A 225955-nucleotide genomic window follows, 5' to 3' on the forward strand; every position below is an offset into this window, starting at 1 on the left:
GTGTGCAAGGGTGCACGCTACAACCGTGAAACGCTGGAAGTGAAGTATAAGGAAAAGACCATCTCCGATGTGCTGAACATGACGGTGGAGGAAGCGGTGGTCTTCTTTGCCAATCAGCCCAAGATCGCCCGCAAGCTGCAGACCCTGCTGGACGTGGGGCTTGGTTATGTAACACTGGGCCAGAGCGCCACCACCCTTTCCGGCGGCGAAGCCCAGCGCGTGAAGCTGGCAAACGAGCTGGCCCGCCGCAGCACCGGCAAGACCGTGTATATTCTGGACGAGCCTACTACCGGCCTGCACATCGCGGACGTGCACCGCCTGATCGAGGTGCTGCAAAAGCTGGTGGATGCGGGCAACACGGTCATTGTCATTGAGCACAATCTGGATCTGATCAAGTGCGCTGATCATATTATCGATCTTGGCCCTGAGGGCGGCAGTGCAGGCGGTGAAATCGTGGCCGAGGGCACGCCGGAACAGGTGGCAGAGGTGCCGGGCAGCTTTACCGGCCAGTATCTGAAACCACTTTTGGAAAAAGACAAGATCCTGCAAGAAAAAGAGCAAAATAAATAAAGCACGTACTTTCGCAAAAATCAGACTTTTTGCAAAAAAAGCAAAGAAAATTGCAAAAATCGGTTGACAAAACTGTTGCATCTGAGTATAATATTTCATGTCGCCACGCTTCGGTAGGGAAGCAGCGGTCGATATCCGGGTGTAGCGCAGTTTTGGTAGCGCGCTTGAATGGGGTTCAAGAGGCCGTGAGTTCGATTCTCGCCACTCGGACCAAACAAAAATAATCCGAACTTGTTTCCGATAGGAGATAGGTTCGGATTATTTGTTTTCTTCGGAAAATTAGCGTTTGCGAAGCAATGAAAGCCCCAGTGGGGCTTTTAAGCGACGGAACGGTCTGCGTTAGCAGATGGAGGGGCTTTGCCCCGACAAGTTCCATGCAGGTGTCCGTGGAAGATGAAATCCGAAATCATAGATTGGGCAATATAAGCTACGACATGATTTCAGGAGGACACGAACATGAAGTATGATGAAAGCGTTTGCAAATTCAACATGGACACCGGCTGCGTGGAGCTGCTGCTCCGGGATGGGAGTAAAATTTCAATTGACTGTACCGGGGTTGAGGATGCGCTGGATGTGACCATGGCGCAGACAGTGCAGGGAGTCCAGACTTGCCCGTTCTGCAAAATGGTGCGGTGCATTTCGCGCACTTTTACCGGAAGGGATGCTGTCCCAAATCAGCTTGTCCAGCTTTTGAAGCTCCAGACGCTTTGCCCGGAACCTGACAGCCAACATCCCACAACCAATATGGAGCCTTTGGGCAGATGGTATTCCCCGATGCGTCGCTCCAGAATAAGGGAGTAGAACGCTTTCTGAACTTCCTGCGAGCATGCGTTCAACTCATCCAGAAACAGACAATAAGGCTCTTCTCGTGCGATCATCCGGGGCGGGCAAAACACACTGCGCCCGTCCACGATCTGCGGCACACCAATGATATCTTCCGGTGCAAGTTGGCTGCCCAGCAGAGAAACACAGGGCAACCCCATATCTTCGGCAAACTGCTCCACGATGGCAGATTTGCCGACGCCGGGTGCGCCCCAGATAAAGACCGGGCGCACGAGGCCGACATTCAATAAAATATCCAGAAGCTGCTTCTGGTTGACCGAAACTGTGAGATTCAAGGCGATTTATCCTCCGTGATGCGACGAATGACGATTCCTGTATAATTCAAAGATTTCATCTTCCGCGCCCCTTTCCATTTGTTTGAACACAGTATAACAAAGCAGGATGACAGATTCTGTCATCCTGCTTTGGCTTTTTGTTGAGTTTTGCGGTTTAGTAGTCCTTCAAGGCTTCGCAGATCTGAGGGCGAACTTCCACCCCGAACCGGAGGCACAGAGTCTTGACCATCCGGACATAGATTTGCTTGGCCGGTTCCCACTGACGGTTTTCCAGTGCCGTACAGCTGGGGCGGATGTAGTCTTCCCACAAGGACTGATACAGTGCGTCGGGATCCGGAGTGCGATCGATGGCCTGCACCAGCAGCGGCCCCACGCGGTAATATTCCCGGACGATGGCTTCACCCTGTGGCGTGGATTGCAGCTTGTTGTCCCGGAACCAGCGCAGCAGGTTCAGCTCGCGGCAGTCATCCCCGGCGTGCAGTGCACGACAGGTGGCCGTTGTGATAAAGCAGCCACTGTCGTGAGTCTGGTAGTTGGACGTTGTGCGTTTGTAGCTGTTTCCCTCCTGATAGGCGGTAGTCTGTTCTTCTTTTTCTTTTGCATCTGCCTGATAGCACGCACGCAGGGAAGGCTGCAGGGATGGGTTCTTGAAGCCTTTGAGGGCGGCCAGCTGATAATAGCGTATGGCCTGCTCCGTATTCTGGGCGACACCATAGCCGTGATGGTACATACATCCCTTGCAGAAATTAGAAACGCCGGTGTCGATGCCGGAAAGCAGGCGCATGGCCTCGGAATAGGATTCGCCCAAGCAGAACAGCACCACACCAAGAATCTCGCTGTTGTGCAGTGACTGATGGCTGCGTTCCTCGATGAGATAGTGGCACAGGGAACAGAGAACCTTTCCGTTCTCTGCATATTTTTTTCTGGCAGCATCGGTCAGGCTGGTCGAGCCGATCCGCTTGGCGGTGGAAAAACCAGAATCATACAGCTTGTCCACGATGAACTGGATGGCGGGTAGATATCCTTTGACTGCGGCCAGCTTATAATAAGTGAATCCCGGATCGGCCAGATCGGAGTATGTTACACAGCGCGGGGTGCTCCGTTGAGCCATTGCCACGCAGGCTTCCGGCAGCAGACCGTTGACCAGCACGGAAAGATCAATGGAAGAGGAAGCGCAGTTGTAGAGCTGCAACAGCTTTTCTCCGGCGGGCAGATATCCCCGCTGGAAGCTTTCGGTCAGGGCCGAGGTGACGTCTTCTGGGAACGTGGCAATCAGGCTTTTTGCGTAATATTCCCGGCCAGAGGAAAGCCGGTTCGGCTTCAACAGATCCACATACTGGCGCAATGTTGCGCGGGACAGACTGTCCGGGTTCTGAAGTTCCAGCAGCATCCGGGCCTTTTCCCACTCGCCGGGGCCTACCGTGACGACTGGAGCACTGACGGGTTTTCCGGCCTTCTTTTTCAGGTAGGCCTGTACCAGCGGAAGCTCCGGATATTCCAGTGTACGCAGGCTGGCTTCGATCTTCTGCCCGAAACGGGTCTTTTCTCGCTCTTCGGTAAAGAAAATCTCGAACACAGCATCCCACACACGGCGGGGCACCTCTTTCCCGCTGGAAGAGAGATCCCGCAGGTCCTTTTCGTTTTCCGTCAGGCAGGTGTGAATCGTTTCCAGAACAGGCTGCAGGGCGTTCCACTCATTGTTCAGCTGGTCTCCGGCCTCTTTGGCCGACTGTCGGAGCTGCGGCAGGGCATCGTTCTGTTTCTCGCCCAGCCGCACGATGTCATCGGTGATCTGTCGGACGATTTCCTGCATTTCATTGCTGCTGCGCAGATAATAGCATTCCAGCTGCGTAAAGAGTGCCTGAAAACGGTATTGGAAGCCGTACAGAATCGGGTGGATGGTGCCCAGACAGGGAACCAGCATCGCCCAGTCCATGCGGGGACAATGGCAGAGTGCCGGGTGGGCTTTCAGTGCGGGAACCAGCTCCGGTTTACAGGTGACCGCGTCAAAATGATCCAGTCCGCGCTTGGAAGCGGTCTGGAATCCGCGGGAATTAAGACAGGCGATCTTTCGGCTCACCGCGCCCCCGAACAGCTGCTCTGCCCGGTGGTAGACGTTATCGAAAATAAGCGAAACGTTTTTGACCGCCAGCGGGGTGCGCAGCAGAAAGACTTGGACGATCTTGTTGAGAGCCACGCGGTTCTTGCCGCTTTCGGTCAGGAGCAGTTCATATTCGTCGGGGGACAGGGCAACATGCCGGTTGGCATAGTTCAGAACTTCCAGCTGATCCTCTTCGCTGTCCACGATCAGAAATGGAATCTGTGTCTGGAGCCGGAGCAGCGGGGCAATGTCTGCCCAGTGCAGGAATGCGCGCCGGAAAGGCTCAAAGAGAGTGTTGGTGTGGTAGTCCGAGATCAGCAGGCAACCGGTGCCGGCCAGCTCGGGGCAGAGGTACAGGGGTTCCATCTCGTCCAGCAGACCCTCAGCCTTTTTTTGCAGGGCGGGCGCATCGGGATAGCGGGAGGCTTTGAGCTGTGTGGTCAGGTCGGTATGGACCAGAGCGTACAGCTTTTCGTAGTGCTCCCACGACCCGGTAGTGGTCTCTGCGCGCTCCTCCTGCATGATCCGAGCCAGAACGGCTAGATAGGCTGTGGTATTATCCATGTTGATCCTCCGACTGAATGTAGCTTGCGATCTCATGATTTATCTGTGTCACGAGATTATCATAGCGCTTGAGCAGCTTCCTTAACTGCGTGTACTTTTGCTGTGTTCTGCCCCACAGCTCCACCAACGAGCGGATCTGCATCACCTGCCGGGAGCGGGTGATACCCCCAAACAAGTCCCGCGCTGTGTGCCCGGTTGTGTCGATAGCACGGACAAGGTTCTGGCGCAGCTGGTCTTCCAGTTTCTGGAACGCAGTGAACAGATCATTGCTGCGCACGGAATCCTGCAGGACATACTGGAAGAACACCGGGATCAGATTACCGCAGTACTCTTGGTTCTGATTAGAGGAATAGGCCGTGACCCCGAAGCATGGGATGGCAGTCCGGACCATTGTCTGCCGGGCAAGATTCAAAATTTCACGGATTTCATGCTCCGGTTTCAGATCGGCTTTGGTGAAAACAACCAGAACTTTGGTCTGAAAATGCAGCGAGGCCAGAAAATCGAGGTCATCCTGAGTCAACCCGCCGTTGTCGATATCCACCAGCCAGATCAGATAATCGGAAGCGCGGAGCTGTTCAAAGGCGCGCTGTCGGTCAGAGAGAGTCATCTTGGAAAGGCTCTTCTCATCGTATTTCGTATAGCCCGGCGTGTCCAGCAAGGCGATCCCTTCCGGCAGAATGAACGAACTGGATTCTGCAATGATGCAGTCCAGAAAAGCCGAAAACCCGATGCCATATGTATCGTAGAATTCGTGGGTCAACGCGCCCATGGACTGCGTGGTCAGCGGGGTGCTATAGCCGTAGATGCTGTTGGCAGAAAGCGTATCATGGTCGGCTTTGATGATGTAGGTGGGAACAGAGGTGGTGGGTTTCTGGTCAACCGGGAGCAAGTCTTGAATGCCGGAAATGGCGTTGATGAAGCGGGACTTTCCGGCACTGAATTTGCCGCCGAAGCTGACCACAGCCTTATTCTGGAGTTTCCGGATCTTCTGAATCTCGGTCAGCCGGGCACACAGGTTCAGGAATTGCTCGTACAGTTCCAGCTCGTTGTCCAGCGAAATCTCTGAAAACAAGGCAAACAGTTGCGCCACCATGGACTTGATTCGGTGGACGGGCGGCTGCTTTTCGTTGCGGATCAGCTCCGACAGCAACCGGACGGCCTGACTGCTGTCGGAAATGTACATGTTGGGTTCGGGCACTTTTACACCCTGAAAAAGCGTGCTCAGGTCGGGCTCGTCTTCGTCAATAATAAATGGCACGGTGTCACACCTTTCTTATGGTTTCCGCAGGCGGGGAACAAAACCCGTCAGTGGGAGCTGTCGGTCTGTGCCAGCTGTTTTTTCATCTGCTGGATCGTTTTGTCAAACTGCTGATAGGCAGCAAGGTAGGTCTCGCGCTCCTGAATCTGCCCCTGAAGCTTTTCCAGCTCGCCGCAGAGCAGCTCCTGAATCCGGTCGGCAAAGGTTACGGCCTGCTTGTTCAGCATGTTGGCGGCCATCTGCAGCGCGGCGGTCAACTGCTGGCCCATGTCTTGGTCAATTTCGTTCAGCAGTCGGGTCTGAAGAGATTTCAGCTTGTGGATGTCATCGTTTTCCGCATAGCCGGAAGGAAACTGACTTTCGACCTTGTCGATGTAGGTTGTGTAGTCGAACCGGATCTCCGGACTGGAAAGCTCGTTCAGCACATTCTGGAGCGGCAGCCGGATGTCGTCCTCGTCAAACTCCATGTCGCTCTTCCGGAAAGCATCCAGAACCACCTCGACAATGCGGTGGGAGAGCTGCTCCCGGTTGAAGACATACTGGAATTCCTGATTGATCGTGTTCTGGCAGGTGGAGGCGTGGTGCTCAAGGTTGGTCACGACCTCCGAAACATCAACCCGGTTGTTCGTGACCGTATAGGAGTAGTGCTCTTTTATTAAACCGAAAAGGCCTGTGCCTTCGACACCGTGATGTTCCTCGGAACTGGTCTGCACGTCCAGCCGCTGGTGGTTCTGCTGTTCCAGTGTGAGCTGCGGTAGCAGCTGGTTGACTTTGTTTTTGCAGCCGATGGCAGCACCGTCAAAAATATACATCAGCTTGCCGCGGGAGGACTCCATGACCTGTTGAATCGCTTCGGTACGCTGCAGGAGCTGCTCAGAGGTAGAATTTTTCAGGGTGGTGCGGCTGGAGGACAGCTCCTGCTGGATCTTATCCAGTGCGCGCAGATGGTTTATCTGTGCGGTTTCCAGCAGGGTATTGTTTTTGCCATGGATGATTTCTGCCTTCTGCTGTCGCACGGCTTCCAGCGTCTTCAGGACCTTGTTGATGCCGCCGATGGATGACAGCAGAGTCTCGTCAAAGTCCGGGAAGTTGCTGTGCAGATTCTGCAAAACAAGGTTCTCTGCCGGACTCAGCGGCTGATGCTGCTTCTGCTTGCGGGCCATGGAAGAGCAGGTGGAGGAGACGAACAGCAAATCGCTTTCGCTGATCTTTTCCATGATGCCGGCCCGGCGGGGATTGTTACGCATGGCCTGCTGCATGGTGTTACGGAACTGACCCTTGTAACTGTTCAGTGCGTGTTGAGAGGCAACAGCAAAACTGCCTTTCGGCTCGTTCAGCAGGCCGGAATCCAGTTTGCTGCCAACCACGATTACCTTCCGCACGCCGTTGTCCGGCAGACCGTTGGCCATCAGGCCGACCGTGTTGGCGTCCATGAACTGGCTGCACGGGGACAGCAGGATCACGACGTCGCAGGCGCGCAGAAACTGCCGTGTGGCATAGCTGCGGGAGACGATAGGGTCATTCAGGCCCGGGGTATCCACGATCTCCAGATCCTCCAGCTCAGGGAGATTCACTTCCAGCTCGACATAGTTCACGATGGGTGTGAACCGGCCGCGTGCGCCAACGTAATCCTGCAGCTTGGCCATGATGTCACCGTCCAGCACGTCCGCATCCCCCAGATGTTCCAGGATGGCAGAGTTCGAGCCGACCATCTGGGTCAGCTCTTTGGCGCTTTTCAGCACCTCGGAGACATCCTGCTGGAAGAGTGTGCGCTCAAACACTTGCTTGGAGCACACGCCCTCTGTGCTGTCCGCGTGGGACCTGTCATAGATTTTGCAATAGTTGCTGTATTTAGTGTTCAGTTGCTCCTCGTATTTCTGCGCGTTGTCCTCGATTTTTTCCCAGTCCTTCCGCTCATAGAAATGCACTGTTGCCTGCGGTGTCTCGGAATAGCGGATGCGGGTCAGGGCGGCGGTCATGGGGGTGGCCGCCTTGGGCAGAACGTCCCTGCCGCCAAAGATACAGGCGTTCAGAAAGGAGGATTTTCCGGCCTTCATGGCACCCACGATACCGATGCTCAGCTTGCGGGCATCCTGCTGGGCGCGCTGGATCTCAGTTTCCAGCGTTGTGGTGACGGACTGAAAATCAAGGAACTTGCCCTCGTCGAACAACTCCTGATGTTCGCTCAGGGTCTGTTCTATCTGCCGGGCCTGCTGAAGATACGCATTTGCTTTTGCTGGATCAAATCCCATAATTCGTTACCTCAACTGCTGCAGCATCTTCTGGATTGCTGCAATGTCTTCTGCGATGTACCCCTGATAGGCGGCAAAAGTTTCGACTTTCTGCGCCTTCTGCTCCTTGACGGATGCAATGCTGTTCTGCAGCTGCTCCAGCTTCTCGTCCAGCATCGACTTGTAGGCGGCCTGCACTTCCCGGGTGCTGGTCTCAATGTTGGTGCGGATCTGCGGGTAGAGCTTGTTGCAGATCTGCGGAATCACATTGTTGATAAAATTTCGTTTGACGATGTCCTCGTCCTTCTCTGCAAACAGCCCCTCCAGCAGGTGGATGATGTCCGGCAGCAGGATGATGATGACTTCCAGCCAGGGTGCGATGGCGTCGGTGGCAGCGGCCACAACGCCGGTGATGGCGTGGTAAAGGGTATTGTTGCGGTCATCCTTTTTGTGCTTGCCCAGCCCGGATTGGGGAGCGGGGGTAAAGGTGCCGCTGTCGATCAGGCTCTTCAGGTTGGAGGCGAGGTTGGTGGTCATCGTTACAAGATCCTCCGCGTCCATATCGTTGTGGACGAGCTGGTCAAACTGCAGCTCCGCAGTGATAGCATCGATCTGGCCGGATACGATGTTTTTCATGGATGCCACGAGCACCGGCCGAATGGTTTCCAGAATGATGGCCTTCACAGCGGTCTGGTTGCCGTTCAGCAAGGCGGTGGAAATGGTGTCGGCATGGGCGGTCAGCGCTTGCCGAACCGAGGCTAGGGTGGTCTCGGTCTGGGAATCGAGCTTGTCCTGTGCCTGCTGTGTTTTCTGGTCAAACGCGTCCGCGAGCTGTTTCTTGCTGCGCTCAAAATTGCGGAGGCTTTCGTCCAAATCGTGGGTGTCCAGACTGAGTTTGCGCTGCTCGATCTGCAACAGTTTTTCTGTGTTTTCCAGATCGATGCGCAGCTGCCGGGTCATGATACGGTCGAAGGCTTTCTGTGCATGGAACTGTCCGAGAATGGATTCCAGCTGGGTACAGCAATCCTCTGCCCGGGCAGAGATGGGATAGACTTTGTACGGGAAGCCCCACATTTCCAGAGTTCCCTGTGCGGCGGATACGATCTGCTCCACGGTATCCGGGGTGATTTTGTCGCACTTGTTAAGGACAACAGCAATCTGATTGCTATAATGCGAGATCTCCCGGATGAACTGCAGGGTGGTTTCGTCCAGACCGCCCTTCTCCTGATCAACGACTACTAGATAGGCTGAGCCGACCCCGATGTAGTTCGACAGGGCCTGCGCATGGGCCTCGATGCCGGAATCGAACCCCGGGGTATCCACGATGGTATAGTCCGCAATGCGTGCCAGCGCAGGGGCATTCACATGGTATTCCAGATGGCTGTACTCCTCCGGAAGATATTCCTTGCCAGCCTGCAACTCCTCGCAGGAGCCGTCCTTCCGGTAGGCAAAGGCCTGCTCGGTGGTGTCATAGACCAGCTCGGTGGCAAGCGCAGTCTGCGGCTGCTGGGCCTCCTTGAGAAAAGCTGGCCGCTGCAGCAGTGCGTTCAGCAGGGCACTTTTGCCGGCACTGAAATGCCCCACCACAAGCAGCTTGATTTCAAAATGATCTCGCAGCTCTTCGGACAGCTGAAATGCGTCCTGAAAATTCCGGTCCGGATAATGTGCTTCCAACTGCTGGCGCATCGCAAGTGCATGGTCAAACTTTTTACGATCTACCATTGTTTTTCTCCTTCTTCTTGGATACTGTCGCTTCTGAACGGCCCGGCATCCGGCATGGCGTTGCCGAAATTCGCAAAAATCAGACGAGATTTGTGAAATTCATAGTGCGATTATAACATAAATTGCATAAAAATACCATAGGGCGAGCCGCAAATCTGTACGTAAGCGGTTTCTGCTGGATGCAGGTCCAGTATACAAAATAAAAACGACAGAATCTGTCATTCTTCAATAATATAATCGAATTGCATTTTAAACAGATTTTTCGTATACTGAACACAGGAAGTGGGGGCTGAACAATGGGCTATTCCAAAAACGAACGAATTTTAGACCTTTATGAGCAGTTATGTGCAGGCAGGACGCTGACCAAAGTCAAAGAAGCACTCCGGTTTGGCATTGACGAGCGTTCTGTCCAGCGGGACATTGATGACATCCGGGCATTTCTTGCCGAACGTAACATAGCAAAAGGAGAGAACCGGCAGATCATTTATGACCGGCAGCAAAAGGGCTTCCGGCTGGTGGGCAGTCCCTCGCCGCTGATGACCAACAGTGAAATCCTGGCAGTCAGCAAAATTTTACTGGAAAGCAGAGCCTTTACCAAAGAAGAAATGTCGGGCATTCTAAACAAGCTGGTGGCAGGCTGCGTTCCGCTGGAAAATATCAAGCTGGTTTCTGCACTGGTGTCCAATGAGCTGTTTCATTATGTGGAGCTGACCCATCCGGTAGGCATTCAGGATAAGCTGTGGGAGATTGGGTGCGATATCCAGCAGCATCATCTGATGCGTATCCGCTATCAGCGGCAGGGCGCAGACGCGGCATCTGCGGTGGAGCGCATTGTGGAGCCGGTGTCTATCCTGTTTTCGGAGTATTATTTCTATCTGAATGCCTACATCACGAAAGAAAACGATGGAAAGTATACCCGCAAGTACGATTACCCGGCCATTTTTCGCATCGACCGCATTGCGGACTATAAAATTATGGAGCAGACGTTTTCGCTGCCGTATGCCAGCCGGTTTCAGGAGGGCGAGTTCCGCAAACGGGTGCAGTTCATGTATCCGGGGCGGCTGCAAAGCATCCGGCTGCGCTACACGGGCAGCAGCGTGGAAGCTATCCTTGACCGCCTGCCCACGGCAAAAATCGTCTCACAGGATGCAAATGGGTATCTTGTCGAGGCCGAGATTTACGGCAACGGCATCGTGATGTGGCTGCTCAGTCAAGGGAATCGAGTCGAGGTGCTTGCACCGCAGACTCTACGGGAAGAGATGTTCCGTGTGCTGACGGCCATGCTGGAACGATACCAGCCCTGAAACAGGGCAATCCGCTTTTCACGCAACAGCAACAACACTGGTTTGCAGGTCGTAGACAAAAAGCAAAGATGACAAAATTGTCATTTCAGGTGAACAGAATAATACAGGCAAAATAGAAAGGAGAAAAAGATCATGAGAAAGACACACGCACCGGACACCGTCAGACAACCTTTGCCACCGGAGAAACCGCACCGCAGAAGGTTGGGGCGCAAACTGGCAGATTCGCTGGAAGTAGTGCCGCAGAAACCAGCACTGGAATCCTTTCCTGTGGAAGAACTGGACGGCAGTGGAATGATCCATGCAGAAAAGCCGATTCGTCCTACCCCACTCCCGCCACCACAGGAGCTGATTTACTGATGGTCATTTTTATGGGGAAATATAGAAAAAACGACATTTCCGTAGGACAAAAAGTATGATAGAAGGAGACATATGAGAGAGCCAAATAAATCGGAAGTTGGAGAATCGTGCTATATAAAACGAACCCGTAATAAGCATAAAATTGTGAAGCGTCTAATTTTCTCTTGACAACATACGGTCTTGCCTTTGAAATAATCTTGGAGAATACTGCACGAATAAATTCTCTGACATCGTTCATTGCAATCAAACCAGTCACTTCCTTCCCATTCTTTCAACAAAAAACGTAGCGTACCCCAATTCTATGGGCTGCACTGCGTCTGAGCGTCTGGCGGCTTGCTTGATTCAACTATTCTGCCGCTAATTTCAAAAATTTCTTGTCCGACTGAATGCTCTGGGTCACAAACTTCCCATCCCGGAACAATGCGTATGTTGTGACCGGTGCAGGAACATTCTGAGCCGTCTCTTTCTCGGTGATGTGGATGGCTTTGAACGGGATTCCATGTTCCTTTGCAATCTCCTGCACCTTTGGCACCCAATAATAGGTGTAGGGGCACTGGTCGGTATAGTAGAGGACAAAGCCGTTTTCCTCCACCTTGGGATGCTTGGCACAGTCTTTAAATCTTGGCGGCTGGGCACTCTCTGCAAGGGGCAGATACATGAGGTTGATCCCGCAATCGGAGATGTCCGAAACCTTAAAGCCCTTATGGGTCAAAAACTTGGGGTCCGCGAGAAACTCCCGTTTGCGCCCCTCGGCACACAGAATGCAAACGCCGTTTTTGCCCTGCGCCTTGGCATCCCGAAGGCATTCTTCCAGCAGCTCGCTGGAATAGCCGTGCCCTTTCAGGGAGCCGGAGACCCACAGACAGTTGATATAAAGCCAGCCTGCCGCTTCAATGGGCACCCATGCGTTTTCTGCCGGGATGTACTCGATAAAGCACTTGCCGCGCTCCGCACTGCGGTAAAAAACAAGCCCCTCCTCAAATCGCTGCTTAAGCCATTCCTTCTTGGCAAGGCTCTGTTTGCCGGACATGGCACAACAGATGTGTTCCTTGTCGATGTTTTCTTTTGTGATTCGGATATACTCCATCGAAGCGTCCTCCTATATCCTTATGCCTTTTCCGGCACAGTTTCTTCCATTTTTCCGTCTTTGAAGCGGATCACGCAGGTATACCTGCACTTGGGGCAGAATAGCGGAAAATCTTCCAGTACCGTATGCTCCCGGATCATGGTGCGTGTTTTGCTGCCGCACTTCGGGCAGCGTATCCAATCCGTTTTATCCATTGTTCGTACCCTCCTTCTGGATCTCCTCCCGCTTGCGCTTCCGGATCTGTTCGTTCAACGCTGCTGCCATGTAAAAGCTCTGTCCGAAGTCGATGAGATGCCACATTACCTTTGCCACCAGAATAAACGTGCCGTAAATAAGTCCATCCAGCGTGTTGTACCAAAAACCCCAGTTATGGGCAAGAGGGAGCAGCACCGCTTCCAGCAGAATTACGTGCAGGATGGTGCGGGTCCACCATGCACGATTGCTCAGTTCTTCGTTGGAGGCATAGATGAGAAGGGTCAGCATACTGACCAGCGTCAGCAGGATGCAGCGTCCCAAAAACGTGACGACAGGAAGTTCGCTGGTGGGGTTGAACAGCAGACACATGAAAAAGGTGCTGAGCATGATAAGTCCATACACAAAAACAAACCGATGCAGCCAGAATTCGATCTTTTTCATACGCTCCTCCTTATCGTCCCAGCAGCCGTTTGAGCGTGCTGACATACTGCCGGGATATGATCACTTTTTCGCCATTGTCCAGAACCGCCTCAAAGCGGCCGGAAAGAGAGGGCAGGACATAATCTATTTTCCCGGCATTCAGGATCATGGACTTGCTGCACCGGAACAGCATGGTGCCCACACACAAAGCTTCAAATTCGTAGAGCTTCTGCTTGCTGGAAAACACCTCTTTCTGGCAGTAGAAAAAAGCGCTTCCGTCCACCACTTCAAAATAATGGATGTCGCCAAGTTTCAGCCAACACAGTTTCCCGTCTGCCATGCCGTTGACGGTGATCTGCCCGGCAGCAATGCCTTGGATCTCCTCCACCCAAGGCTCTTTGGGGGCGTGGCAGCGCAGCAAAACTTCTTCCGCTCGCTCTGGGGTAATCTGTTCCACCGTTACCTTCATGTCCTCACTCCTTTCCCTGTAAAGAATATAGCACAGAACGCCCGATTGTTCCATGATGGGTGCGGTAAGTTGTAAAAATCAGGGGGGTAAGTTGCAAAAAGGCCGCTGTGTCGCAGAGCGCTTCTCCGACACAGCGGCCTTTTCGTTTTTGGCTGCGGCTTATCGCATCCGTCCATCGCCGCCCATCAAGGCGGTCATTTCTTCAATATAGTCCAGCGGGAACGGCGGAGCGCACAACGGCTTCATGGCAATGCTCATGAGCTTCATGGGGTTGTCATCTGCCGCCACCCGGTTGGAGCTGAGTTTTCCGCAGCGTTTGCAGCGGTGGATGATGGCCCATTCGCCGCCCTTGCGCACCCAGACGGCCACCGGCTCCATGATGCCGCCGCAGTCGGAGGCACGGTCGCCGGGTTCTTCGTCCACATGAAGGCTGGACAGGCAGTTGGGGCAATGGTTGCGGTGGTCGCTCCCAGCATTTTGCGGGGTGCAGACCCGTCCGCAAACTTTGCAGGTAAAGGTATCGTTGCAGGCGTGGGTCTTATAGTAACCTTTTTCAAAGGTCTTACGTTTGTTTTCACGATTCATGGTAATATCCTCCTGAAGATCTGTGTCTGTTCGTCTTCGGGAGGAGTGGCTTGTGGTATTTGCCAGACCTCCCGGTCAGCCCACAAGCTCCAGTGCAAATGTTGTATGTTTCAAAAAGTTCTCCTTATATTTTTGTACCGTAAAATTCAGATTTTTGGGCCCTATGAACGTGTGCTGAAATTATCAAGCCTCCTTCCTTCGCCTTGGTTTTGGTGACGGCAATTCATCGTACATTGCCTCAACCAGTTTTGTGAGAAATTCTTTGTTACCAACCTCCTCCACCAACAGCATTTCTTTCGCTCCTTCATACGGAAAATCACAAACCGCCGCAGGCATACATTCCAAAGCAGATTTTGTTTTCTTTACAAGCAATCTGTCATCATAGATTCCGCCGACGATTTTGCCATGATAATAGAGGATGTATTCTCCCATCATAGACCGATACGAGATATCCTCTAAATCAGATAACTGTTCCAAAATGAAATGAAGATACTCTTTGCTGGAAGCCATAATTCTTACACCACTTTTCGCATTGCTCTGTTGGATGGTTTCATTTTTTTCCTCGTTCGATGTTAAAGGTACGGAAGAACAGCTTTACATGGGCGTCCAGCTTTTCAAGGCTTTCGGCTTCCCGCTCCGGCTGGCGGTCGCAGACACTGAGCAGGGTGATGACCGGAGAAACGTACATCCATGCCAATGTATCCGGGTCCTCGTCCCGAATTCCGCCGCCTGCGATCAGGGAGCGGAAAATTCCTGCATGGTAAGAGATCATACGGTCCACATAGCGTTCCGAGAACAATGCTGCAAGCTCCGGGGAGCGGAACTGCTCCAGCGTCATCATCCGGCGGAACTGACTGATCTGCTTATCGTGCAAAGAATACAGGAAGATCCGCCGGACTTTGTCCGCAAGAGCCTGCTCCGAAATATGAGAAAACGTAGGGCAGTCCTGCTTAACATTCTGCACATGAATGTCGATCCTGCCCGTATCTTTTTCGTAGTGGGCAGCCGTTGATTCCACGATGGCATCAAAAATCGCCTGCTTGCTGGGGAAATGGTTGTAAAGAGACGGAGCCTTGATGCCCACCGCTTTTGCAATTTCGCCCACGCTGACCGCATCATACCCTTTGGTCGAAAATAGTTCCAGAGATTTTTCTAGAATGCGCTGTTTGGTATCTTCCATTTTCCTTTGCCCTTTACTAACTAATATTTGTTAGTTCCACTATAATCAAAAAAGTTCCTATTGTCAAGAGTTTTTTAAGACAATGGAAACAAAATCGTTAGCGCAGACCAACAGCGTCCATAATTACTTCAATGCTTTCCACAGGTTGATTTCCCCAGTCGTGCTCAGCTTAACCGTGATAGTCTCCCGTAGCAGAATCTACGCAAACCTGCTAACGAGTGTCAATGGTCTGAACAAAAAATCAGCACTTCCTGCGACGGTGTACTGCCTGTTTTTCCCTGTATCCTGCGTGAATCGCCCTGTTTTGTGCGCGAATCACTGGCCACAGAATGCGGAAGCTGTGCTATAATATAAGCATCAGGACGTGGAAGGAACAGGGGGTGCAGCAATGAAGCTGCGGACAGCGATCGTGGAAGATCAGAAACCGGATGCCGAGCGGCTGGAACAGCTGCTGAAAAAGGCATTTGGCGAGGAAGAGATCCTTTGCAGGCGGTTTGTGTGCGGAGACGATTTTTTGAAGGAATTTCCGGGCGAGGGATATCAGGTGGTGTTTCTGGATATCTGCATGGAAGGCACAAACGGCATCGAGACGGCGCGGCAGCTGCGCGCCGCAGATCCGGAGCTGCTCATCGTGTTTGTGACATCCTCGCCGGAGTATGTGTGGGATGCCTTTCCGGTGCATCCGTTCGACTACCTGCTCAAACCGTATAAAGAAGAAAAGTTTGACCATCTGGCAGGGGAGCTGCGGCGGGTGCTGGGGCGGCAGCAGCCGGAGCTGGAGGTGCGTATTGCCCGCCAGACCGTGCATCTGCCGCTGAAAAAGATCCACTATGCCATGGCCCAGAACCATTTTGTAAAGGTCGTTACCGATGACGGCGAGTGCCGCGCTGCGGCAAACTTTGCACAGGTGCAGGAACAGCTGATGACCCAGCCGGACTTTCTGGTGTGCAACCGAGGGATCATCATTAACATGTCCAAGGTGCTGCGGTTCGACGGTGAATGCATTGAAATGCTGGATGGAGCCCGCCTGCCAGTGCGGCAGAAGGATAAAAAAAGCCTGCTGGCACAGTTTACGCAGTATCAGTTCCGCAATATGCAGCGGCAGATGTGAGCCCGGAGAGGAGAAATGCTTGTGAATTTTGCATTGTTTGGACGGTTTTTTCTGGAATTTGCAATGATGTATCCGGCAGAATACCTCTGCCTTGCCTCGCTGCAGGAGCACCTGCGTGCGCCGCGTAAAACCTATGCCATCGGTACATCGGTGATCACACTGATGAGTCTGGCTGGCGCAGCGGTGTGCAGCATGCTGGATATTGAAACGAACTTCCTGCTCATCCCGCTGCTCATCATCAGCTTCTGGCTGCTGCGCTGGCGCACCGACCGGGAAGTATCGATCAGTCAGACCATGTTTCTGTTCTCGGTGTCGGCAGTGATGATGTCCGTGTGCACCCTGCTTGCCGTCGTGCTGAATGCGGAAGCCGAGCTGGACAATGCACTGCCGGTGTTTCTGCCCAGCACCTCGGTCATCTGCCTGACCCTCTCGGTGATACTCAGCACCATCTTCCGCTTTACAGCAGTGCGCTGGAGCCGGTGGCTGCTGCAGGAGTACCACGGCGAAGCGTTCTGGGAGTCGGCATGGCCGCTGCCGGCGCTGTACGCGGCGTTTCTGGTGTTCTGCATGCCGAAGGAAATCGGTATCGTCCTGATGAACCGCATCCGCATCATTGCAGTGCTGGCGGTGAGCATCTCACTGCTGGGCATCTTTCTGCTGCTGTACGAGATGTACCACGTGGCAAAGGAGTACACCCGCAGTTCTCAGCTGGATCGTGAAAACCAGTTGCTGGCCGTGGAGTCCCGCCGTTATATGGAGCTGCGCAGCTATCTGGAACAGACCCGCCACCTGCGGCACGATTTCCGCCAGCATCTGCATGTGATCTCCGGCCTGACCGAGGCCGGGCGGCTGGACGAACTGAAAAGCTACCTGAGCCAGTACGAGAGCGAGCTCAGCGATGCCCGGCCCACCCTGTGTGCCAACGCTGCGGTGGATGCGCTTGCCGGCCACTACGATTATGAGGCCCGGAGACAGGGCATTCCGGTGGAATGGAAACTGGAACTGCCCAGATTCCTGCCCCTGCCGGAAGCCGACCTGTGCACCATTCTTGGCAATCTGCTGGAAAATGCGCTCCATGCCAGCCAGAAGCTGCCGCCGGAAGAACGGCAGGTCAAGGTGCTGGCCCGGATGCTCAGTCCGGCCATGATGGGCTTAATGGTGGAAAACCGCTACGATGGTGTGCTGAAAAAGCAGGGCCGCGTTCTGCACTCCACCAAGCATGACGGACAGGGCATCGGCCTTGTTTCCGTCGAAACTGCTGTGCACAGGTATAACGGCAATCTGACGGTGGAAACGGGCGGCAACGTTTTCCGGGCCAATGTGCTGCTGAACCTGTAGAATATTCCTGCCCTCAGGCACCGGCTTTTTTGCACAAGCCGGTGCTTTTTGGTTGCACTTTCCCCGGGAAATCGGTATACTTAAACGAAAGACTGGGTACAGCAGGGCAGGAGGGGAGCGTATGGCACCGAACAAAACTACGCGGGGCGGGATCTCCCTGCGCCGCAGGGTCACGGCATGGCTTGCCGCGATTTTACTGGTAACGATGCTTTCCAACGGCATCGCCACGGTGGTGGGTCAGTGGGCCGTGCGCGCCTTTGACGCGCTGCTGGCCGACAACGCCGCCTGTTACACGGTGCAGGATGCCATCAAGGACGAAACACAGGCTTTTGCACGCTATGTGCGGCAGCCCACCTCGGAAAGTGAGCAGGCCTACACCGCCGCCTGCGCTGCGGCCGAACAGAGCCTTGCGGCCCTGCCCTTCGATTATGCCCGCATCGGTGCGGAACGCTATGCCCGCACATGGAACCTTCTGCAGGGCTACGAGGGCTACCGGCAGGAGCGGGACGCTTTTTTGCGGCTTTCGCCCTCAGCGGATACCTACATCGAACGGATGTACCATGTGATGGCCCTGCAGGATTATCTTGCCGAGTATGCACTGCGGCTGACGCAGGCCACACTGGAACAGGAAAATACCCTTTACAGCAGCACGGCGGCCCACATCCGGCATCTGCCGTGGCTGTATCTGGGGCTGTTCCTGACGGCGGCAGCACTGATGGTGCTGCTGGTGCGGGGGCTGAGCCGCGCGGTGGTGCGCCCGCTGCTGGAGCTGGCGCAGGCTTCCCGCAGCATTGCCGAGGGGGATCTTTCCGGTCCGGATCTGCCGATAAAAAGCAGCGACGAGGTGGGGCGGCTGACAGGCACCTTCAATCAGATGAAGCACGCCATGGCTCAGCAGCTGAGCACCCAGCAGGCCCTGCACCGGGAAGAGGTGCGGAACCTTGCATTGGAAAAAGATCTGGAACACACCCGACTGGAAGTGCTCAAGAGTCAGGTGAACCCGCATTTCCTGTTCAATACCCTGAACATGATCTCCTGCATGGCCCGGCTGGAGGATGCTTCCACCACCGACCAGATGATCGTGCATCTGGGCAGCCTGTTCCGGCATAATCTGCGCACCAAGCGTCAGCAGATCACACTGGAAGAGGAACTGGACGGGCTGGAAGATTATATCTATCTGCAGCAGATGCGGTTCGATGGACGCATTACGGTGGAAAAGAGCATCCGGGTGCAGCCTGCGGCGGTGCTGGTGCCGTCCTTTATACTGCAGCCGGTGGTGGAAAATGCATACTCTCACGGGCTCAAGTCCTGCGAGGAAGGCGGGCGCGTCCTGCTGCGGGCATGGATGCAGGGCAGCGTGCTGGTGCTCACGGTCGCGGACAACGGCAGGGGAATGACGGCAGAGGAACTGGATACCCTGCAGGCCCGGATCGCCCAGAGTGAGCAGACCGGCCGCAGCATTGGCCTTGGCAATATTTCCCGCCGCATCGGGATGCTGTATCCGGGCGGCAAAATGCAGGTATACAGCCGCGCAGGCCGCGGCACAGTGGTGCGGTTTGAGATCCCACAGACGCAGTGGACGGAAGAAAGGGAGGGAGAACCTTCGTGAAGTGCAAATTGCTGGTGGCAGAGGATGAATTGATCGAGCGCAAGGTGCTGTGCAAGACGCTGCAGAAATATCTGGGGGATCTGATCAGCCTGTACGAGGCGAAAAACGGCAGGGAAGCCATGGAGCTCTTTGCGCGCGAAGCACCGCAGGTGGCGGTTCTGGACATCGAAATGCCTGGCTTCACCGGGCTGGAAGTGGCCCGCAAGATCCGCGAGACAGACAAAAATTGCGCGATCCTGTTCCTGACCGGATTTGACAAGTTCGACTACGCGCGGCAGGCGATCTCCGTGCGGGCCATGGAGTATCTGCTCAAGCCCTACAACGAGCAGGAACTGGTGTTTGCGGTGGAGGAAGCCATCCGGCAGGTGTCGGTGCAGCTGCCTGCCCGCCCGCTGCAAGCCCCTGTGCCGGAGGAGCCTGTCCGCCCAGAGGAGGACGGGGACATGCGCACCGCCATCATCCGGGCCGAGATCGGCAGCTTTATCGATGCCCACTATCGGGAAGACATCTCCATGCAGGATGCCGCAGCTGCCCTGCGTTACTCGGATGCTTACTTCTGCAAGCTGTTCAAACAGTGTTTCAAGGTGAATTTTTCGGCCTATCTGAACGAATACCGGGTGAACAGGGCCCGCCAGCTGATGCTGGACCCGCGCCTGAACATGAAGGACATCGGTGCGGCTGTGGGCTACAGCGATGCCAACTATTTTACAAGGGTGTTCAAGCGCCTGACGGGCCAGACCCCTTCGGAGTACCGCATGGCCGCAGCGGAAAAAGCGGTACAAGGATAAAACGGATAGAAAAGAAGCACTCGTTCTTTCCTGCCTGTCAGCAGGAAAAGGACGGGTGCTTCTTTGTTTTTGCCAGTTTCTTTCGTCTAAGGAATGCAAAAATTGTACTTGGATACAACAAAGACAAAATCGTCCTGCGTTTCGCAAAATAATCCGATTTCGCAAAAATTCACGGTTTGTTAAAATCTAATCATAGAAAAAGAGAGAAAAGAGAGGATGCAATTCATGAAGAGAAGAACGTTTCTGTCGCTGATGGGCGCTGCGGCACTGACCAGCGGCATGATGTTCACCGGCTGCGGAGCAGGCTCCGACGGCGATGACCGCAAGATCGTGCGCATCGGCCATGTGCAGTCCCAGACCCACCCGGATCATCTGGGTCTGGAAGCCTTTGCCAACTACATCAACGAGAAACTGGGCGACAAGTACCGCGTGGAAGTGTACCCCAGCGAGCTGCTTGGCTCTCAGACCGAAATGGTGCAGCTGACCCAGACCGGTGCCATCGACTTTGTGGTGGCATCCACTGCCATCATGGAGACCTTCAGTGCCAAGTACCAGATCTTCAACCTGCCGTATCTGTTCTCCGGCGTGGAAGCCTACCACGAGGCAATGGACGACCCCGAGGTGACCGATCCCATTTTCAAGACCACCTCCAAGGCCGGTCTGGAAACGGTGGCATGGCTGGACGCAGGCACCCGCAACTTCTACACCATCAAGACCCCCATCAACCAGCCCTCCGACCTGAAGGGCCTGAAGATCCGCGTGCAGCAGTCGCCCACCAACGTGGAAATGATGCGCCTGCTGGGCGGCACCGCCACCCCTATGGGCTTCGGTGATGTGTACACTGCACTGCAGGCTGGTATTCTGGATGGTGCCGAGAACAACGAGCTGGCCCTGACGGATAACGGCCACGGTGATATCTGCAAGTATTACTCCTACGATATGCACCAGATGGTGCCGGATCTTCTGGTGGCAAACTACGCCTTCCTGAACGAGCTCAGCGCCGAGGAGCGCGCCATCTTTGAAGAGGGCTTTCAGATCGTAAAGAGCACCGAGCAGGATGCATGGGAGGATGCTGTGGCCGAGGCCAAGGACAAGGCTGAGAATGAGCAGCATGTCAACTTCATCTATCCGGACACTGCACCGTTCCAGGAGGCCATGGCCCCCCTGCACGATTCCGTGCTGGCAGCAAATCCGGAGCTGCAGCCCATTTATGATCGGATCCAGCAGCACAACGCTGCCCATACTGCGGACTGAGGAGGAGCATCATGGAAAAACTGAGAAATACTCTGAACAAGCTGCTCAACCTGCTGGCAGGCCTGAGCATGACGGTCATGGTGGTGCTGACTACCTATCAGGTCATCGTCCGTTACATCTTCAATTCGCCCTCCACATGGTCGGAAGAGCTGGTGGGCTATCTGTTCGGCTGGAGCACCATGCTGGGCGCTACCATCGTTTCCGGTGAGCGCGGCCACATGAACATCCCCGTGCTGGTAGACCGGTTCAACCCCACCATGCGCAAGGCGTTCCACATTTTTGCTGAGGTCATCGCCTTCATCTTCTCTGCTGCCATTCTGGTCTTCGGCGGTTTTCAGGTGTCCAAGCTGGCTATGGGCCAGCAGACCTCCTCGCTGGGCGTGGCCGTGGGTGTGTTCTACTGGGTCATGCCGGTCTGCGGTGTGATCATTCTGGTGTATTCCGTGCTGAACATTATCGGCATCGCCAACGGCTCTATCTGTCTGGATGCCCCGGAGGATGCAGACTTTGCAAAGGTGGAAGCCGAAATGACTGCCGATGCTGACAAGGAAAACAAGGAGGACTAAGCTGTGGCAATTCAAGCATTACTCGTGATCCTGGCAGTGCTGCTGGCGCTGCTGTTTCTCGGCGTGCCTATCTCGTACGCCATTGCAGTCTCTTCGCTGACTGCCATCCTTTCTTCCATCGACCTGAACGTGGCTGTGCTGACGGCTGCTCAGCGCACCTTTGTGGGTATGAGCAAGTTCAGCCTGACCGCCATCCCGTTCTTCATTCTGGCGGGCAACATCATGAATCAGGGCGGCATCGCCAAGCGCCTGGTGGATTTCGTCATGGCCATTCTGGGCAAGCTGCCCGGCGCACTGCTGGTGACCAACATCGGCACCAACGCCCTGTTTGGTGCCATTTCTGGTTCCGCCTCCGCCGCGGCTGCCGCCGTCGGCTCCATGATCCGCGACGGTGCCGAGGAGCAGGGCTACGACCCCGCCGTTACTGCTGCCACCAACGCCGCCTCTTCCTGCTCCGGCCTGCTGATCCCGCCGTCCAACGCTCTGATCACCTACTCTTTGGCGTCCGGCGGCACCTCTGTGGCTGCGCTGTTCATGGCCGGTTACATCCCCGGCATCATCTGGGCACTGTGCTGCTGTGTGGTGGGCGTGCTGCTGGCTGTCAAGCTGGGCTATAAAGGCACTCCCGGCAAGTTCGACTGGAAAAATCTCGGCGTATGCACCCTGCGCGCCCTGCCTTCTCTGTCCCTGATCATCGTGGTCATCGGCGGCATCATCGGCGGCGTGTTCTCTGCCACCGAGGGCTCTGCCATCGCGGTCGTCTACGCGCTGGTGCTGGCTTTCTGCTACCGTTCCATCAACCTGAAGAGCCTGTGGAAGATCATTGTGGACTCTGCCAAGATGTCCGGCATGGTGGTGTTTCTGGTGGGTGTTTCCAACATTCTGGGCTGGGTCATGGCTTTCTTGCAGATCCCGGATGCTGTGGCGGCTGCCCTGCTCAGCCTGACCAGCAACAAGTATGTGATCCTGCTCATCATGAACGTGATCCTGCTGGTGTCCGGCACCTTCATGGACGTGACCCCGGCCATCCTCATCTTCACCCCGCTGTTCCTGCCCATCTGCCAGAGCTTTGGCATGAGCACAGTACAGTTCGGTCTGATCCTCGTGTATAACCTGTGCATCGGCAACATTACCCCGCCCGTGGGCAATGCGCTGTTCGTGGGCATCAAGGTGGGCCGCACCTCGCTTGCCAAGGTCATGCCGTACATGCTCATGTACTATGTGGCCATCATCGGCGGTCTGCTGCTGGTCACCTTTATCCCGGCAGTGTCTACCGCACTGCCTCAGGCAATGGGCCTGATGTAACAAAGACATCTCCTTTTCTTCTCCTAAAAGGCGGTACCTGCTTTGCGGCGGGCACCGCCTTTTCCTGTTGCACAACCCTGTGCCGCTGCGGTATACTATCAGCAAAAGGGGAGTGAGACAAGATGCGCAGACGAACTTTTCTGGCCGGGCTGGGCCTTGCTGCGCTGCAGCTGGCAGGCTGTGCCGCGCAGCCGCAGACCGTGCCGGACTTTGTGCTGACCTATGCCGACAACCAGCCTGCCGGGTACCCCACTACGCAGGGTGCGCAGTATTTTGCAGACCTTGTGCAGCAGCAGACCGGGGGCAGGGTGGTCGTTCAGGTCAAGGCGAACGGCGAGTACGGCTCGGAACAGCAGGTGTGGGAACAGCTTGCCATTGGCGGCGTGGATTTTGCGCGTGTGTCACTGTCGGTGGCCGCCGATGATCTGCCCCGGCTCAATGTGCTGCTGCTGCCGTACCTCTATCGGGATGCCGACCATATGTGGCGTGTGCTGGATGGCAGCATCGGGGAGGCGTTTTTGCAGGATTTTACCGCGCAGGGCATGGTGGGCCTGAGCTGGTATGACGCAGGTGCCCGCTCTTTCTATGCCCGTCAGCCGGTGCGCAGCCTGAGCGACCTGCAGGGCAAGACCGTCCGCGTACAGGACTCCCAGATCGTGATCGATATGATCCGCCTGCTGGGTGCAGTGCCGGAAACTTCGGCCTACAGTGACGTCTACTCGGCCTTTGAGACCGGACAGATCGATGCTGCTGAGAACAACTGGCCAGCCTACTATTCCATGGAGCACTACAAGGTGGCGCGGTACTACATGGCCGATGAACACAGCCGCGTGCCGGAGGTGCAGCTTGCTTCCGGCCGCACATGGAATGCACTGCCGGAGGAATACCGGCAGATCCTGCAGGAATGCGCCCGGGCATCGGCACAGTATGAGCGCCAGCTCTGGGCACAGGAGGAAACAACGGCCCGCGAAGCGGCGTTGGCGGGTGGGTGCCGGGAATTGCCGCTGCCCGAAGAAGAAATGCAGAACTTCCGCCAGCTGGTGCAGCCGCTGTACCAGAAATACTGTGCCGACTATCTGCCGCTGGTAGAAGAGATACAGCGGAATTGAGGCCGCTAAAGAATGATTCAAAAATATTCTCTTAATATTTCCTAAGAAATCTTTCGTGGAAAACGCGGCAGCGGGCTGGTATACTGAAAGAAATAAAATGAAAACTGGGAGGAAAAGAGAATGGCAGGACAGACGATTCTGATCGTGGAGGACGACCCGGACATCCGGGACGGTGTGCGCATCCTGCTGTCAGGGGAAGGCTATCATATTCTGGAGGCGGAAAACGGCCTGCGGGCATTGGAACTGTTCAACCCGGAGGTGGATCTTGTTATTCTGGACATCATGATGCCGGGCATGAGCGGCCTGCGCGTGTGTGAGGAGCTGCGCAAGAGCTCAACGGTGCCCATCCTGTTCCTCACCGCAAAATCGCAGGAATCCGATAAGTTGTTGGGCCTGACTGCGGGCGGCGACGACTATCTGGCAAAACCCTTCTCCTTTACGGAGCTCAGTGCCCGGGTCAAAGCACTGCTGCGCCGGTACTGCGTCTATCTGGGCAAGGAGCAGGCGCCGCAGAAGCCGCGCAACACCACGCTGGAAGCGCACGGCGTGCGGCTTGCGCTGGACTGCAACCGGGTATGGGTGGATGAGCGGGAGGTGGACCTGACCGAGACCGAATACAAGATCCTGCGGCTGCTGATGCAGAACCCGCAGCGCATCTATTCCATCCAGGTCATCTACGAAACAGTGTGGAACGAGCCTTATTATTATGTCTCCAACGGCACGGTGATGGTGCACATCCGTAATCTGCGCATGAAGGTGGAGGATGATCCGCAAAAACCCGCCCGTATCTGTACCGTGTGGGGCAAAGGCTACCGCTTTGCTGCCGGAGAGGAAGGCCGCTTATGAAAGAGCATCACGGCCTTGCAAAACAGTTCATACGCATCATTGCACTGGCGGCGCTGGAAAGCGTGCTGCTGCTGACGCTATCGCAGGTGGTGCTTGCCAAGGGGCTGCGCTTCTGGTTCAGCCGCACGGAGGTACAGCAGCACGCCACCCAGAAACAGGTGCAGGAGCTGCAGAGCTATGTGACCGAACATCACCTTGACAGTACCGATGTAAAGGAATTGACAGACTGGAGCCATAAGCGGCGCTATACCCTGCTGGAACTCTACCGGGGCCAGACGATGATCTACTCTTCGTTTGCACCCAAAGACGGGATGATCTCGTTTCTGCCGCAGAACGGCACATCGGATCATAACCCGGGTGTTCTGGTGGATAAAACCGACTTTTACGATTGGCTGCCCTGCTACACGCTCACCTTTGCAGACGGCGAGGTGAGCGCGATGCTCTATTACAACGGCTTCAATACCTATTACGGCACCGGGTGCGAAATCCTGCTTTGCCTGTGCATCTTATGGTGGTTCCCGAGCCTCTTCCTGCTGCACTGCCGCAGGATCGTGCGCTACGTCGTGCAGCTCAGCGAGGAGATCCAGGCCATGGAGGGCGGCGATCTGGATCACCCCATTACCATCCGCGGCAGCGATGAGATCACCACGCTGGCGTCCTGTCTGGATTCCATGCGGGTGACCTTGCGCCAGCAGCAGGAAGAGGAGGCGCAGGCATCGGCTAAGGTGAAGAACCTCATCACCGAAATGTCTCACGACCTGCGCACGCCGCTGACCACCCTGCTGCTGTATACCGAGATCCTGCGCTGCCGCAAGTACGAAACGCCGGAACAGGCCGACAATTACCTGAACAAGATCGACGCGAAGGCCCGGCAGATCAAGCAGCTTTCGGATAATCTGTTCGAGTATGCGCTGGTCACCCGGGATACTGTGGCCGTGCTGGACCCGCCCGCACATTTTTCAGCCGTGTTTGAAGAGCCGCTCACGGAAATGGTGGAAACGCTGCAGCAGCGCGGCTTTGCCTGCGCGCTGGAACTGGGCGATGAGGACGTGCTGCTCTCGGTCAGCGGGCAGTATGTGCGCCGCATTCTGGATAACATCACCTCCAATCTGCTCAAGTATGCAGATCCGGACAGGGATGTTGTCGTGCGCTTCGTGCAGGAGGGGAGCAAAGCGGGGCTTTGTTTTGAGAACTGCGTGCTGCCGGTGCCTGCTTCCTCAGAGAGCACCAAGGTGGGCCTGCCCAGCATCGAAACCATGATGGAAAAAATGCAGGGTGTCTGCCGCATTGAGCAGCCGGAGGGCGTTTTCCGCATGACACTGCTGTTCAAAACAGCAAAAGAGTAAATTTAGAACTGCTGCATGAGAGTGCGGCAGTTTTTTTGTTGTCAGCTGCTGTACCCTCTCAGCTTTGGCGGTGCGGAAAAGGATGTGGCTTTGCAGGGGCTTTCCCCATGGAAAAGCTGACGCCGTCTTTTTTCATCTTAACCACTCTTAAGAAATTCCTGCCCCTTTTCCTAAGAATCATCCTGTATACTTCCAGATATTGGCGGGGGAGTACCACCGCTGTACACAATACAGGAGGGGCGATACAATGCTGCGAAAGAAAAACAGCGAGCCGGCGCAGCTGCCGGAGGCCCGGCAGGAGCTGCTGGGATTTGAAAGCCCGGCGGCGCAGCCGGGCAAAAAAGACCCGAAACAGTTTTTGAAGCACAACTGGAAAAAGATCACGGCGGTGGTGTGCGTGGCGGCGGTGGCCGCTGCGGTGCTGCTGCCCAAAACCAGCAAAAAAGACGTGCAGGCCAGCACCCAGTATGTGGAAGCAGCGCTGGAACGGCGGGATATCACCAACACCTTCAGCGGTTCCGGAACCATTTCCGCAGCCAATACCTATACGGTCAAGTCGCTGGTGAAGGGTACCGTGCTCACCGCCGATTTCGAGGTGGGTGATACCATCGAAAAGGGAACGGTGCTGTATACCATCGACAGCTCAGACGTTGCTACCAGCGTGGAAAAGGCTCAGCTCGCTCTGGAGCAGGCGCAGCGCAGCTACGACGATGCCGCCGATGCCCAGTACATCCGCAGTGTTATTGGCGGCACAGTGGCTTCCATCAAGGTCAAGGCCGGTGACTACGTAACCGCCGGGCAGGAGATCGCCACCGTGCGGGACGATTCCAGCCTGCTGCTCACGCTGGAATTCCCGGCGGCAGATGCTTCCAATTTTGCCGTGGGTCAGGCTGCACAGGTCATACTCAACGGTACCTTTGAGACCCTTTCCGGCACGGTGCAGGCTGTGGCCGGTACCGACACCATCAGCAGCGGCAATCTGCTGGTGCGCACCGTGACCATTGCGGTGCCGAACAACGGCAGTCTGACCACCGCACAGGCGGCGTCGGCCTCCATCAATGGCGTCAGTGCGCTGGCATCGGCCCGGTTCGATTACCAGCACCAGCAGACCGTCACAGCCACCACCAGCGGCACCGTGTCCGCTGTCTGTGTCAAAGAGGGCGCTGCCGTTGCGGCGAACACGGCCATTGTGCAGCTTTCCGGCACCGAGCTGAGCAGGCAGGTGCAGTCCGCTGCCGACAGCCTGCTGAATGCACAGCTTTCCATGAGCGACACCGAAAAACAGATGGAAAACTATACCATCACCTCGCCCATCAGCGGCACCGTGATCCAGAAGAATGTCAAGGCCGGTGACACTGTGGGCACCGACACGGCTTCCAGCGAGACGCTGTGCACCATCTACGACCTGAGCTATCTGGAAATGACCCTGAATGTGGACGAGCTGGAGATCCTCTCCATCAAGGAGGGTCAGACCGTCACCATCACCGCAGATGCCATCTCGGACCGCACCTTTACCGGCGTGGTCACCAGCGTTTCCGCTGCAGGCACCACCACTGGCGGCACTACGACCTACCCGGTGACCATCCGCATTGATGACACCGGCAACCTGCTGCCCGGCATGAATGCCACGGCCGAGATCGAGGTGAGCAGTGCCGAGAACGCCCTCACCATTCCCAATGGCGCGGTGGTGCGCGGCAATTACGTGCTTGTCACCAAGGACTCGCCCAGTGCCGTCAACGCCGTGCAGGATATGACTGCGCCGGACGGCTATGTGTACGTAAAGATCACCACCGGCACCAGCGACAACGATTCGATCGAAGTGACCGGCGGCCTGCAGGAGGGCGACACCATCGCCTACGATGCCGACGCTGCTGAAAAACAGAACGCCAGCGGCAGCGGCGGGCACGGCGGAGGGAACGGAGGCCCCGGCGGCAGAGGCCCGGGAGGTGGCTTCTGATGAGTGCTCTTATTGAATTTGATCATGTGTGCAAGTATTACCAGATGGGCGATACCCTTGTAAAGGCTGCAGATCACATTTCGATGCAGATCAACAAGGGCGAGTTCGTGGCCATCGTGGGCCAGTCCGGCTCCGGCAAATCCACCTGCATGAACATCATCGGCTGTCTGGATGTGCCCACGGCGGGCACCTATAAACTCAATGGCCGGGATGTGGGCAGAATGAGCCGCGATGAACTGGCCGAGATCCGCAACGAGCTGCTGGGCTTTATTTTTCAGCAGTACAACCTGCTGCCCAAGCTCAGCCTGATGGAAAACGTGGAGGTTCCGCTGGTGTATGCCGGGGTGCCGCGCGGGGAGCGTCACCGCCGTGCCGCCGCCGCACTGGAACGGGTGGGCCTTGGAGATAAGCTCCGGAACAAGCCCAACCAGCTTTCCGGCGGTCAGCAGCAGCGTGTTTCCATCGCGCGGGCACTGGCAGGCCGTCCGGCTGTCATTCTGGCCGACGAGCCCACCGGCGCACTGGACAGCCACACCGGCCGTGAGGTACTGAAAATGCTGCAGGAGCTGCACCGGCAGGGCAATACCGTGGTGCTCATCACCCACGATAACTCCATTGCCGTGCAGGCCCAGCGCATCATCCGACTGGAAGACGGCCGTGTGGTGTACGACGGCGATGCCCACGCACCCGAAGCCGTGGTGCAGTCCGGCTGTGGGATCAGGACGGAACAGGAGGGGAGCGCATCATGATCTATGAGACCTTCCGCGAGGCTGTCCAGAACATCTGGAGCAACAAGTTCCGCACCTTCCTCACCATGTTGGGCATTATCATCGGCGTGACGGCGGTCATCGTCATCGTGGGTCTGGGCAACGGCATGACCCAGAGCATCACGTCCAGCTTTGCAGACCTTGGCACCAATATCATCAGCGTGCAGGTCATGGGCTACGGCTCCCGCTCGGTGAAGGTGGAGGATGTTTACAGCCTCGTGGATGCCCACCCGGATCTGTTCGAGGCGGTGTCGCCGACAGCCAGCATCAACGGCACCGTGAAGGTGGGCACCACCAGCTACAGCAATACCTCCGTCAAGGGCGTGAGCGAGAGCTATCTTGGGATGAGCGGCTACACCGTCCGCGTCGGGCGCGGCATCAACTATGTGGATCTGACCGACAACAAGAAGATCTGCGTTGTGGGCGACTATATCAGCCGTGTGGCCTATGGCGGCAATGCCGTGGGCCAGACCATCAAGATCGGCTCGGAGAAATATACGATTGTGGGCGTACTGGAAGCCAAGGTGACAGACACCTCGGATCAGGAGGGCAGCAGCGATGATATCGTTCTGCTGCCCTACACCACGGCGCTCCGCGTTTCAAAGACCAGCACCGCCAGCTCCTACGCTGTCACCGTGACCAGCGAGGACAACATTTCCGAAGCGAAGACTGTACTGGAAAACGGCCTGCAGGAGCTGCTCAATTCCGATGAGGGCTACATGGTTACCAGCATGAGCGAAATGCTGGATATGATGACCTCCATGGTGAACATGGTCGTCACCATTCTCACAGCCATTGCGGCGATCTCGCTGCTGGTGGGCGGCATCGGCATCATGAACATCATGATGGTGTCCGTCACCGAGCGCACCCGTGAGATCGGCATCCGCAAGGCGCTGGGTGCGAAGGAACGGGTCATTCTGGGACTGTTCGTCACTGAAGCTGCCACCACTTCCGCCCTTGGCGGCGTGCTGGGCATCGGTCTCGGCTATCTGCTTTCCGCGCTCGCCAACAGGATCCTGCCGCTGGTCATGAGCGATATGGAAATGACCGTGTCGCCGTCCCTTGGCTCGGTGGCTGTGGCCTTTGGCATTTCGGTGGGCATCGGTGTGCTGTTCGGCTACCTGCCCGCAAAGCGTGCGGCCCGGCTGAACCCCATCGAAGCGCTGCGCTATGACTGATAACCCTCTCACCGGCACGGTCCGCTTGAAGCGGCGCAATGCCGGAGCTCTCCCGAAGGGCGAGCCCAAAATTAAGGAGGCAACTATGAAAAAACGATTTCTCGCACTGCTGCTGGCGGTGTGCATCGGCGTGTCCGTGCTGGTGCTGCCGGCTTCGGCAGCGGGCTCCAACACGGCGGTGCAGACGGCGGTGACGCTAGGCGCTTTCTCCACCGAGGAAGCGGCCGGGCTGAGCACGCCGCTCACCCGCGGGCAGCTGGCAAAGCTGCTGGTGGCCTTTTCTGCCTACCACGATAACGCCAATACGCAGGGCAGCATCGGTACCCTGTATACCGATGTGAACGGTAGCAGCGCTTATGCGCCCTATATCCGCATTGCAGTGCAGCAGGGCTGGATGAGCGGCTACACCGACGGTTCCTTCCGCCCGGATAACACCGTCACGCTGGAAGAAGCCTGCACTGCCGCCCTGACTCTGCTGGGCTACGATATTACCACCCTGACCGGCGGTTTTCCGGCAGCACAGCTGAACAAGGCCAATGCCATCGGCCTGCGGAGCAATCTGGGCTGCACGCAGGGCCAGACCATGACTCTGGAAGAGGGCGCAGTGCTGCTGTACAATGCCCTTACCGCAAATACGGCAGACGGCAGTGTGTACGGCACCACGCTGGGCTACACCGTGACGAACGGTCAGGTGGATGTTTCCTCCATCCTGCTCAGCAGTCTGGAGGGCCCCTTTGTGGCATCCGAGGGTGAGAGCCTGCCCTTTGTGCCGGAGGCCGTCTACCGCAATGGCAGTGTGAGCACCTCGGCACAGCTTTCCGCCTATGACGTATACTATTACAATGCCAGCGCAAAGACGGTGTGGATCTACACCCGCAAGGCGGCAGGCCGGATCACAGCGGTGTCGCCCAGCGCCAGCGCACCCACCTCTGTTATCGTGGCGGGCACCAGCTACACCATTGCAAGCTCCTCGGCGGCGGCACAGCTGTCCAGCCTGAACGGCGGCGGCGTGGGGCAGGTGGTCACCCTGCTGCTGGGCATGAACAACGAGACCGTTGCGGTGCTGACCGGCGATGAAGCGGACGAAGTATTCTACGGTGTGGTGCAGACCGCTGCCCGCAACCTTGTGGAAGAAAACGGTGCGGACGTCCGGCAGGCGGTGGCAGTCAAGTGCACTGACGGCGTTACCCGCACCGTGAATGTGGACAAAAGCCTGAATTACCCGGCGGGCTGGATGGTAAAGATCACGGTGAACGCCGAGGGTGAACAGGTGGAGACCATCACCAAAACCAGCACCTCCGGCACCATCAATGCAGACAGCACTGCTCTGGGCGGCACTGCCCTTGCAGACGACGTAGAAATTCTGGATACGACATCGGAGGGTGTGGCTGGGACGGTAAGTCCCAGCCGCCTATCGGGGGTAACACTTTCTGACGCCGATGTGCGCTACTACACCACCAACGAAAACGGCCAGATCGACCGCCTGATCCTGAACGATGTGACCGGTGATCTGTGGACCTATGGCGTGCTGGATGATGTGAAGAACCTCATCAACAACACCACGACCACCACCAGCGGAACAACCTCCTCCGGCATGACGGTCAGCACGGCGATCAAAAAGCTCACAGGGAACGACAGCACCACTGGCACGACCGACAGCAGCACCACCACCACGACCACGACAGATGATTCCCAGATCATCAGCGATGTGGCGGATATCGTGCTGCCCAGCACCGGCGATCTTTTGTGGGGCCTTGTGGACGGCAGCATTGGCAGCAGCCTGTGGGAAAGCGTGACCGGCAGCACTGATAAACTGGCAAGCTACCTGCTCAAACTGGGCGCCAACAATACCAGTGGCAGCCTGAGCACCGTGCTCAACTATCTGGGAAGCGGTGCAGATTACGTGTGCTACGTGAACGGCAAACAGACGACCTACAAGACCAGTACCAAATATCCGGTGCTGGCAGGCGGCATCGCCATTGGCACCAGCACCTCCGGTACGGTCAAGTCCATGACGCAGCTGCTGCCCGTAGTCATTGACAAGGTGGGTGCGGCCTCGGTCATGAGCGGAAACAAAAAGTACGAAACTGCCGATGAGATGCAGGTGTATCTGTGGTATAAAGGCACCTACTATCCCACCACTCTTTCTCAGGTGAACGGTGAGGAGTACACCCTCATCGGCTGGTACGATGGCGGCCTGCGCGCGGCAGGCGGCAAGATCCGCGTGCTGATCGCGGTCAGGAAAAACTGAATCCAGCCCGGCCCTCCCCGATGGGAGGGCTTTTGCTGTCCGCACAGCGCATACGGTCAAGCCGAAAAATGAATAAAATTTACGCACGTGATGATATCATTTTAGGCTGATTGAGCAAAGAATCGAAAGAAGCCCCATAATCATATTGACATAATAGGTAATGGGGTGTAAACTACATGCATCGGGTCGAGCAAATCCGAAAATTGAGATCATTCAGGGAGGAAACGGCTATGATGTGTTGTTGCGCAATGTGTTGTTGTACCGCAAACGCTTCCCGGACCGGCCGCCCTGCAGTATGGTATGCCGTGTGAGCATATCTGCAAATTCTGTGTGGGAACACGCAGAGAGATCTGACGCTGACCGCCTGGGAGCTTACTCGAAGAGGGAGCTTCCGGGCGTTTTGTTTTGACCCGCAAATCAGGATACAAGGGAGGAATCCGGCAATGGACTGGAATGCGATCCAGCAATATTTGCCGCTCTACCAGAAAGCAGCCGTGCTGACGGTACGGCTGGGCGTTGCAGGCATCATTTTTGCCATCATCATCGGGCTTGTGTGCGCGGTGATCCAATACGACAAGGTGCCGGTGCTGCGGCAGATCGTGGGTGTTTACATCCAGTTGTCCCGCAACACGCCGCTGCTGGTGCAGCTGTTCTTTATCTACTATGGCCTGCCTAAGGTGGGCATCCGGACCAATGCCGAGATCTGCGGCATCGCAGGTCTGGCGTTTCTGGGCGGCAGCTATATGGCCGAAGCATTTCGCAGCGGTCTGGAAGCCATCGAGCCCATCCAGACCGAGAGCGCCTACAGTCTGGGCATGGATCGTCTGCAGACCATGCGATATGTGATCCTGCCGCAGGCAATGTCCACAAGCATGCCGGCCTTCATGGCAAACGTGATCTTCCTGCTCAAGGAGACCAGCGTGTTCAGCGCCATCAGCCTGATGGACCTGATGTTCACGGCCAAGGATCTCATCGGTATGTATTCCAAGACCATCGAATGCCTGTTCCTGCTGGTGGCGTTCTACCTCATCATCCTGCTGCCGGTATCCATCGTGGGCAGCCTGATCGAAAGGAGGCTGCGCTATGCTGGATTTGGGTCTTGACGTCCTGTTCAAGGGCAAAAACATGGCCCGCCTGATGGGAGGTCTTGGCGTAGCTCTCAAGATCAGCGCGGTATCCGTGCTGATCAGCCTGCCGCTCGGCATTCTGCTGGGCGTGCTGATGACCTTCCGCAATCCCATCATCAAGGCAATCCTGCGGCTGTATCTGGAATTTATCCGCATCATGCCGCAGATGGTGCTGCTGTTCCTCGTCTACTTTGGCACCACCCGCGCGTTCGGGTGGAACCTTTCCGGCGAGACGGCATCGATTATCGTGTTCGTGCTGTGGGGCACTGCCGAAATGAGCGACCTTGTGCGCGGTGCACTGATCGCCATTCCGAAGCACCAGTACGAGAGCGCTGAAGCGCTGGGTATGAGCCGCATCCAGACCTACTGGTACATCGTCATCCCGCAGACGGTGCGCCGCCTGATCCCGCTGTCCATCAACCTGATCACCCGTATGATCAAAACCACCAGTCTGGTGCTGATGATCGGTGTGGTAGAGGTGATCAAGGTGGCCCAGCAGATCATTGAGGCCAACCGCACCGCCAGCCCCAATGCAGCCTTCGGCATCTATCTCACAGTTTTTGTGCTATATTTCCTTGCATGCTGGCCCATCAGCCTGCTGGCAAGCTATCTGGAAAAGAAATGGAAGTGACCGTGTATGGCAGAACCTATTTTGACCGTTGAACATTTGATCAAAGCCTACGGCGAGACTCCGGTGCTGGACGATATCAGCTTTGCCGTCAAGCCCGGTGAGGTCATCGTGGTGGTCGGCCCCTCGGGCTGCGGCAAAAGCACGCTGCTGCGCTGCCTGAACGGTCTGGAGCCCACCCAGAGCGGCCGTGTGCGTCTGGGCAGTGAGACCGTTGCCTACGGCGGCAAAAATCTCACCCAGCTGCGCCAGCGGATCGGCATGGTGTTCCAGAGCTACGAGCTGTTCCCGCACATGACGGTGCTGGACAATGTCCTGCTGGCCCCCACCAAGGTGCAGAAGCGCCCCAAAGCAGAGGTGCAGCAGGAGGCCGAGGCCCTGCTGGACCGCGTGGGCCTGCTTGCTAAGAAAAACAGCTACCCGCGTGAGCTTTCCGGCGGACAGAAGCAGCGCGTTGCCATCGTGCGCGCACTGTGTATGCACCCGGAGATCCTTCTGTTTGATGAAGTGACCGCTGCCCTTGACCCGGAAATGGTGCGTGAGGTGCTGGACGTTATGCTGGACCTTGCCAAGCAGGGCAAAACCATGATCATCGTCACCCACGAAATGCAGTTTGCCCGCGCCATTGCCAACCGTGTCATCTTCCTGGATGGCGGCAAGATCGTGGAAGAGGCTGCACCGGCCGAGTTCTTTGAACGGCCCAAGACCGAGCGCGCGCAGCGCTTCCTGCGCACATTCACGTTTGATGCTGTGAAATGAGTCACAGATCAAGATAAAGACTGCGGGTGTTTCGCAGCCAATGGGAAAGATTTTGTAAAGGAGAATCCACTATGAAACAGTCTAAAATTTCTCGTCGTTCCTTCCTGCTGGGTCTGGGCGCAGTGTCCGCTGCTGCCGTTCTGACCGCATGCGGCGGCTCTTCTTCTGCTTCTACCGCAACTGCAGCGTCTGGCAGCGCAGCATCCGGCAGCAGCGTGGTCTACCGCACGCTGGATCAGATCAAGGAGTCCGGCACCATCAATATCGGTGTTTTCTCCGATAAGAACCCGTTCGGCTACGTGGATGAGAACGGCGAGTATCAGGGCTATGATGTCTACTTTGCCCGCCGTCTGGGCGAGGATCTGGGCGTAGAGATCAACTTTGTTTCTACCGAGGCTGCCAACCGTATCGAGTATCTGCAGACCGGCAAGGTGGATGTGATCCTGGCAAACTTCACCGTGACCCCCGAGCGCGCAGAGGAAGTGGACTTCGCTCTGCCTTACATGAACGTTGCACTGGGCGTTATTTCTCCGGACAGCAATGTGATCACCACTCTGGACAACTGGAGCGCTGACGATCAGATGATCGTCATTTCCGGCACCACTGCCGAGACCTACCTGACCAAGGAGTACCCCGACATTCCGCTGCAGAAGTACGATTCCTATGCAACGGCCAAGAATGCACTGGAGAACGGCAACGGCGTGGCATGGGCCAACGACAACACCGAGGTCATTGCATTTGCAAAGCAGAACCCCGGTTACACGGTCGGCATTCCCTCTCTGGGCAGTCAGGACACCATTGCTCCCGCTGTGAGCCAGGGCAACACCACCGTTCTGGATTGGCTGAACGAGGAGATCAAGGCTCTGGGCGAAGAGAACTTCTTCCACAAGGACTATGAGGAGACTCTGGTGGATACCTACGGCCTTGACTATGAGGATGAGCTGGTCGTTGAGGGCGGTGTGACTGGCGGCGCAGATGCCGCATCCAGCGAAGCTGCTTCTTCGGAAGCCGCATCTTCTGAGGCTGCTGCTTCCGAAGTGGCTTCCAGCGCAGCCGCACAGTAAATAAAAAAACACCGAACGGGCAGGAGAGGGCTGAACCTTTCCTGCCCGTTTTTGCATTGCACCATCTGCCGGAACGTGCTATACTGGAACAAAACAACTCCTGTCCGAAAAACCTGAAAAAGAGAGGATGTTCCCAATGAAACGTGCCTATACGAACGGGATCCTGCTGGATGGCACCGAGCAGATGCAGCCGGTAGCGCACAAAATCCTGCTGACCGAGGATGATAAGATCACTGCCATTGCCGATGAGGGCATGGATCTGGATGGCTATGAGGTCATCGATCTGCACGGCAGCTACATCATGCCGGGTCTGGTCAATCTGCATGTGCATCTGGCGGGCAACGGCAAGCCCAGCGCAAAGCCGCGGGACAATGCTGCGCTGGTGCGTAAAATTCTGAGCAATGGCCTGACCCGTGCGGTGGCCTACAGGCTGGTGTGCAGCTACGCGAAGCTGGAACTGCTGGGTGGCGTGACTACCATCCGTACCGTGGGCGGCATTGCGGATTTTGACACTCGCTGCCGGGACGATGCCGCTGCAGGCAGACTGCTGGCACCGCGCATTCTTGCCGCCAACGAAGGCATTTCGGTGCCCGGGGGACACATGGCGGGCTCGGTGGCAGTTGCGGCCCATAACAATGCCGAAGCGCTGGCTCAGCTCAGAAAGGCCAGCGGCCAGAAGGTGGATCTTGTCAAGCTGATGATCACCGGCGGTGTGCTGGATGCCACGGAAAAGGGAACGCCCGGAGAGCTGAAAATGAAGCCGGAGATGGTCAAAGCCGTCTGCGACGAAGCCCACAGGCTGGGCTACACCGTAGCAGCACACACCGAATCGCCGGAGGGCGTAAAGGTGGCGCTGGAAAATGGTGTGGATTCCATCGAGCACGGTGCAAAGATGGACGATGAGACGGTCCGCCTGTATAAGGAGCGGGGAGCCTTCCTGTGCACGACCATCTCCCCGGCGCTGCCCTATGCGCTGTTCGATACAGCGGTTTCCGGTGCCTCGGAAAAGGATCAGTACAACGGAAAGATCGTGTTTGACGGCGTGGTGGAAAGCGCAAAGACCGCGCTTGCCAACGGCATCCCGGTGGGCTTGGGCAATGACGTGGGCTGCCCCTACATCACCCAGTATGATTTCTGGAGGGAGCTGTGGTATTTCCATAAGTATTGCGGTGTGAGCAATCGGTTCGCCCTCTACACGGCGACCCTGCGCAACGCACAGCTGGCCGGAGTAGGAGATGTGACCGGTTCCATTGAGCCGGGCAAGAGCGCAGACTTTATTGTGACGAAGCACGATCCGCTGAAAGACCTGCGTGCGCTGCAGCATCTGGAGCTGGTGGTGTGCCGGGGCCATGTGGTCAAAAAGCCGAATCCCAAGCGCAATAAAACGGTCGATGCCCTGCTGGACCCGTATCTGGCATAAAACTGCGGAAAGAGATCAAAAGAACAGCAAGGGGCTGCTGCACCAGATGACGTGCGGCAGCCCCTTGCTTTGCAGCGGAGGATTCATATGCTTGCCATCACAGCCAGAATGCTCTGCCAGCTTTTGTTCCGGGCGGGGGAAGTGTGAGCCGAACGGCTGCGGCTGATAACTGTGGCTGTGCCGGAAGCGGCAGGGCCCATGGCAGTCAGCGGCACAGACGGATGGAAGAATACGGCGGTATCGCTGGCCAGCCACTGGGCCGCAAGGTGCGCGGCCTGCGGGTCTGCCTGCAAGGCGCGGCGCTCGCTTCCGGCCAGAAAATCTGCCAGCCAGTAGAGGATGGCGCTCAGCGGCTGACTGGGTGCAGGGCCCTGACTCCAGTAGGTCCAGCGGGCACCGGCCCCTACAAAACTCTCCACGGTAACAACGGCACCGGTGCGGGCGTTCTGCGGGATGCTGCCCTGATGATCGGCTCCTGCAAGGGCGCGCAGCTCAGACAGGATGCGCTGGGTGCGTGCCAGATCCAGCCGGTCTTCCCGGCAGTAGGCGCGAAAATCGGTCTCGTCGATCAGGCCGTCTGCACTGGAAGGGAAGCGGCCTACCAGCTGCCCATCAGCATTGTGGCACAGCTGCCAGCCCTTGCGGAACAGCTGGAAGTTCAGGCAGCGGCGCCCCATGGTGGAGTAGCACAGGATGGAGGTGTTCTCACCGGGCAGCTGCTTGAGCTCCAGACAGGCATCGTTGCCGCAGGTATCCTGCAGCTTTACCGTTAAAAGAAGCTGCGCACGGGGGTGCTGGGCAGACATGGCGTTGTGCATTGCGGTAAAATAACGGCTGGCGTCCATCGTGAGTTCCTCCCTGAAAAACTGATACAGCGGTTCGTTGTATAACAGGCGGGTTCTGCAGCAGACAGCCCTGTGCACGGGGCGGCTTACGCAGGATTGTTTTATCTTGTGAACCTAGCATAGCATATTTCACAACGAAAAACAACTATAAGTTTATCGAAAATTAAAAGAATTTGCAGGATGCAGCAGGGTGAGCAAAACCCGGACGAAACACGGTTGTGGTGCAGTTGTATTAAAAAGGCCTGCAGACGGAGAAAACTCTCTCGTCTGCAGGCCGTTGCTCTTATAAAACTCTTATTTCAGTCGCCCAGTTCCCGGATCTCGTTCTGGATCAGCCGCCCGGCAGCACGAGCCAGCTGGTCCATGCCGCGGATGCGTGCCATATTTTTGCCGTAGATCTGTGCAGCGGCACCGGCAGAGCTATCCTCGCCCATGAACACGGCAGACACCCGGATGCCCATGCGCTGCAGCGCACGCACCTGCGCGGCAGTGTCGGCCACACCGGCGGCGTCCTCGTAACCGCAGCCCAGCGGTTTTTCCGGGCTGGGCGGGATGCGGCGGCTGTCGTTGGGCGAAGCATCCGTCAGTACGATGAGCAGGTGCCGCGGCGCAGGGCCGGGCGCATACTGCAAAAGGTCGCCTGCGGCCCGCAGGGCAAGGCCGTCACGGTTCCAGCCGGAAGCGAAATAACGGTTGATGTTCTGCAGGTTTTTGTCCGCAAAGCCCTTGAGCACACGCAGCACAGTGTAGCCCCGCAGGCTGCTGAAGCTGGACACCCGCACCGGGATCCCGCAGGCTGCAAGGCTCTGGGCCAGAATGGAACCCTGCGCCGCAATGACCTCCTGACAGTGCAGGCGGGACGCAGACGCATCCAGCAGAAGATCCACCGTGAAGGAAGGCTGGTTTTCCTCCTCGGCGCATAAAAATACCCGGTCATCGTTCAAAAGCGGGGCCCGCCAGATGCGTCCGGCATTCAGGTTTCCGCTGCGGGCCACACGGGCGTTGGGCTGCTGATGCACCAGAATGCAGTTGCGGATCTGTTCGGTGAGCCGTAGCACGACGCTGCGGTGCAGTTCCCGGTTCTTAGCGTAGTAGGCGCGATTGCGGTCAGCCTGAAGTTCGGCCTGCTCAGCCAGATGTTTTGCCTCCGGGGTGGGGGCCTGCTCCGGGCTTGGCACACCGGCGCTGAACCACAAATGGCATCCCAGGTGGTCGCCCACGCAAAGCTCCTGCTCAGCCTTGCGCAGCCGTTCCGGCGGGTAGAGGGAGCGGCCGAAGCAGCTTTCGATGTAGGCTCTGTCCTGCGCGGCATCCTGCTTCAGGGTGATGTGGGCCCTGCGCTTGTCCACCGCCAGTCCGCCGCCCGCAGCATCCACGGAGCTTGAGTGCTCCACGGTCACGCGGTCCGTTTTGATCATCTGGGTGGGCATGGCTTTGGTGGCAAGCTTTGCCAGCAGGCCGTCCAGATGCAGATGCAAAGCTGCTTTCTGGTGCACAGTACCGTCGAACAGGTTGAATTTTGCGTAGATCGATAAAATTTCAGCTTTCAGCTGTTCCGGCTCCGGCACATGCTCCGGGGCCAGCGCGGCGGCAAGGCCGGACTCGTAAGGGGTCATCACCGGGTCGGTGCGGCCCAGTACACGCCGCCAGCGTGCGGCCTGCATGGTGTAGACCAGCTGATTTTTTGCCATCCACTCCTGACGGGAGAGCTTGTACTGGATGGCAAAGAAATAATCTGCATGGGCATGGCGCAGTGCTTCCAGCACCGGGCGGCGGGGCAGCTCCAGCCGATAGGCTGCATTTTCCAGATACAGCCATGTCATGTCGTCCAGCATCGTCTGCCGCAGATCACTGTCCCATGCGTCAAAGATGCTGCGGATCAGCACGTCACCGTAATATTTGTGGATGAGGCCCACGACCGTGTTCATGTAAAAATCAGTGGTGCCGTCGGTATAGCGGGCCAGAAACAACGGCTCAAAGCCATAGGCTCCTGCAGCAGCCCAGACCTGATTGGCCGCACGCCGCTCCTGAGCGGTGTAGCTCTGGGCGTCCATCAGCCAAAGAGCTTGGCGGCATCCAGCTTGGCCGGAATGCGCGCCGCGATCACATCACGGATCAGGCTCTGCTCGTAGGAGTCAAAGGCTTTGTTGGTGATGCCCATATCCAGTGCCGCGCCTGCCGTGATGCCGCGCCGGATCAGCCGCAGGGCATCCAGCATGCCGCGCAGGTCCAGCGCCTTGGTGGAAATTTCCGCACTGTCGCACTTTTTCTGCAGGTCAAGGAACAGCAGTGCAAACTGGCGCACATACTTGGAAGCAAGATCGGGGAACTGCGTCCGTAGCAGCTTTTCCAGATCGTCCTGCGTAATGGTGGGCATCTGGATGACCACGAAACGGGAGGTGAGGGCCTCGTTCAGCTCACGGGTGCCGGCATAACCGTAGTTCATGGTGGCAATAAAGCGGGTCTCCTCCGCCAGCGGGATGCGGTCGTAGCCGGGCACATCGATGGCACGGCGGAAGTCCAGCACCGCGTGCAGCACGGCCAGCGCTTCGTTTTTGGCCATGTTGATCTCGTCCAGCACACCAAAGCCGCCGCACTGGGCGCAGCGGTATACCGGGCCGGGCCGGAACACCACCTGACCGTCCGCAAAAGTATCCATGCCGATGAGGGACGCCGCATCCATGTTCACATGGAAGGAGATGTCCCACGCAGGACGGCCAAAGGCGGCGGCAAGGTTTTCCGCCAACACGTTTTTGCCGGTGGCTTTTCCGCCTGCCAGCAGCAGGTTTTCGCCGCAGAGCAGCGCCGCCAGCGCCTGCTCCCACACCTGTTTGCCGTAGTAGGTAAAGGCAGGGGAAGGAATGCGCGGGCGCAGTGCGTCCGGCAGGGCATGGGCAGCGCGGTACTGTTGGACTGCTTCCAGCAGGGCGGGGTCTACCCCTTCCTGCCGCAGAGTTTCAAGGAGATCAGACATTTGTACAAACACCTCGATTTTGCCGGTTGTCTGGCACAAACCGGCTGTTCAGCTTTATCATAGCACAATCGTGGGGATTTGTGTAGGGGGCACGTGGCGAAAAAATGGCAAAGAGAGGCGGCCCCCAAACAGGGACCGCCTCTCTTCATGAAGAAAGAAGAAATGGAAAAACGCTTAAGTTGTGCCGGAAAACCGCGCTGGATCAGGCGTTATCCAGACCCGCCATCTGCTTGACAGCCTTCATGGCGAAGGTCAGGGTGCGGCCCATGGCCACACCAGCCATCAGGCAGGGATAGTTGTTGGCAAAGAAGCTGCCGGACATATCACCGGTGATGTACAGGCCCTCCATGGGCTGGTTGTTGTTGTCCAGCGCCTGACCCTTTTCGTTGATGGCAATGCCCTGCTCGGTGGTCAGCAGAGAGGCACCCAGCCAGCAGCCGTAGAAGGGCGCAGTGCGGATGGCACTCAAGCGGTAAGCGGGCTTGCCGAAATCCTCGTCGTTCTGCTTGTCGTACAGCTCATTGTAACGCTCCACGGTAGCAAGGAAGGTGTCCTTGGCAGCACCGGTAAAGCCCATCTTGTCTGCCAGCTCGTCCAGCGTATCGCACTTGAACAATGCTCCGGCCTCGATAGCTTCGTCCATCTTACCCTGAATGTACTTCTCGCCGCCGTTGCGGGTCTGGGCAGAGCAGCCGATGGTGTGGAAACGCTTTGCGTCTTCTAGAATGTTGGCATCGCAGATCTGTGCGTAGACGCGGCCCGGCTGGTGGGCAGCAGCGTAGACGATATCGTTGTAGGGGCAGCTCTCGTTGGCAAAGCGCTCGCCGTTGCGGTTCACCTTCAGGAAGGGCTGGGTACCGGGGTTGTACTGGCGGATCTTGCCGGGGAAGGCCTTGCCACCAAAGGCGGAGTCGCTATCCACATAGCCGCCATCCACGCCGGGGGCGACAACGCCGCGGTCAAACAGCATGGGAGCGGCTTCCTTGTCCAGATTGGCACCGGCCCATACAGCAGCGCGGATGCCGTAGCCCTTGTCGGCGGGGGAGTAGGAGCAGGCGGTGGTCACGCTGGTGCCCAGCGGGTCCAGCTGCTCCATCATGTAGGGGTTGCCGGGGAAACCGCCGCAGGCCAGCAGCACGCCCTTGTTGGCGTTGTAGCGGATAAAGTGGTCATCTTCGGTGCTCTGGGCGATGATGCCGGTAATGCGGCCCTCGCTGTTCTTTTCCAGCTTGGCCAGACTGGTCTTGAAGTCCACATCGTAGCCCAGCTCCTGAATGTACTGCAGCAGCAGCTCGTTGCGTGCCAGACCGGACTCGCTCTCGCTGGCCATGTAGTTGTGCTCCTGCACAGGGTAGAGGTAGTCGGTGTTGTGCTCGGCATTCTCTGCAGGCCATGCAGCCTCGCTGCCGGAGGTGAAATCGCACACCCAGCCGTACTTATCTTCCAGAATGCTGCGCATGAAGTCGTGCATAGCGGCAGACTCATTGATCCAGGTCTTGACAACGCGCTGATCGCACTTACCGGAGGCGTAGCGGGAGATCTCGCTCAGCAGCTTTGCCTTATCGGTGGCGGGTTCGCCAGCCTCCTTAGCGGCAGCAGAATCAACAGCGCCGTACCAGTGACGGGTGTCCTGCACGTTGGCGTTCTGCTCAATAACGCGGAAGTTCAGGCCGTTGGCAGCAGCATAGGCGGCAGCAAACATACCGCCGTTGCCTGCACCCACAATGAGAATGTCGGTGTCCACGGTCTCGGTGATGGCAGCCTCGTCGATATCAGGTTCTTTGCCCAGCCAGTCGTTTGCGTCGCCTGTGGGCAGCTGCACGCTGGACACCACGGCCTCACCCTTTGCCTGTGCGTAGCAGCTCTTGGCAGCCTTCATCACGGCGTCGGAGGTGATGGTAGAGCCGGAAACGCCGTCGATCTCGGCAGAACCGGCAGCCATCAGCTGCTCACGCAGCTCATCGGCAGCGGCAGCACCGAAAGAGGCGGTCTCGCCGGAGGTATCCACCACAACGTCGGTGACAGCGCTGTCAGAGAAGGTCATGGTGACCTTGACGGTGGAGGAGATGCCCTCGGCGGTGCCCTCGTAGGTGCCGGGAATGTACTGACCGGCAGCACCGGAGGCAGTGGAGCTGGAGGCGGAATTGCAGGCAGCCAGCGCGCCGGCGGTGACACCGCTCATGGCGGCGGCAGCGGCGATCTTCAGAAAGCCCTTGCGGGAGATCTTGTTCATAGGTACGCTCTCTTTCTCTTTTCTCTTCTTGTTTTTCTTCTCATCGCGCAGCAAGGTAACAACCACTTTGCTGAATCTTTAACAATTGTATCGTAGAGCGGCGCACTTTACAATTCAATTATGTTATATTATAATTTAGGAAATCCTAATGTAAGAAAGCGAGGATGCGCAGATGAACCAGAGTGCACTGGAAGGATTTGTGAAGATCGTAGAGATGGACAGCTTTTCGGCAGCAGCAGAGGCACTGTATCTTTCGCAGTCAGCGCTTTCGCAGCAGATCCGCACGCTGGAGGGACAGCTGCAGTTTGAACTGTTTCAGCATGTACCGCGCCGGGTGATCCTGACCCCGGCAGGGCGGGATTTTTACCCCAAGGCAAAGCAGCTGGTGGCTCTGTATCAGCAGGCGGTGCGCCATGCCCGCGCGGTGCAGCAGCAGGAAAAACCGCCGGAAAGGCATCTGCTCATCGCAGGATATCATGAGGCGATGCGGATGTTCGTGTACGACCTGTTTTCCCTGACAAGTGACCTGTGCCTGCAATATACCCCTATTCTGGGGTGGTGTGCCAACCGCAGCGAGGTCTGGCGCAGCCTGAAAAAAGGGGAGATGGATCTTTCCTTCCAGCTGGAAAGTGCAGAGTTCTACGCGCAGGGGCTTACCTTTGTGCCGCTGTTCTATATGCCGGAACTTTGCATCCCCATCCACCCACCCGCTGATATGCCGGTGGGCAGACTGACCTTGGAACAGGCATTGCAATACCGCTGGCTGCCCATCAAGGAGATGTACCAGACTGTCTACGAAACAAGACTGTTGCAGGAGGGAATGGACCGAGGGGTGGAGTTTACGCCGGTGGGCGGTATCCGCAGTGCAGCCTACGGCGACCCGGCACTCAAGATGATCCCGCCTTTCTACTACCGCAGACCGGACCTCAGTTTTGTGCGGGTGCTGGACTGGAACAAAGGCCACCGATTTGGAGTCGTGCTGGGGCAAAAGCGCGAGGACCCGGTGGTAATGGCTTATGTCCGCGCGTTGCAGCAACAGCTGCCGTCCCTCTCGGAAAAGCTGTTCGGCCTGAAGCTGGAACCGGTGGAGAAATAAAGAAAAAACAGAAACCCTCTCAGGCGCATTCGCGCCAGCTCTCCCGAAGGGAGAGCTATATTGCAGCTGACCGGTAACTGCTGAAAAGCTCCCCCTCTCGGGGGAGCTGGCATCGCGCAGCGATGACGGAGAGGGTTCGGCAAACAAAAAAGTAATAGCACCTGCTGCCCTCGGAAAGGAAGGCGGCAGGTGCTATTTTTGTGCTTATACTGCGATGACGGGCAGCTTACTCCACCACGTCCTCGAACTGGCTGTTGTACAGGTCGGCGTAGAAGCCGCCAGCTTCGATCAGCTGGTCGTGGGTGCCCTGCTCCACAATGTCGCCATCTCGCATCACAAGGATGAGGTCGGCGTCCCGGATGGTGGAAAGACGGTGGGCGATGACAAAGCTGGTGCGGCCCTCCATCAGGCGGTCCATGGCGGTCTGGATGCGCTGCTCGGTGCGGGTATCCACACTGCTGGTGGCCTCGTCCAGGATCAGGATGCGGTTATCTGCCAGAATGGTGCGGGCGATGGTGAGCAGCTGCTTCTGGCCCTGACTTACGTTGGAAGCGTCCTCGTTCAGCTCCATCTGGTAGCCGCCGGGCAGGGTGCGGATAAAGTGGTCAGCGTTGGCAGCCTTGGCGGCGGCGATCACTTCTTCATCGGTGGCATCCAGTCGGCCATAGCGGATGTTCTCCATGATGGTGCCCTTGAACAGCCATGTGTCCTGCAGCACCATGCCGAAGCCCTCACGCAGGGCGCTGCGGTCAAAGTCCCGCACATCGTGGCCATTCAGGGTGATGGAACCGGAATCTACATCATAGAAGCGCATGAGCAGCTTGACCATGGTGGTCTTGCCTGCGCCGGTGGGGCCGACGATGGCCACCTTCTGGCCGGGCTTGACCTTGCAACTGAAATCGTGGATGACGGTCTTGTCCGGGGTGTAGCCGAAGCGGACATGGCTGAATGTCACCTGTCCGTCGATGCAGGCAGGGTCCGCGCGGCGGGCCGGGTCTGCCTGCTGGTCCTCTTCCGGCTCGTTCAAAAACTCGAACACCCGCTCAGCGGCAGCGGCCATGCTCTGCAGCATGTTGGACACCTGAGAAAGCTGCTGGATGGGCTGGGTGAAGTTCTTGACGTACTGGATGAAGGCCTGAATGTCGCCGATGGTAATGACGCCGTTTGCCGCAAAAATGCTGCCTACAATGGCTACGGCCACATAACCCAGATTGCCCACAAAGTTCATAATGGGCATCATCAGGCCGGAGAGGAACTGGCTTTTCCACGCAGATTCATACAGCTTGTCGTTGGCGGCGTTGAAGTCATTCAGCACCACGGCCTCACGGTTGAAGGCTTTGACCACGTTGTGGCCGGAGTAGACTTCTTCTACCTGACCGTTCACGACGCCCAGAATGGCCTGCTGGGACTTGAAGTATTTCTGGCTGAACCGAACTACGATGAGCACAAGCACCAGCGAGACGGGCAGGATCAGCAGGGCGATCAGGGTCATCTTCGGGCTGATGGACAGCATCATGACCAGCACGCCGATCATGGTGGTCACGCTGGTGATGAGCTGGGTGATGCTCTGGTTCAGGCTCTGGCCCAGCGTGTCCACATCGTTGGTGATGCGGGACAGCACCTCGCCCACGGTGCGCTTTTCAAAATAGGCAAGGGGCAGGCGGTTGATCTTTTCGCTGATCTGACGGCGGAAGTCGTAGCACACCTTCTGCGAAAGACCGGTCATCAGCCAGCCCTGAATAAAGCTGAATGCGCTGCTCAGCAGGTACATGCCCAGCAAGAACAGCAGAATGCGGCCGATATACACAAAGTCAATGCTGCCAGTGCCGCGCAGCTTGGCGACCCAGCCGGTAGCAAGGGCCGTGGTGGCTTTTGCCAGCACCTTGGGGCCTGCAATGTTGAAGATGGTAGAAAGAATGGCAAATACAATGGCGGTAACGAGCGAAAGGCGGTAGCGGCCAAGGGTGCGCACAAGCTGCAGCAGGGTGCCCTTGAAGTCCTTGGCGCGTTCGGTCGTCATGCGTCCGGGTCTTGGCATATCACTCACCCTCCTTTTCCGTATTCAAAGTATCCAGAGCCAGCTCCTTCTGGCTCAGCTGGCTGCGTGCGATCTCCTGATACTCCGGGCAGGTGACCATCAGCTGGGCATGGGTGCCCTTGCCCACCAGACGGCCCTCGTCCAGCACCAGGATCTGGTTTGCATGCAGTACGGTGGAAATGCGCTGTGCTACGATGATCACAGTGGAGTCGCCGGTCTCAGCTTTCAGCGCACGGCGCAGGGCTACATCGGTCTTGAAGTCGAGGGCAGAGAAGCTGTCGTCGAACAGGTAGATCTTTGGCTTTTTCGCAATGGCACGGGCGATGGAAAGGCGCTGCTTCTGGCCACCGGACACATTGGAGCCGCCCTGTGCGATAGGACTTTCGTAGCCCTGCGGTTTTGCATCGATGAACTCGGTGGCCTGCGCAATGGCAGCGGCCTTTTTCACGTCGGCATCGGTGATGTGCTCCCCGCCGAACTTCAGGTTCGAGCCGATGGTGCCGCTGAATAGCACACCTTTCTGGGGCACATAGCCCAGCAGGTCGTGCAGCTGTGCCTGCGGCATATTGCGCACATCGATGCCATCCACGGTCACACTGCCGCCTGTCACATCATAGAAGCGGGGGATGAGGTTGAGCAGGGTGGATTTGCCGCAGCCTGTGGAGCCGATGATAGCGGTGGTCTCGCCGGGCTTTGCAGTAAAGCTGATGTGCTCCAGCGCATCGCTGTCCGCACCCGGGAAGCGGAAGCTCACATCGTGGAACTCTACCTCACCCTGCCAGTTTTCGTGCTCCTGCGCGGGCTTTGCAGCAGCTTCGTCCGGGTCGTTGATGGTGGCCCTGGTGCAGATCACCTCATCGATGCGCTCCGCAGCCACACCGGCGCGGGGCAGCATGACGGCCACCATGGCCAGCATCAGGAAGGACATGACGATCTGCATGGTGTAGGTGATGAACGCGATCATCTCGCCCACCTGCATGGTGCCGGTGTCCATGGCCTTGCCGCCGAACCAGACGATGAGCAGGCTGGTGCCGTTCATGATGAGGGTCATAAAGGGCATCATGGCCACCATGGCACGGTTGGTGAACAGCTGGGTGCTCATCAGGTCTTTGTTGGCCTTGTCGAAGCGCTCCTCCTCAAACCGTTCGCGGCTGAACGCGCGCACCGGCATGATGCCGGTCAAGATCTCGCGGCTGACAAGGTTCAGCCGGTCCACCAGCTTCTGCATGATCTTGAATTTCGGCATGGCAATGTTCATCAGGAAGAGGATGAGCAGCAGCAGAACGGCCACGTCCAGCACAATGATCCAGGAAAGGCCGGTGCTGCTGTTCAGCACATGCAGCACGCCGCCAATGCCCAGAATGGGCGCATAGGCCACCATGCGCAGCAGCATGACGCAGACGAACTGCACCTGCTGGATGTCGTTGGTGGTGCGGGTGATGAGGGATGCGGTGGAGAAATTCTCGATCTCTGCATTGGAGAACCCGATGACACTGGCAAAGGTCTCTCGGCGCAGGTCACGGCCAATGGCGGCGGACACGCGGGAGGCGAGGAAGCCCACAGCAATGGACACGGCCGCCATCAGCAGGGTGAGGCCCAGCATCTGGCCGCCTACGCGGTAAAGGTAGCGCATCTGCACATCGTGGGCAACGCCCTGTGCCTCGTATTCCAGCTGCACCAGCAGCACGGACTGACTTTTGAGGTTCTCCATCAGGGTATCATCCAAGCTGGCAAACGCACCGGCCAGCTGCTGCTGGACGGCTTCGCGGGTGAAACCGGGCATCTGGCTCATGGCGGCAAATTGGGCGCACACGGTGTCCAGATCCTCGGCAGTGGGGGTGACGGTCTCGGTATCCGTGGTGGTGCTCTCAGAGGATGCCGCCTGCATGTCGGCAAGGCCGGTCATACCCATGCTGTTCTGCCCGGCGGGGGCGTTCGCTGCCTGCGCAGCTGCCATATACAGCACGATGTCCGGCGTGGTGACGGCATCCTCCAGCGCGGCGCGCTCGTTGTCGGTCAGGTCGGTGCGCAGCTTCAGCACGCCGTCGTCCTGAAGATAATACCCGTAGGCGTTCTGGAGCGCATCGGCGTCCTCTTCGCTCATCAAAAGCGTGAGGGCGTCCAGCGTGCTCTGGCGTATCGTTTCCGGCAGGGGGCTTTCAATGCCGCCCTGCTGGATGCCGGTGTCCACGATCTTGCTGGTGTAGTCCGGCAGCGAAAGATCGCAGTACGCCTGCACGAACAGCAGCGCGAACACCACAAGACAGACGGCCCAGTGCCGGGCCAGCTGCTTGAAAATTTTCGTCATGGTTCGGTTCTCCCTTCGTTGTTTTTTGCTTCACGGGAAGCGTTTTCCGCAAGGATGGCATCCATCAGTGCGCCGCGCAAAACGTTCATCTGCTGCACCTGCTCCGGTGTCAGCCGGGCCATCACGCAGGCAAAATAATCGCTGAGGGCATCTTCACACCGGGCGCAGGCGGCGTAGCCCTCCGGCGTGATGCGCACCAGCGTTTTGCGCCGGTCAGCCGGGTCCGCTTCGCGCAGAACAAGGCCGTCCTGTTCCAACTGGCGCAGGCTGCGGCTGATGGCCGGCAGCGGCTGGTGTGCCTCCCGGGCAAAATCGGAAACATACACCGCTCCGTCCTGCCCGCGGGTGCTGATCGTGTGAGCCAGACCCTCCAGCATGGGAAAGTGGCACTTGGGACAGCCCCGCAGAGCCGCCTTCATGCCGGCCTGGGACGCCTTGCTCAGCCGTCCGAAAAAATGGCACAGGCCGTGAAAGCTCGCTGCGGCTTCGGTCTCGTTCAACATTCTATCTCTCCTCATTGCAAAATACTTAACAGCTGTTAACTATTAACGCCTGACAATAATATTCCTCCGGCACCCAGAATGCAAGGGCGGTTTGGGATAATTTTAAAAAAGTTCACAAAAAGGGAAGGGAGGCAGAAAGCCTGAACCGCCCGGCAGCTGCATAAATAGAATAAGAAACGTTTCTGCGGGAGGGGCGGCGGCATTGGAACAGGGGCTGAAAGGAATCTTTGCGCTTTTTGGCGGGCTGGCATTGTTTTTGTATGGCATGGATGCTCTCAGCCGCAGTCTGGAAACAGCGGCGGGACAGCGAATGAAGCGGCTGCTGATGGTGTTGGCAGGCAGCCCGGTGCGGGGCGTGCTGGCGGGGGCAGCGGTCACGGCAGTGCTGCAAAGCAGCTCGGCAGTCACGGTGATGGTGCTGGGCTTTGTAAGTGCGGGCCTGCTGACCCTGCAGCAGGCGGTCCCGGTGATCTTTGGCTGCAACATCGGAACCACCGTTACCGCACAGCTGCTGGCCTTCCGGCTGGAAGATGTGCGCGGTCTTGTGCTGCTGGCCGGGCTTCTGCTCTGTTTTGCCTGTGCAGGGCAGAAGGCCCGGGCCGTTGGCCGGGCGGTGTTCGCCTTTGGCCTGCTGTTCGAGGGCATTGCCGGTATGAGCACGGCGCTGGCCCCGCTGGCACAGAGCCCGGTGTTTGCGCTCTGGCTGGCACGGGTACGGCATCATCCGTGGCTGGGCCTGCTGACAGGCCTCTGCATGACCCTGACGGTGCAGAGCAGCTCTGCCACCATTGCGGTGCTTCAGAGCGTTGCGGCCCGGCCCGGGCCGCAGGGCGGCAGTCTGCTGGGCCTTGCAGGGGCACTGCCGGTGCTGCTGGGGGATAACATCGGCACCATGGTCACGGCGCTGCTGGCATCCATCGGGCAGAGCCGGGACACAAAACGGGCGGCGGCGGCCCACGCTCTGTTCAACCTGACCGGTGCGGCGGCGTTCTGTGCCCTGCTGCCGTGGTATGCGGGTCTGGTGGCAATGATCTCGCCCAAAGGGCCGGAGCTGGAAGTCATTGCCCGGCAGATCGCCAACGCGCATACGCTGTTCAACCTCATCTGCACAGCGGTGTGGCTGCCGCTGACCCCGCTGATGGTGCGTCTGGTCTGCCGCCTTGTGCCGGACCGCCCGCCCAAAGCCCGAAATAGCTGAGAAATCCGGCACATCCCGCCTACGGGGGTCTGACACGGCTAACCTGCCAAAAATCCAGCGCTCAAGCCAAATAACGTGCATTTTAAAGTTGATTTCCGGCCAAGGATGTGGTACACTGGATAGGTTATAGGAGTATAAAAATAGGGCGTGGATTTGGCGGTTTTGCAAACGACGAAAATACGCTGTTTTTAGTATAGTGAGGATGAAAAACATGAAGGATATCACAACGGCACTGATGCAGCAGTTCCGCAGGGAACACAAGGCAGCGCGGCGGTATATGGCACTGCTGCTGGCATTGGCGCTGCTCACCAGCCTGTTCGTCAACTGGCAGCTGCACAGTGTGGGCATTGCCCAGACGGCAGACTACCAGTGCGGCGAGATCGAGCACCAGCACACCGCCGAGTGCTACGAGAAGGTGCTGGTGTGCGGCTATGAGGAGGGCGAACCGGAGGACTGGAACGCCACAAAGCCGGACGACAGCGCATTCCCTGATGCGGATTACGGCGTGGAGCAGAGCGATGCCGACATTGCCGCCTATTCGGCAGAGCCGGAGCCGGAGTACATTTTTGTGCCCCACCAGCACACGGACGACTGCTATCAGGAAGTGAAAACGCTGACCTGCCACGAGGAAGAGCATGTGCACACCGACGACTGCTTTGACCCCGAGGATGGCAGCCTGATCTGTGACCTGTTCGAGCACACCCACGACGACAGCTGCTATACCATTGAATATGAGCTGGTGTGCGGTCTGGAAGAGGGCGAACTTGTGGAGGAGCCCAACCCGGACTATGTGCCGGTGGATGAGGAAGCCTCTGCGGTGTTTGACGATGCCGTGGCCCTTCAGCCCGTTGTGGACGACAGTAGTCTGGACACCCCGGTGCACCACCACACCGACGCCTGCTATGAGGAAGTGCTGGTCTGCGGCCTGCCGGAGCACCACCACACCGTGAACTGCCTGTCCGACCCGCTGGCGGATGTGGAGGACGAGGAGACATGGAGCGCAAAGACGAATGTTGTGCTCACCGGTGCGTGGGCCGACGACCTGACCGCTGTGGCAAAAAGCCAGCTGGGCTACCAGCAGAGCGAGCGCAACTTCCAGCTGGACGATGAGGACCAGACCACCGTGCGCCACTACACCCGTTACGGTGCATGGTATGGCAACGCCTACGGTGCGTGGGATGTGATGTTCCTGTCCTACTGCCTGAACTACGCGGATGTGCCGCAGACCACGGTGCCGCAGCGCGCCGGTGTGCAGGCCCTGCGCAGCGACCTGCGCGGGTCCGAGTGGCTGAAGGCGGCGGCAGAGGCCGAGCTTGTGCCCGGCGATATCGTGTTCTACAACAACATCACCACCGAGACGGTGGCAGTGGAAGAGGACGCGCCGCAGATCATGGATGATTCCGCCGATGCGGACATTGCCCTGCTTTCGCTGGAGCCTGCCGCCGCTGAGCCCCAGACCGAGGAGCGCACCGTCAGCACCGAGACCGTGGGCATCGTGTCGGATGTGGACGCGGATACCGGCACCCTGACCGTGATCTCCGGCGACGTGGACGGCAAGGTGGCCGAGGTGTCCCTGCGTGCGGACGAGATCACGGATGTGATCGATCTGGCCGCAGCTGATAAGGCACAGGAAGATGGTGAAAGAGAGGAACCTGACGGCGTGGAACCGGCAGGGGACGAGGAGACCTCTCTTGTGATCTGGGCAACTGGGCCCGTATCGCGGGTCTCTCCGTATGCGGTGGCATTGCTGTCCGATGAAGCCGCAGATGATGTCAGCACAGCGGCAGAAACGGTGCAGTCGCTGGATAAACATATCACCAGCGTAACATTCCAGAAGGAGATCGGAACGGGAAGCAATAAGCAATGGATAGACATCTCCGCTGGTGAAACGGTGAAGGATGGCGATTCCATCAAGCTCGTGGTGAAATTCAATCTGCCAAAAGGTGCTTTCCCATCGGAAAGCGGCACGATGACCTATCAGCTGCCGGGCGGATTGAAACTGGATAAGAAGATCGACAATGACGTGATCAAAGATGCAGAAACCGGTGCATCGATGGGCACTTATAGCATCGACACTGACGGCAAGGTCACGATGAACTTTGCTGGGATCGGCAGCGGCGCAGCCTTTGACGGAGTACTGACCTTCAAAGCCAAAGCGGACCTCGCCACGACCACGGACGGCAAGATCATCTTTGGAGACCATATGGAGCTGCAAGTTACCCCAAAAGAACCGGAGCTGCCGGATCTGTCCGTCAAAAAGGAACTCGCGAACTACAAGGACAAGGGCAGCAGCTGGTGGAGCAACGAAAACAGCTGCTACTATGCCTATTGGAGGGTTACGGTATCTACCGAGAACGGTTCCGGCGGCACGGTGAAGCTTAGCGACAAAATAACCGGCTTCCCGGGAAAGCATAATACCACGGATATCCCCATCAGGCTGTTCAAGCAAAATGCGAACGGTACCCAAACTGAGCTTTCGGTTGAAACCGAACCATACCGGTATACTGTTTCTAAAGGTGGCAGCGAGTTGAGCTTTGCGGCGCTTCCGGAGCTGAAGGAGGGTGAAAAGTACATCCTGTACTACGCCACAAAGGCGGCGGACGAAGACCTGAAGGCTATGTGCAAAAATAATAAGCCGAGCATAATGTATAACGAGGCTACGGCGAAAACCGATAAGGTGGAGGAAGTCTCCTCTGGCCAAAAGCAGATCACGTATTTCTGCGATATCATCAAAAAGGAAGGCAAGCCGAATGCAGATGGCCTGATCGAATGGACAGTCGTAGTTCATGCACCGCTGGATGGCTCCACGAATTTCCTGAAGGACTATAAATTTCAGGATGTTCTGCCGGAGAATATCAAGCTGTCCGGTGATATCAACGTCAAAATCGAGGGAGAGAAGACGACATACGTAACGATGAAGCCGGAGGCTATGAATGGTGGCGTTCAGCTCTCAACGCTGGACAAGAACGCAGGGACCGCCTACCGCTTTACCATTACCTACAAGACCACTGTACCGACCGGAACAAGTAGCGTTGAGAATACAGCGTCCGTTGATGACATCAAGGCTTCTGATACGGTTCCCATTCAGCAGGGCGTCTGGACACTGACCAAGACCCACAACCGCACGGAAAACGACATTGCCTACTGGAACCTGAGCGCAGCGAATGCGACCGGTGCCGACCGTTTTGAGCTGACCGATACCATCGGGAATACCACCGATGACAGCGACAGGCACTATGCCATTGCTTCGGAGCTGCAGAAAGCGATTGAAGATGGCCTGACGCTGTATCTGACAGGCAGCAATAGTACACTGAACTATGAGCAGGCGAAAAAATACCTGACCATCACCTATTTGGATGCATCCGGTCAGCAGGTTGATGCAAACGATAGAACCACCCACGTGCTGAGCTTTACCGTTGCAGTGAAGAAAGTGGAAAACGGTAGCTCCATTGCTGTGCGCCAGATGGTGCTGAAGGATGTGCCCACGCATGAAGAGCGCAGTGATAAGCCGGATGGTGAGGATTGGACTTTCACCAACAGCGCAAAGATCACGCAGGACGACAGCACAAAGGCGACCGATTCGGCTGAGGATGTTTATCGCAGCAGTGTCTTTGAAAAATCGGTGGCCATCGATGGCAAGCGGGATAATTACATTACCGGCAACACCACTGTGAGCTATGATCAGGTCCAGAATCAAAAGCTGCTGTACCGCATCAAGTTGGTGACAACGGGAACGGAAACAGACTACACGAAAGATGGCAAAATTCTTATCGAGGATACCCTGCCGGAGGAAACCGAGTTGACTGTGAGCCGCGATAAGCTCAAGCTCTGCGTGGACAACGAGTGGTACGATTGGTCTGCTGGTGCGCGATGGCACGCTAGTTATGAAAATAATAAGCTGACTGTAGAGGTGAAAGACTGCCACGACGGAAAACAACACGTCATTGAACTTCTGTATGAGGTCAGCTTTAAGAATGACTCCCGCTGGAAGGACCTGCTCACATCGGATGTCACCTACACCAACGAAGCAAAATGGGGCAATAAGCCTCCGGTCGCCATCAAGACCACGGTGCACAAGGATATTGTTCCGCTGATAAAGACCGGCAAACAGCTGAAGGACAAAAATGGTAAATTGACGAACAATGTCACCTATACTGTCATCATCAACCCGGCAGCGCAGATGCTGGGAAACTCCGGAACACTGGAACTGCGGGATAAGGCAGAAATCATACGCGGCAGCAGCTTCTACGGCCACAACGTCCGGCTGTACCGCTACGAGCGTAATGTGGATGTATCGAACCTGACGCAGGTAGATGAAGGACTCTATCATATCCACGACCCCGAACCCGGTTGCTGGCTGCACATGACCGTCCCGAACGGAGTTGCGCTGCTGCTGCAGTATGACATTGAATTCGACCCCGGTAACTGGAGTGATCCCAAGCTGAGCAACACGGTTCAGCTGGAGGGTGTTGCGTACAGTCCAAAGGAGAACGTAGATTTTAAAACGAACGAGAGCGGCATGCAGATCAGCCGCGGCCAGCTGGTCATCCACAAAATGGATGCGGAAACCAGCAAGTTCCTGCCGGGCGCGGAGTTTACGATCGAACGCTACAATAAGAACTCGGGTGAGTTTGAAGAATTTTTGTCTGACACGACCGATGCAAACGGCGAGCTGACCTTCAGCATTACAAGTGCGAAACAGACGCTGTCGCCGAATGTGCTTTACCGCCTGACTGAGACGAAGGCCCCGACAAACTATAATCTGGACAGCACGCCGAAGTATCTGTTCTTCTATGAGAAGGGTGCCAATGCAAAGGAAGCCTTCCAAAATGCTCTGGGCGATACTCTAATCACAGACAACGGCCAGACCGTGACGGCGGATAATGTGACCTTCGGATGCTCGACCAATACCACACAGCTGACGGTCAAGAATACCTACAATCGGCTCACTGTCCAAAAATACTGGCTGAGTGCAGCGGACGGTAAACCACTGGCAGATATTCCGGTGAAGTCCATTCAGGTGCAGCTGTACCGTTATACGGAAGGCCAGCCGGCAGATAACGTGGAGCTCGTGAATACACAGGAGCTGAATAAGGATAACGGCTGGTCGTATACATGGACCGACAAAAATCAGATCCCGGCAACAGATGGAAAGGGCCACAAGTACTGCTACTTTGTAAAAGAAGTGACTACCGGCAACTGGGTCACGGAGATCAACAACAACAACGGCATCCAGACCGGCAAGATCTTCATCACCAACAAAGTCTACAGCGGCTACGAGCTGCCCTCTACCGGCGGCATGGGCACGGTGCCCTTTGCGGCGGTGGGCGGTATGCTGACCGTGGGTGCGGCCCTGCTGCTGGCCAAACGCAAAAAACACGAAGAGAAAGGGGAGTGAGCAGCCGATGGAACAGAAAAGCTTGCGCAGGCGGTTTGCAGCCCTGCTTTTGATGCTGTGCCTTCTGGCGGCAGGCGCACTGCCTGCCCTTGCCACCAGTGCGAACATCCGGCTGGTGGATGCCAGCGGGAACCCCGCCACCGGCACCATCCGCGTTGCGCTGTACGACAGCGCGAAGGATAAGGCCCTGAGCGGCGGTCAGCTGACGCTGTACCGCGTGGCGGAGGTGAAGCGCAAAAACGGCGACCTGAGCTTTGAATACTGCGGCGATTTTTACGGCTGCGGCATCGCGCTGGGCGACCTGACCGACAGCACGCTGGCAGACCAGCTGCTGGAATATATGCCGCAGGGCGCACGAGGCACCACAAAAACCGTTGATGCGGACGGCAATGCCGCCTTTGAGGATCTGGAACTTGGCCTGTACCTGATCGTGCAGAGCAAGGCCTCCAATGGCTATGCGCCCATCAAACCGTTCCTCGTTTCCCTGCCCATGGCAGAAAACGGGAAATGGAATTATGAGGTGGACGCCTCCCCCAAGGTGGGCGGCTACACCCCCGTCAACCCGGATACGCCGCCTGTGCCGCCCACTCCCGTGCCGGACAAGCCCGGCACCCCGGAACAGCCCACGGAGCCCACAAACCCGGATACGCCCAAGAACCCGGACGGCCCGGATAGCCCGGTCTCACCCGGCAGCCCGGACAGCCCGGTGGCTCCCGGCAATCCGGACAACCCGGTAGCCCCGGGAAACCCGGATAATCCCGCACTGGCGGGCCATCCGGACGGCGCAGTCATGAGCGGCCTGCCCCAGACTGGCCAGCTGAACTGGCCCGTGCCGGTGCTGGCGGTCAGCGGTGTGCTGCTGTTTGCTGCTGGCTGGGTGCTGAACAAAAAGGAAGCGCTGCCATGAGACAGAAAATAGGAAAGATATGCATGGTGCTGGGTGCGCTGCTCATTTTGGCGGCGGCGGCGCTGCTTGCCTACAACAAGTGGGATGCGGCCCGCGCAGACAAGGCCGCACAGCAGGCGTTGGGAGAGCTGGAACAGACCCTGACCACAACGGTTGAGGAAAAGGCAAAGTCGGAGACTGTTGTGCTGCAGCCGGAGCTGGACCCTGCCCAGCCCATGACCGAGACGGAACTGGACGGCTGGAGTTACATCGGCTACCTGTCCATCCCCTCCATTGGGCTCGACCTGCCTGTGATGAGCGAGTGGAGCTATGCGGGCCTGAAGATCGCGCCCGGCCGGTACTCCGGCTCCACCTACGCGGACAACATGGTGGTCTGCGCCCATAACTATGCAAAGCACTTCAGCCCCATCAAATGGCTGGCCGAAGGGGCACAGGTCTATTTTACCGATATGGACGGCATGCGGTGGAGCTATGAGGTCTCCTATGTGGAGAATCTGCAGCCTACCCAGATCGAAAAAATGACCGAAAAGACGGAAGATTCTGATAACTGGGACCTGACCCTCTTCACCTGCACTACCGGTGGCCGTGCCCGCTGTGCCGTGCGGTGCGTGCGGACGGGCTACCCGGTGCTCACAACGGAGACCGCAGAATAAGATGCAAAAATCCCCTGTGCGCTGGCACAGGGGATTTTTCATATCCGGTATTCAGTGGGCTGGGCCCATCTTCACAGGGGATTACTTGCTCTGGATGTACTCGTCAATGGCCTTTGCAGCAGCCTTGCCTGCGCCCATGGCCTTGATGACGGTGGCAGCGCCGGTCACGGCGTCACCACCCGCGTACACACCGTCACGGCTGGTCTTGCCGTCGTCGCCGTCGGTGACGATGCAGCCGTGCTTGTTGGTCTCCAGACCCGGGGTGGTGGAGCGGATCAGCGGGTTGGGGCTGGTGCCCAGACTCATGATAACCGTGTCCACGTCCAGCTCAAACTCGCTGCCCTTCTTCTCGATGGGGCGGCGGCGGCCGGAAGCATCGGGCTCGCCCAGCTCCATCTCGATGCAGGTGATGGACTTGACAAAGCCCTCGTCATTGGCGTGGATCTCCACAGGGTTGCACAGGGTCTTGAAGATGATGCCCTCTTCCTCGGCGTGCTCCACCTCTTCCTTACGGGCGGGCAGCTCAGCCATGCCGCGGCGGTAGACGATGTACACGGTCTCGGCACCCAGACGCAGGGCGCTGCGGGCAGCGTCCATGGCCACGTTGCCGCCGCCCACAACGGCGACCTTTTTGCCGGTGCGGATGGGGGTCTTGCTGGTGGGCAGATAAGCCTTCATCAGGTTGGAGCGGGTCAGGAACTCGTTGGCAGAGTAGACGCCCTTCAGGCTCTCGCCGGGGATGCCCATAAAGCGGGGCAGGCCGGCACCGGAGCCTACGAACACGGCCTCATAACCGTACTCGTCCATCAGCTCGTCGATGGTCAGCACCTTGCCAATGACCATGTTGCACTCGAAATCAACGCCCATCTTCTTCAGGCCGTCGATCTCCTGCTGCACGATGGCCTTGGGCAGACGGAACTCGGGGATGCCGTACATCAGCACGCCGCCGGCCACATGCAGGGCCTCGTAAACGGTGACCTTATAGCCCAGCTTTGCCAGATCGCCTGCGGCGGTCAGACCGGCAGGGCCTGCGCCGATGATGGCCACCTTGTGGCCGTTCCATTCGGGCACGATGGGGGCAGTGTGCACATTCTCACGGTGCCAGTCGGCAACAAAGCGCTCCAGACGGCCGATGCCCACAGGCTCATTCTTGATGCCGCGGGTGCACTTGCCCTCGCACTGGCTCTCCTGCGGGCAGACACGGCCGCAGACGGCGGGCAGGGAAGAGGAGCGGTTGATCACCTGATAAGCGGCTTCAAAGTCGCCCTCGGCCACATGACCGATGAACTCAGGGATATCGATGCCCACGGGGCAGCCGGTCTGGCAGGGCTTGTTCTTGCAGTGCACGCAGCGCTTTGCTTCGTTCACGGCCATTTCTTCGGTGTAGCCCAGAGCAACTTCCTTGAAGTTCTTGTTGCGCACATTGGGGTCCTGGGTGGGCATGGGGCACTTCTTCGGGTCCATATTGAAAGCCATCTTATTTTACCTCCTGATTGAGCAGATTGCATGCCGCTTCACGGGCGTGTGCCTCAAACGGGCGGTACATGGTGCCGCGGGCCATTGCTTCGTCAAAATCCACCAGATCGCCGTCAAAGTCGGGGCCGTCCACGCAGGCGAACTTGGTCTCGCCGCCCACGGTCAGGCGGCAGCCGCCGCACATGCCGGTGCCGTCGATCATGATGGGGTTCATGGAAACGATGCTCTTCAGGCCATGCTTCTGGCAGGTCTTGACCACAAACTTCATCATGATCAGCGGGCCGATGGTGATGACCAGATCGTACTGATTGCCTGCGGCCACCAGCTCGTCCAGAGCGGCGGTAACAACGCCCTTGGTGCCGTAGCTGCCGTCGTCGGTCATAATGCGCAGCTCGTCGCTGCAGGCCCGGAACTCGTCCTCCAGGATCAGCAGATCCTTATTGCGGAAGCCGACCACACTGTGCACCACACAGCCCTGCTCGTGCAGCTCACGGGCAATGGGCAGAGCGATGGCGCAGCCCACGCCGCCGCCCACGACACAGACCTTCTTCAGACCCTCCACCTCGGTGGCACGGCCCAGCGGGCCCACGAAATCGTGGACGCTCTCGCCGACCTTCAGGCTGTTCAGCTCCATCGTGGTACCGCCCACGATCTGGAAAATGATGTCCACAGTGCCCTTCTCGCGGTCGTAACCGGCCACGGTCAGGGGGATGCGCTCGCTGTCCTCAAACGGGCGCACAATGATAAACTGGCCCGGCTTTGCCTTTTTGGCGATCAGCGGGGCTTCAATGACCATCTTTGTCACGGTGGGGTTCAGCGCGACTTTTTCAGTGATCTTATACATCGTGTTTGCTCCTTTATGCTGGCATTTCCTATTTCTGCGCACGAAAACGCGCCTGCATGCCCTCGGCGGCATAACAGACGCAGCTTTTGCAGGCGATAAAATGACATTCTTATTATAATGGTTCCTACAGGAGAAAGCAACTAAATTTTCCTCGTGTCTGTTGCGGCAAACATGAATGAACGACGGTGTCAGCCGGTGCAGAGAAGGTTTTTTGTGCGCAGACAGGCATGTTTTGAATTTTTTTGCAAAAAATGCAAATTTGTGGTTGACAATTGCCGGGAGGTACGGTATAATAATCAGCGTCGCCGGTAAACAACCGGCACGAACACATGGAATGTGCGGCCGTAGCTCATCTGGTAGAGCGCCACCTTGCCAAGGTGGAGGTAGCGAGTTCGAGCCTCGTCGGCCGCTCCATTTGTGGAAGTTTAGCTCAGCTGGGAGAGCATCTGCCTTACAAGCAGAGGGTCAGCGGTTCGAGCCCGTTAACTTCCACCATGTGGCCCGGTAGCTCAGTTGGTTAGAGCACCAGCCTGTCACGCTGGGGGTCGTCGGTTCGAGCCCGATCCGGGTCGCTTGCTTTGGCGAAAGCCAAAGCATCCTTTGCCTCTGTAGCTCAGTCGGTAGAGCAGGGGACTGAAAATCCCCGTGTCATTGGTTCGATTCCGATCGGAGGCACCATATGCGGCCGTAGCTCATCTGGTAGAGCGCCACCTTGCCAAGGTGGAGGTAGCGAGTTCGAGCCTCGTCGGCCGCTCCAACACGAAGCCATCATCAATGCAGCAATGCAAAGGTGATGGCTTTTTTGCTGTTGTTTCCCATTGCATCTCCTTCCTGTGAAAAAGCAAAGCCGGAAAATCTGCGGATTTTCCGGCTTTGCAAATATAAAAATAATTATTCCGCTGATATTGTCGGAGCGCACTCTGTGTGCGGAGACAATTTTAAATCGTTTCTTACAGGATTACATTTTTGATGAGCAGCGAGATGCTGCCGTCGTCGCTGTGCAGAAACTCTACTTCATTTTCCGAGTTCAGCAGCTCGGTGGGGATCTTCACCTCAATGCCGTTTGCAGTGTGGATGCTGCGGCTCTCCATGCGGCGGATGCGTGCAGGGGTCACGGTCACGGGCTGCTCAGGCGCTTCCAGCACATCGCTCTTTTCTACATAGTCGTCAAAGGGCACGGCGGCAAGGGGATATTCCTCTTCCAGCTGCTGGCGCACCTGCTGGATGGATACCTGATTGTCGTTGTCAGCGGCCTGATTTGCAATCAGCATCGCGACCTGAGCCTCTACGTGGGGCTGGTCGGCGTAGTTCTCCTGCACGGCCTGCACGGCGGCTTCCTGAATGGCCTGCAGCTTCTTTTTCTCCGGCTGAGCGGTGGTGTACTGGAACACCACGGTGGAAAGGTAAAAATCCTTGTGTCCGTCGATGTCAAATTTCTTTTCCAGCAGCTTCATGGAGTAATCGGTGAGGTTCACGAGTGCGCCTTCCTCTACTTTGCCGCTCTGGCTGGGCAGACAGGCCCGCTGCTGTATGATGGAGTTCACCGGGGCACCTTCTACGGTCTCGGTGTAGTGGGTGTAGCCGTTTTTGTAGTTCAGCTTCAGGATGCCCAGCCACGGCTCGCCATCGCGGGTAAAATCCACCACTGCAAGGTCTGCCCCCGGGATGGTGGTGTGGGCATGCATGTAGTCGAACAGCACCCCGGCAATGCGGCAGGAAAGGTCCACAAAATCGTGATTGTGCTCCAGCTCATTTTTAAAGGCGGAATCCGGCAGCGGGCGGCACTGGCGGATATCGTCGCTGGCAAGCAGCTTCTCAATGTGATACTGGAAGTAAGCAGTCTTTTCAGCGGTCATTTCCATGCCGCCGCCGCTCAGCACAGGGGCGTCCATGGTGGTGTCCAGCACATGCAGGATAGCCTGATGAATAATGATCTCCACGGGTACAAAACCTCATTTCGTACAAAATCTTTTTTGCATACAGTATAGCACAGCATGACGCAAAAGGCGAGACCGCATCTTGTAAACAGCAGGCGGGAATGCTACAATAAGAGTAGAAAACTACCAAGGAAAGGGGACAAAAACCATGGAATTCCGTGATAAACCAATGGAAAACCTCATTCGCCTTCAGGAAAAGGATATCTGCAAAAATGCCCGCGCACTGCTTCTGGACGGCGAGAGCATTGTGGGCGCCTACAAGACGGTGCGCGATCAGGTGATCTTTACCACCCACCGCATCATCATGGTGGATATGCAGGGCGTCACCGGTACCCGGCAGCAGATCTTTGTACTGCCGTACCGCAAGGTGCTTCACTTCGGCATTCAGACGGCAGGCTTTGGCGACCCGGTGCAGGCATCACAGCTGACGGTCTGCTTTGCGGATGCACACGAGGCAAAGTTCGGCTTTATCGGCCAGCAGGAACTGTTTGCGGTCGCCAATGCCATCAGCCGGTGCATCCTGTAAATAACTCCTCTTAAAACAGCAGGCTCCCCGCCCGAGACCGGACAGGGAGCCTTTTGCTGTATATGAAATGGGAGAATGGCAGAATTAGCAGCGGCTTGTTTTGCGCACCAGCTGTTCGTGCATGAACACCATGAACACCAGCAGTGCCAGCAGATAAAATGGGAACAGTGCCGGAGTGATATTGTTTGCCATCAGCCCGAACAGCGGCGGCATGGCCAGATTGCCCACATAGGCGCTTGCCATCTGGATGCCAATGACCGCCTGCGATCTGTCTGCACCGAAGTGCTCCGGCGTGGAGTGGATGATGCTGGGATAGATGGGCGCACAGCCCAGCCCCACCAGAACAAGACCGCACAGGGCAAGTACCTGCGGCCCGGGCAGCAGCAGGGCCAGCACGCCTGCGGCCAGAATGCACTGACCCATGCGGATCATCTGCGTATCGTTGAATTTCAGGGTCAAAAAGCCGCAGGCGGCGCGCCCGGCGGTGATGCCGATGTAGAACAGGCTGGCAAAGCTGGCGGCAGTGTCGGGGGCGACGCCTTTCGTCAGCGTGAGGTAGCTGCTGGCCCACAGACCTGCTGTGGTCTCCAATGCACAGTAGCAGAAGAAGCACAGCATCACCTCTCTGGCACCCGGCAGACGGAATACCTGCCCAAGGCTCAACACCTGCGGCGAGGCAGCTTCGGCGTCGGTGCCTGCAGTACGGCCCTGCCATAGCGGCAAGCTGAAAAAGAGCACTGCACTCAGCAGGATCTGGAACAGGGCGATGCACCGGTAGCCGGTCGTCCACGGTCCGCCGCCTGCCAGCACCCGGCCCATGACCATGGGGCTGATCATGGTACCGATGCCCCACATACAGTGCAGCCAGCTCATGTGGCGGCTTTTATAATGTAAGGCAACATAGTTGTTCAGGGCCGCGTCCACGCTGCCTGCACCCAGCCCATAGGGCACGGCCCACAGGCAGAGCATCCAGAACTGTGTGGAGACCGAAAAGCCGAACAGCGCGGCAGCTGTCATGGCCACACTGAGGACGGTCACTTTTCCAGTGCCCAGCGCACGGGTGAGCCGGTCGCTGTTCAGGCTGGAAACGATGGTGCCGAAGGAGATGATCATGGAGATCAGCCCCGCATAGGACACCGGCACACCGAGCGCCGGATACATGGAAGGCCACGCCGACCCCAATAGGGAATCCGGCAGGCCCAGACTGATGAACGAGATGTAAATGATCGGAAGCAGAAGCTGTACCATAAATCTTGAGTTCCTCCGGGAAGCATGTTATACTTGCAATGCATTTTGTGCTTTGCTGATGTAATAATATCACACATCAGAGCGGAATGTTAGGATAAAAACGCCCGATTGATACAACAAAACCGGCGCGGATGCGGATGTGCACCTTGACGGAAAGGAGATGGCGGATCGTGGCATTTCAGACCAGCTGTGCAGCAGCGGGCGGGCTCAACTGCCTGCCGGATGTTGTGGCAGATGACGAGGGCCGGGAGCTGGTGCAGCACGGCAGCGCACTGTTTCCCATTGCCTGCTATGAAGAGGACCTCAAAAGCTACTCGGTAGCATGGCATTGGCATGAAGAGTTTGAATACATCCTTGCCGTAAAAGGCCCGCTGGCGGTAGACGTGAGCAAAGCCCGGCTGGTTTTGCAGACCGGGCAGGGCGTGTTTGTCAATTCCGGAGTGTTCCATGCGGTGGAGCAGGCGGAGACCGGGGATGCTTTGCTGCATTCCGGGGTATTCCATCCGCGCCTGATCGGCGGCATGGACACCATCTTCTGGCAAAAGCTCGTGCACCCGCTGCTTCAGCCGGGAGCACCGGCCTTCTTTCTGCTGGACGAGGCAGACGACGGGCAGAAGGCCGTGCTCTGCCATTTGCGGAAAGTCTGGGACGCAGTGGCCCAAGAGGTCTTTGACTATGAGAATCAGGCGCGGTACCATCTTTCGGCGGCGGTGCATCTGCTGGGAATGCAGTGCGAGGGTGGAAAAACAAAGGTCTCTCAGCAGGAGCAGATCGCGGCCCGGCGGATGAAGCAGATGCTGCGCTTTGTGGAGGTGCACTACGCAGAGGAGCTGAACGTGGAGCGCATTTCCGACTGCGTGGCCCTGAGCGAGAGCGCCTGCCTGCGCAGCTTCCGGCAGCTGCTGGGGATCACACCCATCCAGTATGTCAAGCAGTACCGCATTGAAAAGGCCGCCGAGCTGCTGCTTTCCACCAGCATGAAGATCGGCGAGATCGGTGCCGAATGCGGGTTTTCGGATACCAGCTACTTTACAAAGACCTTCCGGGAAATCAAGCACTGCACGCCCAGAGAGTACCGTCAGAAGTTTGCAGGAAGAGAGCAGTCTCTTTCAAGGCGGGACGGCGGCAGAGCCGGTGCACCGGCTGAGACAGCGTTATAAAAAGGAGAATCGGGAACAATGCAGCGTAGTCTGACAAAAGGTCCCATCACCAGCAGCATTTTGCTGTTTGCCCTGCCGCTGATGCTGGGCAATCTGCTGCAGCAGATGTATAACATTGCGGATACATGGGTGGTAGGCCGCTTTCTCGGCGCAGACGCGCTGGCGGCATTGGGTACTACCTGAAAAAGAAGCGCTAAAAAAGCAAATAGCACAAAAACAGAAACCCGGAACCTTCTTGAGCCGCTTGGCTCGGAACAGGTTCCGGGTTTTGCGCAGTATCTTTGCAGCAAAGGGGCAGGGGACAGCAAAATACAGATTACCGCTTGATATCGTAATTCATGTTCATCAGGTTGCGGATGGTGCTTACATCATCGGTAATGTTGGCATCGCCGTGGATGGTGTGCTTGATGGCGCTGCTTGCCACCGCAAAGTTGATCATGTCCATAGCCTTGTAATCGTGCAGCATGGCGTAGATCAGGCCGCTGGCGAAAGCATCGCCGCCGCCCACGCGGTCCAGAATATTAAAGGTGAACAGCTTGCTCTCAAAGGTGTGGCCATCGTACCACATAAAGGCCTTCAGGCTGTTCTCGCTGCCGCTGTGAGCATAGCGCACATGGCGGGCGATGCACTTCAGATTGGGATAACGCTCGATGAAATGCTGGAAGATCTCGTCCTGCTGCTCATAGCTGGGCTGCAGGGGTACGCCGTCCTTCCAGTCGCCCTTGCTGTGGTCGTTCTCGTCCTTCCACAGGTGGTAGGGCTCAATGCCCAGCAGAACATCCACATAGGGCAGGCATTCGGTGCAGAAGTCACGGGCTTCTTCCCAGCTCCACAGGGTGGAACGGAAATTGCCGTCGAAGCTGACGGTCAGGCCCTTTTTCTTGGCAACCTTGAGCATGTCCAGGATCAGGGTGCGGCAGTTGGGAGCCAGAGCCGGGGTGATGCCGCTCAGGTGCAGCCAGTCAAAGCCCTCCAGCAGAGCGTCCAGATCGACCTGCGAGAAATCGTACTCGGTGATGGCGCTGTGCTTGCGGTCGTAGATGACCTTGGACGGGCGGATGCCGTAGCCGGTCTCCAGATAATAGGTGCCCAGACGGTTGGACTGTGTCTCGTTCGGCTCGGTAAGGATCATGGGGGTGCAGTGCACATCATTGGAACGCAGCCAGCGCACGGCGCTCTTGCCAAGGCTGTTGTTGGGCACCACGCTGAAGAAGGTGCTGTCCACACCAAGGTTAGCCAGTGCCAGTGCAATGTTGGCCTCGCTGCCGCCGTAGCTGGCCTCAAAGCTGGATGCCATACGGATCTTCTCGTAGTTCGGCGGGGTCAGGCGCAGCATGATCTCGCCGCAGGTGATGAATTTCTGGCCGGGGGTATCGTTGCCAAGGATCGGGTTGAAATGTTCCATAACGCTCCTCCTGATATTTACAGCTCATCAGAGCCCTGTTAACACATCGTTGTATCCATTATAATCCGACACAAGAGGGATTGCAAGCGCTTCCACGGAAATGCAAGAAAAAATAATTGCTGATTTTTGGAAGATTTGACGAAAAGTGTGCTGACGGCCAGCCTGCCGGGAACTTTCTCCGTGGGGGCGATTCTGAATCGTTTTTACACGCCGGTCAGATCGAACGAAGGCGTATATTCTTCCTTTGCGCTGCTCTTCTGCTGCATGTATCCCTGCGCAAGCCCCTTGTCCATGGCGTAGTTCACCACCCGGCGGTACTCGTAGGTGGTGATGCGCCGTCCGATGCCGTGCTCTGCGGCCTTATAGAAAGGGGTATACTGGCTCATGACACTGGGAATGAAGCATCCCGGGTCGGCATCGTTCCACGCAGCCATCTGATCCAGAACAGCAAAGCTGTCATCGATGTGGCCGGGCAGGGCGAGATGCCGCAGAATGACCCCCTTTTGCAGGATGCCCTCTGCATCGAACGCCGGATGTCCGGCCTGTGCCATCATGGCTTCAATGGCGGGCTTTGCCTGTGCAAAGTAGTCCGGCGCAGAGGAAAGCTCTGCCGACAGGGCAGAGGATACATATTTCAGATCGGCCAGCCAGATGTCGATGTACCCGCGCCAGGCTTCCACGCTCTCCACCGTCTCGTAACCGCCGGTATTGCACAGGATAGGCAGGTGCAGACCCTTTGCGCGCGCAAGGTCCAGCGCGGCAATGATCCAGGGCTGCCACTGCCCCGGCGTGACCAGATTGATGTTGTGGGCACCCTGAGACTGCAGGTCCAGAAAGATCTCTGCCAGATGTTCAACGGTGATCTCCCTGCCGAGGCCTTCGGCGCTGATGGGATAGTTCTGGCAGAAGCAGCATTTGAGGGTGCAGCCGGAGAAAAACACCGTGCCGCTGCCCCTTGTACCGCTGATGCAGGGCTCTTCCCAGTAGTGCAGGGCCGCACGGGCGGCTTTCAGGGTGCTGCCTGCACCGCAGAAGCCGGTGCGTCCGGCAGCACGGTCGGCTCCGCAGCGGCGCGGACAGAGCGTGCAGGAAGAGGGAATGGAAACAAGATCGGTTTTCGGCATAATATCCAAAGTCCTTTGCAGAAAGTTTGTCAGCTTCAGTATACCACTTTTCAACCGGACGTGCTATACTATAAGATATGGAAAGAATAATATATATCAGAAGCAACATTTTTGCATAATGCGGCCGAAATGACGGGCTGCGGCAGAGAAATGACCATGATGGAGGAAATCATGCGCACCGAAACCGATGAAATCCGTGATAACCTGAAGTATCTGATCCTGCTTTCCCGGGACTACCCCTCGCAGGCGGCAGCGGCCAGTGAGATCATCAGCACGCAGGCGCTGCTCAAGCTGCCCAAGGGCACCGAGCATTTCATGAGCGATCTGCACGGCGAAAATGAGGCCTTTGTGCATATCCTGAACTCGGCCTCCGGTGTGATCCGCGAAAAGGTGGATCAGGTGCTGGGCGATACCGTGCCGGAAAATGTCCGCGCCGAGCTGGCAACATTGATCTATTACCCCAACGAAAAGCTGCCCCAGCTCAAGGCCCGCTGCGCCAGCGAGGAGGCGCTGGATCAGTGGTATACCGAGACACTGCTCCGGCTCATCGATATCTGCCGGCTGGTGTCCTCCAAACATACGCGGGAGCATGTGCGCAGCTGCCTGCCCGTCAGCTGCGGTTACATTCTGGACGAGCTGCTCCACGCCCACTTTGAAGACCACGATAAAGACCTTTACTATGGTCAGATCGTGGGCAGCATTATTGAAAATGGCCGTGCAGACCACTTCATCGTGCGGCTGTGCGAGCTGATCAAGCATCTGGCCGTGGACAAGCTGCATATCGTAGGCGACCTGTTCGACCGCGGCCCGCGCCCGGACATCATTCTGGATCTGCTCATGCGCCACCACAATGTGGATATCCAGTGGGGCAACCATGATGTGGTGTGGATGGGAGCCGCCGCAGGCAGCCCCATCTGCATCTGCACAGTGCTCAAGACCACGCTGGCCTATCATAATCACGGAATGCTGGAAGACTGCTATGGCATCAATCTGCGTCATTTGCAGCGTATGGCCGAGCAGTTTTACGGCGAGGACGACCTGAGCATCTGGATGCCCCATACCGATGCGGCCCGCGGCCCCTACACCGAAGGGATGCTGCACCGCTGTGCTGTGATGCACAAGGCCATCAGCATCCTGATGTTCAAGCTGGAATGTCAGGTGATCGACCGCAACCCGGACTTCCAGATGCAGGGCCGGGATTATCTGCGCCGCATCGACTGGTCGAAGCATACGGTCAGGATCGGGGAAAAGGAGTATCCGCTGCGGGATACCTCGTTCCCCACCGTAGACCCTGCCGCCCCGGCGGCACTGAACCCGGATGAGCAGCTGGTGCTGACCAAGCTGGTGCAATCCTTCCGCCAGAGCGAAAAAATGCAGCAGCATGTGGAGTTCCTCTATGCCAAGGGCAGCGTGTACCACATTGAGAACGGCAACCTGCTCTACCACGGTGCAGTGCCTATGACCGGCCGGGGCACCTTTGCCACGGAACGCTTTGAGGGCCGCCACTACTCCGGACGGGCCCTGATGGACTACTGCGACGCCCGGGCACGCCGTGGCTATTACGCGCCCGAGGGCAGTGCCGCACGTCAGAGCGGACAGGACTTTTTGTGGTATCTATGGTGCGGCAAGCTCTCACCACTGTTCGGCCGCAGCGCCATGACCACCTTTGAACGGCTTTATGTCGCGGACAGCTCCACCCACACCGAGGTGAAAGATCCCTATTATACATGGTATAATGACGAAGCCGTATGCCGCCGCATTCTGGCAGAGTTCGGCCTGCCGGGCAGTAGCCATATCGTCAACGGCCATGTACCGGTGCGGGAAAAGAACGGCGAAAGTCCCATCAAGGGCGGCGGCAGGCTGGTGGTCATCGATGGCGGCTTCTGCCGTGCGTACCACGAAAAGACCGGCATTGCGGGCTACACGCTGGTGTATTCCAGCCGCACTATGTCCTTGCGCACGCACCAGCCCTTTGAAAGCGCGGAAAAGGCTGTGAAGGAAAATCTGGACATCATCTCTCAAAAGAATATCCTGGAAACCGAAAATCATCGCATCCTTGTAGAGGACACCGACGAGGGTGAGGTGCTGCGGGAGCGGGTGCACGACCTCAAACAGCTGGTGACAGCCTACCAGCTGGGCTGGATCACCGAGGCCCGCTGCGAGGACCATATCTGGTAAAGCGCAACAATTGTACACCATTTTTCTGTAAAATACCTAAAAAAGAAATCAAAATTTTGGAATATTCTGCATGAAAATGGGCAAAACAGAAAATAATAGAACATCACCAAGCGGGGCTTTGCTTTTTTGTGAAAGTTGTGTATAATAAGATAGCTGTAGTAGTACGGCATTGTTTATTGCACGGCTGCAGCAGCTTTTATGGAGAATGCTTTCAGGAACCTTAACAGGCCTGAAATAACGGGCCTTTGACAAGGAGATCATAAAATTGGAGAAATTTGTTATTACGGGCGGTAAGCCCCTGCGTGGCGAAGTTACCATTTCGGGTGCGAAGAATGCGGCGGTAGGCATCCTGCCTGCAACCATTCTGGCAGCGGATGTCTGCGTGGTCGAGAACCTGCCGGATATCAGTGATGTGGCGGTGAGCCTGAAGATCCTCAGCGTTCTGGGCGCACAGATCAGAATGCTGGACCGTAACACCTATGAGATCGATACCACCCACCTTACCGGGACCAACGTCCCGGACGATCTGTCCCGTCAGATGCGCGCCAGCTATTATTTTCTGGGCGCACTGCTGTCCCGCTTTGGCAAGGCACAGGTGGCCATGCCCGGCGGCTGCAATCTGGGCCCCCGCCCCATCGATCAGCATCTGAAGGTGTTCAGTGCGCTGGGCGCTGAGGACAGCGTGGATTATGGCATGATCACGGTGCGTGCCAAGGAGCTGAACGGCGCACACATCTTCTTTGATAAGGTCAGTGTGGGCGCTACCATGAACGGTATGCTCTCCGCTGTCATGACCAAGGGCCAGACCATTCTGGAAAACTGTGCCAAGGAGCCCCATGTGGTGGATCTGGCAAACTTCCTGAATATGTGCGGCGCAGATGTGCGCGGTGCAGGCACCGATGTCATCAAGGTGCGCGGTGTGGAAAAGATGCACGGCTGCACCTACAGCATCATTCCGGATCAGATCGAAGCCGGCAGCTACATGGTGGCTGCTGCGGCTACGGGCGGGGATGTGCTGGTGAAGAATGTTACCCCCAAGCATTTGGAGCCGATCACCGAAAAGCTGCGCCGTGCAGGCGTGGAGGTGGAAGAGTTCGACGATGCAGTGCGCGTGCGCCGCACCGGCGATATTCTGCCGCTGAAGATCAACACCATGCCGCACCCCGGCTTCCCCACCGATATGCAGCCTTTGATGGGTGTGCTGCTGAGTGTGGCCAAGGGCACCAGCACCGTTACCGAGAGCGTGTGGGACAACCGCTTCCGCTATGTGGACGAGCTGCGCAAGATGGGCGCAAACGTACAGGTGGACGGTCAGGTGGCCGTATTTGAGGGTGTGGACAAGCTCAGCCCTGCGCCGCTGCGTGCGCTGGATCTGCGCGCAGGCGCTGCCATGGTGGTGGCTGCTCTGATGGCAGACGGCACCAGCGAGATCGAGGAGATCGGTCACATTGAGCGCGGCTACGAGAATATCGTGGAGAAGCTGCGCGGTCTGGGTGCCGATATCAAAAAGGTAGAACGGATGCCTGCCGCACTGGATCAGGCATTGTAACGTATCAGAAAACAAACAGCCTGCTGCATATGCGGCGGGCTGTTTTTGAGTGTATCAGAGGTTTTTCATGGCAGAATTTATCTCATTGTATTCCGGCTCTTCCGGCAACAGCAGCGTGGTGCGCTGCGGTGAGCACTACCTCATCGTGGATATGGGCAAGGGCGTGCGCACTACCACGGCGGCGCTCAAGGCGCTGGGCCTTGCCGTCAGCGACTGCGACGGCATCCTTATCACGCACGAGCACAGCGATCATGTGAAGGGGCTTTCCACCTTTCTCAAAAAGAACCCGCTGCCAGTATATGGCGCGGCGGCTACACTGGATTTTCTGGATGCCAATGGGATCGTCCCGGCAGCCTGCGAGCTGCACGAGTTGGAGGGCAGGGAAGAGGACGTGGGCGCATTCGGCGTGCGGGCATTCCCCACCAGCCACGACGTGCCCTGTGTAGGCTACCGCATCCACACGCCGGACGGTAAGACAATGAGCATCGCCACGGATCTTGGTACGCTCACCCCGCCGGTGCATGAAGCACTGACCGGCTGCGACCTTGTGGCATTGGAAAGCAATTACGACCTGCATATGCTGCGCAGCGGGCCGTACCCCTATTACTTACGGGCCCGGATCGAGAGCACCCGGGGCCATCTTTCCAACGATGAGTGCGCTGCAAAGCTGCTGGAGCTCATTCAGGAGGGGTGCAAAAAGTTTGCACTGTGCCATCTCTCGCAGGAGAACAATACACCCTCCCTTGCGCTGCAGACCGTATTCAATACGCTGGGCGCAGCGGGCGTTGTGCCGGACAGGGACTGCATCGTGCAGGCACAGCGCCGCAGCGAAGTCAGCCCTGCATTGGAATTTTGAGTAAAAGAAAAAGCAACGCTTTTGGCGTTGCTTTTTCTTTTACTCGTTCGCTTTCTGAACGCGGATATCGTTGCCGAAGAACTTGATCTGGACGAAACCGGCAAGGCGGCTGGAGATCTTTTCGGTGTAAAGCTTTTCCAGCAAAGTACCATCTGTGACATTGGTGGTGACGATGGTGGGCAGCTTTGCGCCCAGCCGGTTGTTCAGCAGGCTGTACAGATTGGTGAGAAAGAAGCTGGAATTGAACTCCGTGCCAAGATCATCGAGGATCAGCAGGTCGGCATTGGATGCAGTCTGGAACAGCGCTTCTTCCTCGCCGTTCGGGTCGGAGCCGAAATGCAGCGCTTCCAGCTTGCCAAAGAAATCCGGGCAGGAGACATAGATCACATCATAGTTCTGCCGGAGCACCTCTCCGGCAATGGCCAGCGCCGCATGGGTCTTGCCAAGACCGGCATTTCCCAGCAGCAGCAGGCTCTCGCGGGTGGCGGGTGAAAAATCGGCTGCATAATCGCGCAGATCGGCCAGAACCTCTGCCATATAGGTGCGGATGCTCTCACCGATCTCGGGATCTGCAACAGAGGGGTAATATTCCAGCTTCATAGTGTCAAAGCTGGAAATGGACAGGCTGGACAGCGCTTCGATCTCCTGACGGCGCAGCTGCTGCATCACCTTGTGGACGCAGGCGCAGGTGCGGCCGTTCACACTGCCAGTATCCTGACATTTCGGACAGGTGAAGTGCGGTTCCAGCGCATCGGCAGGGCGTCCGCTTTCGGCCAGCAGGGCCGTCAGCTTCTGCCGGGCATCGGCCAGCGCGGCGGCGGCTTCGGTGCGGTCTTTGCCCGCAGCACCGGCCAGCGCACAGCGGATGCCCCGCACCCGTACCTCTTCTTCTGCATGACGCAGGGCGGGAATGGCAGCTTCGGCCTGTGCCTGTGCATCCTGCGCCAGAGCCCGGGCGGTCTGCCGCCGTAGGGCAACGGTGCGGAGAGCTTCCTGATACAGTTCATTTTTGGTACGCATAGCGGCTCCTTATTCAGGCTTTTTGATGAGGGAACGGCGGCGGGTGGCGTTTTTCAGGATATCGTTTCCGCTGGGGGCTGCACGATCCACCCGGATGTTCCGGCTTGCGCCCGCAGCAGCTACCGGGCTGCGCACATCGTGCACGGTGCGCAGTCCCTTGGCGTTCCATGTCTTGAGGATGCTGTTCCAGTACCACAGATCGCGCTTGGGCCCGGCCTGCACGGCAGCTTCCTGCACCATGGCGTCGTCATAGCCATAGACTTCGTACCATCGTGCAATAGCCTTGCGCCCGCCTAGAGTCAATTCGTCCGGAGCAATGTCCAGCAGGCTGCTGACATACTGCTCACGGCTCTGGCGCAGAGCCAGCAGCTTGAGGTGGGCGTCTGCCTGTTCACCGGTCTCCACGCCCTCGGTGCGCCACACCTTCAGCTCATGCACCACAGCGGCTATGGTGCGCCGGCCGGTGCTGGCAACGTAAGCGGTGCACAGCATCACGGTCTCGGGCGCAAAGCCCTCCTGCACATAAAGATTGACCAGCTTTTCCATTTCCTTGTGGGTCAGCGGGCGGGCAAAGCCGGTCTGCGCGCAGTCGATGAGGCTGGAGATCATGGGGTCGGTGCGGCTTGCGGCAGCAATTTCGGCCCATGTCATAGGCGTCGGGGCGCTGGGCTCCTCGCCCGGTGCAGCGTTTTCTTCATAGCGCTCCAGCAGGCCCGCACCTGCCCAGAAAGCCAGCGCACTCTCGGCGCTGATGCGGCTGCGCAGTTTGAGGTCGGCGCAGATCTTGTCCGGGTCGGTGACGCCGGTGGCCAGCACATACAGCGCCACGCGTACGTTGTATTCCTCTGCGATGCCGAGCTTTGAAAAGATCAGCTGCGGCACGGCGATGGTATCGCCTTTGAGCTCTTTTAAACGGTAGATCATCTTTTATTCCTTTGGTTCGTCCGGTTCATCTTCAGCAGCTGGCTCCCAGGGATCACAGTCCATCATGCTGGGACAGCTTTTCCACCGCTCCGGCTCTGCATTGAAAGCGTCCTGCAAAAAGGCGGCGGCAGCCTCGCGGCCCTCGTCTGACAGCGGAAACACCTTCTGTACCCGCAGGGCAGGGTCAGTCTTTTCAATGGTCCAGGGGTCGGGCCAGTAATCCACAGTGAGGATGCTTTCTTCCTTTGCAGCACCTTCGCCGCCATCCGGGTCCGGTACGGTGCGCTTGCCGGGGATCATCCGGTACCGCAGGCCATATTCGTTGCCGCTGTAGGAATTTTTGCATTTGAAATAATGCAGCAGGGGAACAAAGATCATGATAGAGTCCTTTCCTGCGGCAGGCTGAGCACCGCATGCTTGATCCTATTATAAGAAACACCCGGAAAAAATGCAACGGTTTGCTTGCTCAATTGCTGGATCAAGGGCAGAAAAACGTGATAGTGAAAACAAAAAGAAAAACGGCAAACCGATATTTCACGGTTCACCGTTTGTTTTGGAGCAGGGTACGGGACCCGAACCCGCCGCCTGCTGCTTGGGAAGCAGCCGCTCTACCGGATGAGCTAACCCTGCATTGCTCACTTATTGTAGCAAAGCAGAGCAGGATTGTCAAGAGCGGAAGCGTGTCAGTTTTTTGTGGTATAGGTCAGATCCAGCACCGGAGTAAACGGGTCAAACACCAGTCCTTTGATGCCGTCTGCCACCAGCAGACGCTTTTGCTGGCCCAGCAGCGGCACCACGGTGCAGCCTTCCAGCAGCTGACGTTCGCACTCGGCCAGCAGGGCACAGCGGGCACGGCCGGTCTGCTGTGCGCTTTCTGCCAGACGTTCGGTGTACAGCGGGTCAGAGTAACCAGTCAAACCACCGCTCTCGGCAGTGAACTGCTGAAGCATCTGGTATACGCTGCCGCCCTCGGCACAGATGGGAGCCAGTGCGATGGTGTAATCGCCCGCCGCAAGGCGCTTATCAAACTCTTCCTGCGGCACCTCCTCCACTGAGAAGAAGAGGGAACAGTCCTTCTGCCATGCACCGTTGATCTGCTCGGCCAGTTCGGTGAGCCCGGCTTCCTTGGGCAGCAGGATGGTCACACCGGAAAAATCAGAGCTGGCCATGCCCTGCCGTGCTTCCAGATACAGTGCACGCGGGTCCGGGATCACAGGCATGGGATCCCCGGCAGTGTCGCGGTAGGCGATGCCGTCTACAGTCAGCCCTGCAGGCACAAGGCCCTCGGCGGCGGTGTACAGGCTGGAAGAGGGCACTGCTGCATTTTCCCGGGCAATGCCGGCCAGTGCCTGCCGCAGTGCCTGATTCTCAAAGACAGAGCCCTCGGCACTGTTGAACAGCAGGGCCCAGGTGGTATCGGAGTAGGAAACAGCCCGCAGCGCGGTCGCTTCGCCGGTGTCGTCCAGCGCGGCAGAGCATTTCTCGTCCGCGATGAGCTGAGCGGCACTCTTGCCGGTGCTGCCGGTGTTCTGCACCAGACGCAGGCTGCCGATCAGGGGCGCAGAGACATCGCGCCGCAGGAACAGGCCGCTGGCGGTCCAGTTGTACAGATAGAAACTGCCGCTGGAAAGGGTGGTCTTTGCCGTCAGGCCGTAGGTGCCGCGGGTGCTGTTGAAGAACTCCTCGTCGCAGGGCATGGCACCGGGCAGGGTGAGCTTTGCGAGGAAGTTGTCGTCCTTTTCACTCAGGCGGAACACCAGCGTCAGCGGACCGGAAGCCGAAACCCCCAGCGTACTGAGCGCCGCTGTGCCGTCCAGAACAGCGGCGCTGTTTTCAATGGCAGAAAACTCTACCGCATAGGGAGAGCCCGTCTGTGCCTGAAAGATGCGCCGGAACGCAAACACAAAGTCCTCGGCGGTGATGGAATAATCTGTGGCGGTTCCCTTAGCAGCGGTGTAGGTCAGGCCGTCTTTTATGGCAAAGGTGTAGGTGCGGCCATCCGGAGAGACGGTCCAGCTTTCGCACAGGTTGGGTACGATCTCGCCGTCGGCGTTTTTGCGCACAAGGCCGCCGTAAAGATTCTCGCAGGCAATGACGTCTGGCGCGGCAGACACGACCTGTGGGTCAAGATTTGCGGGGATGGTATCCACAAACCATGTAAAGCTGGCTGCACCGGAGCCGCCGCTGCAGCCGGTAAGGGCAAACAGGAACGCAGCGGCAAGCACCGCTGCGGTGATACGCAGGAACTGTTTCAAGGGAATGACCTCATTCTATGGTATTTGCTGGGAGTGTGTATAGATACAAAAAGCACTCTGCTTCGACAAGTGTAGCAGAAATGAAGGCAAAATACAATTGAGGAATTGTGAATTTCCCTTGCTTTTTGGGGCAAAAGGGCGTTTTTCCGTTGCCAATTGCGGCCAAATGGACTATAATGGTACAGCGAATGTTTCAGCGCCCCTTTGCGGCGCGTTCGATACGATATTACTTATTGAGGAGGAACTGTTTTTATGCAGAAGGATCAGCAGAAACTGGCCGAGCTCATCAAGGGCAAAAAAGTTGCCTTCATCGGCGCAGGCGTCAGCCATAAGACGCTCATCAAGGAGTTCGTGGAGCTGGGGGCGCACGTCACCCTGTGTGACCAGAAGAAGAGCGTAGAGGACTTTGGCGATTATGCCGCCACCATCCGGGAGCTGGGCATTGACCTGAGCCTGGGCGAAAACTATCTGGACGGCTTCAAGGGTCAGGACATCATCATGCGCACGCCGGGCTTTGTGGGCTACTTTGAAAAGCCCTTGCAGGATGCCATGGCCGCAGGCACCATGGTGACCAGCGAGGTGGAACTGTTCTTTGATTTCTGCCCCTGCGAGATCGTGGCTGTGACCGGCTCCGACGGAAAGACCACCACCACGACCCTGATCTCCAAGTTCTACGAAGCGGCTGGCCGCAAAGTGCATCTGGGCGGCAACATCGGCGCAGCTCTGCTGCCCATGCTGCCCGAGGTGGCCCCCGAGGATGTGGCTGTGGTGGAGCTTTCCAGCTTCCAGCTCATCAGCATGCATTCCAGCCCCAACATTGCCGTTGTGACCAACGTCACCCCCAACCATCTGGATCATCACAAGGATATGCAGGAGTACATCGACGCCAAGCGCAACATCCTGCTGTATCAGAAGCAGCCCTGCCGCGCCGTTCTGGGCTACGAGAACGAGATCAGCCGCAGCATGCAGTCCGACTGCAAGGGCAAGCAGGTGTGGTTCACCCGCCTGCATGACACCGACAATGGTGCCTTCCTGCGCAAGGAAGATCACATGCTCTGCATGGCGGAGGACGGCGTTGTGACCCCGTTCCTGGCACAGAAGGACGTGAAGCTGCGCGGTCTGCACAACATCGAGAACCTGCTGGCCGCTGCCGCTGCCGTGTGGGGTGAGGTGCCTGTGGAGGCGATCCGGCAGGTGGGCAGCACCTTTACCGGCGTGGAGCACCGCATCGAGCCGGTGCGTACGCTGGACGGTGTGCTGTACTACAACGACTCCATCGGCACCAGCCCTACCCGCACCATTGCCGGTCTGCGCAGCTTCGATCAGAAGGTCATCCTGATCGCGGGCGGCTACGATAAGCACATCCCGTATGAGCCGCTGGCACCGGAAGTGGTGGCGCATGTGAAGGAGCTGGTGCTCATGGGTGCTACCGGCCCCCGCATTGAAAAGGCTGTGCGTGAGGACCCGAATTTCAACGAAGCAGAGCTGCCCATCCAGCATGCGGACAACATGCAGCATGCTGTGGAGCTGGCCCGTGCCTGCGCAAAGCCCGGCGATATCATCATCCTGTCTCCGGCCAGCGCATCCTTTGACCTGTACCCCAACTTTGAGGTGCGCGGCCGTGAGTTCAAGAAGATCGTCAACGAGCTGAAGTGATCGCACAGGTCGATACAAAGCGGCGGCGTGCCCGCTTTGCCAATGCCTGCCGGGGCCGGTGGGTGCTGGGGGCAGTGCTTCCGCTGGACCTTGCTCTCTTTGGCAAAAGCCAGCCGTGGCGGTTCTACGCCGGGCCCACGCTGGCGCTGGAGATCAGCGGCAGCACTGCATGGGTTGCCGGGCACGCAAATCCCGAGGAACTGGCCGGCTTTCTGGCCTTCTGCGGGTGTGAGAGCGTCATTCTGGACGAAGCCGGATGTCTGCCGCCCACCGGCTGGCACCGGGCTGAGACACTGACCGTGTTCGGTCTTGCCCCCGGCAGGGCGTTGCCGCTGCCTGCCGCAGACGAAGCCCTCTGGGCACAGCTGGACCTTGACCGGGAACCTGCGGCTATGGACGTGGCCCGGGCATTGTACCCGGAAGATACGGCCAGACAGGAGGATCTTTATTCGGAACTGTGCACCAAGCGTATCCGGGGCAAGGCACTTGTCTGGACGCTGAGACAGGGCAGGAAAGCGGTCTGCACGGTGGGAGCCTATGCCCTTGCAAATGGGCAGGCGTATATGGCCTGCGGACAGACAGAAAGCTCCCTGCGCGGCAAAGGCATCGGCGGGCGGCTCATTGTGCAGATGGCAAACGAGCTTTCCGCAGAGGGGCAGCGCCCGGTGTTCCTCTGCAGCCCGGAGCGGGTGCATTTTTATACCCGGCTCGGCTTTGAAAAGCTGGGGGAGTATATTCGTTATGTGCCATCGTAGTTTGTCGGCTGACACGTCGGAAGTTTCTCTGAGGACCGTCCGCTGGGGTGGGACCCTGTTGCCCGTAGGGCAATAGGGCGGGCGATGGAATGGCCTGCAACAACAGTGACCGCCGCCTGCGGCGGAAACAGGGAACTGCTGTTGGGGCAGCGGCCAGCAAGATGCGAGCGGTAGCGAAGCAGATGCTGGGTGCCGCAACCCGTATCTCGTGTCCGAGGAAAAAGCTGCCGACGCGTCAGTTCATGTGAGATTTATCCCAAATCATAAATTAAGGAACCATTATAATGTCAATCTTAAATCACTTTTTTGATTATAAACCCGAAGTTCTGGCGCTGGACGAAAAGGCCATGGAGCTGTGCCAGCCCTATTTCCGTCATATGGAAGAGATCCGGGACTTCAACCAGCTCAAGATGCTGAAAGCCTTTGCGGACACGCAGATGTCCTCCACTGATATGCTGGGCACCACCGGCTACGGCCTGTGGGATACCGGCCGTGCAAAGCTGGAACAGATCTTTGCCGAGGTGATGGGAGCGGAGGATGCGCTTGTGCGCAGCCAGTTCCAGAGCGGCACCCACACGCTGGCAGTGGCACTGTTCGGTCTGCTGCGGGCAGGGGATACGCTGCTGGCTGCCACCGGCCGTCCCTACGATACGCTGGAAGGCGTCATTGGTCTGGACGGGAAGGGAAAGGGCACCGGCACCCTGATGGATTACGGTGTTCAGTATGATGAAGCACCCCTCAAGGCTGATTTTACCCCGGACTACGACCTCATTGCAAAAAAGGCTCCGGGGGCCAAGGTGTGCCATATTCAGCGCAGCCGCGGCTATCTGCAGCGCAATGCCTTTGATCTGGAAACGATCCGTAAAATTGCGGATACCGCCCGTGAGGCCAATCCGGATATCATCATTTTTGTGGATAACTGCTACGGCGAGTTCACCCAGACGCAGGAGCCCTGTCAGGTGGGTGCAGATATCGCTGTGGGCAGCCTTATCAAGAACCCCGGCGGCGGCATTGCCCCCACCGGCGGCTACATTGTGGGCCGCAGGGATCTGGTGGAGCTGTGCGCATACCGTCTGAACGCCCCCGGCCTCGGCAAGGATCTGGGGTGCACGCTGGAAACGCCCCGTGATATGTATCTGGGCTTTTATTACGCTCCCGGCGTGGTGTGCGAGGCCATCAAAACGGCCATCTACGCACAGTGTATGCTGGAACTGCTGGGCAAGAACCCGGTGCCGCGCTACTGCGATGACCACAACGACATTGTTACCTGCTTTGATGCAGGCACTGCAGATGCCCTGATCGGCTTCTGTCAGGGCATTCAGGCTGCAAGTCCGGTGGACAGCTATGCTGCCCCGGAACCTTCTCCGGAGCCGGGCTATACCGACGAGGTGGTCATGGCAAGCGGCAGCTTTACGCAGGGCAGCACCATCGAGCTTTCCTGCGATGGCCCGCTGCGTGAGCCCTATACCTGCTACCTGCAGGGCGGCCTGAACTTTGCTGCCAGCCGTGCGGGCGTGCTGCTGGCCATCCAGAAGGCGTATTTTAAGGATTGAACAGGAGAGAAAAGCACATGCCTGTTTTAAGTGACCGTGTGGGCACCTTTACGGATTCTGTCATCCGCCGCATGACCCGCATCAATAATCAGTATAACTCCATCAACCTGTCTCAGGGCTTCCCGGATTTTGACCCGCCGAAGCAGCTGCTGGACGCGCTGGCAAGGACAGCCTATGCCGGCCCGCACCAGTACGCTGTGACCTTTGGTGCACAGAACTTCCGCGAGGCGCTGGCCAAAAAGACCAGTCCCGCCCTGCACCACACTGTGGACCCCAACACCGAGATCTGCGTGACCTGCGGCGGCACCGAGGCCATGATGGCGGCCATGATGACCATTTGCAACCCTGGCGACAAGGTGATGATCTTTTCGCCGTTCTACGAGAACTATGGCGCAGACGCCATCCTTTCCGGTGCGGAGCCGATCTATATCCCGCTGGTGCCGCCCACCTATGAGTTTGATATCTCCCTGATCGAAAAGGGCTTTGCCGAGGGAGCCAAGGCACTGATCCTGTGCAACCCCTCCAACCCTTGCGGCAAGGTGTTCCGCCGGGACGAGCTGGAGGCCATTGCCGCCCTTGCAATCAAGTACGATGCCTTTGTGGTAACAGATGAGGTGTACGAGCATATCGTCTACGCTCCGGCAGAGCATATCTGCATGGCAAGCCTGCCCGGCATGTTTGAGCATACCATCACCTGCAACTCGCTCTCCAAGACCTACTCCATTACAGGCTGGCGTCTGGGCTATCTCATCGGCCCGGCAGAGGTGATCGAGAGTGCCCGCAAGGTGCACGATTTCCTTACTGTGGGTGCGGCTGCACCGCTGCAGGAAGCCGCTGTGGCCGGTCTGGAACTGCCGGCAAGCTACTATAAAGACCTGCAGGCCCTTTACACCGCAAAGCGCGACCACTTTCTTGCCGGGCTGGACCGTGTGGGCCTGAAGCACAATGTGCCGCAGGGGACCTATTTTGTGATGATCGACATTTCGGAATTTCTCACTCTGCCGCAGTTTGAGGGATGGACAGATCTGGAATTCTGCGAGTGGATGATCCGGGAGATCGGCGTGGCAGCTGTGCCGGGTTCCAGCTTCTTCCGGGAACCGGTGAACCATCTGATCCGGATGCACTTTGCCCGTGGTACCGATGTTCTGGACGAAGCCATCCGCCGTCTGGAAAAGCTGTCCGAGCTTTTGAAATAAGCCACGATCAAAATAAAAGGATTTCTTAAAACCAAATCTCCAAAATGAGTACAAAAAAGCTGAGCATCTGCAAAAAATCAGGTGCTCAGCTTTTTGTATTTTGAGTTCCGAAAAAATCTGTCTTTTTGAAAGATTTCGCACCTTACGATGGAATCGATGCGGATAAAACAGACCGATCTGCCGCTGTTTCAGGGAGCAAAAGCGTCCATGACATCGGTGCACCACTTCAGCTGCCGGGTGAACTTTTCCCGCAGCACATCGTCACTGCCGCTGCCCTTGAAAAGTCCTTTGTTGTTTTCCACGGCAAAATACAGGGTGCCGTCTCGGTGCAGGCTCCCGCTGAAGCTTCCCTCCGCTGTCCCGGCAAGAGCCAGCAGCTTCCGGCATTTCTCCTCCGTCAGGCAGGCTTTCAGGGCGGTGTCATCGTCTGCTGTCAGCTTGAACTGCTGTTCAAAGCCGTCCATGGAGTTCTGTACCGATGCACCCCGGACGAGCTGTCCCAGCCTGCCCCGTGGGGTAAAGGTCAGGCTCACGGGCATTGGCACACCAAAACGGCAGATGCCCCACAGCCCGGCGTATACCGTGTCGTAGGACGGCGCGTTGACCACAGTGGGGTCGTTCGGGTCGGTATAGCTGACATCCCGGTCCAGCTCGATGCTGCACAGTTCCACCTCATAGCCCCGGTATTTTGCACGGACGTGCTCTCCGCCGGTCATGCGGTCATACTGGGGCAGAGGAAGCCCGGAGTCCCCAAAACAGGTGATCCTGCCATTGGGCGCAAACTGCACCTGCTGCAGCGCAGCATCCAGCACCGCGGGGACGATGCGGCGGTCTACGTCCTGTCGGGCGGCTTCTTTCCGGCTGCTGTGCAGCCATCCCAGAAGAAGCACCACGGCAATCGCAAAAATCATTCCATAGCTCATAGCGTCCTCCCTTTCTCTTTCCGGCTCAGCCGCAGATGCTGAAGTACAGGCTGGCGTAGGGGTCCAGCGGAGCAAGATCCATGATGTTACCTTCGGGGCTTACATTTTCCAGATTATCCAGTGCCATGGCATCAGCATAGTTGTCCGGCTGCGCCTGTGCGGCAAAAACCAGTCCGTCGTAATCCTCCGGCAGGTAGACCACATAGCTCTTGGTAAAGATCTTGTCATCGCTGGTGCTGCTCATGTTCCAGTCGGTAGAGAAGAAGAACTCGATGTCGTAAGCGTTGTCGTTCCAGTACACCGTGTGATAATAATGGTGGTCGGCCCGACTCGTGTCCCCTTTGGCGGTGGATGCCGTGAGCCATGTGCCGGTATAGGCATCGTAGAGTTCGCTGGAGATGTAGGTATCATAGGTCTGCCCAAAGTAGGGAATAGAGGAATCCGGGATATAGCACACGGCATCAAACTGGATCTCCCGGATGCCGTCGTGGGTCACATCGTTGTACTTTGTCACCTGCCAGTAACACTCGTCGGTGTTGTAGCCGCTGCCCTTTCCGGTAAAGCTGCAAACGCCGCTGTTCAGCTGGATGGGGTCGGAAGAATCCACGATGCCATTGATCTCCAGCCCGTTTTTCTCAAAGCAGGTCGCCCGGGAGACGATGGCGTCCACCGGGTGCAAAGCATCCGAAGAGCCTTCCTCCAACAGGTCGCCGCTGACCGAAAGATCCAGCCGCATCTGCGGAGTATCGTCGTCGAAGTAGAGGTCCATGCCGTATTTGTCCGCATCTGCGGTGCCGGTGTAAATGGTCTCGTCCTCGGAGTTGACGAATTCAAAGGTGCTGTCCTCGTGGACACGGAGCCAGAGCTCGATGTCGTAATAGCCCCACAGACCGACATAATCATTGATGTAGTCGTAGCCGTCCATGGCATCGACCTCTTCCACAGAGGAAGCCGTACTGACGTCAGCCGGAACGCTGCTGACGGGGGCATCGCCGCCGCAGCCGGTACAGAGGATGCCGCCTGCCAGCAGAAGACTGGCAAGGGGCAGCAGATGAGTTTTGTTTTTCATGGTCGTTTTCTCCCGATCTTCAAAGTTTCTGTCCTGCTGCCCAGACGAACAGCAGCGTCAGCAGGGCATACGCCGCGCTGAGCACTGCCATCACGATGCACAGGACCTGTAGTCCCCGGCGCAGCCGGGGCTTCTGCGGCAAAAGCCGGGGCAGCGCATAGGCCCCGGCCAGAGCCAGTGCAAGCAGCAGAACCGATTGTTCCAGCGTCATATCCTCAAACCTCAATCCACCAGTTCAAGATGATCGCAGATGTTGTAGAACACATCCTGCATGTCGTCCGCTTCATCGGCAATGGTGCCGAAGGCATAAAGGTAGGTGTAGTCGTCGGTGTCCACCGTGTAGACCATCCACTCCCGCTGGTCCTCCCCCGAGCCGGTGGTGTACCAGACGATGTAAACCGGGTAGGAAAGGTTCTGGGTGTAGTCCTCATCCTGAAAGCAGGTGACATCGCGGGGTTCCCCTTCGCCGGTATCCAGAGCGGCAAACCGGGCAGCATATTCTGCGTATTCCTCCACCGTCTCGTTGGTGCGCAGCGACTGGAACGCCATATCCACCACCAGCACAGAGCCGTCCTGCGTCATGTCCTCGTAGGTGTAGGTGCCATCCTCGTAGTTCTCGTTCATCAGATTTTCCATGCTGGTGAAGGGGAGACCACCGCCCACCAGCACCGGGATGCTCACCACGTCCGAAGAGGCGGGGATCAGGTCGCCCCGGCCATCCTCCGGCGGGATGACCTCGTAAGCCCCGGCCTTGTCGGAGTCCGAAGCCTTGCCCGCGGCCTCGGAACTGCCGCATCCGGTCAGGGAAAACATCAGCAAGGCGGCAAGTAAAAGTGCGATACGTTTCATTTTGGTTCCTCCTGTTTCAGAAAAGCTCCGTATTCTGCGCCACGGCTTCCATCAGATCCTTCATCATGTCAACCGAGTCCTGAAAACTGCGGCGGTATTCATCAATGATCTTCGGGTCGATGTCCTTGGAAACTGCCATGATCTTCTGGTCGGTGTCAAAGGCGGCAAACATCAGATCTCCCCGGAAGCTCATCCGCAGTGCCCGGGCGTTCACGGCCCTCTGCAGCTGCTGCTTCCAGTTTTCCGGTGCCAGATCAAACTCGCCGGGCAGGGCAAAGGGCTCCGGAGCCATCGGCCTGCGCATCCGGCACACCAGAAACAACCCCTTGAAGATCGTTTTGGAGCAGGTGCGGGTGTTGTGCGGGTCGTCGGGCATGGGGTCGCGCACCTCCCAGACGTGGATGAGGGAAGCGTTGTGCATGGCAAAGGGAATGCCCTGATAGCTGCCCTCGTAGCTGCCGTGGGCACTGGCCGATTCCCATTCCTCCGGGAAAAGCCCGGAACGCCGCGCCAGTTCATCGCTCATGGGCCACTGCTTGTGCTCCGGCTGCGGGCCAAAGGCCTTGTGCAGTGCGGCCATAAAACCATCCCCCAGCTGTCCGAGGATCAGGGAACTTTGCATGGCGTGGATCAGCTGGATCAAAAATACTGCTGCTACGATCACAAGCATCACGATGGTGCAGCCCGCCGTAAAGCTTTGAAGCAGGATGCCGGCCAGAACGCCCAGCACGGCACCTGCAATGCAGCCGTAGGCGCAGAGGTTTGCCAGATGCCCGTAAAACAGGATGCGGCGGGAAAGCTCTTCATCCGGCATCTTTTCCTGCGGGGCACGGTTCCGTGTCCTCATACTGCATCACTCCCATCAGCACCCGACGGTGCTGCTCACCTTCTTGCCCATCTTGTCGGCCTTATCGTAGCCGTTGTACTCCGGGACAAAGAAGGTCTTTGCCATGGCGTTGTTGTAACTGGTGTCCCAGTAGATCACGGTCCACATGTAGGCATCCATCTCATCGTTCCAGATGTAGCCCCGCATGGTGGCGATGCGGTTGGAAGCGTTGCTCTCGTCCACTACCTCCCACGAGGTATCGGGCCACTGACCACCGTACAGCTGCTGGAAATCATACTCCAGATATTCCTCTGCATAGTCCAGAACAAAGTCGTCATCAGAGCCGGTATAGTCCAGATATTCATTGGTGATCCTGCGGCAGACCGCAAAACCGCAGTCGTCCCATTCGGGGTTTGCCACCACAAGGGCATCCTCCAGAACATCCAGCACATAATACTCATAGGGGTAGTAGGTCTGCACATGAACGGTTTTGTCCTTGACATGCATCCGGTTGCCTTTGTCGGTAAAGGTCAGGTCGTGACCGGATGCATAGACGCTGAGTGCCAGCGACATGGTCAGCAGTGCAGCGGCAAACAGCCCCAGCGTGCATTTCATCGTGTTTTTCATAGAATTGCCTCCTTTTTTAATAAATGGTTTTTGCTCCGGTCATGCCGGAACGGATCGAAAGGCCCCAGTCTCCGGGTCCCAGCAGAACAACAGTTCCAGCGTTCCATCTTCCTGTGAAAAGCGGAGCAGGACATCGCTGCTGCCGTCGCCGTTCCGGTCTGCGGTCTCCATGCCGAGGTAGCGCTGTTCCGCATTCTCCACAGGTGCAGGGTAGTCCAGCTCTGCCAGTAGCACCTGACTTTCGGTGTCATGGTAGAGGGTCGTGTCCCCGGTGTGGACGCAGGCGCAGAAGGGGATGGTCTCCCCGTCCTGCACCAGTGTGCCGGAGTCGTTGATGATGCCCCATGTGCGCCAGTCGCTTCCGGCAATGTCTTCCTCCGGTGGATCATCCGACGGCATTGCCGGAGCCGGGAGGATGGCCCACCCCAGCAGCAGGATCAGAAATGCCGCCAGTAGAACGCCGATTTGTTTTTTCATCGTTCACCACCTGTTGTTGAAGAGCAGGTCGGTGCCGTTCAGGCTCAGGGTGCTTACGTCTTCTCCCACATCGCCCGGGTGCTCATTCGGGATCAGCACTGCAGCGTCCTCGGTTCCGTCGTCCCAGAAAAGGCTTACGGTATCGCCGTCCACCATCCACTGACCGGTATACACGCTGTCGGCATCAAAGCCGTAAACGCCGTCCCCCAGATCTTTCTGGCCATGCAGGATGAAGCCATGGTTGGGGTAGAAGTTGAGGTACAGGTGCTCTTCGTCCATCCGCCACTGCCGGTACATCAGCACACAGGCGTTGTGCAGGTCCTCGTCATCGGTGTAGTCGGAGCGGATGTAGTAGCTTTCAAAGGAGCTTGCATTTCCGATAAGGAACGCTCTTCCGTCCTCGATGATCTCCACACTGTTAAAGACATTCTCCTCCATCTGAAGGCTCAGGAAAGGCACATCGTCCGAGCCGACGTCAAAGCCCTCAAAGTTGTAGGAGCATCCCAGCATGGGGTAGGCGGTGTAGGTGTCCTCGGTGGAGTCGTACTCGGTGTGCATCTCCACCGTGCCGTCGGACGCAATGTGGTACCAGTTTTCCGAGGTGTAGTCCCCCCGCTCGTACCAGATCCAGTCGTCCAGCGCTTCCCGCTGCTCATCGCTCAGCTCGGCCGCAGAGGTCGTGTCCGAGGTCTCCTCAGAATACGGGGCTTCCTCCGATTCTGAGCTGGGGGAGGGCTCTGCCGCGCCTCCTCCACAGGCAGAAAGGCTGATGCTCAGCGCCAGCAGAAGGCTCAGAACAGTCGCTGTTTTTCTCCATTTCATCTTGCTTTTCTCCTTTCCTGTTTTGATCTGCAAAGTGTTTTCCCGGCAGTGAAGCAGCTGAGAAAAAAGGCCCATGTCCGCATCGCAGGGGTGCCGGACATGGGCCTCGCTGTTTTAAAAAACGGAAAAGCATTTAACCCAAGCCGTTTCCGCTGCGGCAAAAAGAACCTTCCTTCTGCTCTGCGGGGAGCGGGTTCCGCTTTTGCCGGGATCCATCAGCAGGTTCTCTTCACATCCGTCCTGAATTTTCCGGTGCAGATCTGCAGCTGCCCCATCACTGCTGCGGTGCCGCAGCCTGTTTCCAGACCCGGATCACGCGGTACTTCGTGACCTTCTGTTCCGGGTGGAACGCGCCGTCCTCAGCCGTCAGCAGGCCCTGTTCGGTGCACCACTGGGCGGCCTTTGCAGTCTCAGCATCTGCCATGTCCGCAAAGGCGGGCAGTGCAGCGGGTTCCGGCCTTCCGGCGTTCTGCCACAGCAGCAGGGCCAGCTCGCCGCGGGTCGCGGGGATCGCCGTGCCCTCAGGCAGCAGGTCTTTCAGGATGGCGCGGGTGGCCAGTTCGTAGATGCCAAAGCCTGCAGCTCCCACCGCAGCAGCGCCGCCTGCCACGGCCAGCACTGCGCCGAACCCGGAGCCGTCTCCGCCGTCGATTACCGTTTCGTCCGGGACAGGGGCGGGGCCAGGCTCAGGACCCTCGCCGATCCACTGCCAGTGGGCATAGAGGGTGATATTTTCTTTGATCTGTTCCAGATGCTGATTACTTGCATAATAGGTCTGTTTTTCCACTGCCTCACCGCCGACAGCTTCAGTGTACCAGCCGACAAATTCGTAATCTTTCCGCTCAGGGCCCATACCCTTCATCAGCGGGACGTTCAGACATTCGCCCTTGTCTCCAGTCTGTGTGGTAAAACTCACCTGATCGTGGTCATTATTCCACTTGCCGCCGCTTTGACTGATCCAGCTGTCATTCGTGCCCCAGGAAGTGCCGCCGTTGAGGTCGAAGGTAACGGTGTAGTGCGTGGTGGTGGGGGCGTTGGTGGTGATCTCAAAATAAGACGCATCGTCAGGCCGCGTCCAGCTGCCGCCCGTCACTTGCGTCCATGCGCCGCCTTTCGCCGTGCGGTACCAGAAATCAGCTGCAGTTACCGTCAGCTTGTTCAGGGCGATTGCCTCGTTATTCGTGGAATCCAGTTTCAGGGTTCCGCGGGTGAAGGTCACGGCACCGTTGTCGATGCAGGTTGTGGCACTCACCGAAAGGCTGCCGCCGTCCACGGTGGACCCACCGTTCAGGCCGCTGGTTGCTCCGGTGATGGTCACCACGCCGCCATCATAGACCGTGACACCGCTGTCGCTGACGGCTGTGGTTGCGCCGTCGATCTCCAGCGTACCATAAACTTTTGCACCGCCGCCGGAAACTGCTTTGTCAGCTTTCTCAATGACCAATTTACCAGTGCTTTGAATCGTGGCACCACCACTTGTGACACCGAAATCCACATTGCGGATCGTTACATTTCCGGAAATATCTGCACCCGCATAGGAAATGCCATATCCAAATGCGTCCAATGTGATATCAGCACCTGCCGCTACATTGATCGTCTTTGTACCACAAAGCCCGGCGTACAATTCTTTCTGCCCATCGGTCAGTGTAAGTGTACTGTTTCCGTCAACAGTTATCTGCTCCCCGAATGGGTTGACTGCATTGTCTGTGGCTGAGATGTCTCCACTCAGGGTCAGCGTTCGGGTGTCAGCATCATAACTTGCCTTGCCATCGTCCAGAATATTCGTTGCGTTGGCCGAGGTCACCCTCGTTCCATTCACAGCAAGTTCATAATCTGTCACGTCCGCCGCGAATGCAGCCGCAGGGAATATGGTCAGAGTCATGGCCGCTGCCAGAAAGGCACTGAGCAGCCGCAGCTTTGGGGTGCGCCGGAGTTCATTTGTCATAAAAACATCCTCCTTCCGCCGTTCCGCTGCCCTGTGCACCGCTTTTTTCAGTCTGCATCCGGGCGCAGAAAAACCGGCCTGTTATTCCTCTAATAAAAGAGTACAACGGGCCGGTGAAAAAAGCTATTAACCTGAGGTTAGTATTTTTTGGCGAACAATTCTGCCAGCTGGGCACGCTTCGTACGCACCCCGCCGCCAATGCCCAGCTTGGAATAAAGCTGGTTTGTGTACTGCTTCACCGTTCCTTCCGAAAGGAACATCTTGGCAGCGATCTCTTTGTTGGTACAGCGGTCTGCAATAAGCCTTGCCAGTGTAAGCTCCCGCTCTGTCAGCCGGGCGGCAGCTTCGGGCAGGGCCTCGCTGTGGTTCAATGCCCGGCAGCGTTCCTCCTGCGCGGCACCCAGAGCAAGGATGCGTCGGACAGCATCGGAATGGGGCCCTTCCTGCGCTGCTTCCAGCAGAGGTTTCAGATCCCGGAAATTTTCCGCAAAGGGCACTACAAAGCCGTCCGGGGCGGCCTGCGCCAGAGCCTGCTGGAGCAGGCTGAGACCTTCGTCCTGTCGGACCAGCCGGGCACAGGCTGCCGCCATCTGGATTCGCAGATGCAGGGCCACAAGGTCATAGTGAAGGGCTTCGCACAGGGTCAGCAGCCCCGGGCTGCGGCCCAGCACTCGGGCCCATTCTCCCTGTGCCAGATACACCTGATTTTCGATCAGCCCGATCATGGGTTTGCCGGGAGCGAGGGTGTTTACAGTATTCATGCGGTGGGCGGAGTACACCTCCGGGATGCTGTCTGTCTGCCCCCGCAGGGCGTAGTAATAGGCGCAGATGGCGTTGAACAGATTGCGCCATGACATATTGTGCTGCCGGAGCATCTCTTCCCGCCGTACTTCCAGCGGGACCCGGGGCGTGTAGGGCCCGCAGAGGGACAGCCGCCACGCCAGAAAATCACAGCAGAGGGTCATGTTGGTCTGACCGTTGCCCTCGATCTGTGCATAGGCACGCTCCAACAGGATCTGCGCGTCGTCGAACCGCCCCTGCTGCAGATCTGCTTCTGCCCGCATGATGGTCTCCGCCCCCATGCCGTGCCCATTGGTGATCTTATAATAGTGGGGCATACATTCATCCATCTCCGCCAGCTCCCGGTCCAGCTGACCGGGCTGACGGTGGAACATCATCAGCACCGAGGGAGAACCGAAGGTCCACCCACCGCTGTTCTGGATGCTGATGGCCGGGTGGGACATCTGCGCACTGGCGCTGCGGTGCAGGCGGCTCATGGCAGAGATATCATTGTACATGAGAAAGCTCAGGATCAGGTCGCACTCTCCCAGAAGGCTGCCTTTTTCTTCCTGAGACCACTCCGGATGCTCTGCCACCGTGGTCAGCAGAAGCTGCTTCAGCTCCATCATTTTGGGGATCTGCCGCCAGTTGAACATACAGCGCATCAGTACCAGAATGGCAAATGGGTGCCGCTTGAGCGTTTCCACCGGACAGCGCTCCAGCCGTTCCAGCAGCTCTGCCGGGTCGAGGGAAGACAGCAGGATCCCGGCATCCCGTTCGATGACCTGCAGCGCTGCATCGTAGTCCTTGCACGCCTCGTAGGCGGTCAGGGCATGGAGATACTGCTGCTTTGCCTCATACCACACCCCGTACCGTTCCCGGCAGGCATCCTGCTTTTCCGGAGCCAGCCGGGCAAACAGCCGCACGGCACACTCCTTGAGCATGTGATGGAACCGGAAGGTCTTTCCGTCCGGCAGTCGGGTCACAAAGGCGTTCTGCTCGGTCAGGGTCAGCAGGATCTCCTCTGCGTCCGGCATTTCGGTCACGACCCGTGCCATTTCCACCGTGAACTCATCCGCAAGCCCCATTATGGCAAGGAACTCCCGCTTTTGGGACGGCAGGTTTTCCAGCATCGCCGCCGTGAACATGGAGTAGATATCGGCATCCTCGCTCAGCAGGATGCCCCGCTCGGCTAAGGAGTGCAGATTCAGGTATATGGCAGAAAACCACCCCTCGCAGGAGCGCAGGAGGCTTTCCACCTGTGCCTCGGTCAGGTCCATGCCGCAGCGGTGGGCGTAGTGGGCAAGCTCGGTATGGTTGAGCCGCAGCTGCTCCCTGCCAATGCGGTGCAGACGGTGCCCCAGCCGGAGGATCTCTTCCTTGGGCAGGAAGTTGTTCCGGCTTGCCACGATCAGGTGGATGTTCGCCGGCAGGCGGTTTGCCAGCCCGCACAGAAACTTTGCCGCTTTTTCGTCCTTTAACAGGTGAAAATCATCCAGAAACAGGTAGCAGGGCGTGTCTCCTGCCAGCACAGCGCACAGGTCATCCATCAACTGGGCGGCGCTGCTGGCGTCTTCGGGGTATTCGCAGCCCGCCAGTGCTGTCAGCCCTGCTGCCGCAAAGGCGTTCTGAACACTTTTCCAGAAGATGAAGCGATTGTCGGAATAGATATTCACCCGCAGGATGACTGCATTTTCCGTCTGCCTGCGCTGGTTCAAAAACCAGTTGACCGCCGTGGTCTTGCCGTAGCCCATAGGAGCCACCACCGCCGTCAGTGCACTGACCGAAACAGGGCGCAGGGTCTCCTGCACCCGCTCCGAAATGTAGATCGCGTTCAAGTCTGTTTTCCGCATCGTTTTTGCTCCTTCTCACCATCCGGAGGAACTGTGATTCACTGCATCCAGTATAACATAACTGCAGAAAAGCTGCATCCTGTTTTTCTTTGACGGATCATGCCGCATCCAGCAGCTCTTCGGGGTCTTCGATCGCTTCCTCAATCACCTCTTCCTCCGGCGTGGGCTCGTCCCCAGCGTCGAACCATCCGATCAGGCTGCGGATCGTGTCACGGATAAAGAGCAGATCATTGTCCAGATCGGCATCGGCATTCATCAGCTGCTGGACCATTTCGGGTTTGTCCGTGATAATGTCGTCTACGCCAAGGCTCAGCAGATCGCTGGCGTCTTCCTGACGGTTGACCGTCCATGCAGAGATGGTTTTGCCGCGCAGGTGGATCTGCTGGACCATGCCGGGGGTGATGAAGGTGGACTCCACGCTGAAAAAGTCTGCGGCGGGCAGGTCGTAATAGCTGCCCACGCCCAAAGCAAGGATATAGCCGGTCTGGATCTCCGGGGCAAGCTCCTTGACCTTGCAAAGGGTATCGTAGCTTTGCGAGGTGATCACGCAGTCATGCTCAAAGCCTTTTTCATAGATGATCCGGACGGTCTCTGCCTCCAGCTCAGGTGTGGCCACATTGGGCTTTATCTCGATGTTCAGTTGGATCCTGCCTTTGCACTGGTCCAGAACTTCTTCCAGCGTGGGGATCCGGGTGCCGGTGTACTTCTGGCCGAACCAGCGCCCGGCGTCCAGTCTCCGCACCTCATCATAGGTCAGGTGATAAATGTTTTCGTTCCGGCCGGCACAGCGGCGCAGGTTGGCGTCGTGCGTCACCATCACAATGCCGTCCTTTGTCATCTGAACGTCCAGCTCAGCGCGCTCACAGCCGTGGTCAAGGGCAAGCTGGAAGGCGGGCAGGGTGTTTTCCGGTGCGGCGGCGGAATAACCGCGGTGTGCCGTAACGATCGGCACAGTGCCGCCCAGCATGGAGCGCAGCGCATCGTCCTCCGGCAGAACAAAGTAGCAGGCGGCAAGCACGAAGGTGAGCAAAGTGGCACCGGCAATGGCGGCGGTCAGAAGCAATCTGCCATTGGAGCGGCAGGGTCTGCGGTCCGGGTCTGCCTTCGCTTCAAACGATAAGCGACCCCGCAGGCGGTCATAGAGCGCGGCAATAACGGTGCACTGTGTAAGAGTGATGGTGCAGTCGATGAGAAACTGGAAGAAGGGAAGCTCAATGGTCAGCGCGGCACGGGACAGTGCAAACATGGCCTGCGTGCTCTGCATCCCGATGCCGATGATAATGCCGTACAGCGGCAGCGCGACGGCGGCAGTCAGCAGCAGAGAACGCAGCAGGGCCGAAACATTCCACCGCAGCAGCAGAAGAAATGTGCGGAGAATGCGCGTGCGGACATAGCCGACGCTTTCACGAACCGACTGCCACAGGCTTTTGTGCTCCAGAAGGAACAGCGGCAGCACCAGGACCCAGCTGATCAGGAAAACCAGAAGTGCGGCGCAGAGGGCCAGATAAAGCAGGTGATACCGGCTGTTGGCACGAATGACGCCCATGATATATTCCGGTACTGCAAGCTGAGTGATATAATTCACAGCAAGGAAAAAATTGGTGAAAGGGATCAGCGTGGTGCTGTAGACCAGAATGAGCCAGTTCTGCGGTAGAAAGGCATGACAGGCGTCCAGCAGGGAGGTGCACAGCAGTGCGGGCAGGCGGATGCTCTCGCCCTTGCGGGCAAGGTCCAGTCCATGCAGCAGGACGGAACATTCAAACAGCGACCAGAAGGCCGTCAGGACGGCGATGAGAACGATGCAGCCGATAATGGCAGGGGAGGCAAAAATATCCGAAGCATTGCTGTTGCTCAAATAGTGCATGGGAGCGAACCGCAGCGTCAGGGACCAGACCTGCTGCATCAGGGGAACGAACAACAGGTTCGTGGCAAGCTTGCAGAGGATGAGAATGGAGAAAAGTGCAGCTTCGGCGCGGTGCATCAGGGAAAAGACAGAGCGCCGCAGGACAGAATAGGTCTGATTTGCAGTGCGGAACAAAATGAACAGATCTTTCAATTTAGCAGAACCTTCTTCTTATAATTTGTGGGACAGCCGGTCGCAGAGCGTTGGAACGGGCTGTTCTGTGAAAATTTTTTACATGACCGGCAGAAGCAGACCGGAAAACAGCAGACATCCTGCGCCGTGCAGCTGGGGCTGCCGCCTGAGAAAACAAAGCATCCGGCTGAGCCAGCCGGAAAAACTCTGCAAATATAATATAAATATAGTGTAACATATCTTTCTTTAAAATAAAATGCGGCAGAGACAAACGAAATCAACAAAAATGCAGGAAAAAATTTGGCAGGCACCGTACATGGCCCGGAACTGTAGAAGAAGGAGACTCTGGCAGAGGAACGCAGAATCGTTAAAAAATTATAGAACGGGGTGTGACGGATGTTGATTTGCATGGACTTTTATAGAAGCTCTTGCATTTTTATGGAAAATTAAGTATAATAAAACCAATTTTGAAAGCTCACACAGACAACCAGGAGGTCTTACCATGGCTTCAAAGATCAATAAGGGAGAAATCCTCGCCAAGTTTTTCGATGACGGGGAATACACTGCGCTGTTTGCTGATGGTGCAGTGAGCGCTGCCTGCGGCTATGCTGCAGGTCAGCAGGCTTACGCTGTTTATCAGAATGGCGAAGCTGTTACCGTAAAGGATGTTGAAAAGAACATCAAGGTTCTGGAAATGGCAGCACAGACTGGCTGCCCGGTCGTCACCTTCTACAACTCCGTTGGCGCAAAGCTGGCTGAGGGTCTGGACGTGCTGACCGCCAGTGCAAAGCTGAATGCGCAGATCGCAAAGGTTTCCGGCGTGATCCCGCAGGTGGCTGTTGTTCTGGGTGTCTGCGGCGGCACCAGCGCACTGAGCGCAGCCAATGCAGATGTCTGCATCATGGCTGAGGGCGCAGAGCTGTTCTTCACCGCTCCGTTCACCTCTGCCGCCAAGGGCGACAAGGTGGCCGATGCCGGTACCGCAGCCGCCGCTGCAAAGGCTGGCGTGGCTGCTATCGTGGAGTCCACTGCTGCGGAAGCTGCCGAGAAGGCTGCTCACATCGTTGGTCTGCTGCCGGCCAACAACCTGACCGGCCCTGCGATCTTTGAGTTCGAGCAGCCCACTGCTGCTCTGGCTGCTGGTGCAGAGCCTGCAAAGGCTGCTGCCGCTGTGGTCGATAAGGACAGCGCCGTGGAGCTGTATGCAGGCTTTGGTAAGTCTGTCTATACCGCATTTGCAACCGTGGGCGGCAACGCTGTGGGTGTTGTGGCCACCGGCAAGAACCTGTGCCACAACTGCGTAGCCAAGGCTTCCCGTTTTGTGCGCCTGTGCGATGCTTTCAGCGTGCCGGTGATCACCATTGTGGATACCGAGGGCTTCGTGCCCAGCGCTACCGATGACATTGCAGGCGGCATCCGTGAGGCTGCCCGTCTGGCTGCCACCTATGCCGACGCTACCACTGCAAAGGTGGCTGTGCTGGCAGGCAAGGCTGTGGGCCCTGTCTACACCGCACTGGCCGCTGCTGATCTGCGCATTGCTGTGACCGGCTGCACTGTCAGCGCGCTGGAGCCCAGTGCTGCTGTCAGCGTACTGTACAAGGAAGAGATCGATGCTTCCGACAACATCATTGCAGCCACCAACGCAAAGGCTGCTGCCTACACCGCTGAGGTGTGCAGCGCAGCAAATGCGGTTGCCTGCGGTGCTGCTGACCTGACCTGCGATGCAGCGAATGTCCGTGCAAGCGTGGTTGCTGCACTGGAGCTGCTGAGCACCAAGCGTGCTGCCCGCCTGCCCAAGAAGCACGGCAACATGGCCCTGTAATCGTCTGTATAAATCTTTAGATACGATTTTGATTTGGAGGATCCTTCCATGAAGTACTACAATATTACCGTCAATGGCGTTGCTTACAGCGTCTCCGTGGAGGAGACTGCCGCTGGTGCTGCTCCGGTTGCTGCTGCAGCTCCTGCCGCACCCGCTGCTCCTAAGGCTGCTCCGGCTCCCGCTGCTGCTCCCAAGGCTGCTGCAGGCGCTGCCGGTGCTGTTGCCGTCAAGGCTCCCATGCCCGGCAACATTCTGGATGTCAAGGTCAAGGCCGGTGCATCCGTCAAGGCCGGCGATGTGCTGGTGATCCTGGAGGCTATGAAGATGGAGAACGAGATCGTTGCTCCGCAGGACGGCACTGTGGCTTCCATCAACGTCAACAAGGGCGACACCGTCAACTCCGGTGACGTTCTGGTTTCCATGAACTAAGGGAGAGGTGACAATCATGGCCAAAAAGCCGATCAAGGTTACCGAGGTCGTCCTGCGTGATGCCCACCAGTCTCTGCTGGCAACCCGCATGACCATGGATGAGATGCGTCCCATCCTGCCGGAAATGGATAAGATCAACTACTTCTCCGTGGAGTGCTGGGGCGGCGCTACGTTCGACAGCTGCATCCGCTTCCTGGACGAAGATCCCTGGGACCGCCTGCGCATCCTGCGCAAGGAACTGCCTCACCAGAAGCTGCAGATGCTGTTCCGCGGCCAGAACATGCTGGGCTATCGTCCCTACGCAGATGACGCCGTTGAGTACTTTGTGCAGAAGTCTGTTGCAAACGGCATCGATGTCATCCGCATCTTTGATGCACTGAACGATCCGCGCAACCTGCAGACTGCTATCAAGGCAGCCAACAAGGAAGGCGCTCATGTGCAGGGCTGCATCAGCTACACCCTGAGCCCCGTGCACAACAACGAGTACTTTGCAGCCTACGCCAAGACTCTGGAGGAGATGGGTGCAAACTCCATCTGCATCAAGGATATGGCCGGTCTGCTGACTCCCTATACCTGCTACGATCTGGTCAAGAAGCTGAAGGAGACCGTCAGCATCCCTGTTGACATCCACAGCCACTACACCGCAGGTCTGGCTTCCATGTCCATCCTGAAGGGCATCGAGGCAGGTGCCGACATCATCGATACTGCCATGAGCCCCTTGAGTCTGGGCACCAGCCACATGCCCACCGAGAGTCTGGTCGCTGCCCTGCAGGGTACCGATTATGACACCGGTCTGGATCTGAAGCAGTTGAACGTTGTCCGCGCATACTTTGCAAAGCTGCGCGAAAAGTACATCGCCAACGGCCAGATCAGCCCCAAGAGTCTGGGCGTTGATGCCAACACCCTGCTGTATCAGGTGCCGGGCGGCATGTTCTCCAACATGCTCAAGCAGCTGAAGGATGCCGGCAAGGAAGACAAGCTGGATGAAGTGCTGGCTGAGATCCCCCGTGTCCGCGAGGATGCAGGCTATCCGCCGCTGGTCACTCCCACCAGCCAGATCGTTGGTACGCAGGCTGTGTTCAATGTTATCCTTGGTGAGCGCTACAAGATGGTCACCAAGGAGTTCAAGGGTCTGGTCCATGGCGACTACGGCAAGACTCCCGCTCCCATCAAGCCGGAGTTCACCAAGAAGATTTTGGGCGACGAGCAGCCCATCACCTGCCGCTTTGCCGATACGCTTGCTCCCGAGATGGACAAGCTGAAGGCGGAAGCTGCCAAGTGGGCAACGCAGGAAGAGGATGTGCTGACCTACGCAATGTTCCCGCAGGTGGCACCCAAGTTCTTCGACAAGCGCAATGCCAAGAAGCAGGGCGTTGATGGCGATCATGTGGACTACGCCAATCAGTCTCACCCCGTCTAAGTAACGGTACTTTAAGGGCTTCCCGCTGTGAGCGGGAGGCCCTTTTTGCATAGCAGGGTGGTGGGCAGGAGATGACATGGGTCGTATAAACCGGCAGAGAATGTTTTTGCAAAAATCTGCCCCAAAAGGCAATGAATGCATTGACTTGAAAACATCCCCACTCTATAATGGATAAAAATGGATGTGCGCGGCATTCGGGTATTGCCACAAAAGAAGGAGGGGACCCCTATGAGAAAAGTTACTGCCCAGCGCCTTGCGGAATTTACGGAGCGGGACTATGTGCTGACCTTTGGCGTTGGAAAAAGGGAGTTTGACCGGATGCTGGCAGCACTGGAAGACGCTTATCGTAGGGAGCATAAGCGTAAGCCGCGCTTTACCAAGATCACCATGCTGGATAAGCTGGTGCTGACCCTGATCTACCGTCATGAATACCGCAGCATGGACAGCATTGCTGCAGAATACGAGGTCTCCCGCGATACCATTGAAGTGAATGTTCATTGGGTGGAGCAGACCCTGCTGAACGCAGATCTGATCCAGAAAAGCGTTACCTGTGTGTACAAAACCAACTGAAACAGGCTCCGGCACAAAATCTTTGGATTCTGTGCCGGAGCTTTTTTACTTATTGGCGTTCATTGCGGGCATTTTGGCCGGAATGCACAACAGTGCACCTTGAATTTTGAGCCGAAGAATAGTAAAATGAAGCTATATGTATCGTAACATGGGCTTGTGCACCCAAAGGCGGATACATATACCGGAATCTGTATGCAAAAACATTGAAAAACAGAAAATAGGAGAACGTTATGATCTTAAGCATGACCGGCTTTGGCCGTGGGACTGCTGTGCGCAATGGCCGTGAGATCACGGTGGAACTGCGCAGCGTCAATTCTCGCTACTTTGAGTATTCTTCGCGCATCCCGCGCACCTGCAGCTATCTGGACAGCCGACTGAAAAAGCAGCTCAACGAACGCATCACCCGCGGCAAGGTGGAGCTGAGCATGACCGTACAGAATGTGGATGCCGCAGATACCGTGGTTGCGGTCAACATGGAACTGGCCCGCAGCTATCAGCAGGCCATGCGGGATATCTCCGAGCAGCTGGGCATCAAAAATGATATCTCTGCCGGGGTGATTAACCGTTTCCCGGATGTGCTCACCACCCGCCATGCGGATGTGGACGAGGAACAGTTGTGGGAGGATGTGTCTGCCGTTACGGCACAGGCGCTGGACCGCTTTGTGGAAATGCGCGCCGCCGAGGGTGCCAAGATGAAGGCCGATGTGGAGAACCGCCTGAATTTTCTGGAGGAATGCGTCGGCAAAGTGGAGACCCTGAGCGCGGGCCGTGTGGAGGCTTACACCACCCGCCTGTATGAAAAGCTCAAGGTCATTCTGGAAGACCGCGATATCGATGATGCCCGCGTGCTGACCGAAGCCGCCATCTTTGGCGACAAGACTGCTGTGGACGAGGAGACCGTCCGCCTGCGCAGTCATATCGCACAGTACCGGGACATTCTGGCCCTGAACGAGCCGGTGGGCCGCAAGCTGGACTTCCTGACGCAGGAATTGAACCGTGAGACCAATACCATTGGTTCCAAGTGTCAGGATCTGGACATCACCCGCATCGTGGTGGACATGAAGGCCGAGATCGAAAAGATCCGTGAACAGATCCAGAATCTGGAATGATGAAGTAAGATCCGGAGGAATTTATGAAGCTGATCAACATCGGGTTTGGCAATATGGTCAGTGCGGGCCGCGTGGTGGCTGTCGTCAGCCCGGACTCGGCCCCGGTCAAGCGTCTGATCAAGGAAGCGCGGGAGCGCGGGATGCTGATCGATGCATCCTATGGCCGCAGCACCCGTGCGGTGCTGATCATGGATTCCGATCACGTGGTGCTCTCGGCGCTCCAGCCGGAAACGGTGGCCAACCGCGCGGCAGGGCAGGAGAGCAGAATGACAGCAGAGGAGGAACCGTCCCATGGCGAACGATAAATATCTGTTTGTAGTTTCCGGTGCGGCAGGCACCGGCAAGGACAGCGTGGTGAAGGCACTGCGCGAAGCACACCCGGAGATCGAAAAGACCGTCTCCGCCACCACCCGCGCACCGCGTCCCGGTGAGCAGGAGGGCGTAGACTATTATTACCGCACCCGGGAGCAGTTCCAGCAGCTGATTGAAAACGATCAGGTGGTGGAGCACAACTTCTACAACGGCAACTACTACGGCACCCTGCGCGAAGAGGTGGACAAGCGTCTGGCAGCCCGGAAGGTGGTCGTTCTGGTCATCGATGTGCACGGCGCAGCGAATATCCGCCGCATGTTCCCCGGCGCGACCACCGTGTTCCTGCTGCCGCCCTCGGTGGAGGAGCTGGAACGCCGTCTGCGCGGCCGCGGCACCGAGACCGAGGACAGCATTCAGGAACGTCTTGCTACGGCCCGGCAGGAGCTGGCCCAGCAGGATAAATTCACCCTGAAGCTGGTCAACGACCGGGTCGATACATGCGCCGATGCACTGTATGAGGCGATCTGCCGCCGCATCGGAAGCGCAGAATAATATTTGAAGGAGCTGGACGAATGCCCAAAACGGTAGGTGTTGCCGTCAGCAATGCGACCTTCCACTTTGATAAGCTGTATACCTACGCGGTCATGCCGGACCAGCAGGACACCGTAAAGCTGGGCAGCATGGTGCTGGTGCCCTTTGGCCGGGGCAGCCGCGCCCGCATGGGTGTGGTGCTGGCCTGCGATGCCGAACCGGAAAGTGCAAAGCTGAAATATCTTTTCGACGTGGCCCCGGCTTCGGCCTGCCTGACGCCGGAGCTGCTGCGTCTGGTGCACTTTTTGAAGGAACGCACTTTCTGCACCTATTATGAGGCGGTCAAGGCGGTCATTCCCTATGGTGCGCAGTACAAGCCCGCTGTGGCGGCAGACGGTGTGACGCCGGTGCTGCAAAAGCAGCTCACCCGCCACACAGAGAACTCTTACCGCCTTGTGGGCGGGCTGCCGCAAAAGCCTAAACCGACTGCCAAGCAGCTGGCGGCAGTGGCATTGCTGGGCGGCGGGCCCCGCACCCTGAATGAGCTGGAGGACAAGGGCATCAGCCGTGCTGTGCTGGATAATCTGTGCGCCAAAGGCGTGCTGGAATGCAGCAAGGTGAACAAGTCCATCGACCTGTATTCGTCTATTCCGCTCAAAAACGAGCCCATCTGCCTGACGGCAGAACAGCAGGCGGCTTACGATGCCCTGCTGCCAAAGCTGGAGGATGATGCGCCCCACTCGGCATTGCTGTACGGTGTGACCGGCAGCGGCAAAACGCTTGTATTTTTAAAGCTGATCGCACACTGTCTGGAACAGGGCAGGAAAGCGCTGGTGCTGGTGCCGGAGATCAGCCTGACGCCGCAGATGATCCTGCGGCTCAAGAGCCAGTTTGGCCGCCGGGTGGCAGTGCAGCACTCTGCCCTCAACCACACGGAACGTCTGCTGCAGTGGCAGATGATCCAGGACGGCGGTGCCGATATTGTGGTGGGCACCCGCAGTGCCATTTTTTCGCCGCTGGAAAACATCGGGCTCATTATCATCGATGAAGAGCAGGAGCACACCTACCGTTCGGAGTCTGCGCCCCGCTATTCTGCCCACGAAATGGCCCGGCAGCGTGCGGCGGAGAACGGTGCATTGCTGCTGCTGGCCAGTGCCACCCCCAGCACCGAGAGCTTTTACGCGGCCCAGCATGGCCGCACCCAGTTGGTGCGGCTTACCCAGCGCTACGGAGGCAACCCGCTGCCGAAGGTGCAGATCGTGGACATGCGCGCAGAGCTGGCATCGGGCAACCCCCGGGAAATCAGCCTTGCCATGGAGGACGCTATCCGCCGCAATCTGGACGCAGGCAAGCAGACCATTTTGCTGCTGAACCGCCGGGGCTACCAGACCATGGCCCAGTGCGAGGACTGCCGCGAGGTGCTCAAGTGCCAAAAGTGCAGCGTGCCTATGGTGTACCATAAATCGGCGCATAAGGTATTGTGCCACTACTGCGGCAGCCAGATGGAACCGCCCACCGTCTGCCCCACCTGCGGCGGCAAGCTGCAGTACCGGGGGTTCGGTACCCAGAAAGCGGAGGAAGAGCTTGCAAAGCTTTTTCCGGATGCACGGGTGCTGCGGATGGATCAGGATTCCACCGCGGCCAAGGACGCCCACGAAAAGCTGCTGGCAAAATTTGCAGATCACGAATACGACATCATGGTGGGCACCCAGATGGTGGCCAAGGGACTGGATTTTGAGGACGTGACCCTTGTGGGCGTGCTGGGCATCGATTCACTGCTGTTTGCGCAGGGCTTCCGTGCCTACGAAAACGTGTTCAGCCTCATCACGCAGGTGGTAGGCCGCAGCGGCCGGGCCAAAGACCCGGGCTTTGCCATCATCCAGACCACTGACCCCGATAACCCGGTGTTGAACCTTGCCGCCGCGCAGGACTACGACGCCTTCTTCGAGCAGGAAATTGCATATCGCAAGCTGGGCCTCTACCCGCCCTTCTGCGGGCTGTGCGTCATCGGCTTTGCAGGCGCAAAGGAAATCGAGACGGCAAGGGCCGCAGCGCGCTTTGCGGCTCTTCTGGGCCAGCTGGCAGCAAAACAGCCGGACCTGCCCCTGCGGGTGTTGGGGCCGACCCCCAGCAGCATCGAGAAGATCAACGACACCTATCGCTATAAGCTTACCATCAAGTGCCGCAACGACCGCCGCTTCCGCGACCTCGTGCGCAGCGCACTGGAATTGTATGAACAGGAAAAACTTCCGTCCAAGGCCACCGTTGCGGTGGATCTGCATTCGGACGGAGATATCTGATTAGGAGGTACCATAAATGGCAATCCGTAACATTGTAAAAGAGGGCGACCCCATCCTGAATAAGGTCTGCCGCCCCGTGACTACCTTTGATGACCGTCTGGCTACCCTGCTGGATGACATGCACGAGACCATGATCGCCGCCGACGGTGTGGGTCTGGCCGGCCCGCAGGTGGGCATGCTGCGCCGCCTGTTCGTGGTGTGGGACACCACCGACGCCCCGGAGGAGATCCCGGAGGATTACGAGTACAAGTTTATCGACTTTGTGAACCCGGAGATCCTGGCCGTATCCGAGGAAGAGGAGACCGCCTATGAGGGCTGTCTGTCCTTCCCGGGCCATAACGGCGCCGTGACCCGCCCCATCGCTGTCAAAGTGCGCGCACAGGACCGCCACGGTGAGTGGTTTGAGCTGGAAGCCGGGGATCTGCTGGGCCGCTGCATCCAGCACGAGAACGACCATCTGGACGGCATTACCATCATGCAGTCCAGCGAGTATTTCTATGAGGATACCGAAGAGGGCAAAAAAGCTGCCCGCGAAGCGAAAGGAAATAACTGATGCGCATTTTGTTCATGGGCACGCCGGATATTGCCGCCGAGTGCCTGAAAGCCTTGTATGCTGCCGGGCATGAGATCTGTGCGGTGTATACCCGTCGGGATAAGCCGGTTGGCCGCAAGCAGGTGCTGACCGCACCGCCGGTGAAGGAAGTGGCGCTTGCCCACGGCACGCCGGTGTTCCAGCCCCGCACCCTGCGGGACGGCAGCGAAGATGAAAATATCCGCGCACTGGCCCCGGAGCTGATCGTGGTGGTGGCTTATGGCTGCATCCTGCCGAAGTCGGTGCTGGAAACGCCGAAATATGGCTGCATCAACCTGCACGTCTCCCTGTTGCCCAAGTATCGCGGCAGCGCTCCGGTGCAGTGGGCCGTGCTGAACGGAGACGCCGAGACCGGCGTTTCCATCATGCAGATGGACGAGGGGCTGGATACCGGCGATGTGCTCTGCTGTGAAAAGATCGCCATTGGCCCGGAGGAGACCAGCGGCGAGCTGTTTGACCGCGTGACCGCCGTGGGTGCCCGGGTACTGTGCGAGGTGGTGCCCGCCATCGCTGCCGGCATGCTGATTGCACAGCCGCAGGACCATGCGAACGCCTGCCTTGCCCCCATGCTCAATAAAGAGATGGCGGAGTTCCGCCTTACCGAATCTGCCGCCCACATCCACAACTGGGTGCGCGGTATGAACCCGTGGCCCGGTGCATGGTTTGTCACCTCCGGCGGCAAGAAGCTCAAGGTGATGGAGTGCCGTGCGGTGGAAGCTTCCGGCAAAGCGCCCGGCACGGTGCTGGCGACAAAGCCGCTGACCGTGGCCTGCGGTGAGGGGGCCGTCCAGTTGCTGCAGGTGGTGCCGGAGGGCAAAAAGCCCATGGACGGCACCGCATTTGCCGCCGGTCAGCGCCTCAAGGCGGGGGATATCCTCTGATGGCGGCAAATCCGCGCGCGGCAGCTGTGGCGGCGCTGGTGCGGCAGGAGCAGGCCGGTTTTTCCAACCTTGTTCTGGATGCCGAACTCAAGCGCCAGCAGCTGGAAGGCCGCGATAAAGCTTTTGCCAGTGCCATTTTCTATACCGTGCTGGAACATCAGGGCACGCTGGACCACATCCTGTGCCAGTTCCTGCCCAAGGGCCTTGCAAAGCTGGATGCACCGGTGCGCGAGATCCTGCGTGCCGCGCTGGCACAGGCCCGCTATATGCAGGTGCCGGTATCCGCAGCGGTGAACGAGGCCGTCAAGCTGACCCGCACCTTCAAAAAATCCAGCGCATCCGGTCTGGTCAACGCTGTGCTGCGCAAGGCGTGCAGCTACGACCTGAGCACCGCAAGCTTCAAAAACGAAGTGGAGCGGCTCATGGTGCTGGGCTCTGCCGGGCGGGATGTGGCGGAATTTCTGCACAAAAACTACCCGGATGAAGCACTGGATATCCTCACCTACAAAGCCGATGGCGGCATGACCAGCCTGCGTGCAAATCCGCTGAAGACAAGCGCAGAAGAACTCTGCACAAAGCTGCTGGCTTCCGGAGCAAAGGAAGCAAGGCCCGGCATTGTACCCGGCAGTGTGCTGGCCCGCTTCGAGGGAAGCCCGGCGGAAAACGAGCTGTTCCGGCAGGGATATTTCCATGTGGAAGGGCAGGCCAGCCAGCTGGCAGCGCTCTGCGTGGAAGCAAAGCCCGGTGAAACGGTCATCGACCTGTGCGCGGCCCCCGGCGGCAAGACCGTCCTGCTGGCCGAACAGATGCAGAATACCGGCAGGCTTTACAGCTGCGATGCCGCCGAGAACCGCGTGGGACTGATCCGCACGACGGTGCAGCGCATGGGACTGACCAATGTGGAGGTCCTGTGCAGTGATGCCACCAAGGGAAACCCGGCTCTGCCGCAGGCCGACCGCATCCTTGCAGATGTGCCCTGCAGCGGCCTTGGCATTCTGGCAAAAAAGCCGGATCTGCGCTATAAAAAGCTGGATCCGGCCCGCGAAGCTGAATTATTGGCCACGCAGTCGGCCATCCTCGATACGGCGGCACAGCTGCTCAAACCGGGCGGCAGGCTGGTGTACTCCACCTGCACCATCGACCCGGCAGAGAACCAGCAGCAGATCGCGGCATTTCTGGTCCGTCACCCGGAGTTTACGGTGGTAAAGCCCGCCGTGGCGCTGCCCGCCGGGATGACGGCAGGGGAGCACGGTGCGCTTTCGGTGCCCACCCGTACCGGCATGGATGGATTTTTCCTGTGCGCCATGCAGAAAAACGGGTGAGAGCTGCAATGAAACAGGCAGCTTATTTGTAAAAACCAATAGGAGAACACAATGGAACAAAAACGCTGTATCTCTTCCCTGACGCTGGCAGAGCTGACCGCTGAACTGAAAGCGATGGGCCAGCCGGGCTTCCGGGCAAAGCAGATCTTCCACTGGGTGCACCAGAAGCTGGTCACCGAGTTTTCTGCTATGACCGACCAGCCCAAGACCCTGCTGGCAAAGCTGGAAGAAAGCTTCTATATCGCAGCACCCCAGATTGAGCGCCGACAGGAAGCAAAGGACGGCACCGTAAAATATCTGCTGCGCATGGCAGACGGCAACTGCATCGAGACCGTTGTCATGCGCTACCACTACGGCAATACCGTGTGTGTGTCCACTCAGGTGGGCTGCCGCATGGGCTGCCGCTTCTGTGCCTCTACGCAGGCAGGCCGGGTGCGCAATCTGGAAGCCGGCGAGATCTGCTCCGAAATTTACACCGCACAGAAGGATATTGGCGAGCGCATTTCCCACATTGTGCTCATGGGCATCGGGGAACCGCTGGACAACTTTGACGAAGTGATGAAATTTCTGGAAAATATCACCTCGCCCGAGGGCGTCAACATCGGGATGCGCAACATCAGTCTTTCCACCTGCGGCCTTGTGCCAAAGATTGATCTGCTGGCCGAGAAAAAGCTGCAGCTCACCCTTTCGGTGTCGCTGCACGCGCCCAACAACGAGATCCGCAGCGGCATGATGCCGGTGAACGACGCCTACCCCGTGGAAGTGCTGATGCAGGCCGTGCGCCGCTATCAGGATACCACCGGACGCCGGGTGAGCTTTGAGTATTCCATGGTGCGTGGCGTCAACGATTCGGATGCCTGTGCAAAGCAGCTGGCAAACCTCATCCGGGGCATGGGGGCTCATGTGAACCTGATCCCCATCAACCCTGTGGACGGCAGCCCGTATTCGGCTACCGATGCCGCCAATGTGCGCCGCTTCCAGCAAAAGCTGGAAAGCCTTGGCGTCAATGCTACGGTGCGCCGACGTCTTGGCAGCGAGATCAGCGCCGCCTGCGGCCAGCTGCGCCGGGACGAAATGAACGGGAAAGCGTAAAATAGAGGGAGTATCCTATGAAACTTGCAGGAAAAACGGATGTCGGCCGGGTCCGGCAGGATAATCAGGACGATTATCGCGCAGGAGAGCTGCCCGGCGATGCCGCATGGCTGCTGGTGTGTGACGGCATGGGCGGTGCACGCGGCGGCAGGGAAGCCAGTCAGAGCGCATGTGATGTCATTGAGCGCTGCTTTCAGGAGCAGTATGCTTCCAAGTGCCTGCCCGGCGAGGAAGAGACCTTCCTGAAAAAAACACTGCTCAGCGCCAACCGCTTTGTGTTCCAGAAGGCCCTGCGGGAGGAAGAACTGGCAGGCATGGGCACTACGGCGGTGTGCGCACTGGTGCGCTCCGGCAGGGTGTATCTGTGCCATGCAGGCGACTCGCGGGCGTACCTGTACCGGGATGGGCAGCTTGCCCAGCTCACCCACGACCACTCCTACGTGCAGGAGCTGGTGGACTGCGGCACCATTACCGTGGAGGAGGCCGAGCATCACCCCCAGAAGAACATCATTACCCGTGCTCTGGGTGTGGACTACCGGCTGGAACCGGAGTTTGCCACCGCACAGCTGCACAGCGGAGATATTCTGCTGCTGTGCTCGGACGGCCTGACCAATGCGGTGCCCAAAGAACAGCTGGAACAGCTGCTGCGCACGGGAAAATTCTATGATCTGCCGGATCTGCTGATCCGCACTGCCAACGAAAACGGCGGCCCGGATAACATCACCGCGCTGCTTCTGTGTGTGGAGGAGGTGCGCTGATGGACAACCTGATCGGCAAAAAGCTGGATGGTCTGTATGAGGTGAAGGAGCTGATCGGCTCCGGCGGCATGGCGAACGTCTACAAGGCGGTCATGCTTGGCCAGAACGGCCCTGTTCCCGCCGGGACAGTGGTGGCGGTCAAGGTGCTGCGGCAGGAATATATGCATGACCCGGATCTTGTGCGCCGTTTTAAAAATGAATCCAAGGCCATCTCGCTGCTGAATCACCCGAACATCGTCAAGGTATATGATGTTTCGGTGAACGATGATCTGCAGTATATCGTGATGGAATATGTGGACGGCATGACCCTGCGCGAGTACCTCAACCAGCGCGGCGGCAAGCTGACCAACCGGGAGACTGTGCATTTCATCTCTCAGATCTTAAAGGCGCTGGAACACGCCCATGCCAACGGTGTGGTGCACCGGGACATCAAACCCCAGAACATCATGCTTCTGGACAATGGTCAGCTGCGCATGATGGATTTTGGTATCGCACGCATCTCCCGGGCCGAGAATCAGCTGCTCAGCGGCAAGACCATGGGCAGCGTGCATTATATCAGCCCGGAGCAGGCCAAGGGCGATGAGACTGACTGCACCAGCGATATCTACTCGGTGGGCGTGATGATGTACGAGATGCTCAGTGGTCATCTGCCCTTTGACGCAGACGACATGGTGGAGGTCGCCATCAAGCAGATCTCGGATAAGCCGAAGTCTCTGCACGAGATCGCGCCGGAGGTACCGAACGCACTGGTGGAGATCACCGAAAAAGCCATGGCAAAGCTGCCGCAGAACCGCTATGCTTCTGCCCGCGAGATGCTGGATGCACTGGACGCCTACGTGCAGAATCCCTCCGTGATGTTCGAGTACAAATATATTACAGAAGATGCACCCGAAAAGGTGGTGAAACGTACCATGAGCCAGAACCGTACAAATCGACCTGCCGAAAAACCTGCGCCCCGCAGCAAAAAGACGGCATCCCGCAAAAAGAAACGCCGTACCATTTATCTTCCGGCGCTGCTGGGCATCACCATTGCATTTGCCCTTGCCTGCCTTGCACTGTGCTGGATGATCCTGAACGATTCCTCCAACCTGATGAACAACAAAGCAGATATCACGCTGGGCGATTATATCGGCATGACGCAGGACGAGGCTGCCGCCACCGAGCAGGTGGTCTCCGGCCAGATCAGTGTTACCTGGGAGCAGGAGTACAACAGCGACTATGCGGCGGGCTATATCTATAAGCAGTCGCCGGTCTCTGGCCGCACGGTGCGTGAGGGCCAGAATGTGACCCTTACCGTCAGTCTGGGCACCCAGTATGTCACGGTGCCCGATCTGACCAACTATGTGCAGGCAGATGCAGAGCAGCAGCTTAAAGATCTGGGAGTCTCGGTGCTGGTGACGCAGGCTGTGGATACCACAGTGGCATCCGGTGCGGTCATCCGCACCGACCCGGCAGCAGGCAGTCAGGTGGCAGCGGGCAGCACGGTAGTGGTCTATATCAGCCGCCCGCAGGTGGCCACCACCACTAAGGTGCCCTCGCTCATTGGCATGAGCGCCGGGGATGCCCGCACCCTGCTGGTGCAGAATCATCTGGGTCTGGGCAGCCAGTCTGAGCAGTACAGCGACCAGCCGGTGGGCACCGTCATCAGTCAGGACCCGGCGGCAGGCGCTACCGCAAAGCTGAATGGCCGGGTGAACATCGTGGTCAGTGCCGGGCCGGAGCCTGCACCGGAACCGGAAGCACCCAGCGACAGCACGACAGGCGGCGACTGGTGGAGCGGCCTGTTCGGCGGTGGTTCGTCCTCCTCTTCCTCCAGCACAACAGCGAGTGGTGAGCAGGGCACAGCGGGCAGCGGGGAGCCTTCCCAGACTCCGCTGACCGACTGGTGGTCCTCGCTGCTGAGCTGACGGAGGCGCACATGAAAGGATATATCACAAAGGGCATCGGCGGCTTTTACTACGTAAAAACGCCGGAAGGCATTGTGGAGTGCAAGCCCCGCGGCATCTTCCGCAAACAGAAGATCACGCCGGTTGCAGGCGACGAAGTGACGCTGGAAACCGAGAACGGTGTTTCGGTCATTGCGGAGATCGCACCGCGAAAGAACGTTTTTGTGCGCCCCCCGATGGCAAACCTCGATCTGCTGTTTCTGGTGGCAAGCACCACCCAGCCCACCCCCAGCACGCTGGTGCTGGATAAGCTTTCTGCCATTGCGGTGGACAAGGGCGTGCAGCCGGTGATCGTGTGCACCAAGGGCGATCTGGCAGAGGCAGAGTTCCTGCGCTCTGCCTACGAAAGATCCACCCTGCCGTTCATCCGCATCGACTATGAGACCGGTGCAGGACTGGACGAGGTGAAGCAGTGGATCAATGGCCGGCTGTGCGCCTTCTGCGGCAACTCCGGCGTGGGAAAGTCCACCCTGCTGAACCATCTGCTGCCGGAAGCCGAGCGGGAGACCAGCGCCATCAGCCAGAAGCTGGGCCGCGGCCGCCACACCACCCGTGAGGTGACCATCTTTGAAGCCTTTGGCGGGCGCATTGCGGATACGCCGGGTTTTGCCAGTCTGGAAGCGAACCGCGCCGGGTTCATCCCCAAGGAAAATCTGGAGCATGCGTTCCCGGAGTTCGGGCCTTATCTGGGACAGTGTCAGTTCACCGGCTGCTCCCACCGCAGCGAAAAAGGCTGCGCCGTGCGCGCGGCACTGGCAGAGGGCAGTCTCTCTCAGACCCGGTACGACAGCTACTGCGCCATGTACGAGGAAGTCAAGGACGTAAAGGATTGGCAGCGCCCGAAAGTATAAAGGATAAGGAAGAGATTCATGTCACGCTGTGTGATCATTTCGGCCTGCCCGGTCACGCCGGAGCTGGCAAAGGCCCTGCGGCCGGACGATTTTATCATTGCCTGCGATGCAGGCTATCGCAACTGTGTCCCGCTGGGCTGTAAGCCCGATATCATCCTGGGCGATTTTGACACCGCCCCCTGCCCGGAAAAGCAGGATGACGACATCATCGTTCTGCCCCACGTCAAGGATGATACCGACACTGAGTATGCCGCAAAGCTGGCCTCAGAAAAAGGTTTTGATGAGGTGCTGCTGCTGGGCGGCCTTGGTGGCAGACGGGTAGAGCATACGCTTGCAAACCTGTGCACAGGCCTTGGGCTGGAGCGGCGCGGCGTGCGCACCACGCTGCTGGACGAGCGCAGCCGCATCACCTACGTGATGCCCGGCGAGACCCGCCGCTACCCGAAGGAGAATTATTTCTTTTTCTCGGCCTTTCCGATGGAGGGCAGGGCAGAGGGCGTGTGCGAACACGGCTCTTATTATGAGTTGGATAACGCAGAGCTGACCGCCGCGTATCCGCTGGGTGTCAGCAACGAGTACGCCGAAGGTTCGGACTGCATCACCATCAGCACCCGTAGCGGTGCGCTGGTGGCGGTGGAGACCATCCCGGACTGATGCCTGCTGCTTCTGCCGGAACATTTTGTCTGCCGCCCGCATAGGATGGAGCAGAAAACGGAAAGGCAGGGGAGAGCATATGCAGGTAATTGTGATCCAGAGCCCCAAGGCCTTGCGCGGGATCCTGCGCAGGCTGTTCGGCATCAAAAAGGAAAACTGAAAGATCCCCTCTCTGTTCTGGACGTACCGTCAGAGAGGGGATTTTGTTGTTTATATCATGTATTGCCCCCCGCAAAATCAGGCAGTATTGGGCAGTATCTGGCAGTATTTGACCAGTGCCAAACGAAAAACCCGCGAAGTTACGAATTTTCAACGCAACTTCGCGGGTATTCTTTGGTGCGAGGGAGGGGACTCGAACCCCCAAGGATAAACCACACGCACCTCAAACGTGCGCGTCTGCCAGTTCCGCCACCCTCGCATATTCTGTTCGTGCCGTCCATCCAACTTCTGAGGTTTGAAGCTGTGCTTGCGGACTGCTTGAATATATTACCACGTTCCTGTCGGATAGTCAAGCTCTTTTTTCCCTTTTTGAAAAAAATCCGGCGTAAGCATAGATACAGCGGTTGTATGAGGGGGAGATCGCCGGAAAACTCATGCCCAGAAAAAACGCACAAGTTGAAATGCATCGGAACATGTGATATTATAAGTATAACTATGGAAAAGCAACGGTGCGGTTGAAGCATCGGGGGAGATAAAAATGAACGATGATGTAGTGGTGTCCGTTCTTTGTACCGCATATAACCATGAAAAATACATCCACAGTGCGCTGGATGGATTCGTGAATCAAAAGACAAACTTTCGGTACGAAGTTCTTATAAACGACGATGCGTCCACAGATCACACGGCTGCGATCATCGCAGAATATGAGGCAAAATATCCGGACATCATTAAACCGGTCTACCAGACTGAAAATCAGTATTCTAAGGGAGTGCATATTTTTCAAACCATTCTTTTCCCGATTGCAAAGGGAAAGTATATTGCTGTTTGTGAAGGCGACGATTATTGGTGCGACAAAAACAAACTGCAAAAACAGGTGGATTTTCTGGAATCGCATGAGGGGTATGCGGCCTGTGTGCATAATACCCGGCTGATGGACTGTCGCACGGGCGGTTCGTGGCCGATGTATAAAAGAAGCAAAGACCAGGATCTTACTTTTAAAGAAGTTGTGAATTACAGTGCGGCATGCTTCCACACCTCTTCCATCATGTGCGCAAGAGAACTGTTCATCGTTCCAGATGCGCTTACCGCAGAAGGCTTCGGCGATTATCCTCTGGCGGTTTATCTGCGTTTGAACGGGAAGATCCACTATTTAAAGGATATCATGTCTGTCTACCGGATGTTTACCGTCGGCTCGTGGACTGCCCGGAACCAGAACAATGCATCTAAGCAGCAGCGCATTTGCAGCCAGAAAGCGAGAACGGACTTTACAGAAAAGCTCCGCCGGTACTGCCGTGAACAGGGGGGTGCGCCCGAATACCAGAAGGCGGTAAATGATGTGGCGAACCGTGACCAGCTGCAGCTGGCAGTTCTCCAGAAAGGTGGCAGGTGCCTTTTGCACGGTCCGCAGCTGGGCATTTTTATGGGACTGTCGCTGGAAAAGAAAATACACGTACTGGATACAGTATGGACGGAGTTTAAGACAGAGCAAAATGAAAAAAGATAAGAACATTATTCTTGACAACTTTATCTGGCGCTTTGCAGAGCGCTGCGGTGCCCAGCTTGTGACAGCCGTTGTAACGCTGCTGCTGGCCCGTATTCTGATGCCGGAAGATTACGGCAGGACGGCGCTGGTGGCGGTGTTCATCAACATTTTGCAGGTGTTCATCGACAGCGGCCTCGGCACAGCGCTCATCCAGAAAAAAGATGCAGACGATCTGGATTTTTCGTCGGTATTCTATTTCAATTTTGCGGTGTGTCTGGTGCTGTATGCCGGAATGTTCATTGCGGCACCTTATATTGCGGCATTCTATAAAGATCCTTCGCTGACGCCCGTGGTTCGCGTTGCCAGCCTGACGCTGGTGTTTTCCGGTGTCAAAGGCATCCAGCAGGCCTATGTGTCCCGCAATATGCTGTTCAAACGCTTTTTCTTTGCAACGCTGGGCGGTACGCTGTTCTCCGCATTTCTGGGGCTTGGCATGGCTTATGCCGGGTTTGGCGTCTGGGCGTTGGTGGCACAGCAGCTTTCCAACACGGCCATTGATACGCTGATCCTTTGGCTCACGGTGCATTGGAGACCGAAAGCGGTCTTTTCTTGGCAGCGGCTGAAAGGGCTGCTATCCTATGGCTGGAGACTGCTGGCTTCCTCCCTGCTGGATACCGTATACAATAATCTGCGCAGCCTTGTGATCGGCCGCGTTTACACATCGGCTGATCTTGCCTTTTATAATGAGGGTATGCTTGCACCGGATACGATCGCGGTCAACGTGGATTCTTCCATTGACAGTGTTCTGCTCCCGGCAATGTCAGCTGCGCAGGATGAGCCTGCGCGGGTGAAAAACATGACCCGCCGTGCCATCAAGACCTGCGTTTACGTCATTGCGCCGCTGATGATGGCGATGTTCTTCTGCGCGGAACCGCTCATCCGGCTGGTGCTGACCGAGAAATGGCTGCCCTGTGTACCGTATCTGCGGATTTTCTGCATCACCTACATGTTCTATCCGATCCATACGGCAAACCTGAATGCGATCAAGGCAATGGGCCGCAGCGGAGTGTATCTGAAGTTGGAGATCATCAAGAAGATCATGGGTCTGACCCTGCTCCTGCTGACCTACCGCATCAGCGTGATGGCAATGGCCTACAGCCTGATCCTGAGCAGCCTGCTGAGCCAGCTCATCAATACATGGCCGAACAGAAAACTGCTGGATTACCGTTATCTGGAACAGCTGAAAGACATCCTGCCCAGCATTTTGCTGGCTATTTTCATGGGCTGCTGCATGTGGCTGGTCAATCTTGCACATCTGCCGGACATCGTAACGCTGGTCATTCAGATCCTGATCGGTGCAGCGATGTATCTGGGCGGTTCTGCACTGCTGAAGCTGGATACGTTTGAGTATCTCTGGAATGTGGTGAAGCCTAAGATTCAGAGAAAACCGTGGGCTGATAACGAAGAGTAATCAAGACAAATATAAGAGGAGCCTAGAATGAAATCTTCAAGTGCAGTCGAAGTAATCACGCCGTCTTTGACAAGAGAATTATTCAATTTGGCACAAGGATATGATGACGTGATTGATTTGACGCTGGGTGATCCGGATATCCAACCGGATGACAACATTAAAAGAGCGGCCTGTGATGCAATCCTAAAAGGAAAAACGCGCTATTCTGCGAATGCAGGTTTATTGGAATTTCGACAGGCAATAGCTCAGCAGTTCGGCAGAGAATATGGTCTGCAAGTTGCGCCGGAAAAAAATGTGATTGTAACGGTGGGTGGCATGGAAGCGCTGTATCTGTCTCTGCGCTGCATTCTCGACAAAGGTGATGAAGTGATTATCCCGGGGCCGTATTATGTGAATTACATCCAGATGGTTCGTTCTTGTGGTGGTGTTCCGATTATTGTGAATACAACAGAGGATTCTGGATTTACAATTACTTCAGAACAGATTGAAAAGGCGATTACCCCCAGAACAACGGCATTGATTTTAAACTCACCCTGCAATCCATCGGGGCGTGTGATCGGATGTGAAGTTTTAGCACAGATTGCGGAACTGGCCAACCGACATGATTTTGCTGTCGTTTCCGATGAGGTATACCGGACATTGGTTTTTAATGGACGTCCATATAAAAGTATTGCATCATTTCCGGGAATGATGGAGCGCACTATTGTAGTAGACAGCCTTTCCAAGAGATTTGCAATGACAGGGTATCGTGTCGGTTATGCGATCGGTCCGGAGCGCATAATTGCAGATATGACGAAGTTGCAGGAAAATGTAGCGGCCTGTGCAGCACTGCCGTCCCAGTACGCAGGAATAGCGGCCTATCGTTGCTGCGCAAACGATCATCGAATAACAGAGATTTTTAAGCGCAGATGCCGCAGCATGTGCTGCAAAATCAATCAGATTGATAAACTTTTCTGTCCTGAACCAGAGGCTACCTTTTATTTATTTATAAACATCAGCAGAACAGGAATGGATTCTGTGGCATTTGCCCATGAACTGTTAGAAAAACAGCATGTGGCAGTTGTGCCGGGCGCAGCATATGGGAGCCATTATGATGACCATATCCGCATTGCCTGTACGCTGGAGGAAGAAAAGCTACTGGAAGCATGTGGGCGAATAAAAAGATTTGTAGACAGCATCGTTTGAAGGGAGCTTGTACGATGGCACAGAAAAAAATCCTTCTCTTGGGCGGCTCAATGCAGCAGATTCCCAGCATCAAAAAGGCAAAAGAACTCGGATTATATACAATCACTTGTGATTATTTGCCGGAAAATCCGGGTCATAAAATCGCGGATGAATACTATAACGTTAGCACGACAGATAAAGAAGCTGTACTTCAACTGGCGCAGAAACTGCAAATTGATGGTATTGTTGCTTATGCCTCAGATCCAGCAGCGCCTACAGCAGCCTATGTGGCAGAAAAGATGGGACTGCCTGGCAATCCATATGAATCCGTAAAAATCCTGACGGAAAAAGATCTTTTCCGTGATTTTCTTCACAAACACGGATTGAATTGTCCGTATGCCCATGGCTATGCGACCTATGAAGAAGCGTATAGGGATATGGAAAATTTTCACTTTCCAGTTATGGTAAAACCTGTAGATTCCTCCGGTAGCAAGGGCGTTGTCAAAATCTATGATAAAAGTGAACTGAAAGCTGCTGTGAAAGAAGCAATTTCTTATTCGCGTAGTGGCCGGTTCATTGTGGAAGAGTTTATTCAGAAAAAAGGCTATCAGGTATCTGGCGATGGCTTTTCAGTGGACGGAAAGCTGGTTTTTACAAGTTATGGCAATGAGCTTTACAGTGGCAGAGGAACCCGTGAATATGTTGCACTAGGTGAATTTTGGCCCAGCTTATTAACACCGGATATGAAAGCAAAGGTAGACGATGAGCTTCAGCGCCTGATTACCGAATTAGGCATGAAGACTGGTGCCTATAATATTGAAGCCATTATTGATGAAAATGATACGGTTTACATTCTAGAACTTGGTCCTCGCAACGGCGGCAGCTATATCCCGCAACTGATCCAGTATGCAACAGGTGTAGACCTTGTGGATTATACCATCCGTGCTGCCATTGGCGAAGATTGTTCTGCGTTGCAGATGACTCCAACTGTTGGATGCTGGAGCAACTACATGCTGCTTAGTACAGTGAGCGGTACGTTTAAAGAAATCTGGTTTGACGAGACCTTCCGTGCAAAGAACTTGCTGGAGGTATACTGTACCAAGCAGCCGGGTGAAGAAGTTCATGCATACCAGAATACCACGCATTCATTGGGTACGATTCTGTTCAAAGCAGATAATGTAGAAGAAATGATGGAGATTACAGGTAATATCCAGAAATATTACCGTGTAATCGTGGAGAATAGCTAATAGAAAGCTGGAAAATGGTATGATAGATTATAAAAAACTTCAGACGGGTTCTGATGTTTTGACACTGCTCCAATCATTTTCAGTAGAGTTTTGCACACTGTCACAGCGTGTGGAACTTACAGCGTATGCCGAAAAACTAGCCCAAAACGCAAATGTTGTTGCAATGCTGGACGATGGCGTCTGTGTTGGCATGGCGGCAATCTATACCAATGATATGAATACAAAAACAGCGTATATTTCGTTGATTGGTATTCGGAATAAATATCAGGGGACAGGGCTGGGAAGTCAACTGCTGGATTATTGTGCGTCGGAGGCGCAGAAGGCCGGTATGGAGAAGATTCGGCTGGAAGTAGATGATGACAATGCAAACGCACAGAAATTTTATCGGAAGCACGGTTTTGTGCTAGAACGAACTTCTGAGAGAAACAGTAGCTTTTTGGTGTGGAATTTTGGGAAGTGAGAAAAATGAATGATATCCTTGTTACCCGTTCCTCCATGCCCAGCATGGAAGAATACATCGAAGAGATCCGCTCCATCTGGGACAGCCACTGGCTGACCAACATGGGCGAAAAGCACAAGGCCCTGCAGGCTGAACTGCAAAAATACATGGGCGTGCCTGCTGTGGAGCTGCTCACCAACGGCCACATGGCGCTGGAGCTTTCTCTGCAGGCCATGAATCTGCAGGGCGAGGTCATCACCACGCCGTTCACTTTTGCGTCCACCACCCACGCCATCGTGCGCAATGGACTGGAACCGGTGTTCTGTGATATCGACCCCGAGACCTACACCATGGATGTGACCCAGATCGAGCGGCTCATCACCGACCGAACCTGTGCCATCCTGCCGGTACATGTGTACGGCAATATCTGCAACATCGAAGAGATCGAGCGCATCGCCCACAAGTATGGTCTGAAGGTGCTGTACGATGCCGCCCATACCTTTGGCGAGACCTATAAAGGGCAGGGCATCGGTAATTTTGGCGATGCCTCCTGCTTCAGCTTCCATGCCACCAAGGTGTTCAACACCATTGAGGGCGGTGCGGTCTGCTATCGGGACCCGGATATGGGCCGCAGGCTGTACGAGCTGAAAAACTTTGGCATTCACGGCCCGGAAGAGGTGGATGCCGTGGGCGCCAACGCCAAGATGAACGAGTTCTGTGCCGCTATGGGTCTGTGCAATCTGCGTCATGTGGATGAGGAGATCGCCAAGCGCAGGGCCGTAGTGGAGCGCTACCGTGAGCATCTGGAAGGCGTGGACGGTCTGCGCCTGAATGTGCAGCAGCCAGAGGTCAGGTCCAACTACGCCTATTTCCCGGTGGTGTTCGACGAAAATCTCTTTGGTGCCAGCCGCAATGAGGTAATGGATGCACTGGCCCAAAACGGAATAGGCGCGCGCAAGTATTTTTATCCGCTCACCAACACCTTCGAGTGCTTCCACGGTAAATACGATGTGGACGCAACGCCGGTGGCTCTGCATGTGGCAAAACGGGTGCTGACCCTGCCGCTGTATGCCGACCTTTCCATGGAGGATGTGGACCGCATCTGCAAGATCGTCTTAGAGCAGAAACTGTAATATCAATATAGGAAAAACTGTCCGCCGGGTGTCTGTGCCCGGCGGATTTTTTGTGGGGCAGGGGAGAAACACCACGCAGAAGGGGAGCTGTTTGTCCCGCCGCGAGAGCGCAAAGATCGTGAATTTCTAAACGAACTTTCGGATTTTTGCCTGCATGAGAGGAGATTTTTGTCCTTTTTGTCTAAAGTATACAAGAATAAACACTAAATTCCGGCAAAGCGTCCATTGAAAAAAATGAACTGATATACTAGAATATAAGTACAAGAGCGCGGCACACGGTTGCGCGGAAAATGCAAAGCAAAAAATATAAAACAGGAGGATTTTCCTATGCCTATGAAAATGGGTTGGCGCTGGTATGGCGAGGGCAACGATCCCATCAGCCTGAGCGACATCAAGCAGATCCCCGGTGTGACCAGCATCGTCTGGGCGCTGCACGACAAAATGCCCGGTGAAATCTGGGAAGTGGACGAGATCCAGAAGGTAGCCGATCAGATCCACGCCTACGGCTTTGATATGGACGTGGTCGAGTCGGTCAATGTCCACGATGACATCAAGATCGGCCTGCCCACCCGCGACAAGTACATCGAGAACTATAAGCAGTGCATCCGCAACCTGTCCAAGTTCGGTGTCAAGGTCATCTGCTACAACTTCATGCCGGTGTTCGACTGGACCCGTACCGATCTGTTCCACCCCGTGGGCGACGGCTCCACTGCACTGTTCTATGAGAAGGATAAGATCAAGGGCGATTACAAGGCTATGGCTGAGTACATCATGTCCTTCACTGAGAAGTATAACATGACCTTCCCCGGTTGGGAGCCGGAGCGCATGGCAAAGCTGGACGAGCTGTTCAAGGCCTATGCTCCTGTCACCAAGGAAAAGCTCTGGGAAAATCTGAAGTACTTCCTGGAAGCACTGATGCCCACCTGCCATGAGTGCGGCATCAAAATGGCCATCCATCAGGACGATCCCCCTTGGGATATCTTCGGCCTGCCCCGTCTGCTGGTGGATGCTGAGAGCATCGACCGCTTCCTGAGCATGGTGGATGATCCGTACAACTGCCTGACCCTGTGCACCGGCAGCCTGAACGCAAACCCCAACAACAACTGTGCCGAGATCGTGCGCAAGCACTGCGACCGCATTGCCTTTGGTCACATCCGCAACATCCACCACTTCCCCAACGGTGACTTCTCCGAGGCTGCTCACCGCGACTGCTGCGGCGAGACCGGCATCATCGAGGTGCTGCGTGCTTACCATGACTGCGGCTTTGAGGGTTACATCCGTCCCGACCATGGCCGTCAGCTGTGGGAGGAAGGCCCCGGCAACTGCCGTCCCGGTTACGGCAAGTATGACCGTGCTCTGGGCGTCCAGTATATGCTGGGTGTCTGGGATCTGCTGGATCGTCTGGATGAAGAGAAAAAGAAGGGCTGATGAATATGAAGCTGTCTGAGATCAAAAATGGCAATCTGTCTGCCGAATGGGCAGAAAAGGGCTATGAGCTGCCCAAATTCGATATTGAGGCTGTCAAGGCCAAGACCCACGCCGAGCCCACCTGGGTGCACTTTGGTGCAGGCAACATCTTCCGCGCTTTCCCGGCTGCCATCCTGAACGATGCGCTGAACACCGGCAAGTATGACCGCGGTGTCATCGTGGCCGAGAGCTTCGACTACGAGATCATCGACAAGGCTTATCGTCCCTACGACAATATGAGCCTGCTGGTCTGCCTGAAGTCCACCGGCGAGATCGAGAAGAAGGTCGTGGCTTCCGTCACCGAGAGCCTGAAGGCTGACTACTCCTTCGGCGAGGACTGGGCACGTCTGGTGGAGATCTTCCAGAACCCCAGCCTGCAGATGATCTCCTTCACCATCACCGAGAAGGGCTACAGCGTTGCTCCTGCTGATCTGGAGCGCGGCCTGACCCCCGTGCTGGCTATGGGCAAGGTCACTGCTCTGCTGTACGAGCGCTTCAAGGCCGGCAAGCTGCCCCTGACCGTTCAGAGCATGGACAACTGCTCTCACAATGGCGATAAGGTTAAGAATGCTGTCCACACCTACGCCGCAAAGTGGGTGGAGCAGGGTCTGGTGCCCGCCGAGTTTCTGGCCTATGTGCAGGACGAGACCAAGATCACCTTCCCCTGGAGCATGATCGACAAGATCACCCCGCGCCCGGACGCCAAGGTGCAGAAGATGCTGGCTGACGACGGCTTTGAGGACAACTACACCATCGTCACCGAGAAGCACACCTTCACTGCACCCTTCGTCAACGCCGAGGAGACCCAGTACCTGTGCATCGAGGATCACTACACCAATGGCCGTCCTCCGCTGGAGCTGGGCGGTGTGCTGTACTGCAGCCGCGAGACCGTTGACAAGATCGAGAAGATGAAGGTCTGCACCTGCCTGAACCCCCTGCACACTGCCATGTCCATCTATGGCTGCATGCTGGGCTACACCCTCATCTCTGCCGAGATGGCAGACGAGGATCTGCGTGCTTTCATTCAGAAGATCGGCTATATCGAGGCCATGCCTGTGGTCGTTGATCCCGGCGTGCTGAACCCCTATGAGTTCATCGGCGCTGTCATCAACCGCCGTCTGCCCAACCCCTTCATGCCCGATGCTCCCCAGCGTATCGTAACCGATACCTCTCAGAAGCTGGCCATCCGCTTTGGTGAGACGATCAAGGCATACGAGGCACGTGGTCTGGACAAGAGCAACCTGATCCTGATCCCGCTGGTGCTGGCAGGCTATGCCCGCTACCTGAAGGGCATCGACGACAATGGTCAGGCCTTTGAGCCTTCTACCGATCCGCTGCTGGCTGAACTGCAGGCCATCGTTGCTCCGCTGGAGGTTAAGGAAGGCGAGCAGGACTTCAGCTGCCTGAAGAAGCTGTACAGCCGTGTTGACGTGTTCGGTGTGGATCTGTATGCCGTTGGTCTGGGCGAGAAGATCGAGTCCATGGCCAAGGAGCTGTTTGCAGGCCCCGGCGCTGTGCGCAAGACTCTGCACAAGTATACGCTGGCCCGTTGATCTGCTGACACAATAATTTAAGATATCTTCGCACCCGCGCTGCGCTTTGCTTTGCCGCAGCGTGGGTTTTTTATATACAAAAAAGAACTGCTGATATCTCATCAGCAGTTCTTTTTGCTTGTATGTATGCTGGATCTTATGCTTTTCGGCAGTCATGCAGCTTTTCCTTTGGCAGGATGCCGGTCAAAAACTGCCATACCGCTTCCATGCGGTCATTCAGTAAGTAGGCCTTTTCTTTTTCCACGTAGAGGTACACAGCGTTGTCTGTGCGGTAGGCACAGTAAAAATTGTCCCATGCGTGGCGGTTGGTGGGTTCGGGCTTGTCCTGCTGGCCGTACATCCACACGGCGATGCCGGTATCGGCCAGCTCCACGCGGTAGAAGGCCCGCGGCAGATGCATCTGCCGGATCTGTTTGGAAACGCTGTGAAAAAAAGAGTAAAAGTAGCTTGCCGGCAGGCCGATGCCCACAATGGCCAGCACAGCGGCCAGCAGCCCGGCGCCCGGGCGCTTGCCCAGCTGCGAAAGGCAGACGGCGGCAAAAGCCAGCATAATGGCGGCAAAAATGGCGGGACGCAGCCATGCTTTGCGGTGATGGAATGCGTCAAACACGGCAAAATCATGGAAGCCGGGTCCATCCATGGTGGTGGAAACGGAAATGGTATGGGACATAGAGTCGCCTCCTTTGTATTTATAGGCATCGTACCACAATTGTGCGGTTTAGGCAAGAGAAACCCGTACAAACCTTGCCAATCCGGCCCAATGCGTGGTAGAATAAACTATTATAAAACAAAGGGAGGCGGCAGGCATTGCAGCACCGCAAATGGCGTTTTACCCTCAAGCAGCGCATGGGCCTGTGTCTGGCAGCATTTTTTGCGGCCTTTGCCATGCAGCTCGCGCTCAATGGCTACCAGTCCAGAGCAGTGCAGGCGGTACAGGACGCGCAGATGGGCAGCTTCAATGCCATCAGCCGCTTTCAGGGCGGTGTGGAAAGCTCTATTTCCGTGCTGGAAAACTACCGCTGGGAGAACAGCGAAACGGACGAGCTCATGGAACGGCTTCAGTCTGCGTCCTCGACCTGCAATGCGTGGTTGTGGCGCATCGGCACCAGTCTGGAAGAGCTGGAGAATGTCAGTGATGAGCAGCGGGTTCTGTACGGCGCGGTGGATACCGTCTACCAGACCTATACCGGCCTGCTGGAAGAGCTGCAGAGCGACCTGCGCAGCGGGGATGATGCTGCAGCCTCGCAGCTTTACTATGCAAAGATCCTGCCCTGCGGGGATTATCTGAGCCAGTACACCCTGCAATTGCTGGAAACGGCCATTCTGGATGCACAGGGTTCCTACACCGTCATCTCGGCGCTGAACGAGCGCATTGTTTTGCTGCAGACGGTCGTGGTGGCCCTGTGCGTGGCTCTGGGCTGCGTCAGTGGCCTGATGGTCATGCGGCTGCTCACGCCGGTGCAGCAGATGATCGCAGCATCCCGCGCCATTGGCCGGAGCAAATTCGACATCCCGGATATCCCGCTGCCCAAGCAGCCGGAGATCGCTCAGCTGGCCGAGTCCTTCAACATCATGAAGCACTCCATGGCCCAGCAGGTGACCACCCTGCAGGAGAAAAACGAGATCGAGCGGGAGCTGCACCGCCAGAAGACCGAAGCACTGGAGCTGCAGAACCGCATGGAGCGCAGCCGGCTGCAGCAGCTGCGCAGCCAGATCGACCCGCACTTTCTGTTCAACACCCTGAATGTGATCCAGCAGACCGCCGGTACCGAGACGGCCTACCGTACGCAGGCGCTCATCATGGCGCTTTCGCACCTGCTGCGCTACAGCCTGATGAGCAACGATGAACAGGTGCCGCTTTCCCGCGAGGTGCGCATTGTGGATGAATACTATTCCATCTACCACGTCCGCTTTGGCGAGCGTGTGCGCATGGAGTGGCGCATTTCCGATTTGCTGGATCTAACCGAGACCATGGTGCCGTCCTTTATTTTGCAGCCTGTCGTGGAAAATGCTTTCAAGCACGGCATCTGCCCCAAAGAGGAGGGCGGTGTGGTGCGCATCCGGGTCAACCCGCTGCGGGAAAAACACCTGTTGTGCATCCGTGTAGTAGATAACGGCGTGGGCATCCAGCCGGAACAATTACAGCAGCTGCGCGGGGCGCTCAGTCAGCCCGGTGAGCGCTGGGAACATATTGGCATCTATAATGTGGCGGCCCGTCTGCGTCTGCTGGACCGGAACAGCCGCCTTGTGATACGGTCCCATCCGGGACGTGGTACGGCGGTGGTGCTGTACCTGCCATTGGTGGAAAATGAGGAGGAGTTTGAGGAATGATTCGTCTGTTGATCGCGGATGACGAAGTACTGGAAAGAGAAGCTCTGGAGGATATCGTTGCCCGCCGCTTTGAGCACGAGATCACCATTGAGACAGCCGAAAATGGCCGCAAGGCGGCAGATACGGCGGTGCTGTGGGGCGCAGACCTGATCCTGATGGATATTGAAATGCCCGGCATGAACGGTCTGGATGCGGCCCGTGCGGTGCTGGAACAGCGCCCGGAGTGCAAGGTAATCTTCGTCACGGCCTACAGCCTGTTCCAGTATGCCCACGAGGCCATGCATCTGGGCGCCTGTGATTACCTGCTCAAGCCGGTGAACCCGGACGAGGTGGAGGCATCGATCCGCAAGGCCATGCGCCAGATCGAAGCGGGCCGCCGCCTTGCCGAGCTGGCTCCGGTGGAGCCGGAGCCGGAAGCGGATCCGGAAAGCGATGCCGCCGAAGCAGGGGAGAATGACCGCAACGCACTGGTCATGGCCCACGTACGCAAGTACATGGAGGATAACTACATGTTCGACCTCTCACTGGACAGCGTGAGCGAGATCCTGCATATCAGCCCGGCGTATCTTTCCGCACAGTTCAAAAAATACCAGAAGACCAACTTTCTGGACTGCCTGACCGAACTGCGCATCAACGCCGCCAAGGAGTTGCTCACCGACCCGTTCCGTTCGGCAGCGGAGGTAGCTTCCATGGTGGGCTACGAGGATTCCAGTTATTTTGCCCGTACTTTTAAGAAGCGCACCGGCATGACGCCTACCCAGTACCGCAAAGAGGCGGCAAAGACGATTCGGGAGGCCCGCCTGTGACCCGCCGTCAGATGCTCACCGCCCTGTTCGGCGCGGCGGTGCTGACCCTGCCGATGGCCGGCTGCGGCCACCAGCCGGTACAGGACGAGCCGGGGGCAGAGCTGATCCTGCGCTATGCAGAGAACCAGCCGGAGGATTATCCTACTACGCAGGCAGCGCTGGCCTTTGCAGACCTTGTAGCCCAGCGCACCAATGGACGGGTCAAAGTGCTGGTGTACAGCGGGGGAGAGCTGGGCGCGGAGCAGAGCGTGATCCAGCAGATGCAGTTTGGCGGCATTGACTTCTCCCGCGTGTCCCTCAGCCAGCTGGCGGAGTACGAGCCGGCGCTGAGCGTATTGCAGCTGCCGTACCTTTACACCGACGCTGACCAGATGTGGCGCGTGCTGGATGGGACCATCGGCGACGAGTTCCTCTCCATGCTGGAGTCGCTGGAGCTGACGGGACTGTCATGGTTTGATGCCGGTGTGCGCAGCATCTACACCCGGCAGAAGGTGACAGGCCTTGCGGATCTGCAGGGCCTGACCATCCGCGTGCAGGAATCGGACATGATGAGCGAAATGATCACCGACCTCGGCGCAAAGCCGGTAAAGGTGGTGTACAGCAAGGTGTATGCCGCTCTGCACAACGGCGAGATCGATGGCGCGGAGAACAACTGGCCCAGCTACGAGGCCATGGGTCACTACGAGGTGGCACCGTATTTTCTGAAGGACGAGCACACCCGCGTGCCGGAAGTGCAGCTGGCAAGCCCCATGGTGATGGAAAAGCTGGCCGAACTGGGTGAGAGCTATCCGGAGATCATCCGCATGTGCGCCCGGGAGAGCGCCAAGGTGGAGCGGAAGCTCTGGGCGCAGCAGGAAGCGGAATCCGAAGAGAACATGCGTGCGGTCGGTATTGAAGTGACCGAGCTGGATGAGGCGGAAAAAGAAAAGTTCCGTGCGGCGGTTCAGCCCATGTACGACCTGTTTGCAGAGCAGAGCGGGCTTATCGCCCGCATCCAGCAGGCATAAGCCTCACAGCAAAGCCCGGAAAAGATGGGCAAAGGAATCAGGAAAACAGAATAAAGAACCGGCAAAGTGCTGTGTGCTCTGGACCCAAAAGGGGAGGGCATCCAGCACTTTGTTTTTCTATTGAATACAGGAATGTATCCATCTGTTAGTAAAAGGTGCACAAACAAAAAGTAAAGCGTTTGGCGTTTTTCACAAAAGAAATTCTGACATTTTTTCAAAAAACAGGACATTTTTTGAAAGCCCTTGTTTCAGTTAAAAAAATTTGCTAAAGTGTGTACAGTAAATGAACAGCATCCGGGCCCTGTGCAGGCCGTGCTGTTCGGGAGATTTAAGGAGGACTTACTTATGAAAAAGATTTCTCGTCGTAGCTTTCTGGCAGTCGCAGGTGCAGCTGCCGCTGCTGCTGCTCTGACCGCATGCGGCGGTTCCAGCAGCTCTACTGCTGCATCCACCGCTTCTTCTGCAGCTGCTTCCGCTGCTGGTGATGCTACTGCTGCTGCAAACGATCCCAAGGTGACTCTGGTTTACGCCGAGGTCAACCCGCTGGATACCATCGTTGGCCAGACCGCTACCCACTTCAAGGAGAAGGTAGAAGAGCTGACCGGAGGTTCCGTCGTCATCGATGTGCAGGCTTCCGGTGTTCTGGGCTCTGAGAACGACGTTCTGGACGCAATCCTGGGCGGTTCTACCTCCATCGATATGAGCCGTATCTCCGCTTTTGCACTGACCAGCTACGGCTGCAACAAGTCCAAGCTGCTGTCCATCCCCTTCACCTTCGAGAACCGCGCACACTTCTGGAACTTCGCCAACAGCGATCTGGCACCTGAGTTCCTGAACGAGCCTCAGGAGCTGGGCCTGCCCGTTCGTGGTGTCTTCTACGGCGAAGAGGGCTTCCGTCACTTCTTCACGGTCAACCCTGTTTCCGGCATTGATGATTTCAAGGGCTTGAAGCTGCGCGTGTCCAACGACCCCGTCATGAACGGCCTGGTCGAGGGTCTGGGCGCTAACCCCACCGTCGTTTCCTTCGGTGAGCTGTACAGCGCACTGCAGACCGGCGTTGTGGATGGTGCTGAGCAGCCCATCGCAAACTACAAGTCCAATGCATTCCCCGAGGTTGCTAACAACCTGATCCTGGACGGCCACACTCTGGGTGCTGTTCAGGCTGTTATCACCGATAACGCATGGGGCAAGCTGACCGAGAACCAGCAGGCTGCCATCATGGAGGCTGGTGCTGATACGCAGGCCTTCAATGCAGACCTGTCCGAGACCGCTGAGAACAAGGTCCTGGATGAGCTGAAGAGCTCCGGCTGCAATGTTGTGGATGTTGACGACAAGGCACCTTGGCAGGAGGCCTGCGCTAAGGTCATCAGCGAGAACACCTCCGATCAGGCTGAGCTGTATCAGCAGCTGCTGGACATGAAGGCATAATTGAAAAAGCCTTTCCTGTTCTGAGATAGTACATAGCCCGGCGGGGGACTACGGGATACGCCCGCAGACCTGCCGGTTTTTTTATATGGAGGAATTCATATGCCGAAAATCTTTACCACTCTGGATAAGATCAAGCCGGCGTACGACATCACCTACAAAGTGGTTCTGTTTATCTGCAAGCTGCTGCTGATCGCAGATATCCTCATCACTACCATGTCGGTCATCGGTCGTTACGTCTCGTTCATCCCGGACCCGGCATGGTCGGAAGAAGTTGTGCTGACCTGCATGAGCTACATGGCTGTGCTGAGTGCTGCTCTGGCCATCCGCCGCGGTGCCCATATCCGCATGACTGCGTTTGACGTGTATCTGCCCAAGATCGCCGTCAAGGTGCTGGATATTCTGGCCGACCTTGCCGTGTGCATTCTGGGCGTCATCATGATGGTGGTCGGCTGGAACTATGCCACCACTCTGGGCGGCCGTGGCTTCTACGTGTCCATGCCTTGGCTGAGCCGCTTCTGGATGTACTTCCCGGTGCCTCTGGCCGGTGTTGCCATGATCATCTTCGAGATCGAGGCACTGTACAACCACATCAAGAGCATTTTTGTAAAGGAGGAAGTGTAATATGACAGTTCAGACACTGGCAATCATTGTCCTTCTTGTCAGCTTCTTTGTAATGATCTTCCTGCGTTTCCCCATTGCATACGCCGTTGGCCTTTCCAGCGTGCTGTGCCTGATGGTGCAGGGACAGGCACTGACCGATGTCTGCCGTCTGATGGTCAAGGGCATCTCTTCCTTCAGCCTGATGGCCGTGCCGTTCTTCATCACCATGGGCGTGCTCATGGGCTCCGGCGGCATTTCTGAAAAGCTGATCGCTCTGGCTGACGCCTGTGTAGGCTGGATGCGCGGCGGCATGGCAATGGTCAACATCGTTGCATCCTACTTCTTCGGCGGCATTTCCGGTTCTGCATCTGCAGATACCGCTTCCATCGGTTCCATCATGATCCCCATGATGGTCGATCAGGGCTACGACGCCGACTTCTCCACCGCTGTTACCATCACCTCCTCCTGCGAGGGCCTGCTGGTTCCTCCGAGCCACAACATGGTCATTTATGCCACCACTGCCGGCGGCATCTCGGTCGGCAGCCTGTTCCTGGCAGGTTATCTGCCCGGCGCTCTGCTGGCCATCGTCCTGATGATCGGTTCCTACATCATCTCGGTCAAGGAGAATTACCCCAAGGGCTCTCCGTTCAGCATCAAGGGCTTCGTTAAGCAGCTGGGCACTTCCATCTGGGCACTGGCCGCTGTTGTCATCGTTGTGTTCGGCGTTGTTGGCGGTGTGTTCACCGCTACCGAATCTGCAGCTATTGCAGTTATCTACTCTCTGTTCGTGTCGGTGTTCATCTACAAGGGTCTGGACTGGAAGGGCGTCTGGCATGCACTGGATGAGTGCGTGAACACTCTGTCCATCGTGCTGATCCTGATCGCTACCTCTGCGGTCTTCGGCAACTGCCTGACCATGCTGCATGTGCCGGATCTGGCTGCAAATGCCATCACCAGCGTCACTGATAACCCCTACATCATTGCTCTGTTGATCGACCTGATCATTCTGATTCTGGGCTGCATCATGGATATGGCTCCCATCATCCTGATCGCTACCCCCATCCTGCTGCCCATCGCAACCTCCATCGGCATCGATCCCATCCAGTTCGGTATCATCGTGGTCCTGAACTGCGGCATCGGCCTGCTGACTCCTCCTGTCGGCGCTGTGCTGTTCATCGGCTCTGCCGTTGCAAAGCGCCCGATGGAAAAGGTCGTCAAGGCAACCCTGCCGTTCTACCTGTGCATGTTCGTTGCACTGCTGCTGCTGACCTTCGTGCCCGATATCAGCCTGGCGATCCCCAAGCTGCTGGGCGGCTACGTCAGCCCCATCACCAACCCGCTGGGCCCTGTGTTCATCCACTGATGGCCTGACGGTGTAAGGCAAACCTGCAAAAGTCCTCTGCATGAAAGTGCAGGGGGCTTTTTTGTATGCAAAAAACTTTATTTTCCCTCTTGCATTCTGTCGGAATCGTGCTATAATAGTAAGGCAATCGTTTCCAAGGCCGCTCGACGGGGTAGCCGATATTGAAGGTTGTGATGGGCACATACATTTACAATATGGCCCCGATAAGTCAGAACCAGAAATGAGGTGAAAAGAATGAAACAGGGTATCCATCCGAACTACGTTGACTGCACCATCACCTGCGCATGCGGCAACGTCATTAAGACTCGTTCCACCAAGCCTGAGATCCACGTCGAAGTTTGCTCCAAGTGCCATCCTTTCTACACTGGCAAGCAGAAGCTGGTTGACACCGGCGGACGTGTTGAGCGCTTCAACAAGCGTTTCGGCCGTAAGTAATTATGGTTTTCTGAGCACTGTTTCCTTTGGGAGACGGTGCTTTTTTGTTTTATTTTGTATACAAAAATGCAGATTTAATGATTCTTAAGAATTCTTTTGGCCTCTCACCACAGGATTGTCTCAATTTTTACACATTTTCCGTCTAAAATATACCAGCACTGAATTAGACGAATAAAGGAGCGTTTGCTGTGATCGAAGTATCTCATCTGAGCAAAAAGTATGGCACGCACCCTGCCATTGAGGATCTGTCCTTTACAGTGGGGGATGGTCAGATCTTCGGCTTGCTGGGGCCCAATGGTGCCGGAAAATCTACGATTATGAATATCCTCACCGGCTACCTTGCACCCACCAGCGGCGAAGTTAAGGTGGCGGGCTTCAGTCTGCCGGAACAGACGCAGCAGGCCAAGGCCTGTGTGGGCTACCTGCCCGAGCAGCCGCCACTCTATCCGGAAATGACCGTGCAGGAGTATCTGGACTTTGCGGCAGAGCTCAAGGGCGTCAAAAAGAAAGCAGAGCGCAAAGAACAGGTGCTGCGCGCCGCCCGCCGCACCGGGCTGGAGGATGTTCTGCCCCGGCTCATCCGCAGCCTGTCCAAGGGCTACCGCCAGCGTGTGGGCATTGCGCAGGCACTGCTGGGTGCGCCGCAGCTCATCATTCTGGATGAGCCCACCGTGGGACTTGACCCTGCGCAGGTCATTGAGATCCGCAGGCTCATTCAGGAACTGGGCAAGACCCATACGGTCATTCTGTCCAGCCACATCCTCAGCGAGGTGCAGGCGGTGTGCAGTCAGGTACTGATCCTGTCCAAGGGGCATCTGGTGGCGGTGGGCGCACCGGAACAGCTGGCCGGTATGCTGGATTCCGGCAGCCGGCTGCACGCCACCGTGCTGGGCGAAGGCAAGGCCGTGCTCAAAGCGGTGGGGGAGATTCCGGGCATCCGCAGGGTAGCGCTGGAAAGTGAAGCTGACGGTCAGGTGACTATTACCGCAGAAAGCGTGGATGCTGCCGACCGACGTGCTGAGGTATCCCGGGCTCTTTCGCGGGCCGGATGCACGGTGCTGGCCCTTGCCGCCGAGAGCAGGACGCTGGAAGAGATCTTCCTTGCCCTGACCAAGGGCGAGTCCGATCAAAACGATGAAGAAGAGGAGGGAAAGGCTGAATGATCGCCATTTTCAAACGCGAGGTCCGCAGCAGCTTTCATGGCATGATCGGCTATGTGCTCACAGCCTTTATGCTGGCAGCAACGGCCATCTATTTTATAGCCCTGAATCTGGGCTATGGCCTGACGGATTTTGGTTACTATACGCTGTACCGCACGGTTTTTGTGCTGCTTTTGTATATCCCGGTGCTGACCATGCGCTGCTTTGCGGAGGAACGCCGCACCCGCACCGACCAATTGCTGCTCACAAGTCCGGTATCCGTGTGGGGCATCGTGCTGGGCAAGTTTCTGGCACTGTGTGTCATTTTTGCGCTGCCGTGCCTTGTGGATGCAGTCATGATCCTGGTACTGGCTGCACTGGGTGCATCCGGCACTGCTACAGCGGCAAATTTTGCTGCACTGCTTTGCTATTTTCTTATGGGCTGTGCGGCCATTGCCATCGGCGTGTTTCTTTCCAGCCTGACCGAGAACCAGATCATTGCCGCCGTGGCAGGTGTGGCTGCGCTGCTTCTGGCCTATATGATGCCCAGCCTGCGCAACCTGTTTACTGCCGGCAGCGCGGTGGCGTTGGCCCTGTTTACCGCGGTCGCGGCAGTGCTCAGTGTGGTGGCTGGTCTGCGCACCCGCAGCTTCACGCTGGGCTGTCTGACCTTTGCAGGCTGCTGTGTGGTGCTGACGGCACTGTTCCTGCTGCAAAGCAGCTGGCTGACCGAAGCCTTCAGCGCAGTGCTCAGCGCGCTGTGTCTGTTCACTCCCTTTGAAGAGTTCGTCAACAACAGCTTTTCCATTCCGACACTGGTGTATTACCTCACCGTGATCGTACTATTTCTGTTTTTTACGGCGCAGGGACTGGAAAAACGCCGCTGGAACTGAGAGGAGGACAATGATATGAAAAAATTCAAGCTCACTTCCTCCGCAAACGGCAAAGTGTTCCGCAGCGGGCTGTATTCCACGGCCATTCTGGCGGCAGCGATCGTGCTGGCGGTACTGGTCAACCTGCTGGCAGGTGCGATCCCGTCCAAGTACACCGAGTTCGATCTCTCTGCCGCCAAGATGTACACTTTGGGCGACAGCTCCAGACAGCTGATGCAGAGCCTTGATCAGGATGTGACGGTCTACTACCTCTGCGAGACCGGCAGCGAAGACGCCATTGTGAGCAAGCTGCTGGATCACTATGCCGATGAGAGCAGCCGTTTCCACTGGGAACAGAAAGACCCCGCCCTCTATCCGGCCTTTGCGTCCCAGTACGGTGCAGAGAATGTATCCACCGGCAGCCTGATCGTGGTCAGCGGCGAGAACAGCGTGGTGCTGGACGCCGCTGAGCTCTACGAATACGACTACTCCGATTACTACACCACCGGCTCTGCAAATGTGACGTTTGCAGGCGAAAAGCAGATCAGTTCGGCCATCTACAAGCTGACCTCCGGGGCAGAAAGCCATGCCTTCTACACCACCAACCACGGTGAGCAGGCCCCTACTTCCTCGCTGACCGAAGCGCTGGAAGCCCAGAATATCGACCTGCAGCCGCTGGATCTGCTAACAGGCACCATCCCAGAGGACTGCGGGCTGCTGATCATCAATGCGCCTGCTTCGGATTTTGCCTCCGACGGTCTTGTGGACGAGATCGCGCAGCTGCAGGCCTATCTGGAAAACGGCGGCAAAGTGCTGCTGATGACCAGTGCCTTTGTCGATACGCCGAATCTGGACGCTGTAATGACACAGTTCGGCCTTGCCCGTGAGCCGGGCATCGTGGTGGAGGGCGATGCAGGCCATGCACTGTACGGCTACCCGTATTCGCTGTTTCCGGATCACGCCTCCGACGATGACGAAAGCACCGTTCTGGACGGTGTGAGCCAGAATACCCATGTCATGCTTTCGGTGGCACAGGGCATCACCATTGCCGAAACGGACGGCGTTACGGCAGAACCCTTGCTGAACACCACCGGGGACGCCTACAGCAAGCTGAACTATAATGAGGCGGCCACCACTGCCAAAGAATCCGGCGATACGGATGGCCCCTTTGCGCTGGCCGCGTGGGCACGCAATGAGTCTGCCGGTTCGGAGGTAATCTGGGTGGGCTGCCCCAATGTGGACAGTGAGCAGGTATACCAGTCCATCCCGGGCAACCTGACCTTCCTGCAGAGCTGCGCCGCTGCGCTGGTGGGACAGAGCATGCTCATCGATACAAAAGCACTGGAAGCAGCCCCCATCACAGTGGCAGCTTCCACTTCCATGGCGCTGGCCATGGTGTTCGTGTTCGTGCTGCCTGCAGCGGTGCTCATTGCGGGTGCCGTGTTCGTGCTGCTGCGCCGCCGCAGATAAGGGGGCCGCAGAATGAAAACGAAACAGCGCACTTTGACCGTCCTTCTGGCAATGGTGCTTGTGCTGGGCGGGCTGCTGTGGCTCATCACCCGCAGCAATGCTGCAGAAGAAGTAGCGTCCAGCGCTGCAGCAGAAGGCAGCATTGTGCTTTCTTCTTTTGCGGCAGGCGATGTGACCAGCATCCGGTATGCCTATGGCGGCGAAACGCTTACCCTAAATTACGATTCCGGAAGCTGGACGCTGGCGGATGACCCGGGCTATCATCTGGATGCATCTGCCTGCAACACCATGGTCACAGCGCTGGCATCCCTGAACGCTAAGCGCCAGCTCACGGCTCAGCCCGGTGAGGACTACGGCCTTGCAGACCCGGTCGTTACTGTCACGGTAACAGCGGCAGGCGAAACAAACACCTTTGCCTTTGGCAGCCAGAACCCTGTCACAGGGGATCTGTACGTGCAAAAAACCGGAGATGATGCCATTTACACCGTCTCCGGCAACAAGGCAGCCTGCTTTGAACAGACTAAAGCGGATCTCTTTGGCGCGTTCAACCCGGCAGGACTCACAGCTTCTGTGCTGGAGAGCGTCTCCATCGCAACAGATGCAGGAACACTCTCGCTGACAGCCGTATCGGAAACGGCGGAAACGGACAGCAATTCAGCAGATGCTTCTTCCGAAAGCGCCGCTGCTTCCACTGCCTACCAGACGGTCTGGCGGCTGACCGATGACCCGGCGGCTGAATTGGACGAAGCCAAGCTGCAGAGCATCCTGTCGGCCCTTGGCGGATACGTCTCGGCGCAGGTGACGAATGCTGACCCTGCCGCTTACGGCTTTGATGCACCCCTTGCAACGGTGCGGGCCGCCTCTGCCGATGGGAGCGTGACCCTCCACTACGCCGAAAATGCAGACGGCTGCTGGATGATGGTGGATGGGGACAGCTCCGTCTATGCGGTTGACCTTGACACTGTACAGGCCCTTCTGATAACAGCTGCCGAGCTGAAAACAGAATGAAAAATCCATGTACGCCGTATGCGGAAACTCCGCTGCGGCGTATGTTTTTTTGCTGCAGCGTGTAAAGTTTCGGCAAACAGCGGCAGAGTGATTGACTTTTCAGCAAAGATTGATTAAGATAGACGGGACAGGGTAGAATAACTGCGCAATGTTTTTGTATTTTTAAGGTTCGTCATGGAGGTTGTGCGGGGTCGAGTCTGCTTTTACCGCCAAAGTGTGATGGTTGGGCAAGCAGACTCCAAGTCGCCCTGGTACGAGGGATGGGGCAGAGCCCTGTCTTTTTTCGTATCTGAGTTACAAGGAGGATGTAGTAAAAAATGGACAACTCGGTGATCGTTTCACTGCGTGATATTGTAGTGGAATTTGATGGTCAGCGCATTCTGGATGGGCTGAATCTGGACATCCATGACAAAGAGTTCGTGACCCTGCTGGGTCCCTCCGGCTGCGGCAAAACCACCACTCTGCGCCTGATCGCGGGTTTTCTGGAGCCGAATGCCGGCAAAGTGCTGCTGAAAGGTGAGGACATCACCGGCGTGCCGCCCTATAAGCGCCCGGTGAACACCGTTTTCCAGAAGTATGCACTGTTCCCGCACCTGAATGTGTTCGAGAACGTGGCCTTTGGTCTGCGTCTGAAAAAGCTGGACGAAGAAACCATCCGCCGCAAGGTGCGCAATATGCTGGAAGTCGTGGGACTGAAAGGCTTCGAGCGCCGCAGCATCAGCCAGATGTCCGGTGGTCAGCAGCAGCGCGTTGCCATTGCCCGCAGTCTGGTGAACGAGCCGGAGATCCTGCTGCTGGACGAACCCCTTGGTGCGCTGGATCTCAAGCTGCGCAAGGAAATGCAGCTGGAGCTCAAGCGCCTGCAGCGTGAAATGAACATTACCTTTGTTTATGTCACCCACGATCAGGAAGAAGCCCTGACCATGTCCGACACCGTTGTGGTCATGAACGGCGGCAAGGTGCAGCAGATCGGCACACCCGAGGATATTTATAATGAACCGAAGAACGCCTTTGTGGCAGACTTTATCGGGGATTCCAACATTGTGGACGGTGTGATGCACCGGGATTTTCTGGTGTCCTTCTCCGGCGTGGACTTCCCCTGTGTGGACCGCGGCTTTGCCCGCGAGCAGAGCGTGCAGGTGGTAGTGCGCCCCGAGGATATCGAGGTGGTATCGCCTGTGGAAGGTCAGCTGGTGGGCGTTGTGAACGACGTCATTTTCAAGGGTGTCCACTTTGAAATGCATGTGGAATGCGAGGGCCGTGAATGGCTCATCCACTCCACCCGCGCCTGCACACCCGGTGAGACCATTGGTATGCGCATCGGCCCCAACGAGATCCATATCATGGCGCGTTCGGAGGGGTGAGCCGCGATGATGAAGATTTACGATAAAAAACTGGCCTATCCCTACTTCGTGTGGATGGTGCTGTTCACGGTGGTGCCGCTGATTATCGTTGTGTACTATGCGTTCACCGATGCAAACGGCGCCTTTACGCTGGACAACCTCACCTCCATCAGCGGCTACGGCTCGGTGTTTGCCCGCAGCCTGCTGCTGGCCCTCATTGCCACGGTCATCTGTCTGGTCATTGCGTTCCCGGTGGGCTATTTCCTTTCCCGCCTGCGGGTGAACAAACAGCACATCATGCTCATGCTGGTCATGCTGCCCATGTGGATGAACTTCCTGCTGCGGACCTATGCATGGATGGGCCTGCTCAGTGTCAACGGCCCCGTGAATGCTGTGCTGGGCGTGTTCGGCCTTGGCCCCTTCAATATGCTCAACACTTCCGGCGCGGTGGTGCTTGGCATGGTGTATAACTATGTGCCCTATATGATCCTGCCGCTGTACACCAGCATGACCAAGATCGACCAGAGCCTTGTGGAAGCTGCGCAGGATCTGGGCGCTTCTACCACCAAGACCCTTGTGCGGGTACTCATCCCCATGAGCGTGCCCGGCATCAGCACCGGCATCACCATGGTGTTTGTCCCGGCGGTGTCCACCTTTGTCATCAGCCGTATGCTGGGCGGCGGTTCCAATCTGCTGATTGGTGATCTGATCGAAATGCAGTTTCTGGGCAACAGCTACAACTTGAACGTAGGCTCTGCCATGAGCCTGGTGCTGATGATCATTGTGCTGCTGTGCATGAGCTTTACCTCCAGCTTTGATGAAGATGAAATGGAGGGCGTGTCCTGATGAAAACGAAACATCTGCGCCTGATGCAGCGTGTCTATATCATTCTGTTTTTCTGCTTCATGTATCTGCCCATCGCATACATGATCGTATTCAGCTTCAACCAGTCCAAGGGCTATTCGCTCTTTACCGGCTTTACCATCAAGTGGTACTCCAGCCTGCTGCACAACTCCGCTATCCTGCATGCGCTGCTGGTCTCGCTGGAGGTGGCTCTGATCTCTGCGGTCATTGCCACTGTGCTGGGTACAGCGGCAAGTCTGGGCATTGCGTCCATGGGCCGCAAGAGCCGCCTTGTCGTCACCAACATCACCTATATCCCGGTGGTCAACCCGGAGATCATCACCGGCATTTCGCTCATGCTGCTGTTCGTGGCCTACCAGCGCTTCGCCGGCGGCGTCTCATGGCTGCCGGATACCATCATGGGCTTCCCGACATTGCTCATTGCACATATCGCGTTCAATGTGCCATATGTTATCTTCAACGTGACGCCCAAGCTCAAGCAGCTGGACATCAAGCTGTATGAGGCTGCGCTGGATCTTGGCTGTGACCCCAGACAGGCCTTCTTCAAGGTCATTCTGCCGGAGATCAGCCCGGCCATCCTGTCCGCTTTCCTGATCTGCCTGACCTACTCCATCGACGATTTTATGATCTCCTACTTCAACTGCGGCACGGTGGAGACCCTGCCCATCGCCATCTATTCCATGACCCGTAAAAAGGTCAGCCCGGAGATCTATGCACTGTCCACCATTATGTTTGTGGTCATTCTGTGCATCATCCTGTTCTCCAATGCGATGGAAAGCCGCAATTACCGCCGCGATCAGAAGGCGCTGAGAGGGGAGGGCGTGTGATGAAACGTTTTGCTGTTTTGCTGCTGGCGCTGGCAATGATGGTCTGCTGTGCACTGCCCGCCTTTGCTGCCGGCACCATCGAAGTCACGGAGGACGTCTCGGTATCGGATGATTACGATTGGACCCGCTTCAAGGGCCAGAATGTCGCCATCAACGTTTACAACTGGGGCGAGTATATCTCCAACGGTTCGGACGACAGCGTGGATGTGGTGTCTGCGTTTGAGCAGCTCACCGGCATCAAGGTGAACTATACTACCTTTGACTCCAACGAATCCATGTACGCCAAGCTCAAGTCCGGTGCAGCCGACTACGATGTGGTCATTCCGTCGGATTACATGGTGGCGAAAATGATCTCCGAGGGGATGCTCAAGCCTCTGAACTACGACAATATCCCGAACTTCAAAAAGATCGATCCGGAATATGTGGATCCGGATTACGATCCGCAGAATGCCTACACTGTGCCCTACATGCTCTGTACCACCGGCATCATTTATAATACCACCATGGTGGACGAAGCACCCACCAGCTGGGCTGATCTGTGGGACGAGCAGTACGCAGGCAATATCCTGATGTTCAACAACAGCCGCGATGCCTACGCCATAGCTGCGTTTAAGAGCGGCCACAACATCAACCCGCAGTCTACCGAAGAAGTGGACGAGGTGGTGGAGGAACTCAAGGCGCAGAAGCCGCTGGTGCAGGCATACGTCATGGACGAGATCTTCGATAAGATGATCGGCGGCGAGGCAGCCATCGGCGTGTACTACTCCGGCGATGCCATCACCATGATCGATGACAACCCCGACCTTGCATGGGTGTTCCCGGAGGAGGGCAGCGTGCTGTCTGTGGACTGCATGGCCATTCCTGCTGCCAGTGAGCATCAGGAAGCTGCAGAAATGTTCATCAACTTCATGTGTGAGACGGATATCGGCAAGGCAAACGCCGAGTACATCGGCTACACCACCCCCATGCATGATGTGTGGGAGGTGCTGGACGAGGATCTGAAGGAGAGCGAGATCGCTTATCCGCCGGAGGAAGCTGCCGCTAAGGAAAAGGTGTTCACCGCCCTGAGCGACGATGTGAACAGCGAACTGGATGTAAAGTGGAGCGAAATGAAGAGCTACGACGAAGGCGGCAGCAGTCTGCTGTTCCTTGCGCTGCTGGCAGCTATGGTGGCGCTGGCCTGCTTCAACATCTGGCGCAAGGTGCGCAAGCGTGCCCGCAATCAGTATTGAGGAATCGTTTTCATAAGTATTGCCCACTGCATGAAGGGCCTTTTGAGCCAATACTGCTTACGAAAACAGGTTCTGAACGCAAAGGAGGCTGCTGCACAGAACAAGGTGCGGCAGCCTTTTTTATAGAAAGAGGGAAAACCATGGAACAATATTTTTACACGGAAACGATGACTGTTATGAATGCAGACGCCGACTTCCGCAGCCTGCTCAAGCCCAGCGCCCTGCTGCGCTATGTGGAGCAGATTTCGACAGACCACGCCCGCGCCTTTGGTATGGATGACCAGTTCTTCAAGGATCGCGGCGTGACCTTTCTGGTGGGCAAACAGGCTCTGAAGTTCAGCCGTGTGCCGCAGCGTGCCGAAACGCTGACCCTTACCTCCCGGGCGCAGGTCAGCAAACACGGCTCCGTCAAACGCATCACCACACTTACCGATGCCGAGGGCAAAGAGGTGGCAATGGTGGATTGCCGCTGGATCGTGGCCAGCCTTACGGAGGGCCGCATCCTGCGGGAGCCGGGCTGGACGGTGGAAGGTTTCTGGAACGACACCGTAGAGGACGAACTTCCTTTGCTGCTGCATAAGTGCAAGGACGGCCTGATCAGCGCAGGGGAGTGGACGGTGTATTATTCCCAGTGTGACTTGAACGGCCACCTGAACAATGCCTTCTATCTGGATCTTGTCTGCGACGCCCTGCCGCTGGAAATAGTGCGCAAGGCCCCTGTTACCTTTGCCTCTATCAATTATCACCGGGAAATTCCTCTGGGGGAGACGGTAGAAGTGCTTTACGCGCCCTCCGCAGACGGCTGGTATGTTATCGGCAGGCATAACGGCCAGACCAGCTTTGAATGCTATCTGGAGCTGGGAAAGTAAAAAAGAAATACTGCCGGTGAACGCGCAGCGCCAGCTGCTCCCAAAGGGAGATCTGAGAACGGGATTTTTTCTGTCCACAAAAAGTTCAAAAATTATTACAAAGAAATTACAGAAAAGCTATTGCAAATTGGTTTCAAAAGAGTTACAATATGGTTACAGCAAGGGCACAAGCCCAGCTGAGTGTGAAATCTTTTTCTTCTTGTTTTAGGGATATCGGGCACAGGTTCTCCTCCTCCGACTGTTCTCCTTCACAGTTCGTGAGCCATGTGCCGCACAGGCGGTATCCCGCTTCGTGTGCAAAAAAGCTCGTCCGTTCTGGACGAGCTTTTTTGCATCCTCTGCACCCTCAAAATGACTTCCCGCGCGGGAAAGTATGACCTTACCTCGTTTTGGTGGTCAATTTGTCTGTTTTTCCGCAAAGGACATTTACAAAGTTTGGCGCGGCAGGGGTTTGTATTCTGGCTGTCTTTGTGGTAAAGTATATTCAATCAATTTATACACCGCAAACATGAAATTCGTTTTATGCTTTTGCTGTTTCCGTTTTTGATGCGTTGAGAGAAAAGGAGTTTGAACATGGCTTATTTCTATGAAGAACCTTCCCGCACTTTCGGTGAATACCTGCTGATCCCCGGCTATTCCTCCGCTGAAAACGTTCCCACTGCTGTCAGCCTCAAGACCCCTCTGGTCAAGTACCGCAAGGGTCAGGAAGAGTGCCCTCTGCAGATGAATATCCCCATGATCAGCGCCATCATGCAGTCGGTCTCCGGCGATAAGCTGGCCATTGCACTGGCTCGTCAGGGCGGTGTGTCCTTCATCTACGGTTCTCAGAGCATTGAAAACGAAGCCGCTATGGTGCGCCGCGTCAAGAGCTTCAAGGCTGGTTATGTCGTGTCCGACTCCAATCTGGCCCCCACTGCCACCCTGCACGATGTGCTGGAGCTGAAGGCACGCACCGGCCACTCCACCATTGCCATTACCGCCGATGGCACGCCCAACGGTAAGCTGCTGGGCATTGTGGCATCTCGTGACTACCGCATCAACCACACCCCGGATGATGCCCCTGTCACCACTTTCATGACTCCGCTTGAAAAGCTGGTCACCGCCCCGGAGAATACCTCTCTGCACGATTGCAACAACATCATCTGGGACAACAAGATCAACACTCTGCCTCTGGTGGATGCTGAGGGCAACCTGAAATATATGGTGTTCCGCAAGGACTACGATTCTCACAAGAAGAACACCAATGAGCTGCTGGATGCCAACAAGAGCTATGTGGTGGGTGCCGGTATCAACACCCGCGACTATGCCGAGCGCGTGCCTGCACTGGTGGAAGCCGGTGTGGATGTGCTGTGCATCGACTCTTCTGAGGGCTATTCCGAGTGGCAGAGCCGCACCATTGGCTGGATCCGTGAGCATTACGGCGATACCGTCAAGGTGGGCGCAGGCAATGTTGTGGATGCCGAGGGCTTCCGCTTCCTGGCCGAGGCAGGCGCAGACTTTGTAAAGATCGGCATTGGCGGTGGCTCCATCTGCATCACCCGCGAGACCAAGGGCATTGGCCGCGGTCAGGCTACCGCTGTCATCGAGGTAGCAAAGGCTCGTGACGAGTACTTCAAGGAGACCGGTATCTATGTGCCGATCTGCTCCGATGGCGGTATCGTTCACGATTATCACATCACGCTGGCTCTGGCTATGGGTGCCGACTTCGTCATGCTGGGCCGTTACTTCGCCCGCTTTGACGAGAGCCCCACGAACAAGGTTCGCATCAATGGCCAGTATATGAAGGAGTACTGGGGCGAAGGTTCCAACCGTGCCCGCAACTGGCAGCGCTACGATCTGGGCGGCTCCACCAAGCTGAGCTTTGAGGAAGGCGTGGACAGCTACGTGCCCTATGCCGGCCCTCTGGCTGATGGCGTGCAGACCACTCTGTACAAGGTCAAGAGCACCATGTGCAACTGCGGTGCCCTGTCTATTCCCGAGCTGCAGCAGAAGGCCAAGCTGACGGTTGTTTCTTCCACCTCCATTGTGGAGGGCGGCAGCCACGATGTCGTGCTCAAAAATGCTACCCCCAACATCATCAATGGCTAAGCTTTTTTGATTGCAAAGCCGCCTGTGCCGTCTGGCACGGGCGGTTTTTTGCATAAAAACTCTTGAACAAGCCCGCATTTGGTGATATCATGATAGAAACGCACTGTCAAGACAGGCAGGCATGCAAACCTTCCCACAAGGAAGAGGAACGGCAAAGGCCGGAGGAAGCCTTTGTCAGGTGCAAAGAAGAGAGGATACTATTCATGGACGAAATCAAGGTTGTGCCTTACATCCCGGATGAGGACTACGACAACCCCGCAATGGTCGTGGATTTTTATGAATTTACTATGGCCAACTGCCTTTTCCTGCACGGATTCAAGGATACTACCCTGGTGTTCGATATGTTCTTCCGCAAGAACCCGGACAATCAGGGCTACTCCATCAGTGCCGGCCAGCGCAAGCTGACCCGTTTCCTGCTGAACTATCATTTCAATGCGCAGGATATCTGGTGGCTGCGCACCAAAGGCATGAGCGAGGAATTCTGTGAGTATCTGCGCACTTATCAGTGGAAGGGTGACATGTATGCACTGCCCGAGGGCACGGTGGCCTACCCGCATGTGCAGATGGTGCGCATTGAGTGCGACCTTGTGGGTGCGATCCTGATCGAAACCTACCTGCTGCAGACCATGAACTTCCACAGCCTGATCGCGACCAAGGCCACCCGTGTCACCGGCCTGAACACCCATACGCCCCGCAGCGTCATGGAGTTCGGCACCCGCCGCGCACAGGGCAAGAGCGCTGGCAACGATGGCGCATACGCTGCTGTTCTGGGCGGCTGTGTCGGCACGGCAAACTGTCTGGCGGAGATGAAGTTCGGCGCAGATGTCAAGGCCGTTGGCACTGTGGCGCACAGCTTTATTGAGTTCTTCCCGACCGAGTTCGACGCTTTCAAAGCATTTGCAGATACCTATCCGGATTCGGTCAGCCTGCTGCTGGATACCTACAATATTATGGAGAGTGGTCTGCCCAACCTCATTAAGCTGGACGATTACCTCATCGAAAAATATCCCAACGACCCGAACCGTCGTGTCAAGAGCGCCCGCATCGACTCCGGTGACCTTGCCCGCGGCTCCAAGCGCCTGCGCAAGGCGCTGGATGCAGCAGGCAAGCCCTACATCAAGCTGGTGGCGTCCAACGGTCTGGATGAGAAGAAGATCGCCAACATGGAGCTGTACGAACACGCTCATTTTGACTCTTACGGCGTGGGCGAAAACCTGATCACTTCCGCTTCCGACCCCGTGTTCGGTGGTGTGTACAAGCTGGTGGCAGTCAAGAAGCCGGATGGCAGCTATACCCCCAAAATGAAGTGCTCGGATTCTGCCAGCAAGGCTATCATCCCAGGCAAGAAGATGCCGTGGCGTCTCTACGATGAGAACGGTCAGGCGCAGTGCGACCTGATCGCTATGGATGATGAGGTCATCGAGGCCGGCAAACCCATCACCATGGTCAATCTGGACTCGGATGCCATCGAGCGCACCGTGACCATCACACCCACCAAGGTCAAAAAGCTGCTGGTGCCCCACATCCTGAACGGCCAGCTGGCCATTGAGCTGCCCTCTATTGCAGAAAAGAAGGCCTACATTGCAAAGCAGCTCACCGAGGAGACTTGGGAAAGCGAACTGCGTCTGGAATGCCCGCATAAGCACTATGTGAATATGACGCCGGCTGTGGCCGAGTGCCGTTCCAAAATGTATGCAGAGCTGCATGGCGGTAAGGTATAAAAGCTTTTCTTGACAAAAAAGCAAGCCTGTTGTATTATAAGAGCTGCCGTTTGAAAAAACGGTGGCTCTTCTTATGCCGCTGTGGTGAAATTGGCAGACACGAGGGACTTAAAATCCCTTTCTGGAGACAGAGTACGGGTTCGACCCCCGTCGGCGGCATGGACAAAAAGCACCTGAAATCGCTTGATTTCGGGTGCTTTTTGTTTGCCCAAAACCCGCCGGATAACCCACTTGCAGGAAATGAAATACTAAAACAGCCCCGAGGGACCGTCAGGCTCCCCCGGGGCTGCTGCGATGTATGGCTTTTTCGTCCGGGCATTTTACTTTTCCTGCGCTTTCCGCTCTGAATGGGGCAAGGGGTGCTTTTTGCAAGCCACAGTTCTATCTGCCCGGGACAGGCATATACTCATAGCAAGCTGGCAACCCCAAAAAGGAGGAAGAAATTGTGGACGAGTATTACCGTGCAGTACGGCAGCTGCCTTCGTGGTTGGCACAGCCTTTGGGGCAGCTTCCGACATCAACAGCGGCACAGATCCATGAGCTGCGATTCCGGACAGGGCATGGCATTTTTCTTACGATGTCAGGTCGCCAGATTCTCCTGAAGGAACTTTCTGAGTGTCCGCAGTCACTGCGGGAATGCATACTGGATCAGCTGCAGCTCGAAGAAATCTTTCACACTCTGTGCGGTGGTGCAGTCCATGCACATCAGAACGAACTGACGCAGGGGTTCCTTACCACACCGTCCGGCTGCAGGGTCGGAGTTGCCGGCCGCTATGTGGACCGCGACGGGCAGATGATCCTGCAGCAGGTGCAGTCGTTGAATCTGCGGATCGCGCGTGCAGTTCCTCTGATGCTGCCGGACAGGCTTTGCGAGATCCTGCAAAGGCATTTTATCGGGATGCTTGTAGTCGGTGAACCGGACAGCGGCAAAACAACATTTCTGCGGCAGATCGTTCAAAGCCTTGCAGGAATGCAGCGGAGAGTCTGCGTGGTGGACGAGCGTGGTGAAATTTATCCGCAAGAACTTTCAGGTCCGGATCAGCAGCTGCCCGCAGTGGATACCCTGTCCGGCATTCCAAAGGAGCGTGCCGTGCAGATGGCGCTGCGCACTCTTTCACCGCAGGTGATCGTTCTGGACGAGCTGGGTTCACTGGCTGAAACAGCAGCGCTGGAGCAGGGCTTTTTCAGCGGGGTGGATTTTATTGCAAGCGTTCATGCCGCAAGTGCGGAGGAAGCAGTCAGACGACCGCAGGTGAAGGCTTTGCAGCAGCAGGAAATGCTGCGTGTACTGGTGCTGCTGCAAGGCTGCGCCGAGCCGGGCAGAGTCCGGCAGATCGATGAGCTATGATCCAACTGTTTCATTGGATGGGAGCAGCGCTGCTTCCGCTGTGCGGATGGCTGACCGGAGCAGCCCTGCAGGCAGGAAAAGAGCAGCATATCCTGCAGCTGCGGCATACTGTGGAATTGCTGCGGCGCATCCGGCAGGAAGTGGCATACCGCAGGCCGGATATGGAACTGCTCTGTCGCTGTCTGATACAGGAAGGGCTGCTGACACCTGCGGAAAAATTGCAGGCTCTCGCGCCGCCTGCAAGCTTCCGCGCCGAAGAGCGGCTTTGCTTTGAACAATGCTTTTCCGGCCTCGGCCAGTGCGAAGCTGCGCAGGAGTGTGAACGGCTGGACTATTATACCGCGCGCTTTGAAGCGTTTCTGCAGCAGGCTCAGCAGGAAGCAGCCGCCTGTGCTGGCCTGTCCTGCAGGCTGGGATTTGCGGCAGGAGCTGTTCTGGCACTGATTTTTTTGTAAGCGCAGGAGGATGCAGAATTGGAGATCGATCTTGTTTTTAAAATTGCAGCCATTGGCATCATTGTGGCGGTGCTGAATCAGCTGCTGATCCGTTCCGGACGGGAGGATCAGGCCATGATGACCACTCTTGCGGGCCTTGTCGTAGTGCTGTCCATTCTTGTCAAGCAGATCAGCGTCCTGTTTGTCACCATCAAGTCGCTGTTTGCGCTATGAGTACCTCCGTTTCCATCCTTGGGGCGGCAGTCGTTTTTGCGGCAGCACAGCTTTTGCTGCGCAAGGATTCTCCGTCTTATGCATTTTTGCTTTCGGTCGGTGCCGCAGTATTTATACTGCTGAGGCTTGGCGCAGCTGCGCAAGATCTGATGCGGGGAGTATGGGCACTCAGCCGCCGGGTGGATGGTACTGCCTTTTCCTGTCTGCTGCGCTGTGCAGGGATCCTGCTGATCACGGATTACGCCCGGACACTGTGTGAAGAAGCAGGCGCAGATTCACTGGCGTGGTGTACAGGTTTGGCGGGGAGGCTCCTTGTTCTGGCAGCGGCATTCCCCTTGCTGGAGGAGATCTGTCAACGGATCTGGGGGCTTGCTGCATGAAATTATTTCAAAAGGCGTCCGCTGCTGTGCTTGCCGTCTGCGGAGTTTTGTCTGCGGTCCCGGGTGCGCAGGCGGCCGGGCTGCAGGATCTGCCCGGGCAGGAGCTCTGGCAGCCCTATCTGAATGCTGCGCCGCAGGATGCGGATTCATTTGTCCACGATCCGGTCGGAGCGCTGCTTTCCCTTTTGCCGGCTTCACCGCTGGAAATGATCCGGCAGATGGCGCATTGCTATGCAGACGTCCTGCTGTTCCTGCTGCTTTTGATCCTGCTTTCTTTTCTGGTCGGAGAAGCGGCAGACAATGCGCTTTTGGAACTGGCAGCGGCTGTAGGGTGCGGCACCCTTTTATGGGGCGACCTGATGACCCTCGCGCAGCAGGTGTGCGAGCGGATGACAGGATGGAAAGACTATCTTCTGGGGTTCCTTCCGGTCTACAGTGGGGTGCTCACCGCAGGAGGAGAAGCAAATGCCGGTGCAGCGGCAAGCGGTCTGCTGCTGACAGGGCTGTGTTTCCTTGCACAGTGCACGGCTACAGTCGTCAGTCCGCTGCTGCAAAGCTATCTTGCGGTCAGCATGGCGTGCTGCATCAGTACCCAGAGAGGGCTTTCCGATACCTGCCGCGCCACAGGTGCACTGCTGCAAAAAGGGCTGCGCTGGGCCGGCCGCCTTTTTGCGGTTTTACTGGGGCTGCAGCGTGCAATAACGGTGCAGTTGGATCGTTCGGCGCTGCGGCTCGGAGAGCTGTTCACCGGCAGTGTGCCGGTCATAGGACAGGCTCTGAGCGATACGGCAGAGGTCTTTCTGACCGGAATGGGGCTGCTGAAAAGCAGTCTGGGCCTTGCGGCGCTCATGATGATCGGTGCGGAGTTTTTGCCGCTGTATGTGCAGCTGATGCTCCATCTGGCGTTCCTCACAGTCTGCAGCCTTTTGTGCGGGCTTGCATCGAACAGCCGCTGTCAGGCGCTGTTCGCCTGTATGGCAGAAGCTGTAAAATGCATGGCTGCCATCACAGCATTGTATTTTGAACTGCTGACGGTGGGCGTCGGGCTTTTGATGATGACAGGAGGCGGATGAAGTGCAGGCATTCCAAAACGCTGCAGCTGCATTTTGCATCGCCTGCATCTGCGCAGAGGTCACTGCTTTGCTGACAGGCACAGGCTGGGCGGGCAGATGCATAAAAGCAGTTGCCGGGCTATATATTCTAGTAGTCCTTTTCCGGCTGGCACCGGGTGTGAAGCCGGAACTGAAAAGCGCCATGGAGGCAGTACCGTCCTCTGTCCATATCCAGAGTGCCGAAATATCGATCCTGCAGAAAGCGCAGGAGCGGCTGGAAAGCTCCCTGCGGACAGAGTGTATGCAGCGCTTTGGGGTACCGATAGAACTGGACATCACGCTGACGCAGGAGGGGCAGACCGTACAGGCTGGATCTGCAGGTTTTACCATCCTATCAGAATGTACCGACGCAGAAAAGCAGCAGGTCGCCGCATATCTGCAGGAAGCACTCGGCACGGCATCGGTACGGGAGATGCAGGAGGAAGTCGGATGAAAGAAACAGAGGGCTTTTCCATCCGTCTCTTTGCCGAAAAATGCAAAGGAAAGCAGGGCAGGACAAGGCTTGCGGCTGCAGTAGGATTGCTGGCGATGCTGTTGATCCTGCTGTCGGAGCTTTTCCCGCAGCCTTCTGCGGCAGGCAGCACCCAGAAAGCCAAAAGCGCACAAAGCAGCACCGAATATCAGGCACAATTGGAGGAGCGGCTGGAACGGCTGATCTCTCATATGAGCGGTGCGGGCAAGACCACTGTGATGGTCACACTGGGGACCGGGGAGGAAGTAATCTATGCATTGGACACGCAGTCCGGAGATATGCAGTCGCAGCAGACGCATGTCTTGCTGGAGGATGGTTCCGCCCTGACTGAGACGGTCTGCGTGCCGCAGGTCTGCGGCGTGGCAGTGCTGTGCGAGGGCGGCGGTGATGTCCGGATCGCGGCCCGGATCACAGAGCTGGTGAGCGCATTGCTGGATCTGCCGTCCAATCACATTTGTGTGGAGCAGCGCAAGGGCTGAGTCCCGGAAACTTTTATAAGGAGGAACGATCTATGAGAGCACTTTCTGGAAATACCCGCAAAGCTACTGCCGTTACACTGGCCGCAGCGCTGGTGATCGCCGTGTACTTAAACTGGCAGTATGCCCGCAGCGATGTACCTGCGGAGCTGGAAAGCACTGCTGCTGTCGCGGCGCAGGTGGAGGATGTTCCGGTGCAGGCCGATGCCATTCTGGATGAACTGCCTACCGAAGCGGAAGCAGTTTCCAGTGCAAATAAAAATTATGGCGAGGCGCAGCTGGTAAGTGTTGCCAGCGACAGCGGTGCAAAGTTCTTTGAGCAGGCCCGTCTCAAACGACAGAAAGCCCACGATGAAGCGATGGATTCCATTAAAAAGACGATGAAGGCTTCCTCTCTTTCCGCAGAAGAAAAGAAGGAATACACCTCCCAGCTGACAGCAAATCTGGAAGACCTGAATGCAGAAAATGAGATCGAGACCCTTATCAGGGCCAAAGGCTTTGCCGACTGCCTGTGCTTTTTGCAGTCTGGAAGGGCAGATCTGACCGTTATGACCTCAGGCCAGCCGCTCACTGCCACACAGGTGGCGCAGATCCGCGATGTGGTGCTGAGCAAAAGCAGTGTGACGGCACAGAATATCACAGTGGTGGAGGTCAAATAAGACACAGTCCTGCCATTTTGTCCCAGCATAGCTGCAGAAGGCAGAGTTTTCCCAAACAAGTATTGAAATCACCCCCGCTTTGATGGTATAATAACTCTATCAATCAAGCATGATGTTGTCCTGCGTATGGCATTGATCGTTTCAGGCAGGACCATTTTAAACAGGAAAAAGCAGGCGGACTGCCCGCTTTTGGATGGAGGACAACACAATGGATTTTCAGAATACGAATCTTCAGGGCGGCAGCCTTCAGATCTCCACCGAGGTTATTGGCAAGATCGCACGCTGTGCAGCGTTGGAAATTGACGGCGTTGCTGAGGTCTCCTGCGGCAAGCAGAATAAAAAGCTCAAGGATCTGCTGGAAGCTTCCAGCATCCAGTCTCCGGTCACGGTGGAGATGCGGGATGGTACCGCAAGCATCACCCTGAACCTGATGGTAAGCTTTGGAGCACGGATCCCTGCCGTGGCAGAAAAGGTGCAGGAAAACGTGAAGACCGCTGTGCAGAACATGACCAATGTTACGGTGAGCCGGGTCAATCTGGTCATTGCCGGTCTGGCAGATGCTGCAGCAGCGCAGGAATAAAACAAAATCAAACAGGAAAGACCGATCCTCTCTGCCGCTTCAGGCAGAGGGGGTTCGTGTTGCGAGAGGAACATTATGGAAAATATTTTGCCCCGTAGAGAAGCCCGCGAAAATGCATTTTTGCTGGCATTTTCGCAGACCTTTGGTGATATCCCGCTGGCAGAAGCCATCATCAACCACGAAGAAAACGATGAAGAACATCCGGTGGATGGCTTCAGCAAGCATCTGCTGAATGCATACTACGATCATTCTGCCGAAGTGGACGACGAGATCCGCGCACATCTGCGCAACTGGACCATGGAGCGTCTGCCCCGGGTGAGCCTGACAGTTCTTCGTCTGGCAATTGCAGAAATGCTGTTTGGCGGTGAGAACAAGCCCGGCGTCGCCATCAACGAGGCGGTCGAGCTGACCAAAAAATATGGTGCAGACGAAGATTACCAGTTTGTGAACGGTCTGCTTGGCGCAGTGGCCCGGGATCATGGTCTGGATGCAGGTGCCGCAGCGGAGCAGGCCGAACAGTGAGCCGCTATACGCTTGGCATTGATACAAGCAACTATGCAACCTCTCTGGCAGTGTTTGATACAGCTGGAGAGGTTGTTTGCGCAAAAAAACGTTTTCTGCCGGTAAAAGAAAGCCAACTGGGCCTGCGGCAGAGCGATGCACTGTTTCATCATACGGTCGCGCTGCCGGAAATGATGCAGGAGCTTGCGCAGGAATTTGATCTGACAAAGATCGATGCTGTCGGAGTGTCGCAGAAGCCGCGCCCGGTGGAGGGCAGCTATATGCCATGCTTTCTGGCGGGCGTCAGTGCGGCTGCAGCCTTTGCGCAGGCAAAGGGCATCCCTCTTGTGCGGACCACCCATCAGCAGGGTCACGCTGCGGCAGCACTGTTTGCAGCCAAGGGGGAACAGCTGTTTGCTGAAAAAGTTTTGCTGTTCCATATTTCCGGCGGTACGACGGACCTGTTGCTCTGCGATCAGGTGCGTCAGATCACGACTCTTGGCACCAGCACCGATCTCTACGCCGGACAGGCTGTGGATCGTGTGGGGGTCAAACTGGGCTTTGGATTCCCGGCGGGTGCTGAAGTTTCCCGTCTGGCTGCGCAGTGCGGGGAAGAGATCCGGCCGAAGTCCAGTGTAAAGGGAATGCAGTGCAGCCTTTCCGGGCTGGAAAACCAGTGCAACGGTTTGCTGGCTGCAGGCAAAACGCCGGAGTATGTCTGCAAATATTGTTTGCTCTGTGTGGCAGATACGGTGGTCAAAATGACAAAGGCCGCGCAGAAGGAATACCCCGGTCTTCCGGTGGTCTGTGCCGGCGGCGTGATGAGCAGCGATATCATCCGCGCATGGGTGCAAAAGCGGCTGCCGCAGGTGTATTTTGTGCCTGGAATGTATTCCAGCGATAATGCCATCGGCGTTTCGATCCTTGCAGCACGGGAGGCCGGATTATGGCTGAAGTGATTACCGTTTCGGCCCTGAACCACTACGTTAAAATGCTGCTGGATGCAAACGACATCCTGTTTGACATTGCCCTGCGCGGCGAGATCGCAAACTTTGTACAGAACGCACGCAGCGGCCACTGCTATTTTTCCCTGCGGGATGAAGCCAGCAGCGTGAAGGCTGTAATGTTCCGTGCAGATGCCCGTCGTCTTGCCTTCCGCCCGGAAGAGGGAATGCGCGTTGTGGTACGCTGCCGTGCGACCCTTTATGAGCGTGACGGTGCCTTTCAGCTGTATGTGAACGATATGTTTCCGGATGGCATCGGTGCCGCACAGCTTGCATTGGAGCAGCTCAAAGCAAAGCTGGAGCAGGAGGGCCTGTTTGCCCCGGAACATAAAAAGCCGCTGCCGGCATTCCCTAAATGCATTGGTGTTGTCACCAGCAAAACGGGAGCTGCATTGCAGGATATTCGCAATGTACTCACCCGGCGCTGGCCCTCGGTACAGCTGCTTTTGTGTCCGGTAACGGTGCAGGGCTTTGAGGCAGCACAGCAGGTCGCAGATGCGATCCGGAAGCTGGACCAGCGCAAAGAGGTGGACGAGATCATCGTGGCCCGCGGCGGCGGCAGCAGGGAAGATCTGTGGGTGTTTAATGCTGAAGTGATTGCACGGGCAGCCTACCGCTGCAAAAAACCACTGATCAGCGCGATTGGCCATGAGATCGACTATACGATCCTGGACTTTGTAGCCGACCGGAGAGCCCCTACACCTTCCGCTGCGGCAGAGCTTGCCGTGCCGGATCGGGAAGAGCAGAAACGGATATTACTGGATTTGCAGCAAAATATTCGTAAAAATATGCAAAACCGTCTCGATTTATGCTATAATGGTCTGGAACAATACAACTTTGTGTTGGAGCAGGGGCCTGCACGCCAAAGCTGGCAGAAAAAGCATGACCTGCTGCAGCAGGCGAAAGATGAGATCCGACAGCAGATGCAGACGCAGCAGAATGATGCAGAGCTTCAGCTCCAGCATGCCGCAACGCTTGCCGGATCACTGAACCCCTATAAGGTGCTGGCCCGCGGCTATGCTATGGTCACAACAGCAAATGGAGCCATTCTGGATGCAGAAGGTCTGCAGCCGGGAAAAACAATATATGTTCGCAGCGTTTCTCACCGGGCAAAATGCCGGGTAGAAGCGGTGGAGGAGATCAATGAGAACACCCAAAAGTTTTGAAGAGGGCATGGAACGGCTGAATACGATCCTTGTTCAGATGCAGAGTGAAGAGACCACCCTTGCAGATTCGGTCAAGCTGTACGCAGAAGCGGCTTCTCTGATGGAGTATTGCCATGCTGCATTGGAAAAGACATCTCTGCAGATCAGCGAGATCGATGCAAAGCTTGCAGGTATAGTGCAGGAGGAAAGCTGATGGATCACAAAGAGCAGTATCAGAGTTACCTTGCACAGGCAATGTCCGCATTGGAACATGCCTGTGCCCACTTTCTGCCGGAAGAGTCTGAGGTGTGCCGTGCAGCACGCTACAGTCTGATGGGCGGCGGCAAGCGGATCCGCGCCGTTCTGGTGCTCAGTGTCTGTGATATGCTGGGCGGTAATATGCAGGCGGCAGAGCAGTTTGCGGCTGCAGTGGAAATGCTGCATTGCTACTCGCTCATCCATGATGATCTGCCCTGCATGGATAATGATGATCTGCGCCGTGGCAGACCTTCCTGCCATAAAGCTTTTGACGAGGCGACCGCTATGCTGGCCGGCGATGTTCTTTTGACAGAGGCATTTGAAGTAATCGCCAATGCTCCGGCAGATGCCGATGTCTGTGTACGGGCCGCAGCTGCACTGAGTGCAGGTGCGGGCAGCCGCGGTATGGTCTATGGGCAGGAGCTGGATCTGAAGTACGAAGCGCTGGCCGCTACGGAAGAGCAGCTCCGGCTGATCCACCGCAACAAAACGGGCGCACTGATCAATGCGGCGATTCAGATGGGTGCTGCTGCTGCAAGGGCAGATGACGCTCAGTGCCGGGCGCTGGAGCACTATGCTTACGGTCTGGGGCTGGTTTTTCAGATCGTGGACGATGTGCTGGATGTTACCAGTACTCCGGAACAGCTGGGCAAGCCCATCGGCAGCGACAGCGAGAATGGCAAGACTACTTTCGTGACCCTTTATGGCGCAGAAGGAGCTATGCAGCTTGCACAGGATCTGAACAATGAGACCTGTACAGAGCTGCGCCGGAACTTTGGCGGCAAGGCTGCATTTCTGGAACAGCTTGCACAACAGCTTCTTGTGCGCAAAAACTAAAACGATCCATACAGAATAAAGGAAAAAGACTATGCAGTTTATTCAAAACATCCTGTCGTTCAATCAGATCCTGACGGTTTCCCTGCTTGGCTGGTTTGTGGCCCAGGTGCTCAAAACCGTTATCAATTTTATCCTGCTGGGTAAATTCCAGCTGGAGCGCATGTGGGGCGATGGCGGCATGCCCAGCGCGCACAGCGCAACGGTCTGTGCAATGGTTATTGCTACCGGGCGCTGTGTAGGTGTTGATTCTGCTATTTTTGCCGTGGCGAGCGTTGTGGCGATCATCACGATGCACGATGCAATGGGCGTGCGGCATGAGACTGGCGAGCAGGCCAAGGTGCTCAATCAGATGATCGATCAGTGGATCGACATCAGCGAAAAGAATGCACCGTTCCTTCAGAATATGCATCTGAAGGAAATGGTCGGCCATACACCGCTGCAGGTAGTGGCAGGCGTTCTGGTGGGTATAGCAGTTGGTTTTCTGTATCCGCTGGTGTGATGAATGGCATCGGCCTAGACTCTGCATTTGAAGGACGTGTGATTTTATGGGAGTATTGCTGCTGGACAGCATCAATCAGCCCGCAGATTTAAAACAATTAAATGAAAAGCAGGTAGAACAGCTTTGTGAGGAGATCCGCAGCTTTCTGCTGAAAAACATCTCTAAAACCGGTGGACATCTGGCGTCGAACCTTGGTATGGTAGAGCTTACAGTGGCATTGCACCGCGTGCTGGAGACCCCGCAGGATAAGATCGTATTCGATGTGGGCCATCAATGCTACACCCATAAGATCCTTACAGGACGGCGCGGACAGTTTGAGCAGCTTCGTCAGTTGGACGGCATCTCCGGATTTCCAAACCCGAACGAAAGTGTGCACGATGCATTTATTGCCGGGCATGGCAACACAGCCCTTTCGCTTGCTATTGGCATGGCATGGGCCAAAAAGCTGCATCATGAGCAGGGGCTTGTTGTGGCAGTGATTGGTGATGGTGCCTTTACCGGCGGCATGGTCTACGAGGGCATGAACAACATCGAGCATCTGGACAACCTGCTTGTGATCCTGAACGACAATAAAATGTCGATCTCTAAGAATGTTGGTGCGCTTGCCCGTTATCTGACCCATCTTCGTACGACCACCGCCTATGTGGATGCCAAGGATAATGTGCGCAGTTTTTTGGATGCCGTCCCGCTGGTGGGCACCCCGCTGAAAAATACCCTCACCGATTGTAAAACGCTCCTGCGCCGTGCGATGTACCACTCCACGATGTTCGAGGATATGGGATTCCAATATCTTGGCCCCGTGGATGGCCACAATGTGGAAGAGCTGGAACGCACACTCCACACGCTCCGCGGTCGGCCGGGGCCGCACTTTTTGCATGTTATCACGAAAAAAGGTAAAGGCTATCAGCCCGCCGAAGTGAATCCCGGCAACTATCACGGAGTTTCTGCTTTCGATCTGGATGGGATGCCCGACCCGGAAGTGGCGCCCAAGGAGTCATTCTCAACTGTATTTGGCAAAGCACTCGTGACAGAAGGGGAGAAAAATCAGGATCTCTGTGCCATTACAGCAGCGATGAAATATGGCACTGGTCTTCAGTTTTTTGCACACAGCCATCCAACACGCTTTTTTGATGTCGGAATGGCAGAGCAGCACGCTGTCACCTTTGCAGCAGGCCTTGCAAGTCAGGGAATGCTGCCGGTAGTCTGCATTTATTCCACCTTTCTGCAGCGCTCCTATGATCAGATCATTCACGATGTCAATTTGCTGCAGGAAAATGTGGTGTTTGCGATCGACCGCGCAGGCTTTGTTCCCGGGGACGGCGAGACCCATCAGGGAATCTATGACCCGGCTTTTCTGAGCCAGATCAATATCCCATTGTATGCACCTTCCAATTATCAGGAGCTGACCTACTGGCTGCAGCAACTGCTGAGTGACCGCTTCCATGGCCCGCGTGCGATCCGTTATCCGCGCGGTGGACAGGATGCTGTGCTGGCAGGATTTGGCTGCAGCGGTCAGGAGTACGATTATCTGTATAAGAACGAGAATGCAACAATCGTTCTGGTGAGCTATGCGGATGAATTGACCGATGTTTTACAGGCTGCACAGGAACTGAAGCAAAAAGATATCGTGTGTGACGTACTGAAGCTTGTAAAGCTATATCCCTTTACAGATAAAATGCTCGATGAACTGATAAAATATCAGAAAATTCTGTTTGCGGAAGAATGCGTTGCAAACGGAAGCATTGGCGAGCATTTGGAGTATGTTTTACAGCAAAAAGGATGGGGCGGATGTTTTATCCATCTTTCTGTGCGGGATGTGTGTCTTCCTCATGCCAGTGTGGCGCAGATCAAACAGGCAACAGGACTGGATGCTGCCAGCCTTGTACAGACGGTTCAGATGGCCGTGACGAAAGGAGAAAGTTTATCGTGAAGATTCGGTTGGATCAATATCTTGTTCAGCATGGCCTGACACAGAGCCGGGAGCGTGCAAAGGCATTGATCATGTCCGGCATCGTATTTGTCAATGAACAGAAGGTGGACAAGGCCGGCGAAATGATCAAAGAGGATGCCAAGGTAGAAGTACGCGGACATGATATCGGTTATGTGAGCCGCGGCGGTCTGAAGCTGGAAAAAGCCATGCAGTGTTTTCCGCTGACGCCGAATGGCAAAGTCTGCATGGATATCGGTGCATCTACAGGCGGCTTTACGGACTGTATGCTGCAGAATGGTGCCACCAAGGTCTATGCCGTGGATGTCGGCTATGGTCAGCTTGCATGGAGTCTGCGCACCGATGAACGTGTTGTGAATATGGAACGCACGAACATCCGCAATGTCACGCTGGAAGATCTGGCAGAGCCCATCGAGTTTTTCAGTGTGGATGTCTCTTTTATTTCACTGCATCACATTTTCCCGGTGGCACAGGCCATCACCACACCGGATGCCATGGGCGTTTGTCTGGTCAAGCCTCAGTTTGAGGCAGGCCGCGAAAAAGTGGGCAAAAACGGTGTTGTGCGCGACCCGGCTACCCACCGTGAGGTCCTGCACAATGCAATGGGTTATGCTGCTGCAAACGGCTTTGTTGTGCGCGGGCTGGATTTCAGTCCGGTGAAGGGCCCGGAAGGCAATATTGAATATTTGATGTTCGTGCAGAAGAGTACAGAGCCTGCCGTGCTGGACGACAGTGCTGTAGAACAGGTAGTAGCTGCAAGCCACAGTACGCTGGACCGCTGAGGGATACGCAAAAAATTCAAATGCAAAAGGAGCTTCCGGTATGACGATCTATATTTCGCCGAACCCCGGCAAAACTTCTGCCAATGAGATCGCGCTGCGTGCGGCACAGATCCTGTTGACGCATGGTGCGGCTGTTCTGATGTGCAAAGAATTGTGTGCGGAATGCAGTACCGCGGGTGTGGTCTATCTGCCGCAGGAGGAATGCCTTGAGCGCTCAGATGTGATCCTGACCATCGGCGGTGATGGCACAATTTTGCATGAGGCAAACCTGTCGCTCCGGTATGCAAAGCCGATCCTTGGCATCAATTTGGGACGCTGCGGTTTTCTGGCAACTTGTGAGGTCAACGAAATGGAGACCAAACTCTCCGCTGTTGCCAGAGGAGAGTTCAGTCTGGATCACCGGATGCTGCTGTATGTGCATGTTCTGGGTCATGATGGCTGGGAGGGACATGCACTGAATGACGTCGTGGTCACAAAAGGCCGGTTGCAGCAGGCGATCGATTTCAGCATCTACTGCGATGACATCCTTGTGGAGCACTATCGCGGAGATGGCGTCATCGTTGCCACGCCTACGGGTTCCACGGCGTATTCACTGGCAGCGGGCGGCCCCATTCTGGATTCACAGACAAAAGGCTTCGTCGTAACGCCGATCTGTCCGCACAGTCTGGCAAGCCCGGCCATGGTTTTTGCGCAGGAGCGTAAATTGAACATCTGTGTCGGGCAGGTGGCAGACGATGAGGTTTTTATCAGCTGTGATGGAGCAGCCGGTTATCCACTCAAAGCCGGCGCAACAGCTGAAGTCCGGCTTTCGGATCAAGTGGTAAAGCTGATCACCTTCGGAAAAGCCGATCAGTTTCAGGCAATCGATCAGAAGCTTCGCAGCAGACGATAAACGGGAGGCGAGTTTGATATGGCGCGCAGCCGCAAAGATGATGTAAGAAGTAAAGCAGAACGTCAGCAGGCGATCCTTCGACTTGTACGGGAGTACCCGATCAGTCGGCAGGAAGTTTTGTTGGACTACCTTTCCAAAGAAGGCTTTGAGGTGACACAGGCCACAGTTTCCCGTGATATCCGGGAGCTGTGTCTGGTAAAAGCCGCGACGGCCGAGGGATACCGCTATGTTTCCAGCCGGAACGAAAGCTTTAACCCCAAGGCACAGGGCCGTTTTGAAACGATCTTTCATGAATCTGTGCTGGGCGTGGATTATGCCGGGCATGTTGTACTGGTAAAGTGCTACTCGGGTATGGCCAATGCAGCCTGCGAAGTTTTTGACGCACTGCAGTGGAAAAATGTGGTCGGCACTCTTTCAGGCGATGACACGTTCCTGATCGTTGCGCGGTCAGAGCGCGATGCAAAAACGATCTGCTCAGAGCTGATCCGGCACATCGTACAAAAATAATGCGGGAGAGAGTATATGCTAAGCAGCCTGCAAATTGAAAATGTTGCAGTTATCCAGAAGGCTGAAGTGCATTTCAAGCCTGGTCTGAATGTCCTCACAGGTGAAACCGGTGCAGGCAAGTCCATCCTGATCGATTCCATCAATGCCATTCTTGGTAACCGCACTTCAAAAGATCTTGTGCGCACGGGCGCATCCAAGGCCGTCATCCGTGCTGCCTTTGAACAGGTGCCGGATGCTGTGCTGAACAGTCTGGAGAAGGCGGGGTACGAACGTTCGGATGCGCTGATGCTCAGCCGTGAGATCACCGCCGAGGGCAAGAGCACCTGCCGCATCAACGGGATGCCCGCGACCGCGTCCGTCCTGCGGGAGCTGTGCGGCGGACTTATCAACATTAACGGTCAGCACGACTCCGTGGGACTTCTGAACCCGGCAAGGCATCTGGGGATTCTGGATGATTATGCACAGAACGACGCGGAATTTCAGGAATACTATGTGCTGTACAGGGAGCTTGTGCGCATCAAGCGGGAACTGGATGCCATGATCACCGACGAGGCCGAAAAGCAGAGAAAAATCGATCTGCTGAGCTATCAGGTACAGGAGATCGAAGACGCCGGGCTGACGGCTGGCGAGGAACAGACCTTGGAAAGCCGCAGAAAAATTCTGGCCAATGCATCGGCTATCCGGGATAAGATCGCACAGAGTTATGCTCTGCTTTCGGGCGATGACGAATCGTCCGGTGCTGTCGATCTGCTGGGCGAAGCCTCCCATGCAATCGACACGGCAGCGCAGCTTGACGATGCACTTGCTGCTGCATCCAGCCAACTGCTGGATCTTTACTATAATGCAAAGGATGTTGCTGCTGACCTGATCGGCCGTTTGGACTCCTACGATACCAATGACGCTGAGCTGGATGAGATCGAGCAGCGGCTGGATCTCATCTATAAGCTTAAGCGTAAATATGGTGATACGGTAGAAGATGTGATCGAATTCGGACAGAATGCAAGGGAGGAACTGGAACGCATCCAGTCCTCTCAGGAACGGCACGACCATCTGCAGGCAGAAAAGCGGCGTCTTTATGCGCTGGCTCGTGAAAAGGCAGAGGCCTTGACTCAGACACGGCTGAACGCTTTTGAAGCACTAAACAAACGCATTTCCGGCACGCTGGATTTTTTGAATATGCCGGGTGTACGCATGACATTGCGGCACACCCGCGGCCCGTTGGCCAGCCATGGACAGGACAGCATCGAGTTCTACATTTCCACAAACCCCGGTGAGGCGCCCAAACCCCTTGCAAAAATTGCGTCTGGCGGCGAGCTGAGCCGTATTACGCTGGCCATCAAGAACGCAATGGCAGATAAAGATGCTGTGCCTACGGTGATTTATGATGAGATTGACAGCGGTGTTTCCGGCAAGGCTGCCGGGCGCATCGGCGAAGTTCTGCGTCAGAGTGCGCAGGGCCACCAGATCTTGTGCATCACCCATACAGCCCAGATCGCTGCACTGGCCGACTGCCATCTGCTGATCCAGAAAAATGTGGCCAATGACCGCACCTATACCGAAATTCACCCGCTGGATGAGGAAGGCCGTGTGGAAGCGCTGGCCCGCTTGATCTCCGGTGACCATGTGACCGATATTTCCCGTGCAAATGCCCGGGAAATGCTGGGTCTCGGAGCGCAGTAAGCCTGTTTCAGCTGCTGCTGGAAACAGGGGTTGACAAGTATCCGGTATTGTGATAGAGTAGCTATTGTTAATGGTGTTGAAGGGAACAAGTACCTTGAAGCGCTCTGCCCAGAGAAGTCCCGGTTGGTGCAAGGGGCTGCAGAGCAGCAGGGGAAATACCTCCCGGAGCTGCAGGTCGAATGCCTTTACAAGGCTAGTAGGCTGTGCCGCGTGCGAGCGTTACAAACGCAGGAGTGTCACTCTACTCTGGGGTGTGCACTCGTGAGGTCGTTTCTGTGAGGGAACGGCAAACAGAGGTGGTACCGCGATTTTTCTCGCCCTCTGCCAAATTTATTTTTGGCAGAGGGCGTTTTATTTTCCCTCTGCCCATACAACAGGAGGAAATGATTATGACTCTGTACGAAGAACTCAAGGCTCGCGGGCTGGTGGCTCAGATCACCGATGATGAGATTATCGACCTGATCAACAACGGCAAAGCAACCTTCTATATCGGTTTTGACTGCACTGCCGACAGCCTGACCGCTGGCCATTTCATGGCCCTGACCCTGATGAAGCGCCTGCAGATGGCAGGCAACAAGCCCATTGCGCTGATCGGCGGCGGCACTACCATGATTGGTGATCCTTCCGGCCGTACCGACATGCGCAAGATGCTCACCAAGGAAGACATCGCTCACAATGCGGCCTGCTTTAAAAGGCAGATGGAAAAGTTCATCGATTTTTCCGATGGCAAGGCCCTGATGCTGAACAATGCCGACTGGCTGCTGAACCTGAATTATGTTGAGCTGCTGCGTGACGTGGGTGCCTGCTTCTCTGTGAATAACATGCTGCGCGCCAAGTGCTATGAGCAGCGCATGGAGAAGGGCCTGTCCTTCCTCGAGTTCAACTACATGATCATGCAGAGCTACGACTTCTACTATATGTTCCAGCACTACGGCTGCAACATGCAGTTCGGCGGCGATGACCAGTGGAGCAACATGCTGGGCGGTACAGAGCTGATCCGTCGTAAGCTGGGCAAAGACGCTTATGCCATGACGATCACCCTGCTGACCGATTCTCAGGGCAAGAAAATGGGCAAGACCGCCGGCAATGCAGTCTGGCTGGACCCCAATAAGACCAGCCCCTTCGAGTTCTACCAGTACTGGCGCAATGTGGGCGACGCCGACGTGATGAAGTGCATCCGGATGCTCACCTTCCTGCCGCTGGAGCAGATCGATGAGATGAGCACCTGGAAGGATCAGCGCCTGAACGAGGCCAAGGAAATTCTGGCTTACGAGCTGACCAGCATGGTTCATGGCAAGGAAGAAGCCGAAAAGGCTCAGAACGCAGCCCGCGCTCTGTTCAGCGGCAACGCCATGGATACCGAGCACATGCCTTCCACTCAGCTGACCGAGGCCGACCTGACCGATGGCTCCATCGGTATCCTGACCCTGATGGTCAAGGCTGGTCTGGCTGCATCCAACGGCGAGGCACGCCGTCTGGTGGTGCAGGGCGGTGTGCTGGTGGACGGTGAGAAAGCCGCAGCTCCTACTGTCAGCTTTACTGCTGAACAGCTGGCAAAGGGCATTGTGATCAAAAAGGGCAAAAAAATCTATCATAAGGTCACCCTGTAATGAAAACACCCTGAAAGAATCAGTCTGCACACCGATAAAACGGTGCAGGCTGATTCTTTCACAGAACAAAAGGCGCAGGTGAGTTTGTTGACTCATCTGCGCCTTTTTCATGTTTACTGTATCAAGAAAACAGCTTACAGCTCATAAGCCTTCTTTAGGGCCTCATAAGCGGCATCCTCGTTTTCTGCATGGACCAGCAGGGAAATATCCAGATCACTGGTGGTAATGAGCAGGACCTCAATGCCCGCCATTGCAAGAGCATTCAGGGCACGGGCGGCCACGCCGCAGCTGGCGACCATTTCCTCTCCAAACAGATTCAGCTTGGAGTAGCCCACGCTGATCAGCGGGGAAGCCTTGGCATCCTTGTCCAGATTTGCAACGGAAATGGCCTTCATCACCAGCGGAAGATCACTGCTGGAAGCGGTAAAGCTGAAATCAATGGTAGTACCATGGGGTGCACTCTGGCTGATCATATCTACGACCACGCCGTTATCCGCAAAAATCTGCAAATACCGTGCCAGACTGTTGCCCTTGAACTCCACGTCCTGCACACTGATCATCATCAGGCTGGTCTCAATGTTGATCTTCGATACTCCGTACATAAAGAACCTCCGTTCTGCCCGAAAAGCGGGCTTCAACAACGTAAAATTCACTCAGGTAAGCTGCAAAAATTCCGGGTCTATGTTTTTCTGGGTAACCGTCCGGATCCACTCCAGACTGAAATCCGGGTAGTCATTCCGCACACCGTGCGCTTGAGCAAGCGCAGCAGTGTAGTCCTGAAGCAGATAGGTGCGCACATTGGATTTGCCTGCGTCGTAATGCGTTACAGTCGGCCAAAGTCTGGGGTCCAGTACCGCGCACCGAACAGAGCCATCGGGTTCTGTTGTTTTCTCAAGCTTCACGGTAAGGAGTGCGCCCACCAGCTGATCCGGCTTTGCCTGTGTGCTGATAAAATTTCCCAGAGAATAGGCGGTGAATACCTTTCTGCCATCTGCCGCAGTCAGCCATTGAGCGTTCTGCAATACATGCGGATGCGTACCTACGATCAGATCCGCGCCCCAATCCGCAAGGCTTTGTGCCAATGCACGCTGCGCATCCACAACGGTATGACTGTTTTCCACGCCCCAGTGTACACCCACCACTACAAAATCTGCCAGCTGGTGCGCTGACCGGACCTGTTGTTCGATCACATCCGTCTGACTGGTGTAGATGATGTTGGCCGTCATGGCTTTGCTCTGTGGAATACCGTTCGTATGCTCTGTATAGGAGAGGTATGCAATGGTCACACCGTTGACCGTCTGCATCGGGATGCGGCCGTAGTCGCTTTCTCCCTTCCACAAACCGGTCGTTACAACGTCCTCCGGCATACTGTCCCAGAACCGCAGCGTAGCAGCAATGCCGGAAGCGCCTTTATCGTAAGTATGATTGTTGGAAAGGCTGAACACCCGTACACCAGCCCGATAAAGCGCCCGTGCGCAATCGCCCGGAGTGGAAAAACACGGGTAGGTGGATGGCTCCAGCTCGTCCGTACAGAGCGTTTCCTGATTGATCCAGTTCACGTCCTGCTGCGCGTAGAAGGGAGCGATGTGCTCATAGCAGTAATCAAAGCTGTAGCCTTCTGTTCCGGCAGCCCGGCGCTTTGCCTGCTTGTAAATAGGGGAGTGGATCAGATTATCGCCGGTTGCAGAAAAGCGTACCGTCTGCACGACTGGCTGAGGCTCTGGTTCTGCCGCTGGCGATGCTGCAGCCGGACTGGAAGGCGGCTCTGGAATAGCTGCCACAGAACCGGCAGACGGAAGCAGATCCCGCGGAAATGTCCATGCAAGGAAGAAAATGCAGAGCAGAAACATGGACAGAACAGAGATCACCATTTGAAACGCATGTTTCCTCATACGCCGCCTTGTAGGAGGCCGCCGCCGATAATGCTGAGCGGGAAGCTTGCTCATTCAGGGCCACATCCTTTCATCTGGGTGGATCGTTGTTTACAGCGCAGCGATCATATCACCCATATTGTACAGGCCTGGCTCCTTTTTTGCAAGGTAAACAGCAGCATTTACCGCGCCGTTTGCAAAAATATTGCGGGAATAAGCGGTGTGCTTGAGAGTGATCACTTCATCCGGACCGCAGAACAGCACTTCGTGATCACCCACGATGCTGCCACCGCGCACAGAGCTGATACCGATCTCTTTCGGGTCGCGCTTCTGACGGACGGAGGAACGATCATACACATAGTGATATTCGCCATTATTCTGCTCGTTGATGGCATCAGCCAGCATCAGTGCAGTGCCGCTGGGAGCATCCAGCTTGTTGTGGTGGTGCTGTTCCACGATCTCAATGTCGTAATTCGCGCCCAGAATCGCCGAAGCGCGCTTGCACAGCTCAGACAGCACATTGATGCCCATGGACATGTTCGCGCTTTTGAACACCGGAACGGTGCGGGACAACTGCACCACCTTGAGCTGCAGCTCTTCCGAAAGGCCGGTAGTGCATACCACAATGGGCAGCTTGTGGGCCTCGCAGTAGGGCAGAGCCTTTTCTACGGCCGCAGGGGAGCTGAAATCGATGACCACATCGCCCTTGCCGTCCAGCTTTTCCAGACTGTCGTACACGGGGATGCCGTTCTGATCGCCGTCCTTCAGGTCGATGCCGGCGATCACGCGGCAGTCCTCACGCTGTGCGATCATATCACACAGCACATGGCCCATACGGCCGCCAATGCCCTGAATCACAATATCTGTCATATTTTTTATCCTTTCCTGCCCGCTTTGCATATCGGCATATCGCAAAATGCCCGGACAGAGCGCTCCGCCGGGCATTTTGCAGCCAAAAAACTTATTCCTTAATAAGACCCTCTGCACGCAGAGCCTTTTCAATCTGCTCCTTGTGAGCGTCACTGGGCTCCACCAGAGGCAGACGGCACTCGCCGGCCTCCCAGCCCAGCACGTTCATAGCATACTTCACCGGGATGGGATTCACTTCACAGAACAGCGCATCAGCCAGCGGCAGCATTTCCAACTGCAGCTGACGTGCCTTGGCGGTATCGCCGTCAAAGAAAGCCTTGCAGCAGTTGTGCACCAGCTCAGGCTTGACATTAGAGACAACACTGATGACGCCCTTGCCGCCCAGAGAGAGCAGGGGAACCACCTGATCATCATTACCGGAATAGATGTTCAGTTCGTCTCCGCACAGCTGGGCGATCTTTGCAACCTGAGAAATGTTGCCGGAAGCTTCTTTGATGCCGTTGATCAGCGGGTGCTTGCTCAGCTCCAGTGCAGTTTCGGGTGCAATATTCAATCCGGTGCGGGAGGGCACATTGTACACGATCACCGGGATGCCGCCAGCCTCAGCCATGGCGGTGAAGTGAGCCACCAGACCAGCCTGAGAGGTCTTGTTGTAGTAGGGTGTTACCATCAGCAGAGCGTCTGCGCCGCATTCGGCAGACTTTGCGGCCAGTGCGCAGCCGTGGTCGGTATCGTTGGAGCCGGCACCGGCAATGACGGGCACACGATGGTTTACAACGTCCACGGTATACTTGATAGTAGCAAGCTGTTCCTCGTCGGTCATGGTGGAGCACTCGCCGGTGGTACCGCAGATCACGATAGCGTCGGTACCGTGGGCGATCTGGTCCTCAACAATGCGGCCCAGCTCGTCAAAATTGATGCTTCCGTCCTCGTACATCGGGGTGATAATGGCAACACCCGCGCCGGTAAAGACAGGATTCTTCATAGACTAAAAACTCCTTTTGATGCGTTTGCACGCAAAATATACTCAGTCAAAGTAGCCCTTTGCGGCCAGCAGCTCGGCCAGCAGAACACCGCCGCCGGCGGCACCGCGCAGAGTATTGTGGCTCATGCAGGCGAACTTGTAATCAAACAGGGTGTCCTCACGCAGACGGCCGATGCACACAGCCATGCCGTTCTCGGTGTTGCGGTCCAGCTTGGGCTGCGGGCGATCCGGCTCGGTGAAGTAATGCAGGAACTGCTTGGGTGCGCTGGGCAGATCCAGCTCCTGTGCGGGGCCGCGGAAGTTTGCCCATGCCTCCAGAATCTGCTCCTTGGTGGGCTTCTTATCAAAGCTCACGAACACGGCAGCCGTGTGACCATCCGAAACAGGCACGCGGAAGCACTGTGCAGTGATGGTGGGCTTCTCGGCGTTGACGATGTGGTCGCCCTCAATGTGGCCCCACAGCTTCAGCGGCTCGCGCTCACTCTTTTCTTCCTCGCCGCCAATGTAGGGGATCACATTGTCCACGATCTCCGGCATACGGTCAAAGGTCTTGCCTGCACCAGAAATGGCCTGATAGGTGCACACCAGTGCCTTGCTGACGCCGAAGTCTTTCATCAGCGGGTGCAGTGCGGGAACATAGCTCTGCAGGCTGCAGTTGGACTTGACGGCAATAAAGCCGCGCTTGGTGCCCAGACGCTTGCGCTGTGCGGGGATGATCTCGATGTGGTCGGCGTTGATCTCGGGCACCACCATGGGCACGTCCGGGGTGAAGCGGTTTGCACTGTTGTTGGACACCACCGGGCATTCAGCCTTGGCATAAGCCTCTTCCAGAGCCTTGATCTCGTCCTTGGGCATATTGACTGCACAGAAGATGAAATCCACCTGCGAAGCAACTTCCTCTACTTTGGAAGCGTCCAGAACCATCATCTTCTTCACACTCTCCGGCATGGGGACAGTCATGGCCCAGCGGGGACCGACAGCTTCCTCATAGGTCTTGCCGGCGCTGCGGCCGGATGCGGCCAGAACAGTCAGTTTGAACCAGGGGTGATTTTCCAGCAGCGTCACAAAACGCTGACCGACCATACCAGTCGCACCTACGATACCCACTTTATACTGTTTTTCCATTTCCAGCACCTTTCCTTTCGTGAAAGCGAACTCAATCAATAAATATTTCTATTACATAGATTCACGGCTTGCAAACCGGACAGCAATGCAATATAATAGATACTGTTTATATAGATTTTATGATATCATTGATACGGTGTCCGTGTCAATCATCGGAAAGGCAAATTGCACGCTATGTTAAAAAAAGATTTTTGGTATGATTTACCCAAAGAGCTCATTGCACAGGAGCCGGCTGACCCCAGAGATTCTGCACGGCTGATGGTGCTGAGCCAGAAAGACGACAGCATCCAGCACAAGATCTTCCACGATCTGCCGGAATTTTTAGAGCCGGGCGACCTGCTGGTGGTAAACAATTCCAAGGTTCTGCCTGCCCGCATCGTGGGCGTCAAGCAGCCCACCGGTGCTGTGTGTGAGCTGCTTTTGTTGCGTCAGGTCAAAGGTGACCAGTGGGAATGTCTGGCAAAGCCCGGCAAGCGGATGCAGCCCGGCACCAAAGTGAGCTTTGGCGATGGCTCCCTGACTGCTGTGGTGGATGAGACCATGGAAGATGGCAACAAGTACGTTACATTTTATTACGATACTGAGACGCTTTATGAAAAGCTGGACGAATTTGGCAAAATGCCTCTGCCGCCCTACATCACAAAGCAGCTGGAGGATCAGAGCCAGTATCAGACTGTTTACGCAAAGGAGCTTGGCAGTGCTGCAGCCCCTACGGCCGGCCTTCATTTCACGCCGGAGCTGATGGATACCATCCGTGCCAAGGGCGTGAACATTGCTGAAGTGACCCTGCATGTGGGTCTGGGCACCTTCCGCCCTGTGCAGGAGGATGAGATCGCGGATCACAAAATGCACAGCGAATGGTACTGCATCGATGAAAAGACCGCGCAGATGATTCGTGACACCAAAGCCGCCGGTCATCGTGTGATCGCCGTGGGCACCACCAGCTGCCGCACGCTGGAAGCTGTTGCCGCAAAGTACGGCGAGATCCGCGCCTGCAGCGGCAACACCTCCATTTTTCTGTACCCGGGCGTGAAGTTCAACTGCATCGATGGCCTTATCACGAACTTCCATCTGCCGGAAAGCACCCTTATCATGCTGGTATCGGCCTTGTACGGCTACGAAAAGACCATGGCTGCCTATAAAGTAGCTGTGGAGGAACGCTATCGCTTCTTCAGTTTCGGCGATGCGATGTTTATACGAGGCGGGAACGACCCGGAAGATAAAAAGTAATGAAAAAGTCCAGAAGCCATGCGGGTTTCTGGACTTTTTTCTTATTCGGCGGTTTTGTACGAAAATCGTAGTTCAATGCCGTTTTTGAGCAAAATTGAGGTGGTAAGGCCATCTTTTATACAAAAGTTTGAGACCGTTTCGTTGAGGAAATTCTTGACGATTTTGGGGTCGATCTTGCGGATGAAACGCTCATAGTTCACATAGCGCTTGTCCAAGAGCTGCTGGGTCAGGATGAACTGGCTGGCCTTCTGCATGAATGCCTCATCGGAAAGCGACAGGTCGAAGGCATTAGCAATGTCCAGCTCGTTGATGCGGGAGTCTACCTCGCTGAGGGCTTTTGTGATGCGCTCACGCTCGATGTTGAAGTCTTTGCTTGCCATCTCGTCATCTCCGTAGAGATAGATGGTCTTCAGACGGTTGAGGGCGCGCTCAAGCCGGCGCTTCTCGGAGAGCAGCAGATCGCGTTCGCTCAAGTCTGCACTGGACTCCGTGGCCGCGATGGTAGGAGATTCAAAGCGCTTCTCATCAAAGCCGCTGCGCAGGTGGTTGTATAGTTCTTCGAGGCCCGGACGCTCGATGTGGTCAACGCGGGAAAGCGCTTCGCCACGCAGCAGCTTCTTCTCCAATGTTTCGATGGATGTCGTTCTGCCGAAGGAGTTGGATGCTTTTATCAGGTTGGCGAAGAAGTTCAGTACGAATGGGCCGAGGGTCACATCGGAGACGTACTTGTTGGTGCAGTCCTCGGATTTGCGTCGCCGGGAGCAGATGTACATAGACGGTCTCCAGCCGTCTGCCCGGACTTTATCGGTGGTTGCAGCCATCGTGGAACCGCAGCAGCCGCAGGTGAGCAGCCCGGCGAAGACGTGGACGTTTTTCCGCTGATAGGTGGCATTCTTGTTGTAGCGCTTGCTTTCCAGAATGACACCGACAGCAGCCTGTCGTTCAGGGGACACAATGGCCGGGTGGTGGTTCTCGACCAATACCCATTCGTCCTTGCCCTTTTCGCGGAAACGCTTTGTGTTGGACTCGTCGCGGTAATTGTACCGATACGTTCCAGAGTAGAATGGACTGGAAAGAATCGTGTGGACGGTGGTCGGACTCCAGTCGCTTCCAGCGCGGGATTTCAGGCCACGCTCATTCATAATCCGAGCAACCCGGACAATGGACTTTTCGGACTCGTACAGGGAGTAGATCAGACGGACGATTTTGGCCTCGTCCTCGGCGATGGAGAAGGTCTTGCTCTCTTTGTCGTAGGAGTACCCGTAGGGAACCTTGCCGCCGTTCCAGATGCCATCATTGGCGCGGGACACGAAGACGGCGCTGACTCGCTCAGAGGTCGTTTTGCGCTCCAGTTCCGCAAAGATCAGGATGATTTTGAGCATGGCTTCGCCCATCGCGGAGCTGGTATCGAATTGTTCGTTCTTCGACACGAAGACCACGCCAAGCTCTTTCAGCTCGGCGTACATGACGGAAAAATCCAGAAGGTTACGGCTGATACGGTCGATTTTCCAGACCAGCAGGTGAGAGAACTCGCCGGTCCTCATTCGGGCCATCATCTGCTGATAGTCTGGACGGTCGGTATTTTTGGCAGAGTAGCCTGCATCCTCGAAAATCACATAGTCCGAGATGCCGAGGGCATATTTTGCATAGTTGATGAGTTCTTCTCGCTGGACGGGAAGACTGGCCCGGTCAACCTGATACTGCGTTGAGACTCGAACGTATATGGCGGCTTTCTTTTCCTCAAAGCGTTGTGCCGCCTTCTTCACCACATAGCCCATTGCGGAACCTCCAGAAGATAATGATAGCTGAAGAAAAAGCAGCTCCGTGCGTAGTGCGGGGCTGCTTTTCTGTTATGCACAAAAAGGAATGATAGAAACTATGCAAAATGTCGGGGGGGGGGGTACACATTCAAGGAATCGACAACGGCATCACGGATGCTGCCATAGTCTACAAGGTATGGGTCCAGCTTTTGCAGCATAGTGAGAGAGATGGTCTTCTGAGGGCCGCACTGCTCGTCCAGAATATGAGTCGGTACGATGTAGAAATCCCATCCATCCAGTATCAGCGGGTCGGCACGCTCGCGCACGGTCTCCGTATAGAGGCAGAACACATACACGTCAGATTGCCGCTTAACCTCCTCGGCATAGCCGCTGATGGAGTCCCAAGCTCTCGTTGGCCGGATGCTGAACTGGATGCTGGACAGTCTTCCATCGCCCTGCCGCCATGCCTGAAGATATGCGCAACTCTTGACCTCGATGCGCACTTTATCGCGGGACTCGCCATTACATACCCAGTTGTAGGGGAAAGAGATGTCGTAGGGAGTCCAGTCATCGTTGGTCCCACTCAGATCAACACCCAGCGCGGCGGATACAATGAACTCGCAGTAGGAGCCTCGCAGGGTGTTGTTGAGCAGGTCTGAGGCGTTCCAGCGCCAGTAGTCGCTCAAGGATTTACCGATGGGCATATTATCAAAGACGATAAGTTCGTCCCCGGTACGTTGCTTCGTCATGATTTTCACCTCCTCGAAAAGTCAACCCGTATCAGCCTACGTCGGCTTTTTCCTCACGTTGCATGGAGGTGATGATGACCCGCTGCTCCGGGGTCATATAGCGGTCGAGCAGCGACCACAAAACCTGCCGGTCTGCGATGGACGCCTTCTCGTAGCAGGCGACTAAGATGTTGACATCGGGCGGCGTACGGCTTGCGGCGGGCAGATCGGCACCGACCAAAACGTCCAGCGTCACGCCCAGCACAGAGGCCAGCTCCACAGCGGTCTCGATGTTCGGCGTTCTATCGCCGGAAACATAACGTGAGATGGTAGTCTCCGTCGTGTTGATACGTTCTGCGACAGCACGCTGCGTGAGGCCGCGCTTGTCGATGAGTTCTTTGAACTGTTTGGCGAACATGGCTTTGCTGTACATAGTGATACCTCCCAATGTAGCTTACTTACCAAGTTTATAACATACTTGTCAAAGAGTAAACAAAACTTACCAAAATTATCATTTTAAGATTGACATATACCATATCGGTAAGCTATAATGAAGACACGGAAAGGGGGTGAGCGGATGAATAGCTCCAAGCTCAAGGGCATCCGGGTCGAGAAGGGAAAGACCCAGAAGAACATGGCCGAATTGATCGGCAAATCGCTTGTTACCTACTCCAAGAAGGAGCGCGGAGAAGTCGAGTTCTCCAATGAGGAAATGAGCACTGTCGCCAAAGCGCTTGACCTGACCAGCGATCAGGTCAACGCTATTTTTTTCGACGACAACTTACCGAAAGGGTAAGTATACGCATGGCGGTTTGCTGATGTCTAAAGTATAACGCATCAAGGGGGCAAAGAAAATGGGACGCGATGCCGCAAAAGCCTGTGAAAACCAGTGCTTCCGGTGTAGGAAAGAGGCCGCAAAGCACAACGATAAGCTCGGTAGCCGTGAAGGCGCTGCGGAACTGCTCGGAATCTCGGTTTCGAGCCTTGCGGATTACGAGCTGGGCAATACGAAGGTCATCCCGGTGGATAAGGCGGTGCTGATGGCAGACATCTACAATGCACCGGAGCTGATGGCGTGGTATTGCTCGTCGGAGTGCCTTATCGGAAAGAGCCTCGAAATGCCGTCCCCTGAAATTGCCTCGGTAGAGCGTACGACCATGAAGCTGCTGAAGCAGCTCCGGCAGGGTGACATCGAGCAGGTCAAAGAAAAGCTCATCGACATCACGGCAGATGGCATCATCTCCAAGGATGAGTGGGCAGACCTGACCGAAATCCTCGACTACCTCGACGGACTGATTCGGGCGGCGCGGGAACTGAAGCTCATTGGCTCCAAGCTCCTGAATGGAGGCGCAGACGATGGCTGACATCCAAACGCTGAAGAAGCTGCTGGCAGAAGAATATGGCATCACAACCGCAAGAGAACTCGACGAAGCCATGAAGAAAATCGGCGGATTGAATATCGGCGTGTTTGCATCGCCGGTAAGAAAGGATGGAACGAAACATGAAAAAGTACGCAGTATTGCACGAGCCGGGTGACATCGTTACGCTGGCCGGAACCAGATTTGTGGTGCTGGATGTTGAGCGTCGTGGTAGCCTGCCGGACAGCCTGTTCCTGCTGGCGCTGGAATCGGTTGGTGCTTCTGAATTTGGCAGCTCCAACAACTACGCAGAGAGCGACCTGAAGAAGGCCGTGGACAAGTGGTTGGAGGACATGGGCAAGAGGGGTCTCGACAACGCCAAGCTCATCCCCCGCGAGATCGACCTGACCACGCTGGACGGTTCCGGCTGCTATGGGAAGTTGTCGGTGAAGGCTGCGCCGCTCACGCTGGATGAAGCTCGCGAGTACGCTGACATCATCCCCAATGCGGAGCGGTGGTGCTGGCTGGCGACCGGTTGGAGCGGTCCCAGCAAGTCGGACGGTGATCTCGCCCTGTACGTCGACTCCAATGGCGACTGGAACCTCAACGGCTGCTCCAGCTCGAGCGGCATCCGCCCCGCTTTGAAGGCCCCCTCTATCCTCTTTGAGGACTCTGAGGCCGGTCTGGACTTGAGCAAGATTCCAACCGATGATCTGCTTCAGGAAATCCACCGCAGACTCGCGGAAAAGGCATGAGTGCCGATAAGCTGGCAGAAGCACGGCAGGCGGCGGAAACATCGCTGGGATTCAAAATCCCGGATGTGGTAGCCACCAGCGTTCTCTGGTATGCCCGGCGCAAATGTGAGCTGGCAGAGCAGCCGGAGAGCTACCTTCCGCTTCTGTACGAAACCGAGCTGACCGACTACTATATGCGGTTGGCAATCAACCTGAAGGGAGAAAAGCAACGTGAGCAACGAATGCGTGAAGCCCGAAATTCCGCAGTTCCCGGAATTGACATTTGAGGAAGAACGGCATCTCTACTACCTGAACGGGCTGGAAGTACCCAGCGTGACCACCCTGATGAAGCCGCTGTCCAGTGACTTCTACAGCACGGTGGACCCGGAGGTTCTGAACAAGGCCGCAAAGCGCGGCACGGCCATCCACAATGCGGTGGAGAACTACGCCAAGTTCGGCATTGAGGACATTCCGCCGGTGTATGCCGGGTATTTTGCCGGCTTCCGGGAGTGGTGGGATAGCCGCAAGCCGGAAGTTCTGGCGACCGAAACCAAGGTCTACCACAAAATCCTGCGGTATGCAGGCACGGTCGATCTGCTGTGCATCATCGACGGCAGGGTGACGCTGGTGGACTACAAGACATCGGCACAGGTGAACAGCAAGCTCTGCGCTGTGCAGCTTGAAGCCTATGACAGGGCATGGGAGAGCCACGACATCAAGGTCGATGACCGGCTGATTCTCCACCTGTCCAAGAAGGGCTATCAGGAAGTGCGCTTTCCCCGGAGCGGGAAGTGCTGGTCGGTGTTCTCGTCATTGATGACAATTAAGAACTACATGAACGAGTGATTTTTAGGAGGTTCGACAGATGGAAAAAGAAACTATGGTGGCAACCGTTCCGCAGGCCGAAATCGTTGATGAGCAGCAGCTCTCCCGCGATGTGACCGACATCGAGTTTCAGGCGGAGTCGCTGGTTATCCAGACCGATGAGGATTACGCCTTTGCCGGTGAGTTCGGCAAGATGCTGAAGAAAAAGGCGTCGCAGGTAACGACGTTCTTCAAGCCCATGAAAGACAGCGCCTATCAGGCCCACAAAGCGGTTTGCGACCGGGAAAAGGCCATGCTGACCCCGTTGCGCAACGCCGAGAAGACGGTCAAGCAGGTGATGAGCGCCTACATTGCAGAGCAGGAGCGTAAGCGCTGGGAAGCTGAAGAAGCTGCTCGACGGGCAGCGGAAGCTGAACGGGAGCGCAAGATTCAGGAAGCGGCTACGCTGGAAGCCGCCGGTGACGCAGATGGAGCGGAGGCCGCCTTTGAGGAAGCCGCCATCATGGATGATGCTGCAAGCTATGCGGTAGTGCCTGCCGCAGCCACCCCGAAGGTCTCCGGCGTCAGCACCTCGAAAGACTGGGAAATCGTCGAGATCGACCCCAAGGCGGTCCCGCTGGCAGTGGCGGGCATTGAGCTCCGCCCGGTCGATCAGGCCGCTGTTATGCGCCTCATCCGTGCCTCGAAGGGCCAGATCGAAATTCCCGGAATCACCTACCGTCAGGTCGCAAAAATGAGCTTCAGGGGGTAAAAGAATATGTCTACTGCTATGAGCAAAGCTGAGAGCAACGCTCTCGTTGTCAGCTACGATGTTCTTGGCACGCACGTTGAGCTGGATTTGGATTTCGTGAAGAAGTACCTCGTTCGCGGCAGGGCAGAACTGGTAAGCAATCAGGAACTCGTGTTCTTTATGAATACCTGCCGCCAACAGAAGCTCAACCCGCTGGTTCAGGGTGAGGTGTACCTCATCAAGTACAGCAAGGATGACCCGGCGCAGATGGTCGTTGGCAAGGATGCCTACCTCCGCAGAGCATTTGACCACCCGGACTACCTGTTCAAGAACGACGGCATCACGGTACAGCGTGGGAACGAGATTATCCAGAAAGAGGGATGCTGCCTCTATCCGGGTGAAACTCTGGTTGGCGGCTGGTGCCGCGTTACCTTCATGCGGAACGGCAAGGAACGCACTGCATTCAAGGAAGTTGCCTTTGCCGAGTACAACAAGGGGAAGGCAAACTGGAACTCCAAGCCTGCCACCATGATCAACAAGGTCGCTGTCAGCCAGTGCGTGAGGGACGCTTTCCCGAAGGACTATGAGGGTGTGTACTCCGAGGATGAGATGATTGCATCTGGTGCTATCCCGGTGGATTACAAGGAGCTGGATGACCAGAAGCCGGAAGAACAGCCGGCCGAGGAAGAAGACCCGGTCATCTCGCAGGAGCAGCGCCAGCAGCTTTTCAAGGCGGCGCAGGCAAACTTCGGCAAGGACAAAGGCAACGCCGTGGTTAAGTCCATCATCGAGGAGATGGGGCTGACCTCTACGACTGGCATGAAGATGTCCACCTACAACAAGGTGGTCGAGCGGCTGGTCGAGATCTGCACGGCCCACAAGGCGGAGTTGGAAGCTGAGGAAGGCACCAAAAATGACGGTGCGGCTGAAGAATAAAGCCACCGGCGGAAAAGGAAGGTGAGGGGATGCCGTGGATAAGCGTACATCAGGAGGTGGACGGTACGAAGCTCCGTAGATTATACCGTGCCATCGGGTGTTCCAAGTTTGAAGCCCTCGGCATCCTGAACTTCCTGTGGTTCTGGGGCATGAAGAACGCCGATGAGACCGGGCTGGTCAAGGATGCAGACCTCGAAGTCCTGAGCCGATACCTGTACGGCTGCGGCGAGGACTGCCAGCTCGACATGGGCAAAGTGGTGCAAGCCCTTGTGGACACCGGCTGGATTGATGTGGTGGCCGATGGCTTTTACATCCATGACTGGGACACATGGCAGGAACAGTGGTATAAGCTCCAGAAAAACCGCAGGCTGGATGCTGAACGAAAGCGGAAAGCCCGTCAGATAGAGCGAGAGGCCGCAAAGCCTACACCGAAGACCCCGGAGCCGGAACAGATGGAACCTCCTGTGGAACCAGAAGTCAAGCCGCCTGCAAAGCCGAAACCCGATAAAAAATCCTATGCGGAGTTCGTGAAGATGAGCGAAGCAAACTACGACAGGCTCGTGAAACTGTACGGCAAAGCCTTTGCGGATGCCTGCATTGTGGAGCTTGACAACTACAAGGGCGCACGGGGAAAGACCTACAAGGACGACTACCGCGCCATCCTCTGCTGGGTCGTAGACCGGGTCAAAGAAAAGAAACCGGGCCTGCTTCAGCAAAGCGTTAGCGAGGCAGCACCGGCTAAGGATAATCCGTTCAGAGAGTGGGGTGAGCAGAATGGGTGAATTTGACGGCCTGCTGCAAGGTGCTGTTCGTCAGGCGCAGGCGGCAAATCAGCCGGAGAACGGTGATTACTACGACGATGAAGGGTTCCTCGTCTGCGGGAACTGCCACACCCGTCGGCAGGTAGAAGTCAATATGCCCGACCTGAAAGCCGTTCCGTTCGACCCTAAAAAGAAAGTCCGGGTCAAAATGCCGGTGTCCTGCCGTTGCCGGGCAGAACGGCGGAAGCAGGAAGAGCAGATGCTCATGCAGGACCGGGAAATGCGGGCAGCGCAAACGCTTCAGCGGCAAAGCCTCATGGACGAACGCCTGCGGGACATCAGCTTTGACGGATTCCAGCAGACTAAGGATAACGCCTACAACCTGAAGCTCTGCCTGCGGTATGCGAAGCACTTCGATGAAATGCTGGCAAAGAATCAGGGGCTTTTGTTCTACGGCGGGGTCGGGACCGGGAAGACATTCGCAGCGGCCTGCATTGCAAACCATCTCCTGAGCCTGCGGGTCCCGGTGGTGATGACCTCGTTTGTGAAGCTGCTGGAAACCATGCAGGGATTCAGTGAGGATGACAGCACCCTGATTGCCCGGCTGAACAGGGCAAAGCTGCTCATCATTGATGATCTCGGCGCTGAACGCAGTACAGACTTTGCGCTGGAAAAGGTCTACGACATTGTGGACAGCCGGTACAGAGCCAAACTCCCCATCATCCTCACCACGAACCTGAGCATGACCGAAATGAAAGAATCTGCGGACATCCGCTACACCCGCATCTATGACCGTATCTTTGAAATGTGCTACCCGATGCAGTTCACAGGTCGGTCGTGGAGAAAGGCAGAAGCGGCCCGCAGATTTGACGAGATGAAGAACTTTTTGGAGGGAAACGATGGATAAAGTTATCATCGCAAGCGTTGAGGACCGGCTGACGGTAGCTGCCATCCTCGTAAAGAACGACTACACCGTCCGGCAGGGCAAACAGCTCCGTCCGGGCAAGAAAAGCTACGAATACTATCTGGAGTACACTCCGAACGACAAGCCGAAGCAGGCGGCAGGGAAATGAGGACGCAATTCTGCATCTACGGGGAGCCGCGAGGTAAGGAACGCCCGAAATTCTCAACCGTATGCGGCCATGTGACAGCCAGAACCCCGGAAAACACGGTTCTGTACGAAAACCTCGTAAAGACCGAGTACAGAATCCAATCCGGGGTTCGGTTTGCTGATGACGCCATGTTGAGCGTGAGGATTTTTGCGTTCCTCTCCGTTCCGAGGTCGGCCAGCCAGAAAAAACACCTTGCCATGATCGACCGCCTGATACGCCCGACACGAAAGCCTGATTTCGACAACATCGGCAAAGTCATCTGCGATGCCCTGAACGGCATTGCCTACCGCGATGATGCCCAGATCGTAGACGCACTGGTTCGGAAGTTCTACTCCGACACCCCGCGTGTTATCGTTGAAATCTCAGATATACCGTATGAACAGTAAAGGAGAAAGACTATGAGCGACAAAACGTATGTGCTGTCCCTGAGCGCGGACACCTTCAACGCCTTCAAGATGGACTTCGACAGCGCCCTCCAGCGCTTGCTTCAGAAGATGGACAGGCTCCAGAGCGACAGCGCCTCCATCAACTGCAAAATCAGCGTGGCACTGACCCCGGCTCCGGAACGGAACTTCGATGCAACGCGGGAGGGGGACACCGTGCAGGTGATGAAGCCCAGCTTCAGCCACGAGATCAGCACCGAAATCAAGGTCAAGGACAAAACGACCGGCAACCTCTCCGGCAACCGCAAGCTGGTGTGGGATGAGGAGCTGATGGAGTATGTGATGAAGGACATCGACGATGGGCAGACCTCGCTTTTCGACACGGCCCAGAGCCGCCAGAATGCTGCGCCCCCTGTGGAGCAGGAACCGCCCCAGCTCCCGGAAGGCATCGTGGATGTTGACTACACGGTCATCAGCGATGACAAGGGCTACATCCTGCGCAACCCCGATAAGTGCGGCATCAAGGACCAGTGGGGCATCCTCAAAGTCCTTGTGGGAGAGCGGATGACGGTGAGCCGGAGCGCAGGCCACTGCTATGCGGAGACCGCAGACGGCATCATCGCCCTCGGCTCTGCCTACCTCGCAGAAGACCCCCGCCATGTGGATGACAGTATTCTGGAGCCTCATCTGGCAGAGGAAATCGCCTGCAATGGCTTCGGCACGGTTCAGGTCGGCGACCATGAGGAGCCGGAAAAGATCGTGGTAGAATGTCTGGAATGCGGTGGCATCCTGCTGGAGGTGGAGAACCCCAACGCCCGGAAGGGTGATGCCGAATGAGGTACGGAACCTGTTTTCTGTGCGGAAAGACCGGTTGGCTGGAGGAGCACCACGTCTACCCGGGGCCGTTTCGGGATAAGTCCGAAAAGTATGGCCTGAAGGTGGGCCTGTGCGGCGAGAGCTGCCATCGGAACGGTCGGTATGCGGCGCACCAGTGCAGGGAAACCTCCGATGACCTGAAGCAGTTCTGGCAGATCAAGTACATGATGGCCCACAAAGCCAGCGTCGCAGACTTCCGGGCGGCATTCGGGAAGAACTATCTGGAACTCGACTACTACGATGATGAAAGGAGCTACCCTATGAACATTATTGCCATCAGCGGCCGCTTGACACGCGACCCCGAACTGCGCACCACTCCCAACGGAAAGCCCGTGGTGGAGTTCACGGTTGCGGTTGACCGGCCCGGCGTTAAGGACCAGACGGACTTTATCGACTGCGTGGCGTGGGAAAAGAAAGCTGAGTTTGTCGCCCGGTATTTCAAGCAGGGAAAGCGTATCGAGGCAAGCGGTGTCCTTACCACACGCACCTACGAGAAAAACGGGGTGAAGCGCAAGCGGACGGAGGTTCGCTGTGATCAGGTCTTCTTCGGCGAGTCCAAGAAAGATAGCGGCTCCACCCCGCAGGCAGCGCCGGAACCCACGAACGATGATTTCCGCCCGCTGCCAGATGATGATGACATCCCGTTCTGAGAAAGGAGAACACATGGAAGAAAATAAGAATCCCCTTATGGGCCACGTCGTAAAGGTCCCTGCACAGGTGTCCGGCATCCCTGACGGGGTGCAGATGACGGTGAACGCAGCCGTGACCACCTTTGCGGCGGTCGATGGCAAACCGGCTGGCATCGAAAGCATGGGTACGGCAGAATGCAATATGCTTGCCAGCTATACGCGGGGAACGGTCTCGTTCTCTGTCCACGGGGAAAAGCCCGTTATGGTGAGCGTCCGTCTGGATGAGTTGATGAGACTCTTGCAGGCGGCTGCTGCTGTATGTCACCATGAGCAGGAAGACAAGAAGAATGCTGAGGAGGAAAAGGCATGAGAAAGCTGTTTACGTCTGAGTCTGTGACCGAGGGTCATCCCGACAAGGTGTGCGACCGTATCTCTGATGCGGTGCTGGATGCAGTGCTGGCGAAGGACTCGGAGGGCCGGGTGGCCTGTGAGACCTGCTGCACCACCGACACGGTGTTCATCGCAGGCGAGATCACGAGCAAGGTCGATGTGGATATTGAGGGCATTGCCCGGCGGGTCCTGCGTGACATCGGCTACACCGGCGGGGCATCTGGCTTTGATGCCGACACCTGCAAGGTCATGGTGTCCGTCCACAAGCAGTCCCCTGATATTGCAATGGGAACCAGCGACATGGTCGGTGGCGCAGGCGATCAGGGCATGATGTTCGGCTACGCCTGCAACGAAACCCCGGAGCTGATGCCCCTGCCCATCATGCTTGCACACAAGATGGCCTACAAGCTCGCCCAGACCCGCAAAGACGGAACCATCCCCTTTATCCTGCCGGATGGCAAAACGCAGGTAACGGTGGAATATGAGGGGGATGGGAAGCCCCAGCGTATCGACACCATCGTCATCTCCACCCAGCACACGGACGGAAGCCTCCCTATGCTGATGCACCCGCTGGTGGAAAATGTCATCACGCCTGTTTTGCAGGAAGCCCGTCAGCACCTCCCGTGGCTCGACATCGACACCTACGACCTGTACATCAATCCTACCGGGCGTTTTGTGCAGGGTGGCCCTGCGGCAGACACCGGCTTGACCGGGCGGAAGATTATCGTGGACACCTATGGCGGTTATGCTCCCCACGGCGGCGGGGCATTCTCTGGCAAAGACCCCACAAAGGTTGACCGCAGTGCAGCATACATGGCTCGGCATATTGCAAAGAACGTCGTGGCATCGGGTCTGTGCGACAAGTGTCAGGTCCAGTTGGCCTATGCAATCGGCATGGCGCTCCCGGTATCCCTGCGCATCGACACGTTCGGGGCCAATGTGGATGAGGAAAAGCTCTGCAATGCAGTAGATCGCTGCTTTGAACTGACCCCGCTGGGAATCATTGATGCCCTGAACCTGCGCCTGCCTATCTATGAACAGACATCCGCCTACGGCCACTTCGGCAATGTAACGGGCGGCAATTTCACATGGGAGAGCACCCACAAAGCGGGGCTCCTGCGCAGAACGTATAACACGCTGTAAGAAACCGGGCAAGACTCTTTCCCCGTGGGCGGGGAAGGGGGCGAAGCCCATGATGGGAGGTTTAGACATGGCACAGGAAGACAAGAACGTCACAATTCCCCCGGAAATGATGCAGGAGATCGTACGGGTGGCATCGGAAACAGCCATTGAAAAGTTCCAGCACGAAGCGGAGCGGAACCGAAAGGCCGTCAAGGACAAGCGCCTGCATAATACCAAGCTGCTGCTTCAGAACTACCACTGCTTTGTAGAGCATAGCAAGAGTGCCGTGTATGAAGCCAGCCAGCTCTCCGAGGATGATGACTTCGAGGAGTTGATGGAGGAGCTGATGAGTCAGAGCGACGGCAGGGTGAGGGTCCCGGTGGTGAGGAGCATTCAGGAGAGTGCTGCCCACACCCGCATCATCGTGCAGCACATCGACCGTATGCTGGAATACTACAAGTTCCGCTGTGAGCATTCCAAGCGTGCGGAGGAAATGCGTCGGTATCGGACGATTTACGACCTCTACATTGCCCCTGAACCCAAGACTCAGCAGCAGATCGCCGATGAAGAACACGTCGATTTGTCAACCGTGTTCCGCGACCAGAAGGCGGGCATTTCCAAGTTGAGCGCCCTGATTTTTGGATGGTTGGACTAAAATTTTGGCAAAGTTGCAAAAAAGTTGCTATTGCAGTGCAATTACCACTGTGGTAAGATACGAAGCGTGAACCGATGTGTCACCCCGGAAAAACCGCGAGTGGCACATCCGGCCTCGTATCAAGCTGCGAAGCCAAAATATTTCGCTCCGAATGCAAAACCGATTGACTCCGGTGGGTAAAGGGTTAGAATGAAGATAGGCCCAAAATCTTACCGAAAAGGTCAGGAGGTACGACAGATGGAACGAAAATCCGATAAAGTCAGACGTCTGGTTGCAGACGGCGACTTCAAAGGGGCTTTGCGGATTGCAAAGGACTTCAGGCTCGGCATCACGAAGGAGCAGTCCTCCACGATGACAAGAGCGTATGAGTGCATGGTCCACGGCAGATTCTACAAGCAGCTCGGCTATGATCTCGATGAGAAGATAGCTGAGGGTGTGAAGATTCTGGTGGGCTTGTACGGAAGGAGCGAGGCACATGATTTACACCAGCCGGTACAGTAACCCGGAACTCAAGACCGGGAACTACACAGTCGTTGGGATAACGCGGGGAGCGCCTAAGTTCCCCCTTCGGTATACGCTTGCAGGCAACATCATGGAGATCGCGCCGCCGGGTTATCTGTTCAACGAATACAACCGGGAGCGGTTCACGCCGCCCTACTTCCAGCACATGGACAGAGTAGGGACGGCGCGGATTGCTCAGATTCTCCAGCATTATGAGGACATGGGCAAGCCCGTGGTGCTTTGTTGCTACGAAGATGTCCGAAAGCCCGGAGAGTGGTGTCATAGACTGGTGTTCGCAGAATGGTGGCTCCAAAGAACAGGAGAAATGATCGAGGAGCTGCCCGACCCGTCACCAAACAAGTGGGCGAAACAGCCTGAACCGCAGAAAGCGGTTGAGCCTGATGCAGTCCAGATGAAAATGTGGTAATACCCGCCGATAGCTCAGAAAGTAGAGCACCTGACTCTTAATCAGGGGGTCGCACGGTTCAATCCCTGCTCGGCGGACCAACCATAGGGAGTCATGTTGGAAACAGCATGGCTCCCATTTTTTATGCCTACGAACAAGGGCTTTCCAGACGCTCACGTCTTTGGAAACAACCCACCCTCTGGAAAGCAACTGCTCCAGTCGAAACCAGAGGGGCAAATTTGAAAGAAAGGTCGGTGATATGAATGGCAAAGTTCCAGAACCCCGGAGCGTTCTTCCTCGGAACTCTGGTTGCTCAGGAGCAGAAGTTCCTGAAGCCGCTGATTGAAAATGCCCGCAAGCAGGGGTACACCCGGTTCGTTGAGCCGTGCGCCGGCGCTTTCGCCATGTCGCACATCGCGGCGCAGTGTGGGTACAAGCCCAGCGAGATTGAGGCCAGCGACGTTTCGATGTTCACCTCCATCATGGGATATGCTATCACGGGCCAGTCCCTTGAGGAGCTGGAAATCAGAGCGGATGGCTTCACGAATGAGGAACTGCTCGACCCTGCGGTTGCCCTCTATGCCCAGTTGTACCTGCGAACCGTAAAGAACGCCGGGAAGGAATACTTCTACGGCATCATGCGCGATCTGGAATACCGCAAGGAGGAACATCTGGCGGAAATCCGTGCACAGCTCGACAGGGCCAAGCAGTCCTTGCATGGGATGAGCTACCGCCCACTGGATATGTGGAAGCACCTTGAAACGTGCTATGATGACCCCCACTGTCTTGTGGTCGCAAACCCGCCCACCTATGCCGCTGGCTTCGAGAAGTGGTATGACACCGGCGGGCGCATGACGTGGAAAGAACCTGAGTACGGCATCTTTGACCCGAAGACCGGGCTGACTGAGCTGTACGACAAGATGAACGATGCCAAGTGCCTTCTGATGTGCTACGAGGAGAACGCCCCGGGCCTCACTGCCGGGCATCCTGTCTTTGCCCGGTATGGTGTGCGTGACGGCATCAACGTGTACCTGACTACCAACCGCCCGGATGAGGCGACCATGCTTGCCGAGGGTAAAATGATTACCCGCCCGAACGAGGGCAAGCTGGAGCCGCTGGATTGCAGCATCCTGCCGCGTGATTATGAAATCACCCGCAAGAGCAAGATTCAGATTACTCAGATCGAGCGCACCGCCGCCCAGTATTACAGAAAGCTCTGGACGCACAACTTTGTCGGTTCGTCTGCGCCTATCAACATGGCCGTCCTCATCGACGGCAAACTGGCTGGCGTGTTCGGGCTGGATAAGTCAGCGCTCACGATGGGAGCCTTCGGTACGCAGGTTTCCGATGCTGTGTTCCTCATGTACGGCATGACCGTTCCCCATAAGACCTACCGGCTGGGGCGGCTTCTGACCATGCTGGCACAGAACAGGCCGCTGATTATGAACATCTGCACGGATTTGGAGAAGGAAAAGGCCAAGTCCCTCAAGACGGTGCAGATGACCAAGTACCCGGAGGCCAAGGAAATGCGGGGGCTGATGGAGTTGACCAAGAAAGTCCCAGATAAGAAGATGGGCTACCGGCTCACATACGAGTCGCCTTTGTACGACAGAAACGCCAAACAGGCATTGAATGAATGGTTAGGGAGGGAAGAACGATGGCAGAAACAGCGCGAGAAAACCAAGTCAGCAGCGCAGCCGTAAAGTATGAAACGGTCGCCGACATGGGTTCCGGTCTGGTCATTGCCAAAGTAAAGCTGACCGACTTCCGCGAGCAGGACATCAACGCTCGCATTATGAAGACCGAGATGCAGAAGCAGCTTACCGACAACATCAAAAAGCGGGGCCAGCTTGAAAGCCTCCCGTTCTGCGCACTCATCGACGGTAAGATCGAGATTATCTCCGGCCACCACCGCATCCGTTCTGCAAAGGACAGCGGTGTGCTGACGGAGCTTTTTGTCATTCTGGACACCACCGGCCTGCGGCGCTCTCAGGTGGCCGCAAAGCAGTTGGCGCACAACGCCATCAGCGGCTTTGATGACCAGTCCACCCTGAAGGAAATCGCCAAGATGATCGACGATGTGGACGATATGCTGGAAAGCTACATTGGCAAGGACATCATCGGCGAGCCTATGGCCGAGCTTGAGAAGCTGCTGTCCCCGAAGGTGGAGTTCGACTGGAAGAACGTCACGTTCACTTTCCTGCCGCACCAGCTCCGCGATCTGGACCAGCTTGTGAAGGTTCTGGGTTCCCTCAGCCCCGATATGCTGGGCGTTGCCGATATTGACCAGCACGAGGAATTCATCGAAACCATCACGAAGTACCAGCAGTTTGCCAACGTCAAGAACACCGGCGCTGCCATCCACGCCATGATTAAGGCCACCGAGTCCCTGTTCGATGACCTGCACTTCGATGAAAGTCAGGAGTGGGTGCAGTTGCCCAACCTGTTCGGCTCTCCGGCCATCCCCAAAGAGGCTGCTGATACCATCACGCAGGCGCTCGACAAGATGGTCAAGGAGGGCGAGATTGGCCCGAAGAACAAGTGGCAGGCCCTTGAATACTGGGCTGCGGATTATCTGGCAGGGAAGTAGGTGATAGCAAATGCCTACGCCTCTAAAGTACAATCCGGCGTACCACGATGACTGGGCATGGTCGCTTGCTATCAAGGGCGCAACCGATCAGGACATTGCTGATGCCTTCCATGTTTCGCGTAGGACTATCATCCGCTGGCGGCAGACGTACCCGTCGTTCGATGAAGCCTGCCAGCACGGGAAAGAAATCGCCGATGCAAAGGTGAAGCGGTCGCTGTATGAACGTGCCGTAGGCTTCGAGTATCAGGAAAAGGAAAGCGTCATCGACGTAGACCCCCGGACGGGCGAACAGAAGCCGGTGCGGGTCCGAACGCTCACCAAGAAAGCCGTCCCCGATACAATGGCGCAGATGTACTGGCTCAACAACCGATGCCGGGATGAGTTCTCCCAGACCCAGAAGGTTACGCTTGACGGAGCTGTTCAGACATCCCCGTTCGATAACCTGACGGATGATGAACTCCGCCGTTTGGCTCAAATGGACGAGGGCCTTGATGGCGACGCGGAATAATGTTTCGCCTGCCAAGCGCAAGTACCTCGGCTCCAATGCCCGGATTGCGCTGGCGAAACGGCACTACGCCGATTATGTCCAGTACGTCCACATGGGCAGGTGGAAAAGAGCCAGACACCTTGACCTCGTGTGTGAGAAGCTGGAAAGCATCATGGAGGGAAAGACCAAGCGACTGATGATATTCATGCCGCCGCGCCACGGCAAGTCCATGACCGTGACCGAAACCTTCCCCTCGTTCTATCTGGGAAAGAACCCAGAGAAGCGTGTCATCGAGATCAGCTACAGCGGCGACCTTGCCCAGCAATTCGGCAAGCGGAACCGCGATAAGGTCGAGGAGTTCGGTCCTGCGCTGTTTGGGCATACCATCTCCCAAGTGCAGGCCACCAAAACGAACTGGAACCTCGACAACGGCATGGGCGGCATGATCTCCGTTGGTATCGGCGGCTCCATCACCGGCTATGGCGCAGACCTGCTTATCGTCGATGACCCCATCAAGAACCGCGCCGAGGCTGAATCTGCCACCTACCGCGATAAGCTGTGGGACGAGTACCAGTCTACGGTGAGTACCCGACTGCACGCAGGCGGCGCTGTTATCATCATCCTTACCCGCTGGCACGAAGATGACCTTGCCGCCCGGCTCCTGAACCCGGAGTACGGCAAGGTTGAGGACTGGGACATTATCTCGCTCCCGGCCGTTTGCGAAGACCCGGCTACCGACCCTCTGGGCCGTGAGCTAGGCGAGGCGCTGTGGCCTGCAGGCGGCTACGACGAAGCATGGGCTGCACAACAGAAAGAGACCGTCGGTACATACGCATGGTCTTCTCTGTATATGCAGACCCCCACACCGAGCTCCGGCGGTATGTTCAAGAGAGAGTGGTGGAAACGCTGGGCGGCGCTGCCGTCCGGCCTGCATGACTTCATCCAGTCGTGGGACTGCACCTTCAAGGACAAGGACGGTTCAGACTTCGTTGTTGGACAGGTCTGGGCAAGGAAAGGCGCAGACCGCTATCTGCTCGATCAGGTGCGTGGCCGCATGAGCTTCACGGAAACGCTGGATGCCATGCGCGGGCTTTCCTCCAAGTGGCCCCAGACCACAAGAAAGCTGGTCGAGGACAAGGCCAACGGCACGGCGGTCATCGACGTGCTGAAGAAAGAAATCCCCGGAATCATCCCGGTGGAGCCGTTTGGTGGCAAGGTGGTCCGCGCCCATGCGACCACCGCTGTGGCTGAAGCCGGGAACGTCTACATCCCAGCGGCATCTGCCTGCCCGTGGGTGATGGACTTTGTGGAGGAAATGGCGGCGTTCCCAAGCGGTGCGCACGATGACCAAGTTGACTGCTATTCGCAGGCGAACGCCTATTACAACGACAATACGTTTGATATTCGTTCGCTGATAACGTAAGAAAAGAGGTGAATGCAATGCTGATTATTTTCTCGGTCAATGACCAGAAAATCACCCATGGCCTGAAAGGCCAGCTTGTCGCAGGCAGCGTAGACATTGTGCAGGCCGCATTCAAATTTGACAGCTCGTGGGATGAACTGGACAAGATCGTCGTCTTCACGAGCAGCGCTTGTCCCAAGCCCGTCCCGGTGCAGTTTGCCGATGAGGCGTTCTACATCCCGAAGGATGTGCTGAAGCCCGGCAAGCTCTACGTTTCCGTGGTCGGTTTCGGGCTGGACGGCCGGAAGAAAACTACGCAGAAGTGGGACATCATGCAGGCTATCACCGTTCAGAAGTGTGGCGATGGCGGCGATTGTGACCTGCTGCGATATTTGGCACAAGGTCAGGTCGCCGACGGGAAAGTCGCAAAGGACGAAGAAGTCAAAGATATGCTGGACACTGTGTTTGGCAAATCGGAAGCTCCCAAACCAGACCCCGGTGGCTCGGACTCCAATGACAAGAACGTCAGCGAGGATGACATTGCCACTGATAAGGACGTAGCCGATATGCTCAACAAAGTATTTGGCTGATGTCCTCTCGCCCTTGAAAGAGGGCCTTAATTCGTCATAGCAGCGCTGAAACTGCTGTGAAATATAATTTTGGAGGTATGCAAATGCCCGTATCCGCAAGTAAGCTTGTAACCCTCGCTCAGTTGCAGGCGCAGGCGGAGAGAGTGAAGCAGGAGCTGGCGAAGTACACGCTGGCATCCGAGCTTGGCTCCCTCGCCAAGAAGAGCGAAATTTCGGAAGCTGACCTCTCGGCTGCTCTGAAGTCCGTTATTGACGGAAAGATGGATGCAGCAGACAGCATGACGACCGAGGCAATCAACAGTGCCATCGCCACCGCCATTGCAAAGTCTGCTCATGCACGCTTCGAGAAAGTTGAGAAGGTTCCTTCCAACGATGAGGCGCAGGATAATGTGCTGTATCTGGTGATGAATGCTGCCACCGGGTACTACGACATTTACGCTAAGGTCGGTGAGAAAGTCGTCCGTCTGGATGATACCACCGTTGACCTGAGCAACTACGCGACCATCGAACAGCTGAATGCCGTTTCTGGCGGCATTGGCGGCACGGTGTATGCAGGTACGAAGGAAGACCTGTCTGCATCCGATGATTCGGTTATCGCCGCGTATTTCAAGGCGCACACCGACGTGGCCGTCAAGAAGGGCGATGTCTTCGTGGTCACGACCACCGTTGGCAACTCTACCTACGAGAAGTCCGCCTACTTCTACGACGGCAAGGCGTGGGTGGCGATGACCGGCAATGTCGATGCCGATAAGGTCATCCTGCGCGAGAACATCACGATGGCCGGTGGCTATACGCAGGTCGGCAACCTGACCAAGAGCCAGAACGGCACGGCCACTTTCTCTACCAAAGGCAAGAGCGTCATGGATGCCCTGACCGAGATTTTCAGCAAGCGGCTCCAGCCCAGCATCACCGCCCAGCCGTCCATCGGCACGTTCACGCTGACCGGTGCTGGTGCTGTTGAGGCCGGCACTAAGGTAGCTGCTGCGGCCTACTCTGGCGCAACGCTGAATGCTGGCTCCTACCAGTACGGCCCGGCCACCGGCGTTACCGCCACCAACTGGAAGGTCGAGCGTATCACCAATGCGGCCACCACGCAGGTGACTACTGCTGATGCAGCATCCCTGACCGCTGGCTCTGACAACAACGGCGGCGCTGGCTTCATCATCGGCGATGCAGGCGACAATGCCGTGTCCAGCCTGAAGTACCGCGTGACTGCAACCCACGGTGCAGGCGTGACCGCAAAGGACAATCTCGGCGCTGACTCCAGCCCGGTCGTTGCCATTGCGGCAGGTAGCAAGACCAAGGACACCGCTGCCTACACCCCGTTCCGCAACGTGTTCTACGGTGCGTCCACTGGCAAGCCTGCTCTGGACAGTACGGCTATCCGCGCACTGGGCAAGACCGGCAAGGCTTACGCCGCCGGTACGCTGACCATCAACGTCCCCGTCGGTGCGCAGCGTGTGGCGATTGCCTGCATTGCGACGGCCAAGGGTGTCACCAAGGTCATCAACGAAACCGCGATGAACGCGGATGTCACCAGCACCTTCACCAAGTCTACCGTGTCCGTCGAGGGCGCAAATGGCTATGCGGCGAAGGATTACAACGTCTGGGTCTTTGAGCCTGCTGTTGCCTATGGCAATGCCGCAGTCCTCAAGGTTACGCTGGGCTGAGAGGGGAGGAACTGAACATGGCTGTGAACAATACCGCAAAGGCATACTCCAACATGGAGTTCCCCCTGAGCATGAAACGTCAGGATGCTTTTGCTCTTGACCCGACCTGCGTCTGGCCTTCTCTGGCGGAGGCGCAGAACTATGCAAAGACGAACCCGACCGCATACATTGGTCAGGTTCTCTCCGTGGTCGCAGATGGCGTTGCTACGGCATACACCATCAAGAACGCTGCTGGCGATCTCGCCCCTCTGGGCGCTGCCGCAGTTGATATTGCGACCGATTCCGAAGTGAGCGAGATGCTGAGTGAAGTATTTCCCACCGATAACACCTGATAACGATATGGAGGAACGAACGATATGGCATACAATGAGGAAAAGCTGGCCCGCCTGAAGCACCTGAAGCAGCTCGCACAGAAAGCTAAGGCTGAGAGCGACGCTGTTGCTGCTCGTGTTAAGGCTCTGGAAGATGCTGGCGCACAGGCCAACGTGCTGGAGACCATTAAGGTCAACGGCGTGGTGCAGAGCGTCGAGGATAAGGCTGTGGACATCAAGGTTCCCGGCTACACTGTGGAGAAGTCTGAGAAGTCCGGCGACTATGCTGCTGTCTACCAGCTCATGAAGGATGGCGTTGCCGTTGGCGCGGCTATCAACATTCCGAAGGATATGGTGGTTAAGTCTGGCTCTGTTGTGACCAACCCCACCGGCCAGCCCAAAGGCACTTATATCAAGCTGGTTCTGGCAAATGCCACCAACGACACCCTGTACATTGATGTCGGCGGCCTGATCGAGTACGTTACCTCCGGCTCTGCTGCGGGTGATATGGTTGTCATCGCCATTGATGAGCAGACTCATAAGGTCACCGCATCTATCACCGACGGTGCAATCACTAAGGCAAAGCTGGAGACCGAGGTACAGACCGCCCTGAACAAGGCCCATGAGCACGCCAACAAGGCACTGCTGGACACCTACGACCAGACCAACGCCAACATCAAGGATGCCGTCGGCAAGAAGCACTCTCACGCCAATGCGGCCGAGCTGGACAAGATCGCTACCGGCGATAAGGCAAAGTGGGACGCCACCTCCACCAAGGTTGAAGGCATTGCTGAGGGTGCTACCAAGGTCGAGGCCAGCACCACCGAAGGCAATATTAAGATCAATGGCGTGGAGACCGCGGTCGTTACCATCGCCACCGACACTGAGGTCACTGAGATGCTGACCGAGGTCTTTGGCGCAACCGCCTGATAACCCATAAGTAAGAATGCAGCGGCAGGGGAATGGACTCCTGCCGCTGTTATTTTTGGAAAGGAAAGCGAACATGAGCGACAAACTCAACACGCTTGAAGCGCTTAGGCTTGCTTCTCTGAAGGCAAAGGGCTACACGGCAGAACAGATTGCAGCGTTGTCTTCTGCGATGGAAGACATCATCAAGGACATCAACGATTCACTGAAGACCTGCGAAGATCATGTACAGTCGGCTCATGCTCCTGCCAATGCGGAAGAAAACGTCATCGTTAGCATCCAGAGGAATGGGCAGGCTATCCCTCCCGACAACAAAGTCGTGAACATCGAGGTTCCGACCAAGACCTCTGCGCTGGAGAACGACTCCGGCTATGCTACGGCGGATGAAGTTCAGGAAAAGGTCAACGGGGCCGGGCATCTGAAAGCCGTCCCTGTCGATGCTCTCCCTGCGCCCAGTGAGGCCAACGCTGACACCATTTATTTCCTTCGTAAGAACAACAGTGAAGCTGGGAAGCAGTACAGAGCGTACAAGCTCATCCACGGCATCTTTGAAATCGTCGGCTCTGCCGAGGTGGACCTCACCAGCTATGCTACACGGGAAAGTGTGGCAAAGGCGGATGATGACCTCATCAAGGGCATCTACAACAACATGACCGCAAGCAGCGAGAAGTATCTGGGCAGCGGGAACCTGCTGCTGTTCTGGACGCTTCTGAAAAGCCTGCTCAATGGCCATGAGTCCAGCATCAACGACCTGCTGGCCCGCGTGAAGCTGCTGGAGCTGATTCTGAGCGCTGATGTTACCGGCAATCCATACTATGTCACCTTCAACACCCTGACGGATGTTGTGGTATCCTCTGGCATCTGGAACGAGTCGGATGGACGCATTGAATTTTAACAGGAAGGAGGAAGCGCAATGCACATACCTGAAGATGAGGCCGAGCGTCGGCGCTTGAATGAGCGTGGCCGTGAAATCCTCCGGCGGAAGAACGGCGCTGTGCGTCCGCATCGTGAGGATGGCTATGTGAACCTCCTGAACAAGTACGGAACCAAGCAGGACAACTCCGAGGCGTACAAGTTTGAACGGGAGCCGGTCATCCCTGATATGCAGCTCACCGGGCTGTATGAGGGCAACGGGCTGTTCTCCAAAATCATTGATACGCCTGCCGAGGAAGCGCTGAAGCATGGCTTCGACCTGAACCTGAAAAGCGACGAGTTGAACGCCTTTGTGGAAGACGCTCTGGATGATCTCGAATGGGAAGAGAGAGCCGCCACCGCAATCAAGTGGGCGCGGCTCTACGGTGGTGCTCTTATCGTCATGCTGATCGACGATGGGCGCGGGCTGGAGGAGCCTGTTGACTGGGAACATATCCGTAGCATTGATGAGCTGCGCGTCTATGAGCGCTCCATCGTGCAGCCTGACTACGCCAGCCTGTACCAGCAGGACTACGGCGGGAAGGGCGTTGGGAACCGGGTGTCCAAGTTCGGACAGCCGGAATATTACTATGTTTCCAGCATCTACGGTTCCTTCAAGGTCCATGAGAGCCGATGTCTGGTGTTCCGCAACGGCGTTCTGCCGGAGCAGACCTCCAATGCAACCTACCTGTTCTGGGGTATGCCTGAATACGTCCGCATTCGCCGGGCGTTGCGGGAAACCGTAACAGCCCACACCGACAGCGTGAAGCTGCTGGAGCGGAGCGTGCAGGCTATCTACAGCATGAAGGGCCTTGCCTCTCTGCTGACCACGGATGACGGCGAGAACCAAGTGCTGAAGCGCCTACAGCTTGTAGACACTTCCCGTGGTCTGCTGAACAGCATCGCCATTGACTCCGAGGGAGAGCAGTACGACTTCAAGACGTTCCAGTTTTCCGGCGTCAAGGATGTCATCGACGCGACCTGCAATATGCTGTCCGCGCTAACGAACATCCCCCAGACGATTCTGTTTGGCCGTTCACCGGCCGGCATGAACGCCACCGGCGACAGTGACTTCGAGAGCTATTACAACTTTGTGGAGAAGATTCAGCGCTTGATGCTGAAGCGTAACCTCCGCACACTGCTGGACGTTGTGTTCCGGGCGGGCATCGCTTCAGGCGATGTGGCCGAGGAACCCGACTACAAACTGGAGTTCAAGCCCCTGTGGAGCCTGAGCGACACAGAGCAGGCCGCAGTTGACCAGACCAAGGCTCAGACCGCTCTGGTCAAGGCCCAGACTGCGCAGGCATACGTCGATATGCAGGCGCTCGACCCCACCGAGGTGCGCCGCCGCCTTGCGTCCGATGAGGAGTTTGATGTCGAAGACATCATCTCCGAGGATGACGAGGATGATCTGTTACAGTCGTTGCTGGGTACTGAGCCGAGCACCATGAGCGACGTGGAAGCCGCCCAGAAGAACATTGAGCAGGGGCAGGCTCCGGGCGGCAAGGAACAGAGCGCTGCCGTAGTACCTACGGCCACTCCGCCGACCACCAATGCCGATGCCGCCGACACTGACCGCGGTGTCGGCGTTCTTGTTGTGCAGGATGGCCGGTTTCTCTGCGGAACTCGCCTGAAGGGCGGCTCTGTTGGTGGACCGGGTGGACATATCGAGGCGGGGGAGTCCCCGGAAGATGCAGCCATCCGCGAAACACAGGAGGAGTTCGGCATCACGCCGAAAGACCTCATGCCGGTAGCCTTCCTGAGCGACCTGAAACCGCCGTACTGCCCGTCCCATGTGTTTCTCTGCACGGATTTTGACGGCAGCATCCGGTGCGCTGATGGCGAGATGACCTCTCCGGGGTTCATCACCGCCGAAAAGGTGGCCGAGCTGTCCACTCAGAATCCGGAACGTCTGTTCCCGCCGTTTGCCCAGAGCATCACCGCGCTGCTCGACGTTTTATCGTCAAATCCCGGTTTGACATCGGATGCACAAAATGCTAAGATGAAAGATAGGATGGACTTCAACGAAGCCGACCACCCACGGGATGAAAACGGGCAGTTCGCAGAGGGCGAGGGTAGCAGCTCTGGCTCCACCGAAAGCGGGCCTGCGGTATCTCCCGAAGGCGAAAACGTCCCCTGCACTGGGTTTGCTTCTCCTGCAAGGCTTGAAGATCATGCCACCCGCCACGGGTTGGCTGAGATGGGCTTTGCGACGAAAGAGGAATACCAGCAGAATGGCATCGACTTTCTGAAGCAGCCTTGTGGCGGCGATGTTATTGGTTATGCTCGGCCTGATGGCGTAGTTGTTCGGTTCAACACCAAAACGACAGAGTACGCAACCGGTGTTCCCGGTGGGCCGCTTAAAACCTACATGAAAGCCAAGTGTAACCGAAAGACTGGCGAGGAACGACCCGAAGTCGCCATGAAGTATTACGAGTTCAACAGGGAAAAGGACCTGAAGGAGGTAGACGATGAGCAAGGCAGTTAAATGCCCGGTATGCGGGCAGACCGAACTTGTCGATGACGGCGATGTCTGCGATGTCTGCAAGTGGTTCCATGACCGCTATCAGGAGGAGTTTCCCGATGAGGAGGACTGCGAGAACCACATGAGCCTGAACCAAGCCCGCGAGGCATGGAAGAACGGGCAGAAGGTAGAGTGATTGCAATGTACAACTTCATTGCAATCTACCGGTTGCTGGAGGATGCCGGATATATCGAGGTCTTCGGCCATAGAACGAGGATAACCCTTCGTGGACTGGAGTATCTACAACAGAATAGCCTGATGCAGCGAGCCGTAAGCCTCATGTGAGGTTTGTGGCTTTTCTGCTGTGTAAGAGCGATGGGAAACCACCGCTCTTTTTCTTTGCCCGAATTTCCCATCTCAAAACGGAACGGAGATAGATTATGAACAAGGTTACGATTTTTAAGTACGAAGAAAACAAGCCGGTGCGAATCATGAACATCAACGGTGAGCCGTGGTTTGCCCTGAAGGACGTGTGCGAGGTGCTGGGCATGGATTCTACCCAGTTGAAAAAAGTAGCCGACCGTCTGGAAGAGGACGAAAAGGGGCGTACTCAGATTACGACCCCCGGCGGAGCACAGGAGAGTTGGATTATCAGCGAGTCCGGCCTGTACAACGTCATCCTGCGCAGCGATAAGCCAGAGGCCAAACCCTTCCGCAAGTGGGTCACGGCCGTGGTGCTGCCCAGCATCCGCAAGAATGGCGGCTACATTGCCGGGCAGGAGGAGCTTTCCCCGCAGGAGCTTATGGCAAAGGCCCTGCTGGTGGCGCAGAAGACCCTGACCGACCGCGATGCCCGCATCAAGGAGCTGACGGCGCAGAACCAGATCATGCAGCCGAAGGCTGAGTATTTTGACGAGCTGGTGGCCCGGAACCTGCTGACCAACTTCCGCGAAACCGCCAAGGAGCTGGGCATCAAGGAGAAGGACTTCGTAGGCTGGCTGTTGGAACACAAGTACATCTACCGCGACCAGAAGAACAAGCTGATGCCGTATGCGGCAAAAAACAACGGCCTGTTCGAGGTGAAGGAACGCACGGGCCGGCACAACGACTGGGCCGGGACCCAGACGCTCATCACCCCGAAGGGCCGTGAAACCTTCCGCCTGCTGTGCAAGGAACCGCCTGCTTTACCGCGGTTCACTGCATTGTAAACCGGCATCAAGGCGATTGTAAACCAAAAAAGAACCGCTTTTCCACCGCAATCGCCGAAATGGTCGTAAAACGCAGGCCCAAAATTCGCCTATTCTTAGAATAAATTCAATCAAATTTGGATAAATATTCAAAAATGGCCGAAAACAGGCCAAAATCCGCAGGAACGTCCACCGGACAATCCGGCGGAGCGTCCGACTATAACCGTACCTTACCCAACCAAACCGTAACCTGTTGTCAAATTTTCACTTCGTTCAAATTTGCCAACGGTGCGGGCGCGGGGCCGAGCATCAGGCAGGGGCTTTTCGCAACTGCCGCGAATAAAGCCATCCAGCGGCTTTCAACCCTCTGACACAAAATTATCCCACAAGCACATTTGGGACGTTTCCCGGCACTCATCAGAAGTTCTCAGAGGGCATTAAGCCATAATCTCAACTGCGGCGGTGCAAATCGCCGCTTTTTTGCTGTTCAGAACCAGAAAAGGAGGCGAAAACAGTGAATGATACCGTCCACGGACACATGGTACAAGACCTGCTCCGCCACCGCTTCGGCAGTCACGATAACCTGATATGCAAATATTCATCCAAGTACCCTGTGCAGGCGGAACGCGAGTTCCAGCGGCTCACCAATGCCTACATCCGTATCTTGAACGAACTGCTGAAGGAGTATCTGCCGGAGATCAGAGACGCGGCTCGCGCAGAGCGTGAAGCTGGTCAGCGCCATGATGACGCTTCAGACCTGATTGCAAAGGTCAAAACGGTTTTCTCCAAGATGACCGTGGAGCTGGAGCGGCGCACCTCTATGTTTGGCCTGCGCAGCAAGATCGAGTCTATGGCAAAGCTCACGCGGAAGTTGAGCATCCGGGAGTGGAAGAAGGCCGTCAAGTCCACGCTGGGCATCGACCTGATGGATGACTACTACACCGGCGAGCTGTACAGAACGATGATGGAACGCTGGGTCGAGGATAACGTGGCGCTCATCAAGACCATCCCGCAGGAAAGTCTGGGGCGTATGCGCCAGATCGTGCTGGAGGGCTATCGGAACGGCGAAACCACGACGGCCATCGTCAAGCAGATTCAGCGGACGTACAGCGTAGACCGGCGGCACGCCAAACTGCTTGCCCGCGACCAGATCGCCAAGCTGAACGGTGACATCACCCAGCAGCAACAGCAGGACGCAGGCGTGGTGGAGTACGTCTGGTCAACCTCTGGCGATAGCCGCGTCCGCCCAAGCCATGCTGCGCTGAACCATAAGCGGTTCCGCTGGGATGACCCGCCGGTGGTCGATGAAAAGACCGGGCGGCGCTGTCACCCCGGCAAAGACTACCAGTGCCGCTGCTGCGCACTGCCGGTCTTCAACATCAAAACCGTTGACCTGCCGGTCACGAAAGGGGGCGATGGCCGTGGATGAAACCATCCTGTAAGACCTGAGAGGGGAGTTGTTCAACATGGAAAACGATATGAAGGTTCAGCGCTTTGACAGCCTGCCGCTGGATGCCACCTACTTCACAGATGAGGGCTACCTTGTAGACCACCCCATCGTGACATCGGTGGGCATTTTTGTTTATCACAACCCGGACGGTTCCGAGCGCCGGGAGCTGCGGTTGCCTGAAGAAGTCTTTGCTGAAAAGAGCCTTGCGTCCTACAAGGGGAAGCCCATCATCGTAACGCATGATGCTGGCTACGTTGACACCGACAACGTGAAAGAGGAGAGCATCGGCACGATTTTGTCGGAGGGCTACCGGGACGGCGATGATGTCCGTGCAGAAATCATCATCCACGACACCGACAGCCTGAAAAAGTACAAAATGCGTGAGCTGTCCTGCGGCTACAACCTGCGTCTGGACGAAACGCCCGGTGTCTGGGAGGGGCAACCCTATGATGCCATTCAGCGGGACATCGAAATCAACCATCTTGCCCTTGTCGATAAGGCGAGGGCTGGTGAACAGGCCCGGCTCAACATTGATGGGCAGGGCCACGACTGCATGAAAGGAGAAAAACTGAACATGGAAAAAACCACCAAGAGAACCGACGGTGCGCCCACCCCGGAGGAGCTGGCCGCTGCTGTGGAGGCGTTCAAGAAACGCCGTGCAGAGCGTTCTGGCGCTGCGACCGATGGCGGCGCTGCCGCAGAGCCGACCGCTGCACCGGGCGTTGCCGACAATGACCCCGCTGCTGCTCAGGATAAGCCTGATGCCGTGCAGATGGTCAAGGACCGCCGTGACCGCCGCGATTCTGAAGGTGACCCCGCCGATATGCCCGGCGCAATGGGTGTGATCGCACAGCAGGATGAGGACATCGACACTCTGCTGGGCATTATCGATGTTCTGAAGGCCGCTGGCACGACCACTGACGGCGCTGAGGGCGGCTGCGGCAACACTCAGACCGATGGCGACGGCGAGGGCGCTGAAGGCAACGCTGATGAAGGCGGCGACACCGCACAGGATAAGAAAGACCGCGCAGATTCCGACAATGACTTCCGTGAGCTGCTGTACGTTGTCCGTGTCGGCGACCGCCTGAACATGGATGGTCTGGAGGCAATGAGTGTCAAGGATGCCAAGAAGGCCGTTCTGGGCAAGCTGAAGCCCACACTGCATCTGGATGGCAAGAGCGCTGCCTATGTCAACGCAGCGTTCGACATGGCCGTTTCCGAGATGAAGGAGCGCAAGGATACCAACTATCAGCGTTCCCAGATGATGCACGGCGATGGCAAGCCCCCTGTGAAGCAGACTGGCTCCGCTTCCGAGGCTCGCCAGCGCATGATCGACCGCAGAATGAAGAAGGAGGAAAAGTAAGATGGGTGTTCAGAAAACCTACAGTTACGCAACCAGCAAGGGCGTTGCGGGCGGCATCTACGATATGTTCCACTACCCGGTGGACTCCCGTTTCAACGAAGAGGCGACCGGCAAGCTGCATTTCGGTGTCGGCGTTGTCACTGGCAAGGTTCCGGGCAGCGGCGTTGCGCTGCCGACCAGTGCAAGCACTGCTGATAACTTCGAGGGCGTTGTCATCAACGGCTTCGACCGCCAGCAGGATTTGGAGGGTAAGCTCTACGTCCTGAACAACCAGAATGTTGGCGTTATGCGCCGTGGCCGCGTCTGGGTGCGTCTGGCAACCGGCACTACACCCGCCTATGGTGATGCCCTGCACATGATCGTGGAAGGCGATGAAGCAGGCTGCTTCGCAAAGGAGGGCGGCATCGCAATTCCCGGTCGCTTCATCGGTGCGGCCAGCAATGGCGTTGCGCCGGTGGAGCTGTACGGCGTTCCTGCCGCAAGCGGCGCTGACGGTCATGCTGCATCCACCGACGATGCCAAGCCTACTGTCTGAGAGAAGGAGGACAAAATCAGATGAACACTAACCAGAAATCCATGAGATACGACCAGAACGACTACGATGCTCTGCTGCACTCCAAGATTCCGGCCGCTCTGGTCGAAACCCCGCAGATGAACTTCGATGACGCCAGCGATGCCTCCGTGTTCTTCGCCCGTGAGCTGGATTACGTCAAATCCCAGTCCTACGATGTGGAGTACCCGGAGTTCACCGCGCTGAAGCTGTTCCCGGTCTCCAGCGAGATCAACCCCGGAGCCGAGACCGTCACCTACTACAGCTACGATAAGACCGGCATGGCGAAGATTATCAGCAACTACGCCACCGATCTGCCCCGGGCTGACGTGAAGGGTAAGCCCACCACTGCCATCATCAAGTCTCTGGGCGACAGCTACGGCTACTCCATTCAGGAAATGCGTGCCTCTGCTATGGCGGGTAAGTCTCTGGATGCCCGCAAGGCCGAGTCCGCCCGCTATCAGATCGACTACCTGAACAACAAGATCGCGTGGAACGGCGATGCCGAGACCGGCCTGCGCGGCGTTCTGTCCAAGGACAACGATGTGCCGCTGTACGTCCCTGCGGCCGGCGCAAAGGGTTCTACCAAGTGGGCAGACAAGACCGAGGACGAGATTCTGGCCGACATCACCGGTATGCTGAAGCAGGTCGCCCGCACCACCAAGAAGGTGGAGAAGCCGGACACTCTGGCCCTGCCTTCCGAGGCGTATATCGAGATTCAGAACCGTCGTATCGAAAGCACTGCCACCACCGTGCTGAAGTACGTTCAGGACAATATCAAGGATATTGCCCGTATCGTCTCCTGCCCGGAGCTGGACCCCGACAGTGTGGATACCAACCCCTATGCGGCAGAAAGCGATGGCAAGGGCGTTGCGCTGCTGTTCAAGAACGACCCCCGCAAGTTCACCATCGAGAACCCGCTGTCCTTCATGCAGTATCCCGTGCAGCCTGAAGGTCTGGAGATGGTCGTTCCCTGCGAGGCCCGCACCGCAGGCGCTATCATCTACTACCCCATGTCCATGCTGATTGCTACTGGCATCTGCTGATTCACCTGTGGAGCTGCCGTACGTTTGTGCGGCGGCTCCTATCTTTTTGTAAAGGAGCCATGATATGAAACTGAAGAATATCGGAAACAAAATCATCAGCATCGGCGCTACCGTGATCCTGCCGGGTGAAGCCAAGGAAGTCACCGGCTATGATGACAACGAAATCGTGAAGTTCTTCATCAGGCAGGGAAACCTGTCCGAGGTCAAGAGCCGCACTGCTGCGAAGGAGAAATAAGTCATGGAAGATGCCGTCAGAATTTTCAGGCTGGTTGCCACCGAGTTCGACGTGCTGAACGATGAGACCGTTGAGGCATGGCTGAACCTCACAGCGCCGCTCATCAGCAAGAAGGTGTTCGGGAAGCTGTATGACCAAGCCATCGCACTCCTGACGGCACATCGCCTGAAAATGGCCGGCTATGGCGACAACCAGTACGGAAGCGTAGGCGACGCTCTGCGCGTTGGAAGCTACACTGAAGGCGAAACGTCTGTCAGCTTCAACGTAAATCAGGGAACCAACCTGATGGCAGATGCCGAACTGGCGCTGACTCCCTATGGTCTGGAGTATTTGACGCTGCGGCGGCTGGTCGTGATCTCGATTCGCTCAGCGGGTGAGTGCCGATGACTGGCGGGTGGGACCGGCTGACCCCGGAAGGGGAAAAGTTCTTCCGCCAAATTGATGAGCTTCAGGACAAGGAAGTTTTTGTTGGATTTCAGGCTGGCAAGGTCACAGACGACCGGGGCGTTGATATGGCTCAAATAGCTATGTGGAACGAACTGGGAACTTCGACCGCGCCGTCCCGGCCATTTCTGCGCAAGAGCGTTGATGAGAATGCTGACCCCATCAATGCCATGTGCGCACAGCAGCTAAAGGCTATTACTGCTGGCGGAACGGCCGAGCAAAGCCTGAAGCAAATTGGCGTATTCGGCGTGGGCTTAGTTCAAGAGAAAATCGAGAGCGGCAGCTATGAACCGAACGCGCCCTCCACCATCCGCAAGAAGAAATCGGACAAACCGCTGATCGACACCGGCAGAATGCGGCAGTCCGTCAAATACGTCATTCGCAAGAAAGGAAGTGGTTGATATGGGGCTGGGCATTTTTCGCAGAGCATTTGTTGTGCGTCGCTTCGGCGAGGAGAACATTGTCGATGGTTATGGGGTTTCCGGGTATAAAGACTTCATCACGTCCCTGAATGTTCAGCCGCTCTCCAAAGATGAGCTTCAGGCGCTCCCGGAAGGTGAGAACACCGTAAAGCGCATGAAGGCTTTCGGTGATCTCGTTTTCCATACCGCAGACCGCTCTGTCGGCCGCAGAGCCGACTGGCTTTTCTATCAGGGGCGGATGGACCCGGAAGGACACTGGTATGAATGTGTCAGCTCGCTGGGGTGGGACCACACGATGGTGGGTCACTGCCGCAGCGAGTTTGTTCAGGTTTCAGCAGCAGAGGCCAACCGTATGCCGCGCCCTGAAATCCGAGCAGATGGGAAAGGTGGGTATTGCTGCGTATGACGCTTGCCGAGCTGAAGAAGCTGCTTGTGCAGCTCACCCAAACGTACTTTGCTGGAGCGACCGTGACGTATGCCAAGCAGAGCTTTGTAGCAAAGCCCGGCAGTCCACTGGTCACGCTGACCACCGGCTCCGTCAACCGGTCGAGAAACCCGCCGGTCAAAATCATTGAAGGCACACCGGTAGCCTTTTATCCTGCATCTGTTCCTGTGCAGATTGATCTGTTCACGCATGGCAGGCAGGAAGAAGTGGCACCGGGCTTCACCCCCATTGCCGAAAACACGGCTGAAGATGATATGCTGGCCTTTGAGAGTTTCCTGAACTCCCCGTTCGTAACACAGTGGTGTCACCAGCATGACATCGCCATTGTCGTTCCTACGGCAGTTCAGGATTTGACCGATTTGGTGCATGATACCAACTACGAGTTCCGGGCAATGCTGGAAATCGCGGTTTATTTCACCATGACGGCCATCGGCATTACCGGAACGCTGGACATCGACAGCGTGAAGCATTCCGATGGCGAAGATGACATCCAAGCTGATGATGTCATCAACATTGAGCCGCAGGTAACCCCGACACCCAGCGGCGGCGGCAGTTCGGAGATGACTGCCCATGAGGGCGAATATTTCACGAATGCCGAGATAAATAACCGACTTGCAAAGGAGGAAAAAGATATATGAGCAATAGCCTCGATAGGATTTGTACCGTTGACATCTCGCTGGCGTCCCCCATCTCCAACGATGCCAACTTCGACAATATCCTGATTCTGGGTCCTGCCCCTGCAAATCCGACTGGGGATGTACCTGCCATCGGCGTGTACAACAGTCTGGAGGAGCTGACGGCGCTGGGCATCATCGCCACCGGCGAACGCGCTGACCCTGTTGGCGTAGCTGCGCGGGTGGCTTTTTCGCAGTCTCCCAGACCCCACGAGGTCTATGTTGCCTTTATGGGCGACATCGTGGACAAAGAGAGCGAAAACGCTGCATTGCAGACCGTAAGCGCCGTTCTGGAGAACGCGCTGGCCGTCAATGGCTGGTACTGCATCTGCCCGGTCGGTCTGGCAGATGAAAAAGTCAAGGAAATCATCCAGTGGACCGAAACCCAGAACAAGCTGTGCGGTTACATCGACAAGGACCCGGATAAACCCATTGTGGATGCCGGCCTTTATCTGCGCAGCTTCCCGTTCTTCCCGAAAGAAACGGCAGACCAGTTGGAGAACGACATCCCGGCTGAGAACCTGTACGGCATGGCTGTAGCTGCGGCCGTCAAGGCGATGAACTACCACGCCGGTCAGGAAACGTGGGCGCTGATGCCGCTTGCGACCGTTTCTCCTGCAAAGCTGACCAGCACGTTTATCAAGAAACTGGAGGCTGCAAATTTCAACTACGTCATTACCGTGGCATCCAAGAACATCACGCAGGGCGGCAAGACCGGCGGCGGTGAGTGGATTGATGTTATCCGCTTCCGCGACTGGCTCCAGAACGATATGCAGGTTCGTGTCGTGAACCTGCTCATCGTCAACCCGAAGATTCCCTACACCGACAACGGCATCGGCCTTGTTGAGAACCAGATGCTTGCATCCCTGAAGGACGGCCAGAAGTACGGCGGCATTGCTCCTACGGAGTATGATGCAGACGGTAATGCTATTCCGGGCTACACCACGTCTGTGCCGCTGGCAGCAGACCTGACCAGCGCCCAGAAGGCATCCCGTATCCTGAAGGACTGCAAGTTCTCTGCCCGCATTGCTGGTGCTATCCATGTGGTGGAAATCAAGGGTTGCCTGACCTACGAGAAGCTGTAAGGGAGGGAAAGTAAATGTCCAGCAAGATCAAGACCTACAACCCGAAGGAAGTTATCGTCACCTGTGGTACGCACATTGTCACCGGCTATGCAGATGACAGCTTCATCAGCATTGAGCCGAACGGCGACGGTATTACCAAAAAGACCGGCTGTGACGGCGAAATTGCCCGTTCAATTTCGCCGGACAACACCTACAAGGTCAAGCTCACCCTGTTGCAGACCAGCGACAGCAACTCGTACTTCTCCGGCATGGTCGATCTCGACCGCGACACCGGCAACGGTCTGTTCCCGATTCTGATTAAGGACCTGAAGGGCGGTCTGGTGTTCAGCACGGAAGCTGCATGGTGCGTGAAGAAAGCACCCGTCACTCGCGGCAAAGAGACCAACAACCGTGAGTGGGAGCTTGACACCGGCGATGCCACCATGAACGAGTAAGGAGGACGCCGATGAATAACCTGAAGCAGCTCGAAACCCGCGAAGTAACCGTGGGTGAAAACATCTTCTACATCCGTCCGCTTCCGGCGTTCAAAGCGGCGAATATGACCGGCGAACTGGCAGCGCTCGTTCTTCCGCTCGTATCTGGCCTTGCACCGATGCTGTCTGCCGTGGATACGGAAAAGGAGGGTAACGGTCTGCTCGACATCAAGGTAGAAGATGCAGCTCCCGCGATTGCGGGGGCTTTCTCTTCGCTCGATGGCGATAAGGTCGAGAAAATCCTGAAGCACCTGCTGATCGCGGGCAGCAACATCTCGGTGGAGCAGCCGGGCGAAAAGGTGCGCCTGCTTACGGAAGACCTTGCCAACGAGGTGTTCTGCACCGATGTGCAGGATATGTTCATTCTGGCGTTTGAGGTCATCCGCACCAACTACAACGGTTTTTTCAAGAAGCTCGGCGACCGATTTGGCAAAGTCGCCGAGTGGGCGGAGAGGACGATGGCTCAGGCCCGGAGCGCTACGGCGACCTCGACCTCAGCGGTTTCACAGAGCTTGAGCTGAGAATGTATATCCTCATCAAGGCCCGGCTGGCATCCATGTGGGAGCTGAAGAACTGCTATACACTGGACGAAGCTCTGAAGCTCTATGCACTGTACCGCATGGAGCAGGACGTGGAAGCCGGCCGAGTAGAGGATATGGCTAAGGAGGTGAGCTGACCGGTATGACCATACGCGACATCGGTATCCTGTTTGGCTACAAAGTCGATCAGGCCTCCGAGCAGAAGGTAGAGGGCAGCATCAAGTCGCTGAAGTCGATGGCCTCCAAAGTTCTCGGCGCGGTCGGTATTACGCTGTCCGTCGCGGGCATCAAGAGCGCCATTGATGGCTGCGTTGAGGTGGCATCCTCCATTGAAGAGATGCAGAACAAGTTCGATGTTGTCTTCGGCGATATGCGGAATGAAGTCGATAAATGGGCGCAGGAATACTCCGATGCCATTGGCCGCAACAAAAACGACATCAAGACCTACCTTGCCGATCAGCAGAACTTGCTGGTCGGCTTTGGCATGACCCGCCAAGCTGGCGCTGAAATGGCCGAGCAGATGACCTCGCTGGCCCTCGACCTTGCCTCGTTTGGTAACATGGACGAAACAGCGTCCGTAAACGCCATGACGAAGGCTGTCATGGGTGAGTCTGAAGCCGCCAAGACGCTGGGTGCGGTCCTGAACGACAGCACCAGAGCGCAGGCGATGGCTACGCTGGGCCTGAAGGGAACCTACGATAAGCTAGACCAGCTCACGAAGATGCAGGTCAACTATCAGGCTATTCTCCAGCAAAGCCCGGATGCCATTGGCGACTGCCAGCGCAGCCTCGACAGCTACGAAAGCACCAAAAAGCGGTACATCGCCAAGCTGAAGGAAATCAAAACGATAGTCGGCCAGTTCTTCCTGCCGACCTACCAGAAGATTCTGGGCATTGGAGCAAAGGGTCTGACGATGATTCGTGACTGGCTCCAGAAGCTCACCGACCTTACGGATAAGCTGGGCGGCTCACAGCGTGTGCTGTCTGTTCTGGCTGCGGCGTTCACGGCCATGCTCGTGGCGATGAACCTCAAGAAAATCGGAGCGGCCATAACCGGCTTTACGAAGCTGGCACGGGCAATAGGGCTGGGCCACGGAAAGGCGCTGGCCTTTTTTGCGGTCTTCCTGTTGCTGGCCCTCGTGATTGAGGACTTCATCTCGTTCATGCGGGGCGACAAAAGCCTGCTCGGAACCATGCTCGAACGAGCTGGCGTAGACTGCGAAAAGCTGCGCCAGAACATCGTCGGAGTATGGACGAAGATCAAGCAGGCCATCGGCTACATCGGCGAAGGCATCCGTAATGTGGTTGTTCCCATATTTGAGGGCATCCGAACTGCGGCGGTGGTGGCGTTTGAGGAGATACAGCAAGCCGTAGCCAAGGTAGCCCCCGGTATCGCTCAGTTCTTCAAGGAATTGTCGAGCGGGAAGGTTGATAAGAAAAAATGGACAGACATCGGTGAATCCATCGGCAGAATTGCCGTGGGCGTGGTGGCTGTCATAGCCGCTGTCAAGGGCATCTCGGCTATCTTTGGCGTGATCACAACCGTTATTTCTGTTGTGAAAGCGGTCATTTCCGTTATTAAGCTGGCCTTTGTTGTTGTAAAGAGCATCATCACCGTTATCAAGGTGGTCGGTGCGGTAATCTCTGTTCTTGCCAGCGCCTTCGGCCCGGTCATTCTGGCAATCGCCGCTGCAATCGCAATCGGCGTTTTGCTGTGGAAGAACTGGGACAAGATTCGTGAGGCAGCAGGCAATCTGCTGGAAGGCATCAAGGCTACGATTGGCAACGTCCGCGATGCCATTGTGACGGGCATCCAAGCGGCCATCGACTGGATAACATCTCTCCCGGCTGAAGCCCTGAAGTGGGGCTCCGACATCATCGACGGCATCGTATCAGGCATCCAGTCTGCGGTAGGTCGTGTAGGCGAGGCTGTAAAAGGCGTAGCCGATAAGATCAAGTCGTTCCTCGGCTTCTCGGAGCCGGAGGATGGCCCCCTGAGCGACTTCCACACCTATATGCCGGACATGATCGACCTGATGGCATCGGGCATCACTTCCGGCAAGAAGAAGGTGAAGGATGCACTGGAAGGCATGACCGGCGAAATGTCGGTCATCGCCAAGGCCAATGTGGTTTCCAAAGCTACCGGGCGGGGCGCAACCGGCAGAACGACCGGTGGACGCACTGTGACCCAGAACGTAAACATCAACAACCAGTTCAACGGCGACCGCGCCGGGCAGCAAAAGAGTTCTGAGGCTATGGATAAGGCCGCAGGCGATGCTACCGGCGAGATGGCCCGTGCGCTGGCATTTGCAAAGTAGGTGAGAGTACATGGCAAGAGCAAAACAGCCCGTCAGCGTCGATGACATCGAGTTTGATGCCCTGATCGACTCCGAAGAAGGCTATGAAGCGGATGTGCCTGAGTACCCGACCGAAAAGGGCTTCAGTGTAAGCGACACCATCGTGCTGAAAGCCGACACCCTGAACATGACGCTCTATGTGACCGATACGCCGGTGACATGGCGGAAACGTACAGGCTCCGGCCCCGGAAAAACGGAGGGCGTTGTTCGTCGGCTGAAGGACCTGTATTTCGCCAAGAAGATTCTCGAAGTCACGACCACTGACTGCGTGTATTCCAACATGGTGATTACAAGCATGAACATCAAGAAGTCTGTGGAGGTCGGCTACGCCCGTGAGATTCCGATAGCCTTCAAGAAGATCGAGGTGACGGAAACAGCCACCGCAGAAATCCCGGCCAGCTACGGCAAGTCTGGCAAAACAGCAAAAGCCGCTGGAAAAGCAAGCGCCACCGCCGCAAGTACGGCAGGAAGCAGCTCGTCCGGCGGCTCCTCTGCATCAGGTTCTTCGTCCAGCTCTAGCAGAGGTTCCGTTCTCTATAACGCTGCCAGCAGTTTCGGCTTGCTGGGATAAGGAGGGCGTTCGTGGACTACTTCGTCATCGAAGTCCCGGACATGAACGACAGCGTTGTCAAAGTTTCCCTCCAAAACAGGCTGTATCAACTGCGATTCACATGGAATGACACCGGCGGCTACTGGATGCTCGGAGTGATGGATTCACTCGGAACGCCACTGCTGCTCGGTGTAAAGATGGTCCCGCAGTTTCCGCTCAACCTGCTGTTCGGCCGGGATGATATGCCCAGCGGCATCTTCGCTGTCCTGACCGAAAAGGAGAGCGTCGGTCGGCAGGATTTTGCCGATGGGACGGCTCGTTTTGTGTTTGTCCCGGCATGATGCTGGAACAAATCATCCAGTAAAATCAATTCTCATTTTGAACAAATCTTCGATGGCGGGTTTGACAATCCGTTCTCAGAAAGTTCCAGACAAATTTCCATATACTTTTACTGGTAAAGTCCGGGTTTAATCAGAGGATTTTCAGAGGTTTTGGGATGAATGTCGCTCAAAATGGCCGATTTTACACAGAATCCGTTGGATTGTCCGCCGGACAGTCCTCGGACTGACCAAAACGGGAAACTTTTGCAAAACGCTCATATCATTGGTCACTTTCATTGCATTACCAGAACGGTAAGTTAGAATGAAGATGTGAACCGGGCAAACAAAAAAGAACCAGCGGTAAGCCGTCAGAAAGCACCGCTGGTTCCAATCTCTTGCCCGGAACGATATGAAGAAGTCCCGTTGCCGTAATTATATCATACCAGCGGGCTTCTTTCAACATCAAAAGGAGTGAGCTGATATGAGTGGCAACGATCTTGAACGCGAAGTTATCCGCATGGGTGATGTCGGTGTCGCAATCGACATGGTGGACAATAACCTTGCGGAGGGCAAGCTGGAGCAGGCGGAACGCGCCGTCGTAATTCTCCGGGAAATTTTTGCAGCCCGTAATGATGGGCTGCGGAACTGCTTCTACGGAGGTGAGTGGAATGCGTGACAACTGCGTGATTTTCACCACGCCGGAACGGCAGGAATTGCGGGTCGTCTTCGACCCGGACGGAACCCCGTTCTTCTGCGGGCCGGACCTCGCGGCAATCGCGGGCTATGAACAGCCGAGAAAAGCCGTCACCGGCGGCAATCAGGGCGTGAACCGTATTGAATCTGTTTTGAGGAAAGTTCCTTGGGACAATGGTATGCGGCGTGGTCGCTGCGATTTTACCTGCTTTTCTGCGGAAAACGCCGTGAAGCTCCTGTGCCGCAGACCTGCGCCCTATGCAGCGATTCGCTGGCTGGAGGATGAAGTGATACCGAAAACGCAGGAAATGGGAGAGGAAGTCGCCAGAACGTATCCGGCATGGAATAAAAAGCCGGCACAGCAAGAACCGACGGAACTTTCCCAAAGTCTCAAGCCGGAACCTGAAGCCTTTAAGCGGGAACCGATGCAAGCAGGTGGAGGGGCGCTCATTGAGCGTCTGGACAATATCATTTTGGAATGCGTTTTGCTGAAGAAGGAACTCAGCAAGGCAAAGTAAGAGGAAACCTTCAGGGCTGCGGAAACGCGGCCTTTTTTGTTGCCATCGAAAGGGGAGAATGCCGTGAAGAATTTCGACAGACAGTACCGGCTGGCGGCGGGCAAGGCAGGCTCGACCGGGTTTGAAATTGGCAGCGGCAAGCGACCGCTGCACGTTTCATTTTCGGTAGAAAAGGCCGACACCAATAGCCAGAATACAGCCAAAGTGACTATCTGGAATCTGAGCGACGAACACCTTGCAGAGCTGAGTAAAAACGACTGCGTGGTCGTACTCCATGCGGGGTACGGCGACACCCGTCCGCTCATCTTCACCGGCGTGGTCACATTTGCCACGACAAAGGCTGACGGAGCAGACAGGTCAACGGAGATCGAGCTGGTGGATAACCGCATCGAAGTCCGCGACACCTACGTTTCCGTCAGTTATTCCGGGGCTGTGAACTGCAAAACCCTGATTCAGGACACCGCAGATCAGATGGGCGTGACGGTATCTTTCTCCTACAACGCAGAGTTCAAGGACATCCCCAATGGATACAGCTACGTTGGCCCAGCCAGAAATGTGCTGACGAAAGCCTGTGAAACCAGCGGGCTGGTCTGGAGCATCAACAACGGCGTCTTGCAGGTCAAAAAGCCGGGAGATACGATGAGCCGCGAGGTGTATGAGCTTTCGGCAGAAACGGGCCTGCTGGGCCTCCCAGAGCGTGTCCAAATCTCCAATGAGGACAAGGGATACAGCTACGGCTGGGACGTGGAGTACCTGATGAACGCCGCAATCGGGCTGGACGATTATGTGTACCTGAACAGCAAAGTAGTCAAGGGTTATTTTCGGGTCTACTCGGTGCGGATTGAGGGCGACAACATGGAAGGTTCGTGGAGCTGCACAGCCCGCCTGCTGGAGGTGAAGCAAGAATGATGCAGGAGTTTGTTGACCAAATCAATAAAAGCGCCCGCAGCGCGACGGAGGATATGCACACGGCCCTGCCGGGCGAGATAAAAAGCTACGACCCGGACAAGGGTGTCGCCACAGTGTTACCGAAGGCAAAGTTCACAAAGCCTGATGGCAGTACGATGGACTTCCCGGAAATCTCAGGAGTCCCGGTCATGTTCCCGCAGAGCAAAAACGTCACCATTGCATGGCCCATCAAGAAAGGCGATGGATGCCTGCTGGTTTTCAGTGAGCAGGCGCTCGATTACTGGATGTACGGCAAGGAAACTGACACCAAACTGAAGTTCGACTTGACCAATGCCATTGCCATTCCGAATCTCACATCTGGTGGCAACAGCGCCATGAAGCTCGCCTGCGATGAGGATGCTGTGGCGATTGCAGCGGGCGACACCACCGTCAAGATTACGCCCAGCACTGTGCAGGCCGAAGTTGGCGGAACCGTTCTGACGGTATCGCCTGATGGCGTTACCATTGAAGGCAAACTCACGGTCAAGGGCGGCATTGTTGCCCGGGATGATGTTAAAGCGTCCAACGGCAGCATCAGCCTTGCAAACCACACCCACAAGGGAGACAGCGGCGGCATGACGGGCAAGCCGCAGTAAAGGAGGTAAAAGCGTGATAGACCTGAAGCTCGATGCCACCGGGGACTTAGAACTCTCGGCGGCAGGCGACATTTCAGCTACGGACAGCATCGTACAGGCTGTCCGTATTCGTTTGCTCTGGTTCTTTGGAGAGTGGCGGCTGATGCCTTCGCTCGGCTTTCCGTACTTTGAGAACCTGCTGGTCAAAAATCCGAATGAGTCCAAACTCCGGCATCTTATCCGGGAAACCGTGATGTCTGTCGATGGAGTGACGGATGTATCGGAAATCCTGTTCAACATCGACAAGAAAAGCCGTAGGGCATCCGTGGAGATCACGTTCAACACGGATGAGGACAGTTTTAGAGAGGAGGTCAAAATCCCGTGGCAAAATATGGCCTGACCCCGCAGGGGCCAAATCCGAAACGCCTTGATGTCATCCTTGAGGATATGCACAGCAAGATGACAGAACGCCTCGGCGTAAACACCCGGCAGAAGCCGCAGTCTTTGCTGAATCACACTCTGACCAACGTCGCAGATGAGATTGCAGAGCTGTGGGAATTTGGAGTAGATGTGTACCACTCGCAGTACACATCCAGCGCCACCGGCGTAAGTCTGGACTATGCCGCACAGTTTGGCGGCTCCACCCGTGAAATGGCAGCGAAGTCCTATTACAGCATCCTCTGCACCGGTCTGGATGGAACAACCATTCCGGCAGGAACGGTGATTGCATCCGACACAAACCCGGCAACCAGCCTGACAGCTACCGCAGATGCAACCATCACGAGGTCGGCTTTCAACAAGGCCACCGTCATCCTTGCATCACCGGCGGCTACAACGGCCCTTGGGGTGGCTCTTAACGGAAACCTATACACCATCACCCCTGACCCCAAACAAAGCACCAGCGAAGCCCTAGAGGCTCTGGGAACAGCCATCACGGATAAGGACTTCCATGTGACGGTCATCAACGACACCATCGTGATCGAGGCGGTCGATGAAACCAGCTCCAATACGCTGGTCCTGTCAGAAAACCTGACCACTGCTTCTGTGGGCAGCATCGTCACATTTGAGACTGCCGAGCCGGGCGACATCTTCATTCCGAACGGCGTAATCACGAAGATCACGAAAGCTGTTCCGGGCATGGAGTCCGTGGTCAACGTGGGAAGCTATGTTGCCGGTCAGCTCGCAGAGAGTGACGTGGAGTTCAGAAAGTCCTACACGAACAAAATCTACAACCGCTCGTCTGCCATGCTGGAAAGCATCAAGAGCGCCATCCTGAAGAATGTGCAGGGTGTGGTGAGCGTAGCTCCCTATGAAAACTGCACAAATGAAGTCGATTCTGCCGGCCGGTGGCCGCACAGCATCGAAGTTGTGGTCGAGGGCGGCGACGCAACAGAAATTGCCCAGCAAATCCTGAACACAAAGGCAGGCGGCATCAATACTTTCGGCAGCGTAGAAACCACCCTGCACGGCGTTTACGGCGAAGACATCGTGGTGCGCTTCAACCGGCCGACGTACGTCAAGGTCTGGTTCAAGGTTGGCGTCACTCTGAGTCCGAACACAAATCCGCCTACCAACTATGTCGAGCTTGTCAAAGAGCAGATTTTGGAGAAAATGAGCGTACTGGGGGCGGGCGAGAACGTCATCCCGCAGAAGTTCAACCTTCAGGTGTCTGGCATCGACTACATCGACGTATGGTTGTTTGCAACACCGAATGACGGCGATATGCCCACTGGCTACACCCAGCGCAGCGTGTCCATCTCGGCACGGGAGCGGGCCGTTACGGACGAAAACAGGATTGAGGTGGTCATGGATGGCTGATTACGTCCAGAAGCTCCGGGATGATCTTGTGGAGCAGTTCAAGGGCAAGCCGGTCATTGACGCGCTCATGGAGGCCGTTGGTGATGAGCTGAACGAGGTTCGACAGTTCTACGAAGACCTGCGCGACAAGCGGAATATCCAGACCGCAGTTGGGAAGCAGCTTGATGGCATCGGCGACAATGCGGTCCTGACCCGCCTTGAAGCCGGTGCTTTGGCCTGCGCCAAAGAATCTGTGTATGTACTGGATGATGATGCCTACCGGACGTACCTGATATACAAAATCTGGAAGAACACCAACAACTGCACCTACTATGACATCATCCGGGCGTTCAAAATGTTCTGGGACAAGCCCCTGCATTACCGCGAGGACCCGGCCATCCCGGCCACCATGATTTTTGAAACCGATGCCCTGACACCGGAAGCTGACGTTTCAAAACTGCTGAACGCTCCGTTCATCAAGGCGGCGGGTGTGGCAATTCTGGTGGTGGCGAACACCGAGACTCCTGAAATGGTCGCAGATGTGCCGGTCGAGGGCATTCTTGGCCGGGGCTATACGACAACGACCCTGCCGGAGATTGAAACCGGCGAAGCATTCATCGACACTGTGCTGCCGGTCCCGGCTGCACAGAACATCACGCAGACAAAACTGCCTGAACTTGAGGAGGATGAGTTATGAGCTACTATGGCTTTGTTGTTACTGACAGCGGCCGAGAGCTGATTGCCAAGCTGGTTGCCGGGCAGCAGCTCCCGATTTCCAAGATTATGGTGGGCAGCGGCACTATCCCGGATGATGTGAAGCCGGCCGCGATGACCGCGCTGGTCGAGCCGGTGGCCGCTGGCACATCGACCGCCCCGGTCTATGATGGGGCCAGCGTCCGTATGATCGTGGAGTACCGCTCCGACCTGAACGGCGGTCTTGACCACGGATTTTGGCTCCGAGAGTTCGGCGTGTTCGCCTTTGACCCGGACAAGGGCGAAGTCCTCATCTACTACGGCACGCTGGGTGACTACCCACAGTACGTCAGCGCTGCATCCAACACCGGCGTAGATGTCCGCCGCTTCCCGGTGTGCATCGTCATCGGCGAGGGGCTGGGAGTCACCGTAGACTACAAATGCGAGGCGTGGATGACGGCGGAAGATGTGGAACAGTATTGCTCGGTCACGATGCTCCCGGCATTCCTGAAGGAAGCGCAGAAGCTCGTAGATGCCCACAACGACGATGAGGAGGCCCACCACTCCATCCAGAACAGCATCTCCGACGTGTCCGCCCGGCTGGCTCTGCTGGAGCTGATGTTCAACACTTCCGTCACCGGAAATCCGTTCACGGTCACATTTGAGACGCTGGACGGCACGGTGGTAGAGGGCGTCTGGAACACCACGGCAAAGAGGATCGAGTTCTGATGGAGCACATTGAATTTTCATGTCCGCCCGGTGAGCTGTCCTGCATCATCGGGAATTTGTTCGTCAGCCTTGAACCTCCCTGCAAATATGTGCGAAGTACGCACCTGATGCTCTGCGGCATCACTCACAGCGGAAACAGCGGTCGCCTGACTGTTTTGGGCGACCGCTGCTCTTTCTATGGGCTTTCCAGCGATTTGAAGGCTGCGAGGAATGGCCCCTGCCTCGAAAGAAGGTGTGACCGTGGCTGACAAAGAATATCTCCTCGGAAACAAGGCACGGGAGCTGCTGAAATACACGAACCAAGCGACGAAAACGGTGGCCGAGGATATTTCACGCAAAGACGTTCGGCAGATTTTCCAGAAGATAGCCGCGCTTGACGACATCCGGGACGTCCAGAAGGTCTGCTCTGAGTCCATCGCATATCTCGACCGAACGCACCGGGAGGGCTTCACAAAGGCACTCTACCGCTGCTACGGCGAAGATATGCGTCTGATTGCCAAGAGCATCGTTCGGGATATTCACGCAGCCAACGGAAAGATGTTCCAGACCGAGTATGAGGAACGTCTGCGGCTGCTTGGCGTAGTCCTCGACGAATGCTCTTTGCTGAATGAGTATATCCAGCTCGTTCTGAACGACGGAGTTGTTTCCATAAGCAAAAGTGCCGTCTGGACCCGGAAGGTTCAGGACGTAAAGAATATGGTTCTGTCGTGGAAGCAGAAGGACACCGCCCGCGCTGAAAAGCTCCGGGAGCAGGCCCGTCAGGCAGAACTCAAGCAGCAGGCGGCGATGGTAAAGGCTATCGTCCGCGAACTCCTGAAAGAACAGGAAAAATCAAGGTATCCTGCGGGTTCCCCGCTTGATATAGGGTGCGACTCGAATCGGCCACCAACTGGTGGCTCCGCTCTCCGAACTGCAACAACAACTCCAACAACGCCCTGTACGTCAACTCCAATGGCGACTGGAACAACAACAACTGCTCCAACTCGAACGGCATCCGCCCCGCTCTGATGGAAAAGCGAGATGAGTAACCCGGCAACGGGCGAAAACAGTGCACCCATCATCAAAGGGAGTCGCATCCTGTCGGAAGCCTTTATGGCGGACGATAAACACATCATACCGAGGCAGGCCGTCCTCTGCGGGCGCAGCCTGCTGCCGCGAGGAAGCGGACCGGTATTAGACGAACACCCGGCTGGGAGCTTCCTCTACCACCTCAGCCGGGGGAAGAAAACAAGTGTGAAGACACATGACATATCAGGAAATGTGCGAGTTCCAGACCCTCTATGAGGCATATCTGGAAGCGCGAAAGGGTAAGAGGAGCAAGCCGGGAACGGCTCAATATGAGGCCAACGCTCTGATCTGCACCGATAAGCTATCATACGTTCTGAACCAAAAGACCTACAAGCCCAGCGGCTTCGAGGTCTTTTATGTTTATGAGCCGAAGAAACGGCTTGTGCAGGCTCCCGCTTTTGTGGACAAGGTAGTCCTCCATGCACTAACGGACAATGTTTTGTACGACACGATCTGCACCAGCTTCATCCGTGACAACCACGCTTCGCAGCGCGGAAAGGGGACACTGGATGCCATCGTGCGCCTGAAGGACCACATGGTCGATTACTACCGCAAGAACGGCAGCGCGGACGGATGGGTGCTGAAGTGCGATGTTCACCATTTCTTCGCCTCCATCGACCATGACATCCTGAAAGCAAAACTGCGGGCCTTGATGCAGAAGCGCGGCGTAGATATGGCGTTCTATGACCTCATGTGCATCTACATTGACAAGACCGACGGCCTGCCCCTTGGGTATCAGACCAGCCAACTGCTCGCCCTGATGTTCCTTGACGAGTTCGACCATTACATCAAGGAAGACCGGGGATGCCGCTATTACGGACGATACATGGACGATTTCTACGTCATCGCCCGGACAAAGCGGGAACTTCAGTTTCTTTTGAAGGACATTGAGCGTTGGATGAGCGACCTCCACCTCGAACTCAATTCTAAGACAGCAATTTTCCCCTTGAAAAACGGGCTGGATTTTCTGGGCTTCCATAGCTACCTGACGGAAAGCGGAGCCTGCGTCCAGAAGCTCCGCCGCTCGGAGATTCAGCGCATCCAGACCCGCGTCAAATACTGGGAAAAAGCCTACCCGGCAGGGGAAGTGACCAGAGAAGCTGTTATCACCAGCTTCGTAGCGTGGGATGCCTTTGCATCCTACGGTGACACCTACGCATTACGGCTGAAATACGCCAAGAAGGTCTCGGTAATCATCGGTGTGGACGTAAAGCCTCGGAGGAAAATCAACTCCACGAGGAGCGTCCGCGCCTTGCGCCGGGTAAAGCAGGAACAGAACATCCGCCGGAAAAGAGGTGACATTACGCCCCGCAAAGACCTGTTCCAGCCCGAACCGCGTCCCGACAGCATTCCGCCGTGGATGTAATACACAACAGGAGGTTCTTTTTTATGGCTTATGTGACCTTGAGTTCCAAAGCAATCGGCAGCACCATCAAGCTGAAAGTAAATGGTTCTGCCAAAGATTTCATCGTCGTTCATCAGGGCAAGCCGTCCAGCGTCTATGACGATAGCTGCAACGGTACTTGGCTGCTGATGAAAGACATCTACGAAAGCCGCCAGTGGCATAGCTCGAACACTAACGACTATGCAAACAGCACTATCCATTCGTACCTCAATAGCACCTTCCTTGCGATGTTCGACTCGAACATTCAAAAGGCAATCAAGCGGGTAAAACTCCCGTACCGCAAAGGCAGCGGCACGTCCACGACCGTTACCAGCGGCTCGAACGGCCTGTCTGCGAAGATTTTCCTGCTCAGTGCGACCGAAACGAGTTTCAGCTTCTCCTATATGCCGAGCGGTGAAGGCGCGGAGCTGGCCTATTTCAAGGGCTGCGCGGACAATAGCTCGGATTCTAAGCGTGTCGCATATCTCAACGGCTCGGCCGCCTACTGGTGGCTCCGCTCTCCGGTCTGCGACTACTACTCCAGCCGCGCCCTGTGCGTCGGCTCCAATGGCGACTGGAACTTCAGCAACTGCTCCAACTCGAGCGGCATCCGCCCCGCTTTGATTTTGCCCTCTACTCTCTTGGTGTCTGACGATGGCACGGTCTCGACTAATACCGCGCCCTCGACTCCGGGGAGCATTTCCGTCCCTTCGTCCATCATGGGCGGCACGAACATTTCGATCTCGTGGGCAAAAAGCTCTGATGCTGAGAGCAATCTCGCCGGCTACAAGGTAGAGCGTTCGACCAACGGCGGCAGCTCGTGGAGTCAGATTTATCAGGGTACGGCCACCAGCACCACGAACAACGTCGCCTTCGGCACCACGTCCGTGATGTACCGCGTCAAGGCATACGACACCGAGGGTCTGGAGTCTGGCTGGCGCACCAGTTCGCAGGTAACGGTGGTCAACAACAACGCCCCGTCTGCGCCGCCGTCCATCGCGGTGCCGAATGATGTCAAGGGCGGCAGCACGCTGGTAATCTCGTGGACTGCGGCCAGTGACAGCGATGGCAACCTGAGCGGCTACATTCTGGAGTGCAGCACCGATGGTGGCTCCTCCTACACGCAGGTGTACAAGGGCAATGCGCTGACCTACACCGACACCATCACCAAGGGCTGGTCCACCGTGATGTACCGTGTCAAGGCGTACGACAGCTATAATGCTCAGTCCGGCTACACTACGTCCACCAAGCGCACGGTCGATAACAACACTACGCCGACCATCACGACCTCCAGCGCAGCCAACCTCGGCACCAAGTCCAGCGGCTTCACCATCTCGTACTCCGTGGATGATAAGGACGCAGGGGACACCCTGACCGTCACCGAAAAGCTGGACGGCACGACCAAGCGCACCTACACCGCGACCCGCAAGACCACCAACAGCTTCGCCGTCACCGGTGAATATTTCCAGAAAATTACGAACGGCAGTCATACCATGACCGTTACCGTGACCGATGGCAAGGCCACCGTCACCAAGACGTTCACCTTTACGAAGGCTGTCACCGCCGCCAGCATCACGCTGGCGAAGCCGATGGAGGCGGATGCCCAGATCACGCTCTGCGCCATCACCGTCGGCGGTCTGATTCCAGCCGACGCTGTGTTCAAGGTGGAGGTCACGAACAACGGCAAGGACAGTTCGCCGGTATGGGAGGACGCCACCACCGAGGCCCGGAATGGCCGGAACCATTTGTTCACGAACCAGACTGCGGCCAACGGCTTTGCATTCAATTTCCGCGTCACCGCAGAGCGCGGCGCAAGCGGCGAGAGCGGTTATATCGCTTCGATTCAGGGAGGTTTCCAGTAATGGGTTTGAACAGAGTAAGAGTCGATTCTGTAGCCAAGTTGCAGAAGAAGAAAACGATGGCGGAATTGCAGGAGGAGAATGAAGCCTTGAAAACCAAGGTTTCTTCTCTGGAAACCAACCTCGATAATACCCAGATGGCGCTGTGCGACGTGTACGAACAGCTCATCGCGGTCACATCCGCCGCAGATAAGGAGGCATAATCATGGCAGAAGTCTATGCAAACCTCATCCGCCGGGGGCGGAAAACCATCGAGCAGGTGCCTGAGCACCTGCGGGAAGAAGTCAAGGCCATTCTCGCGGCGGACGGCAACGCATGAGCCGCCTGCGGGAATTTGCCTTAAAAATATTACTGAGAAAGGAGAAAGGCATCATGGCGGTCATCTATGCAACCCTCATTGTGAAGGGCAAGAAGACCCTCGATCAGGTTCCGGCGCTGATTCGGAAGCAGGTTGAGGAAATCCTGAAGGACCTCGAAGTCGAGGTCGAGTGATCGCGCAGGGGAGTCGGGAAAACCGGCTCCCCTCATTTTTTGTATGACGAAGGAGAGGAGGTTCAGATGGACCAGCCTATTACGCGAGCCGAGCATGAGGAGTTCAAGCGTCGGCTCGAAGAGGAAAATGCCCGTCAGGACAGACGAATCGCCTTGCTGGAGGAAAGCGTAAGCAAAATGGGCGCACTGTCCACTTCGGTCGAGAAGCTGGCCCTGAGTATGGAGAGCATGGTAAAGGAGCAGGAAAAACAGGGCAGGCGGCTGGAAACACTGGAAGACCATGATGGCGAAATGTGGCGCAAAGCTGTTGGGTATGTCGTGAGCGCTGTCATTGGCGCTTTTGTCGGCTTCTTGTTTACCCAAATCGGCTTTTAGGAGGTGTGTAAGTTGAGCATCATTACGTTCCAGCGCGGGGATAAGACCGCGCTCACCAAGAACTTTACCAAGTCCGAGTTCGAGTGTCCCTGCGGCTGCGGACAGCAGTCGGTTGACACGGAGCTGGCCAAAAAGCTCCAGCTCATCCGGGACAAGGTAGACCGCCCGCTGAAGATCACGTCCGGCTACCGCTGCATCACGCACAACGCCAGCAAGGCCGTGGGCGGAAGCCCGAACTCCAAGCACCGCTACGGCATGGCGGCGGACTGGAGGACGGAGAATCGGAGTATCAACCCTGTGGCACTGGGCATCCTTGCTCAGGCCGTGGGGTTCGGCGGCATCGGTATCTACTGGCACAGCCGTGGAGCCTTTGTCCACGCCGACACCCGTGGCACGAAAGCGACGTGGCTCTGCACCACGCCGGGAAAGTACCCCAGCACGACCTACAACAAGTTCGTGCTTCCCACCATCCGTCGGGGCTGCACCGGGCCTGCAAACCGCAGTGCCACCATTATGCTTCAGAAGCTCCTGAAGCTGAAGGCTGATGGCCTGTTCGGCGAGGCCACCGAGAACGCCCTGATGAGGGCGCAGGAGGCGCATGGCCTGACAGTGGACGGAATATGCGGCCCTGCATCGTGGAAGGCGCTGTCTGGCGCTGATAAGTACCTGTGAGAGGAGATATGCTCTATGACGAATAGCAAAGTGTCCATCGCTACGCTGGCCCGCACGGCCGCTCTGGCGTTCGCTCTGGCGAATCAGGTTTCGAGCGCCGCCGGGAAGCCCCTGCTGCCCATCGAAAGTTCGGAGGTCGAGCAGTTTGTGACCACTGGACTGACCATTGCCACCAGCGTCGCTGCGTGGTGGAAGAACAACAGCTTTACCGCCGCCGCCATCGAAGGCGACAAGCGGATGAACAGCCTGAAGAATCAGGTTCACTGAATGAAAGGAGTAACCGAGTATGAATGAGTTTACGAGAAGCCTGCTGTACATCGCCCTGCTGGTCTGCGTCCCCATCGTGACCGCCTGCATCAAGAAAGGCATTGCAGTTGCCGTTGATGCAATCAACGCCCAGACTCAGAACATCAAGGTACAGCGGCTCGTCCGGGAAATCGGCGATGCCGTTGCCAATGCCGTGGCCGCGATGAACCAGACCTACGTCAACGACCTCAAAGCCGCCGGGACGTTCAATGAGGCGGAGCAGAAGGAAGCCCTGATGCGGGCCGTGTCCGCCGCTCTGAAAAGCATGAGCCGTGACGCGCAGGACTACATCAAGAGCACCTTCGGCGATACGACCCAGTACCTCGAAAATCGTATTGAGGCCCAGATCGACGCCAACCACGTCGCCGCCAAGCAGGCCGCTGCCCAGAATACGCTGAATCTGGGCTGAGTCAGCGTAAAGTCAGCGTAAAATGATAATCCCCCTGTACCATGACCCGTAAAAAGGCTGGTGCAGGGGGATTTTTTTGTTTGCACGGAAATTCCGATGGAACAACGTCGCCAGAAAAATCAATTCTCAAAATAGCCAAATTTTGTTATGCACTTTTGACAAATCCTTCCCAGAGGGTTCCAGACATTTCCCAATACACTTTTACCCGTAACCAAAATGCAAATCCAGAGGTTTTCCAGAGGCTACCAGCGGCTTGGCATCAAATAGCCAGTGGATATAAAAAATATTTTGAAAAAATTAAAAAACAGATTGACTTACCAGTTGGGTAAGTTATAATGATACTAAGATAAATTACCAAAAAGGTAAGTTATCTACAATTACCAGCATCCGGCTGGTAAGTTGGAAGCACGAGCAGGAGGTGTAACAAAATGAAAGGCGAGTGCAGCATGACCGCTTTGGAAGCCAGCCGCTTGATCGACTGGCTGAAAGCTCACGGTCACACGGACGAGGAAGCGACGCAGTGCATTAAGTGCATTGCCGGAGTCCTCGACCCGCAGACCGAGGAGCCTAAGAAACAGTAAAGGCTAGGTCCCCCCACAAAGTTTGACAGCCACGTGGGAACCTAGCCGGTCGGAACGGGATGGGACCTGCCCCATCTCGTTTCGATTTTATCAGTATAGCAGGGGAAAGTCAAGAGGTTCATAGCTATGTTTGATTTGCGTGAGCATAAGGATTTGATTCGCAGGTTGGTTTCTGAGGCCAACCAGAACGACCCCAACTGGGAGTGGTCGGTCAGACGCCTCAGCAAGAACGTGGCCTGCATCTTCTGGGGTTACCTCGAATACTGCGATGAAGCGGAGTTGTCGTTTTCAATCAAGCTCGGCGAAGCCGATGGCAGATGCTGGGTTGAGGCTCGTAACCAGCACGGTTGGATACTTGAAAGTGAGATTGTAGCTGACAAGAACCTTCCATTCCTGAACTGCCCGATTGACAAGGCCATCGAGAAGATGGTTCGCTGCATCGTCAACACCGCTCATGCCTGCTACTGAGAGCATTGCCCGCTGGTATGCAGCGGACATCGGTTTTGCGGTAGTCGGCGAGCTGACCCGCAAGCCAGAGTGGGACGGCATAGCCAACAGCTCGGAAATTGGGCTGTCTGGCTATTGCCGGGTCTGGGTGGATGAGGGCGGCAACGCCTACTACGTTCATGGTAAGGAATGCGCCATCATAGACCCGGAAGGCATGGTCTATTGACCGCCGGTAAACTCCCAGATGTACTCCATAAATTTTTTCGGTAAATCTTTGCTTTTCGTTTGACACCAGAGGTGGGTAAGTTAGAATGAAGATACAGAAAAACATACCAAAACGGTAAGATTATGGAGGAACAGACGATGATGAAACTCGAAGCTATGAAGTCTTACATCCGTGAGAACAACCTCACCCACTTGGTCAAGGAACTTGTTACTGGAGCCGACATGGATGTCGCATCCGCTGTTGAGTACGTTTATGATATGAAGACGCTCAGCAAGGCTCAGTTCGCAAGCAAGTACTTCGGCTGATTCGAGAATGGAGGCGTGGAATATGAAGAACGAGTACATCGTAGCGATTGACTACAGCGCAAACTACAAGCCGATGACCATTGATTACAAGATGCTGAAGGCGGAGAACCTGCTGGATGCCATGAACGAGGCCGAGCAGTACATGGACAAAGAAACGGTCTACCTTCTCAAGATCATGAAGCGCAGCGGGGCAGCTCACAAAGTCAAGGGCGTGGATGCACGAGAAGCCACCTACACCGACGTTCTCACCAACCGGGGCAATGGCTGGCACAGCACCGATGTAGCTCACTGCGAGCAGCCTTGGATGAGCCAGATGTGGATGTACAGCAACGGTTTTGTTGACCTCTACTACTGCGAGGAAGTCCGACCCGCCTGTACGACATCCTGATGAAGTGAGGAGGTGTAAACGATGCGTTACCAGATTGTTTACTGCAAGCGGGGCTGGCCGCTCACCACATGGGCCGACAACGCGGACAGGGCACGGAAACTGGCCGAACAGCTCCGCAGCACTGGTTATTCCGTCGATGTGTGGCAACACACCAAAGACGGAGCACAAAAAACCGACATTTAACCCGCCTGATGATGGCCGCTGGCACCGGCCGAAACGCCCTGCTGGGCGTCGCGGGAGCCACCCGCAGATACATGATATTTTGGAGGTTTTAGCTATGGAAAACAAGAACATGACCGCTGCTCGTGAGTGGGAGAACGACCCGAACTGCTTCCTGCGGATGCTGAACAGCCCCGCACAGCAGCGGAGCCGCGCAGCACGCCGCCAGAAGGATGCCTACCGGGAGCGTTTCAACAACGTGCTGAACGCCGTTGCCATCGGCGCAGCAGCCTTTGCCGTCACCCTGCTCGTTATCTGCTTCGTTCTCTGATGGAGGAGAACGGCGATGAATCCGATGTATGATTGCTCCGGTCGGCTTGACCGGTTCGGCGGTATGACGGAGCCGCCTGATGACCGGGGTTTTGAAGAAGAACCTGAATGGCAGCGGCCCGAAGAAGCCAATGCCGTTTGCTGGAGTGACTGATGGAGGTGAGTGATATGGGACGTGGCAATGTTTATGTGACCGGCTCGTATGAGGGTCTGTTCTACATCGACAACGATGATCTGCAGGTCTGGCGTAAGGACGGCCCTGACGGAAAGGAGCCTGAAATTCGGATGATGGCAGACATCAGCCTTGATGAACTTGTTGCCGATGACTGGTACGTTGATGAAATCGAGAGCAGCTACAAGGAGGAAGACGTTCTCAGATGCTTCTGCGCCGAACTGCGGAAGCTCTGCCCCAGCTTCCAGTCTGCGGCCAACTCGAACGTCTGGCTCGGCAATGAGCGCCGGGTCATCCTCGAAAATGAGCTGTTTTACATCTGTGTGGAGGACAACGAGTGGTCGCTGGCCGTCGAGCTTATTCAGAAAGACGGCTACTCCGACTGTCAGAGCGCATGGCTGGCCGGTCTTCAGAAGCGGCGCTACCGGGGATACCTTGATGACATGAAAAAGGCTCTGCTGGCCCGCCTGCCCAGCATTGGCGTTCGCACCGGGCCGTGGACTCACGGAACTATCACCAGAGAGGAGGCTGGCGTATGCTGAGTGACATGATTGATGATCTCGTCCGGGCCGACTGCCCGCAGGAAAAGGAAGCAGCTTACCGGCAGCTCGAAAAGCTCGGCGTTGACCGCATTACCGCTGATGTCATCGCCGATGAGCGCCGAAAGGAGGCGCACCTGTGAGCCGCTATATTCCCCCTGAAGAGATGAGCGAGGCCCAGATCAGGGAGCAGTTGGACGCTGAGTATAAGCACTGGGATGACCTGAAGAAGAACGGCTGTTCTGACCCTGCATGGCCGGATGGCGTGAATCTGAACCTTGTTCGGAACCACATCATCTACTGGTATCGGCTCCTGCGGGAACGTACCAGCCAGACCGTACAGCTCTCGATGTTCGACGCTGGTATGGATTTGAGGAACGAGCGGCCTTTGCCGCCGGAAGTCCCGGACAAGTACATGGTTCTGACCGGGAAGTACCCCGACCGTCTGAACGGCAAGTGGGATGGCCTGATTTTTGACCCGACAATTTGATGAAAGGATGAAGAAAGATGACCGATGAAAAGAAGTTTGAGGTTCATGCAGAGATTACGGCTCGGCTGACCCAGCAGGATATTGATGACATCATGGTTTCTGCGCTGGAGGGCGGCATCAACTACTGGTGCAGGCGCGTTGTTGTGCAGGGCAAGTATCTTGGGGAGTACGCAAGCGACCAGATTTCTCGCGGTGGGCAGCTTGCCGTTTGGCTCGAAGAACCGTTTGAGGATGACAAGACCTGTTATATGCTCAATCTCGACAAGTTCCTCGCTGGATTTAAGCAGTGGCTCGAAAATTGCTACGCCAACTGCGATGTTGTGGACAGCACAGATGGCTCCGTTGACTGCGGCCAGATTGATGCCACCTGTGCGGACGAGATTGTCCAGCACGCACTGTTTGGCGATTTGGTATTCGGCTGAGGGGAGGCAAAATGATGATGGCATGGTTGATTGTGGTAGATCAGTGGCTCGAAACGGCCACGGACATCCTCTGCGCCGCCTTTTGGGCAATCGTCGGGGCGATGGCCGTTGTGGGCTTGGCAAGGCTCTTTCTGGGGAGGCGCTGATTATGGATATTGAATACCTGAAGCGTTGCTCACAACTCTGCACAGAATGCTGCTCCGAAACCTGCGTGTTCAACCCGCAGGGCATCTGCATGGCCCCGTTCCTGACTGGGAAGAAGCCGGGCATCCATGATGATGGCTGCACCGATTACTGCCCGAAGCCGCTGGATGGCTGTGAGCTGGTTCGCTCCTGCTCCGAGCATGAGCTTCGGAGCTATGAGGAGGACGTGCGGGAATATATCTCACAGTTCACCGATGAGGAGCTTATGGAAGCCTATGAGCTTGACCGCACGACGCTCAATTCGCTCGCCCCACGCGCGGCGGTCTTGATGCGGAAGTACATTGATAATGACGATAGCTGGACGTACCACCGCGATTATGCAATCTCGGAGGTCGTCAGCGAGTATAAGGAGGACAAAGACAATGGCTGAGAAAATGATGCCCTATGCGCTGCGAATGACGCTGGCAGTGCTTGCAAATAAGCCCGATGATGCCCGCAGCATTTCTGCCGAGTGCGTCACCACGATGACCAAAGAGCTGATGGGCGTTGTAAGCCGGTATGACCTGATGGACTTCCCGTTCATGGTTGCTGCCCTGCGGCTCACCGCAACCTCGCTGGAATCCCTGCTGGACGAGCATGGCAAGGGGATTGCCGATAACATCGTCGCCAACACCACCTGCATCACCATTGATGCTTCCGAGCTGAAGCGTCAGGCAAAAGAGGAGGAGGAGTAAGGATATGGAAATCAAGCGTGGCGACATTTGGTATGTGAGCAAGGACAACTACACCGGCTGTGAGCAGGCGGCAGGCCGCCCGGCAATCATCGTCTCTAACGAGAAGAACAACGCCTGTGCAGAGGTGGTAGAGGTCGTATACCTGACCACCCAACCGAAGAAAGACCTGCCGACGCACGTTCTCATCCGCAGTTCGGAACGTGAAAGCACTGCCCTCTGTGAGCAGATTACGACCGTATCGGTTGACCGCCTGCTGGGCTACAAGGGCCACCTGACCCCGGCAGAGATGACCAACGTGGAGGTTGCAATGCTGATCTCGCTGGAGCTGGAAGTTGGAAAGCCCGTAGAGAAAATCGTGGAGGTCACGAAAGAAGTTCCGGTCATCCGGGATGTCAAGGTGTCTACGCCGGCGTCAAATCCGAACATGGCTGCGGAGCTGGCCGCAGCGAAAGCCAAGTGTGAAATGCTCCAGATCATGTACGAGAGCCTGCTGAATCGGGTTCTGGCTGGAAAGGCAGGCTGATGATATGCGAGCATCTGACATGGTACGCGCAGCCCTTGCTGGAGCAGGGAAGACCCAGAAAGAGCTGGCCGAACACATGGGCTGGACCCCGCAGAACCTCAGCGGGCGGCTGAAGAACAACTCGCTCACCTTCGATGAGCTGTCAAAGGCTCTGCACTTTGCCGGGTACGAGGTTTCGATGAGCGATGCCAGCGGCGCTGGTCTCCCGGAACTGGGCAACAGCACCAGCCCCGCCGTAGCGCAGACCGTAGACGGCGTTCGATATGACACCCGGAAGGCAGAATCGCTCTGCTCGAACAAGGCCGTGATGTTCGAGGACTTCTATGTGGAGCTGTTCGAGGATGCCACTGGGAACTACTTCACCGTCCTCTACCAGCTTTCTGGATGCCAGCATCATACCATCACCCCGGTCAGCCCCTACATCGCCAAGCAGTTCTGGGAAAGGTTCAGCCGTAAAGTAGGTTAAGCCTCCATAAAGTATCTTCGGAATACCGTAAAATTTTTTGTGAAAACTTCAGCATACGTTTGACTTACCAGACCGGTAAGTTAGAATGAAGATACGGAAAACAACTTACCAAAACACGGAGGATTTAGAAATGCTGAAGGTGAAAGAATACAGCAGCTTCGAGGCTTTCGAGCAGGACGAACACCGGCAGGACGTTGATCTGGTCGCCATCGTGAACAAGCCGAACGGCATGGTTTGCGCCGACCTCATCACCGACTGCAAGATGTGGCAGACCGCAGTCAACCGCTTCTTCAAGGCGCTGGCCGGGGATGAACGCTTTGATGGCTGGCAGGAAACCATCACGGAGTGCATCAAGGAAGGCTTCTGGCAGGACAAGGCGCTGACCGATGGCAAGTACACCGGCGGCTACTTCTGGGAGGTTGAAGACCTCGATGGCCGGTTCTACATCTGCCTGAATGTCGTCAGAAAGGAGGTTGCCTGATATGACGGTTCTGGACCACATGAAAGCCGCCGGGTATGACCCGAACGCGGCACACAATGCGGATGATCTGCGGCGTATGGAGGCTGGTACGATGGAATGCGAGAGCATCCAGCTCCGTACGTTCCGCTGCCGCCCCTACCAGTACGAGGGCGAGATGTTGGCCGTAGAGGCCACCGCGATTGTTCCCTTTACGGATGGTACGCAGCGACCCTACCCGGACGGATGGCCGAGCAGCATCAAGGCAAGCGCAATGGCTTTTTTCAGGATTAAGGAGGATGAGTGATATGGCAAAGCGGATGATGAAGCTCACCGCTGAGGAAGTCCGGGCGAACATCCCGTACGACCTCATCTGCATGGTTCGCTACGGCTGCACTTGGAGCAGCGGTCGCCGCCGCAGGGCATGGCTGGCCGACTTCAGCGAATCGGAGCGGGAGGCCGCAGGGCGGCTGTTCCGCACGGCTCACAACTGGACGGTCGGCCGGGGCGTTCCCGATACCGTGCAGATGAGCCGGAAGACGTTCCACCTGTGGCAGAAGCTCGGTGACTTCTGCGCGTCCATCTGAAAGGAGAGGTCCGAATGGAAGAACGGAAATGGATTCTTGGCGATGACTTAGCAGCCTGCGATAACCTGCTGGACGGCATCACGTTTGAGGACGTGATTCTCGCAGTTCACTGCAACTGCCGCGTCATCAGCAGGGAGACCGTCACGAAGCAGTTCTTTGAAATCCTTGAACAGCGGCTCTTGGACATGAACGAATTGCTGAACCGCAACATTGACAAGATTGCAGAAGAAGCACGAAAGGGGAGAGAATGATATGAAAAAGGTCGTTAGTCCGTGTTTCTGCAAGGCCTACACCCGCAGCGGCAATGAAGAGACTGCGCGGGCATTCTGCGAAATCCAGTTTGAGAATGGCAGACTCAGCATCACCGGCGTTATCGGCCCCATGCCGAGCGGTAACTGCCGTGGCGGTGCTGGTCAGTGCGTTGATGAAATCCGCGAAGGCCGCCCCTGCGATGAATGGACGCAGGAAATGCTCGACAAGTTCTGCTCCATTTGGGATGAGTGGCATCTGAACGATATGCGGCCGTACTGCAAGCATCAGAAGGAGCTTGGCTGGGACAAGCTGGCCGTCACGCCTGTCACCCTGTACCACTATCGGCTGAACAGCAAAACCCTCCGGCTGCAGGAATCCATGAAGAAAAGCTCGTGGAAAATGCTCTGCGATGGCATGACCGCTGCTCTGAGCGATGACCAGATCGAAGTTGCCAAATTGCCGTACAGCCTTACGCTCCCTCACGAAATCTCTGGCGAGGCGGCTTTGTATTACGAACCGCAGAAGCCTCTCTATCCCGGAATGGCTGGTGCGACCGAAACAAAGACCCTCGGATGGCTCCATCCTGAGGAACACCCTGATGGCATTCTCGGAAAGCCCTGCCCGGTCTGTGGCTACCAGTACGGCCACTCGTGGTTGACGGAAGAAGTCCCGCAGGATGTGATTGACTGGCTGTGCAGCCTGCCTGAGTCGCCCGTCGAACCGGCGTGGGTGTGATTATGAGTGGCTATGAGCAGCTTTCCATGTTCACCATGAACGTGGACCCGATTACTGCCACCTGCTGCATGGATGGTTGCCCGGCTCGGGCCAGCCCGGTGGAGCCGTGGATGGCAGCGCTCATCCCCGCTGGAGAGTATGTGGTGCAGATTGCTGGGCATCCGCTGGTTCTGCGGCCCATGCCCGGCAGACAGGCCGACATCCAGCGTGGGCATGAATACTACCACTACATGATCGGCGGGCGGCTTTATGCCGGCACATTCGTTGGGAGGGATTCTGGATAATGGACAAGATCGTGGTCACAGCGGCGGACATCGAAAAGCTCCTTGCATGGCGGGATGAGCACAACGATCCGGTTCGTTCGATGCCGGTTCCCCTGCGAGAAGTGGAAATCCAGATTGTCGAGAGCGGCATCTCTATCAAGTGCTTCCGCTCTGACAAGAAGCTGAAGCTCTACCTCGACAGCCCGGCCCGGAAGCTCGGCCACGTTGTTTTTGCTCCGCTGGGCAACGGCCTGTGGAAGAAGAAAGTAAGCACGCTTCCTGCGGACTGTAACCCCACCGAAACCGAACAGGGCGCTTTGACCGTGTACGGCTCCCTGATGGCGCTGATGACGTATGGAACGGGCAGCATCCGTGGTGGCGTGGCTACCACAACCTCGAAGGCTCCTGCTGAACGTAAAAGCTCCACAAAGCCGCATACGGCAAGCACCACATACATCATTCACTCGGCCGAAAAACAGCTTACAGTGGTTCCAAGAGGCCACCATGCAAGCCCGGCCTGTTCCTTTACCGTAAGAGGCCACTTCCGCCACTACAAGAGCGGAAAGACGGTCTGGATTGCAGAGTACCGCAAGGGGACTGGCAGCAGCCGGGGAAAGACCTACAAGATTGGAGGTAATCTGGATGACTGAGCGGTCTGAATGGCAGTTCATCGTCGATTACGTCAAGGACAGCACGACAGATTTCTGCAATGCCACCTGTCGCAGTCAACTCATGGCCCTGTGGACCGCGTGCTGTATGCACAATGACCTGTGCGTTGATACGAAGATGTACGATGCAACGCTTTTTGATTTGTGGCTTGCCGTTTCACTTGAGCGGCGACGTGCCTTGCGCATCTTCCGCTTCAGTGAGTTCGATAGTTGGATGAGCCAGTGGCTCGTATAAGAAAGGAGTTTTTATATGCTTATGTTTTCAAAAAATGTTCCTTATATTGCTCAGGCCGGGCTGCTCCTCTCGCTTGGCGCCGACAGTCACGCAAAGAAACTCATCAATGACGCGCTTGCCGAAATGACCGACGGCATTTGCGAATTTGCACAGGGCTATATGCGTGCTGATTTGCAGCTTGTTGTTGCAGCTCTGAAGGCCACAGTTGACGCGCTGGAAGCAGTTCTCAATGACGATGATAAAGCCTTCGCCGATGATGTGTACCATGGCATGAATATTGCATCTATCGACGTTTCCGCATTTGTGAGTCAGGCAAAGGAAGGTGATAGAAATGACCAATGAACGCGCAGCCGAAATCCTCAACCCCACCCATTATGAGGACTACGACAGCCTCGAAACCGTGCAGGAAGCCTGCCGGATGGGCATGGTGGCCCTGAAGATGCAGATTCCTGAAGTGCCGCTGGCTCCCGGCGCTATTTTTGACTTCACCTGCCCGCACTGCGGGAGCAGGGACTACCTGAAGAACGAGGATGGAAACCGCAACAAGTTCTGCGGCCAGTGCGGCAAAGCGCTGGACTGGGAGGAGGTTTAAGCCATGAAGAACGATGCCGTGTTCAATCTTCTGCCGGAAGAAGAACTGCTTGCCCAGCTTGCAGAGGAGTGTTCCGAAGCTGCCAAAGCAGCCCTGAAACTCCGCCGCGCCCGCGACGGCGTGAATCCCACGCCGGTGTCCGAGGAGGAAGCCTTCGGCAACCTTGTCGAGG

The 225955-nt window shown here is 56.4% G+C and carries 242 protein-coding genes, 10 tRNA genes, 2 pseudogenes and 1 other annotated feature (2 of these 255 running past the window's edge); of the genes and pseudogenes, 203 read left to right on the forward strand and 51 right to left on the reverse strand.

Annotation, left to right across the window (positions count from 1 at the left end; genetic code table 11):
* The 3 genes and pseudogenes from uvrA to ACKXF9_RS09355 form a co-directional block, all read left to right on the forward strand.
* On the forward strand, positions 1-570 hold the final stretch of the coding sequence (uvrA, locus tag ACKXF9_RS09345; protein ID WP_418265991.1) for an excinuclease ABC subunit UvrA. The gene continues 2295 nt to the left of window position 1, outside the view; only the last 570 of its 2865 coding nucleotides appear in the window; its start codon lies beyond the left edge, outside the window; it ends in the stop codon at positions 568-570.
* Positions 571-705: 135 nt separating this feature from the next.
* Positions 706-783 (forward strand) — tRNA-Pro (locus ACKXF9_RS09350).
* A 243-nt stretch (positions 784-1026) separates the two neighbouring features.
* Positions 1027-1158, forward strand: a pseudogene (locus ACKXF9_RS09355) (DUF6061 family protein); the annotation flags it as partial.
* An 86-nt stretch (positions 1159-1244) separates the two neighbouring features.
* Here ACKXF9_RS09355 and ACKXF9_RS09360 read toward each other — a convergent pair.
* The 5 genes from ACKXF9_RS09360 to ACKXF9_RS09380 form a co-directional block, all read right to left on the reverse strand.
* Positions 1245-1688 carry an AAA family ATPase gene (locus ACKXF9_RS09360; protein WP_418265992.1) on the reverse strand — a complete coding sequence of 148 codons (444 nt, stop codon included), beginning with the start codon at positions 1686-1688 and terminating at the stop codon, positions 1245-1247.
* Between the two features lie 154 nt (positions 1689-1842).
* Positions 1843-4353 carry a CFI-box-CTERM domain-containing protein gene (locus ACKXF9_RS09365; RefSeq protein ID WP_418265993.1) on the reverse strand — a complete coding sequence of 837 codons (2511 nt, stop codon included), beginning with the start codon at positions 4351-4353 and terminating at the stop codon, positions 1843-1845.
* Entirely contained in the window at positions 4346-5611 is a 1266-nt protein-coding gene (locus ACKXF9_RS09370) for a dynamin family protein (protein ID WP_418265994.1), read from the reverse strand. Before ACKXF9_RS09370 ends, ACKXF9_RS09365 begins: the two co-directional genes overlap by 8 nt.
* A gap of 47 nt (positions 5612-5658) precedes the next feature.
* Positions 5659-7863, reverse strand: a complete 2205-nt coding sequence (locus ACKXF9_RS09375) for a dynamin family protein (RefSeq protein ID WP_418265995.1) — start codon at positions 7861-7863, stop codon at positions 5659-5661.
* 6 nt (positions 7864-7869) lie between these two features.
* The gene (locus ACKXF9_RS09380; protein ID WP_418265996.1) at positions 7870-9564 is read right to left on the reverse strand and encodes a dynamin family protein; all 1695 of its coding nucleotides are present in this window, start codon (positions 9562-9564) and stop codon (positions 7870-7872) included.
* Positions 9565-9860: 296 nt separating this feature from the next.
* Here ACKXF9_RS09380 and ACKXF9_RS09385 point away from each other — a divergent pair, with 296 nt between their 5' ends.
* Together ACKXF9_RS09385 and ACKXF9_RS09390 are read left to right on the forward strand one after the other, a co-directional pair.
* Complete coding sequence (locus tag ACKXF9_RS09385) at positions 9861-10868, forward strand: helix-turn-helix transcriptional regulator (RefSeq protein ID WP_339395645.1); 1008 nt, start codon at positions 9861-9863, stop codon at positions 10866-10868.
* Positions 10869-11000: 132 nt separating this feature from the next.
* The gene (locus ACKXF9_RS09390) at positions 11001-11225 is read left to right on the forward strand and encodes a hypothetical protein (protein WP_418265997.1); all 225 of its coding nucleotides are present in this window, start codon (positions 11001-11003) and stop codon (positions 11223-11225) included.
* 346 nt (positions 11226-11571) lie between these two features.
* Here ACKXF9_RS09390 and ACKXF9_RS09395 read toward each other — a convergent pair whose 3' ends face one another.
* The 7 genes from ACKXF9_RS09395 to ACKXF9_RS09425 form a co-directional block, all read right to left on the reverse strand.
* Entirely contained in the window at positions 11572-12312 is a 741-nt protein-coding gene (locus ACKXF9_RS09395; RefSeq protein WP_348583395.1) for an N-acetyltransferase, read from the reverse strand.
* Positions 12313-12332: 20 nt separating this feature from the next.
* The gene (locus ACKXF9_RS09400) at positions 12333-12506 is read right to left on the reverse strand and encodes a cysteine-rich KTR domain-containing protein (protein ID WP_348583396.1); all 174 of its coding nucleotides are present in this window, start codon (positions 12504-12506) and stop codon (positions 12333-12335) included.
* Complete coding sequence (locus tag ACKXF9_RS09405; RefSeq protein ID WP_418265998.1) at positions 12499-12948, reverse strand: hypothetical protein; 450 nt, start codon at positions 12946-12948, stop codon at positions 12499-12501. The genes ACKXF9_RS09400 and ACKXF9_RS09405 overlap by 8 nt, the downstream gene beginning before the upstream one ends.
* A 10-nt stretch (positions 12949-12958) precedes the next feature.
* A complete protein-coding gene (locus ACKXF9_RS09410) occupies positions 12959-13396 on the reverse strand; it encodes a LytTR family DNA-binding domain-containing protein (protein WP_418265999.1) in 438 nt (145 codons plus the stop codon).
* A gap of 159 nt (positions 13397-13555) precedes the next feature.
* Positions 13556-13981 (reverse strand): RNHCP domain-containing protein, encoded by a 426-nt coding sequence (locus ACKXF9_RS09415; RefSeq protein WP_117504762.1) that lies wholly within the window; start codon positions 13979-13981, stop codon positions 13556-13558.
* A 183-nt stretch (positions 13982-14164) separates the two neighbouring features.
* Entirely contained in the window at positions 14165-14491 is a 327-nt protein-coding gene (locus ACKXF9_RS09420) for a TfoX/Sxy family protein (RefSeq protein ID WP_418266000.1), read from the reverse strand.
* Positions 14492-14531: 40 nt separating this feature from the next.
* Positions 14532-15161 carry a TetR/AcrR family transcriptional regulator gene (locus ACKXF9_RS09425; protein WP_418266001.1) on the reverse strand — a complete coding sequence of 210 codons (630 nt, stop codon included), beginning with the start codon at positions 15159-15161 and terminating at the stop codon, positions 14532-14534.
* Between the two features lie 388 nt (positions 15162-15549).
* Here ACKXF9_RS09425 and ACKXF9_RS09430 point away from each other — a divergent pair, with 388 nt between their 5' ends.
* From ACKXF9_RS09430 to ACKXF9_RS09520, 19 genes are all read left to right on the forward strand, one after another.
* A complete protein-coding gene (locus ACKXF9_RS09430) occupies positions 15550-16272 on the forward strand; it encodes a LytR/AlgR family response regulator transcription factor (protein ID WP_418266002.1) in 723 nt (240 codons plus the stop codon).
* Positions 16273-16287: 15 nt separating this feature from the next.
* Positions 16288-17610: a sensor histidine kinase gene (locus ACKXF9_RS09435; protein ID WP_418266003.1), complete on the forward strand. Its 1323-nt coding sequence runs from the start codon at positions 16288-16290 to the stop codon at positions 17608-17610.
* A 121-nt stretch (positions 17611-17731) separates the two neighbouring features.
* The gene (locus tag ACKXF9_RS09440) at positions 17732-19219 is read left to right on the forward strand and encodes a histidine kinase (RefSeq protein WP_418266004.1); all 1488 of its coding nucleotides are present in this window, start codon (positions 17732-17734) and stop codon (positions 19217-19219) included.
* Complete coding sequence (locus ACKXF9_RS09445) at positions 19216-20007, forward strand: response regulator transcription factor (RefSeq protein ID WP_249236756.1); 792 nt, start codon at positions 19216-19218, stop codon at positions 20005-20007. Before ACKXF9_RS09440 ends, ACKXF9_RS09445 begins: the two co-directional genes overlap by 4 nt.
* Before the next feature lie 225 nt (positions 20008-20232).
* Positions 20233-21261 carry a TRAP transporter substrate-binding protein gene (locus ACKXF9_RS09450; protein ID WP_418266005.1) on the forward strand — a complete coding sequence of 343 codons (1029 nt, stop codon included), beginning with the start codon at positions 20233-20235 and terminating at the stop codon, positions 21259-21261.
* 11 nt (positions 21262-21272) lie between these two features.
* Positions 21273-21827, forward strand: coding sequence for a TRAP transporter small permease (locus tag ACKXF9_RS09455; RefSeq protein ID WP_418266006.1), 555 nt, complete (start codon positions 21273-21275; stop codon positions 21825-21827).
* Positions 21828-21830: 3 nt separating this feature from the next.
* Positions 21831-23132 (forward strand): TRAP transporter large permease, encoded by a 1302-nt coding sequence (locus ACKXF9_RS09460; protein WP_418266007.1) that lies wholly within the window; start codon positions 21831-21833, stop codon positions 23130-23132.
* 122 nt (positions 23133-23254) lie between these two features.
* The gene (dctP, locus tag ACKXF9_RS09465) at positions 23255-24241 is read left to right on the forward strand and encodes a TRAP transporter substrate-binding protein DctP (protein WP_418266008.1); all 987 of its coding nucleotides are present in this window, start codon (positions 23255-23257) and stop codon (positions 24239-24241) included.
* Between the two features lie 120 nt (positions 24242-24361).
* On the forward strand, positions 24362-25087 hold the full coding sequence (locus ACKXF9_RS09470; protein ID WP_249236751.1) for a response regulator transcription factor: 726 nt from the start codon (positions 24362-24364) through the stop codon (positions 25085-25087).
* Entirely contained in the window at positions 25084-26433 is a 1350-nt protein-coding gene (locus ACKXF9_RS09475; protein WP_418266009.1) for a histidine kinase dimerization/phospho-acceptor domain-containing protein, read from the forward strand. Before ACKXF9_RS09470 ends, ACKXF9_RS09475 begins: the two co-directional genes overlap by 4 nt.
* Before the next feature lie 247 nt (positions 26434-26680).
* On the forward strand, positions 26681-28390 hold the full coding sequence (locus ACKXF9_RS09480) for an efflux RND transporter periplasmic adaptor subunit (RefSeq protein ID WP_418266010.1): 1710 nt from the start codon (positions 26681-26683) through the stop codon (positions 28388-28390).
* Entirely contained in the window at positions 28390-29139 is a 750-nt protein-coding gene (locus ACKXF9_RS09485) for an ABC transporter ATP-binding protein (protein ID WP_418266011.1), read from the forward strand. The genes ACKXF9_RS09480 and ACKXF9_RS09485 overlap by 1 nt, the downstream gene beginning before the upstream one ends.
* On the forward strand, positions 29136-30335 hold the full coding sequence (locus ACKXF9_RS09490; protein WP_418266012.1) for an ABC transporter permease: 1200 nt from the start codon (positions 29136-29138) through the stop codon (positions 30333-30335). Before ACKXF9_RS09485 ends, ACKXF9_RS09490 begins: the two co-directional genes overlap by 4 nt.
* An 85-nt stretch (positions 30336-30420) precedes the next feature.
* Positions 30421-32586: an S-layer homology domain-containing protein gene (locus ACKXF9_RS09495; protein WP_418266013.1), complete on the forward strand. Its 2166-nt coding sequence runs from the start codon at positions 30421-30423 to the stop codon at positions 32584-32586.
* A 443-nt stretch (positions 32587-33029) separates the two neighbouring features.
* A complete protein-coding gene (locus tag ACKXF9_RS09500; RefSeq protein WP_418266014.1) occupies positions 33030-33689 on the forward strand; it encodes an amino acid ABC transporter permease in 660 nt (219 codons plus the stop codon).
* Entirely contained in the window at positions 33670-34344 is a 675-nt protein-coding gene (locus tag ACKXF9_RS09505) for an amino acid ABC transporter permease (protein WP_418266015.1), read from the forward strand. Before ACKXF9_RS09500 ends, ACKXF9_RS09505 begins: the two co-directional genes overlap by 20 nt.
* A 6-nt stretch (positions 34345-34350) precedes the next feature.
* Positions 34351-35100 (forward strand): amino acid ABC transporter ATP-binding protein, encoded by a 750-nt coding sequence (locus ACKXF9_RS09510; protein ID WP_418266016.1) that lies wholly within the window; start codon positions 34351-34353, stop codon positions 35098-35100.
* 71 nt (positions 35101-35171) lie between these two features.
* The gene (locus ACKXF9_RS09515) at positions 35172-36164 is read left to right on the forward strand and encodes a substrate-binding domain-containing protein (protein WP_418266017.1); all 993 of its coding nucleotides are present in this window, start codon (positions 35172-35174) and stop codon (positions 36162-36164) included.
* A 136-nt stretch (positions 36165-36300) separates the two neighbouring features.
* Complete coding sequence (locus tag ACKXF9_RS09520; RefSeq protein ID WP_418266018.1) at positions 36301-37584, forward strand: amidohydrolase family protein; 1284 nt, start codon at positions 36301-36303, stop codon at positions 37582-37584.
* Positions 37585-37667: 83 nt separating this feature from the next.
* Here the strand turns inward: ACKXF9_RS09520 and ACKXF9_RS09525 are convergent, their stop codons facing one another.
* The 4 genes from ACKXF9_RS09525 to ACKXF9_RS09540 form a co-directional block, all read right to left on the reverse strand.
* Positions 37668-38429, reverse strand: a complete 762-nt coding sequence (locus ACKXF9_RS09525) for a hypothetical protein (protein ID WP_418266019.1) — start codon at positions 38427-38429, stop codon at positions 37668-37670.
* A gap of 299 nt (positions 38430-38728) precedes the next feature.
* A complete protein-coding gene (locus tag ACKXF9_RS09530; protein ID WP_418266020.1) occupies positions 38729-40483 on the reverse strand; it encodes a hypothetical protein in 1755 nt (584 codons plus the stop codon).
* On the reverse strand, positions 40483-41403 hold the full coding sequence (locus ACKXF9_RS09535) for a MoxR family ATPase (protein WP_348583419.1): 921 nt from the start codon (positions 41401-41403) through the stop codon (positions 40483-40485). The genes ACKXF9_RS09530 and ACKXF9_RS09535 overlap by 1 nt, the downstream gene beginning before the upstream one ends.
* 202 nt (positions 41404-41605) lie before the next feature.
* Positions 41606-43636, reverse strand: coding sequence for an FAD-binding protein (locus ACKXF9_RS09540; protein ID WP_418266021.1), 2031 nt, complete (start codon positions 43634-43636; stop codon positions 41606-41608).
* A 172-nt stretch (positions 43637-43808) separates the two neighbouring features.
* Between ACKXF9_RS09540 and ACKXF9_RS09545 the strand changes: the two genes are divergently transcribed.
* On the forward strand, positions 43809-44732 hold the full coding sequence (locus ACKXF9_RS09545; RefSeq protein WP_418266022.1) for a LysR family transcriptional regulator: 924 nt from the start codon (positions 43809-43811) through the stop codon (positions 44730-44732).
* A gap of 226 nt (positions 44733-44958) precedes the next feature.
* Here the strand turns inward: ACKXF9_RS09545 and ACKXF9_RS09550 are convergent, their stop codons facing one another.
* Genes ACKXF9_RS09550 through ACKXF9_RS09560 form a run of 3 tightly spaced genes read right to left on the reverse strand, consistent with a single transcriptional unit; the run spans position 44959 to position 49581 of the window.
* Positions 44959-46770, reverse strand: coding sequence for an ABC transporter ATP-binding protein (locus ACKXF9_RS09550; RefSeq protein ID WP_418266023.1), 1812 nt, complete (start codon positions 46768-46770; stop codon positions 44959-44961).
* 1 nt (position 46771) lies between these two features.
* On the reverse strand, positions 46772-49078 hold the full coding sequence (locus ACKXF9_RS09555; protein ID WP_418266024.1) for an ABC transporter ATP-binding protein: 2307 nt from the start codon (positions 49076-49078) through the stop codon (positions 46772-46774).
* Entirely contained in the window at positions 49075-49581 is a 507-nt protein-coding gene (locus ACKXF9_RS09560) for a MarR family winged helix-turn-helix transcriptional regulator (protein WP_418266025.1), read from the reverse strand. The genes ACKXF9_RS09555 and ACKXF9_RS09560 overlap by 4 nt, the downstream gene beginning before the upstream one ends.
* Positions 49582-49783: 202 nt before the next feature.
* Between ACKXF9_RS09560 and ACKXF9_RS09565 the strand changes: the two genes are divergently transcribed.
* The 4 genes from ACKXF9_RS09565 (at position 49784) to ACKXF9_RS09580 (ending at position 57737) form a co-directional block, all read left to right on the forward strand.
* Complete coding sequence (locus ACKXF9_RS09565) at positions 49784-50779, forward strand: Na/Pi cotransporter family protein (RefSeq protein WP_418266026.1); 996 nt, start codon at positions 49784-49786, stop codon at positions 50777-50779.
* Positions 50780-50990: 211 nt separating this feature from the next.
* Positions 50991-56177 carry a SpaA isopeptide-forming pilin-related protein gene (locus ACKXF9_RS09570; protein WP_418266027.1) on the forward strand — a complete coding sequence of 1729 codons (5187 nt, stop codon included), beginning with the start codon at positions 50991-50993 and terminating at the stop codon, positions 56175-56177.
* A 7-nt stretch (positions 56178-56184) separates the two neighbouring features.
* Positions 56185-57084 carry a pilin N-terminal domain-containing protein gene (locus ACKXF9_RS09575; protein WP_418266028.1) on the forward strand — a complete coding sequence of 300 codons (900 nt, stop codon included), beginning with the start codon at positions 56185-56187 and terminating at the stop codon, positions 57082-57084.
* Positions 57081-57737 carry a sortase gene (locus ACKXF9_RS09580; protein ID WP_249236731.1) on the forward strand — a complete coding sequence of 219 codons (657 nt, stop codon included), beginning with the start codon at positions 57081-57083 and terminating at the stop codon, positions 57735-57737. Before ACKXF9_RS09575 ends, ACKXF9_RS09580 begins: the two co-directional genes overlap by 4 nt.
* Positions 57738-57818: 81 nt before the next feature.
* Here the strand turns inward: ACKXF9_RS09580 and gltA are convergent, their stop codons facing one another.
* Positions 57819-59213 carry an NADPH-dependent glutamate synthase gene (gene gltA, locus ACKXF9_RS09585; RefSeq protein ID WP_005945766.1) on the reverse strand — a complete coding sequence of 465 codons (1395 nt, stop codon included), beginning with the start codon at positions 59211-59213 and terminating at the stop codon, positions 57819-57821.
* A gap of 1 nt (position 59214) precedes the next feature.
* Positions 59215-60057, reverse strand: coding sequence for a sulfide/dihydroorotate dehydrogenase-like FAD/NAD-binding protein (locus tag ACKXF9_RS09590; RefSeq protein ID WP_249236729.1), 843 nt, complete (start codon positions 60055-60057; stop codon positions 59215-59217).
* A gap of 338 nt (positions 60058-60395) precedes the next feature.
* Here ACKXF9_RS09590 and ACKXF9_RS09595 point away from each other — a divergent pair.
* The 5 genes from ACKXF9_RS09595 to ACKXF9_RS09615 all read left to right on the forward strand — a co-directional run bounded on the left by ACKXF9_RS09595 (position 60396) and on the right by ACKXF9_RS09615 (position 60814).
* A tRNA-Gly gene (locus ACKXF9_RS09595) sits at positions 60396-60471 on the forward strand.
* Between the two features lie 5 nt (positions 60472-60476).
* Positions 60477-60552 (forward strand) — tRNA-Val (locus ACKXF9_RS09600).
* 3 nt (positions 60553-60555) lie between these two features.
* Positions 60556-60629, forward strand: a tRNA-Asp gene (locus ACKXF9_RS09605).
* A gap of 30 nt (positions 60630-60659) precedes the next feature.
* Positions 60660-60735, forward strand: a tRNA-Phe gene (locus tag ACKXF9_RS09610).
* Between the two features lie 3 nt (positions 60736-60738).
* Positions 60739-60814: transfer RNA gene (locus ACKXF9_RS09615), tRNA-Gly, on the forward strand.
* A gap of 193 nt (positions 60815-61007) precedes the next feature.
* Here the strand turns inward: ACKXF9_RS09615 and ACKXF9_RS09620 are convergent.
* Positions 61008-61997, reverse strand: coding sequence for a nucleoid-associated protein (locus ACKXF9_RS09620; RefSeq protein ID WP_348583430.1), 990 nt, complete (start codon positions 61995-61997; stop codon positions 61008-61010).
* A 145-nt stretch (positions 61998-62142) separates the two neighbouring features.
* On the opposite strand from ACKXF9_RS09620, the gene ACKXF9_RS09625 reads away from it, so the two are divergent.
* The gene (locus tag ACKXF9_RS09625) at positions 62143-62520 is read left to right on the forward strand and encodes a PH domain-containing protein (RefSeq protein ID WP_097775338.1); all 378 of its coding nucleotides are present in this window, start codon (positions 62143-62145) and stop codon (positions 62518-62520) included.
* An 84-nt stretch (positions 62521-62604) separates the two neighbouring features.
* Here ACKXF9_RS09625 and ACKXF9_RS09630 read toward each other — a convergent pair whose 3' ends face one another.
* Positions 62605-63768, reverse strand: coding sequence for an MFS transporter (locus ACKXF9_RS09630; RefSeq protein WP_418266029.1), 1164 nt, complete (start codon positions 63766-63768; stop codon positions 62605-62607).
* A 170-nt stretch (positions 63769-63938) separates the two neighbouring features.
* On the opposite strand from ACKXF9_RS09630, the gene ACKXF9_RS09635 reads away from it, so the two are divergent.
* Both ACKXF9_RS09635 and ACKXF9_RS09640 read left to right on the forward strand, forming a co-directional pair.
* Positions 63939-64928: an AraC family transcriptional regulator gene (locus tag ACKXF9_RS09635; RefSeq protein WP_418266030.1), complete on the forward strand. Its 990-nt coding sequence runs from the start codon at positions 63939-63941 to the stop codon at positions 64926-64928.
* Positions 64929-64946: 18 nt separating this feature from the next.
* Positions 64947-65108: pseudogene (locus tag ACKXF9_RS09640) on the forward strand (MATE family efflux transporter); the annotation flags it as partial.
* A gap of 136 nt (positions 65109-65244) precedes the next feature.
* On the opposite strand, the gene ACKXF9_RS09645 reads toward ACKXF9_RS09640, so the two are convergent.
* Complete coding sequence (locus tag ACKXF9_RS09645; RefSeq protein WP_418266031.1) at positions 65245-66333, reverse strand: sugar kinase; 1089 nt, start codon at positions 66331-66333, stop codon at positions 65245-65247.
* Positions 66334-66536: 203 nt separating this feature from the next.
* Positions 66537-67457: a 4Fe-4S cluster-binding domain-containing protein gene (locus ACKXF9_RS09650; protein ID WP_418266032.1), complete on the reverse strand. Its 921-nt coding sequence runs from the start codon at positions 67455-67457 to the stop codon at positions 66537-66539.
* Between the two features lie 159 nt (positions 67458-67616).
* On the opposite strand from ACKXF9_RS09650, the gene ACKXF9_RS09655 reads away from it, so the two are divergent.
* The 3 genes from ACKXF9_RS09655 to ACKXF9_RS09665 all read left to right on the forward strand — a co-directional run bounded on the left by ACKXF9_RS09655 (position 67617) and on the right by ACKXF9_RS09665 (position 72040).
* Positions 67617-69635 carry a fructose-1,6-bisphosphatase gene (locus ACKXF9_RS09655; RefSeq protein WP_418266375.1) on the forward strand — a complete coding sequence of 673 codons (2019 nt, stop codon included), beginning with the start codon at positions 67617-67619 and terminating at the stop codon, positions 69633-69635.
* 265 nt (positions 69636-69900) lie between these two features.
* The gene (locus ACKXF9_RS09660; RefSeq protein WP_339395685.1) at positions 69901-71184 is read left to right on the forward strand and encodes a UDP-N-acetylglucosamine 1-carboxyvinyltransferase; all 1284 of its coding nucleotides are present in this window, start codon (positions 69901-69903) and stop codon (positions 71182-71184) included.
* 67 nt (positions 71185-71251) lie between these two features.
* On the forward strand, positions 71252-72040 hold the full coding sequence (locus ACKXF9_RS09665; protein WP_418266033.1) for an MBL fold metallo-hydrolase: 789 nt from the start codon (positions 71252-71254) through the stop codon (positions 72038-72040).
* Between the two features lie 39 nt (positions 72041-72079).
* Here ACKXF9_RS09665 and ACKXF9_RS09670 read toward each other — a convergent pair whose 3' ends face one another.
* The 5 genes from ACKXF9_RS09670 to ACKXF9_RS09690 all read right to left on the reverse strand — a co-directional run bounded on the left by ACKXF9_RS09670 (position 72080) and on the right by ACKXF9_RS09690 (position 76239).
* A complete protein-coding gene (locus ACKXF9_RS09670; RefSeq protein ID WP_418266034.1) occupies positions 72080-73060 on the reverse strand; it encodes an ATP-binding protein in 981 nt (326 codons plus the stop codon).
* Positions 73061-73069: 9 nt separating this feature from the next.
* Positions 73070-73984, reverse strand: a complete 915-nt coding sequence (locus tag ACKXF9_RS09675) for a DnaD domain protein (RefSeq protein WP_348583436.1) — start codon at positions 73982-73984, stop codon at positions 73070-73072.
* Positions 73985-73987: 3 nt separating this feature from the next.
* Positions 73988-74362, reverse strand: coding sequence for a hypothetical protein (locus ACKXF9_RS09680; protein WP_249236718.1), 375 nt, complete (start codon positions 74360-74362; stop codon positions 73988-73990).
* 176 nt (positions 74363-74538) lie between these two features.
* A tRNA-Gly gene (locus tag ACKXF9_RS09685) sits at positions 74539-74614 on the reverse strand.
* A gap of 53 nt (positions 74615-74667) precedes the next feature.
* Positions 74668-76239, reverse strand: a complete 1572-nt coding sequence (locus ACKXF9_RS09690) for a peptide ABC transporter substrate-binding protein (protein WP_418266035.1) — start codon at positions 76237-76239, stop codon at positions 74668-74670.
* Between the two features lie 252 nt (positions 76240-76491).
* Between ACKXF9_RS09690 and murD the strand changes: the two genes are divergently transcribed.
* From murD to ACKXF9_RS09710, 4 genes are all read left to right on the forward strand, one after another.
* Positions 76492-77895, forward strand: a complete 1404-nt coding sequence (murD, locus tag ACKXF9_RS09695; protein WP_418266036.1) for a UDP-N-acetylmuramoyl-L-alanine--D-glutamate ligase — start codon at positions 76492-76494, stop codon at positions 77893-77895.
* Complete coding sequence (locus tag ACKXF9_RS09700; RefSeq protein ID WP_418266037.1) at positions 77892-78650, forward strand: GNAT family N-acetyltransferase; 759 nt, start codon at positions 77892-77894, stop codon at positions 78648-78650. The genes murD and ACKXF9_RS09700 overlap by 4 nt, the downstream gene beginning before the upstream one ends.
* Before the next feature lie 284 nt (positions 78651-78934).
* The gene (locus tag ACKXF9_RS09705; RefSeq protein WP_418266038.1) at positions 78935-80203 is read left to right on the forward strand and encodes an aminotransferase class I/II-fold pyridoxal phosphate-dependent enzyme; all 1269 of its coding nucleotides are present in this window, start codon (positions 78935-78937) and stop codon (positions 80201-80203) included.
* A gap of 17 nt (positions 80204-80220) precedes the next feature.
* The gene (locus tag ACKXF9_RS09710) at positions 80221-81399 is read left to right on the forward strand and encodes a pyridoxal phosphate-dependent aminotransferase (protein WP_418266039.1); all 1179 of its coding nucleotides are present in this window, start codon (positions 80221-80223) and stop codon (positions 81397-81399) included.
* 188 nt (positions 81400-81587) lie between these two features.
* On the opposite strand, the gene ACKXF9_RS09715 is transcribed toward ACKXF9_RS09710, so the two are convergent.
* From ACKXF9_RS09715 to ACKXF9_RS09765, 11 genes are all read right to left on the reverse strand, one after another.
* Positions 81588-82310 carry a DUF3137 domain-containing protein gene (locus ACKXF9_RS09715; protein ID WP_418266040.1) on the reverse strand — a complete coding sequence of 241 codons (723 nt, stop codon included), beginning with the start codon at positions 82308-82310 and terminating at the stop codon, positions 81588-81590.
* A gap of 37 nt (positions 82311-82347) precedes the next feature.
* On the reverse strand, positions 82348-83391 hold the full coding sequence (locus tag ACKXF9_RS09720) for a hypothetical protein (protein WP_418266041.1): 1044 nt from the start codon (positions 83389-83391) through the stop codon (positions 82348-82350).
* Between the two features lie 19 nt (positions 83392-83410).
* Complete coding sequence (locus tag ACKXF9_RS09725) at positions 83411-83602, reverse strand: hypothetical protein (RefSeq protein ID WP_418266042.1); 192 nt, start codon at positions 83600-83602, stop codon at positions 83411-83413.
* 11 nt (positions 83603-83613) lie between these two features.
* Positions 83614-84240, reverse strand: a complete 627-nt coding sequence (locus ACKXF9_RS09730) for a hypothetical protein (protein ID WP_418266043.1) — start codon at positions 84238-84240, stop codon at positions 83614-83616.
* A gap of 16 nt (positions 84241-84256) precedes the next feature.
* Positions 84257-85087: a hypothetical protein gene (locus ACKXF9_RS09735; RefSeq protein ID WP_418266044.1), complete on the reverse strand. Its 831-nt coding sequence runs from the start codon at positions 85085-85087 to the stop codon at positions 84257-84259.
* Between the two features lie 15 nt (positions 85088-85102).
* The gene (locus ACKXF9_RS09740; protein WP_418266045.1) at positions 85103-85693 is read right to left on the reverse strand and encodes a hypothetical protein; all 591 of its coding nucleotides are present in this window, start codon (positions 85691-85693) and stop codon (positions 85103-85105) included.
* 39 nt (positions 85694-85732) lie between these two features.
* Positions 85733-86170 (reverse strand): hypothetical protein, encoded by a 438-nt coding sequence (locus ACKXF9_RS09745; protein ID WP_418266046.1) that lies wholly within the window; start codon positions 86168-86170, stop codon positions 85733-85735.
* 3 nt (positions 86171-86173) lie between these two features.
* Positions 86174-86992 (reverse strand): hypothetical protein, encoded by an 819-nt coding sequence (locus ACKXF9_RS09750; protein WP_418266047.1) that lies wholly within the window; start codon positions 86990-86992, stop codon positions 86174-86176.
* A 274-nt stretch (positions 86993-87266) separates the two neighbouring features.
* Positions 87267-88937, reverse strand: coding sequence for an InlB B-repeat-containing protein (locus tag ACKXF9_RS09755; RefSeq protein ID WP_418266048.1), 1671 nt, complete (start codon positions 88935-88937; stop codon positions 87267-87269).
* A 137-nt stretch (positions 88938-89074) separates the two neighbouring features.
* Positions 89075-91570: a LuxR C-terminal-related transcriptional regulator gene (locus ACKXF9_RS09760; protein WP_418266049.1), complete on the reverse strand. Its 2496-nt coding sequence runs from the start codon at positions 91568-91570 to the stop codon at positions 89075-89077.
* A gap of 97 nt (positions 91571-91667) precedes the next feature.
* Positions 91668-93626, reverse strand: coding sequence for a glycerophosphodiester phosphodiesterase family protein (locus ACKXF9_RS09765; protein ID WP_418266050.1), 1959 nt, complete (start codon positions 93624-93626; stop codon positions 91668-91670).
* Positions 93627-94107: 481 nt separating this feature from the next.
* On the opposite strand from ACKXF9_RS09765, the gene ACKXF9_RS09770 reads away from it, so the two are divergent.
* The 16 genes from ACKXF9_RS09770 (at position 94108) to ACKXF9_RS09845 (ending at position 110194) form a co-directional block, all read left to right on the forward strand.
* Positions 94108-95427, forward strand: a complete 1320-nt coding sequence (locus ACKXF9_RS09770; protein ID WP_348583454.1) for a carboxyl transferase domain-containing protein — start codon at positions 94108-94110, stop codon at positions 95425-95427.
* A gap of 48 nt (positions 95428-95475) precedes the next feature.
* On the forward strand, positions 95476-95856 hold the full coding sequence (locus ACKXF9_RS09775; RefSeq protein WP_005940233.1) for a biotin/lipoyl-containing protein: 381 nt from the start codon (positions 95476-95478) through the stop codon (positions 95854-95856).
* A gap of 16 nt (positions 95857-95872) precedes the next feature.
* A complete protein-coding gene (locus tag ACKXF9_RS09780) occupies positions 95873-97276 on the forward strand; it encodes an oxaloacetate decarboxylase subunit alpha (RefSeq protein WP_249236700.1) in 1404 nt (467 codons plus the stop codon).
* A gap of 228 nt (positions 97277-97504) precedes the next feature.
* The gene (locus ACKXF9_RS09785) at positions 97505-97846 is read left to right on the forward strand and encodes a transposase family protein (RefSeq protein ID WP_249236699.1); all 342 of its coding nucleotides are present in this window, start codon (positions 97505-97507) and stop codon (positions 97844-97846) included.
* Between the two features lie 230 nt (positions 97847-98076).
* Positions 98077-98955 carry a YicC/YloC family endoribonuclease gene (locus ACKXF9_RS09790; protein ID WP_418266051.1) on the forward strand — a complete coding sequence of 293 codons (879 nt, stop codon included), beginning with the start codon at positions 98077-98079 and terminating at the stop codon, positions 98953-98955.
* Positions 98956-98978: 23 nt separating this feature from the next.
* Positions 98979-99260: an extracellular matrix/biofilm regulator RemA gene (gene remA / locus ACKXF9_RS09795; protein WP_418266052.1), complete on the forward strand. Its 282-nt coding sequence runs from the start codon at positions 98979-98981 to the stop codon at positions 99258-99260.
* Positions 99247-99819, forward strand: coding sequence for a guanylate kinase (gene gmk / locus ACKXF9_RS09800; RefSeq protein WP_418266053.1), 573 nt, complete (start codon positions 99247-99249; stop codon positions 99817-99819). Before remA ends, gmk begins: the two co-directional genes overlap by 14 nt.
* A gap of 20 nt (positions 99820-99839) precedes the next feature.
* The gene (gene priA / locus ACKXF9_RS09805) at positions 99840-102098 is read left to right on the forward strand and encodes a replication restart helicase PriA (protein WP_418266054.1); all 2259 of its coding nucleotides are present in this window, start codon (positions 99840-99842) and stop codon (positions 102096-102098) included.
* Between the two features lie 16 nt (positions 102099-102114).
* Complete coding sequence (gene def / locus ACKXF9_RS09810) at positions 102115-102651, forward strand: peptide deformylase (RefSeq protein WP_418266055.1); 537 nt, start codon at positions 102115-102117, stop codon at positions 102649-102651.
* A complete protein-coding gene (gene fmt / locus ACKXF9_RS09815; protein ID WP_418266056.1) occupies positions 102651-103571 on the forward strand; it encodes a methionyl-tRNA formyltransferase in 921 nt (306 codons plus the stop codon). The genes def and fmt overlap by 1 nt, the downstream gene beginning before the upstream one ends.
* Positions 103571-104893 carry a 16S rRNA (cytosine(967)-C(5))-methyltransferase RsmB gene (gene rsmB / locus ACKXF9_RS09820; protein WP_418266057.1) on the forward strand — a complete coding sequence of 441 codons (1323 nt, stop codon included), beginning with the start codon at positions 103571-103573 and terminating at the stop codon, positions 104891-104893. Before fmt ends, rsmB begins: the two co-directional genes overlap by 1 nt.
* Before the next feature lie 51 nt (positions 104894-104944).
* Positions 104945-105985: a 23S rRNA (adenine(2503)-C(2))-methyltransferase RlmN gene (gene rlmN, locus ACKXF9_RS09825; protein ID WP_339395713.1), complete on the forward strand. Its 1041-nt coding sequence runs from the start codon at positions 104945-104947 to the stop codon at positions 105983-105985.
* A gap of 17 nt (positions 105986-106002) precedes the next feature.
* A complete protein-coding gene (locus ACKXF9_RS09830; RefSeq protein ID WP_418266058.1) occupies positions 106003-106743 on the forward strand; it encodes a Stp1/IreP family PP2C-type Ser/Thr phosphatase in 741 nt (246 codons plus the stop codon).
* A complete protein-coding gene (pknB, locus tag ACKXF9_RS09835) occupies positions 106743-108650 on the forward strand; it encodes a Stk1 family PASTA domain-containing Ser/Thr kinase (RefSeq protein ID WP_418266059.1) in 1908 nt (635 codons plus the stop codon). The genes ACKXF9_RS09830 and pknB overlap by 1 nt, the downstream gene beginning before the upstream one ends.
* A gap of 11 nt (positions 108651-108661) precedes the next feature.
* Positions 108662-109540, forward strand: a complete 879-nt coding sequence (rsgA, locus tag ACKXF9_RS09840; protein WP_418266060.1) for a ribosome small subunit-dependent GTPase A — start codon at positions 108662-108664, stop codon at positions 109538-109540.
* A gap of 18 nt (positions 109541-109558) precedes the next feature.
* Positions 109559-110194 (forward strand): thiamine diphosphokinase, encoded by a 636-nt coding sequence (locus ACKXF9_RS09845; RefSeq protein WP_249236687.1) that lies wholly within the window; start codon positions 109559-109561, stop codon positions 110192-110194.
* 334 nt (positions 110195-110528) lie between these two features.
* On the opposite strand, the gene ACKXF9_RS09850 is transcribed toward ACKXF9_RS09845, so the two are convergent.
* Positions 110529-110612 (reverse strand) — tRNA-Leu (locus ACKXF9_RS09850).
* A 279-nt stretch (positions 110613-110891) separates the two neighbouring features.
* Between ACKXF9_RS09850 and ACKXF9_RS09855 the strand changes: the two genes are divergently transcribed.
* From ACKXF9_RS09855 to ACKXF9_RS09890, 8 genes are all read left to right on the forward strand, one after another.
* Positions 110892-111857 (forward strand): glycosyltransferase family 2 protein, encoded by a 966-nt coding sequence (locus ACKXF9_RS09855; protein WP_418266061.1) that lies wholly within the window; start codon positions 110892-110894, stop codon positions 111855-111857.
* Positions 111844-113307: a lipopolysaccharide biosynthesis protein gene (locus ACKXF9_RS09860; protein ID WP_418266062.1), complete on the forward strand. Its 1464-nt coding sequence runs from the start codon at positions 111844-111846 to the stop codon at positions 113305-113307. The genes ACKXF9_RS09855 and ACKXF9_RS09860 overlap by 14 nt, the downstream gene beginning before the upstream one ends.
* A gap of 27 nt (positions 113308-113334) precedes the next feature.
* Complete coding sequence (locus ACKXF9_RS09865) at positions 113335-114492, forward strand: pyridoxal phosphate-dependent aminotransferase (protein WP_418266063.1); 1158 nt, start codon at positions 113335-113337, stop codon at positions 114490-114492.
* Positions 114493-114506: 14 nt separating this feature from the next.
* The gene (locus tag ACKXF9_RS09870) at positions 114507-115718 is read left to right on the forward strand and encodes an ATP-grasp domain-containing protein (protein ID WP_418266064.1); all 1212 of its coding nucleotides are present in this window, start codon (positions 114507-114509) and stop codon (positions 115716-115718) included.
* Between the two features lie 19 nt (positions 115719-115737).
* Positions 115738-116178, forward strand: a complete 441-nt coding sequence (locus ACKXF9_RS09875) for a GNAT family N-acetyltransferase (protein WP_294788056.1) — start codon at positions 115738-115740, stop codon at positions 116176-116178.
* A 5-nt stretch (positions 116179-116183) separates the two neighbouring features.
* Entirely contained in the window at positions 116184-117290 is a 1107-nt protein-coding gene (locus tag ACKXF9_RS09880; RefSeq protein WP_418266065.1) for a DegT/DnrJ/EryC1/StrS family aminotransferase, read from the forward strand.
* A gap of 327 nt (positions 117291-117617) precedes the next feature.
* Complete coding sequence (gene uxuA, locus ACKXF9_RS09885; RefSeq protein ID WP_418266066.1) at positions 117618-118718, forward strand: mannonate dehydratase; 1101 nt, start codon at positions 117618-117620, stop codon at positions 118716-118718.
* Positions 118719-118723: 5 nt separating this feature from the next.
* A complete protein-coding gene (locus ACKXF9_RS09890) occupies positions 118724-120310 on the forward strand; it encodes a mannitol dehydrogenase family protein (RefSeq protein ID WP_418266376.1) in 1587 nt (528 codons plus the stop codon).
* A 136-nt stretch (positions 120311-120446) separates the two neighbouring features.
* On the opposite strand, the gene ACKXF9_RS09895 is transcribed toward ACKXF9_RS09890, so the two are convergent.
* A complete protein-coding gene (locus tag ACKXF9_RS09895) occupies positions 120447-120980 on the reverse strand; it encodes a YcxB family protein (protein ID WP_249236678.1) in 534 nt (177 codons plus the stop codon).
* Positions 120981-121117: 137 nt separating this feature from the next.
* Here ACKXF9_RS09895 and ACKXF9_RS09900 point away from each other — a divergent pair, with 137 nt between their 5' ends.
* The 39 genes from ACKXF9_RS09900 to tyrS all read left to right on the forward strand — a co-directional run bounded on the left by ACKXF9_RS09900 (position 121118) and on the right by tyrS (position 159071).
* Positions 121118-122641 carry a sensor histidine kinase gene (locus tag ACKXF9_RS09900; protein WP_339394909.1) on the forward strand — a complete coding sequence of 508 codons (1524 nt, stop codon included), beginning with the start codon at positions 121118-121120 and terminating at the stop codon, positions 122639-122641.
* Positions 122638-123447, forward strand: coding sequence for a response regulator transcription factor (locus ACKXF9_RS09905; RefSeq protein WP_339394908.1), 810 nt, complete (start codon positions 122638-122640; stop codon positions 123445-123447). The genes ACKXF9_RS09900 and ACKXF9_RS09905 overlap by 4 nt, the downstream gene beginning before the upstream one ends.
* Complete coding sequence (locus tag ACKXF9_RS09910) at positions 123444-124454, forward strand: TRAP transporter substrate-binding protein (protein WP_339394907.1); 1011 nt, start codon at positions 123444-123446, stop codon at positions 124452-124454. The genes ACKXF9_RS09905 and ACKXF9_RS09910 overlap by 4 nt, the downstream gene beginning before the upstream one ends.
* Before the next feature lie 345 nt (positions 124455-124799).
* On the forward strand, positions 124800-125882 hold the full coding sequence (locus ACKXF9_RS09915; protein WP_339394906.1) for a TRAP transporter substrate-binding protein: 1083 nt from the start codon (positions 124800-124802) through the stop codon (positions 125880-125882).
* Positions 125883-125981: 99 nt separating this feature from the next.
* Positions 125982-126503 (forward strand): TRAP transporter small permease, encoded by a 522-nt coding sequence (locus tag ACKXF9_RS09920; protein ID WP_097774911.1) that lies wholly within the window; start codon positions 125982-125984, stop codon positions 126501-126503.
* Between the two features lies 1 nt (position 126504).
* A complete protein-coding gene (locus ACKXF9_RS09925; protein WP_339394905.1) occupies positions 126505-127845 on the forward strand; it encodes a TRAP transporter large permease in 1341 nt (446 codons plus the stop codon).
* A gap of 234 nt (positions 127846-128079) precedes the next feature.
* A complete protein-coding gene (gene rpmE / locus ACKXF9_RS09930; protein WP_005926533.1) occupies positions 128080-128280 on the forward strand; it encodes a 50S ribosomal protein L31 in 201 nt (66 codons plus the stop codon).
* 188 nt (positions 128281-128468) lie between these two features.
* Positions 128469-129443, forward strand: a complete 975-nt coding sequence (locus tag ACKXF9_RS09935) for an ABC transporter ATP-binding protein (RefSeq protein ID WP_418266067.1) — start codon at positions 128469-128471, stop codon at positions 129441-129443.
* Positions 129440-130312 (forward strand): ABC transporter permease, encoded by an 873-nt coding sequence (locus ACKXF9_RS09940; protein ID WP_418266068.1) that lies wholly within the window; start codon positions 129440-129442, stop codon positions 130310-130312. The genes ACKXF9_RS09935 and ACKXF9_RS09940 overlap by 4 nt, the downstream gene beginning before the upstream one ends.
* Positions 130313-130327: 15 nt before the next feature.
* Entirely contained in the window at positions 130328-131761 is a 1434-nt protein-coding gene (locus tag ACKXF9_RS09945) for a Gldg family protein (protein WP_418266069.1), read from the forward strand.
* A gap of 12 nt (positions 131762-131773) precedes the next feature.
* Positions 131774-132769 carry a DUF4340 domain-containing protein gene (locus ACKXF9_RS09950; RefSeq protein WP_418266070.1) on the forward strand — a complete coding sequence of 332 codons (996 nt, stop codon included), beginning with the start codon at positions 131774-131776 and terminating at the stop codon, positions 132767-132769.
* A 317-nt stretch (positions 132770-133086) separates the two neighbouring features.
* Positions 133087-134133, forward strand: coding sequence for a spermidine/putrescine ABC transporter ATP-binding protein (gene potA, locus ACKXF9_RS09955; protein WP_249236668.1), 1047 nt, complete (start codon positions 133087-133089; stop codon positions 134131-134133).
* Positions 134134-134142: 9 nt separating this feature from the next.
* Positions 134143-134958, forward strand: a complete 816-nt coding sequence (locus ACKXF9_RS09960) for an ABC transporter permease (protein WP_249238708.1) — start codon at positions 134143-134145, stop codon at positions 134956-134958.
* The gene (locus ACKXF9_RS09965) at positions 134958-135803 is read left to right on the forward strand and encodes an ABC transporter permease (RefSeq protein WP_418266071.1); all 846 of its coding nucleotides are present in this window, start codon (positions 134958-134960) and stop codon (positions 135801-135803) included. The genes ACKXF9_RS09960 and ACKXF9_RS09965 overlap by 1 nt, the downstream gene beginning before the upstream one ends.
* The gene (locus ACKXF9_RS09970) at positions 135803-137035 is read left to right on the forward strand and encodes an ABC transporter substrate-binding protein (protein WP_418266072.1); all 1233 of its coding nucleotides are present in this window, start codon (positions 135803-135805) and stop codon (positions 137033-137035) included. The genes ACKXF9_RS09965 and ACKXF9_RS09970 overlap by 1 nt, the downstream gene beginning before the upstream one ends.
* 140 nt (positions 137036-137175) lie before the next feature.
* Entirely contained in the window at positions 137176-137904 is a 729-nt protein-coding gene (locus ACKXF9_RS09975; RefSeq protein ID WP_418266073.1) for an acyl-[acyl-carrier-protein] thioesterase, read from the forward strand.
* 573 nt (positions 137905-138477) lie between these two features.
* Positions 138478-139992, forward strand: a complete 1515-nt coding sequence (locus ACKXF9_RS09980) for an IMP dehydrogenase (RefSeq protein ID WP_418266074.1) — start codon at positions 138478-138480, stop codon at positions 139990-139992.
* 203 nt (positions 139993-140195) lie between these two features.
* Positions 140196-141713, forward strand: coding sequence for a nicotinate phosphoribosyltransferase (locus ACKXF9_RS09985; RefSeq protein ID WP_339394896.1), 1518 nt, complete (start codon positions 140196-140198; stop codon positions 141711-141713).
* A gap of 75 nt (positions 141714-141788) precedes the next feature.
* Positions 141789-141872 (forward strand) — tRNA-Leu (locus tag ACKXF9_RS09990).
* Positions 141873-142158: 286 nt separating this feature from the next.
* Complete coding sequence (locus tag ACKXF9_RS09995; protein ID WP_418266075.1) at positions 142159-143061, forward strand: ATPase, T2SS/T4P/T4SS family; 903 nt, start codon at positions 142159-142161, stop codon at positions 143059-143061.
* Complete coding sequence (locus tag ACKXF9_RS10000; protein ID WP_418266076.1) at positions 143058-143516, forward strand: hypothetical protein; 459 nt, start codon at positions 143058-143060, stop codon at positions 143514-143516. Before ACKXF9_RS09995 ends, ACKXF9_RS10000 begins: the two co-directional genes overlap by 4 nt.
* Before the next feature lie 18 nt (positions 143517-143534).
* Positions 143535-143729, forward strand: coding sequence for a stage III sporulation protein AC (gene spoIIIAC, locus ACKXF9_RS10005; protein WP_249236660.1), 195 nt, complete (start codon positions 143535-143537; stop codon positions 143727-143729).
* A 376-nt stretch (positions 143730-144105) separates the two neighbouring features.
* Positions 144106-145182: a stage III sporulation protein AE gene (locus ACKXF9_RS10010; RefSeq protein WP_418266077.1), complete on the forward strand. Its 1077-nt coding sequence runs from the start codon at positions 144106-144108 to the stop codon at positions 145180-145182.
* Position 145183: 1 nt separating this feature from the next.
* The gene (locus tag ACKXF9_RS10015) at positions 145184-145654 is read left to right on the forward strand and encodes a hypothetical protein (protein ID WP_418266078.1); all 471 of its coding nucleotides are present in this window, start codon (positions 145184-145186) and stop codon (positions 145652-145654) included.
* Positions 145651-146172, forward strand: a complete 522-nt coding sequence (locus ACKXF9_RS10020; RefSeq protein WP_418266079.1) for a stage III sporulation protein AG — start codon at positions 145651-145653, stop codon at positions 146170-146172. The genes ACKXF9_RS10015 and ACKXF9_RS10020 overlap by 4 nt, the downstream gene beginning before the upstream one ends.
* 32 nt (positions 146173-146204) lie before the next feature.
* Positions 146205-146828, forward strand: a complete 624-nt coding sequence (locus ACKXF9_RS10025) for a SpoIIIAH-like family protein (RefSeq protein ID WP_249236656.1) — start codon at positions 146205-146207, stop codon at positions 146826-146828.
* A gap of 193 nt (positions 146829-147021) precedes the next feature.
* The gene (locus tag ACKXF9_RS10030) at positions 147022-147408 is read left to right on the forward strand and encodes an Asp23/Gls24 family envelope stress response protein (protein ID WP_249236655.1); all 387 of its coding nucleotides are present in this window, start codon (positions 147022-147024) and stop codon (positions 147406-147408) included.
* Between the two features lie 75 nt (positions 147409-147483).
* Complete coding sequence (gene nusB / locus ACKXF9_RS10035) at positions 147484-147930, forward strand: transcription antitermination factor NusB (RefSeq protein WP_418266080.1); 447 nt, start codon at positions 147484-147486, stop codon at positions 147928-147930.
* Positions 147927-148868: a glycoprotease gene (locus ACKXF9_RS10040; protein ID WP_418266081.1), complete on the forward strand. Its 942-nt coding sequence runs from the start codon at positions 147927-147929 to the stop codon at positions 148866-148868. Before nusB ends, ACKXF9_RS10040 begins: the two co-directional genes overlap by 4 nt.
* Positions 148856-150079, forward strand: a complete 1224-nt coding sequence (gene xseA / locus ACKXF9_RS10045; RefSeq protein ID WP_418266082.1) for an exodeoxyribonuclease VII large subunit — start codon at positions 148856-148858, stop codon at positions 150077-150079. Before ACKXF9_RS10040 ends, xseA begins: the two co-directional genes overlap by 13 nt.
* The gene (gene xseB, locus ACKXF9_RS10050) at positions 150057-150272 is read left to right on the forward strand and encodes an exodeoxyribonuclease VII small subunit (RefSeq protein WP_418266083.1); all 216 of its coding nucleotides are present in this window, start codon (positions 150057-150059) and stop codon (positions 150270-150272) included. Before xseA ends, xseB begins: the two co-directional genes overlap by 23 nt.
* Complete coding sequence (locus tag ACKXF9_RS10055) at positions 150272-151153, forward strand: polyprenyl synthetase family protein (protein ID WP_418266084.1); 882 nt, start codon at positions 150272-150274, stop codon at positions 151151-151153. The genes xseB and ACKXF9_RS10055 overlap by 1 nt, the downstream gene beginning before the upstream one ends.
* 31 nt (positions 151154-151184) lie before the next feature.
* On the forward strand, positions 151185-151652 hold the full coding sequence (locus ACKXF9_RS10060; RefSeq protein WP_249236649.1) for a divergent PAP2 family protein: 468 nt from the start codon (positions 151185-151187) through the stop codon (positions 151650-151652).
* 46 nt (positions 151653-151698) lie between these two features.
* A complete protein-coding gene (dxs, locus tag ACKXF9_RS10065; RefSeq protein WP_418266085.1) occupies positions 151699-153582 on the forward strand; it encodes a 1-deoxy-D-xylulose-5-phosphate synthase in 1884 nt (627 codons plus the stop codon).
* Positions 153579-154382, forward strand: a complete 804-nt coding sequence (locus ACKXF9_RS10070; protein WP_249236647.1) for a TlyA family RNA methyltransferase — start codon at positions 153579-153581, stop codon at positions 154380-154382. Before dxs ends, ACKXF9_RS10070 begins: the two co-directional genes overlap by 4 nt.
* 40 nt (positions 154383-154422) lie before the next feature.
* Positions 154423-155274 (forward strand): NAD(+)/NADH kinase, encoded by an 852-nt coding sequence (locus tag ACKXF9_RS10075; RefSeq protein ID WP_418266086.1) that lies wholly within the window; start codon positions 154423-154425, stop codon positions 155272-155274.
* Between the two features lie 18 nt (positions 155275-155292).
* Positions 155293-155781, forward strand: coding sequence for an arginine repressor (locus ACKXF9_RS10080; protein ID WP_418266087.1), 489 nt, complete (start codon positions 155293-155295; stop codon positions 155779-155781).
* 15 nt (positions 155782-155796) lie between these two features.
* Complete coding sequence (recN, locus tag ACKXF9_RS10085; protein WP_418266088.1) at positions 155797-157461, forward strand: DNA repair protein RecN; 1665 nt, start codon at positions 155797-155799, stop codon at positions 157459-157461.
* 67 nt (positions 157462-157528) lie between these two features.
* Positions 157529-157786 (forward strand) — a binding site (T-box leader).
* 64 nt (positions 157787-157850) lie between these two features.
* Positions 157851-159071, forward strand: coding sequence for a tyrosine--tRNA ligase (gene tyrS / locus ACKXF9_RS10090; protein WP_339394881.1), 1221 nt, complete (start codon positions 157851-157853; stop codon positions 159069-159071).
* Between the two features lie 134 nt (positions 159072-159205).
* On the opposite strand, the gene ACKXF9_RS10095 is transcribed toward tyrS, so the two are convergent.
* The 5 genes from ACKXF9_RS10095 to asd form a co-directional block, all read right to left on the reverse strand.
* Positions 159206-159673 carry an ACT domain-containing protein gene (locus ACKXF9_RS10095; RefSeq protein WP_249236642.1) on the reverse strand — a complete coding sequence of 156 codons (468 nt, stop codon included), beginning with the start codon at positions 159671-159673 and terminating at the stop codon, positions 159206-159208.
* A 51-nt stretch (positions 159674-159724) separates the two neighbouring features.
* Positions 159725-160777, reverse strand: a complete 1053-nt coding sequence (locus ACKXF9_RS10100; RefSeq protein ID WP_418266089.1) for a CapA family protein — start codon at positions 160775-160777, stop codon at positions 159725-159727.
* 276 nt (positions 160778-161053) lie between these two features.
* Positions 161054-161812: a 4-hydroxy-tetrahydrodipicolinate reductase gene (dapB, locus tag ACKXF9_RS10105; RefSeq protein WP_249236640.1), complete on the reverse strand. Its 759-nt coding sequence runs from the start codon at positions 161810-161812 to the stop codon at positions 161054-161056.
* 91 nt (positions 161813-161903) lie between these two features.
* Complete coding sequence (gene dapA, locus ACKXF9_RS10110; RefSeq protein WP_339394879.1) at positions 161904-162797, reverse strand: 4-hydroxy-tetrahydrodipicolinate synthase; 894 nt, start codon at positions 162795-162797, stop codon at positions 161904-161906.
* Positions 162798-162839: 42 nt separating this feature from the next.
* Entirely contained in the window at positions 162840-163922 is a 1083-nt protein-coding gene (gene asd / locus ACKXF9_RS10115) for an aspartate-semialdehyde dehydrogenase (RefSeq protein ID WP_339394878.1), read from the reverse strand.
* Positions 163923-164096: 174 nt separating this feature from the next.
* On the opposite strand from asd, the gene queA reads away from it, so the two are divergent.
* Entirely contained in the window at positions 164097-165152 is a 1056-nt protein-coding gene (gene queA / locus ACKXF9_RS10120) for a tRNA preQ1(34) S-adenosylmethionine ribosyltransferase-isomerase QueA (protein WP_207698076.1), read from the forward strand.
* A gap of 41 nt (positions 165153-165193) precedes the next feature.
* Here queA and ACKXF9_RS10125 read toward each other — a convergent pair whose 3' ends face one another.
* The 3 genes from ACKXF9_RS10125 to ACKXF9_RS10135 form a co-directional block, all read right to left on the reverse strand.
* Positions 165194-166930: a recombinase family protein gene (locus ACKXF9_RS10125; RefSeq protein ID WP_418266090.1), complete on the reverse strand. Its 1737-nt coding sequence runs from the start codon at positions 166928-166930 to the stop codon at positions 165194-165196.
* A gap of 98 nt (positions 166931-167028) precedes the next feature.
* Positions 167029-167661, reverse strand: a complete 633-nt coding sequence (locus tag ACKXF9_RS10130; protein WP_418266091.1) for a hypothetical protein — start codon at positions 167659-167661, stop codon at positions 167029-167031.
* Between the two features lie 31 nt (positions 167662-167692).
* Positions 167693-168073 carry a helix-turn-helix domain-containing protein gene (locus tag ACKXF9_RS10135; RefSeq protein ID WP_418266092.1) on the reverse strand — a complete coding sequence of 127 codons (381 nt, stop codon included), beginning with the start codon at positions 168071-168073 and terminating at the stop codon, positions 167693-167695.
* Positions 168074-168217: 144 nt separating this feature from the next.
* Here ACKXF9_RS10135 and ACKXF9_RS10140 point away from each other — a divergent pair, with 144 nt between their 5' ends.
* From ACKXF9_RS10140 to ACKXF9_RS10610, 95 genes are all read left to right on the forward strand, one after another.
* Positions 168218-168436 (forward strand): helix-turn-helix transcriptional regulator, encoded by a 219-nt coding sequence (locus ACKXF9_RS10140; RefSeq protein ID WP_418266093.1) that lies wholly within the window; start codon positions 168218-168220, stop codon positions 168434-168436.
* 58 nt (positions 168437-168494) lie between these two features.
* The gene (locus ACKXF9_RS10145; RefSeq protein ID WP_418266094.1) at positions 168495-169004 is read left to right on the forward strand and encodes a helix-turn-helix domain-containing protein; all 510 of its coding nucleotides are present in this window, start codon (positions 168495-168497) and stop codon (positions 169002-169004) included.
* Positions 168997-169176 carry a hypothetical protein gene (locus ACKXF9_RS10150; protein ID WP_154276211.1) on the forward strand — a complete coding sequence of 60 codons (180 nt, stop codon included), beginning with the start codon at positions 168997-168999 and terminating at the stop codon, positions 169174-169176. The genes ACKXF9_RS10145 and ACKXF9_RS10150 overlap by 8 nt, the downstream gene beginning before the upstream one ends.
* Positions 169142-169753, forward strand: coding sequence for a hypothetical protein (locus ACKXF9_RS10155; protein WP_418266095.1), 612 nt, complete (start codon positions 169142-169144; stop codon positions 169751-169753). Before ACKXF9_RS10150 ends, ACKXF9_RS10155 begins: the two co-directional genes overlap by 35 nt.
* Entirely contained in the window at positions 169750-170019 is a 270-nt protein-coding gene (locus ACKXF9_RS10160; RefSeq protein ID WP_097780249.1) for a hypothetical protein, read from the forward strand. The genes ACKXF9_RS10155 and ACKXF9_RS10160 overlap by 4 nt, the downstream gene beginning before the upstream one ends.
* Positions 169964-170578 carry a hypothetical protein gene (locus tag ACKXF9_RS10165; protein ID WP_154276209.1) on the forward strand — a complete coding sequence of 205 codons (615 nt, stop codon included), beginning with the start codon at positions 169964-169966 and terminating at the stop codon, positions 170576-170578. Before ACKXF9_RS10160 ends, ACKXF9_RS10165 begins: the two co-directional genes overlap by 56 nt.
* A 19-nt stretch (positions 170579-170597) precedes the next feature.
* On the forward strand, positions 170598-171308 hold the full coding sequence (locus ACKXF9_RS10170; protein ID WP_418266096.1) for a hypothetical protein: 711 nt from the start codon (positions 170598-170600) through the stop codon (positions 171306-171308).
* A 6-nt stretch (positions 171309-171314) separates the two neighbouring features.
* Positions 171315-172223 carry a phage recombination protein Bet gene (gene bet / locus ACKXF9_RS10175; RefSeq protein ID WP_418266097.1) on the forward strand — a complete coding sequence of 303 codons (909 nt, stop codon included), beginning with the start codon at positions 171315-171317 and terminating at the stop codon, positions 172221-172223.
* Between the two features lie 29 nt (positions 172224-172252).
* Positions 172253-173005, forward strand: coding sequence for a hypothetical protein (locus ACKXF9_RS10180; protein WP_418266098.1), 753 nt, complete (start codon positions 172253-172255; stop codon positions 173003-173005).
* Positions 172998-173891 carry an ATP-binding protein gene (locus tag ACKXF9_RS10185; RefSeq protein WP_097780254.1) on the forward strand — a complete coding sequence of 298 codons (894 nt, stop codon included), beginning with the start codon at positions 172998-173000 and terminating at the stop codon, positions 173889-173891. The genes ACKXF9_RS10180 and ACKXF9_RS10185 overlap by 8 nt, the downstream gene beginning before the upstream one ends.
* Positions 173884-174057 (forward strand): hypothetical protein, encoded by a 174-nt coding sequence (locus ACKXF9_RS10190; protein ID WP_418266099.1) that lies wholly within the window; start codon positions 173884-173886, stop codon positions 174055-174057. Before ACKXF9_RS10185 ends, ACKXF9_RS10190 begins: the two co-directional genes overlap by 8 nt.
* Positions 174054-174482, forward strand: a complete 429-nt coding sequence (locus ACKXF9_RS10195; protein WP_118527202.1) for a RusA family crossover junction endodeoxyribonuclease — start codon at positions 174054-174056, stop codon at positions 174480-174482. Before ACKXF9_RS10190 ends, ACKXF9_RS10195 begins: the two co-directional genes overlap by 4 nt.
* A 12-nt stretch (positions 174483-174494) precedes the next feature.
* Complete coding sequence (locus tag ACKXF9_RS10200; RefSeq protein ID WP_418266100.1) at positions 174495-175316, forward strand: hypothetical protein; 822 nt, start codon at positions 174495-174497, stop codon at positions 175314-175316.
* Positions 175313-176005 (forward strand): single-stranded DNA-binding protein, encoded by a 693-nt coding sequence (locus tag ACKXF9_RS10205; RefSeq protein WP_418266101.1) that lies wholly within the window; start codon positions 175313-175315, stop codon positions 176003-176005. The genes ACKXF9_RS10200 and ACKXF9_RS10205 overlap by 4 nt, the downstream gene beginning before the upstream one ends.
* Positions 176006-176018: 13 nt before the next feature.
* Positions 176019-176354 carry a hypothetical protein gene (locus tag ACKXF9_RS10210; protein WP_118527198.1) on the forward strand — a complete coding sequence of 112 codons (336 nt, stop codon included), beginning with the start codon at positions 176019-176021 and terminating at the stop codon, positions 176352-176354.
* Positions 176351-177517, forward strand: coding sequence for a methionine adenosyltransferase (metK, locus tag ACKXF9_RS10215; protein WP_418266102.1), 1167 nt, complete (start codon positions 176351-176353; stop codon positions 177515-177517). The genes ACKXF9_RS10210 and metK overlap by 4 nt, the downstream gene beginning before the upstream one ends.
* Before the next feature lie 67 nt (positions 177518-177584).
* Positions 177585-178151 carry a hypothetical protein gene (locus tag ACKXF9_RS10220; protein ID WP_118527194.1) on the forward strand — a complete coding sequence of 189 codons (567 nt, stop codon included), beginning with the start codon at positions 177585-177587 and terminating at the stop codon, positions 178149-178151.
* Between the two features lie 237 nt (positions 178152-178388).
* Complete coding sequence (locus tag ACKXF9_RS10225) at positions 178389-178652, forward strand: hypothetical protein (protein ID WP_097780260.1); 264 nt, start codon at positions 178389-178391, stop codon at positions 178650-178652.
* Positions 178627-179079, forward strand: a complete 453-nt coding sequence (locus ACKXF9_RS10230) for a hypothetical protein (RefSeq protein ID WP_097780261.1) — start codon at positions 178627-178629, stop codon at positions 179077-179079. Before ACKXF9_RS10225 ends, ACKXF9_RS10230 begins: the two co-directional genes overlap by 26 nt.
* 3 nt (positions 179080-179082) lie before the next feature.
* Positions 179083-179159 (forward strand) — tRNA-Lys (locus tag ACKXF9_RS10235).
* 162 nt (positions 179160-179321) lie between these two features.
* Complete coding sequence (locus tag ACKXF9_RS10240; RefSeq protein ID WP_154276200.1) at positions 179322-180761, forward strand: hypothetical protein; 1440 nt, start codon at positions 179322-179324, stop codon at positions 180759-180761.
* Positions 180716-181648, forward strand: a complete 933-nt coding sequence (locus ACKXF9_RS10245) for a ParB N-terminal domain-containing protein (protein WP_418266103.1) — start codon at positions 180716-180718, stop codon at positions 181646-181648. Before ACKXF9_RS10240 ends, ACKXF9_RS10245 begins: the two co-directional genes overlap by 46 nt.
* Positions 181649-181658: 10 nt before the next feature.
* The gene (locus tag ACKXF9_RS10250) at positions 181659-182156 is read left to right on the forward strand and encodes a helix-turn-helix domain-containing protein (protein ID WP_418266104.1); all 498 of its coding nucleotides are present in this window, start codon (positions 181659-181661) and stop codon (positions 182154-182156) included.
* Entirely contained in the window at positions 182140-183558 is a 1419-nt protein-coding gene (gene terL, locus ACKXF9_RS10255) for a phage terminase large subunit (RefSeq protein ID WP_154276197.1), read from the forward strand. The genes ACKXF9_RS10250 and terL overlap by 17 nt, the downstream gene beginning before the upstream one ends.
* Before the next feature lie 17 nt (positions 183559-183575).
* A complete protein-coding gene (locus tag ACKXF9_RS10260) occupies positions 183576-184127 on the forward strand; it encodes a hypothetical protein (protein WP_418266105.1) in 552 nt (183 codons plus the stop codon).
* Positions 184128-184210: 83 nt separating this feature from the next.
* Positions 184211-185797, forward strand: a complete 1587-nt coding sequence (locus ACKXF9_RS10265) for a hypothetical protein (protein WP_418266106.1) — start codon at positions 184211-184213, stop codon at positions 185795-185797.
* A gap of 17 nt (positions 185798-185814) precedes the next feature.
* Entirely contained in the window at positions 185815-186129 is a 315-nt protein-coding gene (locus ACKXF9_RS10270) for a hypothetical protein (protein ID WP_418266107.1), read from the forward strand.
* A gap of 24 nt (positions 186130-186153) precedes the next feature.
* Positions 186154-187038: a hypothetical protein gene (locus ACKXF9_RS10275; protein WP_418266108.1), complete on the forward strand. Its 885-nt coding sequence runs from the start codon at positions 186154-186156 to the stop codon at positions 187036-187038.
* A gap of 73 nt (positions 187039-187111) precedes the next feature.
* Positions 187112-187930 carry a hypothetical protein gene (locus ACKXF9_RS10280; RefSeq protein WP_418266109.1) on the forward strand — a complete coding sequence of 273 codons (819 nt, stop codon included), beginning with the start codon at positions 187112-187114 and terminating at the stop codon, positions 187928-187930.
* Between the two features lie 18 nt (positions 187931-187948).
* On the forward strand, positions 187949-190435 hold the full coding sequence (locus ACKXF9_RS10285) for an anti-CBASS protein Acb1 family protein (protein WP_418266110.1): 2487 nt from the start codon (positions 187949-187951) through the stop codon (positions 190433-190435).
* A complete protein-coding gene (locus ACKXF9_RS10290; protein ID WP_418266111.1) occupies positions 190419-190607 on the forward strand; it encodes a CPCC family cysteine-rich protein in 189 nt (62 codons plus the stop codon). The genes ACKXF9_RS10285 and ACKXF9_RS10290 overlap by 17 nt, the downstream gene beginning before the upstream one ends.
* Positions 190608-190612: 5 nt before the next feature.
* Positions 190613-190756: a YjcQ family protein gene (locus tag ACKXF9_RS10295; RefSeq protein ID WP_418266112.1), complete on the forward strand. Its 144-nt coding sequence runs from the start codon at positions 190613-190615 to the stop codon at positions 190754-190756.
* Between the two features lie 95 nt (positions 190757-190851).
* The gene (locus ACKXF9_RS10300; RefSeq protein WP_418266113.1) at positions 190852-191619 is read left to right on the forward strand and encodes a phage antirepressor KilAC domain-containing protein; all 768 of its coding nucleotides are present in this window, start codon (positions 190852-190854) and stop codon (positions 191617-191619) included.
* Between the two features lie 493 nt (positions 191620-192112).
* A complete protein-coding gene (locus tag ACKXF9_RS10305; RefSeq protein ID WP_418266114.1) occupies positions 192113-193027 on the forward strand; it encodes a minor capsid protein in 915 nt (304 codons plus the stop codon).
* Between the two features lie 37 nt (positions 193028-193064).
* Complete coding sequence (locus tag ACKXF9_RS10310; RefSeq protein ID WP_418266115.1) at positions 193065-194411, forward strand: DUF2213 domain-containing protein; 1347 nt, start codon at positions 193065-193067, stop codon at positions 194409-194411.
* A 1-nt stretch (position 194412) separates the two neighbouring features.
* Positions 194413-194946 carry a structural cement protein Gp24 gene (locus ACKXF9_RS10315; RefSeq protein WP_223454224.1) on the forward strand — a complete coding sequence of 178 codons (534 nt, stop codon included), beginning with the start codon at positions 194413-194415 and terminating at the stop codon, positions 194944-194946.
* Positions 194947-194966: 20 nt separating this feature from the next.
* On the forward strand, positions 194967-196007 hold the full coding sequence (locus ACKXF9_RS10320) for a DUF2184 domain-containing protein (RefSeq protein ID WP_223454226.1): 1041 nt from the start codon (positions 194967-194969) through the stop codon (positions 196005-196007).
* Between the two features lie 64 nt (positions 196008-196071).
* A complete protein-coding gene (locus tag ACKXF9_RS10325) occupies positions 196072-196242 on the forward strand; it encodes a hypothetical protein (RefSeq protein ID WP_223454228.1) in 171 nt (56 codons plus the stop codon).
* A gap of 3 nt (positions 196243-196245) precedes the next feature.
* On the forward strand, positions 196246-196629 hold the full coding sequence (locus ACKXF9_RS10330; protein WP_097780276.1) for a DUF4054 domain-containing protein: 384 nt from the start codon (positions 196246-196248) through the stop codon (positions 196627-196629).
* Positions 196626-197087, forward strand: a complete 462-nt coding sequence (locus ACKXF9_RS10335) for a hypothetical protein (RefSeq protein ID WP_118527170.1) — start codon at positions 196626-196628, stop codon at positions 197085-197087. Before ACKXF9_RS10330 ends, ACKXF9_RS10335 begins: the two co-directional genes overlap by 4 nt.
* 1 nt (position 197088) lies before the next feature.
* Positions 197089-197514 (forward strand): hypothetical protein, encoded by a 426-nt coding sequence (locus ACKXF9_RS10340; protein WP_223454231.1) that lies wholly within the window; start codon positions 197089-197091, stop codon positions 197512-197514.
* A complete protein-coding gene (locus ACKXF9_RS10345) occupies positions 197511-198191 on the forward strand; it encodes a hypothetical protein (protein ID WP_418266116.1) in 681 nt (226 codons plus the stop codon). Before ACKXF9_RS10340 ends, ACKXF9_RS10345 begins: the two co-directional genes overlap by 4 nt.
* Complete coding sequence (locus tag ACKXF9_RS10350; protein WP_418266117.1) at positions 198188-199312, forward strand: DUF3383 family protein; 1125 nt, start codon at positions 198188-198190, stop codon at positions 199310-199312. Before ACKXF9_RS10345 ends, ACKXF9_RS10350 begins: the two co-directional genes overlap by 4 nt.
* 14 nt (positions 199313-199326) lie before the next feature.
* The gene (locus ACKXF9_RS10355) at positions 199327-199746 is read left to right on the forward strand and encodes a phage structural protein (protein ID WP_097780281.1); all 420 of its coding nucleotides are present in this window, start codon (positions 199327-199329) and stop codon (positions 199744-199746) included.
* An 11-nt stretch (positions 199747-199757) separates the two neighbouring features.
* Positions 199758-200306: a phage tail assembly chaperone gene (locus ACKXF9_RS10360; protein WP_118527162.1), complete on the forward strand. Its 549-nt coding sequence runs from the start codon at positions 199758-199760 to the stop codon at positions 200304-200306.
* Between the two features lie 2 nt (positions 200307-200308).
* Positions 200309-200461, forward strand: a complete 153-nt coding sequence (locus ACKXF9_RS10365; protein WP_154276181.1) for a hypothetical protein — start codon at positions 200309-200311, stop codon at positions 200459-200461.
* Between the two features lie 5 nt (positions 200462-200466).
* Positions 200467-202641 (forward strand): phage tail protein, encoded by a 2175-nt coding sequence (locus ACKXF9_RS10370; RefSeq protein ID WP_223454237.1) that lies wholly within the window; start codon positions 200467-200469, stop codon positions 202639-202641.
* Between the two features lie 10 nt (positions 202642-202651).
* Positions 202652-203251 carry a phage baseplate protein gene (locus ACKXF9_RS10375; protein WP_418266118.1) on the forward strand — a complete coding sequence of 200 codons (600 nt, stop codon included), beginning with the start codon at positions 202652-202654 and terminating at the stop codon, positions 203249-203251.
* Between the two features lie 11 nt (positions 203252-203262).
* Positions 203263-203571, forward strand: coding sequence for a phage baseplate plug family protein (locus ACKXF9_RS10380; RefSeq protein ID WP_418266119.1), 309 nt, complete (start codon positions 203263-203265; stop codon positions 203569-203571).
* 460 nt (positions 203572-204031) lie between these two features.
* Positions 204032-204226: a hypothetical protein gene (locus ACKXF9_RS10385; RefSeq protein WP_097780286.1), complete on the forward strand. Its 195-nt coding sequence runs from the start codon at positions 204032-204034 to the stop codon at positions 204224-204226.
* On the forward strand, positions 204219-204761 hold the full coding sequence (locus tag ACKXF9_RS10390; protein ID WP_418266120.1) for a hypothetical protein: 543 nt from the start codon (positions 204219-204221) through the stop codon (positions 204759-204761). Before ACKXF9_RS10385 ends, ACKXF9_RS10390 begins: the two co-directional genes overlap by 8 nt.
* Positions 204762-204824: 63 nt before the next feature.
* Entirely contained in the window at positions 204825-205670 is an 846-nt protein-coding gene (locus ACKXF9_RS10395; protein ID WP_418266121.1) for a phage protein, read from the forward strand.
* Positions 205667-206305: a Gp138 family membrane-puncturing spike protein gene (locus ACKXF9_RS10400; protein ID WP_418266122.1), complete on the forward strand. Its 639-nt coding sequence runs from the start codon at positions 205667-205669 to the stop codon at positions 206303-206305. Before ACKXF9_RS10395 ends, ACKXF9_RS10400 begins: the two co-directional genes overlap by 4 nt.
* Positions 206306-206318: 13 nt before the next feature.
* Positions 206319-206684 (forward strand): hypothetical protein, encoded by a 366-nt coding sequence (locus tag ACKXF9_RS10405; RefSeq protein ID WP_154276176.1) that lies wholly within the window; start codon positions 206319-206321, stop codon positions 206682-206684.
* Positions 206666-208102 (forward strand): hypothetical protein, encoded by a 1437-nt coding sequence (locus tag ACKXF9_RS10410; protein ID WP_418266123.1) that lies wholly within the window; start codon positions 206666-206668, stop codon positions 208100-208102. Before ACKXF9_RS10405 ends, ACKXF9_RS10410 begins: the two co-directional genes overlap by 19 nt.
* On the forward strand, positions 208095-208778 hold the full coding sequence (locus ACKXF9_RS10415; protein ID WP_418266124.1) for a hypothetical protein: 684 nt from the start codon (positions 208095-208097) through the stop codon (positions 208776-208778). Before ACKXF9_RS10410 ends, ACKXF9_RS10415 begins: the two co-directional genes overlap by 8 nt.
* Positions 208775-209503, forward strand: coding sequence for a hypothetical protein (locus ACKXF9_RS10420; protein WP_097780293.1), 729 nt, complete (start codon positions 208775-208777; stop codon positions 209501-209503). Before ACKXF9_RS10415 ends, ACKXF9_RS10420 begins: the two co-directional genes overlap by 4 nt.
* Positions 209504-210369: 866 nt before the next feature.
* The gene (locus tag ACKXF9_RS10425; RefSeq protein WP_418266125.1) at positions 210370-210531 is read left to right on the forward strand and encodes a DUF6273 domain-containing protein; all 162 of its coding nucleotides are present in this window, start codon (positions 210370-210372) and stop codon (positions 210529-210531) included.
* 215 nt (positions 210532-210746) lie between these two features.
* On the forward strand, positions 210747-211937 hold the full coding sequence (locus tag ACKXF9_RS10430; protein WP_418266126.1) for a reverse transcriptase/maturase family protein: 1191 nt from the start codon (positions 210747-210749) through the stop codon (positions 211935-211937).
* A gap of 23 nt (positions 211938-211960) precedes the next feature.
* Entirely contained in the window at positions 211961-213817 is a 1857-nt protein-coding gene (locus ACKXF9_RS10435; protein WP_418266127.1) for a DUF6273 domain-containing protein, read from the forward strand.
* Positions 213818-214019: 202 nt separating this feature from the next.
* A complete protein-coding gene (locus ACKXF9_RS10440; protein WP_118527137.1) occupies positions 214020-214133 on the forward strand; it encodes a CD1375 family protein in 114 nt (37 codons plus the stop codon).
* Between the two features lie 53 nt (positions 214134-214186).
* On the forward strand, positions 214187-214306 hold the full coding sequence (locus tag ACKXF9_RS10445) for a CD1375 family protein (protein WP_343251956.1): 120 nt from the start codon (positions 214187-214189) through the stop codon (positions 214304-214306).
* 66 nt (positions 214307-214372) lie between these two features.
* A complete protein-coding gene (locus ACKXF9_RS10450; RefSeq protein ID WP_097780298.1) occupies positions 214373-214681 on the forward strand; it encodes a hypothetical protein in 309 nt (102 codons plus the stop codon).
* 12 nt (positions 214682-214693) lie between these two features.
* Positions 214694-215353 carry a D-Ala-D-Ala carboxypeptidase family metallohydrolase gene (locus tag ACKXF9_RS10455; RefSeq protein WP_418266128.1) on the forward strand — a complete coding sequence of 220 codons (660 nt, stop codon included), beginning with the start codon at positions 214694-214696 and terminating at the stop codon, positions 215351-215353.
* A 15-nt stretch (positions 215354-215368) separates the two neighbouring features.
* Positions 215369-215620, forward strand: a complete 252-nt coding sequence (locus ACKXF9_RS10460) for a phage holin (RefSeq protein ID WP_097780300.1) — start codon at positions 215369-215371, stop codon at positions 215618-215620.
* Between the two features lie 19 nt (positions 215621-215639).
* Positions 215640-216068 carry a hypothetical protein gene (locus tag ACKXF9_RS10465; protein WP_418266129.1) on the forward strand — a complete coding sequence of 143 codons (429 nt, stop codon included), beginning with the start codon at positions 215640-215642 and terminating at the stop codon, positions 216066-216068.
* A gap of 41 nt (positions 216069-216109) precedes the next feature.
* Positions 216110-216397 (forward strand): hypothetical protein, encoded by a 288-nt coding sequence (locus ACKXF9_RS10470; protein ID WP_418266130.1) that lies wholly within the window; start codon positions 216110-216112, stop codon positions 216395-216397.
* Positions 216398-216496: 99 nt separating this feature from the next.
* Positions 216497-216649: a hypothetical protein gene (locus ACKXF9_RS10475; RefSeq protein WP_158576294.1), complete on the forward strand. Its 153-nt coding sequence runs from the start codon at positions 216497-216499 to the stop codon at positions 216647-216649.
* A gap of 126 nt (positions 216650-216775) precedes the next feature.
* Entirely contained in the window at positions 216776-217117 is a 342-nt protein-coding gene (locus ACKXF9_RS10480; protein ID WP_418266131.1) for a hypothetical protein, read from the forward strand.
* A complete protein-coding gene (locus ACKXF9_RS10485) occupies positions 217104-217322 on the forward strand; it encodes a hypothetical protein (RefSeq protein WP_418266132.1) in 219 nt (72 codons plus the stop codon). The genes ACKXF9_RS10480 and ACKXF9_RS10485 overlap by 14 nt, the downstream gene beginning before the upstream one ends.
* 155 nt (positions 217323-217477) lie before the next feature.
* The gene (locus ACKXF9_RS10490; protein WP_418266133.1) at positions 217478-217627 is read left to right on the forward strand and encodes a hypothetical protein; all 150 of its coding nucleotides are present in this window, start codon (positions 217478-217480) and stop codon (positions 217625-217627) included.
* Positions 217628-217649: 22 nt separating this feature from the next.
* Positions 217650-218015 carry a hypothetical protein gene (locus ACKXF9_RS10495; protein ID WP_223454275.1) on the forward strand — a complete coding sequence of 122 codons (366 nt, stop codon included), beginning with the start codon at positions 217650-217652 and terminating at the stop codon, positions 218013-218015.
* Between the two features lie 21 nt (positions 218016-218036).
* Positions 218037-218198 carry a hypothetical protein gene (locus ACKXF9_RS10500; protein ID WP_179859795.1) on the forward strand — a complete coding sequence of 54 codons (162 nt, stop codon included), beginning with the start codon at positions 218037-218039 and terminating at the stop codon, positions 218196-218198.
* Between the two features lie 94 nt (positions 218199-218292).
* On the forward strand, positions 218293-218505 hold the full coding sequence (locus tag ACKXF9_RS10505) for a hypothetical protein (protein ID WP_097780305.1): 213 nt from the start codon (positions 218293-218295) through the stop codon (positions 218503-218505).
* A gap of 15 nt (positions 218506-218520) precedes the next feature.
* Complete coding sequence (locus ACKXF9_RS10510; RefSeq protein WP_418266134.1) at positions 218521-218658, forward strand: hypothetical protein; 138 nt, start codon at positions 218521-218523, stop codon at positions 218656-218658.
* Positions 218659-218672: 14 nt separating this feature from the next.
* Positions 218673-219218: a hypothetical protein gene (locus tag ACKXF9_RS10515; RefSeq protein ID WP_418266135.1), complete on the forward strand. Its 546-nt coding sequence runs from the start codon at positions 218673-218675 to the stop codon at positions 219216-219218.
* Positions 219212-219358, forward strand: coding sequence for a hypothetical protein (locus tag ACKXF9_RS10520; protein WP_154276154.1), 147 nt, complete (start codon positions 219212-219214; stop codon positions 219356-219358). Before ACKXF9_RS10515 ends, ACKXF9_RS10520 begins: the two co-directional genes overlap by 7 nt.
* Complete coding sequence (locus ACKXF9_RS10525) at positions 219355-219705, forward strand: hypothetical protein (protein ID WP_418266136.1); 351 nt, start codon at positions 219355-219357, stop codon at positions 219703-219705. The genes ACKXF9_RS10520 and ACKXF9_RS10525 overlap by 4 nt, the downstream gene beginning before the upstream one ends.
* A 17-nt stretch (positions 219706-219722) precedes the next feature.
* The gene (locus ACKXF9_RS10530) at positions 219723-220127 is read left to right on the forward strand and encodes a hypothetical protein (RefSeq protein ID WP_418266137.1); all 405 of its coding nucleotides are present in this window, start codon (positions 219723-219725) and stop codon (positions 220125-220127) included.
* Between the two features lie 11 nt (positions 220128-220138).
* Entirely contained in the window at positions 220139-220273 is a 135-nt protein-coding gene (locus ACKXF9_RS10535; protein WP_278251687.1) for a hypothetical protein, read from the forward strand.
* Between the two features lie 2 nt (positions 220274-220275).
* Positions 220276-220701, forward strand: a complete 426-nt coding sequence (locus ACKXF9_RS10540; protein WP_418266138.1) for a hypothetical protein — start codon at positions 220276-220278, stop codon at positions 220699-220701.
* Positions 220694-221005: a hypothetical protein gene (locus ACKXF9_RS10545; protein WP_418266139.1), complete on the forward strand. Its 312-nt coding sequence runs from the start codon at positions 220694-220696 to the stop codon at positions 221003-221005. Before ACKXF9_RS10540 ends, ACKXF9_RS10545 begins: the two co-directional genes overlap by 8 nt.
* A gap of 4 nt (positions 221006-221009) precedes the next feature.
* Positions 221010-221528, forward strand: a complete 519-nt coding sequence (locus tag ACKXF9_RS10550; protein ID WP_207698127.1) for a type II toxin-antitoxin system PemK/MazF family toxin — start codon at positions 221010-221012, stop codon at positions 221526-221528.
* Positions 221529-221532: 4 nt separating this feature from the next.
* Positions 221533-221994, forward strand: coding sequence for a helix-turn-helix domain-containing protein (locus ACKXF9_RS10555; protein ID WP_418266140.1), 462 nt, complete (start codon positions 221533-221535; stop codon positions 221992-221994).
* A 130-nt stretch (positions 221995-222124) separates the two neighbouring features.
* Positions 222125-222475, forward strand: a complete 351-nt coding sequence (locus tag ACKXF9_RS10560) for a hypothetical protein (RefSeq protein WP_097780315.1) — start codon at positions 222125-222127, stop codon at positions 222473-222475.
* Between the two features lies 1 nt (position 222476).
* Complete coding sequence (locus ACKXF9_RS10565) at positions 222477-222758, forward strand: hypothetical protein (RefSeq protein WP_418266141.1); 282 nt, start codon at positions 222477-222479, stop codon at positions 222756-222758.
* Between the two features lies 1 nt (position 222759).
* Entirely contained in the window at positions 222760-223038 is a 279-nt protein-coding gene (locus tag ACKXF9_RS10570; protein WP_418266142.1) for a hypothetical protein, read from the forward strand.
* Between the two features lie 14 nt (positions 223039-223052).
* Positions 223053-223289: a hypothetical protein gene (locus tag ACKXF9_RS10575; RefSeq protein ID WP_418266143.1), complete on the forward strand. Its 237-nt coding sequence runs from the start codon at positions 223053-223055 to the stop codon at positions 223287-223289.
* Between the two features lies 1 nt (position 223290).
* Entirely contained in the window at positions 223291-224025 is a 735-nt protein-coding gene (locus tag ACKXF9_RS10580; protein ID WP_418266144.1) for a hypothetical protein, read from the forward strand.
* Between the two features lie 2 nt (positions 224026-224027).
* A complete protein-coding gene (locus ACKXF9_RS10585; RefSeq protein WP_418266145.1) occupies positions 224028-224309 on the forward strand; it encodes a hypothetical protein in 282 nt (93 codons plus the stop codon).
* Positions 224309-224938 carry a hypothetical protein gene (locus tag ACKXF9_RS10590; RefSeq protein WP_418266146.1) on the forward strand — a complete coding sequence of 210 codons (630 nt, stop codon included), beginning with the start codon at positions 224309-224311 and terminating at the stop codon, positions 224936-224938. The genes ACKXF9_RS10585 and ACKXF9_RS10590 overlap by 1 nt, the downstream gene beginning before the upstream one ends.
* Positions 224931-225191 carry a hypothetical protein gene (locus tag ACKXF9_RS10595; protein ID WP_418266147.1) on the forward strand — a complete coding sequence of 87 codons (261 nt, stop codon included), beginning with the start codon at positions 224931-224933 and terminating at the stop codon, positions 225189-225191. The genes ACKXF9_RS10590 and ACKXF9_RS10595 overlap by 8 nt, the downstream gene beginning before the upstream one ends.
* A gap of 15 nt (positions 225192-225206) precedes the next feature.
* Positions 225207-225533, forward strand: coding sequence for a hypothetical protein (locus ACKXF9_RS10600; protein WP_118527089.1), 327 nt, complete (start codon positions 225207-225209; stop codon positions 225531-225533).
* A complete protein-coding gene (locus ACKXF9_RS10605; protein WP_418266148.1) occupies positions 225523-225783 on the forward strand; it encodes a hypothetical protein in 261 nt (86 codons plus the stop codon). Before ACKXF9_RS10600 ends, ACKXF9_RS10605 begins: the two co-directional genes overlap by 11 nt.
* Before the next feature lie 3 nt (positions 225784-225786).
* Positions 225787-225955, forward strand: the 5' end (the start) of a protein-coding gene (locus ACKXF9_RS10610) for a hypothetical protein (protein WP_418266149.1). The gene runs 179 nt beyond the window's last position; 169 of the gene's 348 nt are visible here — the first part of the coding sequence; its start codon is at positions 225787-225789; the stop codon falls past the right edge of the window.

Origin of the sequence: Faecalibacterium sp. 9 (assembly GCF_048320955.1) — a bacterium.
Classification (GTDB): Bacteria; Bacillota; Clostridia; order Oscillospirales; family Ruminococcaceae; genus Faecalibacterium; species Faecalibacterium wellingii.

Bases quoted from the DNA above. Each gene is read 5' to 3' on its own strand.
- ACKXF9_RS09365 (WP_418265993.1), bottom strand. From the start codon at position 4,353: ATGGATAATACCACAGCCTATCTAGCCGTTCTGGCTCGGATCATGCAG.
- ACKXF9_RS09375 (WP_418265995.1), bottom strand. From the start codon at position 7,863: ATGGGATTTGATCCAGCAAAAGCAAATGCGTATCTTCAGCAGGCCCGG.
- ACKXF9_RS09380 (WP_418265996.1), bottom strand. From the start codon at position 9,564: ATGGTAGATCGTAAAAAGTTTGACCATGCACTTGCGATGCGCCAGCAG.
- ACKXF9_RS09385 (WP_339395645.1), top strand. From the start codon at position 9,861: ATGGGCTATTCCAAAAACGAACGAATTTTAGACCTTTATGAGCAGTTA.
- ACKXF9_RS09390 (WP_418265997.1), top strand. From the start codon at position 11,001: ATGAGAAAGACACACGCACCGGACACCGTCAGACAACCTTTGCCACCG.
- ACKXF9_RS09395 (WP_348583395.1), bottom strand. From the start codon at position 12,312: ATGGAGTATATCCGAATCACAAAAGAAAACATCGACAAGGAACACATC.
- ACKXF9_RS09400 (WP_348583396.1), bottom strand. From the start codon at position 12,506: ATGGATAAAACGGATTGGATACGCTGCCCGAAGTGCGGCAGCAAAACA.
- ACKXF9_RS09405 (WP_418265998.1), bottom strand. From the start codon at position 12,948: ATGAAAAAGATCGAATTCTGGCTGCATCGGTTTGTTTTTGTGTATGGA.
- ACKXF9_RS09410 (WP_418265999.1), bottom strand. From the start codon at position 13,396: ATGAAGGTAACGGTGGAACAGATTACCCCAGAGCGAGCGGAAGAAGTT.
- ACKXF9_RS09415 (WP_117504762.1), bottom strand. From the start codon at position 13,981: ATGAATCGTGAAAACAAACGTAAGACCTTTGAAAAAGGTTACTATAAG.
- ACKXF9_RS09420 (WP_418266000.1), bottom strand. From the start codon at position 14,491: ATGGCTTCCAGCAAAGAGTATCTTCATTTCATTTTGGAACAGTTATCT.
- ACKXF9_RS09425 (WP_418266001.1), bottom strand. From the start codon at position 15,161: ATGGAAGATACCAAACAGCGCATTCTAGAAAAATCTCTGGAACTATTT.
- ACKXF9_RS09430 (WP_418266002.1), top strand. From the start codon at position 15,550: ATGAAGCTGCGGACAGCGATCGTGGAAGATCAGAAACCGGATGCCGAG.
- ACKXF9_RS09435 (WP_418266003.1), top strand. From the start codon at position 16,288: ATGCTTGTGAATTTTGCATTGTTTGGACGGTTTTTTCTGGAATTTGCA.
- ACKXF9_RS09440 (WP_418266004.1), top strand. From the start codon at position 17,732: ATGGCACCGAACAAAACTACGCGGGGCGGGATCTCCCTGCGCCGCAGG.
- ACKXF9_RS09450 (WP_418266005.1), top strand. From the start codon at position 20,233: ATGAAGAGAAGAACGTTTCTGTCGCTGATGGGCGCTGCGGCACTGACC.
- ACKXF9_RS09455 (WP_418266006.1), top strand. From the start codon at position 21,273: ATGGAAAAACTGAGAAATACTCTGAACAAGCTGCTCAACCTGCTGGCA.
- dctP (WP_418266008.1), top strand. From the start codon at position 23,255: ATGCGCAGACGAACTTTTCTGGCCGGGCTGGGCCTTGCTGCGCTGCAG.
- ACKXF9_RS09470 (WP_249236751.1), top strand. From the start codon at position 24,362: ATGGCAGGACAGACGATTCTGATCGTGGAGGACGACCCGGACATCCGG.
- ACKXF9_RS09475 (WP_418266009.1), top strand. From the start codon at position 25,084: ATGAAAGAGCATCACGGCCTTGCAAAACAGTTCATACGCATCATTGCA.
- ACKXF9_RS09480 (WP_418266010.1), top strand. From the start codon at position 26,681: ATGCTGCGAAAGAAAAACAGCGAGCCGGCGCAGCTGCCGGAGGCCCGG.
- ACKXF9_RS09485 (WP_418266011.1), top strand. From the start codon at position 28,390: ATGAGTGCTCTTATTGAATTTGATCATGTGTGCAAGTATTACCAGATG.
- ACKXF9_RS09490 (WP_418266012.1), top strand. From the start codon at position 29,136: ATGATCTATGAGACCTTCCGCGAGGCTGTCCAGAACATCTGGAGCAAC.
- ACKXF9_RS09495 (WP_418266013.1), top strand. From the start codon at position 30,421: ATGAAAAAACGATTTCTCGCACTGCTGCTGGCGGTGTGCATCGGCGTG.
- ACKXF9_RS09500 (WP_418266014.1), top strand. From the start codon at position 33,030: ATGGACTGGAATGCGATCCAGCAATATTTGCCGCTCTACCAGAAAGCA.
- ACKXF9_RS09505 (WP_418266015.1), top strand. From the start codon at position 33,670: ATGCTGGATTTGGGTCTTGACGTCCTGTTCAAGGGCAAAAACATGGCC.
- ACKXF9_RS09510 (WP_418266016.1), top strand. From the start codon at position 34,351: ATGGCAGAACCTATTTTGACCGTTGAACATTTGATCAAAGCCTACGGC.
- ACKXF9_RS09515 (WP_418266017.1), top strand. From the start codon at position 35,172: ATGAAACAGTCTAAAATTTCTCGTCGTTCCTTCCTGCTGGGTCTGGGC.
- ACKXF9_RS09520 (WP_418266018.1), top strand. From the start codon at position 36,301: ATGAAACGTGCCTATACGAACGGGATCCTGCTGGATGGCACCGAGCAG.
- ACKXF9_RS09525 (WP_418266019.1), bottom strand. From the start codon at position 38,429: ATGGACGCCAGCCGTTATTTTACCGCAATGCACAACGCCATGTCTGCC.
- ACKXF9_RS09530 (WP_418266020.1), bottom strand. From the start codon at position 40,483: ATGGACGCCCAGAGCTACACCGCTCAGGAGCGGCGTGCGGCCAATCAG.
- ACKXF9_RS09535 (WP_348583419.1), bottom strand. From the start codon at position 41,403: ATGTCTGATCTCCTTGAAACTCTGCGGCAGGAAGGGGTAGACCCCGCC.
- ACKXF9_RS09540 (WP_418266021.1), bottom strand. From the start codon at position 43,636: ATGAACAAGATCTCCCGCAAGGGCTTTCTGAAGATCGCCGCTGCCGCC.
- ACKXF9_RS09545 (WP_418266022.1), top strand. From the start codon at position 43,809: ATGAACCAGAGTGCACTGGAAGGATTTGTGAAGATCGTAGAGATGGAC.
- ACKXF9_RS09550 (WP_418266023.1), bottom strand. From the start codon at position 46,770: ATGCCAAGACCCGGACGCATGACGACCGAACGCGCCAAGGACTTCAAG.
- ACKXF9_RS09555 (WP_418266024.1), bottom strand. From the start codon at position 49,078: ATGACGAAAATTTTCAAGCAGCTGGCCCGGCACTGGGCCGTCTGTCTT.
- ACKXF9_RS09560 (WP_418266025.1), bottom strand. From the start codon at position 49,581: ATGTTGAACGAGACCGAAGCCGCAGCGAGCTTTCACGGCCTGTGCCAT.
- ACKXF9_RS09570 (WP_418266027.1), top strand. From the start codon at position 50,991: ATGAAGGATATCACAACGGCACTGATGCAGCAGTTCCGCAGGGAACAC.
- ACKXF9_RS09575 (WP_418266028.1), top strand. From the start codon at position 56,185: ATGGAACAGAAAAGCTTGCGCAGGCGGTTTGCAGCCCTGCTTTTGATG.
- ACKXF9_RS09580 (WP_249236731.1), top strand. From the start codon at position 57,081: ATGAGACAGAAAATAGGAAAGATATGCATGGTGCTGGGTGCGCTGCTC.
- gltA (WP_005945766.1), bottom strand. From the start codon at position 59,213: ATGGCTTTCAATATGGACCCGAAGAAGTGCCCCATGCCCACCCAGGAC.
- ACKXF9_RS09590 (WP_249236729.1), bottom strand. From the start codon at position 60,057: ATGTATAAGATCACTGAAAAAGTCGCGCTGAACCCCACCGTGACAAAG.
- ACKXF9_RS09625 (WP_097775338.1), top strand. From the start codon at position 62,143: ATGGAATTCCGTGATAAACCAATGGAAAACCTCATTCGCCTTCAGGAA.
- ACKXF9_RS09630 (WP_418266029.1), bottom strand. From the start codon at position 63,768: ATGGTACAGCTTCTGCTTCCGATCATTTACATCTCGTTCATCAGTCTG.
- ACKXF9_RS09645 (WP_418266031.1), bottom strand. From the start codon at position 66,333: ATGGAACATTTCAACCCGATCCTTGGCAACGATACCCCCGGCCAGAAA.
- ACKXF9_RS09650 (WP_418266032.1), bottom strand. From the start codon at position 67,457: ATGCCGAAAACCGATCTTGTTTCCATTCCCTCTTCCTGCACGCTCTGT.
- ACKXF9_RS09655 (WP_418266375.1), top strand. From the start codon at position 67,617: ATGGAGGAAATCATGCGCACCGAAACCGATGAAATCCGTGATAACCTG.
- ACKXF9_RS09665 (WP_418266033.1), top strand. From the start codon at position 71,252: ATGGCAGAATTTATCTCATTGTATTCCGGCTCTTCCGGCAACAGCAGC.
- ACKXF9_RS09670 (WP_418266034.1), bottom strand. From the start codon at position 73,060: ATGCGTACCAAAAATGAACTGTATCAGGAAGCTCTCCGCACCGTTGCC.
- ACKXF9_RS09675 (WP_348583436.1), bottom strand. From the start codon at position 73,984: ATGATCTACCGTTTAAAAGAGCTCAAAGGCGATACCATCGCCGTGCCG.
- ACKXF9_RS09680 (WP_249236718.1), bottom strand. From the start codon at position 74,362: ATGATCTTTGTTCCCCTGCTGCATTATTTCAAATGCAAAAATTCCTAC.
- murD (WP_418266036.1), top strand. From the start codon at position 76,492: ATGCAGAAGGATCAGCAGAAACTGGCCGAGCTCATCAAGGGCAAAAAA.
- ACKXF9_RS09705 (WP_418266038.1), top strand. From the start codon at position 78,935: ATGTCAATCTTAAATCACTTTTTTGATTATAAACCCGAAGTTCTGGCG.
- ACKXF9_RS09710 (WP_418266039.1), top strand. From the start codon at position 80,221: ATGCCTGTTTTAAGTGACCGTGTGGGCACCTTTACGGATTCTGTCATC.
- ACKXF9_RS09715 (WP_418266040.1), bottom strand. From the start codon at position 82,310: ATGATTTTTGCGATTGCCGTGGTGCTTCTTCTGGGATGGCTGCACAGC.
- ACKXF9_RS09720 (WP_418266041.1), bottom strand. From the start codon at position 83,391: ATGAAAAACAAAACTCATCTGCTGCCCCTTGCCAGTCTTCTGCTGGCA.
- ACKXF9_RS09725 (WP_418266042.1), bottom strand. From the start codon at position 83,602: ATGACGCTGGAACAATCGGTTCTGCTGCTTGCACTGGCTCTGGCCGGG.
- ACKXF9_RS09730 (WP_418266043.1), bottom strand. From the start codon at position 84,240: ATGAAACGTATCGCACTTTTACTTGCCGCCTTGCTGATGTTTTCCCTG.
- ACKXF9_RS09735 (WP_418266044.1), bottom strand. From the start codon at position 85,087: ATGAGGACACGGAACCGTGCCCCGCAGGAAAAGATGCCGGATGAAGAG.
- ACKXF9_RS09740 (WP_418266045.1), bottom strand. From the start codon at position 85,693: ATGAAAAACACGATGAAATGCACGCTGGGGCTGTTTGCCGCTGCACTG.
- ACKXF9_RS09745 (WP_418266046.1), bottom strand. From the start codon at position 86,170: ATGAAAAAACAAATCGGCGTTCTACTGGCGGCATTTCTGATCCTGCTG.
- ACKXF9_RS09750 (WP_418266047.1), bottom strand. From the start codon at position 86,992: ATGAAATGGAGAAAAACAGCGACTGTTCTGAGCCTTCTGCTGGCGCTG.
- ACKXF9_RS09755 (WP_418266048.1), bottom strand. From the start codon at position 88,937: ATGACAAATGAACTCCGGCGCACCCCAAAGCTGCGGCTGCTCAGTGCC.
- ACKXF9_RS09760 (WP_418266049.1), bottom strand. From the start codon at position 91,570: ATGCGGAAAACAGACTTGAACGCGATCTACATTTCGGAGCGGGTGCAG.
- ACKXF9_RS09770 (WP_348583454.1), top strand. From the start codon at position 94,108: ATGGCTTCAAAGATCAATAAGGGAGAAATCCTCGCCAAGTTTTTCGAT.
- ACKXF9_RS09775 (WP_005940233.1), top strand. From the start codon at position 95,476: ATGAAGTACTACAATATTACCGTCAATGGCGTTGCTTACAGCGTCTCC.
- ACKXF9_RS09780 (WP_249236700.1), top strand. From the start codon at position 95,873: ATGGCCAAAAAGCCGATCAAGGTTACCGAGGTCGTCCTGCGTGATGCC.
- ACKXF9_RS09785 (WP_249236699.1), top strand. From the start codon at position 97,505: ATGAGAAAAGTTACTGCCCAGCGCCTTGCGGAATTTACGGAGCGGGAC.
- ACKXF9_RS09790 (WP_418266051.1), top strand. From the start codon at position 98,077: ATGATCTTAAGCATGACCGGCTTTGGCCGTGGGACTGCTGTGCGCAAT.
- remA (WP_418266052.1), top strand. From the start codon at position 98,979: ATGAAGCTGATCAACATCGGGTTTGGCAATATGGTCAGTGCGGGCCGC.
- gmk (WP_418266053.1), top strand. From the start codon at position 99,247: ATGGCGAACGATAAATATCTGTTTGTAGTTTCCGGTGCGGCAGGCACC.
- priA (WP_418266054.1), top strand. From the start codon at position 99,840: ATGCCCAAAACGGTAGGTGTTGCCGTCAGCAATGCGACCTTCCACTTT.
- def (WP_418266055.1), top strand. From the start codon at position 102,115: ATGGCAATCCGTAACATTGTAAAAGAGGGCGACCCCATCCTGAATAAG.
- fmt (WP_418266056.1), top strand. From the start codon at position 102,651: ATGCGCATTTTGTTCATGGGCACGCCGGATATTGCCGCCGAGTGCCTG.
- rsmB (WP_418266057.1), top strand. From the start codon at position 103,571: ATGGCGGCAAATCCGCGCGCGGCAGCTGTGGCGGCGCTGGTGCGGCAG.
- rlmN (WP_339395713.1), top strand. From the start codon at position 104,945: ATGGAACAAAAACGCTGTATCTCTTCCCTGACGCTGGCAGAGCTGACC.
- ACKXF9_RS09830 (WP_418266058.1), top strand. From the start codon at position 106,003: ATGAAACTTGCAGGAAAAACGGATGTCGGCCGGGTCCGGCAGGATAAT.
- pknB (WP_418266059.1), top strand. From the start codon at position 106,743: ATGGACAACCTGATCGGCAAAAAGCTGGATGGTCTGTATGAGGTGAAG.
- rsgA (WP_418266060.1), top strand. From the start codon at position 108,662: ATGAAAGGATATATCACAAAGGGCATCGGCGGCTTTTACTACGTAAAA.
- ACKXF9_RS09845 (WP_249236687.1), top strand. From the start codon at position 109,559: ATGTCACGCTGTGTGATCATTTCGGCCTGCCCGGTCACGCCGGAGCTG.
- ACKXF9_RS09855 (WP_418266061.1), top strand. From the start codon at position 110,892: ATGAACGATGATGTAGTGGTGTCCGTTCTTTGTACCGCATATAACCAT.
- ACKXF9_RS09860 (WP_418266062.1), top strand. From the start codon at position 111,844: ATGAAAAAAGATAAGAACATTATTCTTGACAACTTTATCTGGCGCTTT.
- ACKXF9_RS09865 (WP_418266063.1), top strand. From the start codon at position 113,335: ATGAAATCTTCAAGTGCAGTCGAAGTAATCACGCCGTCTTTGACAAGA.
- ACKXF9_RS09870 (WP_418266064.1), top strand. From the start codon at position 114,507: ATGGCACAGAAAAAAATCCTTCTCTTGGGCGGCTCAATGCAGCAGATT.
- ACKXF9_RS09875 (WP_294788056.1), top strand. From the start codon at position 115,738: ATGATAGATTATAAAAAACTTCAGACGGGTTCTGATGTTTTGACACTG.
- ACKXF9_RS09880 (WP_418266065.1), top strand. From the start codon at position 116,184: ATGAATGATATCCTTGTTACCCGTTCCTCCATGCCCAGCATGGAAGAA.
- uxuA (WP_418266066.1), top strand. From the start codon at position 117,618: ATGCCTATGAAAATGGGTTGGCGCTGGTATGGCGAGGGCAACGATCCC.
- ACKXF9_RS09890 (WP_418266376.1), top strand. From the start codon at position 118,724: ATGAAGCTGTCTGAGATCAAAAATGGCAATCTGTCTGCCGAATGGGCA.
- ACKXF9_RS09895 (WP_249236678.1), bottom strand. From the start codon at position 120,980: ATGTCCCATACCATTTCCGTTTCCACCACCATGGATGGACCCGGCTTC.
- ACKXF9_RS09905 (WP_339394908.1), top strand. From the start codon at position 122,638: ATGATTCGTCTGTTGATCGCGGATGACGAAGTACTGGAAAGAGAAGCT.
- ACKXF9_RS09915 (WP_339394906.1), top strand. From the start codon at position 124,800: ATGAAAAAGATTTCTCGTCGTAGCTTTCTGGCAGTCGCAGGTGCAGCT.
- ACKXF9_RS09920 (WP_097774911.1), top strand. From the start codon at position 125,982: ATGCCGAAAATCTTTACCACTCTGGATAAGATCAAGCCGGCGTACGAC.
- ACKXF9_RS09925 (WP_339394905.1), top strand. From the start codon at position 126,505: ATGACAGTTCAGACACTGGCAATCATTGTCCTTCTTGTCAGCTTCTTT.
- rpmE (WP_005926533.1), top strand. From the start codon at position 128,080: ATGAAACAGGGTATCCATCCGAACTACGTTGACTGCACCATCACCTGC.
- ACKXF9_RS09940 (WP_418266068.1), top strand. From the start codon at position 129,440: ATGATCGCCATTTTCAAACGCGAGGTCCGCAGCAGCTTTCATGGCATG.
- ACKXF9_RS09945 (WP_418266069.1), top strand. From the start codon at position 130,328: ATGAAAAAATTCAAGCTCACTTCCTCCGCAAACGGCAAAGTGTTCCGC.
- ACKXF9_RS09950 (WP_418266070.1), top strand. From the start codon at position 131,774: ATGAAAACGAAACAGCGCACTTTGACCGTCCTTCTGGCAATGGTGCTT.
- potA (WP_249236668.1), top strand. From the start codon at position 133,087: ATGGACAACTCGGTGATCGTTTCACTGCGTGATATTGTAGTGGAATTT.
- ACKXF9_RS09960 (WP_249238708.1), top strand. From the start codon at position 134,143: ATGAAGATTTACGATAAAAAACTGGCCTATCCCTACTTCGTGTGGATG.
- ACKXF9_RS09965 (WP_418266071.1), top strand. From the start codon at position 134,958: ATGAAAACGAAACATCTGCGCCTGATGCAGCGTGTCTATATCATTCTG.
- ACKXF9_RS09970 (WP_418266072.1), top strand. From the start codon at position 135,803: ATGAAACGTTTTGCTGTTTTGCTGCTGGCGCTGGCAATGATGGTCTGC.
- ACKXF9_RS09975 (WP_418266073.1), top strand. From the start codon at position 137,176: ATGGAACAATATTTTTACACGGAAACGATGACTGTTATGAATGCAGAC.
- ACKXF9_RS09980 (WP_418266074.1), top strand. From the start codon at position 138,478: ATGGCTTATTTCTATGAAGAACCTTCCCGCACTTTCGGTGAATACCTG.
- ACKXF9_RS09985 (WP_339394896.1), top strand. From the start codon at position 140,196: ATGGACGAAATCAAGGTTGTGCCTTACATCCCGGATGAGGACTACGAC.
- ACKXF9_RS10000 (WP_418266076.1), top strand. From the start codon at position 143,058: ATGATCCAACTGTTTCATTGGATGGGAGCAGCGCTGCTTCCGCTGTGC.
- ACKXF9_RS10010 (WP_418266077.1), top strand. From the start codon at position 144,106: ATGAAATTATTTCAAAAGGCGTCCGCTGCTGTGCTTGCCGTCTGCGGA.
- ACKXF9_RS10020 (WP_418266079.1), top strand. From the start codon at position 145,651: ATGAAAGAAACAGAGGGCTTTTCCATCCGTCTCTTTGCCGAAAAATGC.
- ACKXF9_RS10025 (WP_249236656.1), top strand. From the start codon at position 146,205: ATGAGAGCACTTTCTGGAAATACCCGCAAAGCTACTGCCGTTACACTG.
- ACKXF9_RS10030 (WP_249236655.1), top strand. From the start codon at position 147,022: ATGGAGGACAACACAATGGATTTTCAGAATACGAATCTTCAGGGCGGC.
- nusB (WP_418266080.1), top strand. From the start codon at position 147,484: ATGGAAAATATTTTGCCCCGTAGAGAAGCCCGCGAAAATGCATTTTTG.
- xseA (WP_418266082.1), top strand. From the start codon at position 148,856: ATGGCTGAAGTGATTACCGTTTCGGCCCTGAACCACTACGTTAAAATG.
- xseB (WP_418266083.1), top strand. From the start codon at position 150,057: ATGAGAACACCCAAAAGTTTTGAAGAGGGCATGGAACGGCTGAATACG.
- ACKXF9_RS10055 (WP_418266084.1), top strand. From the start codon at position 150,272: ATGGATCACAAAGAGCAGTATCAGAGTTACCTTGCACAGGCAATGTCC.
- ACKXF9_RS10060 (WP_249236649.1), top strand. From the start codon at position 151,185: ATGCAGTTTATTCAAAACATCCTGTCGTTCAATCAGATCCTGACGGTT.
- dxs (WP_418266085.1), top strand. From the start codon at position 151,699: ATGGGAGTATTGCTGCTGGACAGCATCAATCAGCCCGCAGATTTAAAA.
- ACKXF9_RS10075 (WP_418266086.1), top strand. From the start codon at position 154,423: ATGACGATCTATATTTCGCCGAACCCCGGCAAAACTTCTGCCAATGAG.
- ACKXF9_RS10080 (WP_418266087.1), top strand. From the start codon at position 155,293: ATGGCGCGCAGCCGCAAAGATGATGTAAGAAGTAAAGCAGAACGTCAG.
- recN (WP_418266088.1), top strand. From the start codon at position 155,797: ATGCTAAGCAGCCTGCAAATTGAAAATGTTGCAGTTATCCAGAAGGCT.
- tyrS (WP_339394881.1), top strand. From the start codon at position 157,851: ATGACTCTGTACGAAGAACTCAAGGCTCGCGGGCTGGTGGCTCAGATC.
- ACKXF9_RS10095 (WP_249236642.1), bottom strand. From the start codon at position 159,673: ATGTACGGAGTATCGAAGATCAACATTGAGACCAGCCTGATGATGATC.
- dapB (WP_249236640.1), bottom strand. From the start codon at position 161,812: ATGACAGATATTGTGATTCAGGGCATTGGCGGCCGTATGGGCCATGTG.
- dapA (WP_339394879.1), bottom strand. From the start codon at position 162,797: ATGAAGAATCCTGTCTTTACCGGCGCGGGTGTTGCCATTATCACCCCG.
- asd (WP_339394878.1), bottom strand. From the start codon at position 163,922: ATGGAAAAACAGTATAAAGTGGGTATCGTAGGTGCGACTGGTATGGTC.
- queA (WP_207698076.1), top strand. From the start codon at position 164,097: ATGTTAAAAAAAGATTTTTGGTATGATTTACCCAAAGAGCTCATTGCA.
- ACKXF9_RS10125 (WP_418266090.1), bottom strand. From the start codon at position 166,930: ATGGGCTATGTGGTGAAGAAGGCGGCACAACGCTTTGAGGAAAAGAAA.
- ACKXF9_RS10130 (WP_418266091.1), bottom strand. From the start codon at position 167,661: ATGACGAAGCAACGTACCGGGGACGAACTTATCGTCTTTGATAATATG.
- ACKXF9_RS10135 (WP_418266092.1), bottom strand. From the start codon at position 168,073: ATGTACAGCAAAGCCATGTTCGCCAAACAGTTCAAAGAACTCATCGAC.
- ACKXF9_RS10140 (WP_418266093.1), top strand. From the start codon at position 168,218: ATGAATAGCTCCAAGCTCAAGGGCATCCGGGTCGAGAAGGGAAAGACC.
- ACKXF9_RS10145 (WP_418266094.1), top strand. From the start codon at position 168,495: ATGGGACGCGATGCCGCAAAAGCCTGTGAAAACCAGTGCTTCCGGTGT.
- ACKXF9_RS10150 (WP_154276211.1), top strand. From the start codon at position 168,997: ATGGCTGACATCCAAACGCTGAAGAAGCTGCTGGCAGAAGAATATGGC.
- ACKXF9_RS10155 (WP_418266095.1), top strand. From the start codon at position 169,142: ATGAAAAAGTACGCAGTATTGCACGAGCCGGGTGACATCGTTACGCTG.
- ACKXF9_RS10160 (WP_097780249.1), top strand. From the start codon at position 169,750: ATGAGTGCCGATAAGCTGGCAGAAGCACGGCAGGCGGCGGAAACATCG.
- ACKXF9_RS10170 (WP_418266096.1), top strand. From the start codon at position 170,598: ATGGAAAAAGAAACTATGGTGGCAACCGTTCCGCAGGCCGAAATCGTT.
- bet (WP_418266097.1), top strand. From the start codon at position 171,315: ATGTCTACTGCTATGAGCAAAGCTGAGAGCAACGCTCTCGTTGTCAGC.
- ACKXF9_RS10180 (WP_418266098.1), top strand. From the start codon at position 172,253: ATGCCGTGGATAAGCGTACATCAGGAGGTGGACGGTACGAAGCTCCGT.
- ACKXF9_RS10185 (WP_097780254.1), top strand. From the start codon at position 172,998: ATGGGTGAATTTGACGGCCTGCTGCAAGGTGCTGTTCGTCAGGCGCAG.
- ACKXF9_RS10190 (WP_418266099.1), top strand. From the start codon at position 173,884: ATGGATAAAGTTATCATCGCAAGCGTTGAGGACCGGCTGACGGTAGCT.
- ACKXF9_RS10195 (WP_118527202.1), top strand. From the start codon at position 174,054: ATGAGGACGCAATTCTGCATCTACGGGGAGCCGCGAGGTAAGGAACGC.
- ACKXF9_RS10200 (WP_418266100.1), top strand. From the start codon at position 174,495: ATGAGCGACAAAACGTATGTGCTGTCCCTGAGCGCGGACACCTTCAAC.
- ACKXF9_RS10205 (WP_418266101.1), top strand. From the start codon at position 175,313: ATGAGGTACGGAACCTGTTTTCTGTGCGGAAAGACCGGTTGGCTGGAG.
- ACKXF9_RS10210 (WP_118527198.1), top strand. From the start codon at position 176,019: ATGGAAGAAAATAAGAATCCCCTTATGGGCCACGTCGTAAAGGTCCCT.
- metK (WP_418266102.1), top strand. From the start codon at position 176,351: ATGAGAAAGCTGTTTACGTCTGAGTCTGTGACCGAGGGTCATCCCGAC.
- ACKXF9_RS10220 (WP_118527194.1), top strand. From the start codon at position 177,585: ATGGCACAGGAAGACAAGAACGTCACAATTCCCCCGGAAATGATGCAG.
- ACKXF9_RS10225 (WP_097780260.1), top strand. From the start codon at position 178,389: ATGGAACGAAAATCCGATAAAGTCAGACGTCTGGTTGCAGACGGCGAC.
- ACKXF9_RS10230 (WP_097780261.1), top strand. From the start codon at position 178,627: ATGATTTACACCAGCCGGTACAGTAACCCGGAACTCAAGACCGGGAAC.
- ACKXF9_RS10240 (WP_154276200.1), top strand. From the start codon at position 179,322: ATGGCAAAGTTCCAGAACCCCGGAGCGTTCTTCCTCGGAACTCTGGTT.
- ACKXF9_RS10245 (WP_418266103.1), top strand. From the start codon at position 180,716: ATGGCAGAAACAGCGCGAGAAAACCAAGTCAGCAGCGCAGCCGTAAAG.
- ACKXF9_RS10250 (WP_418266104.1), top strand. From the start codon at position 181,659: ATGCCTACGCCTCTAAAGTACAATCCGGCGTACCACGATGACTGGGCA.
- terL (WP_154276197.1), top strand. From the start codon at position 182,140: ATGGCGACGCGGAATAATGTTTCGCCTGCCAAGCGCAAGTACCTCGGC.
- ACKXF9_RS10260 (WP_418266105.1), top strand. From the start codon at position 183,576: ATGCTGATTATTTTCTCGGTCAATGACCAGAAAATCACCCATGGCCTG.
- ACKXF9_RS10265 (WP_418266106.1), top strand. From the start codon at position 184,211: ATGCCCGTATCCGCAAGTAAGCTTGTAACCCTCGCTCAGTTGCAGGCG.
- ACKXF9_RS10270 (WP_418266107.1), top strand. From the start codon at position 185,815: ATGGCTGTGAACAATACCGCAAAGGCATACTCCAACATGGAGTTCCCC.
- ACKXF9_RS10275 (WP_418266108.1), top strand. From the start codon at position 186,154: ATGGCATACAATGAGGAAAAGCTGGCCCGCCTGAAGCACCTGAAGCAG.
- ACKXF9_RS10280 (WP_418266109.1), top strand. From the start codon at position 187,112: ATGAGCGACAAACTCAACACGCTTGAAGCGCTTAGGCTTGCTTCTCTG.
- ACKXF9_RS10285 (WP_418266110.1), top strand. From the start codon at position 187,949: ATGCACATACCTGAAGATGAGGCCGAGCGTCGGCGCTTGAATGAGCGT.
- ACKXF9_RS10290 (WP_418266111.1), top strand. From the start codon at position 190,419: ATGAGCAAGGCAGTTAAATGCCCGGTATGCGGGCAGACCGAACTTGTC.
- ACKXF9_RS10295 (WP_418266112.1), top strand. From the start codon at position 190,613: ATGTACAACTTCATTGCAATCTACCGGTTGCTGGAGGATGCCGGATAT.
- ACKXF9_RS10300 (WP_418266113.1), top strand. From the start codon at position 190,852: ATGAACAAGGTTACGATTTTTAAGTACGAAGAAAACAAGCCGGTGCGA.
- ACKXF9_RS10310 (WP_418266115.1), top strand. From the start codon at position 193,065: ATGGAAAACGATATGAAGGTTCAGCGCTTTGACAGCCTGCCGCTGGAT.
- ACKXF9_RS10315 (WP_223454224.1), top strand. From the start codon at position 194,413: ATGGGTGTTCAGAAAACCTACAGTTACGCAACCAGCAAGGGCGTTGCG.
- ACKXF9_RS10320 (WP_223454226.1), top strand. From the start codon at position 194,967: ATGAACACTAACCAGAAATCCATGAGATACGACCAGAACGACTACGAT.
- ACKXF9_RS10325 (WP_223454228.1), top strand. From the start codon at position 196,072: ATGAAACTGAAGAATATCGGAAACAAAATCATCAGCATCGGCGCTACC.
- ACKXF9_RS10330 (WP_097780276.1), top strand. From the start codon at position 196,246: ATGGAAGATGCCGTCAGAATTTTCAGGCTGGTTGCCACCGAGTTCGAC.
- ACKXF9_RS10335 (WP_118527170.1), top strand. From the start codon at position 196,626: ATGACTGGCGGGTGGGACCGGCTGACCCCGGAAGGGGAAAAGTTCTTC.
- ACKXF9_RS10340 (WP_223454231.1), top strand. From the start codon at position 197,089: ATGGGGCTGGGCATTTTTCGCAGAGCATTTGTTGTGCGTCGCTTCGGC.
- ACKXF9_RS10345 (WP_418266116.1), top strand. From the start codon at position 197,511: ATGACGCTTGCCGAGCTGAAGAAGCTGCTTGTGCAGCTCACCCAAACG.
- ACKXF9_RS10350 (WP_418266117.1), top strand. From the start codon at position 198,188: ATGAGCAATAGCCTCGATAGGATTTGTACCGTTGACATCTCGCTGGCG.
- ACKXF9_RS10355 (WP_097780281.1), top strand. From the start codon at position 199,327: ATGTCCAGCAAGATCAAGACCTACAACCCGAAGGAAGTTATCGTCACC.
- ACKXF9_RS10360 (WP_118527162.1), top strand. From the start codon at position 199,758: ATGAATAACCTGAAGCAGCTCGAAACCCGCGAAGTAACCGTGGGTGAA.
- ACKXF9_RS10365 (WP_154276181.1), top strand. From the start codon at position 200,309: ATGTATATCCTCATCAAGGCCCGGCTGGCATCCATGTGGGAGCTGAAG.
- ACKXF9_RS10370 (WP_223454237.1), top strand. From the start codon at position 200,467: ATGACCATACGCGACATCGGTATCCTGTTTGGCTACAAAGTCGATCAG.
- ACKXF9_RS10375 (WP_418266118.1), top strand. From the start codon at position 202,652: ATGGCAAGAGCAAAACAGCCCGTCAGCGTCGATGACATCGAGTTTGAT.
- ACKXF9_RS10385 (WP_097780286.1), top strand. From the start codon at position 204,032: ATGAGTGGCAACGATCTTGAACGCGAAGTTATCCGCATGGGTGATGTC.
- ACKXF9_RS10390 (WP_418266120.1), top strand. From the start codon at position 204,219: ATGCGTGACAACTGCGTGATTTTCACCACGCCGGAACGGCAGGAATTG.
- ACKXF9_RS10400 (WP_418266122.1), top strand. From the start codon at position 205,667: ATGATGCAGGAGTTTGTTGACCAAATCAATAAAAGCGCCCGCAGCGCG.
- ACKXF9_RS10415 (WP_418266124.1), top strand. From the start codon at position 208,095: ATGGCTGATTACGTCCAGAAGCTCCGGGATGATCTTGTGGAGCAGTTC.
- ACKXF9_RS10420 (WP_097780293.1), top strand. From the start codon at position 208,775: ATGAGCTACTATGGCTTTGTTGTTACTGACAGCGGCCGAGAGCTGATT.
- ACKXF9_RS10430 (WP_418266126.1), top strand. From the start codon at position 210,747: ATGACATATCAGGAAATGTGCGAGTTCCAGACCCTCTATGAGGCATAT.
- ACKXF9_RS10435 (WP_418266127.1), top strand. From the start codon at position 211,961: ATGGCTTATGTGACCTTGAGTTCCAAAGCAATCGGCAGCACCATCAAG.
- ACKXF9_RS10440 (WP_118527137.1), top strand. From the start codon at position 214,020: ATGGCAGAAGTCTATGCAAACCTCATCCGCCGGGGGCGGAAAACCATC.
- ACKXF9_RS10445 (WP_343251956.1), top strand. From the start codon at position 214,187: ATGGCGGTCATCTATGCAACCCTCATTGTGAAGGGCAAGAAGACCCTC.
- ACKXF9_RS10450 (WP_097780298.1), top strand. From the start codon at position 214,373: ATGGACCAGCCTATTACGCGAGCCGAGCATGAGGAGTTCAAGCGTCGG.
- ACKXF9_RS10460 (WP_097780300.1), top strand. From the start codon at position 215,369: ATGACGAATAGCAAAGTGTCCATCGCTACGCTGGCCCGCACGGCCGCT.
- ACKXF9_RS10465 (WP_418266129.1), top strand. From the start codon at position 215,640: ATGAATGAGTTTACGAGAAGCCTGCTGTACATCGCCCTGCTGGTCTGC.
- ACKXF9_RS10470 (WP_418266130.1), top strand. From the start codon at position 216,110: ATGACCCGTAAAAAGGCTGGTGCAGGGGGATTTTTTTGTTTGCACGGA.
- ACKXF9_RS10475 (WP_158576294.1), top strand. From the start codon at position 216,497: ATGAAAGGCGAGTGCAGCATGACCGCTTTGGAAGCCAGCCGCTTGATC.
- ACKXF9_RS10480 (WP_418266131.1), top strand. From the start codon at position 216,776: ATGTTTGATTTGCGTGAGCATAAGGATTTGATTCGCAGGTTGGTTTCT.
- ACKXF9_RS10485 (WP_418266132.1), top strand. From the start codon at position 217,104: ATGCCTGCTACTGAGAGCATTGCCCGCTGGTATGCAGCGGACATCGGT.
- ACKXF9_RS10490 (WP_418266133.1), top strand. From the start codon at position 217,478: ATGAAGTCTTACATCCGTGAGAACAACCTCACCCACTTGGTCAAGGAA.
- ACKXF9_RS10495 (WP_223454275.1), top strand. From the start codon at position 217,650: ATGAAGAACGAGTACATCGTAGCGATTGACTACAGCGCAAACTACAAG.
- ACKXF9_RS10500 (WP_179859795.1), top strand. From the start codon at position 218,037: ATGCGTTACCAGATTGTTTACTGCAAGCGGGGCTGGCCGCTCACCACA.
- ACKXF9_RS10505 (WP_097780305.1), top strand. From the start codon at position 218,293: ATGGAAAACAAGAACATGACCGCTGCTCGTGAGTGGGAGAACGACCCG.
- ACKXF9_RS10510 (WP_418266134.1), top strand. From the start codon at position 218,521: ATGAATCCGATGTATGATTGCTCCGGTCGGCTTGACCGGTTCGGCGGT.
- ACKXF9_RS10515 (WP_418266135.1), top strand. From the start codon at position 218,673: ATGGGACGTGGCAATGTTTATGTGACCGGCTCGTATGAGGGTCTGTTC.
- ACKXF9_RS10520 (WP_154276154.1), top strand. From the start codon at position 219,212: ATGCTGAGTGACATGATTGATGATCTCGTCCGGGCCGACTGCCCGCAG.
- ACKXF9_RS10530 (WP_418266137.1), top strand. From the start codon at position 219,723: ATGACCGATGAAAAGAAGTTTGAGGTTCATGCAGAGATTACGGCTCGG.
- ACKXF9_RS10535 (WP_278251687.1), top strand. From the start codon at position 220,139: ATGATGATGGCATGGTTGATTGTGGTAGATCAGTGGCTCGAAACGGCC.
- ACKXF9_RS10540 (WP_418266138.1), top strand. From the start codon at position 220,276: ATGGATATTGAATACCTGAAGCGTTGCTCACAACTCTGCACAGAATGC.
- ACKXF9_RS10545 (WP_418266139.1), top strand. From the start codon at position 220,694: ATGGCTGAGAAAATGATGCCCTATGCGCTGCGAATGACGCTGGCAGTG.
- ACKXF9_RS10550 (WP_207698127.1), top strand. From the start codon at position 221,010: ATGGAAATCAAGCGTGGCGACATTTGGTATGTGAGCAAGGACAACTAC.
- ACKXF9_RS10555 (WP_418266140.1), top strand. From the start codon at position 221,533: ATGCGAGCATCTGACATGGTACGCGCAGCCCTTGCTGGAGCAGGGAAG.
- ACKXF9_RS10560 (WP_097780315.1), top strand. From the start codon at position 222,125: ATGCTGAAGGTGAAAGAATACAGCAGCTTCGAGGCTTTCGAGCAGGAC.
- ACKXF9_RS10565 (WP_418266141.1), top strand. From the start codon at position 222,477: ATGACGGTTCTGGACCACATGAAAGCCGCCGGGTATGACCCGAACGCG.
- ACKXF9_RS10570 (WP_418266142.1), top strand. From the start codon at position 222,760: ATGGCAAAGCGGATGATGAAGCTCACCGCTGAGGAAGTCCGGGCGAAC.
- ACKXF9_RS10575 (WP_418266143.1), top strand. From the start codon at position 223,053: ATGGAAGAACGGAAATGGATTCTTGGCGATGACTTAGCAGCCTGCGAT.
- ACKXF9_RS10580 (WP_418266144.1), top strand. From the start codon at position 223,291: ATGAAAAAGGTCGTTAGTCCGTGTTTCTGCAAGGCCTACACCCGCAGC.
- ACKXF9_RS10585 (WP_418266145.1), top strand. From the start codon at position 224,028: ATGAGTGGCTATGAGCAGCTTTCCATGTTCACCATGAACGTGGACCCG.
- ACKXF9_RS10590 (WP_418266146.1), top strand. From the start codon at position 224,309: ATGGACAAGATCGTGGTCACAGCGGCGGACATCGAAAAGCTCCTTGCA.
- ACKXF9_RS10595 (WP_418266147.1), top strand. From the start codon at position 224,931: ATGACTGAGCGGTCTGAATGGCAGTTCATCGTCGATTACGTCAAGGAC.
- ACKXF9_RS10600 (WP_118527089.1), top strand. From the start codon at position 225,207: ATGCTTATGTTTTCAAAAAATGTTCCTTATATTGCTCAGGCCGGGCTG.
- ACKXF9_RS10605 (WP_418266148.1), top strand. From the start codon at position 225,523: ATGACCAATGAACGCGCAGCCGAAATCCTCAACCCCACCCATTATGAG.